The sequence below is a fragment of the Lysinibacillus sp. GJ-1 genome, assembly GCF_021166035.1.
In the GTDB taxonomy this organism is placed as follows: Bacteria; Bacillota; Bacilli; order Bacillales_A; family Planococcaceae; genus Lysinibacillus; species Lysinibacillus sphaericus.
This window is the reverse complement of the sequence record NZ_CP088912.1, coordinates 749,728-980,413: the sequence shown is the minus strand read 5'-3', so window position 1 is coordinate 980,413 and position 230,686 is coordinate 749,728. Positions and strand designations below refer to the sequence as shown.

Here is a 230,686-nt window from a genome sequence, read left to right as displayed (position 1 = left end):
AGCTGACTTTGTTGATTTCTGTCGAAAAGAGGAAACTGCACAATCAAAAATCTATTCTTAATTGAAAAACACCCCACATTTTTTATAAAAAATAGCGATTACAAAGGCAAATGAATTATTTTAAAAAAACATTAGACTACTTTCTTGTGCTAAAATCCCCCTATAAACAACATAAATAGTCATGTTAAATCATACAAATTTCTCTCAATTTCCCTTTTTTTCTCTCCCAAAGCTAAATACTAGATAAATACAAAACAAAATTTTTATATATCATTTATAGATAGTATTATTCATATTTTTAGATTAGAAACTGCAAAAAATTACCTAATAAAAAATCATATTCACTTAGTTTTACAATGATTTTCTACAAAACTATAAAAATTCTTCAAGGTAGAACATCTATGACTTTAGAATCATTTTTTATTTTGTAATAATATTATCAAAAAAATAGGAATTTTCCGTATAGTAAATCATTTTTTTGATTTTGTTTCATTTTTGATATTTTTAGCTATTTTAAATCAAATTCTCATTATTTAAACACTTTTGTACTCTAAAGTGATAAACAGAAGAAAATTATTATTCTTGTAAATGTCAGATAATACTATATAAATTTGAATCTTTTTTATTTTGTGCACAATGACTTTTTTGGTATATTAAATAGGAGCTTCACAAAAGGCTTAAAAATTGTATAAGGGGGATTCACATGAATAAGAACAAAAAGTTTTTATTACTAACTGTCCTTGCAGTATTTTCATTAGTACTTGCTGCATGTGGCTTTGGTGGAGATTCGTCTGACAAAGCAAAAGACGATAAAAAAGATTCTGGTTCATCAGAAACAGCAAAAGAGCTGAACTTAGTAATACCTTCTGAGCCACCATCTTTACACCCACAACTTGCAACAGATTCTACATCTAGTGCAATCTTAATTAACGTATTTGAAGGTCTAACTCGTGCAGACGCTGATGGACAACCACAGCCAGCTATGGCTGAGAAATGGGATGTAAGTGAAGATGGTTTAACTTACACATTCCACTTACGCGATGCAAAATGGACAAACGGAGATCCAGTAGTTGCTGGCGACTTCGAATATGCTTGGAAATGGGCTTTAAATCCAGAAAACCTATCTGAATATGCTTCTGTATTCTACCCAATTAAAGGTGCTGAAGCTTACAATACAGGTGCTGGTTCTGTTGATGAAGTAGGAATTAAAGCTGAAGATGAAAAAACATTAGTTGTTACTTTAGCAAACCCAACTGCTTACTTCTTAGAGTTAACTGCATTCAAAACTTACTCACCAATCAACCAAAAAGTGGTTGAAGGTAAAGATGATTGGTACGCTGAAGCTGGTGAAAACTACGTAACAAACGGACCATATACATTAGATACTTGGAAACACAGTGATTCAATCGTGCTTAAGAAAAACGACGGTTACTGGGATGCTGCAAACGTAGCAGTTAATACAGTAAACATCGGTATGGTTGAAAACGAAGCAACTGCTGTAACAATGTTCAAAAATGGAGAAATTGATTACTTAGGTTCTCCATACCAAACAGTAGCACTTGATGCTATTGATGGATTCAAAGCTGACAAGTCATTAAATATTGATGACTATGCTGCTATCTATTGGTACAAATTCAACACAACAGATAAAGTTACTGGAAACGCTAACATCCGTAAAGCGTTAACATTAGCAATCGACCGTCAAGGCTTAATTGACAACGTAACTAAAGGTGAACAAAAACCTGCATTAGGTATGGTTCCATCTGCAATCAGTGGTTTTGAAGAAGACCGCGGTTACTACAAAGATAACGATGTTGAAGGTGCTAAAGCAGCACTTGAAGCTGGTATGAAAGAACTTGGTATTAAAGACGCTAAAGATATCAAAATCAACTTATCATTCAATACAAGTGAAGCACACGCTTCTATCGCTCAATACATCCAAGAAGGATGGAGCAAAAACCTTGGAATTACTGTAAGTCTTGATAACTCAGAATGGCAAGTTTACTTAGAAAAACTTAACGTTCTTGACTATCAAATCGGTCGTATGGGCTGGATTGCAGACTACAACGATCCTTACACATTCTTAGAAATGTACGATACTGCTAAAAACGGTAACAACGATACTGGTTGGGAAAATCCGAAGTACAAAGAATTGTTAAAACAATCAGTTGCAGAAGTAGATACAGCTAAACGTCTTGAGCTATTAAAAGAAGCTGAAGCTATCGCAGTTTCAGAATTCCCAGTTGCGCCAATCTACTACTACACAAACCTTTCAGTAAAACAAAAGTATGTTAAAAACATGGGACCAGATAGACTTGGTATCATCCAACTTAAAAACGTTGATTTAGACGCTAAATAATCTAAATAATATTTTTTAAGCTCTACAGCGAAGAGCTGCCTCGAAGCCACTTCGGCGCGAGTCAGCTCTTTTTAAAATACGAAGGCATATATTTGTCAGAAAATTGACAAATAGAAGGAGGAGTTTTATGTGATTAATTATATTTTGAAAAGGCTGATGTATATACTTCTCGCGCTTTTCGTCATCGTAACGGCTACGTTTTTCTTAATGCGTCTTGCTCCAGGTAGTCCTTTTGCAAGTGAACGTAATTTCCCTCCGCAAATCGAGGAAAAGTTAAACGAAACGTATGGATTAAATAACCCTTGGTATATTCAATATAAAGATTATTTAATCGATACGGCATCATTTAATTTCGGTGAGTCTATGAAGTATAAAGCGCGTTCTACAAATGACATGATTAATGAGAGCTTCCCTGTTTCGTTAACTCTTGGGATTGAAGCTATGCTATTGGCGGTTGGATTCGGTGTATTAATAGGCGTAGTTTCAGCGCTTTATCATAATAAGTGGCCGGATTATTTGGCAACGTCCTTTGCGGTGCTCGGAATATCGGTACCATCGTTTATTTTGGCAGGCTTAATGCAGTATTTCTTAGCCTTTAAATTAGGCTGGTTCCCTGTTAGTGGATGGAAAGGCTTCGTCTATAGTATTTTACCTGCCCTTGCTATTGCGTTCTCACATATGGGCTTTATCGCTAAACTAACACGTTCCAGTATGCTTGAACAAAACAGCAGTGATTATGTAAAAATGGCTCGTGCGAAAGGGATTGGCAAATGGACAGTCGTTTTCCGCCATACTTTACGTAATGCCCTTCTACCAGTTATCACGTACCTTGGTCCATTAACAGCTGGTGTTGTAACAGGTAGTTTTATCGTTGAAAATATATTCGCAATCCCTGGTCTAGGTAAACACTTTGTACAAAGTATTACAAACCGTGATTACACAGTTATCATGGGAACGACAGTGTTCTATTCAATCATCCTTTTATTTGCGGTATTAATTGTCGATATTTTATATAGCTTTATTGATCCGCGAATTAAGTTGAAGGGAGCGAAAAAGTAATGACGCAACAACCGATTAACAAAGATATGTTTAAAATTGTCGGTGGAAATCATGAAGCAACTGATAAATTAGCTGATAAATCCGTTTCCTTCTGGAAGGAAGTATTTATTCGTTTTTCACATAACAAGATGGCGATTTTTGGTTTAGTCACTTTAATCATCATTATTTTAATGGCGATTTTTGCACCGATGCTTTCACAATATAAATACAGCGATCAACTTGGTGTTTTCAACTCTCCACCATCTGCAGAATTTTGGTTTGGGACAGATGATTTAGGTCGTGATATTTTCGTACGTATTTGGGCAGGTGCTCGTATTTCCTTATTTATCGGGATTACAGCGGCGGTTATTGACTTAATTATCGGCGTTCTTTGGGGAAGTATTTCAGGTTTAGCTGGTGGTCGCGTTGATAATATTATGATGCGTATTGCCGACGTATTAACTGCGGTTCCTTACCTATTAGTTGTAATCGTATTATTAGTTGTTTTACAACCAGGTCTATTCCCTATGATTATCGCCCTTTCGATTACAGGTTGGATTAACATGGCTCGTATCGTCCGTGGTGAAGTATTATCGATTAAAAATCAAGAATATGTACTTGCTGCACGTACTTTAGGTGCTAGCACAGGGCATTTAATTTTAAAACATTTAATTCCAAATGCGCTTGGTGCAATTTTAGTAACAATGACATTAACAATTCCATCTGCTATTTTCACGGAATCGTTCTTAAGTTACCTTGGACTTGGTGTCCCTGCTCCACACGCTTCATGGGGTACAATGGCATCTGACGGAAATAAAGCGATTGCTAACGCTCCGTGGCGCTTAATTTTCCCAGCAGTATTTATCTCGCTAACAATCTTTGCGTTTAATGCTATTGGTGATGGCTTACGAGATGCACTAGATCCAAAACTACGTAAATAAGGAGGTGGCCGTAATGAGTAAAACAATTTTAGAAGTAAAAGATTTAAAAATTAACTTTAAAACTTATGCTGGACTTGTCCATGCTGTTCGTGGTGTAAACTTCGATTTAAAAGAAGGTGAAACGCTAGCGATCGTTGGTGAATCTGGTTCTGGTAAGAGTGTTACGAGTAACGCCTTAATGAAATTAATTCCACAGCCACCTGGTATTTATGAGTCAGGACAAATTTTATTCAATGGCCGTGATTTAATTCCACTTAGTGAAAAAGAAATGTCAAAAGTGCGCGGAAATGAAATTGCTATGATTTTCCAAGATCCGATGACAAGTTTGAACCCAACGATGAAGGTCGGACGTCAAATTACTGAAGTAATTTTACAACATAAAAAAGTTTCAAAAGATGCGGCGAAAAAACGCGCGATTGAACTTTTAACGCAAGTAGGTATTCCATTCCCTGAAAAACGTTATAACCAATATCCACATGAATTTTCAGGCGGGATGCGCCAACGTGTTGTAATCGCTATTGCACTTGCGGCAGATCCGAAGTTGTTAATTGCCGATGAGCCTACAACAGCATTAGACGTAACTATTCAAGCACAAATTTTAGAATTAATGAAAGAAATCCAAAAGAATTCTAAAACATCTATCATTTTCATTACCCACGACCTTGGTGTTGTGGCTAACGTTGCTGACCGTGTAGCCGTTATGTACGCTGGTCAAATCGTTGAATACGGTACAGTAGATGATATTTTCTATAATCCAAAACATCCTTATACTTGGGGATTACTTGGTTCTATGCCTGATTTAGATAGTAATGAGGACGAGCTATTACGTACGATTCCAGGTTCACCACCGGATCTTACAAATCCTCCAAAAGGTGATGCGTTTGCTGCTCGTAATGAATTTGCAATGGCCATTGACTATGAGCAAGAGCCACCAATGTTCAAAGTAAGCGACACACACTATGCAAAAACTTGGTTGTTGCATCCTGACGCGCCAAAAATTCCACTTCCAGATGCGGTTGCTAAACGTATTGAAGGCTTTATTGCGAAGGAGGAAGAATTCAATGACTAAAACGGGTGCAAAAAAAATTCTTGAAGTTAAAAACGTAAAGCAATATTTCGGTTCACCAAGCAACCCTATTAAAGCTGTTGATGGTATTAGTTTTGATGTCTACGAAGGTGAAACACTTGGTCTTGTTGGTGAATCAGGCTGTGGTAAATCAACGACTGGTCGTTCAATCATTCGCCTCTATGATATTACAGGTGGCGAAATTATTTTCGACGGTGAAAACGTTCATGGTAAAAAATCTAAAAATGAATTAAAGAATTTTAATCGTCAAATGCAAATGATTTTCCAAGATCCATACGCATCGTTAAACCCGCGTATGACGGCTGGAGAAATCATTGGGGAAGCTTTCGATATTCACGGTTTGTATAAGGATAAGAAAGCACGTCGCGAAAAAATCAACCAATTGCTTGAAGCTGTTGGTTTAAACAAAGAGCACGCTAACCGTTATGCCCATGAATTCTCTGGTGGTCAACGTCAACGTATCGGTATCGCACGTGCGCTAAGCTTAGATCCTAAGTTTATCATTGCCGATGAACCTATCTCTGCACTTGACGTATCGATTCAAGCGCAAGTTGTAAACTTATTAAAACAACTACAAAAAGAACGTGGCTTAACGTATCTTTTCATTGCCCATGACCTTTCGATGGTTAAATATATCAGTGACCGTATCGCTGTTATGTACCGTGGTAAAATTATGGAAATTGGTAAAGCAGATGATATTTACAATCATCCTGTACACCCTTATACAAAATCATTATTATCAGCTATTCCGCTTCCAGACCCTATGTCAGAAAAGCGTCGTCAACGTATCCCTTATACACATACAGAAGTTGACGAAAGCGCCACATACCATGAAGTTGGCGAACAACATTATGTATATGGTACTGCTGACCTTGTGAAAACTTGGGTTGGCACTAAGTAATATATATGATCCATCCACTGCAATTATGCATTGGATGGATCATTTTTTTTAGGATTATTCTTTTAAACATCTCTTTACGCTTATTTTATTGGCTCATCAGCTATCAATTCAAGATCTTGAATCTCTGTACCTGTTTCACGATCAATATTATAGCTTTTTATTCGTTTATTGACCGCAATAATTGAAGTACGGAAATACATAGGAACTACCATTGCCTTGTCAGCCATATATTCTTGCCATTTACGGAATGCTTGTGCACGATATGCTTGATCGAGCGCTTCTTCAGAGTCAATATCAGTTAACAACTTCGTTAAATCATCCGAAACGTAGCGACTAAAGTTAAATGCTGCGCCTTTTCCATACAATCCTACTGGTGATGGGTTCGAGCCAGTTTGCCACGCAGCCATATACATATCAATTTCCGGGTCATCTGCTTGTACTTTATCGTAGAAATTGTTGAATTCAATTAAACGGCATGTCGTTAGTTGTACATCAAGCCCAACATCTTTCCAGTTTTGACGATAGTACTCGACAATCGCTTCATCCGTATCAGAGCCTGACATTGCAGCTAAACGAATGATAAACTTATTGCCCTCTTTATCTTCACGAATACCGTCACCATCTATATCTTTATAGCCTGCTGCATCTAGTAATTGTTTTGCTTTTTCAGGATCAAAATGATAGCCTTCCAGCATGTCATCATAGTAAGTTTTGAAAGCTGGTGGTATTAATGAATTCGCACGCACTCGCAAACCTTGATAAAATTTATCTGTTACACTTTCAATATCCATTGCATACGCAATTGCCTGACGTAATTGGATATCATTCATTTTTGCATTTTCATCATAAATGTTTTCGCCCTTTTCTTGATCGTATTTCCCTAATTTAAAACCAAGGTAACTGTATGACAACTCAGGGCGCCCTAATATAGAAATATTCGATAAATTTTTTATACTATCATATTGTGTAGCAGGGAATGAAACAATGTCAAATTGCCCTGCCTTCACAGCTTCACCTACAGTTGAAGTTGAAACAACTTGAACAATCAGCTTATCAATTTTTGGCTTTCCTTTATAATAATGCTCATTGGCAACAAACTGTACAGACTCTCCATTGACGATATGGTCAAATTTAAATGGCCCAAGTGTAATTGGATTTTTGCGTACAGCATCAGACGATATTAAATCTTTTACTGCAATGGAGGCTAGTTGATGTTTCGGTGCCGCATAGCCCCATAAGCCATCGCCACCTGAATAAATAGCGGGTGACACTTTTTTAAGTGCGATTTCAATCGATTTGTCATCTATTTTTTTAATGCCTGCTATCGTATTTGCTTTGCCATCATGGTATTCTTCAGCTCCTATAATATTTCGAAAATCATCATCATAGCGCACACCTTCATAATCGGGATGGGCGATAATCTCATATGGATAAATTAAATCCTCTGCCGTTAATGGCGTACCATCCGACCATTTCACATCGCCTTGAATCGTGATTGTTACTTTTTTATTGTCAGTGTCGACTTCTAACTTGGCAATTCCCTCATCAGTTAATAAAAAATCACCATCGACTTCAAATAGACTATTTGAAGCATAACCTGTAATGGATGAATCCGTAGCATCCGCAGAAAGTTCAGCAAGGAAAATGCCCTTGAACGGCGAGTCCGATACAAGTCCTACATGTAGTGTCCCCCCTGCAATGGCTTCTCCCTCATTTGTTACTTCAGTTGGTAATAAACTTGTGTCTACTTTGTTGTCCTCTATTTGTGTTGGTTTATCATTGCTGCCTTTGGACTCGTTTGCCTGCTCTTTATTCGTGCTACTGCAAGCAGCTAATAACAACATGATTATGAATATCACGGATAACGTCAACGACTTTTTTGTCATCGTTATTCCTCCCCCTTACATTTTCACTTTGTAAAGTTGATTTATTATTTAGCTAAAAAGGCCCTATTTTAGTGGTGTTTCTGCTAGTAATTCAATATTTTGTTGCTCTGTCGTATTTCCATATTGAATAGTGTAGTGTTTAATGCGTTTATTGACCGGAATAATCTCAGTACGGAAATACATTGGAATAACCATTGCCTTATCATTCATATAAACTTGCCATGCACGGAAAGCTTGTGCACGATAATGTGCATCTAGTGCTGCTTCAGAATCAATATTATTTAATAGCTTTGTAAGGTCATCCGAAACATAGCGACTGTAGTTAAATGTGGCTCCTTTACTATAGAGCCCTGCTGGTGACGGGTTTGTCCCCGTACCCCATGCAGCCATATACATATCAATTTCAGGATCATCTGCTTGTACTTTATCGTAGAAGTTATTGAATTCGAGAAGACGCCCTGTCGTTAATTGCACATCTAAACCAATATCTCTCCAATTTTGACGATAATACTCCACAATTGCTTCATCTGTATCCGAACCGGCGATTGCTGCTAAACGAATGGCAAACTTATTGCCGTCTTTATCTTCGCGAATACCATCACCATCTGTATCTTTATAGCCTGCTGCATCTAATAGTTCTTTTGCCTTTTCAGGATTATAATAATAGCCCTCTAGCGTATCATCATAGTAAGATTTGAAAGCTGGTGGGATTAAGGAGTTCGCTCGCACACGTAACCCTTGATAAAATTTATCTGTTACCGTTTCAATATCCATGGCATAAGCAATCGCTTTACGTAAATCAGCATCATTCATTTTTGCCTTTTCATCATAAACATTCTCGCCTTTTTCTTGATCATAGTGTCCAAGCTTAAAGCCTAAATAGCTGTATGATAATTCAGGGCGCCCTAATATCGAAATATTCGTTAAATTTTTTATACTATCATATTGATTGGCTCTAAATTCTGATGTTAAATCGAATTTCCCCGTTTTCAGCGCTTCCCCTACCGATGTTGAAGGGACAACTTGTACAACTACTTTCTCAATCTTTGGCTTCCCTTTATAATAATGCTCATTGGCAACAAACTGTACGGACTCTCCATTGACGATATGGTCAAATTTAAATGGCAAGTGTAATTGGATTTTTGCGTACAGCATCAGAAGAAATTAAATCTTTTACCGCAATGGAGGCTAGTTGATGTTTCGGTGCCGCATAGCCCCATAAGCCATCGCCACCTGAATAAATAGCTGGTGACACTTTTTTAAGTGCAATTTCAATCGATTTATCATCTATTTTTTTAATGCCTGCTATCGTATTTGCTTTGCCATCATGGTACTCTTCAGCCCCTATAATATTTTTAAAATCATCATCATAGCGCACGCCTTCATAATCTGGATGACCAATAATTTCATACGGATAGATTAAGTCATCTGCCGTTAATGGTGTGCCATCCGACCATTTTACATCGCCTTGTATTGTAATAAGCACTTTTTTATTGGCAGCATCGACATCTAATTTAGCTATTCCTTTATCGGTGATTAAAAAGTCTTCATCTAATACAAATAAGCTATTTGTTGCGTAAGCCATGATTTCTGCGTCATAAACATCAGAGTAATACTCCCATGAAAAAACGCCTTTGAACGGAGAATCTGTCACAAGCCCAACATGTAATGTGCCATCTTGCACAGCATCCCCTTCGTTCGTTACTTCAAATGGAAGTGTACTTGTATCTACTTTGTTATCTTCTGTTTGTGCTAGTTTATCATTGCTATCTTTTGCTTCGCTTGCTTGCTCTTTATCGGAGCTTTTACAGGCAGTTAATAGCAATAGGATTGTCAACGTCACGACAGTTATCAACCACTTTTTTGTCATTGTTATTACCTCCTATATCATCCCAATCTTTGTTTTGCATCAGCGGCACGACGAAGGGCTTGACCGATATAATTAATGCCAAGTATCAAGAGTAAAATTAATAACGATGCTGGTAACCATACCCACCATTTCTCGGCTAACACAAGTGGATTTCGAGCGTAGCTTACTAAAGTACCTAAACTTGGCGTAGAAGGTGGTAGCCCGAATCCTAAAAATGATAAGCCTGTTTCGATCCCAATATTGCCAGCAAGACTTAAAGTAAACTCTACAATTAATAACGAACTTAAATTAGGCAAGACGCCTTTAAACATAATTGCAAAATCACTTGTCCCCATTGTTTTAGAAGCGCTTACATAATCTCGTCGCCCTTCCGATAATGCTTTACTTCGAATTAACCGTGCAATGCCTATCCATTGAAATACACTAATAATCATCACGAGCTCAAAAACACCATATTCAGGGATAATGGACACAAGGACTATAAAAATCATAAATGTCGGCAATGTAATAATAAAATCAATGATGCGCATCATGACATTGTCTACAATTCCGCTGTAATAGCCCATAATAATCCCTAGCGCAATCCCAATTATATTGGCAATAACGGTCACCCAAATGGCGATTAACAGTGAATTTTTAGCACCAATCACTAATTGCCCAAGCACATCACGTCCTGCTTCATCTGCCCCTAAAATATAGCCATTCTCGCCTGGTTCTGTGTATCGTTCAAACAGATTGATTTTTAACACGCTCTCTTGATCGAGCAGCCAAGCAGTAATAAAAATAGAAATGATGATTAGTGTAACGCCCACAAAAGAAAACATTGCAACTCTATCTTTCTTAAACTCTCTTAAAACAACTTGTAGACCTGTTGGCGGTGTGCTTTCCATCATTACTGTTTCATTGTTATGTTGTGTCATGTCCTTTCACCTCAACATTATGTTTAGTCGTTAGTCTATACGGATACGCGGATCGACAATGCTCATAATAATATCCGACAACAGACTACCTAATAATGCTAAGAAACCATACAGCATAATCAGTGCGGTAATGACACTATAGTCGCGACTCGTTATCGAACTAATAAACAATTCGCCCATACCTGGATAGCCGTAAATCGTTTCGATAAAAATGGAGCCGCCTAATAAACCTGTAATTGTAAACCCTAAAAACGCTGCAATTGGAAGTACTGAATTGCGGAAAATATGTCGCGTATAAATTCTTCTTATTGGAATACCTTTACTACGAGCAGTTTTGACATAATCCTGTGTTTTCGCATCAATAATTTCTGAGCGTAAATATTGGATAATCCCTGTAGTACCTAAAATAGCTGCCGTCATCGCAGGTAAGAGCAAGTGATATATTTTATTCCAAAAATAGGTTAGTGTTCCCGATTCTAGGCCAACATCAACGGTTCCACTCGTTGGAAACCACATTAGGCGATAACCAAAAACAAATAAAAACACGAGTGATAAGACAAATGTCGGAATCGCAAAGCTAATAAAGCTATATAAAATAATGGATTTGTCTAACAATGTATCTTGTTTACGTCCTGCAAGCATTCCAAGTGGTATGGCTAATAAATAAACCAGTATAACACTAAGTAAAGATAGCCAAAATGTATTGAGTGCACGCTCCCCAATCAATGTTGACACCGCAATTTTATATGTATAGCTTTGTCCAAAATCTCCTTGAAGAGCATTTGTAATCCAGCGATAATACTGTTCATACCAAGGGTCATAGAAGCCTGCTTGTATTCGTAATTCCTCAATTCTTGATGGGTCTGTTTCAGGTGTGATTAACCCTGTAAACGGATCACCAGGCATTTGCTTTGCCAATATAAAGACGATTAAACTCAAGATAACTAATTGTGGAATCATGACGAATACACGTCTAACAACGGTTTTCCACATGTTACAATCCCTCCTGCTCAATTTCGGACATCGCCACTTTATGCGTATCGGAAATAGATTTTAAAGGGTATACTTTGCCTTGCTTATCATAGTATTGATGATGGTCTTTTTGATATTTCTCTTCGACTTTTTGTCGTACTGCTTTGCGCTCCATTCTTGTTTCAGGTTCAATATGCGGAATTGCGGACAGTAAGCGATTTGTGTAAATATGCTGTGGATTGCTATAAATATCTTGACGGGTACCAGTTTCCACAAAGCGTCCCTTATACATAATGGCAATGTAATCACACATATGTTTCACGACACCTAGGTCATGGGAGATAAATAAATAACTTAGCCCATATTCTTGCTGAATGTCTTTCATAAAGTTCAGCACTTGTGCTTGCACCGACAAATCAAGTGCCGACACAGGCTCATCTGCAATAATTAATTTCGGATTACAAGCAACCGCGCGCGCTATACCAAGTCGCTGCTTTTGCCCTCCAGAAAATTCATGAGGATACTTTAACAGCACATCCTCCGACATACCGACAATGGCTAGTAATTCTTTAATACGCCTGCGCTCCTCCTGATCACTAAGCTTCATAAAGTTACGTATCGGCTCTGCCAGTATATCGATTACGCGCTTTCTAGGGTTCATACTAGAATGAGCGTCTTGAAATATCATTTGAATATCACGACTATAGGCTGACCCTCGCTTGCGACGTCGATTGGTAACATTCTGTCCTTCATAAATAATTTGCCCCGTTGTTACCTTTTCAAGACCAATAATGGCTTTACCTGTAGTAGATTTCCCTGAACCTGACTCGCCAACTAAACCGTATGTTTTTCCTTTTTCAAATGCCATTGTAATACCATCAACCGCATACACTTTATCTTTTATCGTATTGAAAAAGCCACCTCGAATCGGATAATGGACGTTTAAATCATTAATTTGCATAAAGCTCATCCTGACACCCCCTCACTTTCTCCTGCAAAATGAAAGTGTTGCCAGCATGTACAACGAACAAAATGCTCAGGTGCAATTTCATGTAATTGTGGATGACTTTCATGAGCGGATGCGTCAATCCACGGTATACGCGATGAAAATCGGCAACCTTCACGTGGTAAATTGACAAGTGAAGGCACCATGCCTTGTATTACCTCTAGGCGTTCATGTTCCTCATGAGTTTGTGGAATCGAGTTCAATAGGGACCGTGTATATGGATGTTTGGCATTGTTAAAAAGCTCTTGAACAGGCGCCTCTTCAATCACTTGGCCGGCATACATCACAGCAACTCGATCTGCCACCTCTGCTACAACACCTAAGTCATGGGTAATTAAAATAACGCCAGCATGTGTCTCATCTTGTAACGCTTTTAACAGATCCAAAATTTGTGCTTGTATCGTTACGTCCAATGCTGTTGTCGGTTCATCAGCAATAATGATGGCAGGTTTGCTCGATAAAGCAATCGCAATCATCACGCGTTGACGCATACCACCTGATAATTGATGAGGAAATTGTCGGGCAACTCGTTTAGGATTCGCAATACCTACTTGCTCTAACAACTCTATTACACGTTCGTCCCGTTGTTGCTTTGTAAGTGTTGTATGATAAATAAGCCCTTCTGCAATTTGTTCGTGGATGCGCATTAATGGATTTAATGCCGAAAGAGGATCTTGAAAAATAAAGCCAATATCATTCCCCCGTAGTTGATTGAATTGCTCTTCACTTAACTGTGTTAAATTTTGTTGATTGTAAAGTATTTCTCCAGTCACTTTCGTATTCATTGCATTATGTAAGCCTACAATTGTTGTAGCTAACGTACTTTTCCCACAGCCCGACTCTCCAACTATAGCCAAAATCTCATTTTTTCTAAGCGAAAGCGAAACATCTTCTATTGCTGCATGATAAGTGTCTTTTAATCGAAAGCTCGTCGTTAAGTTTTTTATCGTCAACAAGTCATTTGTACACAAACAGTCTCCCTCCTACAATTATTTATCCACTTTCTCTATATTAGAATTGCAATTTATTTAAAATCCCCCTTTCATCACTCTTATTTTTTGTGAAAAATAATGTTTATCAAAATTACCTACCACAAGAAAAAAAACACTTTTCTATAGATAGAATAATCAGATAATTAAATGTATTGCTATTTTATCTAGAAATAATACGTAAAATCAAGCTTATTTTGCAAATTACTATGATAAAATTAAGGAGTATCAGCCTAGTTTTCGCTAGAGGAAAATTAGTTTCCTAGTATCAAATTCAATAATTTGTTATCTTTAAAAAATAAATGAGCAAAGTTGTTAGTGTTATTTTAGAATAATTAATTGCGTATGAGTTTTTAACTGGTAGTTTTATTTAACTGAATATAGTTACTATCAATAAATTTTATAGATATATTTATCGTTATCTATTTTCCATAATAAATATTCCGCATTAACCACTTCTTATTACATCAATAAAATTAAAATACAACTCATTTAAATAAGTTATATTTTAATTTCACTTTCAGTTGGTATTATTTAAGTTTGTAACTTTTTACAGAAAATTAGTTAGTTTTTACGCTTTATAAAATCCTTGCATGTACAATTTTGATACCCCCGTTTTCATGCCTTGAGCGGAGGAGTTCACCCTGCTTCGCGGGTATTCTCTCTTGCTCCGCGGGTATTTCTCCCTGCTTCGCGGGTATTACCCCTTGTTCCGCGGGTATTTCACCCTGCTCCGCGGGTATTCTCCCTTCCTCCGCGGATATTTCACCCTGCTCCGCGGGTATTTCTCCCTGTTCCGCGGGTATCTCCTTGCTCCGCGGGTATTTCACCCTGCTTCGCGGGTATTTCACTCTGCCCGCGGGTATTTCTCCCTGCTCCGCGGGTATTTCTCCCTGCTCCGCGAGTATTTCACTCTGCTCCGCGGGTATTTCACTCTGCTCCGCGGATATTTCTCCCTGCTTCGCGGGTATTTCACCCTGTTCCGCGGGTATCTCCTTGCTCCGCGGATATTTCTCCCTGCTTCGCGGGTATCTCCTTGCTCCGCGGGTATCTCCTTGCTCCGCGGATATTTCTCCCTGCTCCGCGAGTATTTCTCCCTGCTCCGCGGGTATTCTCCCTTGCTCCGCGGGTATCTCCTTGTTCCACGGATAATATCTCACTCTGCTCCGCGGGTATTTCTCCCTGCTTCGCGGGTATTCTCCCCTGTTCCGCGGGTATTCCCCCTTGTTCCGCGGGTATTCCCCCTTGTTCCGCGGGTATTCCCCCTTGTTCCGCGGGTATTCCCCCTTGTTCCGCGGGTATCTCCTTGCTCCGCGGGTATTCCCCCTTGTTCCGCGGGTATTCTCTCTTGCTCCGCGGGTATCTCACCCTGTTCCGCGGGTATCTCACCCTGCTCCACGGGTATCTCACCCTGTTCCGCGGGTATCTCACCCTGCTCCGCGGATATTTCACCCTGCTCCGCGGGTATTTCACTCTGTTCCGCGGGTATCTCACTCTGCTCCGCGGGTATCTCACCCTGCTTCGCGGGTATTTCACTCTGTTCCGCGGGTATTTCTCCCTGTTTCGCGGGTATCTCCTTGCTCCGCGGATATTTCTCCCTGCTTCGCGGGTATTTCACTCTGTTCCGCGGGTATCTCACTCTGCTCCGCGGGTATCTCCTTGCTTTGCGGATATTTCACTCTGTTCCACGGATATTTCACTCTGCTCCGCGGATATTTCACTCTGCTCCGCGGGTATTTCACCCTACTCCGCGGGTAATCTCCCTTCCTCCGCGGGTATCCCACTCTACTCCGCGGATATTTCTCCCTGCCAAGCGAGTATTTCACCCTGCTCCGCGGGTATCACTCTGCCAAGCAGGTATTCCCCCTCCCCAAACAAATAGCAAATGGCACCTATCAAAGTAGAGTTTACTTTGATAGGTGCCATTTATTCACCAACATTATCTTCTTGATTTCGGATTCATTGCATCTTTCAGCCCTTCACCGATAAAATTGATTGATAAGATGACCAATGTAATGGCGGTTGCAGGTGGAACCCAAATCCAAATTTTATCTCTTAATACATCTGAGTTTCTAGCCTCAGATAACATATTGCCCCAGCTTGGTGTATCTGCTGGCACACCAAAGTTTAAGAAGCTTAACGCGGACTCGATAACAATCGTTACTGCCATTAATAGCGTAGCTTGTACAATAATCGTAGAAGCGACGTTAGGTAGTAAATGTTTGATAATGATTTTCGATGATTTACAGCCGATTGACTCTGCAGCTAAAATGTACTCATTTTCTTTTTCTGCAAGAATTCGACTTCGAACAACGCGGGCAACACTTCCCCAACTTAATACGGAAATAACAATAATTAATGTCCATAAGCCTGAAACTTTGCCGACTAGAATCGTATTTAAAACGATAACGAAAACTAATAATGGGAACATTAAAACAAAGTCTGTGAAACGCATTAAAATTTGGTCAACCTTGCCCCCAAAGTAACCCGAAATCGCCCCAATCGTTGTCCCAATTAAAACAATAAAAAACATACAGCCTATGCCAACCGTCAATGAAGATCTTCCAGCATATAGCATTCGCGTAAAAACATCACGACCATTTGTATCTGTTCCAAGCCAGTTTTCACTTGAAGGTGGCTGACTAATTTTCGTAAAGTCTACACGCACGATATCTTTTGTCGTAATATACGGTGCCAAAAACGATAGAATAATAACGATTAGTAAAAAAATAAGGCTGATCATCGCTAATTTATTTTTAAAGAACTTTCTTCTCGCTATCACCCATGGAGAGGGGCTTTTATTCGGTGTTTTTTTTGGTGCAGAAGCTTCTTGTTTTGTTACAATCTCCACATATTTCCCCTCCCTAATCTAGTCTAATTCGCGGATCTACTATACCGTACAGTAAATCGGCTACTAAATTTCCAAAAAGTGTTAAGAATGAAAGTAACATAGTGATCGACATCATGACCGCATAATCTCTTCTTCCAACGGAATCTAAGAACAGTGCACCTATTCCGGGATAAGTAAAGATGGTTTCTGTAATAACCGCACCGCTAATTAATGTAGCGATGTCAAACCCAAGAAAAGTAATAATCGGAATAATCGAATTTCTTAAAATATGCTTGTTGTAAATTTTTGATTCCTTTGTTCCTTTTGCTCTTGCCGTACGTACAAAATCTTTTCGACTGTTTTCAATAATATCGTTGCGTAAAAATTGTGTGTAGGATGCCGTTCCCATTAATCCTAAAACAAGGGCTGGTAATAATACATGATGGACCCTACTTAAATAATAAGCAAATGTGCCTTCCTGCAGCCCTACACCAACTGAGCCGTTGAATGGGAACCACCCTAATTGGAAAGAGAACACATAAATAGCGACAATGCCGGCAACAAATGACGGAATCGCTAAAGCTAGGTAATTATACGAAGCTATTAGATTATCACCTAATGTATAAGGCTTTCTTCCTGCATACATCCCCATGATAAAAGCAAAAATATACGTAAAAATTAAAGATGTAATGGCTAAAAATAATGTATTTGGAATTCGCTGTGCAATCACTTCCACTGCAGGTTTTTTATAAACGGTTGATTTGCCAAAATCCCCTTGTACAAAATTAGCCATCCATCTTCCATATTGCACGATAATTGGATCATTATAGCCTAACTTCTCTCTCATTTCCTCGATGTATTGTGGGTTTGTATTGGATGGATCAATTTCTCCCGCAAATGGATCTCCTGGCATCATTTTTGCTAAGAAGAACACAACTAACGAAATAAGGAGTAACAATGGAATCATGCCGAGTAGTCTTCGAAGTGTGTATTGAAGCATGTGACGTCCCCTTATCAATTAAAATTTACTACTATCAAGCTCCAATTCGAGCCTGATAGTAGTAGGTTTCTCAGCCTTGATTAGGCACTAACTTACTCAACAATGTGCCATTTATAAACGTCTGTTTGGAATCCAACAGCGTTAATATGAACACCTTGTAGTCGATTGTTAATACCATATAAATCTAGATTTTCCCATAATGGTAGTGCTGGTAATTGTTCGTTGAAGTATTTTTGCCAATTAACATACATTTTTTTACGGTAGTCTTTATCAAATGCTTTTTCACTTAACGCTTCTTTTAATAATTTGTCATTCTCTGCATCTACATAACGACCGTAGTTCCATTCTGCATCATTGGCCCATAAACCTGATGGGTCTGGATCAGAACCCATGCTCCAAGAACCGAAGAATGCCTCTAATGCTGCATCATCGTTGTCTTTCATTTCATTGTACAAGTTAAACTCAACTAAGCTTCCTGTTGCTAATTCTGTTTTTACGCCAATATCATTCCAAGATTGAATGATTGCTTGTGAACGACCTTCAAATGCAGCTGGTCCTGCATAGTGACCAAATAAAATTTTGAATGGTTGACCTTTTGGATCTTCAACAAATCCATCACCGTCTGTATCAACATAGCCTGCTGTTTTTAACAGCTCTTTCGCTTTATCCACATTAAACTCGTATGCATTTAAATCTGAAGCATCTGCAGCAGTCCAGAAAGTAACTGGGATAACTGTGTTCGCTACTTTCGCTTTTCCTTCTAAGAAAGCATCGATCATTGCTGGACGGTTAAGAGCATATAATAGTGCCTGACGTAATTCTTTTGAATTGAATTTATCAAAATCAGCTACATTTTTAAGTGTAGCTTTATCACGATGACCAAAACGAAGCCCGATATAAGAATAGCTCACACCAGTTGTTTCTTCGATACGTACATTGCTTAATGCAGAAAGCTCTTTCACAGATTGTGGTCTAATATCCATGATGTCGATTTCTCCGTTTTGGAACGCACCCGCAGCTAATGATGGGTCAATTACTTTTACAATAACACCATCAAGCGCTGGTTTCCCTTTCCAGTAATCATCAAAACGCTCTAATTCAGAATACTCGCCGTCTACCACTTTTTTCACTTTAAACGCGCCTAATCCTACAGGGTTTTCGCGCACTTGTTTTGATTCACTTAAATCTTTTACTGCAATGCCTTCATAATGTTTCTTAGGCATTGGGTATTGCCAAATGCTTTCTAAGTTATTAATTTTCACTTCTTTAAAAGTAATTTTAATTGTGTAAGGATCTACAACTTCAATTCCTGAAATTTTATCTGCTTTGCCTGCTTTTTTCTCTTCTGCCCCTTTTACGCCTTCAACATAGTTGAAACGAGGACCATCATAATCAGGGTGTGCTAACGTTTCTAATGCGAAAACCCAGTCTTCACCTGTTAGTTCCTCACCATTATGCCATTTTACGCCCTTTTCGAAATTGAACGTATACGTTAATTTATCTTCACTAATATCCCATTTTGCAAGGTTTGGTACATATTCTAATTCATCATTTACATCATACACGCCATCCATCATGAAATTTTGGATATAGCTATCTACGATACTTCCTGCAAAGGCAGGGTCAAATACGCCCTCCGGCGCTTGGTCTGTTCCGAATGTAACTACGCCACCTTCTTTAACATCAGTAGTTGCCGCTGGCGTTTCCTTATCTTTTTGTGCATCTTTGTCAGTTGTCCCTGAATCACTATTACATGCTGCTAGGAATAAAGCCATGACAAGCATCAGTAACAGTGACCATAATGTTTTTGTCTTTTTCATTCTTTTCCCCCCGTTAAAATTTTATTTTGAAAAGCATTGTATCCTGTTTTTTCTTGCCGTTTTTAATATAAGTGGCAAGCAACGTTATGGTCTGGCTTCACCTCCTTTAATACTGGTTTCGTTAAGGAACATTCCATCATAGCTTTAGGGCATCTTGGATGGAATGGACATCCTGTGGGAGGATTTGCGGGACTTGGTACATCACCTTCTAATACAATGCGCGTACTTTTTTTGCGAGGATCCGGTACGGGTATCGCGGAAATAAGCGCTTGTGTGTAAGGGTGCAATGGTTCATCATAAATACTCGTCTTATTAGCTATTTCAACAATATTTCCTAGATACATCACGCCAATGCGATCACTCATATGCTTCACAACACTTAAATCATGCGCAATAAATAAAAAGGTTAAATCAAACTCATCCTGCAATTCTTTTAATAGATTCAAAACTTGAGATTGAACGGAAACATCCAAAGCAGAAACAGGTTCATCGGCGATAATTAGTTTTGGTTTAAGAGCTAGGGCTCTCGCAATACCAATTCGCTGACGCTGTCCTCCTGAAAATTCATGCGCATACTTATAATAGGCATCTTCAGGTAAGCCTACTTTGCGCAATAACTCCACGACTTCCCCTTTTAATGAATTGAGCGTTTTGTTATGGAAATTCATAATGGGCTCCGCTACGATACTGCCAACCATTTGCATTGGATTTAATGATGCATAAGGATCTTGGAATACCATTTGGATATCTTTTCTTATCTCTCTTAATGATTTGCCTTGTAATTTCGTAATATCCTGACCATTGAAAATGATTTGTCCTTCTGTAGAATCTAACAATCGAATAATAGTACGCCCAGTTGTTGATTTTCCACAGCCTGACTCCCCAACCAGCCCTAGTGTTTCACCATTTTTGATGGAAAAAGAAATATTATCGACCGCCTTCACATGTCCGACTGTCTTTTTTATAAACCCGCCTTTTATCGGGTAATAAGTTTTTAGGTTGTTCACTTCAAGTAAGTTTTCTTTACTTTGTTTGATTGTTGTTTCTGTCATGTTGTTACCTCACACTTTCTTTAGGATAGCAACCTTCATATAGTAAGCACGAAACCTCATGACCATCAGCCATTTGTGCAAGCTGTGGCGTTACTGTACTACACTCAGGTTTTACAGACGGGCATCTATCGGCAAAGCGACAGCCAAAAGTAGGCATGTTTTTTAATGATGGCACAATGCCTTGGATTGTTGTTAACTCACTCACCTCTAGATCAATACGAGGAATGGATGCCATTAACAGCTTTGTATACGGATGTTGTGGGTTATAAAACAGATTATCTACATTCGTGCGCTCTACAATTTTCCCAGCGTACATAATGATGACTTCATCACACATTTCCGCCACTACACCTAAGTCATGCGTTATCAAAATAATAGACATGTCATTTTTCTCTTGAATTTTTTTCAGCAGCTCCAGAATTTGTGCTTGCACAGTTACATCTAGTGCAGTAGTCGGTTCATCGGCAATTAACAGCTTTGGATGGCAGGCAATCGCAATCGCAATCATCACCCTTTGTCGCATCCCCCGGATAATTGGTGAGGATATTCATCTACAATTTTGTCTGGTCTAGGGATGCCTACACTTTTTAACAATTCGATGGCTTGCTGCCTTGCTTCTGTTTTGGAGATTGACAGATGATTCAATAAAATCTCTTCAATCTGATTACCAATTGTAAATACAGGGTTTAAAGATGTCATAGGCTCTTGAAAGATCATACTAATATCTTTTCCTCGTATTTTATTCATTTCATCGCTTGAATAATTTTCTATATTTTGGCCTTGGAACTTTATTTCTCCACCCGTAACTTTGCCAATTCCTTGGGGCAGTAGCTGCATAATTGACAATGACATAACACTTTTACCACAGCCGGATTCCCCTACAATCCCTACAATTTGGCCAGGCTTGACGGAAAACGACACATTATCGACTGCATGATAAATATCTCCTTCTATATCAAAACCAGTTTTTAGGTTCTTTACTTCGAGCATTAAATTCATTTAATCATCACACCTTCGTAAATTTTTTCTAAATAGAAATATGTAGTAAAAACTAGCGATGTCCAAACTTTCCTGATTCAATATTCAGAAAAAAGATTTGAAACAGATTAAACTTATTTCAAAATTATTTCTACTCAAATAATTAATAGTTTTTAATATATTGAATTTAAATACATATTAATAAATTTTTTACAGTATAAACAAAAAAATAACTTACTATTTACTTATAGAATTATCTGAAAATTATCTATACGGCTATTTTATCTAGAAATAATACATTTAATCAAGAGTTTTTTTACAACTCCTCATAATGTTATATACATAATAAACCGTACAACTATTACAAAAATTTTTTTATTTTACAAATTAATTCTAATGAAATATTTGCTAATCTATTTATCTGTTCTACTTTTCATTAGTTTTTTATTATTTAAATATAATAAATAACGGGATTACACAATCCTAACTTCTTCACCTATCACATTCTTTTATTTGGTAAACTTGATTATTATTGGACTTAATTTAATTTTCTGTTTATTTTTAATAATCAATTATTATTAATATATAATTTTTCCCTTTAAAGCATTAATGTTAAAAAGCGATTTTTATTACATTAGAAAACTTTATTTTCATGATTTTTCTTTAACATACATCTCCACGTATTTAATTTTTATATTTCTATCCTTCACAGTTTCTTTCCAATAAAAAAACGACCACAGGTTATCATAACCGTGATCGTTTCATTATTCATTATTAAACAGATTCGTTATAGCTAGTCAAAAGTGCGATTATAATTCTCCAGCTTTAAGTTTTGCATGCCAATCTTTTAAAAATGGAATATCATCTTCTTTAATGGCACCAGATTCATTCGCTGCTTCAATTAAATAATCGAAGTTTGTTAAAGATACGTACTTTATGCCCGCTTCATCAAACGCTTGTTCAGCACGTGGTAAGTTATACGTATAAACACATACAACCCCTAATACTTCACAACCCGCTGCACGTAAAGCTTCAACTGCTGTAATGGAAGAACCACCTGTTGACACAATATCTTCTACTACGATGACTTTTTGTCCTGCAGCATATTTTCCTTCAATTTGATTGCCACGACCATGTTCTTTTGCTTTTGAACGTACATAGACCATCGGTAAGTCTAAAATATCACTTACCCATGCAGCATGTGGAATACCTGCTGTGGCCGTACCAGCTACGATTTCTGTACCTTCAAAGTTTTCTTTAATTATCGCTGCTAAGCCATTTGCCAATTGTTTACGGATAACTGGGTCAGAGATTGTTAGACGCGTATCACAGTAAATTGGAGATTTAATACCTGATGCCCATGTAAAAAGTTCTGTTGGATTTAATTCGACTGCGCCTACTTTAAGCATAGCGTGTGCGATTTCGTTTTGTAATGTCATATTGATGCCTCCCATAGTTCACTTACCATTTTATATGCTGCTACTGGATCTTGCGCACCTGTTACGGCACGGCCTACTACGATTAAAGAAGAACCATCACGTTTGGCGCCATCAGGTGTAGCGATGCGCTTTTGATCGTGAGCGTCACCACCAGCTAAACGGATACCAGGTGTGACACGTAAAAAGTCTTGGCCGCACACGTCAGCAATTGCCTGTGCTTCATGTACCGAGCAAACCACACCATTTAAGCCTGCTTGTTTTGTTAAGCTTGCGTAGTGCAATACCGATTCTTGCAATGTTAACGCAATTTTTTGCTCTGCTTGCATTTGCGCTTCCGTAGTGGATGTTAGTTGTGTCACGGCAATCAATGCTGCGCGCTCTTGACCTGCAGGTGTCCCTGCTTCCAGACCTTCGAGTGCAGCTTCCATCATTGGTCGCCCGCCCGCTGCATGGACATTGACTAAATTAACCCCTAATTTAGCTAAGCCCTTCATCGCTGAGCCAACCGTATTAGGAATATCATGTAGCTTTAAGTCTAAAAATATATCATGACCTAAATCTTTCACTTTGCGGACAATATCTGGACCTTCTTGCATATAAAGCTCCATACCAATTTTGACGAAAAGAGGCTCTTGAAAATGTGCTAAAAACTTGAAAACTTCTGCTTCTCCTGGGAAATCAAGTGCTAGAATTGGTTTTGTATTCATTAACGATGGCTCCTTCCGATAATATCCGTAATATGTTCTACACCTAAAGCGTCAAGCTTTGCAGGTAATTCCTCAATGATATTCGGGCAAACAAAATGATCGACAAAGTTGGCTGTTCCAACCGCGACTGCTGATGCACCAGCAGACATAAAATCAATTACATCTTGTGCTTCGCTTACGCCACCCATACCAATAATCGGAATATTGACTGCCTTATACACCTCGTATACCATGCGAATAGCAACCGGTTTTACTGCAGGACCTGATAAGCCCCCTGTACCGTTGGCAATGACAGGTTTACCTGTACGTTCATGTAAGCGCATGCCGATTAATGTGTTAATCATCGTAATACCATCCGCTCCACCTGCTTCCACAGCTTGCGCGATTTCTACGATATTTGTAACGTTTGGTGATAATTTCACGTAAACAGGTACTTCCGACACTGCCTTGACAGCTGCCACCAAATCTCTTGCTGTTGCTGGATCTGTACCGAATTGAATACCGCCACATTTTACGTTCGGGCATGAAATATTAAGTTCTAATGCTTTGACATTGGGTGCAGCTGAGATGCGACGTGCTACTTCCACGTAATCTGCTGTTTCCGTTCCCGCTACATTGGCAATAATCGGCACATCATAGCCTTCTAAAAACTTTAATTCTTCATTCATTACTTTTTCAATACCAGGATTTTGTAAGCCAATGGCATTTAACATTCCTGCTGCTGTTTCTGCTACACGAGGTGTCGGATTGCCAGGTCTTGTTTCTACAGTTGTTGCTTTAATCATAATCGCACCAAGTATCGATAAATCGTACAGTTGCGCATACTCCCGACCAAAGCCGAAGCAACCTGAAGCTGGCATAATTGGATTTTTTAAATCTAAGCCAGGTAATTGGATATTTAAACGACTCATAATGCCACCGTACCTTTCGGGAATACTGGACCGTCAGAGCATACTTTGACATAGTCTTTATCAATTTGATCTGTTGTTTTACATACGCACGCGAAGCAAGCACCAATACCACAGCCCATTCGCTCTTCAAAAGATAAATAGCCTTCTTTTTCAGGATAGAAACCTTCTAAAGCTTTTAACATCGGTAGAGGACCACAAGAATAGAACACATCAAATTCTGGTGCACGTGATTCTAAAACGTTGGTCACAAAGCCCTTTGTTCCTTTTGAGCCATCGACTGTTACATAATGCGTTTCACCAAGTGCGTTAAATTCCTCTTCGTAGAAGCATACATCCTCTGTTTGGAAGCCTAATACATGGATAGTCTTCACACCACGTGCATTAAGTTGTTTTGACAGCTCATGTAAAGGAGGTACACCGATGCCACCACCAACTAATAATGCTGTCCCACCTGTCTTTACCGCATCAACTGGGAAGCCATTACCGATTGGGCCAAGGACATTGACTAGCTGCCCTTCACGATTTGTCGCTAACACCTTTGTTCCTCGACCTTCCGCACGATAAATCATGGTAAATTCACTGTTGTCTTTATCTATATTTGCAATACTGATAGGTCGACGTAAAAGCGGCTCCAATGAATCTGACACCTTTACATGGACAAACTGGCCAGGAGTCATATCCTGAACCAGTTCACCACGAAGTGTCAATTCGAAAATGTTTGTCGCAATTTGCTTTTGAGAGACGACCGTCATTTTCTCTTGACGAATCATATTAATGTACTACCTCCGCTTTCGGCATTTGTTCTGCTGTAAATGTCATGGATTCAATTACACGTAGCATTGCTTCTGCTGTATCTAGAGAAGTTAAGCAAGGCACACCATTTTCTACAGACTCACGTCGAATGCGGAATCCATCACGCGCCGGTTGCTTGCCTTTTGTTAATGTGTTCACTACTAACTGTGCTTCACCATTTTGAATTAAATCAAGTAACGTTTGTCCTTTGGCACCGATTTTACCTACTACATCAGTACGAACACCCGCTGCTTCAAATGCTTGTGCAGTACCTTCCGTCGCTACAATGCGGTAGCCTACTGTTGAAAAGCGTTTGGCAAGCGCAATTGCTTCTTCTTTATCTTTATCAGATACAGTGAATAATACTGTGCCTTCTGTGCGAATTTCCATACCTGCTGCAACTAAGCCTTTATAAAGTGCTTTTTCTAATGTTGCATCTTTCCCCATTACTTCCCCTGTCGATTTCATTTCAGGTCCCAATGTAATGTCCACTCGGCGTAATTTAGCGAATGAGAATACTGGTACTTTAACAAATACACCTATTTGCTCTGCCGCTAAGCCAGTTGGGTAGCCTTGTGCTACGATTGATTTTCCAAGAATGGCTTTTGTTGCAATGTTCGCCATTGGGATGTTCGTAATTTTACTTAAGAACGGTACTGTACGAGATGAACGAGGATTTACCTCAATGACATACACTTCACCTTGGGAAATAACATACTGGATGTTCATTAAGCCGATAATGCCAAGACCTTTTGCTAAACGAGTTGTGTAATCCACTAATGTATCTTTTTGCGCTTGTGTTAATTTTTGTGGTGGGTATACAGAAATCGAGTCACCAGAGTGTACCCCTGCACGTTCGATATGTTCCATAATACCTGGGATTAAAACATTTTCACCGTCACAAATCGCATCGACTTCAATTTCTTGCCCCGTTAAGTAACGGTCTACGAGTACTGGGTGATCTGGTGATGCCTCAACAGCGTTTTCCATATAGTGTTGTAATTCTTGTTCGTTATAAACAATTTCCATTGCACGTCCACCAAGTACATACGAAGGACGAACTAGCACTGGGAAGCCTAAGCGTTCGCCAATGGCAAGTGCTTCTTCCGTTGAAACTGCTGTTTCACCTGGAGGCTGTGGAATGTCTAATGCATGTAAAGCTTGTTCGAATTTATCGCGGTTTTCTGCACGGTCGATATCTTCTAATGATGTACCTAAAATTTTCACACCATTTGCAGCTAATTTATCAGCAAGGTTAATGGCTGTTTGACCACCGAATTGGACAACTACACCAATTGGTTGTTCTAAATCGATAATATGCATAACATCTTCGATTGTTAATGGCTCGAAGTATAGCTTATCTGAAATCGAGAAGTCCGTTGATACTGTTTCTGGATTTGAGTTAATAATGATTGCTTCATAGCCTGCTTCTTGAATTGCCCATACAGAGTGCACTGTTGCATAGTCAAACTCTACCCCTTGACCGATACGGATTGGACCCGAACCTAATACAATCACGGATGGTTTATCAGATTTGATGGATTCGTTTTCTTCCTCATAAGTACCGTAGAAATATGGTGTTTCAGATTCAAACTCTGCTGCACATGTATCAACCATTTTGTAGACTGGGATAATGCCATTTTCTTTACGGTACGCATATATTGCCTCTGGTGTTGTGTCCCATAGCTCGGCAATTTTTTTATCAGCAAAGCCTAGACGTTTTGCAGTGCGTAATATTTCTTTATCGTTTTTATGGTTAGCAAGTGTTTGCTCCATATCTACGATGTTTTTAAATTTATTTAAGAAGAATAAGTCAATTGCAGACCATTCATGGATTTGCTCGATTGTTACACCACGGCGCAATGCTTCACCGATGAAGAATAAACGCTCATCTCCCGCTTTACGGATACGTTTTTCAATCCAAGAGTCAGAGTTATCTTCTGCATGTTTTAGCTCTAAATGTACTTGACCTGTTTCAAGAGAACGAACAGCTTTCAGCATAGCTTCTTCAAACGTACGACCAAGTGCCATTACTTCACCAGTTGCCTTCATTTGTGTGCCTAAGTTACGTTTTGCTGATTCGAATTTATCGAATGGTCAGCGTGGAATTTTTGCGACAATGTAGTCTAGTGCTGGCTCGAAGCAAGCATACGTTGAACCTGTCACTGGATTTTTGATTTCATCTAATGTTAAACCTACTGCAATTTTTGCTGCTAGCTTGGCAATTGGGTAACCCGTTGCTTTTGACGCTAATGCAGATGAACGAGATACACGTGGGTTTACTTCGATGACATAGTAATTGAAGCTATATGGATCAAGTGCTAACTGTACGTTACAGCCACCTTCAATTTTTAGTGCACGGATAATATCTAATGAGATATTACGTAACATTTGGTTTTCACGGTCAGAAAGTGTTTGTGTTGGTGCTACGACGATAGAGTCACCTGTATGAATCCCTACAGGGTCGACATTTTCCATGTTACATACTACGATGGCATTGTCAGCCGCATCGCGCATTACTTCGTATTCAATCTCTTTAAAGCCAGCGATTGATTTTTCAAGTAAGCATTGTGTAACTGGTGAATATTTCAGTCCAGAAGTTACGATTTCTTCTAGGTCTTGATCGTTATAACAAATACCACCGCCTGTACCGCCAAGTGTGAATGCAGGGCGTACAATTACTGGATAACCGATTTTTGCAACAAAGTTTTTCGCTTCATCTAAGTTATGAATAATATCTGATTCCGGTACTGGAGCACCTAGTTCATACATCAGGTTACGGAATAAATCACGGTCTTCAGCTTTATGAATAGCATCGAGTTTTGTACCAAGAATTTCGATATTTAGCTCATTTAAAATACCAGAGTTATCTAATTCAATCGCCATATTTAACCCTGTTTGACCACCTAGTGTAGGTAAGATGGCATCTGGGCGCTCTTTGCGTAAAATGCGTGAGACAAATTCAAGTGTGATTGGCTCAATGTATACTTTGTCTGCAATTTCTGTATCTGTCATAATTGTTGCAGGGTTTGAGTTTATTAAAATAACGCGGTAGCCTTCTTCTTTTAATGAAAGACAAGCTTGTGTTCCGGCATAGTCAAATTCTGCTGCTTGTCCGATGACGATTGGACCTGACCCGATTACTAAAATAGTTTCTATATCTGTACGTTTAGGCATGTTGTTTCCCCTTCCCTGCTTCTGCTTCCATCATTTCAATGAATTCATCAAATAAGTGGTTTGAATCTTCTGGTCCTGGTGATGCTTCTGGGTGATATTGTACTGTGAAGATTGGATATTTCTTATGACGGACACCTTCACAAGTACCATCATTTAAAGCGACATGTGTTAATTCTAAATCTGTATCTTTTAATGATTCTATATCGATTGCATAGCCATGGTTTTGAGATGTTAAATCTGTACGGCCTGTGCGTAAATCTTTGACTGGATGGTTACCACCACGGTGACCGAATGGTAATTTAAATGCTTTCGCACCACTTGCTAATGAGAAGATTTGGTGACCTAAGCAAATACCGAACATTGGCACTTTTCCGATTAAATTACGTACTGTTTCGATACCTTCTGCCACGTCCTCTGGGTTACCAGGGACATTTGACAGCATAATACCATCTGGATGCCATGCTAAAATTTCTGCTGCTGGTGTGTTGTATGGTACAACAAGGACATCACAATCACGCTTGTTTAATTCACGTAAAATACCGTGTTTCATACCGTAGTCAATTAACACTACTCGTTTGCCACGACCTGGTGATGGGTAGGCAGCCTTCGGTGATACTTCGCGCACATGATGTGTAATTGCTGGTGTTGCTTGTAGTTTTGCCACAATTTCTTCTACATTTACTTCTTCGTCAGCCGCAGTCAAAATGGCCTTAACTGAACCTTTGCTACGAATAATGCGTGTTAGCTTACGTGTATCAATACCTTCAATCCCTGGGATATCTTTTGATGTTAAGTATTCATCAACTGTTAAATCACATCTGAAATTCGACGGTGTTTTTGCTAGTTCGCGGACAACAAATCCACGAATTGCCGGTGTGATTGATTCGAAATCATCACGATTAATACCGTAGTTACCGATAAGTGGGTATGTTAACGTTACGATTTGTCCATAGAATGAAGGATCTGAAATCGTTTCTTGATATCCTGTCATCCCCGTAGTGAATACGACTTCACCTTGTGAAGCTCGCTCGCTACCGAACGCTGTGCCTGTAAATACTGTGCCATCTTCTAAAATAAGTAAACGTTTTTTCATTACTCTGCCTCCTGGTATACGATATTACCTTCAAAAATTGTTACGACTGGCCAACCTTTTGCAACCCAACCATTGAATGGTGTATTGCGACCTTTTGATACAAATCCTTCTGCATCAATCGTTTGTTCTTTCTGTAAATCAATTAAAACCATGTCTGCCGAAGCCCCTACTTCTAACGTTCCATATGGTAAGTCAAAAATTTGTGCCGCTTTTACAGTCATCCAATCGACCAATTGCTTTAAAGTCCATTTCCCTGTTTCAACAAATTGTGTGTACAATAGCGGGAAGGCTGTTTCAAAGCCTACGATGCCGAATGGTGCACCAACCATACCACAGCATTTTTCTTCTATTGTATGTGGTGCATGGTCTGTGGCGATGCAGTCAATCGTGCCGTCAAGTAGTGCTGCGTGTAGAGAATCCTTATCATCTGCACCTCGTAATGGCGGGTTCATTTTCCAGTTTGCATCATCGGATGGAATATCCATCTCTTCAAGTAATAGATGGTGAGGACAAACTTCCGCTGTGACGCGGATGCCTGCTGCTTTTGCATCACGTACTGCACGCACTGATTCTTTTGTTGAAACATGACACACATGGTAGCGTGCCCCTGCCGCTTCTGCAAGCAAAACATCGCGTGCAATTTGGACAGATTCACAAATAGACGGAATACCTGGTAAACCTAGCTCTTTGTTACGCTTGCCTTCATGCATAACACCATCATAAATTAATGAATTATCTTCACAGTGTGCGACAACAACCATGTCATGCTTTGCTGCATCCTGCATTTGTTCATACATCGTGGATGCAAGCTGAATGCCTACACCATCATCGGAAAACGCTACTGCACCATGTGCTTTTAATTCTTCAATATTCGTACGAACTTCCCCTGAAATATCCTGCGTTAATGAGCCGTATGGTAGTACACGAATCACTGCACTTTCTTGAATCAGCCCATTTATTAATTGCATGTTTTCAACCGTGTCAGGCACTGGTTTTGTATTTGGCATGGCACAAATTGTTGTAAAACCGCCTTTTGCAGCAGATGCTGAACCTGTTGCTATTGTTTCTTTATGTTCAAACCCTGGTTCGCGTAGATGTGTATGCACATCCACAAACCCTGGTGCAACAACTAAACCATTTCCTTCGATTATTTCTGCACCAGCTACATTGACCTCTTGTCCAATGGCAGTAATTTTGCCATCTACTATGGCGATATTTACTGTTTGCAATTCACCTTGTTCATTTAACATTTGTACATTTTGAAGTACTTTCGTCATGTTATTCTCTCCCTTGTAAGATCGTTTCAATTATTGCCATTCGTGTGTATACACCATTGCGTACTTGGTCAAAGATGCGAGACCGTTCACATTCTACTAGCTCTGATGCAACTTCTACATCGCGGTTTACTGGCGCTGGATGCATAATAATTGCTGTGTCCTTCATTTTCTTCTCTCGTTCTACAGTCAAGCCATACTCTTCATGATAGCTTTCTTTTGAGAAGCTTTTATTTACTTTATGACGCTCATGTTGTACACGAAGTAACATAATGACATCACTTATTTCGATTAAATCGTCCCAAGAATGATGTGATTTAAAATCCCCTGCCCATTCTTCTGGACAAAGAAAATGTACATTTGCCCCTAACCGCTGTAACGCGGATGCATTGGATTTTGCTACACGGCTATGAGAAATATCTCCGGCGATTGTAATATTTAACCCTTCAAAAGAACCAAACTCTTTTTTTATCGTGTACAGATCCAGTAATGATTGGGATGGGTGTTGACCAGCGCCATCTCCTGCATTTATAACCGCAACATTGATGCCTTCTAGTAGCTCGTTATAATATTCATCTTCTTTGGCGCGGATAACGACCGCATCCATACCAATCATTTCTAACGTCTTGACTGTATCGTACAATGTTTCACCCTTTGTTACACTTGAAAAGCTTGCGTCAAACGGGATAACCGTACAGCCTACTTTGCGCTCTGCCATCTCAAAGCTTGTCTTCGTACGTGTACTCGGTTCAAAAAATAAATTTGCTACGTTATAAGCACGAGATAACGATGATGTTTCGCCATTTTCAAACGCCTGCGCACGATGTAAAATGCGGTTAATCTCTTCAGTTGTTAAATGTTCCATTGATAATAAGTTCTTCATCATGTACCTCCATTAGGTTGTGTGTCATGAACGTCTATGTATGACGTCCTTCATTATTTATTTGTCTAAATAATGTAAAAGCCCCGCTGATGTCATCAGCGAGGCATAAGGAGGCGTGACAAACTATAGTAAGACTATTGCTTACTTATTGCTTGTCCACAACTTCCCTTTTTTTGCCTCTCTGGACAATTCATTAAAAGGTACTACTATGATTGATTATTTTGATCGTATGGTACTGGTATATCAGCTTCTTTTTTACCTGGTAGAATTGCATTTAGTACAACACCGATAATCGCTGCTAACGCCATGCCTTCTAGACTTAATGATTCTGTGACGATAAATTTCGCACCGCCGATACCAATTACGAGAATAACAGAGGCAATTACTAAATTGCGGCTGTTACCAAAGTCCACATGGTTGTCTACTAGCATACGTAAACCGCTTGATGCGATGATACCAAACAGTAGGATGGAAACACCACCAAGAACTGCTGTTGGAATCGTTGCAATAACCGCCATTGCTTTCCCGAAGAATGACAGCACAATCGCTACGACTGCCGCACCTGCTATGACATATACGCTGTAAACTCGTGTAATGGCAAGGACACCAATGTTTTCACCGTATGTTGTTTTTGGTGGGCCACCAATAAATGCACTAATCAAGGTCCCAAAGCCATCACCTAGTAAAGAACGGTGTAAGCCCGGTTCTTTAATATAGTCCCGATTGACTACTTTTCCTAATACAAGTTGGTGACCGATATGTTCTGAAATGGTTACAATCACAATCGGTACCATCGCGAGTAAAATTGTCGATGTAATCGTAAAGTCATAATTTACACCTGGGATAATAAAATGTGGTAGTGCAAACATTTTTGCCTCTTTAATCGGTTCGAAGTTGACAATCCCGATAAAAATCGAGTAGACATAGCCTACTATTAAGCCGATTAATATTGGCATTGTACTTAAAATCCCCTTAAAGAAGATGGTAAAGATAATCGCTGTAAACAATGTGACAAGTGCCGCTGAAAAATGCAGCAAATTATATTCTCCGTCAACATTCATTGCCATGTTAACTGCTGTTCCCGATAAGCCAAGACCGATTACCATAATAACTGGTCCTACAACGATAGGCGGAAGGATTTTCATAATCCATTTATAACCGCTCTTCCAAATTATAAGTGACACAATGCCGTAGGTAATCCCGACTGCCATCGCTCCGATCATAGCGTTACCTGGATTAACACTTAAACCATTGTCATCTAAACCACCTGCAGCGATTAATATCGGTGCGATAAAGGCAAAGGATGAACCTAAATAGGCTGGTACTTGAAACTTCGTAATTAATAAGAAGAACAATGTGGCAATCCCACTGGTTAGAAGGGCGATTGCTGGGCTAAGCCCAACCAGTTGTGGTACTAAAATCGTTGACCCAAACATGGCAAACATGTGTTGGAAACTTAATGTCACCAATTGGACTGGGGTCGGTTTATCATTAATATCTAATACTGCCTTTGACATGACGTTTCCTCACTTTATTATTAGTCTTCTTTATAAATAATGACGCAATCTTCGCCATCAACTTCAAGTAAATTAACGACGATACGTTCCGTTCCTGATGTCGGAACATTTTTCCCAACATAATCCGCTCGAATTGGTAGCTCTCGGTGTCCGCGATCAATTAGCACTGCTAGTTGAATTTGCGCGGGTCTTCCTAAATCCATTACTGCATCTAGTGCCGCTCGAACTGTACGACCTGTATAGAGTACATCATCGACTAAAATAATTTTTTGATTGGCTACCACATAATCGATATCTACTTGCTCAACATGTGCCTGCTCATTTTCATGCTTTGTGGATAAGTCATCTCGATAAAGGGTGATGTCTAACTCCCCTGTGCGAATCGCTTTACCCTCGATTTTTTCTATACGTTCTGCTAAGCGTCTTGCAAGGAAGGCACCGCGTGTTTTAATTCCAACTAATATACATTCGTCAATTCCTTTATTGCGTTCAATAATCTCATGTGCAATACGTGTTAATGCTCTTGTCATCGATGGCCCATCTAATAGCTCATTTTTTGACATTTTTTGTCCTCCTCTCTTTCATCGATGTTCATCGGGTTGTTACAGATGCTACCCACTTGCTGAAGCATCATTGAAACGGCATAATCAGAACCACCAGTCTAACTGGTGGTTTGCTCTACGCGTGAAACGCTGGGGTACTACCATGTCTAAAGACACACTGAAAGGTCCGCCAACCGCACTCCGTTTTCACGCTACCACTAAAGTGGTTTTATCATTTTCGCTTTTTTGCTTTTATTTCTTCTCCTGTAAATGGATCAATGAATTCTTTCATGCTCATTTGATCCTCAAGAATATCCTCTTGTAATTGATTTTTTATATATTCCTGAATGATTTTTCTGTTTCTTCCTACTGTATCTACATAATATCCGCGACACCAAAACTTCCTGTTTCCATATTTGTATTTCAGGTTCGCATGTCGGTCGAATATCATTAAACTACTTTTCCCTTTCAAATAACCCACAAACGATGAAACACTTAATTTTGGTGGAATACTTACCAACATATGAATATGATCAGGACAGGCTGTTGCTTCTATAATTTCTACTCCTTTTCTTTCACATAACTGGCGAAGAATTCTACCTACATCTACTTTAATTTGTCCATAAATAATCTGCCTTCTATATTTTGGCGCAAAGACGATGTGATACTTACAATTCCATGTTGTGTGTGCTAAACTTTTATTATCCATTTGGATCCCCTTTCGTACGAAGTCGGTTGACCAGACCTGAATTTATTGTACGGCTGGGGATTTTTCTTGTCCATAGCTAGAAGCTCTTTAGAACCCCTCGCATAGCAAGGGGTTTTCAAAAAATACAAAAAAACCTCTCGAGGCGAATAGCCTGAGAGGGTTGAGTACGTGTTTAAATAGCATGTTGGAAAAATTTGCAGCACAAATTTTAGCAACACGTTCACATGTACCTTCTCAGCCTCTCTGGACTGCCATTAAAGGTGAATATTAAGTTAAAGTCGTTCATTCACTTTCGTTAGTATAGACCTTCTTTCATTATCCGTCAATCCTTATTTCTTAATTCGTCTAATAACTGTACATAATCAACAGGAAGTGGTGCTTCAAACTCCATATATTCGCCAGTAGTAGGATGCGTGAATCCTAAAACTCCTGCGTGCAATACTTGTCCGCCAAAATCCATGGTCTTTCTTGGTCCATATTTTGGGTCGCCAACAAGTGGGAATCCAATATACTGCATATGGACACGAATTTGGTGTGTACGTCCCGTTTCAAGACGACACTCTACTAATGTGTAATCACCGAAGCGTTCAATTACTTGGAAGTGCGTTACCGCATGTTTCCCTTTATCCACAACAGCTTGTTTTTGACGGTCCTTTTGATCACGTCCAATTGGTGCATCAATTGTCCCTTTATCGTGAGCGATATGTCCATGCACAAGCGCTGTATATTTACGTGTGACTGTTTTATTCACAAGCTGCTCAACTAATGATTCATGTGCTTTATCATTTTTCGCTACCATTAGCAAACCTGATGTGTCTTTATCGATTCGGTGTACAATACCTGGACGCATGATACCATTTATGCCCGATAAATCTGTGCAATGATACATTAAACCATTTACTAGTGTGCCCGTCAGATGCCCTGGCGCAGGATGGACCACCATTCCTTTTGGTTTGTTGACAACGAGTACATCTGCGTCTTCATATACGATTTCAAGGTCTAAGTTTTCAGCAATAACGTCTAAAGGTTCTGCCTCTGGCACGATGATTTCAACAACATCGCCTGCTTTCACCTTGTATTTTGCTTTTACTGCTTCACCATTTACTTTAACAATTCCTTCTGTAATCCAATTGCTAATTTGTGTACGAGACCATTCATTCTGTATACTCGAAACCGCTTTATCAATGCGCTCTCCTTGTTGCTGTTCTTCAATTGTATATGATACTTGTGTCATTGTTTCACCTGTTTCTTTTCTTTTTTATCTTCGGCGATTAAACCAATCATTAATACGACAACGGCAATTGTTAATGCTGCATCCGCAATATTAAAAATCGGGAAATCGTAATTAATAATAGGGATTAATACGTCGGCAAAATCTACTACTTCTCCTCTAAATATACGGTCAATAAAATTACCAATGGCACCGCCCAATAACAGCATTAAGCCCACTTGAAAAAGAGGCTTGCCCTTTGCCTCTTTATGATAAAAGTAAATGATGGCAATAATAACACCTATTGTCACTATAGAAAATAACCACATTTGCCCTTCAAGCATCCCCCAGGCTGCACCTCTATTACGATGCGATAAAATACCAAACCAAGGATCCCATACGGCAATACGTTCACCAAACTCCATATTTTTCACAATTAGCCATTTTGTCCATTGATCAAGAATAATGACAAAAACGGCCAATCCATAATATTTATACACAGCTATTCCTCCGTTCACTCAACATCCTACCTATTCTACCATAAGAGCTTATATAGCAATAACTAATATAACATGAAAATATGACAGAAACACATGCTGTTGCCCAAAAGTAAAAATCGTAGCTTTCCGCTATCCTACTAAAGCCGTTTCCTAATAAACAACGAGTTGTCCCTCTATTCGAGAAAGCTTTCCATGCAAAAATAGAAAACCGTTGATTTCCGTTCCAGGCGCTCCCTTTCCGCAGGCACGGCTTCAACTAATTTTTGCGGCTGTCGCCGCAAAAATGGATTTTCAGCTCGTGCTGTTCCTGCTGGAGTGTCGCGCCTTCCACTCCAATCAACTAGTATCGACTGCTAATATGATGTTTTGGTTTTAAAAAATACATCAAGATGATTAACGCTTTTCAATAGCTGTCTCACTGTTTAGTTTAGCCTTCTTAATATAGTAAGCTTGGACGTTTTTCATACAATTTTTATAGAAGTAAAAAAACGATAGGAGGCTGGGACATAACTAGAAAAATTTAAGGAACAGAGGAAAGGTGTTCATAAATTTTTGCTATATGGAGAACCTGGCTAACTTAGCTATTCTTACTTTTGCAATAAATAAAAAATTAGAAGGGTTACTAGTTGTTGGTAACGGAGGTGGTGACTCCGGCAGGAACAGCACATAATGTTAGACGCGGGCACAACGGCACAGCAAAAAAGTGTTAGATTGATGGCAGTCAATCTAACACTTTTTCTCTTTTGTCCCAGCCTCCTACCGTCTATGCTATCTTCACTAAAAGAAAAAACGTGCAATGTTAATCATCTATGCAGTTTCCGATTCCTTCGAGTGCACTCGCTTCATGAAATCGTTTACATCAGCAGGTACTTTACGATCTAATAATGACACGACAATAACGGATAGGAAACCGACTGGTACTGTTACGATGCCAGGGATTTTGAATTGTAGGAAACTTGGAAGTGTCCCTGGTAAGAAAATCATCCACATCGACACGAGGAGACCAATCACTAACCCTGCAATTGCTCCTTTTTCGGTCATCCCTCTCCACCAAATACCTAAAATAAAGATTGGTGTAAATGTACTTGCGGCAACCGTAAATGCTAAAGCAACTAAATGACCGATGGAAGCATCCTTTACGAGTAACCCAAGTCCGCCATATAGAATACCTAAAATAACAATCGCCACTTTTCCAGCAACTACACGCTGTTTTTGTGTAATATCTTTTTTCATAAAGCTAGCATATAAATCATGCGCTAATGCACCAGAGCTAGTAATAAATAATCCTGATAAGTTAGAGAAAATAGCAGCAAATGCCCCTGCAATCACAAGACCGAGCAGCCAATCGCCCCCTAATGCAAGCGCCGTTGTTGGAATAACCATGTTATTGCCACCAAGCACTAAATCTCTCATTACTTCCTCACTCGCAGTACCTGAAATGAAAATAGCACGACCAACAACCCCTAAAAATACGGCTAACAAGAAGAATGCACTCGCAATACCAATCGCCATTAAAGCAGATTTACGTGCAGCCTTAGCACTAGGATTTGTATAAAAACGCAATAAAATATGCGGTAACCCTATCGTACCTAATGCTAAACCAATGGTCATACTAATCGTTTGCCAAAACGTCGGGAAATAGAAGCCTGTCCCCGTCCACGCGGCACCATCAAAATTTATATCACTTCCATCCAAGGCATACGGTGATGTCCCAGTAATAGGTCCATTAAAGGAATTGATAGCTGCTAAAATTTTATCATAATGCAAGCCACCATACATCGCTGCAATAAGCATCACAATGAATGCACCTAGACGAATCCACAGCTCTAATGCTTGGTTGATCGTCGTGCCCTTCATACCACCGATTCCTACATAGAAAATCATCACGACACATGTAAAAATAATGCCAAATTCATAAGAAGTCCCAAAGAACATACTTAATATTTGTGCTGCGCCTAGTAGCTGTGGCGCCGCATAGAAACCTGAAATGGCTAAAACTACAATGACTGCGGCTAAACGAGCTCGTCTACTATGAAAGCGATAGGCTAAAAAGTCTGCTACGGTAAATGCACCAAATCTTCTTAATGGCACAGCAACAAAAATGGCTAATAGCGTCAAACCAATCGAGAAGCAAAATGCATAATAGGCTCCATCATAGCCTAATTGAAAGGTTAAACCAGCAATCCCTAAAAATGTAGCTGCACTTAAATAGTCTCCCCCGATAGCTGAACCGTTCGTAAACCATCCAAAGCTCCGTCCCCCAACGAAGAAATCAGATGCTGTTGTATTTTTTTTCGTTAAATACGTAATGTATACAATCGTTGCCATTAGGGCAATCGTTAATAACATTTTTGGTTCTAAAATTGTCTCTAACATTCAACCTACCCCCTTAAGTTGCACTACTTCGTTGACATCTCATATTTTTTCAAGCGCTTTTCATACAATGTCGTATGCACAAACGCAATCACAAAAGCCATCAACATCATGACGATTGTCGTGACAAACCAAGTAACGGTCATACCGCCCCACAATTTCTTAAACGCAAATTCAGGAGCAAACCAATTCATTACTGGAATAGTAAAAATTAAAATAAAATAAAATACCGTTAAGCTAAATCCTGTAGTAAACTCATCCTTCATAATTTTATGTGTTGTCGGATCTAACGGTGGCAAATCTTTCACATCTACAGTTCCAGCTTCTACGTACTCGTAATCATGACTTCCTGCCATATTACTAACCCCCTTTTGTATAGACGAATAATTATCTGAAATTTCAAATTATTATTCACTACAACTATTCTATTCTATTTTTCCAATAATATAGGTACAATATTTTGCTGTATTAGTACAAAATATTGCTATTTTAAGTTAAAATATTTCTAGTAACCTTCATTATATTTTTTGACTTTAGAAAGGGGCTGTTTAGTATTTTAGGCGTCGTATGGTACGTTGAGAATTCAATTGAAAAACAGCAAATGCTAGGGTGGTTAGAAGAATTCCTCCCTAACACATTTACTGAATGTACACAACCACGTGCACACGAGGTAGTTATATTCGTCTATGAAATTAGGGGATTATTTGATTGGATTAAGGTCAATCGGTTAAAGAAACATTATCCTAACAGTATTATTGTCCCAATTGTTGCAGTACACCTAGCGTACTCGGCAGGTATTGCCATTGAATTAAATTTACAAGCACTTCTTATAAAACCGTTGCACAAACAAAAGTTTTTACGAATTGTAAAAAAGCTTTATACTTCCCATAAAGAACAGCAAGCAAGTACAGTCACGATGCTTGAACTTTCGCAACAATTCCCTCAAGATCATACATCGCCGTTTCGCGAAGCGTTTTTAAGACGCTTAATACGGGGAGAAATCAACAATGAACAGGAAATTGTACAAGCCTCTTCCTTTTTATCAACTGACTGTATTCCCAATATCGTTTTCTTAATTCAAGGCTACGTAGATATTCAGCAAAACCGACCAATTCCTTACGATGCTAGTAGTGTAATTACAAATGTTTTTCGTCAACATTTTGCCGATAAAGCACCGTTGTCCTTTTTAAATTTCGAGCGTTACTTATTACTGCTAATGCGGATTCCTATAACGTATACATCTTTTAAACATTGGACAGAAGGCGTCACTACTTTACTGACGGTAATCGAGCAATTGAAAAACGATTATAGTATCCATCTTTTTATGGGCATTGGTGGTGTTTTTTTGCAATCTATGCAAGTCAAAGAATCCTATAGTCAAGCTAGAAAAGCACGTAGAAAGCCACCCGTCGATAATATTCATATACGATTTTATGAGGATTTAACGAAGCATGAACAGCTACAAAAGGCTATTCACTACATTGAAGAGCATTACGATGAACAGCTAGTTATTAGCGATGTAGCGAAATCTATTAATTTTAGTCCTACTCACTTTAGCCGATTATTTAAAAAAGAAACGGGTCGTAATTTTGTCGATTATGTAGCGTATACACGCATTATCAAAACACTCCCCTACTTGCGGAAATTTGACTACACCATTGAAAAAATCGCAGCAAGCTCGGGCTTTAATACACCCAATTATTACAGCCTTACATTTAAAAAATATGTAGGAATATCTCCAACGGATTACCGAAACACAATTGAAATATTGTTTAAATAAAGGTTACTTTTGCATGTTTGTATCCTAAAAGCTATTCATCTAGATATCCTCGCTTATCTCCCATTTATGGTCTACTTTCCACTATGTTCTTAATTTGGATCGGTATGTTCAACATGTTCCACGCATTTAAAAAAAATGAGCAGCCGATCTAAAATCATCGAGCTGCTCATTGTTCATTAATTTTTATACATAATATTTTTCAACAACTTCGGCACAACGAGCACACACTGTTGGATGTGCTTCATTTGTTCCAACTGTTGCAGAAATTGACCAGCAACGCTCACACTTTTCGCCTGTTGCTTTTTCAACAACAATGGAAACATGTTCTAACGCTAACGCTTCAGCAGGAGCTGATTCAATTGCTGCTACCTCAAAAGCAGAAACGATAGAAAGTTGGGCAAAATCAATGTTGGCATCATGCAATAATGTTAACACTTCTTGGTTAGCATAAACTGTTATTTTTGCTTCAAGAGACTTACCGATTGTTTTAGCATTACGCGCTTCTTCTAATGCTTTTAGAATATCATCACGCACTCCGATAATCGCTGCCCATTTGCCACGAAGCTCATCAAAGTTTGCTTGCTCATCTACTGATGGGAAATCAGTTAATTGCACTGACATCTCTTCTACAACACCTTGTGCATGTAAGTAAGACCACACCTCATCCGTTGTATGTGGAATAATTGGTGTCATGACTTTTACTAATGTCATTAATGTATCATACATGACTGTTTGCATTGCACGACGGTCTTTATTGTCATGCCCTTCAATATAAACAACATCTTTTGCGATGTCTAAGTAGAAAGAAGATAATTCTACAGCAACAAAGTTATTCACTGCATGGTAGACAGCCGCAAAATCATAGCGGTCGTAAGCACCACGCACCGTTTTTAAGACATCTTGTAAACGCATATAAATGTATTGATCCATTTCGCGTAAATCTGCATAGGCTACACGATCTTGTTGTGGATTGAAATCAGCTACATTACCGTGTAAGAAACGGAATGTATTACGGATTTTACGGTACACTTCAGACACTTGTTTTAACATATCCATAGAAATACGCACATCAGCCGTATAATCTACAGATGCTACCCATAGACGTAAAATATCAGCACCATATTGGTCCATTACCTTTTGAGGGATAATAACGTTTCCTAGTGACTTACTCATTTTGCGACCATCGCCATCAAGAACGAAACCATGCGTTAATAAGCCTTTATAAGGCGCATAGCCATTAATCGCCACAGATGTAATTAACGAAGAGTTAAACCATCCACGGTGTTGATCAGAACCTTCTAAGTAAAGATCCGCTGGATATTTCAGTCCACGTTCAACTAGCACACCTTGGTGAGATGAACCTGAGTCAAACCAAACGTCCATAATATCATTTTCTTTCGTAAACTCACCATTCGGGCTACCTGGATGTGTAAAGCCTTCTGGCAATAATTCTTTCGCAGTCATTTGGAACCAAATATTTGAACCATGCTCACGGAATAATGCAGAAATATGCGCAATTGTTTCTGGTGTAATGATTGGTTCACCATTTTCAGCATAGAAAATTGGAATTGGTACACCCCATGCACGTTGACGAGAAATAACCCAATCGCCACGATCACGAATCATATTATAAAGACGTGTTTCACCCCAAGCAGGTGTGAATGTCGTCGATTTAACCGCTGCTAATAATTCATCACGGAAGGCATCGATAGACGCAAACCATTGTGGTGTAGCACGATAAATAACTGGTTTTTTTGTACGCCAGTCATGTGGATACGAGTGCGTAAAGAAGCTTAATTTTTCTAATGCGCCAACTTCTTCTAATTTGGCAGTAACCATTTTATTTGCATCATTGTAGAAGACACCTTCAAAACCTGGTGCTTCGTCTGTATAACAACCGCTGTTATCCACTGGACTAAGAATAGGTAAACCATAAGCTTTCCCAATTTGATAGTCATCTTCACCATGTCCTGGAGCTGTATGAACACAACCTGTACCTGCTTCCGCAGAAACATGTTCTCCGACCATCACAAGCGATTCACGGTCGTAAAATGGATGTTGGGCTACAAGACGATCTAATGCTTCCCCTTTTACTTCTTGCACAACTTCGTACGTTTCCCATTCAAGCTCTTTTGCAACTGTTTCTAACAATTCTTTCGCGATAATGAATTTTTTATCTGCTACTGCCACAACTACATAGATAAACTCTGGATTTAACGAAATCCCTAAGTTTGCAGGTAGTGTCCAAGGTGTAGTCGTCCAAATAATAAATTTCGCATCGGCTGGCACAACGCCTTTTGCATCTTTAAGGGCAAAGCTGACATAAATAGAAGCTGATTTAACATCTTTATATTCAATTTCTGCTTCCGCTAATGCAGACTCAGATGAAGGCGACCAATATACTGGTTTTAAGCCTTTATAAATATAGCCTTTTTCCGCCATTTTACCGAATACTTCAATTTGACGCGCTTCAAATTCTGGTTTTAACGTAATATATGGGTTTTCCCAATCGCCACGAATGCCTAGACGGCGGAATTGTGCACGCTGATTGTCAATTTGCTCATAAGCATATTTTTCACAAAGCTCACGGAAATCTGCAATGGACATTTCTTTACGTTTAACACCTTTGTTTGTTAAAGCTTGTTCAATTGGTAAACCATGTGTATCCCAACCTGGAATATAGTTGACATGATAGCCAGTCATGGAGCGATGGCGTGTAATCATATCTTTTATCACTTTATTTAACGCATGGCCAATATGAATATCACCATTTGCATATGGAGGGACATCATGTAACACATACTCTGGGCGACCAGCTGTACGCTCCATTTGTAATTTATTGATGTCCATCTCATTCCATTTTTCTTGCATTTTTGGTTCATTTGCTGGTAAGTTCCCACGCATAGGAAAATCCGTTTTCGGCATTAATAAGGTTTCTTTATATTCAACCATTTGTAATTCCTCCTTTATTTTTTGCAAACAGAGAACAACTGCTTAGCATCCATGGCATACAGCTTCTTAAAAGCCTCAGCAAAGTGAATGCAACACGACTTGCGCTTAATATTTAAACAATGCTATTTCGAATGTCCTGCGAATGATGCCCCAAAGTCAAAACAGTAACAACAAAAAAGCCCCTCAATCCCTGTAAGGGACGAGAAGCTTGAACTCGCGGTACCACCCTAGTTGTAGTACATAATATACTACCGCTTGAAAGCACGTTAACGTTGTGCGCTCCGAAATAACTTACTAGCCGTTCAGTTATTTAGCTCAGAAGTGATTTTCTTTGTTATTTGCTTGTATGGGCTCCCACTATCCCCAAATCGCTTGTCAACGCCTAACAAATACTGTCTTCGTCTCTGCCTCTATGCATATAAGTGCTTATTTTATTTACTATTACAATAGTATATGGAAATCCACGAATTGCGTCAAGTCATATTCATCACATGATACCTTCACTTTTTTAAGTAAAAGCCTTATTTACATTTCTTCTGACTCTTGTGCTTCCTCAACAGAAGACTGAATTTCGGTTAAATCAATATCATACTGCAATAAATGATCCCAATCATCTGCATTCAGTAAATCTAACTGTGCTTCTACAAGCATTTTAAAACGATTGCGGAAAACCTTTGATTGTTTTTTCAGTTCATCTATCTCGATTGTTACTTTACGTGCTTTCGTTAATGCCTCATTGACGATGCGATCAGCATTTTTTTCTGCTTCCTTCACAATAAGCTTTGCTTCTTTTTGCGAATTTCTGCGTACTTCATCAGCCGCCTCTTGGGCAACAACTATAGATTTTTGTAATGTTTCCTCTAAAGAATTAAAATGTCTCGCTTGCTCTAAAGCCATTTCTAATTGCTTATCGACTTCTTTTTTCTCACGCAGTAGTTTTTCATAATCTTTAATGATTTGATCTAAAAATTCATTTACTTCATCTTCAGCATAACCTCTGAAAGATTTTGTAAACTCCTTATTATGTATATCAATAGGTGATAATGGCATACGATCCTTCTCTCCTTTACATGTACATTCGTAATTCTTATTATACAATTGTTCTAACAACTTAGCAGTAAAAATAAATGGAAATTACATGTTTTTTAGCCTTTTTGGGTCAATCGACCGATTTGTAAACGGATTTTATCTTTCTTTGTTCGGCCTTCAGTCATTATTATTTTCACTCGACCACTTCCACGTACTGACAAAATATCACCTTCTTGACATTCAAAAGCAACTGCATCTCGTTCAGTCCAGTTTACTCGCACTTTCTTTCCCGTAATAAGTGCTTGGGCTTTTTGACGAGAAATCTTTAATACGGTTGCGATAATGACATCTAAACGCATTGAAGAAACCGTATGTGACTCCTCCTGCCAGTCCTCTTCATTTTCGATCAGCACTTGAAACTCTTTCATCGATTCGACATGTACTTTTACTTTCCCAATCCCCGTTAAATGAAGGCGTACATAATCTGCCACCTCTTTTGCCACCACAAACTGTACTTGTTGTTCATTGACACGAATATCCCCGAATTTGGCACGATCAAGCCCTAAAGATAAAAGGGCACCGAGTACATCTGGATGACGCAATTGCACAAACCTTGCAGGATAGTGAATAGTAAAGACTTTCAGCTGGTAATCTTCCTTCTGGGGTTCAAAATACGTTGGGAAAATAAGCATGCGCTGACGTTCTGCCTCATGAAATAGACCATCACTTGTTGTATGGAGCACATTATTTTGCCCAATAACAGATGCTACAATAAAACGCTGCCTTGGGTCTAAAAAGTCAGTAAGTTTAGGGGCATAACGATCTTCTACCTCGCGCTGCCAGCTTACCACCTGCTCAATAAAGGGTTGCTCATCCTTCCTAAAATGTTGTATTAAATGCTCCATCTATCGTTCACCTCATCTACCTCATCCATTTGTTCATTCATTAGAAACTACTACTTTTTTAAGCCTAGTATTTCCCCTTTACACAAAAAATCCCCACCAACTGTGAGGATTTTGACTAAAACATAAAGAATATTTTTTGAATTACAATAAAAAGCCCGTTTTTAATAAAATTTAACATAAATATTGCTACAATCGGAGAAATATCAATCATACCAATAGTTGGAATAAATTTTCTAAAAATCCCTAAATACGGCTCACATACTTTTTCTAAAAAACGGCCAATTGCTGAACTTTGAGCAGCTGGTACCCAAGACATTAAAACATATGCAACTAGCATAAATGAATACACAGTAAATGCTAAATCCACATAATGCAAAATGATATATAAAGTCATATAAACTACAATCCTCGCTATTAATTATCGTCTAAAATAAAATTTGAAATTTCGCCAGACACTTCAACATTATCTGGTGTGCATAAGAAAATATCTTTGCCTATACGTTGAATATCTCCTCCAAGTGCATAGACTGTACCACTTAAAAAGTCAATGATTCTTATACCTTGTTCTCGATCGATACGTTGTAGATTCACAATCGTTGCACGTTTGTTCTTTAAGTTTTCTGCGATATCTTGTGCCTCTGCATAAACTCTCGGTTCTACTAATACAACTTTCGCACCCTTTGTATTCATTGCTGCTTGTAAACTGACAATATTATTATTGGCAGCTGTACTTTGCGGTACAATTTCATGAATCTGTGCTTTACGTTCCTTAATGACCTTTTTAGGTTTAGCTGCATGAATCGGTTGTTGCTGCACGGGTTGTTGCTGTTGAATAGGAGCTTGCGTGATTTCTTCTTCTAATTCTTCTTCAAGATAAAAGAAGTTTTTAATTTTATTTTTCATGCTCATCCTGTTCCCCTCTTTCATTTCCAACAAGAGCCGTTCCGACTCGAACGAATGTAGCTCCTTCCTCTACCGCTATTTCAAAGTCATTAGACATGCCCATTGATAACTCGGTACAAGGCGCGTGTGCGAATCCTCGTTCGGCTATTTGCTGTTGACATTGTTTTAATTGCTTAAAAACAGAGCGAATGATTGTTTCGTCCTCTGTATTTGGTGCCATTGTCATTAGACCTACAACTTGAATTTTCGTAAAGTTTTGTAAAGATTCAATAAATGTAACTGCGTCATCAATCGTTAAACCATGCTTCGATTGTTCACCTGACACATTAACTTGTACAAAACATTTTACAGGTTTTGTTGCTCTTTTTTCAATCTCTTCAGCTAAACTTAAACGATCTAATGAATGTAAGTAATCAATTTCATTAATAACTTGTTTTACTTTTCGAGTTTGTAATGATCCAATATAATGCCAGTGTACATTTGCTTGAATGGCTTCAATTTTTTGCTTTAAGCCCTCAGGACGATTTTCACCTAAATGTATAAGCCCTGCATCAATTGCTTCTTGTGTTCTTTCAACGGAAACCTCTTTCGTTACAGCAATAACTTGAACGTTAGTTGCTTCACGATTTGAGCGTTGTTGTGCTGCTTGTATTTGACTATTAATTTTGTCTAAATTTGTTAAGATTTTCGTCACTGTTTTTCCCAACTTTACAACTTAGTTTCCTTTATTGTAACAAGCAACTCTTGATTTATCAATGAATAGCCTGACCTATTAATACTGATACATCCACGTTGCTTAAACGACATGAGAGGCTACAGTCTTACTGTTCAAAAAATAGAAGCAAGCCACACAGATGCTATGATTCTACGATAATGCCTTTACTAGAATGACATCCTTTCCTACAACAAGAACATCCTTCATATGGACTTTTCTAATCGACTCTTCTCCTCTAAAAAAACCTAGATACTTTCTCGGCTCTGCAATCATAAACGCAGTTACATAGCCAGTTTCTTTCGATACCTCTGCATCTACGACAAAGCCTAAAAAACGTCCATTGCCTGCTTCTATTACTTCTTTTTGCTGTAACATTGAGAAACGCATTTGTATCCCTCCTACTAAATCAATACCACTCATTCCAGTGTCAATTTTAATTTAAGCTAAAACTTGCATTGTTAAATGCTAACTTGCTGCCACACAGAGCAACATGCTCACATTATTGTTCTTTATTAGCTTTAATAAAATCTATGACATGTACCATCGTTTTATTTTTATCAATGAAGATAAAATGCGCACCGAAAGTTTCGGGTGCGCATTGTCTACTCACTTATAATCTTTCTGCATTGTTTCAATGGCATTTTTTTCAAGACGTGAAATTTGCGCTTGGGAAATCCCTAATTCTTTAGCAATTTCAGTTTGTGTCTCACCATAATAAAAACGCTTTGCTACAATCATTTGCTGACGTACATCTAATTTTTGCAAACTTTCCTTCACCGACACGTAGGCAACCCATTGATCTTCCGATACATCATCATCACGTAATTGGTCCATCATATAAACAGCGTCTCCACCGTCTGCATAAATAGGCTCTTGTAATGATACTGGGTCTTGAATGGCATCTAAAGCGAATAATACATCTTCCTTTTTCATGTCAATCATTTCAGCAATTTCTTCAATCGTTGGTTCTCGCAAATTATCGGTTATCCATTGTTCTTTTGCCTGCATCGCCTTATACGCAATATCTCTAAGAGAACGAGAAACACGTAGTGCATGATGATCACGCAGATGGCGACGAATTTCACCAATGATCATTGGTACAGCATATGTTGAAAATCGCACATTATGCTTTAAATCGAAATGATCAATGGCTTTCATGAGGCCAATACAGCCTACCTGAAATAAATCATCTGCCTGTTCACCCCTATAGGCAAATCGTCCGACAATACTTAGCACTAACCTTAAATTGCACATTACAAGCTCTTCCCGAATCTCGGTTTCTCCTGCTTGTAATCGAATGAAGAGTTCCTTCATTTCTTCGTGCTTTAAAATTGGCAAAGTCGATGTATCTAAGCCGCAAAGATCTACTTTTGTTCGCATATTCGATTCCTCCGGATGTTATTCTCTGACTAAACCGTTACATCAGTTTGTCCGACAGAATCGAGAATATGCAGAAAAAGCGCGACCAATTTTAGGTAGGATAAATTTCCCTATCTAAGATATTGGCTGATTTAAATTTTCTCGTAAATCTTGAATAATTTTCTTTTCTAGCCTAGAAATATATGATTGCGAAATACCTAAATGATCGGCTACTTCTTTTTGTGTCATTTCAATTTTTCCGTTTAAACCGAAACGACATTCCATAATATATCTTTCACGTGCACCTAATAAATTAATGGCATGGAACATATGTTGTCGTTCAATTTTCTTTTCAACATTATCTAAAATAATATGTTCCTCTGTGCCTAAAATATCAGACAATAATAATTCATTTCCGTCAGCATCAGAATTTAGTGGCTCATCTAGTGAAACTTCACCCTTCATGCGACTCGTTTTACGTAAATGCATCAAAATTTCATTTTCAATACAACGTGATGCGTACGTTGCAAGTTTAATATTTTTATCTGTATTGAACGTTTCAATCGCCTTTATTAAGCCAATCGAACCAATACTAATTAAATCTTCAATCGGCGTACCCGTATTATCAAAACGTCTAGCAATATAAACAACAAGACGTAAATTACGTTCAATAAGTGTATCTCTAGCTCGTAAATCTCCGTTCATAAAGGATGCAATGACTGTGACTTCTTCTTCTCGACTTAGTGGCACTGGCAATGAATCATTTCCCCCTATATAGTACGTTTCACGACTCCGAAACTTACCCCATAATTTTTTCAAGCTAGCAAGTAGCCTAAGAAGCAATAGTTCTCCCCCTCTATGAGTTATTTGAAAGCGCTGAAAAATGTAAAATTGCTGCTGTGCTATGTGGAAAATTTTTAGCTTTTTTCGTTAACACGATATATTCATTTGTTTTCACTTGTGATGACTCGCCTTTTATATGCCATTCATCAAAGCGAAAACCTAAAACTACTGTTTGTTGCTGTACAGTATTAACATGAATAAATCGAATAAGACGCTGATAATCTACTGAAAACATTGATACATCGTAAGGATCTGTTTCTCGCCATTGCATTAATGCTTCACGAATTGTCACTGGTAAATAAGGCCGTAGCGCTGCATATGAAACAAAATGGACAGGTTTTCCCGATAACGGCTCGATACATTGATTGCCTGTATCTACAAATGCCGAAAGTGGAATTTCTTTGTCAAAAACCTTCAAGGTTGTTTGAAATACAAATTGTCCACTTACTCGCTCCAGCTTAACAAAGCCCCATTGCTTATAAAAAATGATTAAATTACCAACTGCGAGCAATAAGCAAAGTACAATAAAATGCATGACAGAAAGATTCTTTAAATACGGTTGTAATGCTGTTAACAGTCCGCCGATAACGATGGTAGCTGTCAGGACAATCGGCCTTTGCTTTTGAAAGCTTCGAAGCTTAAAGCGAAAGGCTAGACCGATTAGTACAATGAAACTTAGCACAATCGTAAGCAGCGTTTGATCACCAATTACAGCTATTAAACTACTAATTATTGAACTCATTAATAATCTCGTATTCTTTACAAAAACGCCTGTAACTTTTGCTGTAAACGTCAGTATTGCTAGATTATAAAGCGTATTAATGAGCACCAGCCATTCTCCATACATAACAGCCGCCTCCTACTTACAAAGTTAGCATGCCAGCGCTACAAATATTGTCAAACAATCGCATGATTTTCTAAAAATGTTTTGACAAAAAACATCGTTTCCTTACACAAAAAGTGCCAGTCACGCAAACAATTCTGAATTGTTTGCGTGACTGGCACTTAAAAAACTCGTATTTTACATGATGTAAAATACGAGTTTTGATTATCCACGATTTTTACGGTTACGTAAAAATGCAGGTACTTCTAACATATCATCTTGTGCATAATTTTGATGATTTTGACGCGGTTGTTCTTGTTGTACATGAACTTCTTGACGTTGCTCACGAATTGGCGCTTGTTGTTGTGGAGCAGCTTGTCGATTATTATTAATGCTCGGACGCGCATTTCCTCGGTGTTGTTGTAATGCCTCTTCTGAGAAGCCTGTTGCAATCACCGTAACAATGATTTCATCTTTTAAATTTTCATTAATAACCGAACCGAAAATCATATTCACTTCTTCATCTGAAGCCGATGCCACAATATCTGCTGCTTCTTGTACTTCAAATAAGCTTAGGTTAGAACCACCTGTTATGTTCATCAGTACACCTTTAGCGCCATCAATAGATGATTCGAGTAATGGACTTGAAATTGCTTTTTTAGCAGCTTCTGCAGCACGATTTTCACCTGTCGCAATACCAATACCCATTAACGCAGAACCTTTGTTAGACATAATTGTTTTTACGTCCGCAAAGTCTAGGTTGATAAGACCTGGTGTTGCAATTAAATCCGAAATACCTTGTACACCTTGACGTAAAACGTTATCCGCTTCACGGAAAGCTTCCAGCATCGGAGTCGATTTGTCGACAATTTGTAAGAGCTTGTCGTTTGGAATGACGATCAAAGTATCTACAGCTTCTTTCATGCCTCCGATACCACCGATTGCCTGTGTTTGTCGTTTGCGCCCTTCAAAAGTAAACGGTCGTGTTACGACACCTACTGTTAGAGCTCCTAAATCGCGGGCAATTTGTGCGATAACTGGTGCAGCACCAGTACCTGTGCCTCCACCCATTCCGGCTGTAACGAATACCATATCCGCTCCGCGTAATACTTCTTCTAATTGTTCACGGCTTTCTTCTGCCGCTTTTTTCCCTACTTCTGGATTAGCTCCTGCTCCTAAACCACGTGTAAGCTTTGTACCGATTTGTAGCTTAATTTCAGCTTTCGATAAATTTAAAGCCTGTGCATCCGTGTTCACAGCGATAAAATCAACGCCTTGTACACCATGCTCTATCATTCGGTTAACAGCGTTGTTACCGCCACCACCCACACCAATGACTTTTATAACTGCAAGTTGATCGACACTTGTATCAAATTCTAACATTCTTTTTTCCTCCCACGGTAACTCGACTCTGTATCATTCATTACGCATTCAAGTTAATCAAAAAATTTATCAAATAATTTTTTTGCTCTACCGATTACGCTTCCTTTTGATTCTGAAGGTGCAGCATATTCTTGCTTTTTAGATGCAGGCGCTTGTGCACCAACAACCGCATATTCAATAGGCTGCGTATTCGTACCTTTTCCGTAAAAATCATCTTCTAAATAGGCGTAACGAATCAGTCCAACTGCCGTCGTAAATGAAGGCTCTCTAACGCCAATATAATCTGGAGTATATATTCTAACACGCGTTTGCAGTATTTGGCGTGCTAATTGAGCAATACCATCTAGCTTTGCAACACCACCTGTTAAAACAACACCGCCTGGCAAATCGCGAACGCCTAAACGTGCTAACTCATCAATTACTAGTTCAAATAATTCTTCTAATCTTGCACCAATAATTTCAGAAATATAGCGTTGGCTGTACTGATCCCTAGAATCTGTACCTACAACTGGCACTTCAAACAGTTCATCGTCTGAAGCATCATCGTAAAAGGCATGTCCAAATTGGTGTTTTATTTGCTCCGCTTGATCTGTCGGTGTTTTTAAAACAATTGAAATGTCTTTTGTAATATGGTCACCACCTACTGGAATAACACCAGTGTGTGTCAGTAGCCCTTCTTCAAATACTGCAATAGTCGTTGAGCCACCACCCAATTCAATAAATGCTGTTCCTTGGTTTTTCTCATCTTCCGTTAATGCAAAAAAACCAGCAGCCAGTGGTTGTAAATATATTTCTCTAATGCTTAATCCTGCTTTCTCTACGCAACGAAGTACATTGTGTAACAACGTTTTAGAGGTCGTAATCATTGTCGCGTCCATTTCGAGACGAATACCTATCATACCTCGTGGATCTTTAATTTCATCTAAATTATCTACTATAAACTGTCTAGGAATGATGTTGACTAATTCACGTTCAGGAGGTATTGACATGACTTGTGCAGATTCTACCACTCTGTCTAAATCATCATCTGTAATTTCTCTATTTTCACTATTTACAGCGACAACACCTTTAACTAGTTGTAACATCGTCTGGTTCGCTGGAACGCCTAAAACGACTTCATCGATTTGATAACCAGTCATCCGCTCTGCTTGTTCTACTGCTTTCCGAATAGACTGAACTGTTGCATCAATATCAACAATCGCACCTTTTCGAACACCATTCGATTTTACATTACCGACCCCAATTACATGTAATTGTCCGTCGCTCATTTCACCTATTAATACTTTGATAGAGGAAGATCCTATATCGAGTGATATATACAATTCCTGCTGATTCAATTCGCTGCACCTCCTTGAAAATGCTCTTAATTTCATTCTATTGTAAATCTTGCATAATGTCTAAGCAAATCGAGTATTTTGGTCAATTTTTCTCTCATTCTATGGAAGTTTTCTTCTTGTTGTGACGTTTTTCATCTAACCGAGTTAGTAAAATACGCCTAATGATTGCTATATTTTGGAACAAACGTACTCCAAAAGCGAAAATGGCTGCTAAATATAAGTCTACACCTAAATTCACACCTAAAAATGCCAGTCCCGCCGCAAGAACTATATTAAAAAAGAAACCTGATACAAATACTTTATCGTCATATACTTGCTGTAATTGAGCTCGTATACCGCCAAATAACGTATCTAAAGCAGCCAGCACTGCTATAGACAAATAATTTTCATAAATAGAGGGGATTTGGATATTTGTTAACAAGCCTAATGCTAGTCCAAGCACCAAACCTAGAAATGGTAGCCACATAGTTTATTCTCCTTTTTTGACCTCTGTTAAATAATCATTCGTCAATGGCTGATCGAATGCCGGTATGGTTACCAATTCAGTCGGCTCCTCTATCACTAAATTAAAATTATCTAAATAAAATGAATCGATAAATGTTGAAGCTTGAATGGAATTATACATTTTTTGAGCTGCCTTAAATGTCGTTGTCCCAACATAAATTTCGAATGGTGGCGAAGACAGTGCTACACTGTTCACTGTTGTTTTCCCATTGATGTCCCTAATAGCTGTGGTATGAACAATACGATTTCCATCAATTGCAACACTAGCAGCATCATATTTAAATAATTCATTCAGTAATTGGGTCAGTAAGTCTGGAGAAATCTCTTTTATTTCATACCCCATTGCTACTAATTCTGGGGCTGGCTCCACTCGAAGTATCACCCCAGGACCTGTTATATCCGTAAGACCTGCCTGTTGTTTTAAACGATTTACTGTCTCATTTAAAACACCTTGTAAATTAGTTTTTTCAGATTGCTCATAGCGACCCACTACCTCATTGAGTGAGCGAATATCTGCTAATAATGTGGAATGCCTTTTCTTTTCTTCTGCTAATTCCTCTCGTATGGCCCAAATATCTCGTGTATCTCGCTCAGCTGGTTTTTGAATGGTATTGTATTGTACCGCTATCATCAAACCGATAATAAATAGCACGATCGTTATTCGGGTGTACATATTTTTTTTCAAAATAGCCCCTCCTAGACGCATCGCAAACAATTACTCCTTGATATCATCAAATTTTAGACTTTGCATTTCATAAATACAAATAATGATCTAGGACATCCACAGGAGGCTTAACATAACTTTCTGCCCATGTTTAACTTTCTACTTTGACATTAGGCATCATTAACTTTTGATTTTCTTCTAAGGACACCACAATGTTGTCATTTAGCAACTGATCTACTACACCACCACTTAAGTTCAATGAAGCGCGGAGTGTCGCCGAATCCCCAATTGCCTCGATGACAAATGGAGCTGGGTGTTGCTTGCCGTCAATTGTAATAACAGGGCCATTACATCTAATATAAGAATTCGCCATGACCCGTTGTCCATTAATGGCAATCGCTTGTGCTCCAGAAATTTTTAATTCATTTAGCAACTTAAAAACATGACTTTCGTGGACGATATAATCATTAGGGTTTACAGATTTAGGATCGTAATCACCATCTTGAAGTGTAATACGTATACCCTTTCCTTCTGAATCTAAATCACCTAACAATAATCGTAAATCTTCTGCTTCTTGAACTAAGTTCTTAGAATCCTTTTCATTTGATGCAAATTTCTTTTCATAGTGCCGAATCTTTTCTTGTAACATGTTGGCTTCTTCTGTGAGTTCTTTATTGCGCTCTTGTTGTTCAATGAGCTCCTCACGATATGAATCTTCTTGTTCAAATAGCTCTGATTTAATGGCGCTACTTTGGCGATTGTCCTTCGCTTGGTTGTAAGAATAGCCGATGATAAACCCAGTTGTTATGCAAACGATGAGCAGCTCAAATTGTTTCCTCGTAAAGAAATTCCCTTTGCTATTCTGTTTCTTGTTGTTCATCTTCATTCACTTCCTGATTGGCCACTTTTCCATCAGGGTTGTCCTCCATATCAATGTTCACTTTGTTGTACTCATCATTAAAGGGACGGTAATAAGAGCCGACTTCTATGTCGATAACTCCCTTTTCTAAATCTGCAATTTGCGCAACAATGGATGGATAATAATTTAGCTTTTCAGCTAATGTTGGTATCACTGCACGTACTTCATAGCCGTCATTCATATAAAGCTTGACCGCATTAGGATTGGCCTTATTACTGTTAGTATTGACTTGTGAGATTAAAGCTAAAACTTCAGGTTTTAAACGGGCTAATTGTTCTACAAGCTTGTTAATGGTCTTTTCCCCCGTTATGCCAATAAAAACGGGCGCATCAATCGGGATATTGTCGCCAGCTTGCTCAAATTTTTTACCGTTCTCTAATAATGGGTAATAGGTTCCATCACCCGCTAGATACGCAACTTTTTTCCATTCCTTAATATCAATCGTTACGCCTCTCAGCCATTTACGCTTCACTTGTACCTCTTGCACCCATTTGTCCTTTAGTATAGCCTGTTCTACATCTTTAACCGTAAAACCCCACATCGACTTTCCTGGTGCAAGTGTACTAGCATCTAAGTAATATTGCTCGTCAGCTAGTTTAGCACCGTTCACCGTAATGTTTTTAATATCACTGTAAGGAGATTGAAAATAAAGGAGTACAGCTAGCACCAAAAAGAAAAGTAATATTAGGACTATGAATTTACGATTTGTACGCTTTTTTCGTCGCAGTTTTAGCGTAGGGATGCGATCTTCTATATCAATTACTTTCTCCATAAAAGTACTCCTCCTTTATATTTATTTCGCTAATTGATAAATAATACCTATTATTAACCACATTGTTACTAAAGATGTTCCACCATAGCTAATAAAAGGTAATGTGACACCGGTTACAGGAACCAAACCGATTACTACTGCAATATTTAAAAATGCCTGCACCGTTAACATTGTCACAAGTCCAATAATGGCGTAATAGGATGTTCTTGATTTAGCCTGTACTGCAAACTTATAACCAGCGTATATTGTCAACACAAACAGCGCTAAAATAACAAGTCCACCTACTAAACCGATTTCTTCTAAAATAATCGCATAAATAAAATCATTTTGTGGTTCAGGTAAATACAAGAACTTTTGTCTACTTTGGCCAAAGCCATGTCCAAAAATCCCTGCTGGACCAATTGCCATTAACGATTGTACAGCTTGGAAACCACTGACTAAAGGGTCGGCTCATGGATCAAGAAACGCTTCAATTCGTTTAAGTCGATAAGGTGCTGTTGCAATCAATCCTACTAATCCAGCAACTCCCGCTACCATAATCATTGCATAAAGTTTTAACGGATAACCTGCCACAAATAACAGTAAAAAAACAGAGACAACGAGTATAAAAACAGAGCCAAAATCGGGCTGAAGCATAATCAGTGCAACCGGTATTATTACTATTACGGCATGACGCCAATTTACTACTGGTGTTCCGGTTTTATGTTGCGCCAATATATGACTCATGTAAACAAGAACGGTAATTTTCGTTATTTCAGCAGGTTGTATGGTTAATGGTCCAACACCAATCCAACTTTGTGAACCATTTCGCTCAAGACCAATCCCTGGTATAAGAACAAGGACAAGTAAAACCAACGAAAATAGATAAGCCATCTTCCAAAAGGATTGCTCTTTCAAGATTTCTAATCGAATCGTGATGAAAAACACGACAATGCCTACCCCAAAATACAAACTTTGTTTCATATAAAACGGCATTTTTCCACTATAATGAACGGCACTCCAATAGGTACCTGCAGAATAGACGAAAATAATGCCGATTACTGATAGCATCAAAGTTGTGACGAGCAATAAATAGCTTTCTTTCCCTCTCAGTAATGCCATCCTTCCACGTCAAGTATATTCTAAAATAGTTACAGGCTCGTTACAGCTTCATTACAGCATCAATAAAAACATCCCCACGGATTTCAAAGCTGTCATATTGATCCCAACTTGCACAGGCAGGTGATAATAAAATAACATCTCCTTCTGCAGACATTGGTGCGGCATAATGAACTGCATCCTCTACATTTTGAGCAATGACCGTTTGTGAAACTCCACAAGACTTAGCAAATTCTACAAAGCGTAAGCCCGTTTCACCGAACGCTACTACACCTTTGACATGCCCCATGCAAGGTCGTAACTCTTCAAAAGAATGTCCACGGTCTAAACCACCCGCTAGCAAAATAACGGGTGCTTGGAATGCATCCAGCGCACTTTTCGTTGCTAGGCAATTAGTTGCTTTAGAATCATTATAAATTTTCCGTCCATTCCACTCACGGACAAATTGGGTACGGTGGCGGACACCTCCAAATTTAGCTAAAACCTCTTCCATTTTAGCTTTTTCGCAGCCGATCAATATACAAGCTGCTACTGCCGCTAAAATATTTTCTAAATTATGTTTACCTGGCAATGCAATAATCGCTCTGTCCATAAACGGTTCACCTTGCCAATAGATTGTTGTATCATCGGCACTAATCCCTTGCTCGGTACGTCCTTTCGAAGAAAAAGGAACTTTCTGTGCATTGGATTTTGCAGCATAGCCCACAACAATCGGCTGATCCGCATTGAAAATGAAATAATCTGTTTCATCTTGATTGCGTGTTACGCCAAATTTTGCTTCAGCATAGTTATCAAACGTACCGTGATAATCAAGGTGTGCATCATAAAGATTTGTTAATATAGAAATTTTTGGTTTAAATGTTTTAGTACCCATCAGTTGGAATGATGAAAGCTCTGTCACAATGACATTATCTTCTTGCGCTTCTTTTGCTACTCCACAAGCTACGGTCCCAATATTACCTGCGATTAATGGCTTCTTCGCACCATTTTCCAGCATTTCAAATATTAATGTCGTCGTTGTCGTTTTACCATTAGAACCAGTAATACCAACAAATGGTGCATCACTAATTAAATAAGCAAGCTCTATTTCTGTCCATACAGGAATTTCACGTTTTATCGCATCTGCTACGATGTTATTGCTATATGGGATACCTGGATTTTTGACGACTATTTCAAAGCCTTCATCAAGTAAATCCTCGGGATGACGACCACAAATAACGGTAATGCCTTTTTGCAATAGACCTTGTGCATCAGGGCTTTCATCAAACGGCTTAGAATCATTGACTGTCACAAAGGCGCCAAGCTCATGTAAAATCTCCGCTGCTGCAACACCACTTTTAGCTAGGCTTAAAACAAGGACTTTTTTATGTTGTAAATCTGTATACTCTCTCATTAGAACGCCTCCGATAAGACTGCAATCAATGCTACTGCTAAAGCAGTTGACCAAAAGACAAGTACAACTTTCCATTCTGACCAACCTGATAATTCAAAATGATGGTGGATAGGACTCATTTTAAAAATACGTTTTTTGCGAATTTTAAAGCTACCCACCTGCAAAATGACAGATAGTGTTTCAATAACAAACACTAATCCAACTAATACAAGTAAAAACTCTTCTTTAACTAAGACAGATACCATCGCTAATGCACCACCGAGTGCAAGTGAACCGGTATCTCCCATAAATACCTTTGCAGGGTTTGCATTGAATAGTAAAAACCCTAACAAAGCACCCGTTACCGCAAATGTAAATAAAGCGATATCAGCTTGATCTTGGAATAGCGCAATTACACCGAATGCCGCAAAAGCAATAGAAGCTGTACCTGCCACTAGCCCGTCTAGACCATCTGTTAGGTTAACAGCATTAGAGAAACCAACTAACCAGAAAATTAAAAACGCTACATAAAAAATACCAAGATCAATTGTCCAGTCTGTAAAAGGAATAGCTAATGTGGTATCAAAAGAACTTGCGTGTAATAAGAAGTATGCAAGTATTGCGATGACAATTTGCCCTATTAACTTTTGAATAGATGTCAACCCAAGATTGCGTTTAAAGATAACCTTCAAGCCGTCATCTAAAAAGCCAATCAAGCCAAAGCCTACGAGCACAAGTAAAAGGACCACAGTTTGTGAGGTGAATAAATCTAAAAAGCTGCCAATGCCAACTGTTGTAAGGATGATGGCGATTAAAAAGATAATGCCCCCCATTGTTGGTGTACCTGCTTTTTTCATGTGTGATTTTGGTCCTTCTTCACGAATACTTTGCCCAAACTTCAATCGACGAAGAAGTGGAATACTAATTGGTGCCAAGATAACTGTTACTATAAAAGCAATAGCTAAAATGGTAAGCGTTGTTGCGAGTTTCATTGAAAAATCTCCTTTAAATCTTGTTTCACTTTCTTCTTCACGAAAAAAGCACAAACTCTCATATAATTATTACTACCCTTCATAATAATAGTGGTTCTTTCCCTTTTTTTAAAGGTAAAGTTACATTAGTTCACTAAATATAAATGAATGGTGCCGTCTTGTTTGATAACACTATCCACTTCAGGTAATTGACTACCAATTTTAGCTCCTTCTCCATGCCATTCAATACGGAATGGATAATGTTGCTTGGCAATGTCATCCTTCGTTTGACCAATAAAACTAGGTACTTTCACAGTAAGTGGGTCACCCCAACGATAATCCTTTTCAAGCTGTTCCTTTGATTTTTCAATGCCAATAAAAGGTGCTACATCTTCAATAATTTGACCAACAATCGGAGCCGCTACCACGCCACCAAATTGCGTTGTTTTCTTCGGATTATCCACCGCTACATATACGACAATTTGTGGATTATCAGCTGGTGCAAAGCCTATAAAAGATACGATATACTCGCCATCTTTATACCGGCCATTTTCAACTTTTTGTGCTGTACCTGTTTTACCCCCAATACGTAGACCATCTCGATACGCTTGTCGACCTGACCCCTTCGCTACTACCGACTCTAATGCTTCACGTACTTTTGCAGACGTTTCTTCACGAATTACTTGCCTTTTAATAACTGGTTTTGTTTCGTTAATCGTTTCACCTGTATCTGGATTAAATATTTTCTTTACAACATACGGCGTATACAGCTTGCCCCCATTGACTGCAGCAGCTACTGCTTGCACCTGCTGGATCGGTGTTACGGCTACCCCTTGACCGAATGAAGTGGTCGCTTGTTCTACAGGGCCAAATGCCTCTTTCGAAAATAGTATCCCTGAAGCTTCACCAGCAATATTGGAGCCTGTTTTTTCTCCAAAACCAAAGTCTTTAATATACTGTAATAATCTTTCACTACCCAAACGTTGACCTAATTCTATAAAACCAGGGTTACAAGAATTTTGTACAACTTCTAAAAACGTTTCATGTCCATGACCTTCACGCTTCCAACAGCGCAGTCTAGCACCGGCAACCATTGTATAGCCTTGATCGTAAAAAGTATCCTTTTCTAAGTCCACCAAGTTCTCTTCTAAAGCAGCACTAAGCGTAATAATTTTGAAAGTAGAACCTGGCTCATAGGTCATCCACACCGGCAAATTCCGATTGTAGATAGCCGGCTCGACCTGTTGATATTCAGCCGGATGAAAGGTTGGATAGGAGGCTAAAGCTAGTATTTCACCTGTATTAGGATTCATTGCTACCGCCATTGCCTGATCTGCTTCATAACGTTCCATTGCCTGTGATAATTCACGTTCAACGACTTGCTGTACATCGACATCAATCGTTAGCTCAATTGTTGCCCCATCTTCTCCTGCTTTCCATGCACTTGCAACATTGGGTAAGTTATTACCTTTGGCATCTGTAAAAAGTCGTATAGCTGAAGAATTTGCTCGCAATAGTTTGTCATACTCATATTCTATACCTGCTAGCCCTTGCGCATCATATCCTGTAAAACCTAAAAATCGCGATAGAAGCGTGCCATAAGGATAATCTCTTGAGTAATCCACACCACTATATAATCCCTCAATTTGCATGCCTTGTAGTTGAACAGCTTTCTCGTAGGAAATATTTTTCCCTTCAGGTGCTAGCTTTACTAAGTACGCCTTTTTCTGCATCTTTTCCAACAGTTTTTGTTGGTCCACTTCCAGTACCTGTGCTATTTGTGCGGCTGCTCCTGCAATATCTTTGCTTTGCGAAGGCATAAAATATAAGGTAGGCGCCAGCTTATTGGTCACAATACTATTACCATCCCTGTCCGTAATATGTCCTCGCTCATTGGCAAAAGGAATTTCACGATCCCAGTTTTCTTCTGCTTTTTGTGTCAATTCTTTTTGATCAAATACTTGTAAAACAAATAACCGAATAACTATCGCTACAGCTACGCACAAAAACAAAACATATAAAATACGTAAACGTTTTTTGGAATGGATAGAAATCCACTTCATTCGACATCACACCTTGTTTTTTACAACGTATGAAATAAAGTGGACTTCTATTCAATGGCTATTCATCATCTACCTGTTCAATTTCTCCTTCAGACGGCGCTTCAACATCTTGTACAAAGCTTTCAGCAGGTGTTTTCAACTTCACTACAATTGGCGCACTATCTGAAATTACGGTACCTGCAGATACACTTTGACTGACTGCAAAGCCCTCTCCAACAACTTCAATTTCTAGACCTGACATGGATTTAAAAACTAATAGATTACGTAATGACCAGTTTGTAAAGTTTGGCAATGCAATATCCCCTGCTGTTTTCAAAAAGACAAAACTACCTTTGACAAGTTTTTGGCCGCTTTTCGGATATTGTTCTAAAACTTCTCCTCCAGCTCCAACAATTACTGGATTTAATCCATCGTTCGCCAGTTCAACTTGAATAGCTTCTGCATGCTGACCAGTATAATCTTGTATAGCTGTATGATTGACATGCTGAACATCAGCAGGGCTAATATTTAAATGTTTTAAACTATTTTGCATAACTGGCTTAAATATTTTGGAAACTGGTACAGAACCTAGCTCACCTTTAAGCTTTGGTTTTTCCACCGACACATACATAATGAGTTGCGGATCATCATATGGCGCCATTCCTAGGAATGAATACAAGAACTGATTGGCTCCCCATGAATAGGTTCCGTTTGCCTTTGGTATCTGGGCTGTACCCGTTTTACCAGCTACTTGGTATTCATCAAGGATAAAGTCCTTCGCTGTCCCAAACTCTGATGTTAATGTCGAAGCAAGAATTTCACGTACTTGTTTTGCTGTATCTGCTGACACTGGTTGACCTTTTTCTTCCGGCTCATGTTGTTGGATAATTTCACCAGTTGATGAATCTACAATCTTATCGATAACGTACGGCTGCATCATCTTACCGTCATTCGCAATCGCTGTCATCGCTTGGATAAGCTGTATCGGTGTCACGGTTGAACCTTGCCCATACGTCGTTGTCACGCGTTGAATTGGATACTTCGATAAAATTGTACCCGTTGCTTCATTCGGTAAATCAATGCCTGTTTTCTTACCAAAACCGAATTTCCCTAAGTAATCAACAAATACATCATCACCAATACTTTTTAATAAATTGGCCATTGCTGTATTAGATGAACGTTGAAAACCTTCTAGATACGTAATTTTGCCCCAACCTACTTGGTTATGATCTCGAATTGTACGATCATACACTGTATATTGCCCAGACATAAATCTTTCAGACGGTGCCCATTTACCAGTATCGATGGCAGAAGCAAGCGTGAATGTCTTCATCGTCGAACCTGGTTCAATGGTTTCTTCAATCACAGCATTAAGCCATTTCATATTCGTACTTTCACGTGTATCTGGATTAAAAGTTGGACGCTGTGACATCGCTAATATTTTCCCTGTTTTCGGTTCAGCTACAACGACAATCATTGACTCGGGATTATATTCTTTCTCAACTTGCGTCATAGCATCCTCTACGAAACTTTGAATCGTTTTATCAATAGTTAAAAAGATATTATCGCCATCTTTTGCAGGTGTCACCATTTTTTCACTGTTTGGTAATAAGTAACTAAAGGCATCGGTTTGATATTTTACTTTGCCATTAACACCCGTTAACTCCTTATCATAGGTAAGTTCTAACCCCATTTTCCCTTTCGTCGTTACGGTGCCGTCCTTATTGTCCTGTTTCAGAGCAAAACCAATTAAATGTGAAGCAAAAACACCATTCGGATAATAGCGTTTTAAATCGCTAACAAACAATATCCCAGGTAATTTTTCTTCTTTAATTTTGCTCATGACTTCATGGTTAATGCCTCTACCTGCCACACCAAACTCCACCTGATATGGCAAAGTTCCATCACTGCGGAGCTTCGTTAGCCTTTTATAAATATCCTCTTTATCCATTTTGATATATTCACTTAAGATTTCTGCCGTTTTTTCAGGGTCTACAACATGATGGGGTCTCTTTTCATCTGTAGTAGCCTTATCACTAACTACGGCAATTAGTCGATAACTAAGCGTATCTTCAGCTATAACTTGTCCATTTCTATCAAAAATTTTGCCTCGGTTTGCTGTGATTGCACTTTCTTTGTTATATTTAGCCGCTGCTTTTGCAGCGAGCGCTTGTCCTTCTGCTTCACCTGTCGCCTGTAATGTAATCATTCGCGTGAATAATAGAAAAAAGAGCCCTCCATAAAAAACTAGTAATAGAAAGGCTCCCCATTGGAATCGAAATCTCTTTTTTTTCATTCTCCCGGCACTACCTTTACATTTTTCTCATTTTGAGTTAAACCGAGTTCTTTTGCTTTTTTCCATATATTTTCGTATGTAGAAAGTTCACTTACACGAACTGTTAAGTCAACATTCTGTTTTGCAATCTCATCTGCTTCTGCTTCGATTTTTTGAATATCCATGCTTGTCGTTTGAATCGCTGCTTGATTATTCAAAACTAACACTGACAATACAATGATGATACTTACTAAAGCTAGTAGCATCATTTTTTCAAACTTCTGGTTCGTTTTTTTACGACGTATGATAGTGGGTTGTGGACTAGGTGGTGTTATCGGTTGTTGCACATGTTGCTGTTGGTGCTGCCTTACACGTACTGCTGCCATTTACTCACGCCCTTTGTCGTTAATTTTCTCCACCACTCTAAGCTTCGCTGAACGAGCTCGATTGTTAACTGCTAATTCTTCCTCAGAAGGTAGAATCGGCTTTCTAGATATAAGCTTTAAAGTTGGCTTCATGTCATCAGGAATTACAGGTAAATTTGGTGGTAATTCCGGTAAAGATGACGCTTCTTTAAAAATAGTCTTGCATAGGCGGTCTTCCAATGAATGGAATGTAATAACACTAATACGGCCACCTACATTAATCATATCAATCGCATCGACTAACGAATCCTCCGCTGCGCCTAGCTCGTCATTCACAGCAATTCGAATTGCTTGAAATATGCGCTTCGCAGGATGTCCACCTTTACGGCGAGCCGCTGCTGGTATACCCTCTTTAATAAGTTCTACAAGCTGTCCTGTTGTTTCAATTGGAGCTGTTTTACGAGCCTCTTCAATTTTACGAGCAACTTGCTTCGAAAATTTTTCTTCCCCATAACGGAAGAAAATACGAACTAAATCTTCGTATGCCCAGTCATTCACGACATGATATGCTGTAAGCGCTGCCGTCTGATCCATGCGCATATCGAGTGGTGCATCATGATGATAACTAAAACCACGCTCTGGCGTATCTAATTGCGGAGAAGAAACGCCTAAATCATATAAAATGCCATCTACTTCTTGTATACCAAGTGCTAGTAGCTCTTCTTTTAAATAACGGAAATTCGAATGAACAAATGTAACACGCTCTAAATAAGCAGCTAATCGAATTTTCGCATTTTCAATAGCCGTCGTATCTTGGTCAAAACAAATGAGACGACCTTTATCAGATAATTGTTGTACTAAATATTCACTGTGTCCTGCTCCACCAAGCGTACAGTCCACATATACACCATCAGGATCGATGTTCAACCCATCAACAGTTTCTTTTAATAGCACGGTTGTATGATCGAACATACCAATCGCTCCCCTCAGGCCTTAACCTTTTCAGTTGACGTTTTCACGTCTAATACAAAAATTAAAAATCAAAGCCAATCATATTTTCTGCAATTTCATTAAAAGATTGTTCAGACTCCGCAAAATAAGTTTCCCAAGCATCTTTTGCCCATATCTCAATTCGATTCGAGACACCTAGCACAACACATTCTTTTATTAAATGAGCATGTTGCATAAGTGTTGAAGGAATATTAATACGACCTTGCTTGTCTATTTCTACTTCCGTCGCACCTGAAAAGAAGAACCTCGCAAAAGCACGAGTATCTTTCTTTGTCATCGGTAAACCTTTTAATTTTTCTTCGAGTTTTCGCCATTCATCCATAGGATAGCCAAACAAACAATTATCAAGTCCGCGTGTCACAACAAAGGTTTCACCTAAGGCTTCACGAAATTTTGCGGGCACGATTAATCGTCCTTTCGCGTCAACAGAGTGTTGATATTCTCCCATGAACATGCTAGTCACCCCACTTTATTAAATAATGTACCACATCGCCCCACTTTCCTCCACTTTTTTTAAAAAAAACTTGACAATTTCATCTCATATGTGTGTTTAGACCTTTAGACAAATTTTCATTTTGTGCTAAAGGGCATAAAAAAAGAACTACCCTTAGTAGGATAGCTCTCTTTTTTCCTGCAAAACCGACAGATTCCTTCAAATCTACGTTTACACCCTAGCTTTTAATAGCCCTAAAGGCATACGTTTGTGATATTACAAATAAAGGAAATAGTGGTGATTTCCAATATTGTATGTTTTCTTCAACATTTCTTCAATTAACGTAGGTCCAAACTCATTTATATATTGATACGGATTATAAGAACGCTCTTGGAACCCATCATTTGGATACAGCTCATTTTGAAGTGTCATAAATTTTCGAATAGTCGTTTCATGCTTACTTAGCACTGTTTGTTCTACTTTTTGTTGTAAATACTCAAACTGTCTAACATGATTTTCTTTGTTTTTTTCAAGTATTTTATCTAATGATATTTGTTGTTCTGCAAAATAGCGCTCAAGTGTAGCGTATTTTTCTAAAAGCAGTTGTTGCATGTCTAAAATTTGACGCTTCGCTTCAGCATCTTGCACTTCAGCAATAAATTGCTCCTTTAAAGCGATTGCTTTACCATTCCATATATCTTCAACCGTTAAATGATATTCACGTAATAGTTGATCTACATGGCGCGTAATAATCGTAATATTAAGACGTGGCGCAAAAATTGGCATTTGTAAACCTAATACAGCAAACGCATCCTTTAATGTCGCCCAGTATGCAAGCTCACCAGGTCCACCAACAAATGCTAATACTGGTATCGTCATTTCCTGCATTAACGGACGCGTAACAACATTATTACTCAAATTCTCTGGATGTTGCTGTGCCATCGTTAAAAGCTCTTCTTGCGAAAGTTTAATATTTGCTGCTAAATTAACAAATTGATGTTGTCGTCTTTCTAATAAAAAGCGCTCTCCATCTTTAACATAGAACAAATTAGCTGCATCTTCAGTTGCTAATATCGGCTTACCATAACCCGCTCTGTCCAACGCAGCTTCTTTTTCTGTTACTAGTCTTGCAATTTCTTTACTATGATGAATGAGCTGAACAAAATGGTTACGTTCATATTGACGGAATTTCACATCGGCTGCATCAATCATTAGAAGACCTTCGTCTTTGAACAGCGTATTCATTAGTCGTGCAAAGAAATCAGTAAATGTTTCACTCTCGTTCAACGCATCCAAAAGTTGATTGAACAACCTTTCAGTGTGCGCTGTTTCACCAAAGTCCTTGATGATCGTATTAATTAATTGGGTCATCGCTTCTTTGTTTAAGTTTGTAGTCGAAGCCATTGTTTTTCTTCTTGAACGCTCACCATACGCACGCTTTTTTATATCCGTATCCCGCATTGTAAATGTATGGTTAATTTCCTCTAAGTCATGATCTTCCCCAGCAATCCAAAAAATCGGCACAACTGCTCGTTGAAGCTTTTCACTTTGCTCTTTTGCTAATGTTATGACCGAAATTGCTTTATGAACTGAGTAAAGAGGGCCTGTTAGTACACCCGCTTGTTGCCCACCGACAACTGCAACAGCTCCTTGCTCTAGTTGTTGCAAATGCTCATTCGTTTTATCTGATAAGCCAAGTGGCTCCATAAACTGACGAATTATTGCTGTTAACTCTTTTTGATCACCTGCTCGCTGTTCTAAATATTCCGCTCGCATTTCAAACGACTTATCATTGTATTCATATTCAAAAAACTCATGAATGGCAGTATTTGGCGACCAATAATCTGCTAGCACACGATTTTTTACGGGTACTTGGATTGACTCCAGTTTCATTTAACACAAACTCCTCTACTCACTAAATCATCGTATTCCTTGTAAACATTTTTTAATGCTATTATTTTACCCCTTCTGTCTTCAACATGAAAAGAAAATGCTTATACAGATTGTAAATATTCTACAACAGATTGAATCATACCGACTAGACAAATTAAAAGATACGCTGTACTAAGTACTAAAAATAAAAAACGCCAAATTTTTCGCAATAGCGGCCTCACTTCAATTTCCTTTTTCGTACGCCAATCAACATATGTAAAAACAATCGCTAGCACAATTGCTAGCATGACTAAAAGAGCTCCCACATTCACTCCCCACAGCGCACCAATTGCCAATGGCACAGAAAAAAACAGCCAAAACGTCGTGACATCTGATGCGGCACCAAATGCATGAGTGCCTCTAATATTAACCTTTCGACTAACAGCATAGACAATTACAAATAACAGAATTGGACAAAAAATAATAACACTTATGACTATATGTAAAATATCTTTCAATATTGTTCACCGCTCTCTTCCATCGCTAGAACTTGGTGATATAAAGTTCGCAAAGTAGGTAAAGAATAACCGTTTGCTGAAGCTTTTTGTAAAACTGCCCCTACAATCGTGTCAACTTCGCTTTTTCTACCCTGCATGCGATCAGCTAGCATCGAGGATGTATTCTTCCCTGTTTTTTCACACAAAGTTATTACTGCTGAAAATGGAATTGTCTGTTGCATGTCTACAAAGGCCTCTCCTAACTCTTGATATATGGTATGCATTAAAAAGAACGCATGCTTATTTGTTAATAACTCACCGTTCTTTATTTGCAATATAGCCGTTAATGGATTAATCAGACAGTTCAATACAGCTTTTTCAAAAAGCATTTGTTCGGCATTTTCAACCATTTCTATTGGGCATAAAGGATTTTGCATCTGTAGCAACTGATGAAATATTCCATCGTTCCCACGCGCTATCCCTATTTTACATAGACCCATCCCTCTATGCTGGACTGTAGTTAAATTAATTATTTGGGCACCAAAAGAAACCGAGCAAAAGGCTATCGTTTGCTGCGGTAAACGTAAAGCTTCATCGAAATGCGCTAAACCATTTTGCACAAATAGCAATGGCACTTCTTTTGGAACATCTAATAATTGTTTATAAATATTTTGTAGTTGCCGATATTTAACTGCTATTATAATCAAATCGGGTTTCGATATCGTCTTCAACTCTACTGTAGAAGCAATTTGATGCACTGTCTGCGTTCCATCTAACTGAACCCTCGTTAAGCGCTTTAATTGAAGTTCATGTGCTTGTTCCTGTCTTCTCACCACTAACGTTACGTGCATATGAGCTTCTGCCAGGAAACTAGCCATTAGCTGGTCTACTGCTCCAGCTCCAATAACTACTACATTCACAATGTTCGCCACCTCCACTTAATGAAAAGAGGCTATCTAACAGTAAAAGCAAACTTTTAAACAGCCTAAATTGACAAAGCCAATCAACACTTTTCCAACATTTACTACACTCGTCCTATCATAACACAATCATTACTTTGCCTTACGCTATAGAAGGAGGTGCCTCAGAAATACCTCTGAGACACCTCCTTTGCAGGTGTTTCTATTATACAAGATTGGTTGGTAATTACGATACAATAATGGTTGTTTTCATACAATGAAGGTAAACATATAGTCAACATTTGCGTTTACACCTTGATTTCTTTAGCTTCATTTTCTTATAAGCACTGTCGCTAATCAGCCATCTCTACTAATAGGCATTTTTCTTTCAAAATGTTAATCTTTCATTAACGAATAACCTTGCTGTAACCATTTCACTAGCTTTTCATGCTCGTTTTGTAATTCACGATGTTTAATTTCAAGATTTTGATAAGCTTCCGTTAATTCATCAAAACTCGTTAACGCTAATTTTAAATGGCTTCGCATAGATTGTTGAGGTTGATTGCGAACAGCTAAAAGCGATTGACTATATTGCCCACGTAATGTTTTATTCCAACGAAAACCACATGCTTGTTTTGTACGTCCAAGCTCATTAGCAGCCATTTCAAATGCCTCTAACTGCGTTTTACCGTTTTGCACATTATGCAAGACAATTTCTGCTAATCTTTCATCGTCTTCCTTTGTCCATTGATCTTTTCTTTTTTTCAGTTCCATAATCTATCACCCTCACATTTTTTACTACTATATGCGTTACCAGGCAAAATAGAATCACAGGACGAAAAAAGACAGTGATTATGTTTCGAGCTAATCACTGCCACTATACACTACTTACTGTTCTTTTTTGTTAGAAAATTATTAACTGCCTCGTGATGCGCTTCACTTTCCCATAATTTTGCACATGTGCGAACTTCCTCCATAACGCGCTCATACATATTACGCTCTCGCCATTTACGAAGTTCAATTTCTTTATACGCTTTGTGCACGGAAGGATGTATTTTGCGCATATGTTCAATAAACTCATTCAAAGCAAGTTCCTTCGATCCTTCAAATACACGCATTGCCCAACCAATCTCATATAGTAAATCAGCCGGATATGGCTTTGCATCCACTAGCATCTTCATTGCTCGGTCATGGCGTAAACCTCGTTCAAATAAGTAGGTTCCACCACCCCAGCCACTTGTAATTGCTAATGTCCCTTGAATAAAGCCACATTTAGCATGGCTAGCCACTAAACGAAAATCACAAGCAGTGGCAATCTCGCAGCCACCGCCTACAGCAGTCCCATTAATCAGTGCTATCGTCGGTACGGGTAATGTAGCAAGATCATATAAGATTTCCCCCATCTTACTTAACATTCCAAAGGCTTCATCTTCAGTTTCAAGAGAATGAAATTCTGATAAATCCCCTCCTGAACAAAAAGATTTTTCCCCCGCTCCTGTCACGACTAAAAAACGCACATCGTCATGATTTTGTATATATGTAATTACTTCTCGAAGACCATTCATTACCTCATCATTCACAGCATTACGCTTTTCTTCACGGTTTATGGTAAATGTCATGATCCCATCTTGATTATCAATACTATAAGCCACTATAGTTCCCCCTTTGTCCCCATCCATTATACGTCGGCTAAATCGGAGCCCACTTGAAAAGACCCTCTGAAAATGTATAACGTTTGCTAATACCTTATCACTTATTCAGCAATCGTTCGAAACCTCACTGAAGCAAGCTAAATAAATTGTATCACACTATTGTTATAGCACTATATAAATTTAAAATATTTATGAAAAATTCTGTTATTTCAAGCAAACAAAAAGGCTAGTAAAGAGCCATGGTCTCTTTACTAGCCTTTTAAGTGAGCAAACACTGTATTATTTGCTTACTACTTCTTTACCTTTGTATTGTCCGCAAGCTTTGCAAACACGGTGTGATAATTTTGCTTCACCACAGTTTGGGCAAGCTACCATACCAGGTACAGATAGTTTGAAATGCGTACGACGCTTTCTTTTTGCAGTTTTAGAAGTTCTTCTAAATGGTACAGCCATTGATGGCACCTCCTTACAGATCGTCTATTCGTCTGTTTGATCAAAATACTTAGCTAAAGCAGCTAGTCTTGGATCCACTTTTGGTTCGTCAGTTTTTTTGTGAAGCGCCACGTCTTCATCTGTTGCGTAAGACCAATTTTTACCACCTTGCACTTGTCCTTCGGTATTCTCTTTGAATACTTGCAATGGTACCTCAAGAAGCACTAGCTCCTCAATAACTGGCTTCATGTCGATTACTTCACCATCAAGATAGTGAATATCACCGTCATCTTCCCCTCTTTTTTCTTCGTCAATCCAGCTGAATATTTCAACTGTCTCAACTTCGATAGGAAACTCAACATCTTCCCATGTGCGAGCACAAGGTAGTGTTAACGTTGCTGTCACAGTTAGCTGACAAGTCATTTGCGATGCACCGAATGTACATAGCCCTTTTACATGAACGGGCGAAATTGCTCGAATATCCTGGTTTCGCTCCATCACCTCATCCAATTGGACATGGGTATCGATCGGCATTCCGTCTTGACGGTATTTAGATAATTGATGAATTGACCATTTCATTCGTTTAATCACCTCGAGACAACACTGTTGATTATATAATGTGTAAAAATAGATGTCAAGATAATTTCTTGTCACCACTCGAAAACCCACCTATAATTAAGTACATCTAATTTGTATTTAGCCTCTTGTCGTAACCGACAGTAAATCATCAGTAGCTATAAGCAAAATTTCAGATAGAGGCACTGTAACACTATTTGTAGCATCTTGGCTGGTCAAAATCAAGATGCGAGAAAAATATAAATAAAGGGGGTTTTACATGTGAAAGCAGTCGGCATTGTTGTTGAATACAATCCTTTTCATAATGGACATGCTTATCATTTGGAACAGGCAAAAAAAGTAGCGCAAGCGGATATAGCAATCGCTGTGATGAGCGGGACATTTTTGCAGCGCGGTGAACCTGCCATGGTAGATAAATGGACACGTACAAAAATGGCACTCGCTAGCGGTGTGGATATTGTTATTGAGCTACCGTATGTCTATAGTACCGCACCTGCAACTGATTTCGCAAAGGGGGCGATTTCATTATTGTCGGCAATCCGCTGTGATGCATTTGCCTTTGGTAGTGAAGATGGTTCCATTCAGCCCTTTTTGAACACCTATCAGTTAATTTCGCAACACCGTACTGAATACAACTCGCTTATTAAAGAAAGTGTGCAAACAGGTGTTAGCTATCCTAAAAGCTTACATTACGCCTATGAACAGCTTTCTCAAAAGTTCCCTGCACCATACATTGATTTAGCACAACCGAACAACATACTCGGATTCCATTATATTGAAGCAGCTATGATGTTAGGGAGCAAAATTAAGCCTTTAACCATTCCTCGTATAGCAGCAGGATATCACGATGCACTACAGGAAGGGGCATCGATAGCAAGCGCAACTGGAATTCGCAAAGCGCTCGCTTCGACAGGATCTTTACAAAGTGTGCAAGAAGTACTGCCGGATGCATCTTTTCATTATTTACAAGATTGGATTTTACAATACAAGAAATTCGCTAGTTGGGAGGCTTTTTGGCCGCTCCTACAGTTTACCCTTATAAGACATAGTGCAAGCGAGTTAACACGCTATGCAGAAGTTACAGAAGGTATTGAACATGCGCTACTAAAAGCAGCTAAAACAAGTAACTCCTTTAGTAGTTTTATGGAGAAAATTAAATCTAAACGCTATACATGGACACGTCTACAACGCATGCTAACACATATTTATACTGGTTTTACAAAAGAGCAACTAAAAAGCTTTCAAGCGCCTTCAACAATTCGCTTACTCGGTATGAGTACAAAAGGGCAAGCTTACTTAGGCGTACATAAAAAGGATTTCACATTGCCTTTAATAAGCCGAGTTGCCTCTACGAATGATGCGATGCTAGCAGTAGATATACATGCTGCTGAAGTTTATAGTTCTAGTATTGAACTAGGCTCACAGCAGGCTACATTACCAAAAGATTATCAAATGCCGCCGATACGATTTTAACGAGACGGCCTAACTTATCAATATTGATAGCTACTACCGTGGGAGAGGACACCTTAAGCTCCTTGGAAGGGGCTGGAGTATCACTTTTTATATAATAATAAGGTCATCTGTCATTATTACGCTAATGCCCTTTAATGCGCGCCCTAGTTGCTGATAGCTTAAGACAATGACTTCTGCGAGAACAGCACATAATATTAGACGCAACAGCGACAGTTACGGCTATCCTATGCCAAGCTGATAGCATCGTCGTTGCGGACATCGACAACATAGTAAAAAGTGTTAGATTGATTGTCAGCAATCTAACACTTTTTCAGTTTGACAAGTTAAAATATCACATTATTTTGGTGCTAGCTGTTTTAAATAAGCAATCGCATCATCGACTGTTTTCACAGGGACAATTTTCATTTTCGTCCCAATTTCTTTAGCCGTTTTGACAGCCGTCGTATAGTTCGATTCTAACTCAGGATATTTCGCTTTCATTTCAGGTGTAATCTCATCATCAGGTGCAAAAAATATTTCCATACCGTCACGATCGGCTGCAATAATTTTGTAGTCAATACCACCAATACGCCCAACAGAACCATCGATTAACATTTCACCAGTTCCAGCCACAGCATAGCCTTTTGTTAAATCCTCATCAATTAATTGATTTAATATTTCTAGTGTAAACATAAGCCCCGCGGAAGGTCCGCCAATATCTTCGGTTTTCATCGTAACATTTGGATTAGTTTCAATCGATTTACTCTCCGCATAAGTAATCCCTAACCCAGCTCGCTTTTCCTCTGCTTGCGGAATTTCTTTCAAGGCAATGGTTTCTTGTTGTTCCTTTTTATCGCGTAAAAACTGAATCGTCACTTTATCGCCGAGTTGTTTTTTGGATAAAAGCTCCACAAGCATTTGTTGATTCGTAATTTCGATACCATCCACTTTCGTTATTTCATCCCCAGCTTTTAATAATCCATCTGAAGCGCCACCATCTAAAACATTTAATACAAATACGCCATTGAAATGTATTTTCGCCTCTAGGCCCGCTCTTTGAAAAGCTACATATTTTGCATTGAATTGAGAATCTGACATTAATTTCAGTTGACGAACATTATATTCTTCGTCATCCTCTAATGGATTTCTTACTTGTTTAATATCCATTATTTTTTCATATTTTTGTGTTTTCGCCCAGAGATACGAAAACGGTGTAGCTTGTTGCATAGCAACTGTCATTAAACTCATCGAACCCGCCTCATCAGAATGATTATTGGCGACAGTGACAAATTTACTAACATCGTATGCACTTCCAGGCTTCATAATATACGCGTCTAGTCGGTATAACATAAAAAAACAAAGCGCGACTAAAAACACTGCATAAAGACCAATTTTTTTCTTCATCGAATGGACACCTCCTAAGACGCACGCAAAACTATTAGTTCATGTTTTTGCCTTTTTTACATATATTGATTTTAGCATTTGCCTATGTGAATGACAAAAAGTTGAAACGAGATGATATCATGTTTGCGACAATTCAAATAGCGCTCTGCATACTTCTTATCCTATTACTCTTGTTGTTCCCACAAACTGCTCATAGTGGTACCGATTTAGGATTAAATCTTTTTATGGAGGCGTTATTCCCTTATTTATTGCCTTATCTTATTTTAACGCAATGGTTACTTCGTTTAACCGCTCCTATGCGTGCAAAAACAAAACGAATTTCTCTATACGTACAAGCCTATCTTATTAGCGCACTTGGTGGGTACCCGACAGGAGCCACAACTATTGTCTATTTAAAAAATAGTGGACAATTACACTTAAAAGAGGCGAACTTTTTACTTGCCGTTTGTCATGCCCCAAGCCCTCTTTTCGTACTAGGTTTTGTCAGCCTTGATTTATTAAACAGTAATACGTTTGGTTGGCTGTTTTTATGTTTACTACATAGTTTTAATATTTGTTGCTTAGTAGTTGGTTATTTTTTATTTCGTAAAACCGACCCTCCTACCATTTCTGTACACAATACCGTCTTATATACAGCCCCATTTTCAGAGAGCATAAAAGAAACGGCACCAACCATTCTATTAGTTGGCACAACCATCATTTTTTTCACAACCATTCAAACCATATTACAACAAGGATTAGATAAAATGTTACCTGCTATTCCACAAACAGTTGAGCTTGCTATCGCCGCGATTCTTGAAGTAACAAACGGATTAAAAATGACAGTTACTGAGTTTTCTGATTTCCCGTATTTATCATTACTCGTTGTCATAATGTTGACAATGCAAAGCATAAGTATTCATTTGCAAATTTTTGTTATTGCAAAATCAGCCAAACTTTCTGTCAGACCTTACATCAAATTTCGCCTTCTTAGCATAATCATTGTGCCAACAATTTATGCTGCTTTTTTCTTACTATAGTGCCAGTCACCCAAACAATTCTGAATTTTCCTTGCTTAAGCCGCGTAAAATGGTTGTATATAAAAAAGACTATAGAATGGACTCGAATTTTTTCAAGTCCGTCTATAGTCTACAGATTATTTAGCAAAACCATATTTTTCCTTTAAAGCTCGTTCAACACAAGCTGGAACCAACTCACGGACATCGCTTCCGTATTTCGCTACCTCTTTAACAATGCTAGAGCTTAAGAACGAATATTGATTTTTTGTCATAATAAAAAATGTTTCAATCGTTTCATCTAGAAAACGGTTCATCGAAGTAATTTGCATTTCGTATTCAAAATCCGAAACTGCTCGTAATCCACGAACAATGGCTTTCGCATTCTTTTCTTTTGCATAGTCAATCAGAAGACCAGATGAACTCTCGATTCTGACATTCGGCAAGTCCTTTGTAACTTCCGCCATTAATGACATCCGTTCATCTACAGAAAATAATGGATGCTTGGATGAATTGTTTAACACTGCCACATAAACCACATCAAAAACATCTGCAGCACGCTTGATAATATCTAAATGACCAAATGTAACAGGATCAAAACTTCCAGGAACAACAGCAACTTTCTCCAACTTACTCTCCCTCTTCCCCAGCACAACGATAAACCGAAATAATCGTTCCGCCATATGTTTCTTGTCTCTGTAATAGAAAAGCACCAAAGCTAGAAGGCAATTCTACCTCTTTTGCATGTTCACATAAAATAATACCATTGCGTTGTACTTTATCATGCTCGACAAGCACCTGTACTAAATCATAGTATTCTTTATGATGATAAGGCGGATCTAAAAATACAAGATTAAATGTAATATCACGCTTTAACAGCGCTTTCACAGCACGCTTTGCATCAATGCGAAAAAGCTCTGAACAATCTTCATAACGACACTTCTTGATATTTTCCTGTAATACCTGATAGGCTTTTACGTCTTTTTCAATGAAGACAGCATGTTCTACACCTCGACTAAGCGATTCAATTCCTAAACCGCCACTTCCAGCAAATAAATCGAGTGCTGTTCCTCCATCAAAAAAGGGACCGATTATATTAAAGATGGATTCTTTTACCTTGTCTGTTGTAGGTCTTGTTGTACTCCCCGCAACAGCCTTTAAGGGCATTCCTTTGCGTTCTCCTGCTACTACTCTCATAGATGTAATTCACCGTACTTTCTGCTACATATAGAAAGCATTTTTGCAGCGAAAGACATCCTCCGCTGCAAAAAATTATTCTTGTTCTTGTGTTAACACTTGAATACGACCATCACTTTTTTGTAGTTCTACTAAAAATAGACGTTGTAACCAAGCTTCTTCTACATAATAATGATCCACAATTTTTATAATTGGATCAGAGATTGTGGAATATCTACGTTGATTGAACACGTAAAATCCAGATTCTTTTGGGAAACGGAATGTTCGATTATCACTATTTACATAATAGCCGTTTTTCCCTTCACTAGCTGTATAACCTAGGTATGGTAGCAATGTATCAGCACTGTATAATACTTGACCCTCATATAAAATAACATGAACATCTTTTTTAATTGTGCCATCTACATAAATACTACGCTCATCTTCCAATAATAATGGATACGTACCATTTTCTTGGCTTGCATTCAATTGGAAATACGAAGTTTTTGCATTCAATACCGTTGATAATAGCTTGTCCATTGAAACCGGCGATATCGGCTCTTGTCCAAGATTGTGCATGGCATCTTTCCATGCCACCTGTTGATCTGACGTCATGTACTCTTTTAATGTCTTCACAATTGCCTTTGACTTATCTGAGCCAATTGAATCCTTCACTAAATAGGATGCCACAACTTCCGCTAACCATGCCGGTGAATTTTCAAATGTATATTGCGATTGAATTTGTGAAAGAATCACTTCCTGCTCCACCGCTTGAGGTGTTAGCGTAGGTAAAAATAATAAACGTTCATCATGTTGGGCAACAGGATTTTTCTCTTGAATAATCGCTATGTGCTCATCATTTAAAAACTTGATATTTTCAAGTGATTTTAAGAAATCGTTTGAAATTGCCTGCTGTGCATAAATTGTTAAAACAGGCGTCTGTTCTTGTGCCTTTAAATTACCAGCCTGCCAATAAATATCACTCACTGCACCGTTTCCACTAAACATCGTATAGTTAACAAGTGATAATTGTTGCTGACCTACTAAAGGTAAACCTGTAATCCATTGACCAACAGTTTTACTATCTGTTGAAATATGAATGACAGAATAAGATACTTCTCCATTCGTTAAAGTAGCAAATACATTTTGAAGAAGCATTTTGTCTTTCAGTCCGCCCTCAATAGGGATTATGTATGAAACAGATTGTGATTTTGTTTCGCCTTTAGCAAAATAGGATGCTTCCTCTGATAAACGTTTACAACTATTTTCATTCTCGATAAAACATGTTGGGTTTGTTGCATCGTCCGGCCATTTAATTTTCACCTTTTGATTTGGTAAATTTTTAAAATGATGACGAATATCAAGACTATTTTCACGATACACAATCTCAATTTCTTGCGAATAGTGGAATGGACCACCGTTTCCTGATTCTAAATCAGAAGAATATGCCTGATATTGGAAAAACAACACACCTGTAACGACTAATACTAAAATTGTAAAGAAACTCATTGCAAATTTCATGTGCTTGACCTCCCGCAGCATGATACTATGTGTATTGGAAAGGATGTGCAATATATATGCCACAACAATTTATAGAATTAGGAGAAGGCTATGGCGATGTTTATGAACTACTTGAAATTATTAAAACAAATCAAGGTCGCTTTCACCAAGCCTTTATACTAACGTCTACAAAAGAAGATAAAAAGGTTGCTTCTTTAGCTATTGCTTTAAAACCAGTCGGAGAAAGTAAATTCATGCCGATTTATATTTGTCGCGAAGGAATTCCATTTCAAGAGGACAAGCCTTCAAAGCGTCAAATCATGTTCGAAGAAAGTATTGAACAACTGGGTCGAAAAGCGGTTGTTGTAGAAATAAAGCACTCATCTATATTTTCGGAGCCAAAACTATTTTATCAATACTTAATTGGAATAATGAGACTACATCACTATATCCCAGCATTAAATTAATGTTATAGGCCCGTTTTATAGTCATATTCCTTCGCTTTATCCGGCTTTGCATTTTCGAACTCAGTTTTAACGAAGGGACGATAAGATTCCACAACGTCTTTCACAAATGGAAGGCGTTGTAATTTTATTGTCATCATTTCAATGTCCTCTCGATCGCAATACAGTACTACATATTTTTGCTTACGAGAAATGTAATGAACATGACCATATTTTCGAAGTGATTTCGCATGTTTTAATTGATGGACGTAAACGATTAGCCCTTGTCGTTCGTTCATATAGTTTTCCCTCATTTCTTACATAAAAGCATACCATAGACCGGAAAATGATAGCAACAGAGTTTAGCTGACAGAACGCTCATTTTTCCGTTATAATGGAAAAGCATAGCGCGTTTATCGACAGATTTACATTCTCTCATGCTAGATAAAAGTGCTTTAGCTAAAACATTGCAAGTGAATTCGCCAGCACCTTTTATATTAATTTGATTGTTAAGGAGGACGAATATGGGTAAGAAAACGAAGATAGCTATTGCAATAGCAGCAGCCAGCGCAGCTGCTTGGGCAGGTAGTAAAGCTATTTCTAAACCTCAACAGCGTGAAGGGAAACAAGCATTACAATTTGATCGCCCGATTATTTTGGCACATCGCGGCGGAGCACATTTAGAACCCGAGCATACAATGCTTGCTTTTGAAAAATCGGCACAACTAGGTGTAGACGGCTTTGAAATAGACATTCGCTTAACAAAAGACGAAGAAATTATCGTCTTCCATGATGCTACCGTAGAGCGTACAACTGAAGGTTATGGTGCAGTATCAGAAATGACATTAGAAGAAATAAACGCATTAAATCATGGTTATCAGTTCGAGAATTTAGCAGGCGAATATCCTTATCGGGATACAAAAGTTGACGTTGTTACACTACGTGAACTGCTAGAAAGCTATCCAAATATGTTAATCAATATTGATATTAAAGATGCACCAGATACGTATGAAGGTAGTTTAATGCCTTCAAAACTATGGCGATTAATAGAAGAATTAGGCGTAGAGAATCGAGTTGTTGTCACTAGCTTTTATGGTGAACAGATTGACCGTTTTAATTTATATGCACAAAATCAAGTCGCACTTGGCGCAGGTGAGTCAGATGTTCGTAAAGCATTCGCTTCATTCTCAAGTCAATTCGGACATTTATATCATCCAAAAGTAGATGTATTCCAAATTCCTCCAAAGTCAGGTGTCGTGTCACTCGATTCACCAAAGTTTATTCAGTTTTTAAACAACTTAAATATTCCAGTTCATTATTGGACAATTAACGATTTAGTGACTATGAATAAATTAATCCATAACGGCGCAAAAGGTATTATTACCGATCGCCCTGATATCGCAGTTGAATTACTAGTACAACATGACTAAAGACAAAAAGAGTCTGGGACAAAAGAGAAAAGGTGTTAGATTGATGGCAGTCAATCTAACACCTTTTTTGCTGCGCCGTTGTTGTCCGCTTCGACGGTGCTTTCCGCTCAGCACAGTAAGTTGCAATCCTCGCTAACGCGCAAAATGCCAGCTTCTTACGCTGTGTGCGTTCTGAGCAGGAGTCACTGCCTCCGTTACCAACAACAAGATAGCTAAGTTCTCCATATAGCAAAAATTTATGAACACCTTTCCTCTGTTCCTTAAATTTTTTAGTTACGCTTATGATAACTGATTTAAAATTGCATCCGTTACCTCTCTCATTGTAGCCGTTCCTCCTAAATCTACCGTTTTTATGCCTTGAGCTAAAGTAGCTTCCATTGCATTTAACACCTTACTGCCGAGTTCTTGATAGCCTAAAAAATCAAGCATCATTTTACCTGTCCATATTTGCCCAAGTGGGTTGGCAATTCCTTTTCCAGCAATATCAGGTGCAGACCCATGAACCGGTTCAAACATCGAAGGATAGTCGCGTTCAATATTTAAGTTAGCCGCCGGGGCAATGCCAATACTCCCCATAATAGCGCCACCTAAATCTGTTAAAATATCACCAAATAAATTGGACGCAACGATTACATCAAAGTTTTCTGGTTTCATGACTAAAAAGGCAGCTAATGCATCAATATGATTAGTCGTATGTCCTATCGTTGTATAATCTTTTGCAACTTCCGCAAAAACATCATCCCAAAAAGGCATGCTGTATGTTAATCCATTCGATTTTGTCGCACTCGTTACATGCTGGCGACGTGTTTTAGCCATTTCAAAGGCATATCGCATAGCCCGTTCCGTTCCTTTTCGCGTAAAAATTGCATTTTGAATGGCGATTTCATCCTGCCCACTATGCATACGACCACCACTCTCAGAATATTCCCCTTCTGAATTTTCACGGACAACAACAAAGTCAAAGTTATTTGGATTACGCAACGGCGATGGTAAGCCCTGTAAAAGCTTTGCTGGACGGACATTAATGGACTGCTTCATTTCACGACGAATTTTAATTAGCAAGCCCCACAAAGATATATGATCTGGTACTAAATCAGGCATGCCCACTGCACCTAAAAAAATTTGGTCATAGCCTCGTAATATTTCAATACCATTATCAGGCATCATTTTACCTGTCTCTAAGTAATAGTCACACCCCCAAGGAAATGTTGTCCATTCAAATTTAAAGCTTCCATCTAATTGTGCAATTTTATCTAAAACTTCTATTGCGGCAGGCACTACTTCTTTCCCTATACCATCTCCTGGTATCACAGCAATTCGATATATTTTCATTTCATGACCCCTTTTTCCAACTTTACTTACACACTTACTATATAATTTTTCTTGCAAAAAAAATAGCGCGATGTCGCTTTGACGTACTTTTTGAACTTATAGAAATAAAACATGTTGCTTTACGTTCCATGCGCCCCAATCAACCAATATCATATACAAATAAGATGATTTGCTCCTCCCTCCTAAAAAGAAGGATTCTTTTATAAATTTTCACAAAAAAAGACACAACACCTCGAGAGGTATTGTGTCTAGACATGAAGCAATGTTAATTCGCACTGCTTAATTATGCTGAACAAGAGCATGAGCCACCTGTGCCACAACCGCTTCCACATGAAGAATTCGATGCAAAGAACGGATTGCTAACTGGTACTTTCACTGCTTCCGATACGGTTTTACCAATAAGCAAGCTTATTTCATCAAGCAAATCTTGAAAATCATTTTCAGCTAACTTTAATGCTGAAATCTTTTCATTTAAATCGAGTGCTCGCTTTTGCTGACGAATCGATTTCATAATTGTATGATAATCCGGATGATATTTTCCGAAACGTTGTACATCTTCGTATTGCTCCTTCATGCGACCAAATGCATAAATAGCTTCTACTAATTGCGTATCACTATAGACAGCATTATACGCGAGCTTTAGCGTATGCGCAGGTTCAGAGGAAAGAATCATTTCACAAAGCGCATCGGCCTAATCCAAAATGATTGCCCATTCAGAGGTCATCATCATTTTAATTCCCCCAATCTATTTCCCATCATAACAGATTTTATGGTAATTTTACATTATTGATATTTCTAAATAAAGGAGTTTTATAATTGGGTACATCATCTAAAGGGCAAATTGAAGAATTACTCGCTACTATTTTACAACATAGTACAGCGGAGGATGAGGAAGTATTGCTACACTTGCTCAATGGCATTCGCGATAAACAACAAGGCATACATCGACGTTATATAAATGCCGCTTTACATATGGTAGGCAACTTTAAACCCGAAGTGAGTGAAGTACGAATACCTATTACGCCCGTTATTCATAATACTATTAAAGTCCCACATGGAGGCATTATTGCAACAATCGCTGATGCAGCAATGGGAGGATTAGCTTCACGTTCTGTTGCAGAAGGCTTTAATGTTGTGACTACTAATCTTAACATTTCGTATATAGCAACCACGACCAATAAAGAGTTAATCGCACGAGGACGTTTTGTTCATAAAGGGCGACAAACGCTTGTTATGGAATGTGATATCGAGGATGAGACAGGGCGTAAACTGGCGATTGCTACCGCTACTTTCTTCGTTATTCAGCGCCGTCCGTCTTAACTTCTGAAAAATAATCTTTAATACATTGTTGGTCGGAAAAAGGGAATTTTTGATTTTTTATTTGCTGCGTTTGTTCATGCCCTTTTCCGGCAACAAGAACAATATCCCCTTTTTGTGCTTTTGCCAATGCCTGATGTATCGCTACTTTACGATCCAAAAAAATTTCATAGTATTGCTGTTCAGAGAAACCTGCAATAATACTTTCATTAATGACTATCGGGTCCTCATCACGCGGATTATCAGTCGTTAAAAAAATTACATCTGCATACTTACTAGCCACAGCCCCCATGGCAAATCGTTTTGCCTTATCTCTATTACCGCCACAACTAAATACAAGATAAATGGTCTTCTTACTATCGAAAGTTTGTAGTACAGCCTGCAATGCTTCTGCTGTATGTGCGTAGTCTACATATACATCAATACCAAGCGGGTTATCAATTCGCTCAAGTCTGCCCTCCGGAAGCTTTAGCGCCCACATATGCTCAGCAAGTTCATCAATGGAGAAACCTAGACGCCACACCGCCATTAGTGCAGCTACTGCATTTTGCACATGATATTTACCAACAAAGGGGATAGCGATGATGTGCTCACTTGCTGTCGTTTGCAGACAGATAACTGTTTTTCCAACGGATTCACTCACAATTTGGATATGTAAATCATTGTGATTGTCAAAACCGAATGAGCATGATTTTTTCTTATCGTAAATACCAACGGAACGACAGAAATTATCATCGCCATTTAACACTAATTTTTTCGATAAATCTGCTAGCCTCTTTTTGGCACGCTTATATGCTTCAAGTCCCCCATGGTCTTCTAAATGATCCTCTGATAAATTTAAAAATACACCACAGTCAATATCACAATGATCTAATCGATGCTGTTGCAAACCCATTGAGGATGCTTCTAACACAACGTGTGTCACACCTTGTCGTACACATTGTTTTAATATGGGATGTAGCTCTTTTGCTTGCAGTGTTGTTAATTGCTCATATTCAGTTTGTTGTTTTTGTCCATTAATAAAGAAGCCCACTGTTCCAATAACTGCTACATTTTTATGTACAGCTTCTAGTAATTGGCTCACAAAATGGCTCACCGTCGTTTTTCCATTTGTTCCTGTAATGGCGATAACTGATAATGCCTCTGCTGGAAAAGCGGTCAGTTTTGCACTTGCATAAGATAAAAACAATGCCGTATTGGGCACCCACACAAACGGGATATTTTGATCGTTAAATGGTATGGCAATACTTTCCTCGGATACAACGGCCGCCGCACCCCTTGCCAGTGCTTCTTTGACAAAACGACTGCCCGATGTCCTTTTCCCTTTCCGTACAATAAAGATATCTCCAGGCTTCACCGCCTGTGCATAATCCTCAACACCAGTAATTATTGTACGAATGGATCCACCGGTTACACTACATGGCCAATCTTTCAATAGCTCAGCTAATTGCAAGGTTTCTCCTCCTTTCAGTTCTCTATCATATGACTTTATAACGGTGTGACGAAAAATGCAGGTGGCTCCAAGTGCCAAAAACGGTGCAATCTTGCAAGCTATAACCTAGACGAAAAAGAAAAACCATTCAATTTGAAAGTGTTAAGCACAAAAAGAATGTCTTGATGTAATCAAGACATTCTCTAAAATTGTGTGAGTGACTGGCACCTTATTCATCGGAATTCTCAACAGATTCTTCGCTTGCATCTTTCTCACTGTCATCCTTTTGCTTTGTAGGTTCCATAAAAATTTGGGTATAGTAATTTAAAAAGACACCTGACCCTACTACCGTATATTTATCATTTAAAATGACTTTGCGATGTTCTGGTGAATTTTGCCAACCATGCATTGCTTCAATAGCATCGAAGTACGCAGTTGCTAGATTTTCATTCGCATTATTAAAAACAATACCCTGTGCATCTAAACGTTTCTTTAAATCGCCGTTCGTTGGTGATTCATGACCAGAAAAATTTTGTACCTTCATATCTTCACTGTGTAGTTTTGCCACTTCTTCTAATTTTTCATCACGTTCCAATAGCGCTAAATGGTGATGAGCTCGCGTGACGTTAATTAAATCATCAAGCTGTCTAGCACTTGCTTCATTAATTTCCTGTTGTAAAAAGGAGGATGGAGGTGTTGGACTCACAAGCTCACCTTGATAAATCATTTCATAAGGCTGATGTAGTACTAACGTCTCACTATCTGTAAAGCGAACGCCTTGTAGCTCACCTGTTTCGCTATCAACATAAAGCTGTGCAAAAAGCCCGTCAAATTTAACGAGTAGTCTTGTCTGCATATCTTCTTCACTCATAGAAAAAATGAAAATATTTTCTCCTACATTCGCTGCTACTTCATAGTCAATAATTGTCATTCGGTAAATATCGTCGCGCTTCTGACCAATTTTAAAAGGTGAAGCATCCAACTTATCTCCGGCTATGTATACTTGTGTCACGATATTATTTTGCACACCTAGCATAAAAAATGTTGACACACTTGTGTTATAAACCCACCATTCGTAACCAAATGACGAAGGTTCTTTTCTTGCTGGTTCACCGTATTGTTCTACAATCATCTGAGTTCCTTGTCCAATGAATGTCGACATACCACTTTGCGGACGGGACATCGCACCTACATCTGGCTGCTCCAGCTCTGTTTTTGGAATAATATTCGAATTGGCATTTGGTCCTTCGAGTGGCTCATTTTCTTTTGCAGTATTAAAGAACATAAAGCCGATAAACGCAATTGTTGCACAGGCAATTAAAATGCGAAATAAAGCTTTCATACACGACTCCTTTTCTTCACCATTATTGTAAGTTATTATATCAATTGTAAACGTGTTGACACAATGTTGTCATTGCAACAATGTCGAATATGCTCTATTATAAAAATGAGCGTATACTTTGTATAAAAAGCTAAAGGAGGATTATTAGATGTATTTTGAGAACACTAACCTTGAAAATTTAACAGCTGACCAAGAACTGATTGAAAACATTATGAAAAAAAATGGTTTAGAATGTGACGGTGCTTGGGATTACGAACGAATGACTTTTGACCGTCGTTTTGATACTCGTGAAGGTCGTTACTACCTACGCGTATTCGCCTATGCGCAATCTGGTGATGTTGGAGCACACGATGCAGTTCTAACATTAATGAAACCAGTTCTTGGTAAATACTACTATCCACACGGCGTTGAGTATGGTGCAGATGAAGTTTTCCCAGCTCACCTTGTCAAAAAATGTGACGAAATCTTAAACAAAGTAAGATTAGACTTAGAAGCATTCGCAATTGAATCTCCTTCTAATAAAAAAGCATTGGAGCCTGTTAACGCATAATTAGCGCTAACGACATTCTTGTGAAAGCCAATGCCTTCACCACTTGCATCTTATTAAAAATGCGAGCTTGTCATAACAAATAGATATGTATCAAGAAAAGACTGGTGGTCCAGTCTTTTTTATTTTGACTAAAAAAATTTTTTCTTCTCATACTAACAATATCTTTCAAATGATGTAGGTGAGATTCTTGATACAATTTCTTAAACAACCTTTTTTTCGTCATCCAATAATCGTTATCGCTTTAGGATTGATTATACTTTGGTTTTTATCCTTATCTTTTCCCATACTTCTTGCCTATGTAACCGCATTATTATTAGAACCTCTCATTATCCGAATGAGCAAACGCTTTCGAAAAAAACGAAAAATCATCGTCTCCATTTTTTGGTTATTATTTTTTTGCATAACGCTATTACTATGTATTTTGGTAGGCTTTATAAGCTGGAAACAATTTTCATCGATTATTATTCATATTCCAGATTACCTTAACCAATTATCAGCACTCTGGATTCAAATTCAATCTAAACTAGCTAACTATACGTATCATTTACCTTTAGATCTCGTAACACAAATTCAATTCATGATAGCACGAGCACTCTCTTCCATTGAAAAATTTGCCCTTTCATTAACAAATATAAATGTTTGGTCATCAATACTGACACATATCCCAAATCAATTGTTTGATATTTTCGTTTATTGGATTGTGTTATATATGTTGCTTTTAGATTTACCTGCAATTAATCGAAAACTTCTGACTCCTATCCCCTTTCATTACCAACAAAAAATACTCTTTATTGGGGAACGAGTGAAAGTGGCATTATTCGGCTTTGTAAAGGCACAATTACTCGTGGGTGTTTGCATTTTTGCAGTAGCCTTAATCGCATTTTACTTGTTAAAAACACCTTTTCCATTCATATTAGCACTTTTACTTGTCGTATTAGATATTATCCCCTTTTTAGACTCGTTTATTTTGCTAGTACCTTGGGCAATTTACAAAGCTTTTACAGGTGACTATGTCTTTGCAATTGCCTTAATTGCGCTGACAGTCATTCTTTTCTTAATACGACGCATGATTGAACCAAAAATTATAGGAGACAAGATCGGGCTTTCATCACTTTCCACTTTTATCGCAATGTTTGTCGGCTTTAAAATATTTGGTTTTCTCGGTATTTTAATCGGTCCTTTACTTGTTGTGGTAGCACTATCTTTATTCAATCAGCCTTCTATAAAAAATCTCCCACCTACAAAAGAGTAAGGAGGGAGATTTTTGCGTTAAAATCCTAAAATTGCTTTAATAACAGACGTTGTTTCACCTGGTTCAAATAGTATATATAACAACATGTATACCATTACACCTGTGACTGCTACAAAAAACCAAATAATACTAGTAATTGGTCCAATGCGTTTGTGAAGCTTAATGTTCATTTTTAACCCTGAAATAATACTAACAATCCCAAACACTGCCCCAGTAGTTGCTAAAGTAATGTGGAAAATTAGAAAGAATGTATAATAAGGTTTTAAATCCTCACCGCCACCAAACGCTGTATTACCAATAAAGATCGTACGTGAAGCATAGATGATAAAGAAGCAAAGTGCAGCAACACCAGCAGCTAACATAACTTTTTTATGCGCTTCTACTTTTCCCTTTATAATTAAGCCCCAACCAATTGCTACAAGTACTGCACTTATCACGATAAATGATGTACTTATAGTAGGCAAAATTTGCAATTCCATTCACAAAACCCCTTATACAATATAAATTTCTTATTAAAGCTGATGTTGTTCTCTTTCCCATTTCTGTTGGTGTGCTTTTAATGCATCGGCAGTAATTTTATCAGGATCTTTTTGCTCAGAACGATACCATTTTGTAAAGATAGCCCCGATTAATACACCAAAAATAATTTCTTGCAATATTTTCATAAGCACTCCACCAAGTTGCTGATCCGCCACAGGCTTCATATCTGTAAATAGCTCTGGTCCAGATAATGATAAGCTAGATAAAGTGGAGCACACATAACTCCATTGCCTTTAACCATGCTTCACCACTCGTATACGTTTCATACATCGCATTCGGTGCGAAAATAATTAATGCACACGCAGGTGTAATTAAAACCGCATTGGCAATAATGTAAGCCAATTTATGCAAAGGTTTCATTTCAGAGCTATTTGGCATTTTTTGAATCAAAGGCCTGTACATTAACACAGCAGAAATAAATAATACAAAAGTATATGTACCATGTAACGTCTCGTTTAATTTAATGTAGTCTAAAACTGACGGTAAATGATAGAAAGAAAATAGACCAATAAAAACAAATATCGCAACCACTGGTAATGTTAACACTTTAAATAATGATTTGACAACTGGCGCTTCAATCGCAACTTTCCATACCCACCAAGGAATACCCTTAATAAGGAAAATTGGTACAAGTAATAAAAGAATAGCCATTTGCACCATATGCATCGTAAACATGATATGAGCCATAACATCTATTGGAGAGCCTTTTATAATATAAATCGTAATCATTGCCAATACGAAATAAATCGCTTCACCTTTTTTCAGCGGCTCACTGACTTTAAAATCTTTACGCCATTTCGTTGTCACTAAAAAATAGATTGCTGTTATAAAAACGAGAACCCCTATTAAATACGGGCTCCATAAAGCTTGGAAACCAAATATACTAAGTGGCATACTATTAGCGCTCCTTTACCTTATTTCAGCATACATTGCTAACACCTAAAGTGTAATGCACGCTAAAACATTCTACTTATTTTGGAAACAAACTTCTACAAACAAAGTTAAGCCTCTGGCACATGTCCTAGATTTAAAAAGCAGACACTATAAATAAAGACCTATTTATACCGAGACGTAATCAAAACTTCAGTACTCCCATTATAAAACGCTTACAGCTATACTGCAATGAACGAACGGTGAACAATTTACAAGCGATCAATTTCTGTTTATAAACGAAAAAAGCACGTCTCTGCAAATTGCAGAGAACATGCTCATTTTTGGTGATTACCACCAAATAATTGTTAAAAATGCTAAGAAGAATGTAAATGCGATTAATATTCCCATCCACATAAAGAATGCAATCACACCACCGAAGTGTGTTTTTTTGTCTTCTAAGTGCATGAAAGCATAAAGTTGTAGGACAACTTGAACGCTTGCAAGCAATAGTACAAATGGCGCTATAAAGTATTTAGAAAAACCAGCTGCAACAACAGCGAATGCGATAAATGTTAAGAAAATCATAATCGCAAAGTTGATTACTTGTTTACGCATATGAACGGCATTATGATGACGATCATATTCAAATTGAGCTTGAGACTTAGCAACTACAGGTGTATCATGTGATGACATATTATCCGATCACTCCCATCAAGTATACTGCTGTAAAGATAAATACCCAAACTACGTCAATAAAGTGCCAGTATAAGGCAGCCACGAAGAACTTAGGTGCATTATACAAGTTAAGACCACGTTTAGCGTTACGGATAAGTAAAGTTGTAATCCAAACTAACCCTAAAGATACGTGGAAACCGTGTGTACCTACTAGCGTATAGAACGCAGTTGCGAATGCAGATTGGTCAAATGTGAAACCAAGATGCACATAGTGTTGGAACTCATAAATTTCTAGGGCAAGGAAGCCAAGACCTAAAAGTAAAGTGATTGCTAACCAAGTTTGCATACCTTTGTAATTAAAATTACGCATATGGTAAATTGCATAAACTGAAGTTAGTGAAGATGTTAATAATAACATCGTCATAGCAAATGCTAACGGTAATTCAAATAAACCTTGTGTTGTGAACTCCATGCCAGCTGGCCCTTTGTTCTTAAGTGCTAAATAAGTAGCAAATAAACTTGCGAAAAGTACAACTTCACAGGCAAGGAAAATCCAGAATCCAACGATTTTATTTTTACCTTCCATCGTTGCTTGTTCAGGATGGTCTGGCCAAGTATGAGGAGTAAATTTAGTATTGTAATCCATTATTTATTTCCTCCTTTACCGTAAAGTTGTTCTTCAATTTCAAGAATGTCTTCTTTGTGTAGGTGGAAACCGTGATCGTCTTTAACAGAACGGACAATCATTGCACCAAATGTAATAGCAAGACCGATAATTAACACATAAATTGACCATGATTTATCAGCATCTGCATTATAAAGAGCACCGAATGCTGCGATAAATAAACCTAAAGAAATAACGAATGGAATTGCAGAGTTGTTTGGCATATGAATATCACCAATTGGCTCAGCAAATGTTACTTCTTTATTTCCTTCTTGCTTTTCAATCCACCATGGATCTAGACCACGAACAAGTGGTGTTTGACGGAAGTTGTAGAATGGAATTGGTTGTGGAATTGACCATTCTAAAGTACGACCGTCGCCCCATGGATCGCGACCTGCTGGTTTACCTTTGATAGACATTAAGCAGTTGATTACCATTAAGATAACCCCTACGCCCATCATCAATGCACCGATTGTAGAAATATAGTTGAACTGATCCCAACCTTGACCTTCCATGTAAGTGAATACGCGACGTGGCATACCCATTAAACCTAAGAAGTGTTGCACGAAGAATGTTAAATGGAATCCGATAAAGAATACCCAGAAAGTCAATTTACCAAGCGCTTCGTTTAACATACGGTTGAAGAAAATTGGCCAGTAGAAGTGCGCTGAACCGAATAAAGCCGTAACGATACCACCAACGATTACGTAGTGGAAGTGAGCAACGATAAAGTAAGAATCGTGTAATTGGTAGTCAAGTGGAGCAGATGCTTGCATTACCCCAGTAACACCACCCGCAACGAATGACGGGATGAAACCAAGTGCATATAGCATTGGTGTCGTAACTTTAATAGATCCGCCCCAAATAGTTAAGATCCAGTTGAATACTTTCATACCTGTTGGAACGGCGATTGCCATTGTTGCAACAGCGAAGATTGCGTTCGCAGTTGGCCCAAGACCAGTTGTGAACATGTGGTGAGCCCAAACCATGAAGCCTAGGAAACCAATTAAAATTGTTGCGAATACCATTGAAGAGTATCCGAATAGACGCTTACGAGAGAATGCTGGGATAATTTCCGAGAATAAACCGAAAGCTGGTAATACTAAAATATATACTTCTGGATGTCCGAAGATCCAGAATAAGTGTTCCCAAATTACTGTGTTACCACCCATTGTATGGTCAAAGAAGTTACCACCGAACATACGGTCAACTAACATCATTAATAAACCAATTGTTAATGGAGGGAATGCGAATAAGATTAATGCACTTGCTACTAATGTAGTCCAAGTGAATAATGGCATACGCATAAATGTCATACCTGGAGCACGCATTGTAATAATCGTAACGATAAAGTTAAGACCTGAAATTAACGTACCTGCCCCTGAAATTTGTAAACCAAGTACATAGAAGTCAATACCATGACCTGGAGAATATAAAGATAATGATGCATAAGATGTCCAGCCCGCATCAGGAGCGCCACCCATAAAGAATGACAGGTGAAGGAATACAGCACCTAGGAAGAACAACCAGAACCCTAACGAGTTAAGGAACGGGAATGCAACGTCACGTGCACCAATTTGTAATGGTACAAGCATGTTCATAAATGCGAATAGTAATGGAGTCGCAGCAAGGAATAACATTGTTGTTCCGTGCATCGTTAATAATTCATTGAAAAAACCAGCTGACACGAAATCGTTATTTGGTTTCATTAACTGAATACGCATTAATAACGCTTCAAAACCAGCGATAGCGAAGAACAATGTACCGGCTAATAAATACATTACAGCTAACTTTTTATGGTCAACAGTTGTAATGTAATCCCAGACAGCTGCTCCAAAGCCCTTTTTCTGTGTATATGAGCTCACAACTTTTACCTCCCTCAAAGTTTGTTACATAAACAAAAATTATTTCTCTACTGATAAGCCCATGATGTAAGTTGCAAGAGCTTGAATTTCTTCATCAGTTAAATCACCATAAACTGGTGCAGTACCTTCAGGATTCATCATTAAGTTACCTGGTTTGAATTCTCCTGGATTTTTAATCCATGCTTTTAAGCTTTCTTCATTATGGTCTAAGAAACCTGCAACTCGGTTACGGTCACCGAATGTAGTTAAGTTAGGACCAACGCCACCAGTACCGCCTACGCCAGATACAGCGTGACAAGCTAAACAGCTGTTAGCAAATGTTGCTTCACCTAAATCAGTTGAATCTTTAGAAGCAGTTTGTCCTTCAGTTGCTTTCATGTTTGCTACCCAAGCATCGAATGCTTCTGGGCTAACTGTTTTTACTTTAAAGTCCATTAGTGCGTGTGAAGGGCCACATAGCTCAGCACATTTACCATAGAATACGCCATCTTTAAGATCTGCTGATTCTTTATCAAATACTAAGTAGAATTTGTTTAAGTTTTCTACGTTCGTATCCATTTTACCGCCAATCGCGGGAATCCAGAATGAGTGCTTAACATCAGCAGCTTTTAAGTTAAAGTAAACTTTTTGACCTGTTGGTACAACTAATTCTTGAGCTGTTACAATCCCTTGGTTAGGATATTCGAACTCCCACCAGTATAATTTTGCAGTTACGTTTACTGTTAGAGCCGTTTTGTTACCTGCTTCATCTACTTCGTCCATTGCAGCAACATCTGCAAATTTATAAGTAGCTGTAACAACCGGTACAGATAAGATTAATAATAAAATAATAGGAATAACTGTCCAAATTACTTCAAGTGTGTGACTACCTTCTACTTGCTTAGGAATAACATTTTCGCCTACTTTTGAACGGCGGAACTTTAAGAATGCAAGTAAATAGATAACAGATACTACAACTATAACTAACGTCATAATTCCAGTAGCCAACAATAATAGGTTGAATTGTTCTTTACCTACTTGACCAGATGGTTTCAGTGCAGAAATATAATCTTCACCACAACCTGAAAGGAAAACCATCATCACTGCTAGAAGTGAAAAAAGACGCCACTTTTTAAGCCCTTTCATCATAGCTTAATTAAACCCCTCTTTCTTTGTTGTATTTTCATGTGTACCTAGGACATTGGTTCTGTCTATATGAATTCTTGTGAAAGAAAGAATCCCTAAATTTAGCTGAACACCGCAAATATTATAATTGCCACAAATAAGATCGTCATATGATTCAATGAGTAAATAAACATTTTATTTGCCCATTTCATATCATCTTTTGTGGTAAAGCCCTTTAAAGCTAGTATTAACCAGCCTAAGTTCAAAGTAGTCGCAAGCACTAAAAATCCAATTCCAAGCTCAGGTAATAGGAACGGTAACGGGAATAATAAAAGAATCCAGAAAAACATTGAGTACTTCGTTCGTTTAAAACCTTTCACTACTGGTAGCATTGGAATATTAGCTGCACGATATTCTTCAGTACGTTTCATAGCAAGCGCATAAAAATGCGGTGGTTGCCATGCAAACATAATAAGAAAGAGAGCAAGTGCTCCTGGGCCTAGTGCAGGTTCAACAGCTGCAAATCCAATTACAGGTGGAATCGCCCCCGAAATACTTCCGACTATCGTGTTACTAACATGCTTTCTTTTTGACCACATTGAATACAGAACAACATAAGCGAATATTCCTACTAGTCCCCACATGCCGGCTGCAAATGATGCCGTAAATAACAAAATTTCACCTACAATTAAAAATGAGAGGGCAATGGTCAATACAAAATTCGGCTTAAATCTACCTGTAACTGTCGGTCTTGACTTCGTTCGTTTCATAATGGGATCAATATCTTGGTCAATGAAATTATTCATTGCACCAGAACCGCCAATAATTAATGCCGCACCCAGCATGATACAAACGATGACATTAAGCTCTTGCAAGAAATGTCTACCAGTAAACTGAAATGCCAGCCACATCCCTGTAAACGTTGTGACAAGATTCGAGTTAACGATTCCAATTTTTATCAGAGCTAAGAAATCTTTTACAACAGATGTTGATTCTGGATCAGTGTTTCTAGTAGCCGATAACGTACGACCGTTTGACATGTTACCTCTCCTTTCATTTTTGTAAGCATATTCCGCTAACAATAACTATAGCGAAATTTGCGATTGATTTCTAGACGTTTAGTGAAATTTAGATGAAGTTGTAAAAATTAGCTTTGTCTAGAAATATAATTAAAAACAACATATCTATAGTAAAACATTTTCTAAAATGAATTGTGAAGGTTAAAGTACGAAATTATGAACAATTTGTGAAATGGAATCGACATCTATTACTCCCTTCTCTTTACAAGTTGTATTTTAATTGTATTTTAGATATCATCTAGTAGCAGAAACATTACTTTCATGTAATATTGATAGATAAAGTAGGTGACTCATTTTATGCAACATAACAGGTATATGAAGTGGTTTGCTGTTGCCGCTACACTGGGAATGCTCCTTATTTTACTTGGCGGGGCACTTGTTACAAAAACAGATAGTGGCTTGGGCTGTGGTCGAAACTGGCCAGATTGTAATGGTTCTCTTATCCCAAAAGAAATTACAACAGAAGTATTAATTGAATTCTCTCATCGTCTTGTTACAGGAGTCGTATCCATCTCAATTCTCGTTCTAACAATTTGGACATGGCGGAAACTTGGTCATATTCGTGAAGTAAAATTTTTAGGTTTTTTATCGATGTTCTTCTTAATTGCACAGGCACTTATTGGAGCAGCTCAAGTATTATGGGGACAAGGAGACTTCATTCTAGCTCTGCATTTTGGAATCTCGCTTATTTCTTTTGCAGCCGTTCTTCTTCTTTCTATGATTGTATTTGAAGTTGATCGAAAGTTTGATGCAGATAACGTATTTATTGGGAAAAAGCTACGTTGGCATACAATCGCTGTCACAATTTATTCTTATTTAGTCGTTTATACAGGGGCACTTGTTCGACATACAGATTCTAGTTTAGTATGTCCTGACTGGCCATTTTGCTACAATGAAACACCTTTTGCTCAACCAAACAATATGTACGAATGGGTTCAAATGGGACATCGACTGGCAGCTATCATTATTTTCATTTGGATTACATACATAACTTGGCACGCTATAAAAGAATACAAACAACAACGTGTTATTTATTATGGTTGGATTACTGCTTTCATCATCGTTATTCTACAAGTTTTAGCAGGTATGTTAGTAGTCCTTACTCGATTGAATTTAACAGTAGCTTTATTACACTCATTGTTCATTTCACTTTTATTCGGCCATCTTTGTTACATGATTATGCTCGTAGCACGTAGCAATTATAATGAAAAAAATAAATAACATTCGAAAAGGATTCGACACGTTGCTGTCGAATCTTTTTTATTTTCCATCACATCCTTCCTCCTGACCTCAAAATAATGCGTGCCTTTAATTTTTGCGAAGAAACAACTGAATTATATTATTTTTTTGATGTCTTCGTGGTTAAAGAATAGGCCACCTTCAGCAATAAAACGGTAGATAATTGCAACCTATTTGTGGCTAAGTCAGTGCAATGGCTAAAGACGTTGAATGTCTAGAAAGAAAGTGGGCTTTAATGCTCTTTTCAAACCATCTGTTATGAAAATGGATTTATAACATACCTTAAGCACTTTCTACTATTAAGAAAAAAGGTTATTAGTGCGCTACAATATAGCTACTAATAACCTTTTTTTATCGTTAATTATTCAATTTCAATTAATAAATCACCTGTTGAAATGGCATCTCCTGCACTTGCGTATACCTCTTTCACTATACCATCCTTTGGTGCCTGTACAGTTGTTTCCATTTTCATGGCTTCGGTAATTAACAAGTGGTCACCACGTTTGACAGGGCTGCCTTTAGATACAACGACTTTTAATACAGTCCCTGGCATTGTTGCCCCAATTTGGTTCGGATTGCTTGGGTCTGCCTTGAGAGCTATGCTGCCATCCACTTCTACCGTCATATCTTGAATGACAAGCTCGCGCGATTGACCATTTAATTCAAAGTAAATAACACGTGTACCATCATGCTGTGGTTCACCAATCGATACCAGTTTAATAATTAACGTTTTGCCTTTTTCGATTTCTACTTCAATTTCTTCGCCTAGCTTTAAGCCATATAAAAACGTTGGCGTATCTAGCACTGAAATATTACCGAAGGACTCTAGCGTTTTCGCATACTCTTCAAATACTTTTGGGTAAAGTGCATAAGCGAGTATATCTTTCTTCGTAACAGGACGATTTAATTTATCCGCCAATACTTCCTCTAGCTGTTCAAAGTTAACAGGCTCTAACAGTTCACCTGGTCGAACAGTAATTGGTTCACGCTCTTTCAATACCACTTTCTGAAGTTCCGCTGGGAAGCCCCCATGTGGTTGCCCTAAATAACCTTGGAAAAATTCAATAACGGAATCAGGGAAATCAATTGTTCTCCCTCTCGTTATAACGGTTTCTTCATTTAATTCGTTTTGCACCATAAATAATGCCATATCACCGACTACTTTAGATGACGGTGTCACTTTCACAATGTCTCCAAATAATAGGTTGACACGTGAATACATGCGTTTTACTTCATCCCAGCGATCGCCTAATCCGACAGCCTTTGCTTGTTGTTGTAAGTTGCTGTATTGACCACCCGGCATCTCATGGACGTAAATTTCAGAATGAGGGCTAATCATGCCACTTTCGAAATCTTTATAGTATTTACGCACATCTTCCCAGTAATAAGAAAGCTTTTCAAGCGATTCAATCTCTGCACGAATTTCACGTTTACTACCTTTCATCGCATAATATAAAGAGTTAGCACTTGGCTGTGATGTTAAACCTGCCATTGCACCGAGTGCAGTATCTAAAATATCTACCCCTGCCTCGATTGCTTTTGCATATAAATAAATCCCATTGCCACTTGTATCATGCGTGTGCAAATGAATTGGTAGGCTTGTCGCCTCTTTAAGCTCCGATATTAAGCGGTAAGCAGCTTCCGGCTTTAACAACCCAGCCATATCCTTAATCGCTAAAATATGGGCTCCTGACGCCTCTAGCGACTTCGCCATATCTTTGTAATACTGCACGGAGTATTTTGCACGTCCGTCATCTAAAATATCACCTGTGTAGCAAATCGCAGCCTCTGCAATTTTCCCTGCATCTCTTGCTGCATCAATGGCAACTTCCATCCCTTTAACCCAGTTTAAGCTATCGAAAATACGGAAGACATCAATACCCGATGCAGCCGACTCAGCAATAAACGCACGAATTAAATTATCGGGATAGTTCGTGTAGCCTACAGCATTCGCCCCACGCAATAGCATTTGGAACAGCACATTCGGTATTTGCTCACGTAGCTTAGCTAAGCGTTCCCATGGATCTTCCTTTAAAAAACGATACGCTACATCAAACGTTGCGCCACCCCACATTTCTAAAGAGAAGAAATTATGCATCATACGTGCTGTTTCATCTGCAATTTGATACATATCTTGTGAACGCACACGCGTAGCTAATAAGGATTGATGTGCATCACGGAACGTTGTATCTGTTAATAACACATCATCTTGTTGTAAAATCCACTGCACTAAACCGTTTGCACCTTGCTCATCTAAAATTTGCTTTGTACCCGATAACGGCCGCCCATTCAAATCCACAAGTGGCTTAATAGGCTGTGAGAAAATTGGCTTGGCCTTGTTTTTCACCCCTGGGAAACCATTTAGCGTCACATTACCGATATAACTTAACAGCTTTGTCCCGCGGTCTTGTCGCACAGGGAAATTGAATAATTCAGGCGTTGTATCAATAAAGCTCGTGTCAAACGAACCTTCTAAGAAATTTTTATGCGTTACTACATTATTTAAAAATGGAATATTCGTTTTTACCCCGCGAATACGGAATTCTTTTAAGTTACGGTCCATTTTCGCAGCCGCTTCTTTAAAAGTCATACCTGATGTTGAAATTTTCACAAGCAATGAATCATAATACGGTGTAACAACGGCACCTTGGAATCCGTTCCCTGCATCTAAACGAACGCCAAAGCCACCACTTGAACGATATACCATTAACTTCCCTGTATCTGGCATAAAATCATTCGCTGGATCTTCAGTTGTTACACGTGCTTGAATCGCATAACCAATCATCGGAATATTCGCTTGTTCCGGTATGTGTATTTCTTCGCTATGCAAGCTGTAGCCTGCCGCTACCTTAATTTGCGCATGTACGATATCAATACCTGTAATCATTTCCGTAATTGTATGCTCTACTTGAATTCGAGGGTTTACCTCGATGAAATAAAAGTCATCGCCCGCAACTAAAAATTCAACTGTCCCTGCATTTATGTACGAGACATTTTTCATTATTTGAACTGCTGCATCACAAATTCTATTTCTTAAATTTTCTGAAATCGAATTCGATGGCGCAATCTCTACAACCTTTTGATGGCGACGTTGAATCGAACAATCGCGCTCATATAAATGCACAATATTGCCCATTTTATCGCCTATAATTTGAACTTCAATATGTTTTGGGTGAAGTATGCATTTTTCTACATACACTTCATCAGACCCAAAGGCTGCTTTTGCCTCTGATTTGGCACGTTCATAAGCAGATGCTACATCGTCCTTTGTTTGCACGACACGCATGCCGCGCCCACCGCCACCTAAAGAAGCTTTAATCATAAGCGGGTATCCGTATTGTTCACCAAAAGCTTGTACTTCTTCTACTGAAGCAACTGGACCATCAGTACCCGGAATAACAGGAATATCTGCGTTAATAGCTTGTTCACGCGCTTTTACCTTATCGCCAAACATATCTAAATGTTGTGAAGTTGGACCAATAAATAAAATGCCCTCTTCCTCACAACGACGTGCAAATTCCACGTTTTCTGATAAAAAACCATACCCTGGATGAATCGCATCAACGCCTGCATCTTTAGCGATTGCAATGATGCCTTCAATATCTAAATACGCATCGATTGGTTTCTTGCCTGCCCCTACTAAATAAGCTTCATCCGCTTTAAAGCGATGGAATGCTCCACTATCCTCACGTGAATAAATAGCGACTGTGTGAATGTTGAGCTCCGTACACGCACGGAAAATTCGAATTGCAATTTCTCCCCGATTGGCTACAAGGATTTTGTTGATTGATTCCATAGGTATCCCCCTTATGTTTGTGATTTCCTTCTTTCTACCTTTTCGAACATGGAAACATTAATCAATATCCCCATAGCTAAAGATAGCAAAATTATAGATGTCCCGCCGTAACTAATGAAAGGCAACGTGACACCGGTTAACGGGATTAACCCGGTTACACCCCCAAGATTAATAAACGATTGCCAGGCAATCCAGCTCGCAATCCCAGCAGCAATCATACGTGCTAGTGGATCTTTTGTTCGCAATGCAATGGAAAAACCTTTATATACAATAAATCCTAAACCACCTAAGACGATTAGAACTCCCCAAACGCCAAGTTCCTCCATTACAATCGCCATAATAAAATCGGTTTGTGGCTCAGGCAAATAACCTAATTTTTGAATAGATTGACCGAGTCCTCTACCTTCTAGACCGCCACCGCCAATTGCATAATAACTATTGACAACTTGGTGACCTACTCCATTTTCAAATTCAAATGGATTAAAATAAGATTCGATACGTCCTTTACGGTTCCCTTTTAATAATTCACCTTTAAATAGCCAGAGCATGCCTAGAATAGCTGTACCAAATGCACCTAACACACCAAAAAACTTCCAAAACGTTTTAAAAGGAATACCACTTGCTGCGACCACAGATACAGCGATACCGCATAAAATAATAACTGCCCCTAAATCTGTTTCAAAGGCTACACCAGCTACAACAAGTATCCAAAGGAAAATTGGATAAAAAATCTCTGTTGGCTGAAGCTTTTCAAATGTATACTTTTGAGATTTCCGATAAAATGCTGCTGCAAAATATAAAATTATAAATAGTTTCGAATATTCGGAAGGCTGAAAATTCCCTATTCCTGGTACACTAATCCAACTTTGAGAGCCTACATCGTCTGCCCCGTTACCAGCTACTTTTACCCAAGTAAAAAGCACAATTAACACAATCGTCAGTAACAACATAATATTCTTATTTGCATAATGCTTATAAGGGAAAAATGCTGCGGCCACAAATCCTAAAGACGCGACTGCTAAGTTAGTAAGTTGTTTTTGATAAAAATAATCAGGCGCTTGTTCTTCGTGGACGATTGCCACCATTATACTTGAGCTATAAATCATTACTAAGCCAAATAAACTTAACAACAAAAACGTAAAAAATAATGGGTAATCAAAATTTTGAGCATATCGTTTTAAGTATTGTTTCATTGGAAAACCTCGTTCTAGAAAAAAAACTCAAATCGCAAGCAGCGTTTGAGTTTTTTCTTTTTATTTGTCTGTATACGCGTCATGTAGTACAGAAAGTTCCTTCTCGAGTGAATCGAGAATGGTATGCCTTTTCGCGTTCAATAAGTCCAAGCTTCACAGCAAAGTCAATTTCACGTGAAAGGCCGAACATTTGTGTATCTAATACTTCTTCATATAAAGGGCATTGTGGCATCGTTAAATGATCCATTTGTACTCGAATGAGGCGAGCAATTTTATCTGCATCAGCAACTAAAAGCTCCAAAGCCTTCTCTTGAAAGGAAGTTTGTGATTTCGTATCCATGAGGACGCCCCCATTATCTGATATTTCTTCGATTCTATCTTAATAAAGTTTATCTTTTAGTCGCTAAAAATGCAAGTGTCTTCGTCGGAAAATAAACAATCCGAATTATATTTCTTTATTATCTCCTTGCATTAGCGTTATACTAATTCATGGATATACAAGATTTGAGGAGGATTTCTATTATGGAAACAATTATTCCTATTAAGGGTGCAGTTTCGTATCAACTAACATTAGATCCAACGGTTTGGATTTTTGACGATCGTAAATTAGACTTAAATACGTACTTCCAGGCAAGTGCAGTAGAGGAAGATGCGGATACAAAATATATGCGCGAAGTCGGTGCTCACTGGTCACGTGAAATCATGGAAGGTGCTACTTTCCCACCAACATTAAAATCAGAACGAAAATTCGACCGCAAAGGGATGGAAACGGGCACTTTCGGTATCGAATTAAGTCACTTCTTGAAAAATGCTGAAGTTAAACCCGAAGCGACAACAATCGTCATTGAATGCAAAAACGGGGAAGAACATGCATTTACAATTGAAGAAGCACAGACATTAATTTTTAAATACAGTCAGGATGGCAAACCTTTAACCGAAGATGGACCCGTTCATGTATTATTTGGAGACGGCTCCAATGTAGACAGCCCTATTAAAAATGTGTTAGCCATTCGTGCGGAATAGGGAGGGAATGCGATGCGCGTAAAATGTGTCATTTGCGATACTATTAACCAGTTAGATGATGATTTACCGTTAGCAAAAAAACTGCGTAATCGTCCGATTCATACGTATATGTGCGACACATGCCATGATCGAATTAAGGAAAATACGATGGCACGTATTGAAACGGGAAATTTCCGCTTTTACCGTACCTCACCACAAATGGACAAAGAATTTTAAGTGCCAGGCACTCATACAATTTAAAAAGCGCTCGCTCTAGCAGATTTAACAGTACAAAACGCAAAACCCTATTCATACAGGTTTTGCGTTTTTTACTTAGCCATTATTTTTGATAATCACTTTTTCCAGCAATTCGACAACTTGATACATAATTGTCGCGAAGAAAGCGATAATGAGCAGTGACATAAGGACAAGATTAAAGTTAAATACTTGGAAGCCATAAATAATTAAATAACCAAGCCCCTTTGAAGCAACTAAAAACTCACCAACAATCACACCAACCCATGACAAACCAACATTCACTTTCAAAGTCGAAATAATAGTTGGAAAAGAAGCAGGCAAAATTACCTCTTTGAAAGTTTGCCAACGAGTTGCACCAAAAGTTTGTAACACTTTACTGTAATTGGGATCCACACCTTTAAAAGCGGTGTACACAACAATGGTAGTAATGATGATAGATATCAGAGCACCCATTGCAATAATCGAAAAATAACCTGGTCCAAGTGCAACGATTAAAATCGGCTCTAACGCCACTTTTGGCATAGCATTTAATATTACTAAATACGGATCTAAAATTTTGGATAACATCGGAGACCACCAGAGGACAGTTGCAATCAAGGTCCCTAATAATGTTCCAGCAATAAAGCCGATAATCGTCTCCATTAACGTCACACCAACATGTAATGTGAGTGTGCCGTCGCTTACTTTTTCAATAAACGTTTGCCATACATAGGTTGGTGAGCTAAAGATTAAACGGTCAATCCATTCAAGCCTCGAGAGCAGCTCCCACCCCCCAAAAAAGACCAGTAAAATAATGATTTGATATAGACGAACGAAGCGCTTTTCCTTCTTTAGCAATTGTTGATATTGTTTAAACAATGTATTATCCAAGACTCTCCAGCTCCTTCCAAATCGTTTGGAATACATCTGAATAAGCTGGATGTTGCCTTACATCGAACGGAGATAATTGTTGTAACTCAGAAGGTATTTCAAACACTTTGTGTAACATGCCTGGATTAGCCGAGAAAAGAAATACCCTTTCACTCATAGCGATTGCCTCACCAATATCATGTGTGACAAGAATCGCCGTTTTCTGATAGGTCTTTAATGTTTCGACAACTAAATCTTCAAGCTTTAACTTAGATTGATAATCGAGCGCTGAAAATGGTTCATCTAGCAATAATATTTTCGGATTAACCGCTAAAGTCCTTGCAAGTGCTACGCGTTGACGCATTCCTCCGGATAACTCTCTCGGATAATAACTTCCGACATGTGGCAAACCAATTTCATGTAAGAGCGCATTGGCCGTTACTTTATGCGTTTTATTATCCCGCTGCATGATTTTTAAACCAATGGTGACATTGTCCTCAATCGTTTTCCACGGGAATAGATAATCTTGTTGAAGCATGTAGCCGATAAGTGCCTGATTATGTGGCGCAATAATTTCGCCATCAATAAAAACCTTGCCTTCCGTTGCAGGAAATAACCCAGCAATAATGGACAAGAGTGTGGTTTTTCCACAGCCACTTGGCCCTATAAAAGAAACAAACTCCCCTTCACGAATATCTAGATTAATATCTTTTAAAACTTCCTTTGCCTGCGTACTAGAAAAATAACTATGGTGAATATGATCTAGTTTTAAAAATTCCATTTACTCTGCAGCCTTTTTTGCAAACTTTGTATTCACAAGCTCTTCATATTTTACTCGTTGAGGAAGTTCACCTGCTTCCTCCATAATTGTTTGTAAGTTATCCCACTCTTCTTCATCCAAAATTGGATCTGTTGCATAAGAGCCTTGTGATTTATAACGTTCGACCACCGTCTCAATTAACGCTACATCAACATTTTCAAAATACGGCTGAATTATTTTTGCCACTTCTGCCGCACTTTTCTCTTGTACAAAATCTTGTGCTCGCTTCAGCGCATTAGTAAATCCTTGCACCGTTTTAGCATCATCCTTTAAGTAGCTACTTTTTGCCATAAAGGACGTGTATGGTAAATGGCCTGATTCAGTGCCAAATGAAGCAACAATATAACCTTTCCCTTCTTTTTCAAACACACTCGCTGTCGGTTCAAACAACTGAACATAATCTCCTGTTCCTGAAGCAAAGGCTGTAGCGATATTGGCAAAATCAATATTTTGAATAAGTGTTACATCTTTTGTAGGATCAATGCCATGCTTTTTCAAGACAAACTCCCCAGCCATTTGTGGCATTCCACCTTTACGTTGCCCTAAAAATGTTGATCCTTTTACATCTTCCCATGAAAAATTATCCATCTTTTCACGGGCTACTAAAAATGTACCATCTGTTTGTGTTAATTGTGCAAAGTTTTGAATCGGATCGTTCGCACCTTGAGCTGTTACATAAATGGATGTTTCTGAGCCAACTAAGGCAATATCGATGCCATCTGAAAGTAACGCTGTCATCGTTTTATCGCCACCGGCAATCGTTTGTAGCTCAACAGAAAGTCCTTCCTCTTCAAAAAAACCTTTTTCAAGCGCTACATATTGCGGAGCATAGAAAATCGAGCGCGTCACTTCTCCGACCTTTACTTTTTCTAGCTCCGCTTTATTACACGCTGCCAATGAAAGGAGCAACAAAGCAATACTACTAAATAACAAACCTTTTTTAAGCCAACGCATTCCATTTCCTCCTTGATTGATAAATAGCCTATCGAGACTAACTTATTCACGTTAGAAGATTTAGGTGCCAACCATTTTGTCATATGTCATTCAATTGATTGAACATAGATGCACAGCCATTCTTACATAGGTAGATTGCCTAAGACGTAAAAATTTTCTCTATCAAAGAAAAAAAGTCCTAGCAAATAAATGCTAAGACTTTTTTATGCCCTTAAAACTTAAGGTAAGTTTTATGGTAAAGGAGCCAAGCTACTATCATTGATTGGCAGCTTGTTGCTCTTCTCTTTTTTCTCGCCACATACGTGTTTTGTATACAATCAAAATTAACGCCGCTACGATGAGGCCTTCAATCATAGGTAGGAATAACGCGAAAAATGTCAACATAATACACCCCAAAAATAGGAACACATAAATGACAATATTTTGAGATAGCTTTAACTTTTTTGCAAAGCCTAATTTATAGACAATTGCAGAAAGTACAAAGACAAGAAGAAATACAACATAGCCTGCAACTTCATAGCTTGGTAAATTTTCATATAGAAATCTTGTAATACCAGCCATTCTCCCATAAACCTTTGTTGTTTCCTCTGCATTTGTTGATGCAGCAACTTGAATAACATTTAGTTCACCCAATAAAGCGGACTTTATATCCAAGACTCCCTCTCCCTTTCATATCAGCGGAAAATTATTGTTCAGCGTTTTTTAATTTTTTCGCTGCTTTCTCACGTTCGTTTTTATCTAGAATTTTTTTACGAAGGCGAATTGATTCAGGTGTGATTTCTAAGTACTCATCATCCCCTAAGTATTCAAGCGCTTCTTCTAGAGATAAAATACGTGGTTTTTTAATAACATTCGTTTGGTCTTTATTTGCTGAACGGATGTTTGTTTTTTGTTTCATTTTTGTAATATTTACAGTGATATCAGCGTCACGAGTATTTTCGCCAACAATCATACCTTCGTAAATGTCTGTACCTGGCTCCAAGAATAGTGTACCACGGTCTTCAATCTGCATCATACCATAAGTTGTTGATTTACCAGTTTCCATTGAAACGAGTACACCTTGGTGACGACCACCAATTTTCCCTGGTAATAATGGTTGGTAGCAATCAAACGTATGGTTGATAATACCGAAACCTTTTGTCATCGACATAAATTCAGTTGTATAACCGATTAATCCACGAGCTGGTACTAAGAACGTTAAACGCACTTGACCACTGCCGTTGTTCACCATATCAAGCATTTCACCTTTACGAGTACCAATAGATTCAATAATAGAACCAACATTTTCTTCAGGTACATCGATTTGAACACGTTCGAATGGTTCACATTTAACACCATCGATTTCACGCACGATTACTTGTGGTTTTGATACTTGTAATTCAAAACCTTCACGACGCATATTTTCAATCAGGATTGATAAGTGAAGCTCACCACGACCTGAAACTGTCCAAGCATCTGGAGAATCAGTATCTTCAACGCGTAAAGATACGTCTGTTTGTAATTGAGCACGTAAACGCTCTTCTACTTTACGAGAAGTAACCCATTTCCCTTCACGACCTGCAAATGGAGAATTGTTTACTAAGAAAGTCATTTGTAAAGTTGGCTCATCGATACGTAAAGGCGTAAGCGCTTCTTGATGTTCAACAGGGCAAACTGTTTCTCCTACGTTGATATCTTCCATACCAGAAACGGCGATTAAGTCACCAGCTTTTGCTGTCTCAACTTCTTCACGTTTTAAGCCGAAGAAACCAAAGATTTTTGTTACACGGAAGTTTTTCACTGTACCGTCTAATTTCATCAGAGCAACTTGTTGACCTACTGAAATTGTTCCACGGAATACGCGACCAATTCCGATACGTCCAACGAAGTCATTATAGTCAAGTAATGCTACTTGGAATTGTAATGGTTCTTCTGAGTTATCAACTGGTGCTGGGATAGCTTCAATAATTTTTTCAAATAGACATTTCATATTTTCTTCTTGTTTAGATGGATCAGCGTCTAAAGAAGCCGTACCATTTACACCTGAAGCATACACAACAGGGAAGTCTAATTGATCGTCATCTGCACCTAACTCGATGAATAACTCTAATACTTCATCTACTACTTCAAGTGGACGAGCTGAGTCTTTATCTACTTTGTTCACTACTACAATCGGTGTTAACTTTTGTTCTAACGCTTTTTTCAGTACGAAGCGTGTTTGCGGCATACAACCCTCATACGCATCGACAACTAGTAAAACGCCATCTACCATTTTTAAAATACGTTCTACCTCACCACCAAAGTCGGCGTGTCCAGGCGTATCAAGGATGTTGATACGAGTTCCGTTATAGTTGACAGCAGTATTTTTTGCTAATATTGTAATACCACGTTCACGTTCGATATCGTTAGAGTCCATTGCACGTTCTTCAACACGTTCGTTTGAACGGAATGTACCAGATTGTTTTAATAATTGGTCGACTAAGGTAGTTTTACCATGGTCAACGTGGGCGATAATTGCGATATTGCGAAGATCTTGACGTAAGTTTGTCATTATTCCACTCCATATTCTTTTTTCGAATGTTTAACTGTGATATTATAGCACAAGAAGGATGTAAATGTCCTTATTAGAATTTCTATCATTCTAAAAAAATATTTTTAATCACAAATTTACTATAAATTAGGGGGCTCGGTTATGAATCGTGGAAAAATCGTAATGGCCATTTATGCACTAGCAGCTGTGCTAGCAATGTGTTCTATCGGGTATTCAGTAGCAGCAAGTAATATTTGGGGAGTAATAGCAGGTATTGTAGCTACTTGTGTCATTTTTATGACAGCTTTTAAAATGAAGCGTAAACTTCGCGAACAAGGCTTACTTTAATGTTAGTATTTGCACTCTAACTACCTATATGTGTCTAAAAAGAGGCATTGTCCATAATAGACAACGCCTCTTTTTGGCTATATTTCACAACATATTTGTTTAATGTTTAGCTACTATCTCCTCAGCCTGCAAGCAAACAAGTGATGCTTTCATTAATAGTCTTTTGCCAAATAATCTAACGTTGCTTGACCTAAAACATTGGCGGCAATCCGCAATGAACGTTCATCAATATCGAATTTTGGATGATGGTGTGGATACACTTCTTGCCATGCTGGATTTTTTGCCCCAGTAAAGAAAAATGCCCCTGGTATTTCCTCTAAATAGTACGCAAAATCCTCACCACCCATCGTAGGGTCAACAAATTCAACCGCTTCGACATCTGCTACTTTTCTTGCTGACGCCATCACATGCTCTGTTTCTGCCGCATGATTCACCACTGGTGGGTAACCACGACGAAACTCATATTCATAGTCCGCTTTTGTTAAATAACAGGTTGCCTTTAATAGCTCTTCAATTTCACGCTCCAGTAAATCGCGCTCCTCCTCATGGAAGGTCCGGACAGTCCCCTTCATATAGACTTGGTCTGCAATGACATTAAAAGGGTTTAACGCCTCAATATGACCAACTGATACTACCGCAGGACGCAATGGATTAATACGACGTGCTACAAGTTGTTGTAAATTTGTAATAAATTGCGCTGCCAGCAAGATGGAATCCTTCGTATCGCTTGGATTTGAGCCATGACCACCCTTTCCTTTAATCTTAATGTAAATGCCATCAGCCGCAGCCATAAATGGTCCAATTGCTGTTTGCACCTTACCAAGTTCTGTTGGTGCCCATAAATGTGTGCCAAATATTACATCGACACCTTCTAAACAGCCATCAGCAATCATTGATTTCGCTCCACCTGGTGCAAGCTCCTCTGCATGTTGATGAATAAAGACAATTGTCCCCGCTAAGTTTTCTTTCATTTGATTTAATGCCTTCGCCAAAATTAATAATGAAGCTGTATGTCCATCATGACCACATGCATGCATGCGCCCTTTTATTTTTGATTGGAATGGAAGACCTGTTTCTTCTGTAATAGCTAAAGCATCAAAGTCTGCACGTAATGCCACTGTTTTCCCTGCCTTAGCACCAACTAACTTCGCTACAACACCGTTACCCCCAACACCTTCACGTACTTCATGCCCTAAAGCACGATGAAATGCAGCAATCGTTTTCGGTGTTTCAATTTCTTCAAAGGAAAGCTCGGGATTTTCATGAAAATGACGACGAAGTTGAATCATTTCCTCTTCATATCGTTTTAATAAATCAACTAACTGCTCTTGCTGTAATACTGCCATTAGTAACACCCCTTATTTTAAGTATATATAATCTCCAGGTCCTAGTGGTAAACCAAGTAGGAACCAAATGGCGAACAGTATAATCCAACCGATTGCAAAGAACACAGAGAATGGTAGTAACGCGGAAATTAGTGTCCCCATCCCGATATTTTTATCGTAGCGTTTGGCAAACGATAGCAAAATAGCAAAATACGGTAGCATTGGTGTAATTGGATTGGTAATAGAGTCTCCTACTCGATAGGCCATTTGCGTAACAGCAGGAGAATAGCCTAAGTAAAGGAACATTGGAACGAAAATTGGCGCAAGTAAAGCCCACTTCGCAGAAGCGCTGGCGATAAGTAAATTAACGAAAGCACATATTAAAACAAATCCTATCATCATTGGTAAACCTGTAAAATTTAACGCTTGTAAAAGTTCCGCTCCTTTAATGGCTAAAATAGCACCGATATTACTCCAGTTAAAAAAGGCAATCATTTGTGAAGCGGCAAATGCTAAAACAATAAATGGAGCCATATCCGCAATCGATTTAAAAATTTTCTCAGCCACTTCCTTGTCATTTTTCACTTCTTTTGCCGCAATGCCATAGGCAAGACCTGGTAAAAGGAAGAAGAATAACATAATCGGCACAATACCTGACATAAATGGTGAATTTAAAAAGCCCCCTGTTTCCGGATCACGTAAAAGACCGTTAGACGGAATGACCGTAAATGCAATAACTGCACTATAAATGACTGTCACCAGTCCTGCCCATCGTAAACCACGCTTTTCTAAAGCAGTTAGCGGTTCTAACATTTCAACCTTGCCTTCAAACTTACCAAAGCGAGGCTCAGTAAACTTTTTGGCAACCCACGTACCAATCCCAATTAGTAAAAATGTCGAAGCAATTAAAAAATAATAGTTCATCGTTGCTCGACCTGTGTAGCCAGAATCTGCAATCTGTGCTGATGATTCCGTAATTCCCAATAACAATACATCAAGTGAACTAATTAAAATATTGGCACTAAAGCCTCCAGCTACTGCGGCATATGTAATAATTAAACCTGCTAGTGGGTTTCGACCAATGCTCATAAAAATCATCGCTGCAATTGGCGGTAAAATAATGAACGCTGCATCGGCAGCTAGATTCCCCACTAAACCTGTGAAAATAATAAATGGCACGATTAATTTTGTCGGAGCTGACAGCACTAGCTTTTTCATTACGGCAGATATAAGCCCTGTTTGCTCGGCTAAACCAATACCAATCATTGTCACAATCACTAATCCCAAAGGAGCGAAGCCTGTAAATGTTGATACCATTTGCGTTAATATTAAAATAAGACCTTCTTGACTTAGCAGATTTTTTACTTGAATAACATCTTCAGTGCCTGGTTGAACTGCTGAAACACCAAACATCGATAATATCCATGATAAAACAAGCACAATACCTGCTAAAATAATAAATAGCGTGATGGGGTCTGGTAGTTTATTACCCGCCTTTTCAATGCTATCTAGCATTCTATCAATCCAAGATTTTTTTACTGTGTCTAAATTTTTTTGCATAAGCCCCTCTCCTTCTCTGTGTTATTCGACTTGTGCTATTCATCTTAATCCTCATTTAAGACATTGATAGCATGTGTCCTTAATACAAAGAAACCATATTTTTAGAATATTTTCAATATTTAATTTATAGTTAAGGAGCTTACTCTATGTATAAAATTAATGTTTTCACCGCTAAACTATCTCTCTCATGGGTAACGCAACTAGAGAAAATCAAGCCATCTTTTTGCCATTTCCATTACCATCCCTACACAGATTTTGAGCATTTAAATGCGCTGCTAAAGCAACATTTACTAGCTGGAGATGGTGCACTTTTTAGCGGGCAAATCCCATACTTTTTTTCGCAAACTTATTTTCCAAACACGGCTATCCCCATGCTCTATTTTGATATTTCAGAGCGAGATTTTTACCGTGTCTTAACAGAGTTATTTTATGACAATACAATTGCTATGAATCGGATTGCCATTGATTTTTGTTATGAAGAGAATGAATACCTCGGCATTCATGAATGGTCAATCGGTAGACAGCCCTATCTATTTAGTCAAACAATGAACGAGTTCGCAAGCAACGATATTGTTGAGAAGGCTGCTAATTGGCATATTCAGTTACATCGCGACAATAAAGTAGATTTAAGCTTTACGCGCATTGCAGAAATGCGCGAGCGATTGGCACAGCTAAATATACCGTTTATCGCGTTTCACCCATCACTCCATGCTATGCAATTAACATTGGATCAGTTGGTCAATCAGCTTCAGCTTCGACAACTTGAGCAAAATAAAGTAGTCGTTGTCCATATTTTAATTCCGATTGATAAATCCAATATCGATGAATTGGAATATCGACAAATTGCTTTATATAAAGCCATTTTAGATTTTAAGCAACGCTATGCAAGCACCTTTATCGTGCATCGCGAAGCTTCTTATATGGCCCTTATTACAACCTATCAGCAATTTTTAATCACAACCGATGATTATAGCCATTGTCAACTTGTAGATTTTTTAGATGATACATTACAATTTCCTGTAAAAATAGGTTGGGGTATCGGTAACTCTTTAACTGAAAGTCAGAAATACGCAAAAAGGGCTGCTACGCTCTGCTCTTCCAAGGAAACGCAAGGCTATATTATTGAACATGAAAAAGAAATTGGTCCATTGCTAAACGGGACTTTATTGCAGTTTGATAACGAAAAACAACAGCTCTTACAAAAATTAAGCGTTACCCATGATCTTCCTTTATTACAATTGCAAAAAATCGAGGCTGTTATCGAAAGATTAGCAACAACTATCGTCAATGGCGAACTGCTAAGCAAGCATTTAGGCATTACTGTACGTTCTGCAAACCGCATTTTAAAACAACTGCATGAAAAAAATTTAGCTGTTGAATTACCTAGCACTACTTCCACCACTCGAGGACGTCCGAAAAAATACTATCAGCTCGATTTAAATTAGCGCATACAAAAAACTGTTTAGGAATCAACAGTCCTAAACAGTTTTTTAAAAGTTATACATCATAAGGCACAATATATTTTTCTAATAATTCATGATGAATAGAAGGATTTGCAATAATAAAAGTATCTTGATGTAGTAAATCTACAGTTCGTCCATGTAAATTGGTTGCAATAGCCCCAACTTCATTTGCAATAATTGTTCCGCCGGCAATGTCCCATGGGGATAGCCGCATCGATACATAAGCATCTAATTTTCCACTAACAACAAAGGCAATTTCCATTGCTGCAGAGCCATAAGAACGCGTACCTCGAACTTTACGAATTAGGTCAATGACTTTTTCATGATGTATATGGCGATTGGGTGCAACCCAATGTGCATTAATGCCAATAACAGACTCTTCAATGGTCACTGGTTGTAACTTACGTAACGGTGACGCATTATACCAAGCACCCTGTCCAGCAATTGCATAAAATAAATCTTCGCGCATTACATCATATATGTAACCAAGTTTCCCTATACCATCAATAAATATTCCAATTGAAATCATAAAGTGGCGATGTTGCTTTACAAAATTCATCGTTCCATCAATCGGGTCGATAATCCATACAACGCCATCTAATGACTCCACTTTCTCCCCCATACCCTCTTCGCCTATAATATGATGGGTAGGATCAAAAGATTTAATTTTTTCTATAAAAAACAATTCTGTTTCACGGTCTATATTTGTAACAAGGTCATTCGCATTCGATTTTGTCTCGATCACTAAATTATACGAAAAGGCATTACGAATACGGTTTCCCGCTTCAACAATAATACTTTTTGCAAATTGATCGATCTGCTTTAAATCCATAAAAACCCACCCCTCGAATATAGAAAACATTTACGCTCGTCCACACACAACTTGCTTATCTGTGGTATTCAAGCAATAAAACTACCGTAGCTACACACTTTAAACGTACTCTAGTTCTAGACAGTAAAATGGCCTACACACTCTCCACAATAAGAGTGAGCATCATGTACAATGTGACCCTTTAAGAGCTTTGCATGTGTAGCGTCAAATGAAGAAAGATGAAAACTCCATTATCTAACAATGGTATATTGTCTATTTTACCCTTTATAACAACAAAAATCACCTGCTGTCGGAATATTCAGCAAGTGATTTTCATATGGGGGTTAATTTTTTTTTACGCATAGGCGTGCAAACTTTCCAGCTCCATCTGTATTTCAGCTAGACGCTTTTTACTTTTTGCGATTGCACCTTCGTCTTTCTCATTCATCGCTAAGAAGAGTGAGGCTAGCTCATAATCTAATTCTAATTGTAAAATGCGTTCATATTGCTTTTCAATGTCAACTTTACGTATAATTTTTACGACTTGTTTCATAAAAGTCACGTCCCTTTTTTATTTTTTTCAAAACCTTATACGATTCGCTAAAGTTCTTGTTATAAGATTTTTTCCCATTTTTTTAATAAAATAAACCTTATAATCGAAAGGAGTTATTAAAAATGCCTACACTAAAATGGACTAATAAAGATTTTAATGTGTTTCAAATAAATGGTTTAGAACAAAGAATGGATGCCTTAAATTCTTGTGTACGACCAAAGTTCAATAAACTAGGAGAGAACTTCTCTGCTTTCTTTTCCAGTCATCTTGGAGAAGAATTTTACCCCCATGTTGCTAAACACGCCCGCAGAACGGTAAATCCACCAAATGATAGTTGGGTTGCCTTTGCTCCTTATAAAAGAGGCTATAAAGCATTGCCTCACTTTCAGATTGGTCTTTGGAGCACACATTTATTCATCGTCTTTGCTATTATTTATGAAGCACCGCAAAAAAATTTAATGGCACAACGTTTACTAGCCAACAAACCCTTGCTACAACAGCTTCCGAATGATTTTATTGTTTCTGGGGATCATATGTCACCAGAGGCAATTTCCATCGAAGACGCGAAAGAAGAAAAACTAGATGAATTGCTTATCCGTCTACGTGATGTTAAAAAAGGGGAATTTTTAGTTGGCCGTCATATTCCACGAGAAGACGCGATAAAATTGTCTGTTAGTCAATTCCAACAATTAGTAGAGGAAACATTCACTGCATTACTTCCAATTTATAAAATTATTCAAGAAAAATAAAATGGCTATTCATTTTTGAAAATGTGGCATAAAAATCTTACAAGAAATTTATAAGGTTTAACAATTTTGGACGAGGTATTTATCCATTAACCGTTTCTGTAAATTGTAAGCTAAAGGACTGAAGCACTTTCTTTTGAGGTTGTTGAGGATTTTGCACAGCAAGAATTATCAATCACTTGTTGTGGCTAAAGTTTTTTCTATAGCCTTGAGTTATGTCAGTGTATATTATTGGAAAATCCAAAATCTGTGAACATTTTTAAAAAAATTGATATTGCTGTAGTTTATGCAGACAACTATAAATTAACACCATAATGCTAGTGAATTCTTAAGAAGAATTATTATTTTAACATATCATTATAAATAGTAAGCTAGCAAAATCCGCTTTGCTTTCAACGGGCACAAATATTCACAATCCATTATGTACATCTGTCCAGAAGGCAGGGCGGGTTTGTTTTTTTATAAAAAAAGCATGCTAGAGTATTCCCTAGCACACTATTTCCAAGCCAATGTTTAACGTCTTTGCTTTGGTACAACTTTGATTATCGTACCATCAACCGCTTCTTTTGCTTGCTTCACTACTGGATAGCTAACATATCCACTAGCATCTTCGAATTCACGGAAAATGGTTTTTTCCTCTGCTTGTGAAGGCACAATTTCTTTAAATCGACGATATTTTGCCAGCATCACTTCACGTTTAATGCCCTTTTCATACGCAAGTTCAATGCCTTCAAAAAATTTTACAACATCGACAATTTCTTCTGTTGACCAATCAATTGAAAACGGATAAGAATATTCCATTTGAACGTAACCACCTTTACATTAGTGTCCCCATTTTACCCGGATACTTTCCGCTTCTGCAACCATTCTTGTAATTAGCTCGTCCACTGTTGGGATATCATGGATCATGCCCGTCACTTGTCCTGCCCAACCAATGCCAGCATCCTTTTCTCCATCGTAAATAAAACGTTTATTGGCACTGCCACTAATATAGTCTTTTAAAGCCTCATAAGTAGGCGTTTCACGCTCTATTTCTAAAATTTTTGCTGTGAAGTCACTCCGTAACGCGCGTGCAGGCGCCCCAATAGAGCGTTTAATCACCGTTGTATCTGCCTCAGAACTCGCGAGTAATGCGTCTTTATAGGCTTGTGAGGCATCCACACATTCCTTCGTCGCAATAAAGCGTGTGCCCATTTCAATGCCCTCTGCACCAAGTGCATGTGCGGCAATCCAACCCCGACCATCGCCAATGCCACCAGACGCAATCACAGGAATTTTTACACTATCGACCACTTGAGGTACGAGCACCATTGTCCCAACGTCATCACGCCCAAGATGGCCACCACCTTCTTGTCCAACAACCATCACTGCATCTGCCCCTAGTTCTTCAGCTTTCTGAGCCTGTCTACGGGCTGCAACAAGCACTAGCTTTTTAATGCCTGTTCCTGCAAGTAAATCAAAAATCGGTGCGGGATTACCGCCTGTCATTGTGACAACAGGTACATTTTCTTCAACAGCAACTCGCACCATATCTTCATAGCCTGTGCCATGCATTCCAATGGCAAAATTTACACCAAACGGCTTATCTGTTAATGTTCTTAGTTTTTGTATCTCTACACGCAATAAGTCTGGATCGCGTAAACTCATCGCCGTTATTTGCCCTAAACCGCCAGCATTTGACACAGCTGCTGCTAAATCAGCATATGCTAAATAGGCTAATCCCCCCTGGATTATTGGATATTTAATCTTTAATAGTTCGGTAATACGTGTCTCCCATTTCATCGAATCTCTCCTTTCGTTCCATACTATCTTCTCGTAATCACAAAAAAATCCTTTTATTTTTTTAATTAAAGTCTATTTTTTCATGTCGTTAGGTGCTATAATTCATTTGTTTTCTTAGATATTATAAAAGTGAGGTGGTACCTGCGTTGTCACAATTAGAGACTCCATTGTTCGACGTATTACTAAAACATCGGAACAGACATCCAATTCAGTTCCATATTCCAGGCCATAAGAAAGGGCACGGTATGGATCCTGCTTTCCGAGAATTCGTCGGCGACAACGTTTTATCAATTGATTTAATCAACATTGCTCCACTAGACGATTTACATTCACCAAAAGGTGCTATCAAGGATGCGCAAGCACTGGCAGCAGAAGCCTTTGGTGCTGATCATACATTCTTTTCCGTTCAAGGTACTAGTGGCGCCATTATGACGATGATACTGACCGTCGTCGGTCCAGGTGATAAAATTCTAGTACCACGGAATGTTCATAAATCCATTATGTCAGCGATTGTTTTCGCTGGTGCAATTCCTATTTTTATTCATCCTGAAGTAGATAGTGAATATGGCATTTCTCATGGTATTTCGGCGGAAGCTGTAGAAAAGGCTTTAAATGCTTATCCGGACGCCAAGGCTGTCCTTGTTATTAATCCAACTTATTACGGCTTCTCTGCGGATTTAAAACGCATTGTCGAAATTGTCCATCGCCGTAATATTCCAGTCGTTGTCGATGAAGCACATGGCGTGCACATTAAATTCCATGACGAGCTACCATACTCAGCAATGGAAGCAGGCGCGGATATGGCTGCAACAAGCGTACATAAGCTTGGAGGCTCCATGACGCAAACTTCAATTTTAAACGTACGTGAAGGACTAGTTTCAGCTAAGCGCGTACAAGCAGTCTTTTCTATGCTGACAACAACATCAACATCCTACCCATTACTTGCATCGCTCGACACAGCTCGTCGTCAGCTTGCAATTCATGGCTATGATTTAATTGGGGATGCACTACGTTTAGCAAAAGATGCGCGTAAACGCATTAACCAAATTCCACATTTAAAATGTGCAGGTAAGGAAAAGCTTCACTCGTCCGCAACATACGATATGGACCCACTAAAACTGTTAATTAGTGTAAAAGATTTAGGCATATCAGGGCACCAAGCTGAGGAATGGCTTCGTCACAATGCAAATATTGAAGTAGAGTTATCGGACTTATACAATATTTTATGTTTAGTGACATTAGCAGATACGAAAAAAGAAATTAATCTTCTCATCAATGCTTTAAGCCGTATGTCAAAAGCTTTTGATTCAGAAGCTGCTGTTACTGAAACAGTTGTCAATGTACCTGAAATTCCAGCACTTGCAATGTCACCTCGTGATGCTTTTTATGCAGATACAGAAGTAGTCCCTCTTGCAGAAGCAGACAATTGTATTTGCGCTGAATTTATTATGGTCTACCCACCTGGAATACCTATTTTTATTCCCGGGGAAATAATTACACAAGAAAATATTCGTTATATTCAAATGAATATTGAAGCTGGTTTACCAGTTCAAGGACCCGAAGATACAACATTACAAACAATTCGTGTTATTAAAGAACGCAGAGCAATTATTTAAAAAACAAAGCTACCTCTTCATTTTAGAAGGGGTAGCTTTTTATAGTTGAATCTTACAGTTGTAAGCATTCTTACATAAAATACCTTTATTTTACAAACCTAAAATCCCCATTCTTTTTCTATCCCTATATTTACAGTCTTTCATTCTATTAGTTAAATTCTATTGCATTGCTTTCATCAAATTGAAAAAGATTGTATTAATAATTGTATAAAGCAAAAAAATAGCTTATGTGCTGTCCTTTACTTACAATATTTATAAAGGGAGTGTATTGTATGAATACATGGGATGAACGATTTAACACAATTGAATACGTCTATGGCGAACAGCCAAATGCGTTTATAGAAAACTATGTAGAATTTTTAGAGGGGTATGTTAATGTTGCTGCATATGCTGAAGGAGAAGGTAGAAATGCCGTTTATTTAGCTTCTAAAGGGCATGTGGTAACGGCTTTTGATTATGCAAAAAGCGGTCTTGAAAAAACAGCACAGTTAGCAAAAAAGCATGGCGTTACTGTCAACACACAACTGCAAGATTTACTGCAAGATGAACTACCAGTAGAAACATTTGACGCTGCCGTGATGGTATTTGGTCATTTTCCCGCAGAACAGCAACATGCCGTTTTTCAACGCATCGTCAATTCGGTTAAACCCGGCGGTCGTATTATGATGGAATTATATTCCACGTCTCAATTATCCTATGCAACAGGCGGTCCACAAAATATTAATTTCCTATATAATCCAGCATCGGTGCTTACGTGGTGTCAGCCCTATAAAATTATTCATTTCTTTACCGGTGAACAAATACGCCATGAAGGTACTCTACACACAGGGCTTGCACATACCATTCAATTAATCATTGAAAAAAGTTAACTATGCTTGTGTCAAGCGAAAATGCTAGCACCCTTTACAAGCCCATTATGCCTTGTAAAGGGCTTTCTTTATAAAAATAGATAGACAAAGAGTGGACAGAGAAAAGCTCCTATAATGGCTGTTAACCCCATAGAAAGCGAACCAACCGATAATTCTTGCTCACCATACTCTCTTAGTTTTACAAGCCCAACACCGTGCGAGGCACTTCCTACTGCTACACCTCTACTGACAGCAGAATCAATCTTTCCATATTTCAATACGAATGACAATAATAGCGCCAACAAAACCTGCAATCATAACAAAAACCGCCGTTAAAGGAGGAATTCCGCCAATTGTTTCACTTACCTGCATGCCAACAGGCGTTGTTAAAGATTTAGGTAACGCCGTCAGCATCCAACTTTCTTTAACACCGATCCATTTGAGCATAACAAAAATGGTTACTAATCCAGTTATCATCGCTAATATGATACCGGATAAAATAGAAACTTTATATTTCATAATGATGGCTCTCTGATTATAAAGCGGGTAGGCAAGTGCAACAACAGCTGGCCCCAACATTTTTTGTAGCCATTCTCCTCCTACCATATAGGTTGAATATGGAATATTAAAAACAAGTAAGATAGCTGCACTGACAATAGTTGTCGTCACTAATGGAATTATTAATGGATGGGGAAACCGTTGATACAGCTTTGTAAATAATATAAACAGTCCAATTGTACCAAGTACAACAATAAGTTCAATCAACAAATAATTCTCCCTTCCCCTCTTCAATAGTTACTGCTTGTTCTTTCTTCGCTACTTCTCTTTTTTCAATCAGTTGGGTGAGTATTCCCGTTACATAAATAGCTATTAATGTACTAGCAATAACCGCCAAAATAATCAGCAGACCCGTTGTTGACATCAGTTCTGGATAATCAATAATACCAACAGTTGCTGGAATAAAGAACAATGTTAAAACGCCAATTAAAAAGCCAGCACCATCTTGAATGTATTCTACTTTCATTAGTTTAAAATTGAGTAAAAGTGCCAATAACAGTAAGCCAATTACACTTCCTGGAAGCGGAATGTGTAAGTAAGACACAATGCCCACACCGATGTAATAAAAAATATTAAGTATGCCAATTTGGACAATAATACGAACAACTCGCATCAATATCATAGTAAAATTTTCGTTCATCATTTCGCCACCGTTCCCCCCTGTTACGCTTATTCTACAACTGAAGGAATTTTCTGTCTATTACAATTTTAGAAAAATAATAGAAAAAAGAGTCAACCCAAACACGAATGAGTTGCTCCTTTGTGTACAAAATCCGCTTAACTGCGCAATTTTTCTATATTTACGCTATTGCAATAATTTAAATAAAAAGTACTAAATATAACGACATACTTGTCGCTCCCTATAAGGCGTGCCCAGAACCACCGTCAATATTTACAGCTGTCCCTGTTACATAGCTTGCTGCATCTGACACTAAGAAAGTAATGACATTAGCTGCTTCTTGCGTTTCCCCTACACGACCTAGCGGAATAGATTGACCAGCTTTACGAGAGTAGTCATCCCACGAAAGCTCTTGTGCTTCTTTTTTCCATAACTTCTCAATTTGATCACTTCGAATTAAACCAATACACACTGAATTCACACGAATATTATCTTTTCCTAAATCTTTGCTCATGGCCTTCGTTAAAGCGAGTCCAGCTGCTCGACTAACAGTAGTAGGAAGTGAACTTGCAGGAGGCGTTTTAGCCATTACTGCCGTCACATTAACAATCGCACCGCCGCCTACCTTTCGCATATAAGGCACAGCATATTTAGAGCAATTGATAGCACCAAACACTTTTAAATCGATATCAGCTTGCCACACTTCACTGCTGACCGTTTCAAACGGATTAGCTGACGCTGTGCCTGCGTTATTAATCACAATATCTACGCGTCCATAATGCTCCACAGTACGTTCTATAAGCCTCTTACAGTCTTTTTCCTTCGTAATATCCGTCGGTACAATTAAGACTTCCTCGCCCGTTTCATTCTTAATGCATCCAGCGGTCACCTGTAGCTGTTTTTCACCACGTGCACTAATTACTACCTTTGCACCTTCTTTTACTAGCTGCATCGCCGTATAATAACCAATCCCTTTACTTGAACCAGTAATAATTGCTACTTTTCCCTTTAAGCCTAATTCCATTTCGCCCCACCTCTATGTTTTCAAATAGTTATTTACTAGTTTTACTGTATCAAAGTTAGTAAAATTATACAAAAAAACGACTATAAAGCGAACATGCTTTATAGTCGTTTTATATGTTCAATTATTTTTTCGCTACAATATGGATTGGGTTGCCTAGTAATACTTCAGCAGCTTCCATTGTAATTTCACCTAATGTTGGGTGAGCATGAATTGTTAACGCGATATCTTCAGCAGTCATACCGCCTTCGATTGCTAAGCCCATTTCAGCGATCATATCAGATGCACCAGCACCTACGATTTGAGCACCAATTAATAAGCCATCTTCTTTACGCGCAACTAGTTTCACGAAACCTTCTGTTTGGTTTAATGCAAGCGCACGGCCATTTGCTGCGAATGGGAATTTCGCTGCAGTATATTCAATACCTTCAGCTTTTGCTTGATCTTCGTTATAACCAACTGTTGCCATTTCTGGATCAGTGAAGCATACAGCAGGAACAGCTAGATAATCTACGATTGATTTCTCGCCAGCGATTGCTTCAGCAGCCACTTTACCTTCATACGAAGCTTTGTGTGCAAGCTGAGGACCTGCTACGATATCACCAATTGCATAGATGTTTGGAATGTTTGTACGGCATTGTTTGTCAACTTTAATAAGGCCACGTTCACCGAATTCAATGCCAACACCTTCAAGACCCATTTCATCTGTATTTGGACGACGACCTACAGTTACTAATACATAATCAGCTTCAACTTTTTTCTCTTCTCCGCCAACTTCATACGTAACAACTACGCCGTTTTCTGTTTCTTCAACGCCTTTAGCAGATGCGTTTACTTCAATTTCAACGCCTTTCTTTTTAAGGCCTTTTTTCACGATTTGTGTCATTTGTTTTTCGAAACCAGCAAGAATATCTTTGCCACCTTCGATAATTGTTACTTGTGAACCTAGGTTTGCATAAGCTGAGCCTAGCTCTGTTCCAATGTAACCTCCACCGATTACAACTAATTTACTAGGTACTTCTTGTAAAGAAAGTGCGCCAGTAGAGTTTAGTACACGCTCAGAGAATTTAAACGTTGGAATTTCAACTGGACGAGAACCTGTTGCAATAATAACATTGTTAAATGTATATGTTTGAGCAGATTCACCATTGATGATACGCACTGAATGAGCGTCAACGAAATACGCTTCACCTTGTACAATTTCAACTTTATTTCCTTTAAGTAAGCCTTCAACACCGCCAGTTAATTTCTTAACAACACTGTCTTTAAAAGCTTGCGCTTTTGAAAAGTCTAATTTCACATCAGAAGCGATGATACCCATGTCATCTGAATGTTTAGCATGCTCAAAGCGGTGACCCACTGAAATTAATGCTTTTGATGGAATACAACCTACGTTTAAGCACACACCACCAAGTACATTTTTTTCAACGATTGTTACTTTTTGGCCAGTTTGAGCTGCACGAATTGCTGCTACATATCCTCCAGGACCTGAACCAATGACAAGAGTATCTGTTTCGATTGGGAAATCTCCTACTACCATTTTTGTTACGCCTCCATTAATAATAATTCTGGCTCACTTAACAAACGCTTTAAGTGATTTAAAGCATTTTGCGCAGTGGCTCCATCGATCATGCGATGATCAAAGCTCAATGATAATGCTAACACAGGTGCAGCTACAATTTCACCATTTTTTATTACAGGTTTTTCAGAAATTCGACCAATACCTAAAATCGCTACTTCAGGGTGGTTAATTACTGGCGTAAACCATTGGCCACCTGCAGAACCGATATTCGTGATAGACATGGAAGCGCCCTTCATTTCATGCGGAGCAAGTTTACCATCTCGCGCTTTTGTCGCTAAGTCATTAATTTCATTTGAAACTGCAAATACTGATTTGCGATCTGCATGTTTAATAACTGGAACTAATAAACCTTTTTCTGTGTCTGCTGCAATACCGATATTGTAGTAGTGCTTCTGAATAATTTCTTGTGTTGCATCATCTAAAGAACGGTTAAATTCTGGGAATTCACGCAATGTTGAAATAAGCGCTTTTACTACGTATGGTAAATACGTTAATTTTACACCTTTTTCAGCAGCAATATCTTTGAATTTTTTGCGATGTGCTACAAGAGCTGTTACATCAACTTCATCCATTAGTGTAACATGAGGTGCTGTTTGTTTCGAGTGAACCATTGCCTTGGCAATCGCCTTGCGAATACCAGACATTTTTTCACGTGTTTCTGGGAAGTCTCCTTCAAGAACAACTGGCGCAGCTTGGGCAGTTTCTTGTTGAGCAACTGCTTCTTCATTTGCCACTGGAGCTTCTGCAGCTTGCACTGCTCCACCACCATTTAGGAAATTCTCAATATCTTCCTTTAGAATACGACCGTTTTTACCAGTACCTGACACTTCATGAATATTTACTTCATTGTCTCTTGCAAATTTACGAACAGAAGGCATTGCAATAATACGTTTTGTACTATCTGCTGTTTCTTGTTTTACAGCTACTTCCGCTGTTGCTGGAGCTTTTGGTGCTTCTTCTTTAGCAGGCGCTTTTGCTACATCCTGACCAGCTTCAGCCGTTGACTGAACTTGTGCCTCCGTTTTCGCCTCTGCATGATCGTCACCTTTAAGTTTTAAATCTTCATAGCCTGGAGCATCTAAACGGATTAATACATCGCCAACAACAGCAACTGTACCTTCTCCTACTAAGATTTCCTCTACTTTCCCTTCAACTGGTGAAGGAATTTCTACAACTGCTTTATCGTTTTGTACTTCACAAAGAATATCGTCTTCTTTGACAGTATCCCCAGCTTTAACGAACCATTTTACAATTTCGCCTTCGTGAATACCCTCGCCAATATCCGGTAATCTGAATTCAAATGCCATGTGTACCCATCCTTTCTCTTTGCTTTTCTTCAAATATGCAAACTACATTAGAATGTTAAGACTTTTTTCGCTGTTTCCATTACATCTTTATAGTTCGGTAACCAAACACCTTCAGCTTGTGGGAATGGGTACACTGTATCCGGTGCTGCTACACGAAGTACAGGTGCTTCTAAACTCAAGATAGCTCGTTCTGTAATTTCAGCGACAACATTCGCAGCAATACCTGCTTGTTTTTGTGCCTCTTGAACAACGATTGCTCGGCCTGTTTTCTCAACTGACGCAATGATTGTTTCTATATCGATTGGTTGAATTGTACGTAAATCAATAACTTCTACAGAATGCCCTTCTTTTTCAAGTTCTTCTGCTGCTTTTAAGCTTTCATGTACCATTAAGCCATATGCAATAATTGTTAGATCTTTACCTTCGCGTTTTACATCTGCCTTACCTAATGGAATTTCATATGCTTCCTCAGGTACTTCTTCGCGGAATGAGCGATATAATTTTAAATGCTCTAAGAAAATGACTGGATTGTCATTGCGAATAGAAGAAATAAGTAATCCTTTAGCATCGTAAGGTGTTGATGGTACAACGACTGTTAAGCCCGGCTGTGCCGTCATTAAACTTTCTAAGCTATCTGAGTGCATTTCTGGTGTATGCACACCGCCACCAAATGGAGAACGGATTGTAACAGGTGCGTTATATACACCACCGCTACGGTAGCTTAAACGAGCTAATTGTCCACTGATTGAATCCATCACTTCATAGACGAAGCCGAAAAACTGAATTTCTGGAACTGGTCGGAAACCTTGAAGCGAAAGACCGATTGCTAAGCCACCAATACCTGACTCTGCTAATGGTGTATCGAATACACGATCTACACCAAATTCTTTTTGTAGGCCTTCAGTTGCACGGAAAACCCCACCGTTGACGCCTATATCTTCCCCGAATAACAGAACGTTTTCATCATTCTTTAATTCTGTGCGAAGCGCATCTGTAATTGCTTGAATCATCGTCATTTGTGCCATAGGTTATTTCGACTCCTTCTCTTTGTAGATTTCATACTGTTCTTTTAAATTCGAAGGCATTTCGCCTTTGTACATATTTTCCATTAACTGTGTTACTTTTTGCTTTGGTGCAGCATCGGCTTTTTTAATTGCGTCTTTAATTTCTTCTTTCGCACGCTCAATAACAGCCTCTTCTTTTTTCTCATCCCATAGTCCTTTACCCTCAAGGTATTTACGGAAACGAACTAACGGGTCTTTTTGAGCCCACTCGTTATCCGTGTCAGACGTACGGTAACGTGTTGGATCATCCCCCGCCATTGTATGTGGACCATAACGGTAACACATCGTTTCGATAAACGTTGGACCCTCACCATTGATTGCGCGCTCACGTGCATCACGAGTAGCAACGTACACTGCAAGTGCATCCATACCATCTACTAAAATACTTGGGATACCTGCTGCAACACCTTTTTGTGCAATTGTTTTTGCAGCTGTTTGTAATTCACGCGGTGTAGAAATTGCGAATTGGTTATTTTGTACGATGAAAATGGCAGGTGATTTAAATGCACCAGCAAAGTTCATTCCTTCGTAGAAATCACCTTGTGATGACCCACCATCACCTGTATAAGTAACTGCTACAGCTTTTTTACCTCGTTTTTGCATACCAAGTGCCACCCCAGCAGCTTGGATAAATTGTGCACCAATAATGATTTGTGGTGGTAAAACATTAACACCTTCTGGGATTTGATTGCCCTCGAAGTGACCACGTGAGAATAAAAATGCTTTATCTAACGGTAAACCATGCCATACAATTTGTGGTACATCACGGTAACCTGGTAAAATCCAATCTTCTTTTTCTAATGCAAAGTGAGAAGCAAGTTGTGAAGCTTCCTGACCAGCTGTTGGTGCGTAGAAGCCTAATCGACCTTGACGGTTAAGAGAAATGGAACGTTGATCTAAAATACGTGTATAAACCATACGCGTCATTAACTCAACTAACTCTTCATCTGCTAATTTCGGATCTGCCTCTTCATTTATAATTTCGCCTTCTTCGTTCAAAATTTGAAACATTTCAAACTTTTCTTCGATTTCAGTTAGCGTTTGTTGTGGATCAAAAATATTATTGTTTTTTTTGCTCATTTGTCACATCTCCCTTTCAACTGTATTAAAATAAATCACTTTCAAACTAGTACAACTTATTCTTAGGACTCAGTATACTGAATAAAATACAGTCGGTCAATCATATATTACGCCTTATACCAAAGAATTTTTCTACAAAAACGTTAAGAGTAGACTGTCCTATACTGTATCACTAATAATAAAAATCTGTATTACAACAACTTCCTTTAAGCGCTCAAACATTACGTTTCTCCAAATAATGACCAATAGTAGAATACCCCAGTTTTCTGTAATCTAATAGCTACACAAAAATTTTTTAAGTTTATTCAAATAAAGTCTTTTTTCATGTGCATGTTTTAATGCGTGATGTATACTTATAAATAAGGTAATACAAAGATTGAAAGGAAGATTCTCACATGATTTTAATGGATGATATAATTCGCGAAGGCCATCCGACACTCCGCACTAAAACAGAGGAAGTTCAATTCCCTTTAACTGATGAAATAAAACAGCTTGCTACAGATATGCTACAGTTTTTAATTAACAGCCAAGATCCTGAAATTGCCGATAAATATGATTTACGCAGCGGGATTGGATTAGCTGCTAACCAAGTAAATAGTCTACACCGCATGTTTGCCCTTCACTTAAAAGATGACAAAGGAGAACAATTGAGCTTTATCGCAATCAATCCGAAAATTGTTAGCCACTCTGTTGAAAATACCTATTTGCCAACTGGCGAAGGTTGCTTATCTGTTGATCGCAATGTCCCTGGGTATGTGCCACGTCACGCACGTATAACCGTGAAATTTAAAACAATGGACGGCGAAGAGAAAAAAATGCGTCTAACTGGCTTGCCAGCTATCGCCTTCCAGCATGAATTAGATCATTTAAACGGCATTATGTTTTATGATCGCATCAATGAAAAAAATCCATTTGCTGAAATTCCAGACGCTGTTCCATACGAACGCGACTAAGACTCACTAGTAGCTACGACGGATGCTTTCCGCTGGCGCACATATAAGCCGCTACCATCCACTAATGTAATTGTTTTAGTTGCCTGGCACTTAACATAGATACCTAGCATAATATCGGCTCCTAAATCGTAAAAATCCACTACGCTTTCCGCGGGCACGACGTAAGCCGCAACCCTCGCTGTCGCGCGGTCTGTTGCGTCTTACATTGCGTGCTTTCCCCCAGGAGTCTACGTGGATTTTTACTTGGCAAGTCATAAATACATGGCTAGCACGGAAATTGAATTAGTGCCTGACACTTACTCTTATATGCATAGCAAAAAGTGTTAGATTGATTGCAGTCAATCTAACACTTTTTCGCTTTTATTCTATCTGCTATCTTTTAAACTAATCGCGCATTAATCGTCTCAATTAATGCCGGCAGTTCACGCATTGTTTGAATCGTATAGTGTGCACCCGTTTGTTCAAAAATAGCTTTTGTTTTTTCGATAACGGCTTGTTGCTCTTCATCAGATAGACTCATAAATTCTTGTTCCGTTAAACCCATTTCAGAACTTCCGACTATAACGCCAACAGCCCAAACTCCGGCATTTAATGCCTCTTGTATATCTGACGTAGTATCCCCGACTTTAACGACTTGCTTTGTCGCTTTCACGCCAAGTTCTTCTAAATTTCTGAAAATCATATATGGATAGGGACGTCCCTTATCTCCTATATCAGTCGGTGTAACTAAAAAATCAGGCTTGTATCCTTTCTCAGCAGCGTGATGTGTCACGACTTCCATCATAGCGGCAGTATAGCCTGTTGTGGAGCCAATGCGTATTCCGGCTTGTCTTAATTGTTGAACCGTTTCTTTCACATGTGGAATCGGGTCCGTATACTTAGCAAGCGATGCCATTAATTTCGTTTCAAACTGCGAATACAGTGCCTGTACATCTTGTTCTGTAAATGAACGGCCATACACACGTGCCCATGCCTCACTCACTCTTGGCATCTCAAGCATCGTCCGAATATGGTCAATTTTCAACATGCCCATCGGTTTGCGTGCTTCTTCTAGTGTCACCGCAACACCTGCATCTTCAAAAATAGTAAGAAATACATTGACAGGTGCAAAACAACCAAAGTCAACCGCTGTACCTGCCCAATCAAAAATTACCGCTTCAATTTTCATTATTTTTCACCGCCATATAGTTTTCAATAACATTACATAATGTAGTCATATCTTCCTCATGAACATCCCCTATATTACCGATTCGGAATGTATCAAATTCAGTTAGCTTTCCAGGATAAATAACAAAGCCTGCTTGTTTCATTTCATGATAGAAATGCTCGAAAGAAAATCCTTCATATGGATATAAAAACGTCGTGATAATCGGTGATTGCATTTCCGCTGAAATATAAGCTTCAAAACCACAGCGTGATAATCTTTCACGCAATAGTTGATTATTTTTAGCATATCGTGTGTAGCGTGCCGCAACGCCACCTTCTTCAGCAAGTTCCTCCAACGCCTTTGCAAAGGCCGTTACAACGTGTGTTGGTGATGTAAAACGCCATTTCCCGTCTTCACTCATCACTTCCCATTGTTTGTATAAATCTAATGCTACACTCTTGGCTTGTCCTTTACATTTTTCTAACGCTTCTATTTTCGCAACAACAAATCCAAAACCTGGCACGCCTTGAATACATTTGTTAGCACTACTGATTAAAAAATCAATTTGCATATTCGATAAATCCATTGGCACGCCACCAAAGCTACTCATTGCATCTACAATAAATGTTTTATTAAACGATTTTACAACTTTGCCTATTTCATCAATAGGATTTAATATCCCCGTTGTCGTCTCACAATGGACAATCGCGACATGCGTAATAGCAGCATCTTTTTCAAGTATAGCTTGTACTTCTAAAGGTGATGGTTGCTCATGATACGGTACACTGTAAACAACATGCTGTAATTGAAGGACTGTTGCCATTTCTACGATTCGTTCCCCGTACGCTCCATTTGTAATAATGAGTACCTTATCTGCATTTCCAATAGCAGTTGTCAGAACCGATTCAACGACAAAGCTCCCACTTCCTTGCATTAAGATAGCTGTATAGTCTGTATCATTAACCTGCGCTATCGCCACTAACTGTTTGCGTATTTCTTGTGTAACTTGCTTGTAGTCGTCATCCCATGTACAGCGATCCACTAGCATCTCTTTTTTTACTGCTTCTGTAGTTGTTAGTGGACCGGGAGTTAATAATTTGTAGGTATTCATATTGTTAGGCTCCTTTATTGTTGTGCTTCTTTAAAGAATGTTTGATGTTTTTCTAATAAATCGACAGTTAAAGTCGTATCCCATTTTTTTAAGTATTTTGGAACATATTTTTCCTCTACTTGCTCGCCTTCATAAAGTGCTACAGGATATTGTTTTAACAAATCTGCTCGCGCCTCAGTCGCAATGACCTTTGCTATTTCACTCGCCAATGCCTCGTCCCCTTCTTTATCTACAACGGCAACAGATTCTGTTAACGTGAAGTTACCTTCCGTTGGGTCAATATAGTCGATTGGTAAGCCCTCATTTTTGGCATCAATTGCTTGAATACGTAAGCCAAACCCTGCTGCGACTTCTCCTGTTTTCACCTTTTTAATAGGGCCAGAACCAGAACTTTCAATATGCGGTCCAGCATTTTTAATTAAATCTGCTAATACTTGCTTTCCTTCTTTTTCGCCATATTCACTCATAATCGCCTGTACTAATAGCCAGCCAGTAGAGGAGTCTAAAATATTTGGAAAAGAAACTAAATCTTTATATTCTGGCTTCGTTAAATCTTTAATTGTTTGTGGCACAGGTAGCCCTTTTTGCGCCAATAAATCTGTATTGATAAAAATAGACCCGACATTCCCTAAAATCGGTAATGCATAAGTTGAACCACCATCTAACGGCTTTAACTCAGAAGTTAGTTCAACAAACATTGATTTAGATGTTTGAGCACTTTCGGTAAAGTAAGAAGCCATTGTTACCACATCTGCTTCAATATCCTTACCCTCTGCCATCATTTTCCCACCTAATTCAGATGTACCGAATGATTGGATAATATACTTTCCTTCATACCCCTTTTTATCGAGTGTGGTTTGCATTACTTCAATTGCTTCATCATCAGCATTAGAATAGATAATAACTTGATCCTTCGTATCAGCCTCCGCACCTCCACACGCTGCTAATACAATTGCAGAACTAACCGTTCCAAACATCATGACTGTCGACTTTTTCATCATTACATCTCCTTAAACTTTTCTTTATTTGTTGTTATATAGTCACAACCTAATTTCACAATGAGGTTTGTACATAAAATAAAAATTGAGAGAACAAAAATATCCGTATACTTCGCAAAATGCTGCAATTCTTTAATGCGCGTGGAGACAAGCATCGTTTTCGTACTGACAAGGAAAATTACACCACTAACTGTCACCATGGCATTTAAAAAATAATAGCTAAACATTTGAAAAATAGTAGGTCTTATATTCGGCAAAATAACGCGAATGACCGTTTGAAGCCAAGAGTCCTTTAATAACTCTCCCGTCACTTCCCATGTTGGGTCCATTTTTTGCAAAGAGTTTTTCGCCATTAAATACGGTGTTGTAAAGAAATGGACAACCGTATAGGCAATAATGATAAAGAAGGTCCCTTTAAGCGAACTCCCATTGAAGAAAAATAAATAAGAAAGACCGAGTACCATACCTGGCACTGTATTGGTAATCATTGACGCAAAATCTAATGTACTTCTCCCTTTTAACGGTGTTCTGACATTTAGAAGTGCTGAAACAAACGCGATGCCCACACCTAAAATTGCTGTAAAAAAGGCAACAATAAGGGAATTCATATAAACCCTTGTTAAATTCTTTTCTGCTAAAACATTTTGTACATGTTCCAATGTGAAACTAAAGTCATATGGATAGCCCTTAGTAAACGGCACGATAAACATTGTTGAGAAGATGATAAAAATCGTACTTACGCATACTAGCGATAGCACTGTAAATGTACTGTCTCGAAGACGATGCACGACTAGAGCACTTTGACTGACATGCTTATATTGAAAATTAAATCGATCTAGCACGCTTAGCATCACGATGCCAAGTACAGCAGGTACAAGCATAAGTACGGAAATTACCGCCCCTTGCTCAAATCGCACAATAGAGCCAAGCATCGCTTGATATAGCTCTGTTGCAATCACTTTATAACCCCCACCTACCGAAGCAGGGATACCAAAATCGGTAAAACTTAAAATAAACGTTAAAATAAATGCTCCACCAATTGTTCCTATCATAGGTCGAAATACGGTATGGTAAAATCGACGTGATGGTCTATCATGCATTAGCATCGAGACAAGCAAAAAGCGTTTATCAATGTACTGCATGGAATTTTGCATTAAAATAAATGCAACAGGCAATGTGTAAAGCACATACCCAATCAACAAGCCATTAAATCCATAAATTGTCACTAAGGGCTTCCCCAGAAGTTTTGTTAGTATTCCTTGATTGCCAAATGTGTAAAGCAATACAAAACCATAGGTAATTGTCGGCAAGAGCATCGGCAATGTTACCCCGATATGTACAAGCTTTTTTAAATGTTGATTCATCGTCGTAAAATGCATGGCATAGGCAAGAGCAAACGCTAAACAAGTAGTAATAACGGCAGCGACAAATGACACTTGGAAACTATTAAGAAACGCTTCCCGAATTTCAACGCTCTGTAATGCTTCTACATAGTTTTGAATCGTTACGCTATTGCCTTTTTTCAAAGACTGCCAAAACATATAAAGTAATGGCACAATTAAAAAGAACAGAAAAAAGAAGACAATTGGCAGAAAGAGAATTTTCACCATTTTATTCGTTTTAAGCATAGGATTCTCCAAACAGTTGATAGATGTTATGACGTTTAATATGAAGTTGCTTTAATATAAAGTCTTCCACAAATTGATTTTTTGGTGTTTTCAATATTTCGTGAGGTGTGCCATATTGTGAGACAGTTCCCTCATTAATGATGAGTACTTTATCTGATAATGTGAGCGCCTCCTCAGGATCATGTGTCACAATAATAGTTGTTAATTTAAATTGGCGAGCAATTGATTTAATGCGCTCCTTAATGGATTCTTTAATCACACCATCTAGCGCACTTAACGGTTCATCTAGCAATAAAATTTTCGGCTGCATAACAAGCGTTCTAGCAATAGAGACACGTTGTTTCTGTCCACCAGATAATTCGTGAATCTTTTTATGTAAATGTGGAGCGAGTTCTAAGAAATCCACATACTCCTGAATCTCAGCTTTTGACATTTGCTGTTTTTTATTTTTCAAGCCATAGACGATATTGTCGTAAGCATTCAAATGTGGGAACAACGCGAAATCTTGGAAAACGATATTAAATCCTCTATCCTGCATCGATTGTTTCGATATATCTTGTCCATTGTAAAAAAGTTGCCCATCTGTTTGTTCTGTGAGACCTAAAACAATGTTGAGTAATGTCGTTTTCCCACAACCACTCTATAACGAAACAATTTCACCAGAATCTATCGTTAAATTTATATCTCTTAAAACATTTTTATTTTTATAACTTTTTGAAATATTTTTTAGTTCTAACAAATTGCTCACTCCTTTTGAGTTGTTAACCACAGTATAGAGACAATTTGTAAAGGGAAATCACATGTTTGTGTAAATGTTGAGTAAATTCTGACTAACTGTTGACAAACTTATTACTACTTTGAGTAAATAACAATAAGAGGTGATGTAATGTATACAGTAGAAAGGCAACAACATATTTTGCAATTCATTCGGAATAACAAGGTAGTAAAATTAGTAACCCTGACAAAAGAATTCAATGTATCGATGGAAACTATTCGAAGAGATATTCAACAACTTGTGCAAGAGAAGAAGATCGAGAAGTTTTATGGGGGTGTAAAATATATTGAACCCGTTGAAGGATTAATGGACAATCGATTAACACAGCAGTTAACGGAAAAAATTTCCATTGCCAAAGCTTGTGCTTCTTTAGTTAATAATGGTGACTGCATTTTTATCGATAGTGGCTCAACAACTTATCAAATGACACCATTTCTACTAGGCAAGGAGAAACTAACAGTCGTGACGAACTCTCTTCCTGTAGCATTTGATTTAATTGGTTCTAATATTGAAGTGATGATTATCGGCGGAAGAGTGCGACATTCGGAAAAATCGGTCACTTCAAATGACTTTCTTTTCCACTTCGACCATTTCAATATTAATAAGGCATTTATATGCGCAAGTGGCGTGACATTAGAAAAAGGAATATCCGATTTTAGTTTAGAAGAAGCGATGACGAGGAAACAGCTTATTAATATTTCGCAGACAGTTTATGTTGCAACTGATTCTACCAAATTCAATAAAGATGTGGCTATTCAAGTATGCCCGCTAGAAGAGGTGGATATGATACTTACTGATAACGGACTGCCCAAAGAAACATTACATCAATTCACGGAGGCAGGCATTCAGCTGAAGGTTGTTGATATCTAAAGCATTGTTTGAGTAAATTGTTTGAGTGACTGGCACCGATAATACGTAAAAAACCCACTTCTCGTGGGTTTTCCTTTTAATATTCAAAATTGTTTGAGTGACTGGCACTTATATAATTTTTAAATAGCGCATCGCTTTCGCAAGTCCGTCCGCATCTACATGATCGGTAATATGTGTCGCGACCGCCTTTACTTTTTCATGTCCATTTCCCATTGCCACGCTCGTACCAACAGCCTCTAACATTTCAATATCATTCATACCATCACCAAAAGCAATGGCATCCTCTAACGTTAAGCCCATTTTCGCGAGCACTTTTTCGATTCCAGCAGCCTTGGAACCTCCTTTAGGTAAAATATCACAAGAATATTCATGCCAGCGCACGAACTGGACATTTGGAAATGCCTCATCATACAAATGTTCATCTTTCTCTTCCATAAAGATGAGTGTTTGATAAACATCGTGCTGCATATAATAAGATGAGTCTAATTCTGGGTACGGGTATTTTAACGTGTTTAAACTTTCGGATACCTTGTTATGCCCTCCAACGGACGCAATCATTCGCTTGTCATCTAAAAAAACAACGGGTTCATTGCGCGCTTCTCCAAAGGCAATAATTTTCGCTAATTCTTCTTTTTCCACACCATTTGCGTAGACAACCTCGCCTTGATAAACGACGTACTGTCCATTAAAAGTCACATATGTGTCAATATCAAGCTCTTCTAGCAATGGTTCAATCATAAATGGTGCACGTCCAGTAGCAATTGCAAGCTCATATCCTTTACGACGTGCTTCTAATAGCGCTTCTTTCGCAGAAGCAGGCAATACTTTTTCACTGTTATAGAGCGTTCCATCTACATCAAAAAATAAAATTTTTTTCATCCTATAATCCCTCTCTTTATGTATGATGTTGCAAAGGCTAAATCCTTTACACAGGCATTGTTTTTAATTATAATGATCCTAAGGAGTGATGTGCCATGCTGAAGAAACTAAAGCGAAAATTGTTGAAGCGACTTCGTGGCGTACTCGGAAAAAAATCAATTGCCTAACATTTGCCCTTCATTATTTGAAGGGCTTTTCTTTATTTTAGAGTAGCTGCGTGATAATATAAAGGAAATGCATTTATTTGACTATGCGCAACCACTGTCTCATTGCTTTTCATGAAAAGTGCAAGATAAAAGTATTGAGATACAAGAAATTCAAACGCTCATTTCTTTATTCGTCTAAAGTATACTAGAAATTCGCGATTTTTTCTTGTAGTACGTGTGTGGTAATAGCCAAATGTGCAATAATAATGTACGCAATCAAAGGAGAGCAAACTATGATTTACAAAGTTTATTATCAAGAAAAAGCAAATGAGATTCCAGTTCGCGAAAACACTAAAAGTCTATACCTTGAAGCTGCTTCAGAACGTGAAGTACGTCAAAAGTTACAAGACCGTCATTACAACATTGAGTTCATTCAACTGCTTGAAGGTAACTATTTAGAGTACGAACAAGCAAGTCCGAACTTCGTCTTGGAGGAAATTTAACAAACATGAAGTTTGTTAAAAATGACCAAGCAGCTGTTTTCGCGCTCGGCGGACTGGGCGAAATCGGCAAAAATACTTACGGTGTTCAATTTCAAGATGAAATCATCTTAATTGATGCCGGTATAAAATTTCCAGAAGACGATTTACTCGGGATTGACTATGTTATTCCAGATTACACGTATTTAGTACGAAACGTAGATAAAATTAAAGGGCTATTTATTACGCACGGACACGAAGACCATATTGGTGGTATCCCTTATTTACTACGTCAAGTAAATGTTCCTGTTTATGGAGGTAAGCTTGCACTTGGCTTATTGCGCAATAAACTAGAAGAGCATGGTTTACTACGTACAACAAAACTAATCGAAATTAAAGAAGAAGATATTATTAAATTTAGAAAGACATCTGTCAGCTTCTTTAGAACAACGCATAGTATTCCAGATGCTTACGGTATCGTCGTTAAAACACCTCCAGGCAATATCGTGCACACAGGTGACTTTAAATTCGACTTTACACCTGTAGGAGAGCCTGCAAACTTAACAAAAATGGCTGAAATCGGACGTGACGGCGTTCTTTGCCTATTATCTGATAGTACGAATGCTGAAAAACCAAATTTCACAATGTCTGAACGTACAGTTGGAAAAAGTATCGATGAAATCTTCCGCAAGGTTGATAGTCGTATTATTTTCGCAACATTTGCATCCAATATTCACCGCTTACAACAAGCAACAGATGCTGCCATTAAATACGGACGAAAAATCGCTGTATTCGGTCGATCTATGGATAATGCCATTACAATCGGCCGTGAGCTAGGCTACATCAACGCACCAAAAGATACTTTTATTGATGCGCAAAGCATTAACCGTTTACCTGCCAATGAAGTAATGATTTTATGTACAGGCTCACAAGGTGAACCAATGGCAGCACTATCTCGTATTGCCAATGGTACACACCGTCAAATTCAAATCCAGCCTGGCGATACAGTTGTCTTCTCTTCTTCACCAGTACCAGGGAATACGGTTAGCGTAAATAAAATTATCAACTTACTGTTCCGTGCTGGCGCAGAAGTTATTCACGGTGCATTAAATAATATCCATACTTCTGGTCACGGTTCACAAGAAGAACAAAAGCTTATGCTACGACTGATGAAGCCAAAATTCTTTATGCCTATTCACGGTGAATTCCGTATGCTAAAAATGCATACGCATTTAGCAGAAGATTGTGATGTTCCACTGGAAAATACATTCGTCATGGAAAATGGTGATGTTCTGGCATTAAGTGCAAATGAAGCACATGTGGCAGGTCGCATCCCTTCTGGTGATGTCTATATTGATGGTAATGGTATAGGAGACATCGGTAATATTGTCTTACGTGATCGTCGCATCCTTTCTGAAGAAGGTTTAGTCATTGTTGTTGTCAGTGTTGATATGGAAAAACAAAAAATCGTTTCAGGGCCTAATATTATTTCACGAGGGTTTGTCTATATGCGTGAATCCGGCACAATGATTAACGAAGCACAAAAAATGCTAAATCGTCATTTAAATGAAACAATCCAAGGTAAAACACCTCAATGGACAGAACTTAAAAATGAAATCACTGATGTTTTAGGACCTTATTTATTTGAGAAAACAAAACGTCGTCCAATGATATTACCAATTATTATGGAAGTATAATCTTCTATATTAAGAAGCTACGCACTATTCGCGTAGCTTCTCTTTTTGCATAAAAACTCTATTTTTCTTCGATAAAGTAATATCCTTGTTCAAGCCTCCTCTATGGATGGAGTTGAATAGTTAAATCAGGACATCTCCCATTACTCTTTGTGGCAAAATAATCCGTCTTTATCATTTTTGTTCTGATAGCGCTTATTTTGTCCCACGTTTAAAAATGTTGAATGTGATTTCATAAATTTTTAAAATTTTGAAACCTCCTCCAACATTTTACGTATATAGTAATATCCTCTTGAAAAAGTGCACCATCTCTTTTCAAAAACAAATACAAAAAAATAGAATTATCCACAATAACAAAACTGTGAACAATTCTATTTCAACAATTAAAACTGAAAGTATTTATCCAATACATAGACGACCCATTGACACCCCGGCTGCAGACGAATATTTTCAATTAAACCTTTGATAATCGCTTGACTATATGTTGTATGCTCAACCTGATTTTTTAAAAGCTCCAAAGATTCCCGCTCAATAGACGGCTCTAAGTTATGAATACTTTGATCAATTAACTGTAATAGCGATTCCTGCGTTATTTCTTGATCACATGGTCTTGCTACTAATTGAGCAAGTTCCTCGGTAATAAAAGGAATTGTCGTATGTCGAGCAATTATATCGGTCTTTTCCGCTAAAGATTGCGCCAACTGATCTAGGTCGAGCGGTAAATCAGAAAATATAAATAGCTCGGCATAACTTTTCATAAACCCTTTTACACAATACATAACATCGTACTTTGTCTCTTGTAGCTCTTCCTGATACAACTGTTCAAGCATTTGGACTATAGACTTCGACATATCTGCTTCATAGGCACTCACTTTGAGAAACAACTCTTTATTTGTAAGAAAAACCTTTTCATTAAAAAAAACACGTGACGATGCTGCATGTTTTTTGAATGCTTGAAAAATATTTTTGTAGAAATCAACCAGCATGACATCTTTTTTATTCGAATTTCTGACTACGTGGTCAATGTCTGCAATAAATTGCTGTAAGTAGTAGTCAACCATTGAGAAAAGAAGCTCATCTTTTGTTTTAAAAGACAAATAAAATGCCCCTTTAGAAATCCCACAGCGTTCCGTAATTTGCTGTACAGATGTTGCTTCAAAGCCTTGTTCAGAGAACAGTTCTAATGCTTTCTCCATAATTAATTGCTTTTTTAACATATTTTTAAATCTCTCCTAATGCATTTCGTTGACAAATGACTGATTAGTCATTAGTATAAATAATTGAATCTAGTAAGTCAATAAAGGGTAGGTGTGAAGGTGAAAGGTTTAGTTAATTTTGTATTGAAAAACAAATTGGCAGTGTGGTTATTAACAATTATCATCACTGTCTCAGGGATTTATTCAGGTACAAGAATGAAAATGGAATCAATCCCTGATATATCGATTCCATACTTAATTGTAATGGGCGTGTATCCAGGTGCCACGCCTGAACAAGTCATGAATGAACTTTCTATTCCATTTGAAAAATCCATTGAAAGTTTAGAGGATGTTAAAGCCGTTTATTCCACTTCCTCTTCAAACGTTGCCCAAGTGCAAGTCGAATATGACTATGGCATTGATATGGATGAAAAGAAACGTCAGTTAGAATCCGCTCTCGATAATGTAAAACTGCCTGAAGGCGCGCAAGAACCAACAATCATGGCCATTAGTATGAACATGATGCCAGTTGTCGCATTATCTGTGAGTAGTTCGAAGGAAGACATTGTTGACCTAACATCAACAGTAGAAGATTTATTACTTCCTAAAATCGAAAAAATCGACGGTGTTGCGTCAGCAACGATTACTGGTCAACACATTGAAGAAGTTTCGTTTAAATATGACGAAGAAAAAATGGCTGCTCTTGGCTTAACTGAAGATGCAGTCAAACAAATGATTCAAGCAAGTGATATGTCATTATCACTTGGTTTATATCAATTTACGGTTGGTGAACAAGCGGTTTCCGTAGATGGTAAAGTTAAATCTATCGATGAATTAAAAGATTTATTAATACCTGTCACACCTTCAGCTACACAACCTTCTCCTTTCGTTCGTTTAGGCGACATTGCTACGATTGAAGTTGAAGGTAAAGTACAATCTGTATCTCGTACAAATGGTAAAGATGCCATTGCAATTCAAATCGTAAAAAGTCAAGATGCAAATACAGTAACGGTTGTCAATGCAGTAAAAGAGCTGATTAAAGATGAAGAAAAAAGAATCGACGGCTTAAAAATTGATATTTCACTTGACCAAGGTGCTCCAATTGAAGATTCAGTCTTCACAATGATCGAAAAAGCGGTATTCGGTGGCGCAATCGCGGTTTTAATTATCTTATTATTCTTACGCGATTTCAAATCAACTATTATTTCGATTATTTCAATTCCAGTTTCAGTTTTCATGGCATTACTCTTATTAAACTGGATGGATATTACGTTAAATATTATGACACTTGGTGCAATCACCGTCGCCATTGGACGTGTAATTGATGACTCCATTGTCGTAGTAGAAAATATTTATCGACGTATCCATTTAAAACAAGAAAAATTAACAGGGCGCGCACTGATTCGTGAAGCAACTATTGAAATGTTTAAACCAATCTTGTCTTCTACATTAGTGACGGTAGCGGTATTCGCCCCACTTATGTTTGTAGGCGGTATGGTTGGCGAATTATTTATGCCTTTCGCATTAACGATGACATTTGCTTTAGGTGCGTCATTAATAGTAGCAATTACCATTGTACCAGCTTTATCCCACTTCTTATTCCGTAAAAAAATCTACGGAGAGAAAAAGGAAAGCCAGCATCAAGAAGTTGGTAAACTAGCTATTTGGTACAGAGGTATATTAGAAAAAGCATTAAATCATAAAATCATTACATCTACGATTGCGATTTTAATGCTTGTTGGTTCCCTTGCTTTAACACCATTAATTGGCTTTAGTTTCATGGGATCTCAAGAGGAAAAGGTCATGTATTTAACATATACACCTGGTACTGGCGAGCTAGCTGATGAAACAGAAGTAAATGTAGCACAAGTTGAAAAAGAATTAATGAAACGAAAAGATATTGATATTTTACAAGTTTCAATTACTGATGCTACAAATGCTGACCCAGCAGCAATGATGATGGGTGGCACAGCTGGTGGTGCATTAATGTACCTCATCTTTGACCCAGAAATGGAAGACTTCCCTGCTGCTCGTCAAGAAGTAGAAGACTATGTATTTAATCTTGACCAATCAGGCGAATGGAAAAGTCAAAACTTCTCATCAACGTCTATGGCTTCAAACGAGGTAAGTTACACATTATACAGTGAAGACTTAAACAAGTTACGTAGCGCTGTTAAAGATGTTGAAGGATCACTCAAAGAAGTTAAAGGTCTAGAAGATGTGAAGTCTGATTATGAAGATCCATATGTAGAACATGTCTTAAAAGTAGAGCAAAAAAATGTTTTACAATATGGCTTAACGACTGCTCAAATTGTCATGGCATTAAATTCTACTGCTTCACAAGAAGTGTTAACAACAGTTGAACGTGATGGCAAAGACATTAACGTCATTGTCAAACGCGATGCCAAGGCAGCAGCCTTATCAATCGATGATGTTTTAAAAACTGAAATTAAAACGGCTTTAGGTACAACGATGACCATTGGTGAATTAGTAAACGTCGAAGAAGGTACTACGCTTAATTCACTATCGCGCTCAAAAGGTGAATATTTCGCCACTGTATCTGCCACAATTATTGGCGATGATATTTCAAAAGCAACGACCGCAGCAGATAAAAAGATCGATAAATTAGACTTACCTAAAGGTGTGACAACTGGCGTATCCGGTGTAGCGGCAGATATGCAAGAAACATTTACGCAACTAGGTATTGCGATGTTAGCAGCTATCGCTATCGTTTACTTTATTCTTGTCGTAACGTTCGGTGAAGGTTTAGCACCATTTGCTATCCTCTTCTCATTACCATTTGCAGTCATTGGCGCATTTGTTGGCTTATATGTAACAAATCAAACGATTTCTGTATCCGTTATGATGGGTCTCTTAATGTTAATCGGTATCGTTGTGACCAACGCCATCGTACTTGTAGACCGTATTATCCATATGGAACGCGACGGACTTGGGATGCGTGTGGCCATTTTAGAAGCAGGCGCAACACGTTTACGTCCAATTTTAATGACTGCCATTGCAACAATTGGTGCAATGATTCCAATGGCAATTGGTAATGGCGGTAGTGGACTAATTTCGAAAGACCTCGCGATTACAGTAATTGGCGGTTTATTATCTTCAACATTATTAACATTAGTAGTCGTACCAATTGTCTATGAAATGCTATCCAAAATGTTAAAGAAAAACCGTAAAGATGTTGAAGAAAACTAAAGAATACAAGCAACAATCCGAAAGAGAGTGCTCCTGCAATGGAGCACCCTCTTTTTTTTAAAGAATTGTTTGAGTGCCTGGCACTTCAAATATGATGACTTAGCTAGTGGAGGAAACATTTCTTTGCGTTCTCCAAGAGCTGGAATGGTAATAATGACTTCATTGTATTGAAGATAATTTCCCATCTGCTTTCCCTATCCTTTGTTTACTTTTAACAACCATTATTTGTGCTTAGTAACTGATAGACAGCTTGTTCCTGCCCAAATCTTTCTAATACTTGTATTTTTTTCATACCTATTTTTTCTAGCACCCGACAGGAGGCAATATTGGCAGTTTGTGTTTCTGCTACTAGCTTGGATAATTGTAAACTAGTAAATCCATAATGGATGACCGCAGTTAAAACTTCTTGTGCGTAACCTTTACCCCAATATTGTGGCAAAAATTGATAGCTAAGCTCATAGGTTGTTTGTTCATGGTATTCATCAATCGATACTAGACCAATGAAGTCATTCGTGTTCTTTAATGATATGGTAAAGTATGAATTAGGAAACGATGAATGCAACATGCTGTTAAAGGAAGAAAGAATATAGTTTTTATCTGGAATCCCTCCAAGAAATGCTCTGACATCCTGATTACAATATAAAGAATAAATATCATCTTGATGGTGTGGCTTTAAAGACTCAATTACACAATTTTCAGTTATTAGCATACTATTCCTCATTATTAGAATTTTCTTTATTATGACAAAGACATTGTGTAAAATCAAATATATTTTCCCAAATTCACCATAAAAAAGACTGCCTTCAATGCAATCTTGAATGCAGTCTCATATCTTAGTCACTCTTTAATTCCTAACATATCATTCAGTTATAAAACATTCTTTTTTAGCTTCCCATTCTTCTCTTAACATCCCCATGCGAATGGAATCATAATAAACTCCCTCGTAATAACGCACTTTGCGAATATTCGCTTCCAATTGCATTCCTAATTTCTCTCCAACGCGAATCATACGCTTGTTTCCTGACCATGTCGTAAAGCCGACACGCACAAGTGACATAGTTGAAAATAAGTGCTCGATCCAAAGTGCCATTGCTCTAGTGCCAAGCCCTTTTCCCCAGTTATGAGACTCATGAAAAACAATGCCCATTTCAAGCCATTTAGAAGGTTCGTCCTCCCAATAATAGGATACTACACCACAAATAACACCTTTAACTTCAATGGCCCAAAAATTTTTTTGATTGATAAATTGCTGTGCTGTTAACATAAAATCATGAAACGGTTTCGCTTGATGCGGAAAATAGGGGGCGTCCCATTTTTTCCATTCTGGTTGCCCATCTTTATAAATAAGCTCCCAAATGCGCTCTAAATCAGATTCGATAATAGGACGAATGATTAACTCTTTATTTTTGTACATAAGCAGCCTCTTTTCAATTATCATTTTAATTAAACTTTAGCGAATGGCGTTCAGATTTTTTACGAGCATGCTCATAAAGCTCCCTAAAAACATACCATCCGCAGGGCTTTAATGTGCTGTGAATGATTGAAAAGCGACACATTATATGTTACTTTTCAATCACATTCCATACCTGTTTCATATTCATCATTCCTTTCACTGTTATTAGGAAAATTATAGCACGTTTGATTTTCCATATTAATACAATAATTATCAAACTATAGAAATCTTCACTTATTTTCTCTTTCGTCCAATCAATAATGTAATTTGTGCCATCGTAAAGGGCAACGATGATTTTTTGCGATACGCTACATATTTTGGTTCCCAAAAATCTGCATATTTTAATTTAAAGTTTTTTAAGCCTTTAAAATGATAGAAATACTGGCCATGTAAAAATATTTGTGCTGCAATTTTTTCGCTTAAAAAAGAGTATCTAGATTGACCGACATTCGATAACGGAGACATGCCCATATTAAATACACGGTATCCTTGTTCTTTCGCCCATTGAAACAGCGATAAGAAAATGAAATCCATTGTACCAGACGGTGCCCCAGGTTTAAAGCGCATCAGGTCGACTGAAATTCTCTCGCCATTATCATACATAGGCATGATGCTTGCAAAGCCAATGACGCCTTCAGCTCCTCTTAACACAGCAATTTTTGAGGTGTTCAAATAATTTTCATCGAAAAAGCCAAGAGAAAATCCCTTCTCGGCCCTTCCTTGTAGCCATCTTCTTGATACTTCCGCTAGTTCAGTCATAACCTCCTGTGAGTAAGGCGGACTTAATATTGTGACCGTATAGTTCTCGCGTTCAAATCTATTTTTTACCGCCCTGCTGCCCTTCATTTCTTTTCCAGCAAATGTGAACATCTCTAAATCAACAAACGCTTCCTCTCCCAGCTTAAAAAAGCTATAACCATGCTCATGTAACACAGGGAAAATCTTGTTGTTAATTTCATAAAAAACAGGTGTATAGCCATGCCTATCTGCTACTTCCAAAAACTCCTGAATAGCCGATAATAAATCACTTTCTGGACCTACCGGATCGCCTAGTACCACGATTTTATCTGCAAAGATTTGATAGGCGAATAACACCGTATTTTCTTTATTCCAATAGACAAATTTGTCATGCAAAAAAATGAGATGTGAAAACTCCGTTCCCGTATACTCCATAAGATGACTTTTGATTTTATCTTCATGTTCTTTTGATAGTAGCTTGTACATTTTTTTAGGTCCGCGTGTAAGATAACCTAAGTAAAAAATAGCGCAAGCGATGAGGATACCGATCATTGCACTGAAAAATAAATCCCGATAATCTGTAAGGATATAATATTGCAATGGTGTCGGAATATGAATTTTTGCGGTAGGTAAATTGATATAACCTATTAATAAGTACATTGCCGTAATGAAAATAACCGCCGCAAGGTCAAATAAGATAGTACCCCATGTTAAGACATAACTTTCCCGATAAAATTGTTTTTTGGATGCCATTAACAATACAGCGACTATCAGTAAAAAAATGGCTTCTTCATAATCAAAACCTTTACTAATTGAAAATAAAGCCGAACTGCTAAGCACGATAATGGCAAGTTGATAAGCCGTTTTCACTTTATATTTAATTCCCCTACACAACCCTAATAGAATAAAGCCTGCTGCAACAGTTAATTGATGGGAAATATTCATAATTGGTGATGATAAAAACTCCTGAGCGATTTTTAATCTGCTTAAAATACCTGGTACCGATGCTGATAACAATAAGACAATGCCCGAGATAAATACTAAACTGGTTAACAACATATGACTAATCTTTTGAAAAATAACATTTGGTACATCGTCCCACGACCGATTCCAACGCTCCCAATAATCTTTCATAAATAATAGTACGGACACTAAAAATGGTAGTACAAAGTAGCCCACACGATACAAAATTAATAAAAAGAGTACTTTTTCTTCGGCAATTCCAACACTTTGCGTCCCCCATAAAAAAACAAGGTCAAATGAGCCAACCCCTCCCGGAATCATGCTTACTATACCTGCACATGAGGCAATTAAAAATATCGGTATGAGCGTAGAGAGCTCCACCGGTATTTGGATGATGATTGTTAACATCCAAATGACAAAAAAGACCGCAAGCCATTCAGCAACAGAAGTAATCATTAACTGTAGGAATACTTTATACGTTAAGGCACTTCTTTTGTTATAGCGAATAAGATGCGTCACTAAAAATACAGGAACATAGAGGCTGACCACAATGACAGCAATTGATAACCAGCGAATTTCTTTTAACATTGGGAAATCCCAAAAGAACAGATACATCAACCAAGTTAACAATGAAATCCCTGTTAAATAAAAAAGAGTAACGGTAGCAATGCTCTTTAACAAGCCTTCACGATCCACTTTATATTTTGAATAAAAATAATTTCGTAGAAATACACCTACTAAACCGCCAAAGCCAATAAGGTTCGAAAATGTGTTGACGATAAACGAATTATTCACTAAAGTACGCTTGTTTATTTTCATTCCTAATAGTTTTACCAAAATAACATCGTAAAAAATCATCGGAGTAATCGCACAAAACGTAATGAAAAAAATCAACAACAGTTCCCATACTTGCAATTGACTAACTTCATTTCGCAGTAAATTTACATTTACCCCCCTTAGCGATTGTTGTATTTCGTAAATCGCTATCGCTAAAAGTATGATTGGAAATATAATTTTTAGAAACCGTAGTAATGGTTCTTTCCTAAATTTAAACATGTGCTAAACCTACTCCCCATCAGCTTTCTTAACATACTTCATAAAAAAAGTTGGATTGTATATTTAAAAAATGGAGTATTGTAAACCAACTACAATATTCCACTTCTTCTTATTCTTTCATTGCCTTCTTCACAAAACGGTTAATATCCACATCAGCACCGATAAGAAGCATAATATCTCCAAGTAAAATTTTGTCGCTTGCTTGTGGAGAAACGATAATATCCGATCCTCGTTTTATGCCGACAATGTTAATGCCGTATTTTGCGCGGATATCTAAATCCATAATCGAATAACCGGCAATGGCATCATTGGCTTTTAATTCCATAATCGAATGCTCATCTGACAGCTCTAAATAATCGAGCACCGTATTAGATAACATATTATTCGCTATACGAATACCCATATCACGCTCAGGATGAACTACAAAATCAGCTCCAATTTTTCTTAGCACTTTTTCGTGGTAGTCATTTTGAGCTTTTACTGTAATTTGCTGAACACCAATTTCTTTTAAAATAATAGTCGTTAAAATACTTGCCTGAATATCTTCGCCAATAGCGACAATGACATGTTCAAAATTCCGAATACCTAATGAATTTAATACCGATTCATCTGTTGAATCGGCAATAACAGCTTGCGTTGCGATGGCAGCAAACTCATCTACCCGTTCAGATGAATGGTCAATCGCCATTACTTGCGCACCTTGACTCATTAGCTCACGAACAATACTCCCTCCGAAACGTCCAAGTCCAATGACGGCAAACTCTTTTTTCATCATTCAAAATCCCTCCGAAAACTACAATTACTTTATTTTAACTTATTCTCGCTTATATGTATTGTCAAAACAGGAGACCAATCGTCATTTTACCTTTTCTATCTAGTATTTTCGACATTCTATACTATTACTATTAAAAAAAGCGAGGATTTAAACATCCCCGCCTAGCAAATATTAAAATTATGCGTTACGCATTTCATCGAGAACTCGATTCACACGTTTTTCTAACATCTTCATACCGCTACCACCAGCTTGCATATGGCGAAGCTGTCCGTCTTTATCGAATACGAAGTAAGCGGGTACGTATTGGTTTTCAAAAGCATCCGTTAACTTCATTTCATTATCTACAAAAATAGGTTGTGTAATATCATGCTCTGCTGCAACAGCTTTGATCGTATCCAAATCAGTATCTGCTTCAGAACGTGGCATATGCACAGCAATAACGTTTAATTCATCTTTATATTGGTCACGGAAATTATTCACTTCCGGCATTGCCTCTTTACATAAATGACAGCTTACAGACCAAAAATGGATTAGTGTTGGTTTTTCGCCAACTAATTGTGCTTTCGTTACTTCACCATTTAACCATGTTGTTGCACCTGTAAGTTCAGGCATTTGTTCACGAAGTTTCATAAAAAATCCTCCCTTGAAAAAAATATCCCCACAAGCGTGTCGTGGGGACCCATTATTCATTTTATGCATGAATTGAGCCTTGGCGTAATTGCGTCTAGATTTTTTTCAAAAAGCTCGAAAAAAATCTAGACAGTGCCAGAGTACTCCGACTTGCTCAATAGCTGTACCGCTACTGATTTCATTGCATAATTCGCATTCATCCCGCTCTTTCTAAAAGTGAAGGACTTTGCTCAATTCAATTAAAGAGTTGCTTGACCTGGGCGCCAGTTTGCTGGGCAAAGACCACCAGTTTGTAAAGCTTGTAATACACGTAAAGTTTCATCAACGTCACGGCCAATATTATTATCGAATACTGTTTGATATTTTAATTCGCCTTCTGGATTAATGATGAATAAGCCGCGTAGTGCGATACCTTCTTCTTCAATTAAAACGCCATATTCTTTCGAAATCGCATGGTTCGTATCTGCTGCTAATGGGTATTTTAATTCTCCAAGGTCATTTTGCGTGCGATCTGTGTTAATCCAAGCTAAGTGCGTGTGGATTGTATCAGTTGAAACGCCGATTACTTCTGCATCTAAGTCTTCGAACTCATCATAACGATCGCTCATCGCAGTAATTTCTGTTGGACATACAAAAGTGAAGTCCATTGGGTAGAAGAACAGTACAGTCCATTTGTCTTGTGCTTTAATTTCTTCTAAAGATACTTTACCAAAAGATTTGTCTGGAAGTACTGCTTCCATTGTGAAGTCTGGGGCTTGTTTACCTACCATGCGTTCTGCCATTATAAATCCCTCCGAATAATATGTAGTTTTATATTCCATTCGCACATGCGAACCGTCTTCTACGATAGCAAAGAAAGCACAGATTTTCAACGAAGTGCACTTCGCCACGCTAATCGTTTCAAGTGTACTGACAAATTTTTGTCAAATACCCAATAAATAATCATCACTACACTATAGTTATTAGCTTCTTTTCGTAAATTTATTCTAGAATAACACAAAAAACTGCTCGAAAATAGAGAAGCTTCTTTTCTTTCAAATACATCTGCATTTTTTCCTCCAAAACGATTGCAAATTTTTCATTATTATGTATAATAGTAATGTTTTTAGTAAACTAAAAGTTTCGTTAAAGTAAACTTCATTTTCTGAAAGTTTATGATTGCTAAACTTCTTCTAGGAGGGAAAGGATGCAAATTGGAGGAAAAATTAAAGCACTTCGTTTGAAAAAAGGTCTTACCCAAGAAGAGCTTGGAGAACGTACAGATTTAAGTAAAGGCTATATTTCACAACTAGAGCGTGATTTGAATTCGCCTTCTATTGAAACGCTTTTTTCATTATTAGAAGTTTTAGGATCGACGCCCAAGGAATTCTTCGATGATGATGCACCTGAGCAAAAGGTTGTCTACACCGAGGAAGATCAATCGACTTATACAGACGAAGAAAAAAAATATGAAATTCAATGGCTTATTCCTACATCTAATGAGAAAGAAATGGAGCCCATCTTTTTGACACTTGCTGCTGACGGCGAATTCAAACAGTTTGAACCATCGCTATCAGAAACATTTATTTATATTGTCAAAGGGCGTATTCGTCTCGTTTTAGGGAATGAACAATATATAGCTAGTGAAGGCAATGCGCTCTATTTTGACGCGGCAGATCATCATCAAATTTTTAATGCCCATGACGATGAAACAAAAATTTTACTCGTCGCAACGGATTCTTATTTATAGCTTAAGGAGGCGCTTCAATGACAACAAATTCTATTATCCGCTTTGAAAATGTATCAAAATCATATAGTGACGGCACAGTCGTCCTAAAAAATATTAACTTAGAGCTTGAAAAAGGGAAGTTCTATACATTGCTTGGTCCGTCAGGTTGCGGTAAAACAACAATATTACGCATTATTGCTGGTTTCACAGAACCAACTACAGGCGATGTGTTTTTCCACGATAAAAAAATTAACACTGTTCCAGCCAATGAACGTCAAGTGAACACAGTATTTCAGGATTATGCGTTATTTCCACATCTAAATGTTTTTGAAAATGTAGCATTTGGATTACGCATTAAAAAACTTCCTGAAAATAACATTAAAGAACGTGTTGGAGAAGCGCTAAAATTTGTCAACTTAGCCGGCTATGGCAATCGAGAAATTTCTGAAATGTCAGGTGGTCAGCGTCAACGTGTTGCAATTGCACGAGCTATTGTTAATGATCCAGAAGTTATTTTACTCGACGAGCCTCTTTCTGCGCTTGATTTAAAACTTCGTACAGAAATGCAGTATGAACTACGTGAATTACAACAACGACTTGGTAAAACATTTGTATTTGTCACACACGACCAAGAAGAGGCACTTGCCATGAGTGATGAAATATTTGTCTTAAGCGAAGGGCAAATTCAACAATCAGGTACACCAGTAGATATTTATGATGAACCCATTAACCGTTTTGTTGCCGACTTTATCGGAGAATCAAATATTGTTAACGGCGTTATGATAGAAGATTTTAAAGTGGAGTTTGCTGGGAAAGTGTTTGAATGTGTTGACCAAGGAATGAAACCAAATGAAAAAATCGATATTGTTATTCGTCCAGAAGATTTGGAAATCACAACAGTCGACAAAGGAAAACTAATTGTTAAAGTTGATACACAATTATTCCGTGGAGTCCATTATGAGCTCTCCACTTACGATAAAGCTGGTAATGAGTGGCTTGTCCATTCATTGAAGAAAGCTGAAGTAGGGACAGAAATAGGTTTAGACTTTGATTCAGAAGCCATTCATGTAATGCGCCTAAATGAAACTGAGGAAGAGTTCGATAAACGTCTAGAATCCTATGGAGATGACGAAGATGCAAACTAAAACTTCGAAATCAGCGTTATTTCCATACGTTTTATGGATTGCACTATTTGTTATTGCGCCGATTGCCCTCGTTGTTTACTACTCCCTACTAGATTTACATGGCAATTTTACGCTCAATAACTACAAAGCATTTTTTACATCTGTCTATTTAAAAATGACACTTAGTTCGTTTTGGTATGCGTTTTTAATCACATTCTTTACATTGCTGATTTCATACCCAACAGCTTATTTTTTAACGAAGACCAAACACAAACAGCTATGGCTATTGCTCATTATTATTCCTTCGTGGATTAATCTTTTGTTAAAAACATATGCGTTTATAGGGATATTCGGTTTATATGGTCCTATCAATGCAGCCATTGAAGTATTCGGCTTTGATCCGAAGCAAATGCTATTTACTGATATGAGCTTTGTCTTCGTATCCGTTTATATTTTTATTCCCTTTATGATTTTACCAATTTTCAACTCGTTGGATCGTCTTAACCCAACCCTTGTCTACGCAGCTCGTGACTTAGGTGCTTCAGCCTTTACAACATTCCGTCGCGTTGTACTGCCACTAACAATGGACGGTGTTAAATCAGGAATTCAAGTTGTTTTCATCCCTGCTTTATCACTTTTCATGATTACGCGCTTAATTGCAGGAAACCGCGTTATTACGCTCGGTACAGCAATTGAGCAACAATTCCTTGTAACGCAAAATTGGGGCATGGGTTCAACGATTGCCGTATTTTTAATTTTATTTATGGTAATCATCATGTTCATTACGGGTCAAAAGGATAAAGGAGGTCGCGTACGATGAGCAAACTGTCCACATCTGCAAAAGTGTATTTAGCGATTGTTTTTATCGTCCTGTATGCTCCTATTTTTTACTTAGTCTTTTACTCATTCAATAGTGGGGATTCCATGACAAACTTCCAATCCTTCACATTGGATCATTATAAAGCTGTATTCGAGGATTCTAGATTACTCGTTATTTTAATTAATACGGTGATTGTGGCTTTGCTTTCTGCACTGATTTCCACAATTATTGGCACACTAGGCGCAATCGGGATCGTTACAGTAAAAGATTCGAAAATGCGCAATACCCTGCTTTCCTTAAATAATGTATTAATCGTGAGTCCAGATGTTATTATCGGTGCAAGCTTTTTAATTTTATTTACAATGGTAGGCATTAAACTGGGCTTCGCTTCAGTATTATTAGCCCATGTCGCGTTTAGTGTTCCTATTGTTGTACTGATGGTTTTACCAAAATTATTAGAGATGAATAAGTCGTTAATTGATGCGGCTTTAGATCTTGGCGCAACGAAAAAAGATGTTATGATGCGCGTTATTTTACCGTATATCCAACCAGGGATTTTTGCTGGTTTCTTTCTCGCTTTAACGTATTCACTAGATGACTTTGCTGTAACATTTTTCGTGACAGGAAATGGCTTTAGTACTTTATCTGTTGAAATTTACTCGATGGCACGTGCTGGTATTTCTCTGACAGTGAACGCCATTTCTGGTTTAGTATTCTTCGTTACAATTATAGTAGTAGTCGGCTATTATTTCTTCACAAGTCGTACGAGTAAAAGAACGGAGGGACAACAATGAAGTCTTTAATTCAAGCTACCATCGCCATACTTGTCGTCTCCGCCCTGTTAGTGTACGCGGCTGATGCAATGAGCGCTACCGGTGGTAAAAGTGGAAAAGATACATTAACTATTTTTAACTGGGGCGAATATATAGACCCCGATTTACTAAAGCAATTTGAAAAAGAAACAGGCATCCATGTCATTTACGAAACATTTGATTCCAATGAGGCCATGATGACGAAAATTAAGCAAGGTGGGACGGCATACGATATTGCTGTGCCCTCTGAGTACATGATTGAAAAAATGAAGGAAGAACATTTATTACTTCCTTTAGATAAAACAAAAATCCCGAACTTTAAAAATATCGACCCTTATTTTTTAGATTTGCCATTTGATGATAACAATAAATACTCTGTTCCTTATTTTTGGGGCACAGTTGGCATTGTCTATAATCCGGATTTAGTAGGTAACTTAGATTTCTCTTCATGGCAAGACTTATGGGATCCTTCTTTAAAACGTAAAGTCTTTTTAGTAGACGGTGCACGTGAAGTCATCGGTATGGGTTTGAACAGTCTTGGACACTCCCTGAACTCGTTAGATGACCAAGAGTTACGTCAGGACACAGACAAACTGATTACACTCGCACCAAACGTAAAAGCGATTATTGGTGATGAGATTACACCGCTTATGATTAATAACGAAGCAGCCATCGCACTCACTTGGTCTGGTCAAGCCGCAGATATGCTATCAGAAAATGAAGATTTAGACTTTGCTGTGCCAGAAGAAGGTTCGAACTTGTGGTTTGATAATATGGTAATCCCGAAAACTTCGAAAAATATTGATGGCGCACATGCTTTCATTAACTTTATGTTAAATGCGGAATCTGGAGCTCAAAATGCAGATTATGTAGGCTACTCTACTCCAAATACTGCAGCAATGAGCTTAATGGATAAAGAAGTTATTGCTGATGAGCGATTCTACCCTTCAGAAGAACAACGCAAAACGTTAGAAGTCTATAAAAACCTAGGACCCGATTATTTAGGGAAATACAATGAATTATTTTTAGAATTTAAAATGAGTATTCGATAAATACGAAAGAAACGAAGCCAAAAAAGTGTTAGATTGACAGCCATCAATCTAACACTTTTTTGATGGGACTGTTGATGTCCGCTACGGCAATTGGTGGCGATTCATGATTTTTAGTGGCAATTTTCTTTATTCTGTCGCCTTGTACTTGTATCATAACCATGACAGCTACCTACGACTATAATCTGATAGCCAAGCATTATTTCTTTATGATAGACTTTAGTAATGTTTTAATAGTAAATAAAGGGGGGTATTCGATGACCCAGCAGAAGTCTAATAAGGCCGCGTTGTATATTTTAATGTTTAATATGTTTATCGCAATGGGGAGTATTGGGATTATTATTCCTGTTATGCCAGAGTATTTAAAAATATTTGGAGCAGCAGGACAAGTTCTTGGCATGCTAATTGCAACGTTCGCCTTAGCACAATTCGTTTTTTCTCCAATTGCTGGGAATCTCTCAGATCGATATGGTCGAAAAAATTTGATTATCTTTGGTCTGATTGTCACTGGCCTTGGGCAAATTTCATTTGGTTTATCTACAGATGTATGGATGCTTTTTGTTGCCCGTTTCTTAGGTGGTTTAGGTTCAGCCTTTGTTGCACCGCCTATTATGGCGTTTGTGGCAGATGTCACAACGTATGAAGAACGAGGAAAAGGAATGGGCATGTTAGGAGCTGCCATGTCTCTTGGTTTTATGATTGGACCTGGTATTGGCGGGTTTCTATCGAAAGTTAGCTTGCATTTCCCATTCTTTACGGCTGGTGGAGCAGCTATTATTGCTTCTATTCTATCGGTATTTTTACTACCTTCCACAAAGCCCACTGCAGCTCAGAAAGCTCAAAAACAAGAAAATCTTGCAAAGCAGATGGTACGTTCAGTCAAAATGCCATACTTTGTCATGCTTATTATTATGCTAGTATTCTCGTTTGGCATCGCTAATTTTCAAACGACATTATCATTATTTGTAACGGACAAGTTTAATTACACGCCTGCCGATATTGCTATCTTGCTGACTGTAGGTGGTGCATTTGGTGTTATTGTTCAAATGTTTGTCATTACACCACTCTTTAAACGTTTTGGTGAAATGAAAGTTGTGTTAGTCAATTTATTTATTGCGGCTGTAGCAATTTATGCAATATTATTTGTATCTGGTTTTGCACTAATATTAATTGTTGCAACGGTTTTCTCAACAGCCACTACACTAATTCGCCCTGCCGTTAACACATTAATTTCTAAACTGGCTGAAAATGAGCAAGGCTTTGCCGCTGGTCTTAATAATGCGTATATGAGTCTCGGCAATATGATTGGGCCTGCACTAGCAGGCGTTCTTTTTGATTGGAATATAAATAGTCCTTATATTTTCGGGGCAATTATTTTAATGGCCTGCTTCTTCTTAGCACTTATTTGGACTTTAAAAAAGGCGCCACATCTTATGCAACCTGACTCGAAATAATGTGAAATAGCGTTGACTAATATAGATGTTATGTTACATTTATTAGTAGAAATTTAATATCATGTTTACCACTAGGGGAGTCTTTACAAGGCTGAGACGTATATGGTCATATACGGACCCTTTGAACCTGATCTAGTTCACACTAGCGGAGGGAAGTGGCGACTCTTGCTTATTGTGTCATTATCAAATACAAGACCGCTTCCTTTTGTTTAGGGGGAGCGGTCTTTTTGTCATCCATTAGGTCGTTTTACCAACAATTCCACATGTTCTATAAAATAAAGGAGGAACTATCATGGCTATTCAAAAACTAACTATCATGGCTTTATTGGTTGCTATTGCTGTAGCAGGCTCTATATTTGTCTCGATTCCAACTGGGATTGCTCGTGCCTATCCTGTACAACATGCTATTAATGTTATCGGTGCCATTTTACTAGGGCCTGTGCCTACCATTATCGTTGCTTTGCTAACAGCCATTATTCGCATACTAACAGGCACAGGCTCTCTTTTAGCGATCCCCGGAAGTGTCATCGGTGCAGCATGTGCTGCTTTTGCTTATAAATATAGCGGCAAGAAATGGCTAGCAGGAGTTGGTGAAGTATTCGGCACAGGTATCCTTGCTTCACTAATCGCTGTACCTTATGCGCAATTATTTATGGGAACATCCGTAGCTGCATTATTTTTTATGCCCGCCTTTTTGACATCTAGTTTGATTGGGGCATGTCTCGGCATTATCATCGCGAGCAGTCTTCGGAAAACCGCACCGTCTATTCTTATTACTAAGTAGCTATGTTCAAAAAAAGATGGCACATGCTTTTTTCGCAATGTGCCATCTTTTTATTATGAGCGTTTTTTCATGCCTTTTAATAACTGCGCAACATTGGTGTTTTCCACCTGCACGGCTGTTTCGTCTACAGGCTTTTCATTGTGCCTGCGACTTGTTATAAAGCGCCAACCAAAGCGTCGAATCGTAATATCCAAGAAGAATAGCAACATCCCTGCTAAGAGTAGCCATGTCGCAATATTTTGGCGCTCTGCTCCTTTGTTTGTGAAATCACGGAACACTTCTTGTGGTTCTTTCAACACTGAGCCGCCAGTTTGCTTTGTTAGTTGCTCTACTACGGTTTCATTCACAGGACGTAATTCATATTCAGCACTGTAAGGTACACTAAGACCTGCTTGGTAAATAGCCTGCTCTTCATCAGCGATGCGGAAGAAAATCAAACCAGGCTTCGCTTGGACAACCGCGCGTACTTGCGAGGCAGATAGCGTTTCAAGCTGTATATCAAGCTCCTCACCAGCTTCATCGACAGCAACAATATCTAAAAATGCTGCTTCATTTGTCGGATCGGTGATAATAAATGAACCATCTGTATCAAGACGTACATCATAGGCGACATCATTATAACTTGGTAGCATTTGCGATATAATGGTTTGCCAAAATGTTCCCCATTCCTGCCATCTTGCCCAGTCACCAGCCCATTTCCCCGTTGAATCGGATGTGAAAGCAAAAGTTTTACCAAGTCCATATTGCCATTGTGCTAATACCGGATCTTCTTTCTCACTTTCTGCTATAACAGCAGCTCCCTGCTTCGTTGTTGTGCCAATGTAGGCATTCATTTGTGGCACACCATTCGCAAATAATGCATTCCAGCCAGATGCATTGTAGATTGTTGGATAGAAAGGATTGTCTTCAATATACGTACGTGAAATCATCGCTGTCTCACGTGATAAAATCGAAGGAATTGTCTGTTCATCGATGACATCATAGAAGCGACCACTGCCCATTTCACTTAGCCCTTGCAGAAGATTGCCATCAGCATCTTGTCCAATCGCCACAGTTGACAGTGTCACTCCTTGTTCTTTCCCCGTTTCAATTAAATCCTCATAATTGCCAGCTTGTGATTGTCCATCTGTAAGTAAAATAATATGTTTCCTTTGCAATTTTAAATCAGCTAAACTATCATAGGCTGCTGCCAATGAACGATAAATTTCTGTACCACCACCAGGCGTAACCGATAAAATCGTATCGACGGCTTCTTCTTTATTGCCTAATGGTCCAGTTTCGATGATTTCCCAAGGGCGATCATCAAAGGCGATAAATCCTAGCGTATCTTCATCTCGTAACATTTCAACAGATCGAGCCGCCGCTTCTTTCGCAAGCTCTAGTTTTGAGCCATACATACTTCCTGAACGGTCAAGTACAATGACGAGCCCTAAAGATGGCAATTGTTCTTTGCCTTTTATCTCCATCTCAACAGGTAGTAATGTTTCAATCGGTGTTTTAAAATAACCACCCAAGCCGAAGCTATTTTCACCGCCGACCATTGTAAAGCCAACACCAAAGTTTTTCACTGCCTGTTCAATAACGCTCATCTTCGCCTCTCCAACTAAGTGTCCAGGAACATTATCAAAAATAATCGCGTTATATTGCAAATAACTAGACAGTTCATTTGGTAAGCTTGCTGCATCCACAACATCATAGGAAATTGAATTTGATCCTAGAGCTGCAGCAATTGGTGATGCCGTATCGTAGCCATTGACAATCAGTAAATGTGGCTCGCTTTGTACCATCGTCACACTTGTTAATTTATTATTTTCAAAAATGGCATCCTGTCCAACTTGCACGAGCGCCTCATATTTCACAAGCCCCTCTGCAGTTGCCGTATGTTTATAAGTAAAAACATTGGAACCTTGAGCAAGCTCCACCGACTCACGATGAATCAGTTTGTCATTTTCGTACAGCAATAATTCACCTTGCCCTGCCGCTGTGGCATTGACTTCCGTCACAAGCTGTTGCTGTTCACCTACGTAAGCTATTTGTGGTGTCACAAAACTTTTCAGTGACACATCATTCGTCACATTTTGATGAAACGGCACGACATCTACACTAATATTGGAGCCTTTTAGCTTCGTGGCAAATTCTAACGCATTGCCTTGTGTTTCATTGGCATCTGTTAGTAATACAAGTCTAGTCGCCTTTTTCGGATCAACAATACCTGTTGCAAGCTGAAGACTTTGTTCTATATTTGTTTGGTCTGTTCCTTTAACCTCAGTAAATTTCGGAACATCTTTTAAGGATTTTGATAAAATCGCTTCCGTTTGGAGAGTTGATGAAAATGAGTAAATCCCTGCAAGTTGATCTTCCTTTTTCGATTTCAAACTTTCCTCTATAAAACTAACGATTTCTGCCTCTGTACGATTCATCGAAGCAGAGCGGTCAACTAAATATAATACTTGCTCGTCCTTTACTGGCAATAACAGATAAGGTGCTGCCAATGCAAAAACTAAACAGACGATGGCTATTACTCGAATGCCCAGTACAACTAGATGACTTTTTTTCAAGAGCATGCGCTCGCGCCAATAAGTCCATCCAAAATACATAAACAATGGCAGTAATAACAATAACGCTAATGGCATATCAATTCGTAAATCCACGACGTCGTTGCACCTCCCACTCTGCGACAAGCAAACTTAAAATAATGAGTATTAGCCAAGGTACAAACGAAGCTTTCGACACTTCTTCCTTGCCATTTTGCTGAAGCTCTCCAAGCGTATAGCTTGTTCCTTCTTCTATTACACGTTCCTGTGCTTGTAGTTGCACGATAAGACGCTTTTCCTCACTGTTTGAGCGAGCTGTATACATACCTGGCTTCATTGGAGCAGTTAGTAAGCCATTCGTAATAGTCGATAAAAATTCATCATCCTGAGAATAAACACTCCAATCACCCTGTGATAACGCGACTGAACGTTGCTCATTTGGTGCAAAAATCCCAAGGGAACCTACCGATTCAGATAATTGCTGTTCCACACTCCATAAAAATAAAGGAAACGATGGATAGAGTGGCCAATCTGTATCTGCAATATCAGCAAGGACGATAATATCCCCTTCAGGTGTTCGTTGGATAAATGGTTTTTCTCCAACTGTGGCGATTGTTTTATAATCATCGAATGGAGGATATAAAGCACTGACATAAATATCATTTAACTCACTAAATGCAAATAAAGCATCGCTCGTTGTTTTTACTTCACCATTAACATCTACTTTTTCAATATCATCCCGCCCAAATAATACAATGGGTCTCTCCATCTTTTGAAGTAATGATGTTTGATTCGTTACAATGGTAGCTCCTTGATTATCCGCAAGCTGCAAGGGCGGTACAATTTTTACGTTGTCATTAATAGCTTGAAACCCTTTTTGAATAAGCTGATGCATGTTTTGATCGACTACAATATTCGCTGTAGCCGTTTGTAACACGACTGATTGGATATTATCAATCGCATAATCATCTTTTACATTAATTTTAGCTGTCACCGTATCCATTAATGGTAAATCTTTAAATGATTTAGACACTGCTTCGTTTGCTGCCAAAGAAATAGGTTCGTCTACTAGTACATCACCTTTACTATTTTGTAGTGTAAGTGTTAGCTTTTGCTCTTTATCGGTATCATTTTGGAGCTGCACTAACGCCATCGTAGATTTACCATCTGTCGTCGCAGCAAAGCGCGTAATAGCAACATTCGTTAAATCTTTTGCAGAACCGTGTACAAGCCATTTCACAGATTCCTTTTCCATCGGTAATTGCTTTTTATCAAGTGCATCTGTGAAAACATAAATTGACGTTGGACTATCACCAACAAAAGCTTGTGCCACATCAAGCGCTTTATTCATTTGGGCAGTTTCATATGTTACATGTAAATCTTGTATGGTTTTTTCAATCGTTTTTACATTTGTTTCTTGCTGTAACACTGCTTGTGGAGCATTGCCAGTCGTAATTAATGTAACAGGTCGTCCGTCCAGCTGTTCTACCAATGATTGCATTTCTTTTTTATGAGCATCAAATGTAGATTGCTCTTTCCCTGCTAACATTGTAGCTGATGTATCCACGATAAAAATCGTCTGTGCACCCACAATCGTACTTTTTTTCATATAAGGATTGATGAGTGTTAACACTAGTAAAAGTAATGCCAGCAATTGCAAATACAGTAATGCATTTTTTTGTAAATGCTTTAAATATGGAGAAACTCTTGTTTCTTGCATAATTTCAGACCAAAAAAGTGTTGAGGACACTGGTTGATCGGTATATTTTTTTCGGAAGAAATAATAGAGCAGGACAATGACCGGGAAGATGGCCGTCCAGCTAAAAATAATTTGACTAAAGCCCATAACGGCTCACCTCACCTAATCCAATGTGCTTTTAGTAATTGTTGAAAGATTGCATGTTGCAAACCGTCTTCTACCTTAAGCTGCAGTTTACGCACACCAAAGCGACGGCAAATAGCTTCAAACTCTTCTTCATGGAGGCGACGCCTTGTGTCATACGTATCTAGTACTTTTGATGACATCGTGACATTGACATCACGCCCTGTTTCACTATCCACTAAACGAACATCTCCCGCATATTGCGGATGAAGTTCTTCTTCTGTGACAACTTGTATAATGCGGACATCTCCTGCAAAACGAGGCAATCTTTTCAATAACTGTTCCCATTCCTCGATCGATTCAAGCCCATCTGTTACGATAAATAATACTGTGCTATCTTTTGGTATAGCCTTTAATGCCCCTTGAGAAAAGCTTGCTGTATAGTTGGCTTCTTCTATATCTGTAACAACTTGCAAAAATGCGCGACGGTACATAGCCCCTTTACGACGAAATGGAGGTTTCACGTCATCTTGCACATAAGAAAATGATAAGCGATCATCACGACCAAGTACCATTAAACCAAGTGATGCAACAATTTGCCGAGCAAATGTCCATTTGACTTGCTCACCCATTGATTTTGTTGCATCCAATAAAATATGCACCCGCATTTCTTGTTCATCTAAAAAACGTTTAATAAAATATTTATCGGTTCTCGCAAAGACGTTCCAATCTACTTGTCGCACATCATCACCTAAATGATATTCGCGAAAATCAGAGAAATCGAGGGATGCCCCGAAGCGCTGCGAACGATGCGAGCCTTTATGCTGGCCACGCAATTTGGAGGCAGTCGCCACTTGGAAACGACTTATTTTCGCTAACCAATCCTCGGGCAAAATATTTTTTGTCATCGACTTACGCCTTGTTGGACTTTCTCTAAAATAACGTCTATCACATCATCTGCTGTCTTACCTGAAGCCTCCCCTTCATAATTCAGCAGCATTCGGTGACGTAAGACGGGCTTCGCCACTGACTTAATATCCCCAACAGATACATGAAAACGTCCACTCATCAGTGCTCTAGCTTTTGCCAATTTAATTAAGCTTTGTAAGCCACGTGGACCGCTACCATACATGACATAGCGCTTTACTTCATCTATAGCATCTTCTTTTTCAGGATGTGTTGCCACTACAAGGTCTGCTGCAAACTCAAGCATCTCATCGGCAATTAGTACTTCCTTCACCATTTGTTGTGCCAAAATTAGTTCATCAGTATCCAACACTTTTTGCAAGCTAACTTCGTGCGCACCTGTAGTACGTTTCATAATTTCCATTAGTTCATTTTTCTCTGGATATGGGACGAGAATTTTGCACAGGAAACGGTCCATTTGCGCTTCTGGTAAAGGATATGTACCCTCCATTTCAATTGGGTTTTGTGTTGCCAAGACGAAAAATGGTTTTGCCATTTTCTTCGTATCTCCTAAAATCGTTACCGTTTTTTCCCCCATCGCTTCAAGCAACGCACTTTGAGTTTTAGGTGTAGCACGGTTAATTTCATCGGCTAAAACCATTTGACTAAAAATTGGTCCTGGCTGGAATGTAAACTGCTGTCTCCCATCTGCTGTTCGCTCAATCATACTTGTTCCTGTAATATCAGCAGGCATTAAATCTGGGGTAAATTGAATACGTGAGAACGATAAATCTAGCACTTCAGAGATAGTCCGAATAAGCATCGTTTTCCCTAAACCAGGAAGCCCCTCTAACAGTGCATGGCCATCTGCAAGGACTGCATATAATGTGTAATCAATTGCTTCCTCTTGTCCAACAATAAAGCGATGAATTTCATCTTTTACTTGTTGTAATTTCGTACCCGTTTCGACATACTGTTGTTCTGTAAATGCCATTTTTTTCTCCTCCTACTGCGACTCAATTGTCGTGAAATAAGATTGCACGACATTTTGTAAATCCTTCGGCAATTGTAAACGCTGTGAGCTTTCCAAATAGCTATCTTTATAGGAGCCAATCACTTCATCATACGGTCTAATGGTACCTTTTGTAATCGGTCCATTACCTTGTTGCTCGGAAACATGCGAACCGTCTCCTAATTGCCCACTATCGACAGTCGTTTCGCTAGAACCGCCAAGCCTTGGTGTAGTCAATAAATCTCGGCTTCCTTGACCACTCCCCGCACCCTTTCCTAGACCTGAACCACTTCCTTGACCTTGACCTTGACCCTGTCCTTGGTCTTGACCTTGACCTTGCCCCTGTCCTTAGCCTTGTCCTTGACCCTGTCCTTACTCTTGGCTTGGTTGCTTTCCTTGTGACTGGTCATTACTTGTTGCTTGCTGGGAATTATTTTGACCTTGTTGACTACTAGGTTGTGCGTTACCGGAAGAGTGTTGATTCGAATTTGCACTGTTTTGCTGATTATTATTTGTGCTGTTTGCACTAGCAATGGCATTTTGCAATGTATTACTAGCCGGTTTCCCTAAGTTGCTCATCGCTGTTTGCGTTGTATTTGCACTTTGTGTAAGCTGTTGCTGCATTTGGGCAAGCTCTTTCAACTGTTCGAGTTCCTCTTGTGATAAAGCTTTTTTATCGCCAGCACCATCTTTATTCGCTGTCTGCTTATCTTTTAATTGCTGTTCTTTTAAAGCTAATTCCTTCTGCTTTTTCACGACTTCTCGTAATGCTTCTTCCGCTGTTTGCGTTTCTTTTAACGTATTTTGTAATTCTTTTAGCTGCTCTTTCACTTCTTTTGTCTCAGCTTTTTTTTCTAACTTCGCCACTTCTTTTTTTATGTCCTCAATCACAGCCTTTTCTTTTTCCACTTCAATCGCTTCAATTTGCGTTGCCGCTGGGAACATATAAAGTATTGCTAAAACAATAGCTGTGGCAAAGAGGCCAATAAATGCTTTAGGTCGAAACAAATTTTTCTTTCTTGCTTTAAACTGAGCAAATGCTTGTTCTGACTTTTGAATCGCCTTTGCAAGTAAAGATTGGATCAGTGGGTCATCGTCGTTTTTAAAAGACAGTGCCGTTACAAGTTCATTATGTGAAAAATAATAGTCAAGTGCATACAATGCTTCCTTTTCTTTGACACGTCGCCACCACATCATAACAATTGTTGCAAATATACTAAGTATAAAGACAACAACAGCAATTTGACGATAATAAGGCCAAACAAATAATCTTGATACGAGGACAAGTGAAGCACTCGAAAGCAATGCTAAAAACAACCCGTATTGTGCAATAGGTAGGCTTCTCTCAAAAGTTAAACTGTGTTGTGCACGCTGAATATATTTTCGTAATTGCTTCCGACGCTCCATGCTGTTTCCTCCTCATCGATTACTTTTCATATTGGCACGTAATTTCTTAATCGCAATCGTTAAACTTAACACAATAATCAAAACATAAATTAGTAAGTAGGTTATCCATACCGGTATATCAATGCCACTTAGCTCTGCTAACGCATCTCCCATAGAGGGCGAAATAAGCGTAAGCATTAATGCACCTGGATTAATCGAAGCCCAGAAGTACGTCATAAAGGACGAGCTTGTAGCAATCGTATTGCCCATTTGATGGAATGCCATTGATAGGAAGAAGAAAAATGCTGTAATTCCTCCTAAGAAAATGATGGAGCCATACGTAGCAATCATAGCAACAATCGTTTTCTTCGTAATAGTTGAAAACATAACTCCAACGCTACCGATTGCAACAACTGTTAATAGGTAAAATAAAAAGATTGAAATTAGTTGGGAAGGGGATACCCCACCAAATAGAAAGACTAAACTATACAATGGTAGCCCTGCGACTAACATCAATACTAAAAATGCTACCGAAGATAATAATTTACCAATAATAATTTGTGTCGAGCTTTGTGTTGTTGTTAATAAAATATTTAACGTTTGTTTTTCTCGTTCACTACTAATTGCCCCAGCAGTTAAACTCGGTGTAATGAAAAGAACGAGTGCCATTTGCAATATTGTTAGTACGGCAAACATCATAAAACTTGTATCAGGTCTAAAAAACCCTTTGCCCGTAAATTCTGTTGTCAGCAGTAAGAAACCTGCAATAAAAATACAAATCACCGCTAGATAAAACATTAAACCAGAAAAACTTTTAAAAGAACGGAAGCGTAACTTCAATTCTTTTACAAGGACGGGATTATAAAACCTTTCCATCATTGACTGTCCGCTCCCTTCGTAATCGCCATAAAGACGTCTTCTAAATCTTTTTCTTCCTCGCTTAATGCATAAATTGGTAAATCTGCAAGCATCGCTTTTTTCAGTAATACTATTTGTTCCTGATCTGTGCCGCGATAGTTAAAAGCAATTTCTAAACGATTGTCCATAACATCTATTGAAGAAATTAATGGATCTTCCTCTAGAAATGCGCGTACCTCTTGTAAACAATCTGATACTTTGATAACGATTCGCTTTTCACCTTGTAGCTGAGCTTGAATGGAAGCAACATTGCCATGTGCAATCAATTTACCATTATCAATAACGCCGATTTCATCACACATTTCCGCTAGCTCTGGCAAAATATGCGAGGAGATTAAAATAGTTTTCCCCATGGATTTTAAATTTCTTAAAATATCTCGCATCTCTACTCGTGCGCGTGGATCTAGGCCTAAAGCAGGTTCATCCAATATTAAGACCTTTGGATCATGAATCAGAGCTCGTGCTAAACAAAGGCGTTGCTTCATCCCACGCGATAGTAAATCAACATATTCAAAACGTTTATTCGTTAAATTAACTAACTCTAATAACTGCGGTATAAGAACTTTACGCTCCTGCGCGCCAATGCCATAACTCGCCCCATAAAAGTCTAAATACTCATCTACTTTAAGTTGATCGTACACACCAAAGAAATCTGGCATATAGCCTATTTGTTTCCGAACTTCTTTCGGTTCCTTAATCACACTTTTTCCATTGATCAATGCATCGCCTGAAGTTGGGGATAGCAATGTAGCTAAAATCGAAAACGTTGTCGATTTTCCGGCACCATTAGCCCCTACAAAGCCAAATACTACACCTTCCTCCAGTGATAGATTTAAATGATCTAGTGCTGTGAAAGCGCCGTATTTTTTCGTTAAATCACGAATCTCTATCATTACTTCGCCACTCCTTTCAGCTCTATTTCAGGTAATTTTGTCTGCTCGCCTGTTTGATCTGGTCCAAATTTAATCTCCAACAGCAGCTTACCCTTATCATTGAAGTATTGCGTAATATCATTTGTAAACACTTGCTTCGTATCAACTAACGGTTCATAGTCGCCCGTTTTGTTATTCCAAATGGATAACTGCATTCGTTGAACATCTTTATTCGAAATTGTAAGTTCATCTAGGGTTTGAACAAAGTCCATAAAATGGTCTGGCATCTCTATCGACAATTCATATAAACCTTCTGACATGTACCAAGTATTTAATTGCTCATCTATTTTATCGAAAACGGCATTTGGCGATTGTGTGCTCAAATTATATGAAAAGTTATTACGTTTTAACGTAAATGGACCTGACATTTCAACTTTTCCATCGAATGGCTGTACGAAATAAGAAATAGGTGACATGTTGACACTTGTTTCAAGTTCTACACCTACAATTGCTTGCTCTGCCCAAGCTGTAATGACAGGTTGTTTCTCACTTTCTAGTAATAGAAGGGCTTGAGACTTCATGCGCTCAATGCGTAATGGGTCAACCTCTTCCTTCGACTTTGGATAGTTATAATTATAATTATTAAAGTGTGTTGGTTTTTGAAGAACTGTTGTTTTCAGCTCTTTGTCCACCTTCAGTGTAGCATTTGGTTCAATATCACCAAGCTTCACTTCTTTTGTACCCGAAATAACCGTGACATCCTTTAATGCAAACGGGAAGTTATTTTTAACTGTCCCAGACAATTTTTCATTTTTCAATGTAATATCAATATCCATTTTACCTATCTTTTGAGCAGCTGTTTTCCCCCCAAAAGATTGGACAGACCAATAACTTAAATCGCGCAATGTTAATGCGGATCCATTGGCGTGTTCCTTAATATACGACGATTCATGTAACGCGCCTACTGAACCTGTAAGATTATAATTATTGCGGAAAGCTACTGCAGTCGTATCTTTATCAGCATTCACAACAAAATCACCACTGCGATTTGTTAAAATCGATTCTACATAATAACCATTCACGCTGCTATCTTCATTTACTTTAAAGAATGCGGATTGTTGTACTTGTGGCTGCACAATACGATCTTTTGCGCCAAAAACAAATAGGACAATCGACAGTACCACTGAAATCGTAGGAATAACCCACCATGCATGCTCTCGTTTATCCATTCTCTTTAATACAAAGTAAAGGATTGGACCAATTACTAAAATATAAAGAATAATGACGATAAGCATATAGCTAACGGACACTTCGAATGATGGGAATAATTCGTTAATACTACCTAACTCGCTAGAAAGCTGATCCATTGTAGATTGACCTTGCATCACTGTTTGCTGAGACATAGTTTGAATGTCGAACATTTTCGCTGTTAATGCCGCATAGCCGTCCATAGATGCTAATGGCTGGTCTCCTAATGAAAAAGTTGTTTGGACAATTTCTCCACTACCAACCTTTTTCTTAGCAGCTAGAATATTAGTATTGTCTTTTAAAACAGGGATACTGCCTTCATTTTCCGTTGCTGTATAGACCGAAATTGCCTGCGTGAAAATACCGCCTCCCGATAATTTCGTTAAGCTATCTGCTGAAATAGTCGTCGTTTGTTGGGATAATGTAAGTGGCAAATATTCTTTAAAAATGCCTGCAGTTGCATTGATTTGCTCAGAACTGCCAAGCAATAATGTACCGCCATCTTGCACCCATCTTAATAATGCTTCCTGCTGTTTTTGCGTTAAATCAGCTATGGCAACCTCATCTACTGCAATGATATCCGCCATTGCATAGCCTTGTGCAACATCAGGTAATGTGTAGTCTTTTAATTGATTTAAGTTAAATACTTCTACACTATTGGATGGAAAAAGTTGCGGTAACTTTAAATAGGCAGTCAAACGGTCGCTTTTATCTGTTAACGTATAAATAAATGTTGAATTGGCTTCTAAAAAATTCGCCTGTAACCGCTTTGTTCCTTTATAAGCAACTTTTTTTCCTTTTTCAATGTTGCCCTCATAAAAGGCAAAAACATCGCCATCGGAATACCCATAATCAGCTAAACCGTCCAAATAAAGTGTAACTGTTTTTTCCTCACCTGCTGCTATATCTATTGGCACAACTAGTGCTGAAGCTGCTTGATAAGAATTAAAGGCATTGATCGCCATATCTCCAGAAAAATCAGGCCCGTTATTTTTTACAGTTACTTGCAAAGGCGTAACTGATTGATATTTTGCCTTTCCTGCAATTCCTGTTTTAGCTTGTACCTCTAAAGTAGGTGCGGCGCTCGCCTCAGAAATAGGCAGAGCATAGCTCATAACAAGCATTAATAAAACTATTAGTGCGGTAATATTTAATTTCTTCAAAAACTCAACCCCTTTTCCTTTGCTTTTAGATGATTACATAATTATACGTTTTTTTGTGCATTTTGTTCCATTTCTTATGATATCTTCATGAATATTCATAAACTCTTAAGATTTAGGGAGGTGCCAGGCACTCAAACAATTTAATTAATGGTAGCGAAGACGCGACCTGCGGGACAGCATGGACAATACGAAAAAGTGTTAGAATGAATGCGATCAATCTAACACTTTACTCTTTAATCCGAAGCCACTTTAGCATGAAAATATTTAATTTGTATAGTCAAACAGGCATCGGGCATGATCTTGTACAACCTCTACAAATGCTTCTACTTGGCGTAATTCAAAGGAAGACTCATAGCCTATTAACCATGTATCTCGTGTTAAACCAAATTCTTTTTCATTGTTAGTTAGCGCAATTTTATTAACCCCATCATGCTCATTTAGCGTGATGGACGGTAGTATGGCATAACCTATGCCATTTAACGCCATTTGCTTACATATTTCAATTTGGTCTACTAAAATTTGTCTTCTAGGATTTGAAGCAAAATGCTGTTGCCACCATTGCTGTATTTCCTGATAGTAATTGGAATCACTTTTAAATTGAATAAATGGGCGATCAGTTGTCAGCACATCTTCAATCGTTTTTAACTCCCGATCTACTAAGTACAACGTATCGCGGAAAAGATGAATCTTTTCACCTTTCCAATCAACCTGCCCACGCACAATGCCAATATGGGCCTCGCCCTCATATAAAGCTTTGACAATTTCCGAGCTCCAACCAGTCATAAGTGATATTTTAGCTTCTGGATATTTTGTTACAAAATCTTTTATTATTTTAGGAAGCCAGTTTTGCCCGACAATGGAAGCACAAGCAATTTTCAATGTCCCATTTACTTTTGTTGTTAACGATTGAATCATTTCAAAGATTTCTTCTTTTTTAGCAAGCATATCTGTTGCATACGCTATAACGTGTTCTCCTGCTGGGGTTGCTGTAAGCCCCTTTTGCGAACGAATAAACAGCTGTGCACCCCAATCTTTTTCAATCGATTGCAACCGTTGTGAAAGTGCAGGTTGCGATAAAAACAACCGCTCCGCTGCTTTACGCATATTGCGTTCCTCAGCTAAAACTTTCAAAATTTCTGCCTCTGTTGCCATCAATCACCTAAACCTCCAATACAAGTAAAGGGGGACCTCAAGATGTTGCACCTGAGTCCCCTCTTACACTACTTCTCTTTTTGATAGATATATTTTTTCAACTGTTTTAAAATAACGCGTCTTGTTAAAATCCCTGCAAATGTACCATCTTCATCTATTACACATAAAAACGCATGGTTAATAACCAAATCTAAAGCTCGTTGGAAAGTATCCGTCATCTTTAGAACGGCTATATCTTTTTCCATTATTGTATCTACTTTAATATTTGGTAATTTTTCATATTCAATATGTTCGAGACCTAGAATAGATTCTGTAATCATTTTCATGCTCAATAAACCTTGAAGGCGATATTTCAAATCTAATACAGGTATGGACGAGTACCCTGTACGTGTCAGTACAAGCAGTGCATGCTCGGCACTATTACCACTTTGTACATGTGCAACCTTTTCGGATGAAATAATAAAATCACTAATTGGCATTGCTAATAAGTCTTTGCTGTTAGTTGAAATCATGAACTTCTTCTCCTTTTCTGTCCTTGCTTTGCAGAACAGGATCCTTCTCTTTTATCATATCACAATGTTTCCGACTATGACCACGACAAGGTCAAGAAGAGTTTTTCATAAACAATGTATATTATGGATATTTCTGTTTTAGACAATATGAAATATCAATTTATTTTCCCCGTTTTTCTAAAGTTAATGCAAAAGACCGACTATAAAATCTTTGCACAGTTGTAAAAACTAATTTTTTACATTTTTGTATTGCTATAATGAAATAAAAAACATTGGAGGTATTTTATGTGGACGCAAAATATGGTTGAAACTCCTCGCGGAAACTTCGAGTATTTTAAAATGGGAAAAGGTGAGCCACTCTGTATAACACATCAATATACAGCGTTTAATAGTAATGGCAATATTTTCGCTGCACCTTTTACTACACACTATACAGTCTATTTAATAAACTTAAGGGGCTGTGGAAACTCAAGTGATTCAACAGTACACGATGATTTCAGTTTTAAAAATAGTGTCCAAGATTTAGAAGCTATTAGAAGTGCATTAGGCTTTGCACAATGGAGTTTTGCTGGACACTCTACAGGTGGCATGCTGGGGTTAAATTATGCATTGATGCATCCTAATTCTTTGAAAAAAATAATAATAGGTGGTTTATCCGCATCTCCGCATTATATGTCGCATCCTGATAGCATTTACTGTAAAAGTAATCCGAATAATTCGAGGCTATTAGAAATTTTAAAACTGCTTAAAGATCCGACAAAAAGTCTTGAAGAAAGAAGAGCTTTAAATAAAGAATGGAACCTCATGTCCATTTATAAAAAAGAACACTATGACAAAATCATGGCAAGACCTAATAGCGGAAAGGTAGTAAACAAAAGATTAGATTACTTTATATCTACTGAACTAAAGAACTTTGATCTCACTGAAAGTTTAAAAACAATAAAATTGCCTACTTATATTTATTGTGGCAAATATGACACGCAATGCCCTTTAGTTTTTTCTGAAGAAATTGCCTCTCGTATACCAAATGCTTACTTAACAATCTTTGAAGAAAGTAGTCATAATCCCTTCGTCGAGGAAGAAGGAGTATTTAATAGCTTTGTAAAAACGACAACACAATAACAAAAAATTTTCTTATAATATTTAAAGTTTGTGGGAACATAATCTTTACAAATGTCAAAACGAAGTATCACATAAACCAAGGCAAATGTGATACTTCGTTGAAATCTGATTAATACCCTGTCTTAGTCCAGTAGTAAAAAATCATTATTCCTAAAAAAAGTAAAAAGATGATGTACACCCAAACAATTGGATTTAGCATCGTTGCATATTCTTCGACTGTTTCTGAAATCGGTGTATCCTTTTCTGATTTCCGCTCTGACGTCATTTTGGCAATTTTCATAGTCGAAACAAATGAAATAACCGAAATGATTGTGATTGCAATAAGAGACGGTATCAACCACATACTCATAGGCAAAACTCCTTTCTTTGCCCTTAGTATGTATCAACACCGCTCCTCATTATGCAATGAATTTCAACAAGGAAAAAGTCACTTAACTACATTGACAGCCTAGATAATGCTAAAAAGGATACTGATTTAACCACTGTCCTCCATCTAAAGTGACACATTCACCATTCATATAGCTGGCTTTATCCGACATCATAAAAGTTGCTAAATCCGCTATTTCTTCTGGTGTACCGATGCGTCCAAGTGGTACAGCATCAAGTGTACGAGCTGCTGCTGCTTCTGATTCCCAAAGTTTTGCTGCTCCACCCGTTCGTTCAATTGGCCCTGGCGCAATGGCATTGACACGTATACCATAACGTTTGCCCCATTCAACAGCTAACGTTCTTGTCATTGATAATACACCAGCTTTTGCAGCCGCCGAATGTATTACACCAGCACCTGCATTCCAAGCATAGGTCGCCACCATATTAATAATCGATCCGTTAATTTTTTGGTCAATCCAATATTTACCGACAGCAGAAGAACAATAAAACGTACCATTTAAAACGATATCCACAACTGCTTTCCAACCATTTGGCGACAAATCTTCTGCACGCACAATAAAATTACCAGCAGCATTATTGACAAGTCCATCCACTCGACCAAATTTTTCAACTGCAAACGCCACCATTGCCTGCGCCTGTTCTGGTATACGAACATCCATCTGGAATGTTTCGATTGTATTGCCTGCTGCTAATATAAACTCTTTTGCCTCCGCTAATCGCTCTTCGTTACGCCCTACAATTACAACGTTTGCTCCTTCAGCAACGAATTGCTTCGCCATATAAAGCCCCATACCACTTGAACCACCTGTAATAATAATCGTTTTCCCCTGCAACATCGTACTTCCCCCTTTAAGAAAAATGAATAACCATTCATTTTATTTTACTATATTTTCTCGTAAATGTCATATTAATTCTACTATTTGTGGATATCTGTATTTTTCAGAATATCAACCTATGAAAACAAAAAGACTAACTTGACGCTCTTGGTCATTTTAGTGTTATTATGATTTTTCCATGTAATCGAATCGTTCAAACAACAAACTCAAGACAAATAAAAACGAATTATTTAGCATTCCCCAATGTTAAATAATTCGTTTTTATTTATTAATTTCTGATTTCTTCATACTCAACAATTCCATTTGTGTCAGTAGGTTTATCTGATACATTTGCTATAAATACAGCAATCGCTAAAAAAACAGGGAAAATAATGACCACTACTAAAACAGACAATATAATCCATATCTTTTTGCTACTCTTTTGTTTGATAGGAGGCAGATTTTCAGCAGAAGGTGCACTATACAAGTATTGATACTCAGCTTTAATTTCCTTAGCTAATTCGTTAGGTAAAAGAAAGCTTTTTAATACCTCGTCCACTGATTTGCCATTCGTTACGGACTGCAATAAATGATCTTTTACTTCCATGACATGATTATCTCTATCCTTTTTTGGTAATGGCTCTAACTCCATTTCCAGTTGACGTATATAGTCATTTATCTTGTGATTATCCACGACTAATCCACCCCCTTAATTTCTTCAAAATAGTTTAATATTGTTTCTAACTCCTTCAGTCTATTTTCTACTAATGCTTTTCCTAAATCTGTAATACGGTAATACTTTCTAATTCTTCCTTCGTATTCTTCTGAAAATACATCCACATAATCATTCGCCGTCAATCGTTTTAATATTGGATAAATTGAACCATCTGAAATCGAAAAACACTTGCTCTCTTTCAATTCTTTCGTCAATTCATAGCCATACATCGTTTTTTTCTGTAGCATCATTAAAATAGCAATTTCAAATAAACCTTTAAGATATTGCGTATTATTATTTTTATTATCCATAAGGTAATTATATTTTATACAAGTATATGTGTCAATCATATATATAATCAACTGATACATATTAGAATTAGTTTATATTAAAGTATGGAACAGTGCCTAATAATGGCACAAGCATTAAGATGATGTCTTATTTTATGAAATTTCAACTCATTTTTATTTTTCAACAACATTATCTCAAATGAAAAGCGCCTTCCTCTTTTGCTTAATGGAAGGCACTCTGTCTCATACTATTTAAAACTCATAATGATAAGCAACCTTGTACAGCTCCATTAACTCATCCTGTGTTGGCACTTTAGGGTTATTGGCAGGACTACCACTTGCCATTGCATCGATTGCCATTTTCGGAATTGCCGCATAAAATGCATCCTCCTCAATACCCCATTGCTGTAAATTGCCAATATTCATCTTTTTACATAATTCTTTTATTGAGTCGATAGCTAAAGTCGCTAGTTCCTCTTGGGTACTATACTGTCCTTTTGCGTTGAAAAATTTTCCTATATCTGCTAGGCGCTCCACGCATGCATCCTTGGTAAATTCTAATACCGCTGGTAGTAACATCGCATTGGAAATACCATGAGGCACATGAAAAAGTGCACCGATAGGACGTGACATCCCATGTACTAAAGCAACTGATGCATTGGAAAACGACAGTCCTGCCTGCATTGAGCCTAAAGACATCGCCTCTCGCGCATCAATATCGTCCCCTTGCTCGTAGACCTTCAAAATATTATGAATAATTAAGTCCATTGCTGACAACGCAAGCACATTCGAATAAGGATGTGCTAAACGAGACAAATAACTTTCAATTGCGTGGCTTAATGCATCAATACCCGTCGCCGCTGTAATGGCTGGTGGAGAGGTTACCGTTAGCATCGGATCGACAATGGCAATTGGTGGCATAAAAGCTGGTTGTTTTATCATCATTTTCACATCATTCGTCGTGTTGGTAATCACTGTAGCATCTGTTGCTTCAGAGCCTGTGCCTGCTGTTGTTGGAACAGCTATATGCGGGATAGGTGATTGCTCGGCGATTTTCGCTAGTTTCATATAATCGCCGATATAACCACCATTTGTTGCTACAACTGCAATTGCTTTGGCTGTATCGATACAACTTCCACCCCCAACAGAAATGATAAGATCACACTGTTCTGTTTGCAAAATACTAAGACCTTGTGCTACATACGTATCCACTGGCTCAGTTGTTACACCTAAATATGAAACCGCTTCCAAACCATTCGCTGTTAATAATGCCTTACACTGATTAACAAACCCTAATCCATCCATGATAGGATCGCTAACGATAAGTGCCTTCGAACCTAGTTTTTTGGCATATACGCCTACTTCTTCAAATGCATCTTTTCCATAAACAATCGTCGCAGGAGAATTTACTGTGAAAGTTGTTTTTGTTTGTATCATAACGCATCGCTCCTCCATTATTGGGCAGTATAACCGCCATCTAATACAATCGCCTGACCTGTTAAACCTTTTGCCACATCACTTGCTAAATAAAGTGCAAGCCCTGTAATTTCTGAAACATCAAGCAAGCGCTTTTGCGGGACAAGTGGATATAGCACCTGCTCCAACACTTCTTCTACTTGAATCCCACGTGTCTTTGCTAAATCTGTAAATTGATTACGAACTAATGCTGTATCCACATATCCTGGACAGATGGCATTAACCGTAATACCGTCATTGGCTACTTCAAGTGCAGCGACTTTTGTTAATCCTATTAAGCCATGCTTTGCTGCGTTATAACCCGCTTTACCAGCAAATCCAATAACACCGTTTATCGATGCCATATTTAGAATGCGACCAAATTTATTTTTCTTCATATGGGGTAAGGCATATTTCATCGTAATAAATGGCGCTACAAGCATTACTTTTTGCATTTGTTCAAAGATTTCTGTGGGGAAATCTTCGATGTAAGATACATGTTGAAATCCTGCGTTATTAATCAAAATATCAATGCTATTAAATTTACTAACTGTGAAAGCAATCGCCTCACTAATAGCTTGTTCATCCGTGACATCACATGTATAGGCTGTTAAGTGTGGATTTTGTGCTACCACCTCAGCTAATCGTTGCTCATTTATATCTGAAATAACAACATTCGCTCCTTGTTCAGCAAATGCTTGAGCAATAGATAGGCCAATTCCACGAGCAGAGCCCGTTATAAATACTGTTTTACCTTCCATCAATTGCTATCCCTCCTACATTCCAAGTGAGAATAATACGATTGCCACGATAGTCCCAATAATTGGTATAACAACGGTTAAAGCACCGAAAGGCAAATAGGCATCCTTATGTTTTTCATTACATACAGAATTGATTGTCGTCACTACATAACCACCATGTGGTAATGAATCGAGCGAGCCAGATGCAATGGCTATTGTGCGGTGTAATGCTTCCGTATTAACGCCCATATCAATATAGTGAGGAGCTAATAGTGGCATTGCAATTGTTTGACCACCTGAAGCTGAACCTGTTAAACCGGCTATTACTGCGATTGCAACAGCTCCCCCTATAAGTGGATTGCCAGGGATATTTGTCATCACATCGACAGTTGCTACAAATGATGGTGTAGCTTTTACAACGCCCCCAAAGCCTACAACTGCTGCTGTATTTGCAATAGCTACAACAGCGCCCATTGCACCTGCGGCTAACGTTGCACTAACTGATTTTGCATATTTATAGCTTACTAAATACGCCATAATACAACCGCTCGTTAATGCAACAATTAGAGCTGATGTGCCAAGAGAGTCATGGAAGATAAACGAAATCAATAAAACGACTACTAATGGTACTAAACTTAAGATTGGACTAGGTAATTTACGCGTTTCGTCAACGACAGGATCTGTTGAACGTTCGATAAATACCTCCCCTTTTTTCACTGCCCGTTTAATCATCCAATTCAACCATAGTGCTCCACCGATCGCCATAAATAATGCAACGACAATACTCACCTGCCAACCTGCATATGGCGTTGTTCCTAAATAGGGAATCGGAATCCAGTTTTGGATTTCTGGTGAGCCTGCTGACGTCATTGTAAACGTTACAGAACCTAAACCAAGTGCCGCAGGAATAAAGCGTCTTGGAAGATTCGCCTGTTTAAATAAACTAATCGCCATCGGATAAACAGAGAAGGCTACGATAAATACTGAGACACCACCATATGTTAGTACAGCTGCTGCCAGTACTACGGCATATGTAGCATACTTCACCCCAATTTTTTCAACAATCCATTTTGAAACACTATCAGCAGCACCTGTATCTTCCATTACCTTGCCAAAAATGGCACCTGCCATGAACATTAAATACCAAGAACCAACGAAGCCCGTAAATCCATCCATATAACTTGTTAAGAAATTAGCTTGATTGTCATTTGCAGTTTGTGGGAAGAAAGCAAGACCATTTGTTAAAGCTGCAATTAAAGCAGTTAATGGTGCTGAAATTAGTAAATTGACACCCCTCATTGTTAAATAGACTAGTAGTACTAAACTTCCAAAAAGCCCAATATACGCTAACATCCACATCCCACCTATCTTTTAGAAAGTGCTATAGAGTTACATCTTATATTGCTATATGGTGTGCCTGTATACCTTCATTTCTATCGTTTCTGCGCTTAGTCACTTGACTTCCATTACTTCTTAAAACGTTCTGTACACACAGCAGTGTAAACAATATGTTAGGCTACAGACGGACACTATCTGCTAGCTAGCACCGATTACTTTTTTAGCGTCCGCCTGCGGTCTTTAACATACGTTAAGGCTCTCTATGTCATTAATCATTATTACTTGGAAATGCAAATGTAGATGCTGTTTCAGTATTCGTCACCCAACGCTCTGATATTGTTTTTGTTTTCGTAAAGAAACGTGCCTGATCTGGGCCTAACATATGCCCTTCTCCAAATCGAGAGCCTTTAAATCCTGCAAAGTTATGGTAACCAACTGGAATAGGAATTGGTACATTCACCCCTACCATCCCCACATCAATTTCTGTAGTAAATTTACGTGCTGCAAGTCCATCATTGGTAAAAATTGTAACACCATTACCAAGCTCATGCTCGTTAATTAGCTGTATTGCCTCCTCTAACGAATCAACACGCACTACATTGCGAGCAGGACCAAATACTTCTTGCTCATAAATTTCCATTCCTGGTGTTACATGATCTAATAATGTTGGACCGACAAAGAAGCCTTTTGATTCGTTTACAATCGCTAGCTCACGTCCATCACAAACAACAGTCGCCCCTTCTGCTTCTCCTTTATGAATTGCAGCAAGAATCGCTTCTTTTGATTGCTGTGAAATAACCGGGCCAAAATCAGTATCTTTCTCCGTATAAGACCCTACTTTTAATGCTGCAATTTTTTCTTTTAAGATGGCTACTAAACGATCTGCGGTTTCTTCGCCCACTGGCATGATTGTTGAAATGGTACCATACAACGCTGAGAAGCTGCTCCATATAGCTCCAATAAATGCATTTGCCACTTGCTCAAGGTCTGCATCAGGCATTACGACCATATTATTTTTACCACCACCTAAAGCAGTGACACGTTTCCCATATTTTGAGCCAGTTTCATAAATATATTTAGCAACAGGCGTAGAACCTACAAATGAAATCGCTTGCACAATTGGGTTTTCTAATAGCTCATTAACCGCATCTTTATCGCCATTTACGACTGTCCAAATGCCATCTGGTAAACCAGCTTTTTTCCATAACTCACTTACATATAACGCGGTCATTGGTACTCTCTCTGAAGCCTTTAAAACAACTGCGTTCCCTACAGCAATCGCCATACTTGTTTGCGCTAATGGCACCATAATAGGGAAGTTAAATGGCGAAATTGCCGCTACCACACCTAGAGGATATTTAGCAGAGTAGGCATTAATTTGACCACCAACATTTACAGAGTATTCGCCCTTTACTAAATGAGGAGCCCCAATTGCTAAATCGACGGATTCTAAGCCTCGTGTAATTTCACCTCTCGCATCATCAATCGTTTTACCACTTTCCGTACAAATAATTTGTAATAATTCTTCCATATTATCTGTCACTAGATTGCGAAATTTTAATACTACCTCTGCACGTTTAGCTACTGACGTATCACGCCATTTTGGAAAGGCGGCCTGTGCTTTGACAATTGCCTCACGTGTCTCTTCTACTGTTGCTAGCGGTACTTTTGCAATAACATCACCTGTTGTAGGATTATAAACTGAACCGTAACGACCACTTTTTCCCTCAATCATTTCCCCACCAATAAAATGTGTTAATGTTTTTACTTGTTGTGCTGTTGTCATAACTGTTTTCCTCCTTTAATTTTGTTTCATCATGCACTTTTCTTTGAGACTTAAATAAGCAGCAGACATGTCGTTTTCACCAAAGCCTTCTGCTGATATATCATTGTACAGATTGACCAGTTGTTCACCAATTAGAAGGGGCACACCTGCTTCATCAGCCATATTTTTTGCCAATCTTAAATCTTTTAGTAATAGATTCGTAGAAAAGCCAGGTTCATAATTTTCATTTTTCATGTATTCTAAATAATTACGCTCATAAATCCGACTTTGACCATAACTATTACTTAATACTTCATAGAGCGTATCTGCTGCCACTCCCATACTTTCTCCAAGTACAATCGTTTCTGCAACAGCTTGCGTATAAAAGCCAATCATTAAATTGTTGAGTAATTTAATACGTGTCCCTACACTCGGGGATGTGCCAAGATGGAAAATATTTTTTCCTACTATTTCGAAAATTCCAACGCCACTTTGGTAATCCTTTTCTTCTCCACCTATCATAATTGTTAACGTGGCATTGATAGCACCAATAACACCTCCACTTACCGGAGCTCCTAAATAACGTAACCCTAATGATTGCGCCTTTTTATGTAACGAATCATTTAATTCAGGATTTACAGTGCTAAAGTCTATTAGTAAACTTCCTTGCTTAGCATGTTGCAAAATCCCATCTTCTGATGTGTAGACATGTTCAACAACTTGTGGTGTTGGCAAGCTGGTCATAATTACTTCGCTTTGCTTTACAACGGCTTGCGATGTTGCTAAACCAATACCACCTTCTGCAATGAATTGCTCCATTGCTTTCGCATTCGTGTCAAAGCCATACACTTCATAACCTGCACGAAGTAAATTAATGGACATTGGTAACCCCATATTGCCTAAGCCGATAAAACCTAACTTGTCTTTCATTTGAGCTCCCCCATTTCCCATGAATTGCGTAAATAAGCTAACTGATCCACTAGCCAACTTTACGTTTTTATCGTAACATTAATAACGAGATACTCTTAATGACCGCGGTCACTGACTGTGGTCATTTAAATAATAAACAAACATAATATCACTCGTCAATCAAAAAATTTTCTATTTTCTGAATAAATATTGCAATTATTATTATAGGATATTTTAATTACGGAGGCAGATGGGCATGAATTCGTTAACTACTCGCCAAAAAAAGGCATTAGAAACTCGAGAAAAATTACTGAAAACTTCTTTAGATTTATTTAATAAACATGGATTTGAACATGTATCTGTTGAACAAATTACGAAAGCATGTAAAGTCTCCAAGGGCACTTTCTATACCCATTTCCCATCCAAATACGATGTTATTTTGGAAAAATTTGAGGAGCTTGATAGCTTTTACAGTACTGTCGAAAAAAATATTGATCAATCATTGTCAGCAAGTGAGAAAATTCTTTTGCTTTATAAGGAGCAAATGTTGTATTTAACAAACGTGGTTGGCAAAGATTTATTGAGAACAGTGTATACGGCTGCCATGACGAATCAAGTAGAACAAAATCATTATTTAATTAGTCCTCAGCGCAAAATCTTTCAAATTATTAACACTTATATTGAAGAGGGTATTCAACAAGGAGAGTTTGTTAACGATTTACAAGCGGTACAAATGCAACAAATTATACAGCGTTGCATGAGAGCCAATGTTTATGATTGGTTAATTCATAATGAGGAATTTGATTTAGTTGCACAGATGGCACATTTTACAGCAGTTGTTTTAAACGGATTAAAGAAATAAGTTACTTTGCTTAGAAAAGCAATAGTAAAGGCATCAAGAAAAAGATTTTCTTGATGCCTTTTGTCTGTTTCACTCCGTTTCGCGGGTATCACTCTGCTTCGCGGGTATTTCGCTCTGCTCCGCGGATATTTCACTTTGCTCCGCGGGTATTTCGCTCCGTTTCGCGGGTATCACTCTGCTTCGCGGATATTTCACTCCGTTTCGCGGGTATTTCACTCTGCTCCGCGGGTATTTCACTCTGCTTCGCGGATATTTCACTCCGTTTCGCGGGTATTTCACTTTGCTCCGCGGGTATTTCACCTTGCTCCGCGGGTATTTCACTCCGCTCCGCGGGTATCTCTCTGCTTCGCGGGTATTTCACTCCGTTTCGCGGGTATTTCACTCCGTTTCGCGGGTATTTCACTTTGCTCCGCGGGTATTTCACCTTGCTCCGCGGGTATTTCACTCCGCTCCGCGGGTATCTCTCTGCTTCGCGGGTATTTCACTCCGTTTCGCGGGTATTTCTCTCTACTCCGCGGGTATCTCTCTGCTTCGCGGGTATTCCACTTTGCTCCGCGGGTATTCCACTTTGCTCCGCGGGTATTTCACCTTGCTCCGCGGGTATTTCACTCTGCTTCGCGGGTATTTCACTTTGCTACGCGGGTATTTCACTCCGTTTCGCGGATATTTCGCTCTGCTTCGCGGGTATTTCACTTTGCTCCGCGGGTATTTCACTTTGCTCCGCGGATATTTCACTTTGCTCCGCGGGTATTTCGCTCTGCTTCGCGGGTATTTCGCTCTGCTCCCCGGGTATTTCACTTTGCTCCGCGGGTATTTCGCTCTGCTCCGCGGATATTTCACTCTGCTTCGCGGATATCACTCTGCTCCGAGGGTATCACTCTGCTTCGCGGATATTTCACTCCGTTTCGCGGGTATTTCGCTCTGCTCCGCGGGTATTCCACTCCGTTTCGCGGGTATCACTCTGCTTCGCGGGTATTTCACTCTGCTTCGCGGATATTTCACTTTGCTCCGCGGGTATTTCACTCCGTTTCGCGGGTATCACTCTGCTTCTCGGGTATCACTCTGCTTCGCGGATATTTCGCTCTGCTCTGCGGGTATTTCACTCTGCTACGCGGGTATTTCTCTCCACTCCGCTCAAGTATTTCTACCATGCAGATAAACGCTCATCTTCGCGATAACTTGCTTTATTATCCTACAAAATATTGGGCCACAATCGTTTCAACAGGTAATGGTTTATTATATAAGTACCCTTGTCCTTTTTGACAGCGATGACGCTTTAAAAACGCTACTTGTGATGGCTCCTCTATTCCTTCTGCAATTACTTCAAGCCCTAAATTATGAGACATCGAAATGATGGCTTTAATAATTGCCTCATTTTTATCATCCTTTTCGATATCCGCAATAAACGATTGGTCAATTTTAATGATATCGATTGGATAACGTTTCAAATAGCTAAGTGAAGAATAGCCCGTACCAAAATCATCCACCGACACATAAACACCTAGCTGCTTTAACTCCGTTAAAATTGAAAATGTTTCATGCACATTCGTCATGGAGCTTTCGGTAATTTCCACTTCAATTAAATGTGGCGCTACATTATATTTTTTCAACGTTGCTTTAATTTTACGAGCAAAATTTTCTTTTCTAAATTGTTTGGGCGATATATTGATGGCAATCCTGACTGGACGATAGCCCTTGGCACGCCATTCCTTTTGATAGCGACAAACTTCATTAATAATCCAATCACCAATTTCTACAATTAAGCCTGTTGCTTCAGCAATCGGTATAAACTGTGCAGGGGATACAAAGCCAAATTTCCGATTATTCCATCGTAATAACGCCTCAAAGCTATTAATGCTATTATCGTTTAAATTCATCTGTGGTTGTAGATGAATACTTAGTTCATTAAATTCAATGGCCCGTCTTAAATGTGCCTCCATCAATGCCTCATTTGGAAAAACATTTGTCATATCTTCACGATAATAGCGGTAATGTGAACGTCCGTGCTCTTTAGCAGAGAATAAAGCTTGATCGGCCTTTCGTACGAGAGTCTCCAAATCCTTACCATCTGCTGGGCTTAAAGAAATACCAATGGAAACACTAATAAAATACTCCTGATCATCAATCATAAATGGCTGTTTTAACGAATCTAAAATGGCATTCGCCAATTGCTCTATTTTGTCTATAGTGGCATCTTTTAAAATAAAAATAAATTCATCACTATTATAGCGATAGAGCGAGCATTGCGCGTAACAAAATTCACGAATCCTATGACAAAACATTCGCAAAAGTTCGTCACCCTTACTTTCACCAAGAGACTCATTAAATTTTTTAAAACGGTCAATATCGACTAAAAGAATGGTTGCTTGTTGATGTTCACTTTGCTTATCATTCAAATGTTGTAGCCAATGCTCTTTAATAGCTTTTCGATTCCAAATACCAGTCAATTCATCCGTTAAGGCTAAATAGTAAAAGGAATCATGATAACTCTTAAATAAGTTCGCGTCTCTAACGAAAAAATGTACCCCAATTATTTCACCATTAAAATATGTTGGATGTGTACGCAAATAAAATGGTTCATTACTTAGTAGGTTACCCTTAAATAAACATTTTGGCATATCCAATGTAGCGCCTTCAATCGTTTTAGCAAATAATAATTGGACTTCGTTTACATAGTTACACTCTAATAATGAAAAAATATCAAGTCCTATAAGGCTGTGATGTTCTCTCGACAATAAAGACGTAGCGGTAACATTTTGATGAACAATACGACCTTGTAAATCAGTCGTTAATATTGGACATACATGTTGTTCAACAAATTGCAAATATGGCTTCGTATCACGCTGTTCCTCACGTAAAATAACAGCTATTATAGATGGCTCTATTTGCTGTACACTTACGGCAAACGATTTTTGCATTTGCTCAGTCTCTGAATAAAGCGCAATCTTACGAGCAATGTTAAATTCCTGTTGTATTATCTTCCATAATTGTTGCCAACATTGCTTGTTAAAAAATTGCTTTGCTGTCGTTGCTTTCTCATCCTGCAACGCTATAGCTAATGGTAGTTTGTCGTTATAATAAACGATTTCAAAATCCCCATCATCAGCTTGTTTTAAGCATACTACTGCATCGAACGGATTAAGCAGTGCCAACTGTCGATAGTTTGTGAATTGCGCTACATTCTTTCTATATTTTTTCATTATATCCCTCTCTAGGTAGCGTGTTTACTCTAGTCGTCTAAGACGCTTATTATTTATTCCTCATCTAGCGTAGGCTTTAGAGCATCCTTTAAGAAAATTTCCTGACTATTAATAGGGTCTTCGCTGCGATCAAATTCTTTGTAATGATATTTCCCATTGGAATCTTGGATACGAGCCTTTGCTGTATCCTCAAGTTGTTTATTCATAATATCCATAATACGAGCTTTTGCTTCAATTGAATAGACAGGGAAAAGAATTTCAACGCGTTTAATCATATTCCGGGTCATCATATCTGCTGAGGATAAGTAAACCTTATTCTCACCATTATGATGGAACCAATAGATGCGTGAATGTTCAAGGAACCTGCCAACAATACTTGTAACGGTTATATTTTCGCTAATGCCTGGAATACCTGGGCGTATGCAGCAAATCCCCCGTATAATAAGCTCGACTTTTACACCAGCAATAGATGCTTCGTAAAGCTTCATCATTAAATCCTTATCCGTCAATGAATTCATTTTGGCACGAATAAATCCATTTCCGTATTTCTTATGACAGCTTATTTCCTCATCCATTAAACGAATAAATTCATCGCGAATATCAAATGGTGCAACGACTAAATGATTAAATGTAGGTTTTTCCGTATAGCCGCTTAAATAATTAAAAAAGTTCGTGGCATCAATTCCAAATTCCTTGTCTGATGTTATGATGCCCATATCTGTATAAATTTTTGCAGTTGCATCATTATAATTTCCTGTTCCAAGATGAACAAAACGTTCAATCTTGCCATTACGACGACTTACAACTAATGTTATTTTGGAATGCGTTTTTAAATTATTCATACCATAAATAACAAGACAGCCTGCTTGCTCTAGTTGTTTTGCCCAATGCACATTATTTTCTTCATCAAAACGTGCTTTTAACTCTACTAAAACAGTCACTTGTTTACCGTTTTCAGCTGCGAGTTTTAATGCTTGTATAATTGGAGAATTCCCACTAACTCGATATAGTGTTTGCTTGATTGCCAGTACATTCGGATTAACAGCAGCCTCTGAAATAAAGTCCACTATCGGTGCAAATGATTCATATGGATGATGGAAAAAAATGTCCTGTTGCAATGCTTTTTCAAAAATATTTTCATCTGACTGTAAATCTAAAGGTGGCTGTGGAATAAAGCTTTCATACTCTAAATGCTCCCGTCCAACAGCTATACCTTTTACAAATGAGAACATAAATGTTAAATCGAGTGGACCGTCAATATGAAAAACATCTGTCTCCTCGATTTCAAATTCTTCTAGTAAGTATGCAAGTACCTCATCATTCATTTCCCCTACACGTACTTCTAGGCGGCTGCCGACACCCCATTTACGTTTTTTAAGCTCTTTTTCAATTTCTACCAGTAAATCACGGGCACCTTCCTCATGAATCGTTAAATCTGCATTACGTGTTAGACGGAAAGCCTGTGCCGATTTCACACTGTAGCCATAGAAAAGCTTTTCGATATGAGCGACAATAACATCTTCAAGTAGAACAATCACTGTCTCACCCTCAGCAGAAGGCACTTTAATATAGCGATCCAAAACAGATGGTACTTGCACTATGGCAACCTTTTCACGGCTTTCTAAATCTGTCTCATCTTGTTCCAATAGGACAAGTATATTTAATGTTTTACCAAGCAAGGTTGGAAATGGTCGATAAGCATCTACTGCTACAGGTGTTAAAACTGGGAAAATGGTTTCAGCAAACATTTCATTGATAAACGCCTTTTGCGTACTATTTAAATCTTTCATGTCTGCAATATGTACATTGTGCTGTGGTAGTAAATCGTAGATTAAGTGACGATATACTTCTGTTTGTCTGCGCACTAAAGCTTGCGTACGTTCAGCAATTTTCGCTAATTGTTCTTTTGGTGTTAAGCCTGACTTATTCTCAGCCTTATGGAAGCCTGCACGCACTTGGTCCTGAAGTCCTGCCACACGCACCATGAAAAATTCATCTAAATTGGAGCTAAAAATCGCTAAAAACTTCAGGCGTTCTAGCAGAGGATTATTGATATCCTCTGCTTCTTCTAATACACGTTCATTAAACGCTAACCAGCTTAGTTCGCGGTTATTATAATATTGAGGTTTTGCTATTTCTTCTAGTAAACGGCTATGTGATTCTGAAAATTCTTCTTCATGTAATCGATTGTTTGTTACTTCTGTTGTCATCTTGGTTCCACCCTTCTTCAATGAAGTTTACTTTTATTGGTATCTTTAGAGCACGTTCTAGATGTTTCTTATGCCGATTTGCTTGATATTTTTCAGCAGCAGCATTTTTTTTGACGTATACGTTAAGCTGAACATAATTGTCTAAAGGTTGCATTTCAATCGCATGTACAATATTTCTTTTTGAAACATTTAATGCATAGACAAATTTTAACAACGTGCCGAATTCACGCATTTTGCGATACTCTTCACGACTCATCCATTCGGTAAAAGGAGCCGCAAATCGTTCAAAATAATCTTTATTTTTATATGAAGCTAAAAGTGCTAATTTTAGACGCTCTTTATGATTCAAACCATCAATTGATTGATTGGCAATTAAATAAAACGTATGTTGACTAGCGGAGCTTAACTCAATATATTCTCCAATATTAAAAATCTTTGCTGCCTTTCTTAGTAACTGCAAATCATTTTCATCAAATTGTAAATAATTCAAATGGCAACACGCACGATAAAGTTGATCTGCTAAATGCATTAAATAATCAACTTCTCCCTCTGAACGTCCATATTGTCGAGCTAATTTTCTAGCGTTTCCCTCAAAGACATTATATTTGTCAAAAGCATCTTCATCTTCTTGTAAAATACGATGGATAATCAGCCCTTCCCGTAAACCTTTTTTCGTTAACTGGAAGACCTCACTACCTACAATATCCATAAGTACGCGGAACACTTCTAATGCGGGTACAATAATATCAGCACGATCCGTTGATAACCCATCCAAATGTTTTAGTTCTTGAAAACTTAAATTTCCTAAAAACGCACCAAGCTGATCTAAATCTTCTTTAGATATTTCATAGCCATGCACACTCGCAATAGGATATTGCTGTCGTTGCTGATGAACTTGCGCGATATTTCTCGCACTGCCACCAATTGCAATAATCGGTAATCCCACTTGTTGAATCCAAGGTAGTGATTTGAACTGCTCCTTAACAAAAGCAACCAGTTCTTTCTTCTCACCACTATTCATAATGTCACCCTTTACGAAACGTTGCTTTAATGACACCGTTCCAAAAGGAAAACTAAATGATTCAACTAGTTCCTTATTTTTAAATAATGTTATTTCTGTACTTCCTCCCCCCATGTCAATCGTTACAGCAGACAGAGTACCGATTGAATGGGCTACAGCAACATAACCGAAATACGCCTCTTCCTCTTCAGACAAAAGCTCAATCTGTACGCCCGTTTTCTCCTTCATTAAAGCAATAATCTGGTCTCTATTCGTCGCTTGACGAATGGCGGCTGTTGCAGCTGCTTTCACATCGACAATTTCAAAATCATCAAGCATTGCTTTAAATGTTAACAACGTTTCTGTTAGTACTCGAATACCTTCTTCGGACATGGCTCCTGACGGTTGCAAATATGTTCGTAAACGCGCAACCGTTTTTATATTTCCCAGTTCTCGAAGACCTTCTTCATTATCATACTGATATAGTACCAATCGTATTGTATTCGAGCCGATATCAATAATGGCCGTTTTTAATTCATCCAAATAATTCACTTCCTTCACAGGACAATAGGTGGTGGTCTTTTTATTTTGTGTTAAAAGCATCCTCATTATACAAAAAAAGTCGGAACCAAAAAGGTATCCGACTTTCGTTTGTATTAATATTTCAGGATACCAATTATTAGTATTGTGAAGTTCCTTTTTCGCTAGCTTTATAAAATAAGTTGATCGACACGTAAAATTAGTTCGGCAATTTCAGGTTTACTAATTTGGTCCTCAGCACCTACTTGATCACCTTTATGGCGAAGATCATCAGTAATTAAACTAGAGAAAATAATGACCGGCAGCTTTTGTAAATCAGGATGCTCTTTAATTTTTCGTGTAAGATGGTGACCATCCATTTGTGGCATTTCAATATCTGTTACAACTAATTGAATGTGCTCTGTAACATTATTGCCACTTTTCGCTAATGAATCTAAATATTCATAAGCATCACGACCATTTTCAAAGAACTCTACATTCTCATAACCGGCTTCCTTCATCGTATCAAATAATAATTTACGTAATAATGGTGAATCTTCAGCAATTAAAATGCGTTTTTCAGAACGTTCACGTTTACCAAGCTTTTTCACGGATTCTACATTAATACCCGATTCAGGGTTAATATCAACCATGATTTTCTCAAAATCTAGCAATAAAATCATTTGCTCATTTTGCTTAATAACACCGATTACTTGTGAAGTCCCACCCTGATACATATCAGAAGGCTTTTCGATTTGATCCCATGAAATACGGTGAATTTGCGTCACATTATCGACATGGAAAACAACTCGTTGTTTATTAAACTCAGCAACAATATATTTTTGTTGCGGATTACGTTCTGTGCTTTGTATTCCTAGTACTCGTAGCATATCTACTACCGGTAATACCTCGCCTCTTAATTGAATAATTCCCTCTACATGCGGGTGCGCGTGTGGAATAAACGTTACTGGAATAGGTTGAATAATTTCTTTTACTTTAATAACATTAATACCAAATTTATTGTTAGCTACTTCAAATTCAACGATTTCTAGCTCATTTGTGCCACTTTCTAATAATATGCCCTTATGTTCCAAAGCAACCCCGCTCCTTTCTATTTCAACATCAATTTATAATTCAATTGTATCATAGGCGATACAATTCTCCTACTTGGTATTTCCATTTTTATCATTAACTTTTAGATGCACCAATAGACCAATTACTGTCATTAATATTAATGTTGATAATGCCACTCGACTTGCTAAAGTACCATAATCCTTCATCCATAATGTGACAGTTCCATAAACTGCGGGGCTTATTATTGACGAAACTTTCCCAGAAAAAGCAAATAACCCAAAGAACTGGCCTCTCTTGTTATCTGGGGATAGCGCAATAATATATGTTCTCGATGTCACCCACATAGAACCTAATGAAATACCGAACATACTACCTGCAATCCAAAACATCCATTGCTCGGTTGCAAAGACAGCAAATGTTAAAGCGATAATCATGATAAAAGCAACAATGGTAATCGCTCTCTTCGCTCCAATTGCTTTTGTAATATAGCCAAATGCCAGTGAACCAATAATTGTCGATACGGTGGATACTAAATATAGGATGATAAATTGACCTGAAGTAAACCCGACAATGGTTGTGGCATATACCGCCATCATCGCAATGGTCGTGGCAATCGCATCATTTAAAAAGAAGTACGCAATCATAAAAGTAAAGATTGCCTTATACTGCTTCATATCCTTAAATGTACTAATAATTTCCTTATAGCCTTCAAAAAAATGAGTTGTCTTACGTTGCTCTTTTGGGATCGGTGTATCTTTATTAATGAAAAATAAAGGCAATGAAAATAATAAATACAAAATCGCCGTTGGTATAAAAGCGCGATGGAAATCACTGCTTCCTACATATAAATAAACAAGCAATCCAAAAAGTGTGCCTAAATAACCAATTGCTACACCATAACCGGAAATAAGAGGCATTTCTTCTTTTGTTCCTAAATCACTCATCATCGAATCATAGAATACGAGACTCGAATTAAAGAAAAACTTCGCTATCACAAAACTTGCAACAACTAAAAATAAGCTAAGAGGTACACCTGAGTAATTGATTGTCGTCTGTAAATTTGCAAAAATCCCCATCATAAAGGTAAATAGAATAGATATTGATGCAAACCAAACTATAAATCTCTTTTTATAGCCCGTTTGGTCAATCCAGACACCAAAAAGTGGTGAAAAGACTACTAAGAAAAAACTGGCTATGGCATTGGCATACGAAATAAATGTACTTGCTACCTGTTGCATTACCTCATTCGTACCTAAAGCTTCATCCATATAAAATGGAAAAAATATTGTATTAATATTTGACGAAAATATCGTATTAGCAAAATCGTAAAATGCCCATGATAGTATTGGCAAAGATAAATATATGGCTAACTGATTTCGATGTTGTACGTCTATCGCTGTACCCTTCTTCATAAAACCCTCCCTCCAATCTCTATAATAATCAATTAATTTCTCTCTATAATAAAAAATACCTTTTTTAAAAGAAAATTAATATTATTTACAATATATCAGTAATTCTAGTGAAACATAACTGCCAAATGGCCATAAATTGGTTGACACCTTACCTCCATTTGTCCCTAAAAACAAAAAAGATATTCAAGCCCCTCGCTTGAATATCTTTTCTATCATTCCTCAGCAATCGTTACCCATTTACTAGACCATTCTTCAATAGCTTTTAGCACAGGGGTAATTGCATATCCTTTTTCTGTAAGTTCATATTCAATAACGACTGGAGTAGATGGAATTACAGTACGTAACACGATTTCCTCGGTTTCTAACTCCTTTAATCGCTCTGTTAACACACGACTGCTAATATTCAACTGATTTTTAATGGTGGAATATCGCTGTGGACCATCAAGTAGCTGATAAATAAGTAACGTATTCCAACGATGGTTCAATATCATAAGCGCTTTTTCAAATCGCGGACACATGTTTTTTTGATTCAAGTTACTATCCTCCTTTTTTACTAGGTTCTACTTAAGAGTATATCACTTTTTAAAAATCCTTTCGAAAAATGCACTTAGTTACTTGACAAAAGTTATTTTTAAAAATAAACTAAGTTACGAAATGTAAGTTAAAGAAAAGGAGTTATTACATTATGCAAAATATTGGTTCAACTATTTTACGTGTCGTTCTCGGCATTATTTTTGCAGTTCATGGTTTCCAAAAATTCCAAGGCGGCATTAGCTATACGGCTGACTTCTTTGATAGTCTCGGTATTCCAGGCTTTATGGCGTATGTCGTTGCGATTATTGAATTAGTCGGTGGAGCTGCTATTATTTTAGGTTTCGCAACAAGAATCTTCGGTGCTTTATTGACCATTACAATGATTGTTGCTATCTTTACAGCAAAACTTAGCATTGGTTTTATCGGCGCTAATGGTTTGGCTGGCTATGAGTTTGACTTAGCTTTAGGTGCGATAGCACTTTACTTTGCCCTTGCTGGAGCTTCTAGCTTCTCATTAGATTCTCAACTTTTTAATAAAGAGTAGAGAATTGTCTATGCTATGGATGTTTTTCAAAATGGTACGAGCGATTCAAAGACTTTTTGTGGCGGTTTCATTTAAGAAGGTGGTACCACGAAAAGTGGAGCCAAGCACTCAGACAAACAACATAGCAAAAAAAGTGTTAGATTGATGATTACTCAATCTAACACTTTTCCCTATTGCTGACTATTTATAATACGTTAGCAGAGCCTGCGTACCATTTTCACCATAACCTGCTTCGATCAGCTTTTCATACATTTCATATGCTAATGCTAGCCCTGGTAAAGAAATACCCATTTTCTTTGATTCATCTAAAGCGATTTTCATATCCTTTACGAAATGCTTAATATAAAAACCTGGCGCATAGTCTTCTTTAATCATACGTGGTGCTAAATTACTTAAAGACCAAGACCCTGCCGCACCAGAAGAGATGGATTGTAATACAGTAGATAAATCGAGTCCAGCTTTTAAGCCATAGGCAAGTGACTCACACACACCAATCATGCCAGATGCAATGACAATTTGATTGCACATTTTTGCATGCTGTCCGGCACCTGCTTCTCCCTGATACACGATATTTGCACCAAATTGTTGCAACACTGGAACAGCTCGATTAAAGGTCATTTGGTCACCACCTACCATAATAGACAAGGTACCGTTTTGCGCCCCAACATCTCCACCAGATACGGGAGCATCTAATGCTTCTATCCCTAACGTCTGTGCATGCGCATATATTTTCTTCGCTAAAGTTGGTTCAGATGTTGTCATATCAATGACAATATTACCTGCCTTGGCAGTTTGGAATAAGCCATTTTCACCGAAGTAAACTTCCTCGACATCTGCTGGATAACCAACCATCGTTAGCGCTATATCCTTCTCTTTAAAAGCCTCTGCAGGGGAGCTAGCCCAACTTGCTCCTAAAGCGATTAAGGGCTCTGCTTTTTCTTTTGTACGGGTATAAACCGTCACCTCATGGCCATTTTGCAGTAAGTGTTTAACAATACTAGCACCCATAACACCTGTGCCGATAAATGCAATACGCTCTTTTCCCATATGTAATTACTCCTTTACTTGAATCAATAGTACGCTAAAAGCTGACGCTTTTCTTAGACAAGCACCGAGTCGCGCCATCCGCTCACAATAAATGTGCTCTCAAAATAAGACAATACGATTATTCCTTTTACACATTTCAAATTAGCTAAGGTATTGGGAATAGTAGTAAGTTTTATTTATGTGTACTTAGTGTAGTTGAATCAGTTCAATAATTCAAACTCTTCTTAATACTTGTACTAAAGTTTGTCTGTCTTGCATATATACCGAATAAGCAAAAAAAAGAGAGCAGGTGATGGGAATCACTGCTCTAAAGGGGGAAATGAGAATGTTGCTGTGTTCAATATAATTATTCCCCAGTACATTCACTTTTAATCATCTAATCTAAAAAAATTTTACTCTGAATACTGAAACAAATCATCCTGATCTTCTTCTTCTAACGTTGTCTGTCTATAATAAGTATTCATTAACTGATCTAGTCTGCGACTCAGTTGAATGGTTTTTGCATTCTGTAACCCGTTTTCCACACCAGAGCGAATCATCATCTCACGAGTTTGTTCCATTTGTTTCAAGAGTAGATTGACCATTCATACAACCCTCCAACATACAAATAATCATACCATTATTATACATTTATATTTCATTTCTTACAGCATTATGTTCCGACAATGTTCGACAAATTAGCTTCTAGGAATTTCCAAATAAGTGTAGATTATAATCCCATTTTGCTTTGCTTCACCTCTAAAATGTTTAAATAATGGGTGTTTTACTAATACTTCTCGAAAATCATAAAATTGTTCTTTATGAATTTCGATACTTTGGATTTCTCCATTTTGCAATTGTTCAAGCATTGTTTCATATTGTTCCATTTTTTCCAATCCTTTCTCTTACTTTATTTTGTGTAATAAATTATGAATTATTCAAAAAAGGCTTTACGTTTTCCTTTTTTTCATGCAAACTGTATATTATTAGTCGATGAAGGAGCTGACTGTCTGTGAAAATAGCTGAAGTTGGAAATATTATCGAGTTTAAAAATGGTTTGCAAGGCATTGTTGAAAAAGTAAATGAAAATTCGGTGATCGTTGATTTAACATATATGGAGAATTTTGATTCCCTTGAAATTGAAGAAAAAACGGTCGTCAACCATAAACGTTACAAAATCTTATACGCAAGTGAAGCTTAATATTCTGAATAGTCCCTTTTTGTCTTTATAGATGATAAGGGACTATTTTTTTGGTAAAATTAAAGTATGGAGGTCGAATTATGCTTACAAATTCGAAACAAACAATAATACTTCTCCTTTCTTTATTATTCGTTTATGGCATGCTTGCTTTTACATTTGCTAATCCTGCTGTATTTTGGTACTTGTATGCATTTACCCTGCTCGTATGTATAGCTATCGCTATTCTATCAGGTACAATCGAAGATCAATTGCCTACGTGGAAATTTCTGATTTTCGGCATCGGATACGGTACAATCGCATATGGCATTATACGTTTTGGTTATTGGCTCGCACCATTTATAAATGATCGGCTAGTAGGATCCGTACAAAAGTTTTTAACAGTTTACGGTCCACAAAATATATGGCACTATATTTTCCTTGTTTTCATTGTAGCCATTGGTGAAGAACTATTTTGGCGTGGCTACGTACAACAACAATTAAAACGTTTTATGCGCCCTGTTTTAGCAGTTATTGTAACAGCAATTTTATGTGCCATTTCGATTGCATTTAGCGGTTTTAAGCTTGGTATCATCGCAGCTCTTGTAACAAGCCTGATTTGGGGCTTTATCTATGAATGGCGCAAGAGTATGCCTTTAGTTATTGTAGCCCATGTTGTTTTTGTTTTATTATTGTTTTTAGTGTTACCTTTAACATCATAACAAAAAAAATTGGAAACATTTTATCTTTTATTAGCGTTTAATATAGAAAGGGAGGGCTTTTCATGCAAAAAAAATTAATTACAATGCTTGCATTATTACTAACAGCTGTTTTAGTAGTGGGGTGCAATACCTCTGATAAGACAGAACAATCAGATGCTGCACAAAACGAACCAGCAAACACAGCGACTGAGGAAAAACCAACTGATAGTGAACCTGCAGGCGACGACGCGCAAGAAACGCCTACATCAGATGATGCACAAACAGAAGTACAATCTAAACCACAACAAGAAGTAAAATACGTACAAAAAGGTGTCGACAAAAAGGAAAATGCAACTGAATCTAAAAGTGTAACTCAGAGCTATAAAATCCAACAGCTACCTGGATTTACTCTTTCTCAAGAAGAACCTGGAAAAGACATGCTAGTCTCAAATGCTGATGACGAAGTATTTATGCGTATTGAAACAACTACTACTGCTGAAACAAACTATGATGCGGCGAAAACAGCTATGCAGGACTATATGAATGCAGTTGGAGGAACAGTTGCATTATCTGCTGAAGAACTTTCCGTATTTAAAGATGTCCAAAATATTGAAGGCTATGTTGTAGACTTTGATACTGAAAAAGTAATTGGCGTAGTATTTGAAAAAGATGGACTTATTATAAAGTTAACAATTCATGATAATGATGAACAAGATTTAACAGCCGCTATGCTCGCAATGGCAGCAACTATTTCTAAAAATTAATTTAATACACATCCCAAGAGGTCTTAGAAGTCTTTCTAAGACCTCTCTTTTATTTACCAATAAAAACTAAGGTTTGCTTGTAAAGACGTCTAAAAAGCTTCTCAACGGGTAAAAACAGCTATTCTATACAAACCATTCCCCTAAACAATGTTTCCATTCTTTTAACACGCAAAAAAAAGTCGCCTCAAAATCTATTTGAGACAACTCTTTTTAATAAGACAAATCTTTAATGGATAGCCCTAATTTTTTTAATAAGCCAATCGCTACATCCTTTTCCTCGACGGATAATGCACTCATCAATTCATGTAAATGTTGTTCGTGCTTTGGAAATAACTCGCCCATAAACGCCTCACCTTCAGCTGTAATTTCCGCATAGGTAACGCGACGATCTGATGGACAGGAAACCCGTAAAAGATAACCTCTTTTTTCAAGCTTATCAATTACATACGTAATAGACCCACTGGCAAGTAATATTTTATTACCGATTTGCTGCAATGGTTGTCTCCCTTTATGATACAGGAGCTCTAAAACTGCAAATTCAGTAGGATTCAAGCCATTTTCTTGAAAAAAATGGTTTGTCATCTCATTAATTGCTTTATGGGCACGGGATAATACAATATATAATTTTAAAGTTTGCTTTAAATCTTCTGACGTCATAGCCTAGTCCTCACAATTCGCTCTTTATCAATTTCATTATAGCGACTTTTGAAAAGCATTGTCAAAAGCATTCAATAACAGCACACTATGCTAAATAAAATTAGCAAGTTTTTCTCTCTATTTTAGGTAACTAAATAAGCAGAATCCTTCACAGAAACATCTAAAGTATCCAACTGATTGAATGTGTACACTGGAAACTGCATATGGAAGCATGTCCCTTTTTGTACTTCACTTTGAACACCAATTACACCTTCATGCTCTTCGATTACCTTTTTCACGAAAGCAAGGCCCAGTCCTGTCCCTGTTGATTTCGTCGTGTAAAAAGGTTGGAATAGATTTTGGATTGTATTATTATCCATTCCACTGCCTTCATCTTTTATCATTAATTCGACAATCGTACAGTCTGTCACATTCATTTCTACCGTAATTGTGCCGCCTTTATTCATTGCTTCCATAGCATTTTTAATAAGATTTATAAATACTTGCTTTAAACGATTTTCATTGCCGCCGATATATACTTCTGTCACTGACGGTATATATTGAATCATAATTTTTTTCATTAATGCATCCGGCAACATAAATTCGATTACCTGTCTTACAATATGATCTAAGTTGATTAACTCTACCTTCATACTTGTTGGCTTAGACAATACTAATAGTTCCGATAAAATTTGCTCCATACGCTGTAACTCACTATCTATGACAGATAAATACATACGTGACTCTTCATCTGCATTCAGCTTTAATAGTTCTGTAAACCCTTTTAAAGAAGTAAGTGGATTACGAATCTCATGTGCGATACTAGCTGCCATTTGACCTACCACATTTAGTGCTTCCTGATGCTCTACTTTATGTTGCAGTTGCTTCTTCTCAGTTTCATCATTAATGACAGTGACGATAATATTATTATACTCATCGAAAACACTTGAGATTTCGTAGTAGCAAGTTCTACTTACTTGCGTCTCGTCCACAACATGAATATTGGCATGTTTGTCACCCATCAATTTCGAAAGATAGGTTGTAATTTGTCCATTCTTCATTGTAAATGAATCAAATATATGTTGATGTGCTTTATGGAGTAGTTGTGATTTTTCTATTTTTAAATACATTTCGGCATATTTATTTAAACCAAGAATAATCCCACTTGCATCACTCACAATAACAGCATAAGGTAAATGATCATATGCACTGAAGGATTGAGATTGTTCCTGCTCCTTGCTAACATACAATTTAAGCGCTCTGTCATTATTGATCGTTGATAGTTGTGCGACAATTTCTTCAGTGTTCGGATCATAGAAACATTTAAAGACCATCTTTTCAAATTCATTGTTGTTTGTTTGAATATTAAATATTTCTTCAGATCTTAACTCACATTGTAGTTCTTTGACAAACTTAGCCCATTTTATATTTGAGGACTCGTCCATTGTAATATAGCCAATATACGTTAAATTAAGATTAAAAAGTTTAATAGCTGCCTCATTACAATTCAAAATTTTTCCTGCTTTATTGAGAATAAGTGTTGGTGACGAAGTACTTTTCATAAGATTTCCAAAACATTGATTTATATCATTTTGCTTCAACTTTCTCACCGAACCTTTCAAAAGAGTAAAAAACCTCTCATTCGAATTTTGAGCCTTTACTATACTTTATGACTGTACGATTCTATTATTACAAAATTTAGTAAATTTAAGTATTTAAAATTATTTCACGAACCGTTCACAAAATAAATAGGTAAAAAGGATTATATTGTTTGTCCGCTACTTGACTGTTACAATTAGAAAGTGAAAGGAAGATTAATGCATGAATACTATTTTAACTACATTAAACGCAAAGTATATCCACACTAATTTGGCATTGCGTTATTTAAAATGTGCTGCTTTACCTGAATACAATCCAACCATTGCAGAATACACAATTAAAGACCCCGCTTTTAATATTGTATCAGATTTATTTCAAAAAAACCCTGATATTGTAGGATTTAGTTGCTATATTTGGAATATTGAAGAAACTATTCACGTTATTAAAATGTTAAAAACAGTTTGTCCTAATGTTAAAATTTTGCTCGGTGGGCCTAAAGTATCTTACGATGTCCATCATTGGTTAAGAAGAGTTGAAGAGATTGATTTTATTGTTATGGGCGAAGGAGAAACATCCTTTAAACAGCTACTACGCCATTTGCATGGCGAAATTCCATTAGAAGATGTTCCTGGAATTTGTTACTTAGAAGACGGAAAAGTTCGAATTCATGCGCAAGCACCTAAAATTGACTTACGTGAATTACCAAGTCCATTCCGTTTTGAAGAGGATCTTCCACATCTAGGAAAGCGAATTCAATATATTGAGACGAGCAGAGGCTGTCCTTTTAGCTGTCAATTTTGCTTATCTTCTATTGAAGTAGGTGTGCGCTATTTCAATAGAGAAAGTATAAAGGAAGATATTCGATATCTTATGAATAATGGTGCCCGCACTATTAAATTTGTCGATCGTACATTCAATATTAGCCGTAGCTACGCAATGGAAATGTTCCAATTTTTAATCGATGAACATAAGCCAGGTGTTGTTTTCCAGTTTGAAATTACTGCTGATATAATGCGTCCTGAGGTCATTCAATTTTTAAATGACAACGCACCTAAAGGGCTTTTCCGCTTTGAAATAGGTGTCCAATCTACCAATGATTTAACAAACACGCTTGTACAACGCCGTCAAAACTTTGAAAAACTTAAACGAACAGTAACAATGGTCAAAGATGGCGGTAAGATTGATCAACATTTAGATTTAATTGCCGGTTTGCCAGAAGAAGACTATGCTAGCTTCCGTCAAACCTTTAATGATGTTTTCGCAATGCGACCAGAGGAATTACAACTTGGCTTCTTAAAGCTATTGCGCGGCACTGGTCTTCGTTTGGAGGCTGAAAAATTCGGTTACACCTATGTAGATTTAGCTCCATATGAAATCTTTTCGAATAATGCTTTAACCTTTGATGATATCGTTCGTATTAAACATGCAGAAGATGTTCTCGAAAAATATTGGAACGATCATCGTATGGATTACACCATTGAATACCTAGTTACAGAAGTATTCGAGACACCATTTGATTTCTTCCAAAACTTCGGCACTTATTGGGAAACAAAAGGCTGGTCCCGTATCGGACATCAGTTAGAAGATCTATTCCGTCGTTTACTGGAATTTTTAGAAACAGTGGAAGGTGCTAATTTACAAATTATTCAAAGCTTAATGCAACTAGATTATTTAAAAGCACAACAATTCCAGCCACGTAAATTATGGTGGAATGAGCGGCCAACAGAAGTACAACAAAAAGCACTATACACAGCTCTACGGGAAAATCCGATAATTGCTGGTGAAGAATTTGCTAAGTTTAATTTAACAGAGAAAGAATTATTCAAGCATACACTTATTATCCCGCATTACTTGGACTATCAAAATTTCTCAAATGGCAAAATTGTACAAAAAAATGGTTATCTTTTAACTTACTTCCGTCACGGACAAGCACCTTATTTTGCAACAATCCCTACTGTTTAATAAAAAAACGCTATTCTCTAAAGTGAATAGCGTTTTTTCTATTAGTAACTTATAAAATTGCATTTTCCAGCTCACAACATTCTTTTTTTTACTAAATAAATAATATATTACAGTTTACTAAAACTAATTAATGGTGTTAGTACAGCTTTCTTAATGAAACCTTCAAAAAGTAGGTCTTTAAACCTTAATTAAATAAAACAAAACTTAGAAATAATACCTATTTAGAAAATTTAAAATTAGGAAACACTTTAATAAATTTTCTAAATTTTTGGACATTTTTTCGTCACAATTACCATTTAAGTGTAAATTGCTTATTATGACTTTGAAAGAAGCGCTAAAAGCTATTAATAATATCCTATATCGCTTTTGCCAACGACCAACGTCTATGTTGTCTTTCAGTTATATATTAAATACTAAATACAATATAATAGAAGAAAGTCAACTTTAAGAAATCTTTTAGCATAAAACACTAAAAAGTCCAAGCTTGCTTGCTTATAGAATTCATAGCTTTTTAAGTATTATAAAGTACGCTTCACTACTGAAATTAGCAATCCTAAAGCTTCACTATCTGTCATTCTGCTTACTCGATCACTATGGTCTACTTTCGTTATACCACGTTTATGTGTCTCTTTTAAGAGTTCCTTTAAATCCTGCTTTGCTGTGCTTGTAAGTGTCATGTTTATTTCTCCTTTTATCCCTTTTTCATTACTGGGTTCATTGTTGCTTCTATTCATTTCAAAATATTCTAATGCCCCTCAGTTCTAATACGTTGTAGACAATTTCTTTTTGACCACTCCTAAAGTGTTTTACCCATTACGTGTCCTATTCAAACTGTAGTTTTACAATGACAGTTTCGTTTGTTTCTTATGAATTAATTTTTATCATTTCACGCATACTACCTCTGTTTCAAAAAACAATGAAAAGAGGATATTCAACTATGGGAATACTTAGTGGCAATCCAAAAGATGAGCCGTTACATTATGGTGAGGTTTTTAGCGTTTGGACGAATTTAGCGGCTGATTACGGCTTAATTGCAGGCTATCAAACATTTTACAATCACACAGGAGATGAAGATCTTCGCAAAATTATTGAAGATATTATCCAAGTATTACGAGACGAAGTAAAACAGTTAGAAAAAATATTGAAAACAAACGGTGTTGGGTTACCCCCTGCTCCACCTGAGCGACCTGTTGCAAGATTAGAGGATATCCCTCCTGGTGCGAGAGTAAATGATCCTGAAATTAGTGCAGCGTTATCAGCGGATTTAGCTGCTGGCTTAGTTGCTTGTAGTCAAGCAATGGGCATGTCAACTAGAGAAGATATTGCCATGATGTACGGACAATTCCATATGAGTAAAGCCCAACTAGGTGCTAAACTGTTACGTTTAAACAAAAATAAAGGATGGCTTGTTCCACCGCCACTACATGTTAACTATCCAGAAAAAGATTAAAATTTTTAATCTGCATTAGCCATTTGAGGATGGGACAAAAGAGAAAAAGTGTTAGATTGACACCAATCAATCTAACACTTTTTGCTTTGTTATGCTCCTTGAATGGACACTGATCGTGACCACTGTAAGCCTCTTTTTCATTATTTTTGTTTCTTATTTTTTCTTGTTGGTCTTTTGCTTTATTCGCATTGTTCACTTGTTCACTTGTGCGTTCATTTTCTTCTCGTACATCTAAATCGTCAGGACTTAAATCTGTCGCAAACTCTTCTTGCTTTAAATCCTTTATATCCTTTTTACCCTTTGTCACTGATATCACCTCCGCTTTATAAAGTATCCAAGTTGCCAACATTTATACTATTGGCTTGTTCCTAAAAGATTAATGCCAAACAAAAAAGAAGTGAATCAACCATTCACCCCTTTCCAAATGCTTCTATATGAAAACTGCTAGATGTTACCCAATAATACTCGTTTTTTAGTCGGTATTTCTATGTGTTTTTCCAGGAAAGCGCCCGATTGTTGAATAGTATTATTGATAAATATGTCATTCATAACTTAGAAATGATTAAAATGATTTTTCAAAACAAACACATTGGTGAATACGTTTATTATTTGTAAATTGGTCAATATCTTTCCCAACGTAATGAGTAAAAGCATTAACTAAGTATAGATTGGGCATATTACTTTGAATTCGATGATTCATTTCATTTCCTTCAAAATAAACGTGATAATAGGAATCAACGATATTAAAATTCATTTTTTTATACCAGTTCTGAACCCATAAATCATCTCTTGTCCAAGCCTCAAAACGATTTAAATTCACTCTTCTAGCTTTAGTTTCAGCAGCATAGAGTAATTGTTGTCCTATTCCGCGTCGGGAGAAATCCGGATGAACAGCGATATGCCAAATCATCCCTCCTAACCCTTCTCCTCTGGAGCAAACTGTTCGTTCTTCTATTTCATATTCTACATCAATAAGCCCAACGATTTGACCGTCCAACTCTGCGACTAGCTCGATTGCTGGATTTTCATAACATTCTTTCTTATTTAGTACATTATCAAAATAGGCAGTCTGTAAAAACGCAAGTGTTCGGCATCTTACCCAACCAGTCTCGTCATTAACCTTATAGTCTCTAATAATCACTTTTTTCCCTCCGGATTTTAGGGACCACGTAGTTTATAGGGGATTTATACGCTCTTCCCTTAAAATAGATTCACCCCGTTAAATATGTTCGCGATTTTCATAATGTACCGCCTCCTTCTAATTATAATTATTTAAATTTTATCAAATTTTCCCAAAATATACACTGACAAAATGACAGTTTTCATACAAAAAAAATAGCCTCCAAAAAAGAAATAGCGCAATTCTTGCTACAGAATCGCGCCCGATTGTTGAGTACCTTATTGAAGAAAAGCACCCGTTAGTTTAAGTATATTTATTCACATTTAAATGTTTTACTAAGAACATTCCGTCCACTTATTACAGGAACGTTGCTTGGTTAGTAAGTAAACGTCTACATTATTGTTGAAAAACTCACACTAGTTGAATATTTCAATAGCCTTAGTGATTTTTTTTCCTTTCCAATCCTCTTTGTTAAGAGTGTAATGATAGTGAATTTGGTCTTCAATTTCAATTTCTCCATTAAAACGAAATCCACATTTTTGAATAACTTTATTTGAGCCTAAATTGTGAGGTAGAACAACTGTATTAAGTAGCTCTACATCTGTATTCTCAAACAAATATTTTATCAATCCTTTTACTGCTGTTGTTGTGTATCCACGACAACTGTATTGCTTTGAAATTGCATAAACAACTTCTCGGTTTGGTTCACTTAGCTCTTCTTTAATACCTGTATTGCAGAAACCAATAAATTCTCCAGTTTCCTTCAATATAATTCCCAACTTCAAATAATTAGCACCACTAATATTAGGTACAGCTAACAAAAACTTTTTATTGTCTGGAATTTCATAATTCGTGACCCAGTTTAATCGTTGTTCTTTTGTTGAACGCCAATCTGGCAGAAAATTATAAACTTCAGGTTGTGAAGTAAGCTCATAAATAGCATCAGCATCTTCAATTCTAAATTCTCTAAGCAATATGTCACCACAATCTATTGTAAATAAATTGTTCATATCTATCCCCCCTCTTCCTTTGCTAATATTCATTTTGCAAAAAAACAATTCCTTAAGTAACAATGTCCGCCCATACTTCCACTTCAGTTCATTAAACTAGATAAACTACGTCTGGGTATCAAAAATCAATTAGCTGGCTCCCTTACCTTTTATAAGAGTTGTTTAGATTATATCTGACTTACATCACTTGAAAAAACCTCAAACTTATTTCATAAAAGAAAATAAGCCAATGCGGCATAAAACTACATTGGCTTATTTTAAAAATTTGTTCTTTTTCTTTTTTCTTTTAATACAATTCTTTGAATACTTTTTGATGACAAATAATATTTTTCACACAAAGAAGCTATATTCAACCCCGATAGATAATCATTATATATATTAGAATTTCTTAGATCCAATTCTCCTCTGGTTGCAGTACTGGACCCCCAACTCTTTTTACTATCTTTTCTTCGTGGAATATAAATATATTCACCATCAACATATTTCTGTATTAACTCCACCAACTCAGTTGGAAGTATATGCTTTGCTTTTTTATAGCTCATTTTTGCACTCCTAATTTTAGTATTTCTTTTAGGAAGAGCAAAGGCTATTTTCAATTATTTTATTATGCAATAGCCTTTGCTATGCAAAAATAGTATTCCTTCTCATACACTCATTCCTCCTTGGAATTTTAGATTTTAATACAATTCCGCTTTACATTTAATACATATTATACCATATTTATTTTTGCCAAAGACCTCCAATTATTAAAGTGCTTGGTTTTTATTTAGTTTGTTATTTTAATAAACGATTGTTCGTCATTCTTCAATAGAAATTGAATCGTATATTTGTCATCTTGTATTACCTCTTTTGTATCCGGTAAAGCTAAGTAATCTTGGACAGCCAATTCAATTTTTTCTATTATTTCTTCCGAAGGTGCCTGTTCAAAATCCGTTTTGATTGAAACATAGGAGTGTCCTTTCCTCACCTTATAGGATAGCCCAGTCACTTGATAAGTCGATTTCCCAGCCATTGCATTATATATATCAGATGAAATACAACCCCAACGGTTATCTTGTTGACGATGTTTTAAATTAAAAGTACTTACTTCAATATCCTTAATTTTCAAATCCTGTGCTTCAATTTCTTTTTCGATATCCTCAACAATTTCATTGGACTCTTCGATATGGTCAGGCATATCAATTGAAACAATATTGGAAAACCATGTTTCTTGTAACCCAGCTAATTCATAATCTGCTTCCTTGGCATATCCATAGGCTGAGAATACTTCTTTCACTATCTCGCGTACTTTTTCGTATGTGTCATCCTCTTTAGTCTTCGGAGGAATTTGTGCTTCAGTTCCTTCAGAAATTTTTAATTCATATTGGTCATAACCATTTTCATATAGATAATTTGTTATCTTTGTTTCAAGATCTTCTGTTGCCTGTTTTAATGTAGAGTCTTTCAATATAAGCGATATTTCTATCGTATATGGCGATGGCGTAATTCCCACTGAATTAAAAGAGTATCCTTCCCTTTTGACTAATTCTGCAAGTTGAGATATTAAATCAGGATTAGACTGTCCATCTGAATAACTTGATGTAATAGAAATTGGTAATATCCTCTCCGCTATCCTTGCCATTGTCGGCGAAAAGATTGGCGAAGTAAGCATAAGAATCATACAAACTGCTACAGCAATCCAAACGTACTGATTTGTATGATGTTTTTTTCTTTTATGTACATTCTGCAAAATCTTACGTTTAAGTTGATCTTTGGATTTTTCCGTTAGCTTTAATTCTTCTCTCATTTCACTAAATTGTTCATCTAAAGATTTCACTGGTAAAACCTCCTTTAATCAAATCATTTTTTAGTTCAGCTAAAGCTCTTTTTAACTTCATTTTCACTTTACTTTCGGACCAGTTTAAAATAAGAGCTGTTTCTGCCGTTGAAAATTCTTTTAACTTCCTCAAGATGATGACATGCCTGTATGTAGACTTTAATTGTTGAATTACTCTGTATAATTGTTCCGTTTGAAAGTTCATCGCTACGATTTGATCAGGTGTTGGCTTGTAATCTTTCTCTTCCATTGTTAAACCCAAAAAATGCTGCAACGGATGTTTTTTTCGGAAATAGTCCTTGGTCACATTATGTGCTATCGTAAATAGCCATGTTTTCTCAGAGGATTTTTGTTCAAATTGCTGTTGATGTCTATAGGCTTTTATAAAGGTTTCCTGTGCTAAATCCTCTGCTTGTTGATAGTCCCTCACGATTAATAGTATATAGGTTAAAACCGATTCACCGTATAGTTCGATCCATTCGTTCAATTTCTCTTGTTCCAAAGCTGCTCCCTCCTTTTCTATTTACTTAGACGCAAATTTAAATGAACTCGTCACGTTTTAAATAATAAAACTTAAATAATTTAAATTAGATATGCTACCGTCTTAGGCAATCGAGTAGGAGGGGGGGATTAACTCCCGACCTCTCACACCACCGGGTTTTTATTCAGATAACACACACTGTATACTCTTGAAAAGTACTATCGTAGCCCTGTTTATATATTTGCATAAAAAGCTGTATAAACAATATTCAAAGAAAAATCCAAGAAATGTTGCTTTAACAGCATTTCTTGGATTTCGGTCTCTCTCCAAACTTTCATTTGGGAACGTTATTTTGAATTAAATTTTATAATCAGTTTATAATTTCCTATTATTTGTAAATACCTATTAGAATCTTATGCAAGGATTAAATTCTTAATCGTTACATTTAATCGCGTCGCAGTATTCATGATTGTAGACCTAAGTGTTTGTATTTCATTTAGGGTAGATATTGTTGCTAGTATTGTAACTTCCGTTTTTACACGATGAACACTATCTATTTTTATATTTTGTGCTATCAGCTGATTTTGAAAAGTCGTTAATTTATCATTATGTCTTTTTCCGATAAAGAATATGATTTTTATCTTATATTTTCTAACGGCAATCAAATACTGATTCAATGCCCATATAAACCTATTTGTTTCAGCATCAAATCGGCTAGGGTCTCCAAACATTTTCGCTTGGCCACAGTGCTGGCAAATAGCTACGTAACGAACATGACGTATACCTATACCTGGCTGTTCAACATTTACATATACTTCATAAGGAATAAATACATCATAGGTACAAAAACTACAAATTATCGGCTCATCAAAAATCGTAATCCAACTTTTTTCTGGGCGTAAAGATTCATCTGTTCCAGTCATTCTTTTATCACTTCTATGTACTCAATAATAGATACATGTTTTTGCAACGTTTGGTCAAATCGATTTTTTTCTTGAAACATTCGAATATCCCCACATGATGTACAAGTAAATGATTGCAATGTCAGCTGCTCTTTTTCATCTTCATCTAAAATCACTCTTTCCATATAAACCTCACGATGCTGAAATTCATTGTGCTGACAAAATAAACAAATTAGTTGTTTATCACGAATTGTTATTTGATATGTCCCTCTTCTTCTAACCATCTAATCACCCCTAATTAAAAGTAAGCACAAAACATAAGATTAAAGAATTTTTATTAACTTCATTTACTTTTGAAAGGACAGAAACATAACGTAGTTTACGTCTGTCGAAGTTAATTATTTAGTAGTTCAATGACTATTGAAGTTACTTTTAAATTAGAGCCACAGTTTTTTTATGTCTATTCTTTACAAAAATCTACAAATTTTTTTGCCTGTATTAAGGACATATCTGTTTGTTCTCTCACAAACTTCACCGCTTTAATTTCACCGACCGACTTTATTTTCTCTTTTACTAAGGCAATCAGTTCCTCATTATAGATTTTAGTATAATCCATTTTTCCGACCTCCTCTAATCGTTAATACCTTATACGACTACTTTAACCTTTTAGTTTCAAATGTATATTAAGACAACAAAAAGACTTTTTAAAAATAAGGAAAATCAATTGTAAGGTTTCGAACGAAATGCACTCAAAAAATTCGAAGATTACCTCGAAAATTGACCATCAGGGGACAAAAAGGAGGCAAATCAAAAATCTGCCCCCACTAAACCTCTATATATCAATACTTTAAGATGTTTACCCAATAATTACTCGTTCCTTTGGATAGTGGTATTTAGATTTTTTCCCTCTACCTCCACCACCTACTGAATACAAGAATGATATTAAGCCCACTCGCCCTATAAACATTAAGATAATAATGATGATTTTACCAACTACTGATAAGTCTGACGTAATCCCTAGAGACATACCACATGTTCCGAACGCAGATGTTATTTCAAAAATAATTTGTATAAGTGTCGCGTGCGGTTCCGTAATCAGTAATATAATTGTGGCGATTAACACCATAAAACAAGCCAATAGGATAACGACAAATGAGCGGAAGACATCTATTAAATGGATTTCCCTTCCAAAAATTTGAATATCCTCTTTTCCGCGTGCAAACATTATTAAAAATAATATGGCAATAGCGAAAGTGGTCGTTCTTATCCCGCCACCTACAGAGCTTGGGGATGAACCAATAAACATTAAAAAACTCATGAAAATATCGGTTGCTTCACTAAAGGATGTTACATCGTATGTTGTAAGTCCCGCTGAACGCGTAGATATGGAATGGAACATAGCTGAAAAGATTGCCTCATGCCAAACCATCCCTTTAAAGGAGTGAAATGACTCAAGTAGTAAAATAACGAGAGCTCCAACTATAAATAAAATTGCATAAGTAGTCGTCGTTATTTTGGTAAAAAGACTAAAGCGGAAATTGGCATGTCGATTAAGCAAAAATGATTTTACTTCAATCAGCACTGGGAAGCCAATTGCTCCAAGTACAATTAATACCATTGTTATGAGCTGCACAAAATAATCATTATGGAATGGCAATAAACTCATCCCAGTAATATCAAAGCCACCATTCGTAGTGGCAGAAACAGCAGCAAAAACACCATGTATAAGAGCTTCTTCAAATGTATCAAAATAATTCATAAAATGAGCCGTTAAAATAATGGCCCCTGCCAATTCAATGCCAATTAAGATTTTCAATATTTCTCGTATTAACTGGACAACACCCGATAGATTATATTGATTATGATCAATCATAATCAACTGCCGTTCGCGCATACCGATTTTTTTGCCGACAAGCAACCAAACAAAGGTACCTAGCGACATAATACCGATAGCCCCGAGCTGTAAAATCACAAGTACCATAACCAGTCCAAATGTTGTATAGGTCTCGGAAATATTGAAAGTTGTTAAACCAGTCACACTAACAGCACTGACTGCTGTAAATAAACTATCTAAAAAGGACACTTCCACACCCGCTCGATGGACACCAGGGAGTCGTAACAATAGGAAGGAAATTGCTATTGCTATGAAATAATAAGACACAAGTGCCTGAAACGGTGTGATTTGTCTATTCGATGATTTTTTCCAAGGCACCCCATCAACTCCTTCCACTTATGATGCCAAACTTGATAGATATTAGTATAGAAAAAATCGGTGAAAAAAGAAAGGGGTTGTAAATCGTATCAAATACGAAGTAATAAAAAGTGTTTTTGATATAAAGCAAAAATCCGCATAGACTTTCACAAAAAGCAAGCGCACTGACCCTGCTAATGTAGCGAGCGATGTGGCTCGTGCGTTGCCCGCAGAAAGAATGCGGATTAAATCGTTCCATTATAAAATTGTCCGGCGATTATTTTGCTTGTTTTTTATTACGAACACCTACTAAATAACCGACAAATGCAATCGCAATTAATACAACCCAGAAAGTTAATTCCCAGCCTGTTGAATGTGGGAATTCTTCAGGTAAAATACCCACTTTTTCATGAGCTAACGTTAATACAACAAGTTTTACCCCTACCCAGCCAACAATTAAAAACGCTGCTGTTTCAAGTGAAGGATAGTCGTTTAAAATTTTTACAAACCATTGCGCTGCAAAACGCATCATAATAACACCGATAAAGCCACCTAACAACATAATAATGAATTGTCCGCCATTAATGCCGCCAATATCAAAATTACCTAAGTGTGGAAGCGTTACGGCAATTGCAACCGCAGCAAGCATTGAATCGATTGCAAATGCTATATCTGCAAGTTCCACTTTTAAAACAGTCATCCAGAAGCCTGATCCTTTTTTTACAGTAGCATCATCATTTTCTTCTTCCTCATCTTTGCCTTTTCGCAAATCATAAATATTTTTGGCTGACATAAACAATAAGTAAGCTGCCCCAATAGCTTGAATTTGCCAGTAATTAACTAATACTGTAATAACAAAGAGCGCAGAGAATCGGAATATTAGTGCACCAAATAATCCGTAAAAAAGTGCCTTCTTTTGTAGGTCATGCGGTAAGTGTTTCACCATAACAGCCATTACTACTGCATTATCTGCTGCTAGTAATCCTTCTAATACAACTAGTACGATTAATACCCAGCCGTATTGTAATAATATTGCTTCCATTCTCTGTTCCTCCTTTAAACTCTGTATACCCAAAATAGCGAGTATTTACTAGTCAAATGAAAAAGAAAAGACCCCTGCCTAAAAAGAAGGCAAAGGTCTTGCTAAGCAAATTTAATTGGTTACTTCTTACAAACCAGCTATCGGTTATTGCACTTTTTGCAAAGTAACACCATTTGCTATCACATCCGATGGCATTATGCCACGTCATGACGAATGTGAAACCAGATGCATCGCTCGCATCTGCTAGCTACTCCCCTTTAACAAAATGTCTAAGGACATTTCTTTTGTTCATTTATTATATCACTATCATTTAATACTGACAAAGAAATCCATTATTATTTAATTTGAATATGATAGTTTTCATCTTCTTTATGTCTTAGATAAAAATCCACCATCTTTGGCATCGTTTGTATAAAATCAGGGCATGCTATATTCCCTTTTTGTAATATAGCAATTGCTTCTGTTGTATCAAAGGTTGCATGCCATGTTAAGTAATCTAAAGTTTCTTGCTCGACCCCTAACTTTTTGCGAATAAACGGCACTTGTAACGATTTTTTGGCTAGTGCTAAAGGAAAACGTCCTTTTGGATAATGATTTGTCAATAATTTCACCATTGTACGGTATACCTCTTGTACAGGATGAGGATTTGGGTCTGTTAAATGTAATGTTTTCCCTTCAGCACTTTTCTCATCCACTAAAAAAGTGGAGGCATTGATAATATAATCGACGGGCACAACATTAATAGCTGAGCTAGACATTCCTATATAAGGTATAATCGGCAACCATTTTAATTTATCAACCATATTCAAAAAGAAATAGGGCTCATCAAATTTAATTGTTTCCCCTGTCACGGAATGCCCTCGCACAATCCCTGGTCGGATAATCGTGATAGGTACCTCTGACTTTAAATCTTCCACACGATGCTCTGCTTCATATTTCGTTTCCTCATAGTAGTTTTTAAATGCCTTCGGGCGAATCAATTCATTTTCGCGTAATACGCCTTCTCGTGTTCCAGCAACATACGCAGTACTAAAATACATATAACGCTTAAGATGGGGCAATGTTCGAACAAAATCATTGACCATCGCAGTTCCATGTACATTGACCTTCCAAGCAATATCTCGTGGAACGGCTAAATCATAAATCGCTGCTAGATGCCAAAACACTTCAATTTGAGGCACGATTTCCTGTATTAATTGATTGGCTAATCCTAAATTGGGTAGAGTGATGTCTCCCTCAACAATCTGTATTTCACATTGAGGATAGTCTACTTCAATCTTGCTTTTTTCAATCATCGCTTTTGGATATTGCCCCGCTAAAACAATGGCGATAACCTTTTGTGTTTTATTTTCTTGAAATAATTCTCGAATTAATTGACTTGAAATAAACCCTGGAAACCCCGTAAAAAAATGAACACCCATCTCCCATTTCCTCCCCGTATCTAAGGCAATTTTCTAGTTTCTTTATCCATTAAGCTATACACAGCTGGCACAATATATAATGTCAGCAAAGTTGATGTAATCAGGCCACCTATTACAGCGATACCCATCGGCTGATTCATCTCAGTACCTTCGCCAATACCAAGCGCTAGTGGTAGCAATCCTAATATCGTTGTTAATGCTGTCATTAAAATCGGGCGAAGTCGGTCTTGTGTAGCAAGTAAAATGGCATCATACGCCTGCATGCCCTGCTGCTTTTGCTGATTAATATAATCGACAAGCACAATACCATTATTCACAACAATGCCCACAAGTACTAAAATGCCGATAACAGATGTCACACCTAGCAGTGTTTTCGTCGCAAACATTGCCATCGCAACACCTATAATCATAAGTGGTACCGTAAACATAATAACGAAAGGATATTTAAACGACTCAAACTGCGCCGCCATCACAATGTAGACTAGCACTATGGCGAGAGCAACTGCTAAAAGCATGTCATCAATTGCACTATCATATAACTCTCGATCCCCACTAAACACAACTTGCGTTTCAGCAGGCAAATTCGCTTTTTCAAGTGCGTGATCGACCTTTTTAGAAATGCCCCCTAATGACTCCTTGGCTTTATAATCAACGAAAAATGCAACTGCTGCAGCTTGATCGGAACGTCTAATGGATACTGGTCCTTCTTGTATAGATACGTTAGCAATTTCATCAAGCTTAACAAATAGTCCTGCTGGTGAACGTAGCTTCATTGCCTTTAAAGCGTCCATACTTTCGTTAAACGCCTGTCCAAAACCGGTATACACCGATAACACCGTTCCACCATCATCAATCATCTGCGTCGTCAACTGCCCTTTTGTCATTTGATTGACCGTTTGGGCTATTTGAGCCGGTACAAAACCATAATCCTTCGCTTTTTCGCGATCCACCTCTATCTGAATCTCTTGTATCGTTTCGTCTAAATCAGTCAAAACATTTGTGACTGCATCTATACGACTTAGTTCGTGCTGTACTTTCTCAACTGATGCATATAAACGTTGTTCATTTGAATCTGTTAGTCGGAATGTCAATGTATTTGGAGCTGAACCAGATGATGTAGAAACATTAAATGTAATTTCTGCTTGCTCCCCTAACTCATTATTTAGTTCCCTTTCCACTTCTTCTACAAACTCAAAAATGGAGCGCTTGCGATCTGCAAGTGGTACTAGCTTGACATAAATTTCTGCTTGATTTGCACTTGTTTGTCCACGAGATTGAGACTGTTGAGTACCCCCGATTAGGCTAACATAAACATCGACATCTTGTTCTTCTTTTAAACGACTTTCAATGGCTGCGACTACCTTTTCTGTTTTTGTTATAGCAGCCCCTTGGTCAAGATTTACACTAATAGAAGCAAAACCTTCATCTGTTGCAGGTAGAAATTCTGTCCCTATTTTCGATAATCCAAAGAGCGATAAGCCAAAGAGCACGATTGCCGATAAAATGACCAACAAGCGATGCTGCAATACCCAAACTATAGACGCATTGTAGCGCTTATAAAACGAAGATGTCTTGCGAATTTCATTGATATTATGATCTTTCATTTTTAACAAACGACTTGCCAGCATAGGTACAACGGTTAATGCCACTGACAATGAGGCAATTAAACTAAAGGAAATGGTAAGTGCAAATTCCGTAAATATTTGCCCAATTAAGCCTTCAATAAACATGACTGGAATAAACACAGCAATCGTTGTTAATGTAGATGCTGTTATAGCTAGTGCTACTTCCTTTGTTCCTTGTTTTGCTGCTTCGATTGGTTCCTTGCCAAGCCCTAAATGCCGTTCAATATTCTCTATTACAACGATGGCATTGTCGACAAGCATCCCAATACCTAATGCTAATGCACCTAAGGTCATGATGTTGAGTGTAAAATCAGCAAAATACATTAGCACAAATGTGACAATGACCGAGTACGGAATGGCAATCCCAATAATAATTGGGCTTTTCACACCACGTAAAAAGACAAATAACACAAGCATAGCGAATAAGCCACCTAGCAGTAATGAAGAACCGATATTACTTATTGCTAAATCTACATAATTGCCTTGATCGACTAGTATGTCTGCTGTTACACCTTTGTATTGCTCCTTCGCTAGTAAATCATTTAAAGCTTGTTGAAAGGCTTTAGATACTTCAGCAGTATTAGCACCAGATTCTTGCAAAACGGACATTAACACAGCCGGATGATTATTAGCACGCGTTTCTGTTATTGCTTTTTGCTCTGTGCGCTCGACCGTCGCTACATCTCCCACCGTTAATGTTTGACCATCTATTGGATTGACGGATACGATTAAATCTGCAATATCTTGTGGTGTAGTTAACGTACTAATAATCCTAGTCGTCAACATTTTGTCATCTGCAGTTAAAACTGGCTCTCCAGGAAGTGAGACATTATTCGATTGAATTATTTGGATAATATCTGCTTGGGTTAAGCCCTTTGCTATTAGTTTTGATTCATCCAATGTTACTTGTACTTCTTCTACCAATTTGCCAGAAACATTGACACTCGCAACCCCTTCTGTACGACGAAGCTCTTTTTCCAGTGATTCTGCTAATACTCGTACATCCACTTGGTCATTTTCTGCGCGTAAGGAAAGTTGAATAATTGGAAACTGTGACGGGTCAAATTTCAAAAAATTTGGCTTTTGTGCATCGTTTGGTAAAGGTGTCATATCTATACGTTGCAAAATATCCAATTGAACATCCTCAATATTCGTCGTCCAATTAAACTCTAGCACAATTAAATTTGAACCTTCCTGCGAAGTAGATTGTAGTTTTTTTATGCCTGGCAAGGTGGCCAATGCCGCCTCTAAAGGTTTTGTTACCTTTTCATTTACTTCCGTTGAACTCGCCCCAGGATATGACGTCACCACGACACCAATAGGGGGATTTAATTCAGGAATTAACGTGATCGGGATTTTTAACAACGATACGCCACCTAAAATAATAACGAGTAGCATTGTAACAAGCGTAAAAACAGGTCTTTTAATTGAAAAGTTGCTAATGTTCATGTGTTTATACTCCTTTTCTTTCTCTTCTTTCCTATGATAGCCGAAAAGGGAGTTTTTTTATAAAGTTTTACATTATATTGAAACAATTTCATTTTTGTCATTGCAACATTGCGCTACAGGTGGCGCTTTCCGCGGGCAAGCACCGAGCCGCTTCCTTCGCTGCGCTCAGTCCAGGGTCTCGGTTTGCTTGCTTTTCTCGCAGGAGTCGCCACCTTTCGCTCCATTGAATTAGTTATTTCGCCACAACCAATGTCAAGGCAGCACCTATTATTTCTTTATATTGTATATATTCTACACCAATCTCTTATTTTCCTTGTAAAAAAACACGAATCGATCATCTGTCGATTCGTGTTTCTTTTTATAGCAGGCTATATAATTTGATGTTTTCGTTTTTATCTGCGAACCAGCGCATTGCAAACTCATTTTCGAATAGGAAAACAAGATTGTCAAAGCGGTCTTTTACAAGCATTGAACGACTTGAAGACATTGACTCTTTAACATCTTCTTCATTTTCAATCCAACGTGCCATTTTCGAACCAATTGGCTCCATTCTCACTTCAACATTGTATTCATTTTTCATGCGGTGTTCAAATACTTCAAATTGTAATTGACCAACTGCACCTAGAATCACTTCTTCTGTATGAAGTGTTTTGTAATATTGAATGGCTCCTTCTTGCACTAATTGCAATATCCCTTTATGGAATTGCTTAGATTTCATGACGTTTTTCGCTGTCACACGAACAAACAACTCAGGCGTGAACTGCGGCAATTTTTCAAATTGGAATGTTTTCTTACCGCCGACGACTGTATCACCAATTTGATATGTCCCTGTATCATATAAACCAATAATATCTCCAGCTACCGCTACATCCACTGTTTCACGGTCGTCAGCAAGAAACTGTGTAGACTGTGTCACTTTAAAAGATTTACCTGTACGAGATAATGTCATATTCATACCACGCTCAAATTTACCCGATACGATACGTACAAAGGCAATACGGTCACGGTGTGCAGGATTCATATTCGCTTGAATTTTAAAAATAAAGCCTGAAAACTCTGGATGCTCCACTGGATCAATATACTGCTCATCTTCTGTAATACGAGGTTGAGGAGTTGGAGCAAATTGTAAATAAGTTTCAAGGAATGTCTGCACCCCAAAGTTTGTTAAAGCCGAACCAAAGAACACGGGTGTTAGTTCGCCACGACGGATTTTTTCCTCTGAATAAGCATTTCCTGCTTCATTAAGAAGCATAATGTCATCCATCGCTTGTGAGTAATAAGACGTTACTTTCATCGGATGGTCAATTGCTAATTCGCCATTTTCATCGATTGGTAAGAAACGCTCCTGCTCTTCTGTACGGAATTGCTCAATACGTTTGTTATAACGGTCATAAATACCAAGGAACTCTTTCCCCATACCAATTGGCCAGTTCATAGGGTACGCATGAATACCAAGTACCTCTTCAAGCTCTTCAATTAGCTCTAATGGCTCTTTCCCTTGACGGTCCAGTTTATTAATAAATGTAAATATAGGAATGCCACGCATTTTACAAACTTTAAATAGTTTTAACGTCTGCGCCTCAATACCTTTAGCGGCATCTACAACCATGACAGCACTATCTACTGCCATTAATGTACGATACGTATCTTCTGAGAAATCTTGGTGCCCTGGTGTGTCCAAAATATTGATGCGGGAACCACTATAGTCAAACTGCATAACAGAAGATGTTACCGAGATCCCACGTTGCTTTTCGATTTCCATCCAGTCTGATGTGGCAAATTTCCCTGTTTTCTTACCTTTTACCGTACCAGCGTCACGAATTGCTCCGCCAAAAAGTAAAAGCTTTTCCGTTATCGTCGTTTTCCCAGCATCCGGGTGACTGATAATGGCGAACGTACGTCGTGCTAATATATCTTTTTCTAAATTTGAAGTCATCTCTTCATTCTCCTTTTTTCATACCTACTAATAATAAAAGAAGTCTTGCCTTTCGTACAACCTTTTTACATGAATTCCCCAAAAAGAAAACCTTTTAGTCACAGCTAAAAGGTTTTCCATAAATGAGTCGTATAAAAAATTAGCATAATGTTGTCGCACTGAGCTAAGTTCCATTGTAAATTTATACAAATTTCAATTGTCCAGCCTTAATCGCAATTTCAGCATCACTATGTGGATATTTCGTATTTTCGATAATTTGATAATCTTCATGGCCTTTACCAGCAAAAATAATCATATCCCCAGGTTCAGCTACTTCTATTGCATGTCGCACTGCTTCTGCTCTGTCTCCGATACATGCATAATTTTTATGCAACATTCCTTTTGCAAGATCACCTGTTATACTATCGTAATCCTCATAACGTGGATCATCTGTCGTTAAAATCACATAATCTGCTGCTGATGCCTTTTCAGCCATTGCAGGGCGTTTTGATTTATCGCGATTACCACCTGTACCAACTAAGAAAATAAGCTTACCTTTTTTATAAGGTGTAGCTGCTGCAATAGCCTTTTCAATCGCATCCGGTGTGTGTGCATAATCGACAAAAATTTGTACAGGTAAATCAGAGCATACTTTTTCCATACGTCCTTTAACTGGCGGTAGTTGCTCTATTTGTTCAATAATCGTATCCATTGAATAGCCTCTGCCATAAAAAGCAACCATCGCAGCAAGAACATTGTAAATATTGAACTCACCTAATAAATTCATTTTAACAGGGAATATCCCTTCAGGCATAATGACATCAAATGAAGTCATGTAATCATGATATTCACAGTTCACGGCACGAAAATCTGCTGTCTCATTGTTTAATCCGTATGTCCATACTGGGAATGGCGTCATTGCAGCATAGCGTTCTGACCAAGCATCATCAGCATTGAGCACCACGAATTTATTTTTTTCTAAATCTTGTCCAAGTTGAGAGAATAATAAGCCTTTTGCATTCCCATATTCCTCCATCGTACCATGGAAATCAAGATGATCATGTGTAAGATTTGTAAAAATAGCAACATCATAATCGACACCTGCCAAACGGCCCAGTGCTAATCCATGTGATGATACCTCCATTGTCATTAAACGACAGCCTTCCATTTTCGCACGAAAAATCATTTGTTGTGTCGATAATGCATCGCTCGTAGTATTTGCAGATTCATATAAAATACCATTTAAATTAAAGCCTATAGTACCTGATAGTGCAGATTTCTCGCCCATGCCGTGCATAATATTTTGAATAATACCTGTTACAGATGTTTTACCATTTGTCCCTGTTACACCAATCATTGTCATATCCTTTGAAGGATAGTCAAAAAACTTAGCAGCCAACAAACCGACTGCACGATCTGTATCCTTCACAATAACTTGTGCAATTGCGTCTGCTAATGGTAGTTCACGTTCCGTAACAACAATTGTTGCACCACCCTCAACAGCTTTTTGTGCATAATTATGGCCATCTACTGTGTAACCTTTAATACAAACAAACATGCTGTTCGGCTGCACACTTCGAGAATCAATCACAATATCCGTCACTTGGTCTGGTAACACGCCAATTATTTTTTTCAAAGGTAATGCACTTAACAATTCCTCTGCATACATTTCATAGTCCTCCAATCAATCTCAACACTCATTCATTATTTCTTGTTTTTTCGACAAAAAATAACAATATGAATACCCCCACTAATCTAATGAATTTATTTTACTACTTATTCGCCTAGAAATGAAATGCCTCCTGTAACGTTTTTTAAATGAAAACGCTATCATTCATAAAATCAAGCTGAATTTTCCCTATCTTATCAAAAATCGGCATTTATCGACAACAATGAATCATGTATTATGAGAATATCCTAAAAATTGAGGTGCTAAATTTGCAACAAATGGAATTATTACGTATGCGTAATGAAATTGTCTTGCTATTTTATGTGACAGCGATTTTTGCCTATGGCGTGCTCATTATGCTAAATATTTATAGTAGCCTCGAGGTACTAATTGGTATAATGCTCCTTTTGCTTTTACCGTTATTAGCCGGAAAAGTTTTTAACATTAAACCAGTAGCAATGCAGTGGGTAATCATTATATCAGGGAATATGGCTATTCTATATCCTAATATCATTAGCTTTTCCTTACCTAATTTTATTTCCTTTATTTTCTTTATATTATTAATGACGATTTATCAATCGATAAAACTAAATACCCTTATTAGTATTATTTCTTTACTGGAAATTATTGCACTATCTTTTTATCACCGTATTTCTACTGATTCCATTGGGCATTTTCAGTATATTGAAACCTTTGTTTTCGTTATAGTGTTACTTACAATTATCGGCTGGATTCAATCGCGACATTTACAACACTTTTGGTATCGACTCAATGAAATAAACTCTCAAAAAAAACAAGAGTTGCTGTCTCAAGAAGCCTATTTGCATTTATTTTTTCAGCATGCAAATGATTGCATCGCGGTTTTTAGTTTAGATAATCGTATAATCGATGTAAACCCTGCCTTTGAAGAAGTATACGGTTGGACAAGAGCCGAATGTGTTGGCAAAACCATCCCACTCGTTCCTCCAGAAAATGTTTTAGAGGCGGAACAACGCTATGCAAGTTTATTAGAAGGAAAAAGCTTTAAGCTGATAGAAACACAGGATATGCGAAAAGATGGTACGGTTTTTGATGTAGAAATTTCACTTTCACCTATTTATGATCGTACAAACAAAATGATTGCGGTCTCTGCTATTTCACGTGATATATCTTATAAAAAGGTCAATGAACAACTTTTACTACAATCCGAAAAGCTAAAACTGGCAGGTGAGATTGCTGCTGGCGTGGCACATGAAATCCGCAATCCAATGGTCGTTATCTCTGGTTTTGTGCAAATGATGAGTACGGAAAAAGACTCCACTTGTTACGCGTATACGGAAATCATTCAATCTGAAATCGAGCGGATTAACTTAATTATTGGTGAATTTTTAGTGTTGTCAAAACCTCATGTCGAACAATTAAAAGTTGTATCAATTGATGAAGTCATCAATAACATTAGCCAATTGTTTCACCTTGAATTTCAAAAACATAACATCACTTTTTCAATGCATATCGTCAGTGATAATAATCGAATACTGGCTAATGAAAATCAGCTGAAACAAGTATTCATCAATATTATTAAAAATGCCATTGAAGCGATTGAGGCACATACAGCAAATGGAGAAATTATTATTTACATTGCCAAAGATGCTGAAGGATTGAATATGGTGACGATTACAGATAATGGAGTTGGGATGTCAGAGGCATTGATTAAACGTGTATATGAGCCCTTTTATACTACCAAATCCACAGGGACTGGGCTTGGTATGCTCATTACAAACAAGATTATTCAAGAACATGGTGGAACCATTGCAATTGAAAGTAAAATTAACTGTGGAACAACGATTAAAATAAAACTGCCACAAGCAGAAAACTAAAAAGTAGGAGGTGTCTAAAGTCGATAGACACCTCCTACTTTTTTACTTCATGATCGTACGAATAAGCTTAACCTTTTGTTTATATGGCGGAAATAGAACATTCGTTTCGAGCTTTGATGATTTTTTTAATATTGATTTTGGATGTGTAAAATTTTCAAAACTTGCCTTGCCATGATATGCATTCACCCCCGAAGGACCAACCCCTCCAAATGGCAAATGCTGATTTCCTACATGAGTTACCGTATCATTTATACAGCCTCCTCCAAATGGCAATTCTTCTAAAAAGTATTGAATCGCTTTTTCATGTTCCGAGAAAAAATATGCCGCTAAAGGCTTAGGAAGTTGACGAATTTGATGAATAGCAAGACGCAAATCATCATATACCATAACAGGTAAAATCGGTCCAAAAAGCTCATCTTGCATTGAGGGACTTGACCACTTTACATATTCAATAATGGTTGGCTCAATATATAAGTCATCACGGTCTGTTCGACCACCATATGTAATTGTGTCTCGTTCCTCTACTAAAATTTGTTGAAGTCGATCAAATTGTCTTAAATTCACAATGCGACCGTAATCAGGGCTTTTGAGTGCATTTTTTCCATAGAAAGAACGAATCGTATCCTTGAACAACTTCATAAATCGGTCATAAACGTCTTTATGGACAAGTAAATAGTCTGGCGCTACACAGGTTTGACCAGTATTTGTGAATTTCCCCCATGCTATACGTTTAGCAGCCACTTCCAAATTAGCCGTTTGGTCAACAATTGCTGGGCTTTTGCCCCCAAGTTCAAGCGCAATCGGCGTTAATCGTTCAGCTGCGGCTTTTGCCACTACTTTACCGACAGCTACACTGCCAGTAAAGAATATATAGTCAAATGAAGCGTGAATCAGTGCATTCACTTCGTCTTTCTCTCCTTCTACAACACGAATATAGGAAGGCTCGAATGTTTCTTCAATTATTTTCTTTACAATATTGGCGGTATGCACAGACGTTTCCGATGGTTTTACAATAGCCGTATTGCCGCCAATAATTGCGCCAATGAGCGGCTCTATAACTAGCTGAAATGGGTAATTAAAAGGCCCGATAATTAATGTGACGCCATACGGCTCTCGAACAATAAAACTTTTTCCCATTTGAAGTTGAATCGGTGTTTTAACTGTTTCAGGCTTCATCCATTCTTCCAGATTTTTCACCATATAAGAAATACTTTCAAGGACAATACCTATTTCTGTTGCATATGCCTCAAACTCGCTTTTTCTTAAGTCTAAATACAACGCATTCAAAATTTCTTTTTCATACTTTAAAATAGATTTTTTTAGTTTCAATAATTGTTGTTTGCGAAACTTTACATCTTTTGTAGCGCGAGAAAAATAAAATTGGCGCTGCTCTGTAATCATATTTTCAACATCTTGTGGCGTAAAATTCATAAAAAAACACCCCTTTTTTTAAAATGCGATACATAGTTCTGTCTTTTTTGAAACAAACTATCTTTGACTATACGATACAACATTTAAGGTCAAAAATCCTCTTTCTGAAATAGGTGGTGCTGTAAAAAAACAGAAATAGTAACTAAGGATGCCATGTTTTATTTTGAGAATCTCGGGAAATATACAATTACATATTAAACATCGAAACGGGGGCGTAGATAAATGACAACGACAACAGGAACTTGGTGGGAATCCATTTTTTCAGGAGCATTATCGCACGGTATATGTGAAGAGAAATTATTGTTATTACAAGATGAGGCTTTCTTATATCTTTCTACAACACCGGCGGATAAAGACTCGTTATTGGAAGAACCGGAAATAAATTAATAACACAACGGCATAGCAAAACGTGTTAGATTGATGGCAATCAATCTAACACGTTTTTATTGTTAATTAATCGCAACAATGTTTTGTAATTTATTAAGTTCAGCTTCTAGTCGATTATTTGCATCATCTTCAATGGCAAAGTTCCCATTCTCTAGACGAATAATTTGTTTGTCGACAATATATACGGAATGGGCAATATTTATAGCACCTAATACTGCCAAGATAGGTTTAAGAGCATATTCTAACGCTAGTAAATGGCCAATAGAGCCTCCCACTGCTATTGGTAAAACTGTTTTCCCAACCAATGCTTTTTGTGGCAATAAATCTAAATAGGTTTTTAAGATGCCTGTATAAGATGCTTTATAAATCGGTGTTAAAATGACTACAATATCTGCCTCCTCAACCTTTTTATTTTCTGCTATAATGTCATCGTTTGCATAGTTTGCTGTTATTAACGCATCCGCAGGCAGCTCATGTACATAATTTGTGTGTAGTGCTACACTGTGCGCGGTAAAAAAACGTTCAACCTTTTCTTGAATGGCCGTTACACGTGAATTCCTTGTATTACTACCATTTATAATCACTACATTTGTCATATAGGACACTCCCTTTATCGTGTTTGTAATCAATTAAATCAAAGCTCCGCAATGGACATTGCACTAAAACAAAGAGGCTTCTATTTACAGTCAACAGGAAAATTGTTGTGTAAATAGAAGCCTCTAGATATCTAGTCAGCATAATTCAATACCAAGTAATCTTATAAATTTAATTTAACATAATATTTTATAAAGTCAATAAACTTTATTGGAATTTAGAAAATAATAAAGAGTTGCCACAATTAACAAGTGACAACTCTTTATTTTGTTATTGATGTATCGCTTTGCCAAATACAGCTTTTGCGGCATCACCAATATGCTCCGATACTGTTGGATGAGGAAATATCATGTCTGCCAATACTTTTACTGTACCTCCAGCATTTTTCGTCGCTAAAATGGCGTTGAGCATTTCAGTCGCACCATCAGCTACCACACACGCTCCTAAAATATGCCCATCCTCTTTTGTTGCAATAAGCTTAACAAAACCTTCTTCATTGCCCTCCATCAACGCTTTTGAGTTCGTGTTAATCGGCAGTTTTGTCACTGTATACGCTTGTTCAACTTGATCTTCTAGCAAGCCGAATGTCGCAATTTCAGGCTGTGTATAGACGCAACGAGGAATTAGTGCTTGGTCAATCAACATGCGTTTTTCCCCTAAAATATGGTCTACAACATAGATACCCTCTGCACTAGCAGCATGAGCTAGCTGGTAGCCTCCGACTAAGTCACCTATGGCATAAATATGTGGTTGACTCGTTTCATAATGTTTATTTACAGCAATTAATCGACCATCAAAACTAAGTCCAAGCTGCTGGGCAATTTCCGTATTTGGGCGACGCCCCGTGGCAAATAATAAGTGCTCGTATGTATAAATGCCTTTAGATGTATGAATTTCATTTCCATTAAAATGCTCAAATTGGAAATCGGTAATAAGTTCAATACCAAGTTTTTTCATCTTTTCTCGAATTATTGGTCGAGCATCAGGTTCTTCTGTCTGTAAAATATCTTCACTATGATTCAACATTCTTACTTTCGTCCCGAGTGGTGCCAAGCTAAATGCCATTTCCACTGCAATAACACCACCACCGATAATCGTTAGCTGTTGTGGAAGTTCTTCTATATCGAAAAAAGTATCCGTTGTATAATAAGTTGCGCTTTCTAACCCTTTAAATGGTGGCACAAATGGCTTACTACCAGTTGCTAAAATAATGTCCTTTGCTAAAAAGGTCTCTTGATTAACCGTTACCGTTAAATCGGCAGCAACCGTCGCCTCACCACGATAAAATGTAATGTGATTGCTCACAATAAAGTGTTCAATATTTTCTAAAAGCTCTTGGATAACAGCATTTTTACGCTGCATTAAGCGTGGGAAATTCACATTCAAAGCTGGCGTTTCGATGCCCCAATCATTGCCTCGTTGTATCTCCTGCACGAGCTTACTATGTTCTAACATAATTTTCGAAGGAATACAGCCAACATTATAGCAAGCTCCTCCCACTTTATTACGCTCTACTAAAGCTACTTTCATCCCACTTTTAGCTGCATGGATGGCTGAAACGTATCCCCCTGGACCTGCACCAATAATTGCAATATCAAATTGTTTCACTTTTTTCACCTCATTTACCACCTTAACATTTACAAAATTTGAATGCAATGACATATAAGGACACGTGTATTACCCGCGAAATATGGTGCAATACCCGCGATTCAAGACGGTTTACCCGCGAAATACTGTACTTTACCCGCGATGCAAGGCGAGTTACCCGTGATTCTATTTATTAAAATTAATCCAGAAAACTTCTTTACTTCCGTCTTGCTTTATAAGAATTGTTTTAACAGAATATCCCCCAGCTTCGTAATTTGTAATATTTTCTTCTGTTGACATTGCTCGTGCATTCGTGCTTGCTGCCACTCTGTAACTGCCAAAGTTACGCTGAAGTTGACGTTCTCCATTTACCATTTTATAAAGCTCAAAACGCGCTTCTTTAGCATGGAGCTTGCCTTTATTCATATCACTTTTCAACCAAGCTTTTAGCATAACTTTATTTGCTGCAACTTTTGCCTCTACTTGAATATCTCGGTGATAATATTGTTGTTCTGCCTGTGATAAATATTTTTGTAAAATCTTTTTTAATTCATTTGCCGATACACGATTGCTAGAGTCAATTCGTTTAATATGGACGGTTCCTTGACCAAATAGATTATAACCACCTTGTGTAGAATAATCGATTGTATAACCCGCTTCTTTTACAGCTTGCTCTGCAATTCGATCATACACACCATATGGGTAAGCAAAGGATTTTGGTGCTTTCCCTGTATATTTTTCGATTAATTGATGCGCCTTTGTAACATCCTCTTGAATGTATCGTCGACGCTCGTCATTTGTAAGGGGCTCTCCATTTTTCTTTTGATTAAGTATCATGGCCTCATGTTTTGCTGTGTCATTTTTACCACGCCAATGTAAGTCATATGTATGGTTGCCGATATGAATAATGCCAGAGTCGGACATTTCCTTAATTTGCTGCCAATTCGCCATTGGTACATTTTTTCTGAAGCCTATTTCTACGTCATTGGCAATCACAAATAATGTTGCTTGCATACCCATTTCTTTTAAAATAGGATACGCTATCTTATAAACGCTTTCATAGCCATCGTCTATCGTTAAAAATACAGATTTCTCTGGAATACGACCGTGGCCTTGTAAATAAGCGATAAGCTGATCCTCCGTAATTGTTGTATAGCCGTTATCCTTTAGCATCTTCAGTTGCTCACGAAAGAGCTTTTCTGTAATATTAATATTTGCTATTTCCTTATAATCCCCAAACGAATGATAGTTAATGACCGTAACACCTTTAGCATTACTAGATTCGTAAAATTTTGTCGCCTTTGCTGCAAAAGCCTCATCTGATGTAGCTATGAAGAAGCAGACAAGCACAACAAAAAATATTATTATTTTCCTTATGTACTTCATAATATTGGTCCCTCTCTCAAAATATAGTCCATACAAGTATATACGATATAATGAAAGACTGAAAGAGACTAGGACAAAAGAGAAAAAGTGTTAGATTGACTTCAATCAATCTAACACTTTTTTGCTATGCTGTTGTGGCTCGTTACGAGTAGTGCGTTCCCTAAAATGACTTCAACTCAATAAATATTACGTTGCCAAAAACGTTGCTGGGCAATAGCATCGACAAATTTTTTAGCAAACCCTGCATTTCCAGTTGCTAACACAATACCTGGTCCAACGTTTGCATTCGACATATTAAAAAATGTCGTGCCTGTTGCAGCAATTCCAATTGGTTTGTAATGTCGGTATGCCTCATTAATATAATTGACGATATAGGTGTTAAACTTTGCTTGATTATCTGCTCGAACACCCACAACATACAGGGAGTCAAAAAGTACTGCATCTGTCGTAATAAACGTTTCACTTGCCATTAACTGCACACCATTATTTGCAGTTACGACACCAAGTCTATCCGATATTATGCTATAACGAACCCCTTGCCTTGTTAAATATTTCAGCACTTCCCCAACCTCATTGGCATCAAAGCCATCACCAATCAATACACCAACTTTAAGTGTTTGAGGCAGTTTTACTGTATTTGCCTGACTCAAAGCGGGTGATGATGCCGTAACCTTGGATTGCTCGCCTGTTGGTCGATTGACGCCAACATTATCCGCAATCGTTATTGCCATCGCTTTATCAACATGGACAAACATATCCACAACTTGCTGCCGCACCGATTTACTTTTGACCTTGCCTACCTCGAAACTAAAAGCATCGATGATATGCTGTTTTTCAGGTGGCGACATGCTATTCCAAAATAGTCGAGCTTGTGAGAAATGATCGTCGAAGGATTTACTACGCGCTCTTGTAATTCGTCCCTCAACCTTTTGTTCATAATGCACAAATCCTCCTTCTTTTGCTGTAGAGGTTGAAGGCGTATTGCCTGCGAGCGAATTTTTATGATAACTAACCTTGCCCATATTAATCGTCTGGCGACTGAAGCCATTGCGTTGATTATTATGAATCGGGCAAACGGGTCTATTAATCGGAATCTCAGCAAAGTTCGGTCCACCTAAACGAAGAAGCTGTGTATCAATATATGAAAACAAACGCCCTTGTAGCAGTGGGTCATTCGTAAAATCAATTCCTGGTACTACATTTCCTGGGTGAAAAGCTACTTGCTCTGTTTCCGCAAAAACATTGTCCACATTGCGGTTTAAAGTCATTTTGCCAATTCTTTTTACAGGTACTAGCTCTTCTGGCCATAATTTCGTTGCATCCAAAATATCGAAATCGAATCTAAACTCTTCCTCCGGTTCAATCATCTGGACGCCAAGCTCGAACTCTGGATAATCTCCAATTTCAATTGATTCCCATAAATCTCGTCGTTGAAAATCGGAATCTTTACCACCAATAATTTGTGCTTCGTCCCAAACGAGTGAATGTACACCTAATACAGGTTTCCAATGAAATTTCACAAATCTTGACCGACCTTTATCATTTACAAAACGGAACGTATGCACACCAAAGCCTTCCATCATCCGAAAACTTCTAGGAATTGCTCGATCAGACATAACCCACATAATCATATGGGCAATTTCTTGATTATTAGCGACAAAATCCCAAAACGTATCATGAGCAGATGCTGCTTGAGGCATATCATTATGAGGTTCAGGTTTTACGGCATGAATTAAATCAGGAAACTTAATCGCATCCTGAATAAAAAACACAGGAATATTATTGCCGACTAAATCATAATTGCCTTCCTCAGTATAAAATTTCGTTGCAAATCCTCGCACATCACGCGCAGTATCCATTGAGCCTAAACTCCCTACTACTGTTGAAAAGCGAACAAATACGGGTATCTTTTTTCCAGGCTCTTGTAAAAATTTTGCTCTTGTATACTCTTTCATCGACTCATATAGCTCAAACTCTCCGTGCGCTGCAAAGCCTCTCGCATGCACGACTCTTTCGGGAATCCGCTCGTGGTCAAAATGCGTCATTTTTTCCCGAAAATGAAAATCCTCCATAATGGTCGGCTCACGCACACCGGCTTTTAACGAGTCTTCATCATTGGATACTTTTAATCCCTGATTAGTCGTCATCTTCGTTCCATCATTATTGACACGAAATGCATCTAGTTGTTGATCCTTCACATTTTCGGTTAAATCCTTATTTTGATTTGAATTGGACTTATCCACGCAATCCCCTTTCCTACTATTACTAATTACGCTCTATATTCACTGTATGTTTTTCTGACATAAACATGCTTCGAAATTGATGATAGGTGCAATGCACTAAGCGCAAAGAAAAACCTTGGCTAGCTATAATGCTAGTCAAGGTTGATACATGTCTATTTCGCTACCTTTGCTATCTGCGTCATCTTTTCAAGCTGTCTAACGGTTGGCGTTAAATTCGCTAAGAAATATGCTTCGCGCAGCTTGCGTGATGGTGTACTTCCAGCAATATAGCCCGCAGAACCATTATGTAGCATGTTAGCTTGAACTGCTGCTAATGTTTGATATACGCCTTGCAAACGAATCTGACAAATCGCTTGTAACGTAACGTCGCCCGATTGTATTAATGCTTGCAGTAATGCTTGTAAATGTTGTAGTTTCTCTTTTAGTTCATCGGCTTGCACCTGCAAATATTCATTGCAGCCATTTTGCTTGGCCTAGACCTTTTCTATGCCTTCAATCGCTGCCGCTACTACTCCAAAGCCAAGTGGAATTTGATACAGTACAAATGTTGGGCGAATACTATCCACGAATGCGCTTGCTTCTTGTGCTACTACATAGTCATCCCCAACAAAGACGTTATCAAATTTACATGTATACGTAGCACTACCATTTACGCCTAAGAAGTGATTTTTTTCCTTTAATGTAATACGCTCATGGTCCGTATTTACAAAAACCATCACTTCTTGCTCACCGTTATAAGCAATTGCACCAAACCAATGATTGGCTCCTAAGTTTGAAACAGCAGGTAAAATACCATTTACGACATAGCCTCCATCGATGCGTTGTGCTGTTAAATGTAGTTTTTCTAGACCAGCATAATACTTCATTGGATTCGATAAACCCGTTGCACCAAGCACTTCTCCACGTTCAAGTAATGGTAAAATCTTTGCGCGTAATAGTTCATTGTCCGTTTTACGTAAATAAGTTAAAGCTGCAAGGTGGCACCATAGGCAAAATGCAGTTGTCATACAAACTTTCGCCGTCTCTTGTACAATCGTTAGCTCATCTAGTAGTACTGTTTGCTCGTCCTTTTGTGTTGAAGCAAAAAATCCTGCTTTGCCGAGTGCCATTAAAAAATCCTCCGCATAATAAGCTTCTTCATCAATTTTTTTTACAAACGGTTTTAATTTTTCTTCAATCAACGCTTGTAAGACTACTTCATCTACTGCCATGGTTTCCACTCCTATCCTCTACTTATCCGCTAATTCAGTTAACGATGTGATTGGTGTTTGCACTGCCTCACGGGCACGTTTTACAGCTGCTTCATCCGGTGCATCATAGAAGCACAAGCATTTCGTCATATCTTCGCATACATATGTGCGAGAAAAATGTACTTCTGGTACTTCTTCATAATGCACTGAATTTTTCTTTTTACGTGCCAAATATTGATCCATTGTAATTTCTGCTGGTATTTCCCATTCAACTAAATAGTTCACGACTTCTTGATTTGTTTTAACCTCATCAAGCTCTTTTCCAACTAGACGAACTTCTTTGACTAAATCTGTTTGAATGTTTTGCGCAGTTAGTGCGCTTGTCGCTTGCGCTTCTTCATGCGCTTCCAAGATAAAGTATGCACGGCTAAAATCCTTCGCCACTTGTACTTCAATTACCGTTACCTCTTGTGCTTGCCCTACACGCTCTACTAGTGCTGCAAATTGCTCTTTGTTTGATACTTCACTTACTGTTGATTCTACCAAAAATAAACTCATAGTAAATACCTCCGAATAGTTTGTTTTTTCTTTATGTGAGTTATTTTATTATACTTACTTAATAAAAACAACTGAATTTACTAAAAATTATAATTTGTGCTACACTACTGCTTGGAGGGAACACTATGAAAACACGTTATGATTTACCATGCAATATTGCACAAACTTTAAACATTATCGGTGATCGTTGGACATTGCTCATTTTACATGAGCTATTGATCGGTCAAACAAACTTTAATGACATTAAGTTAAATTTGCCAGGCTTTTCTGCAAATTTATTGTCCGCTCGTTTAAAATCTTTAGAAGAAGCAGGTCTTGTCGCTTCTACACTCTATTCAGCCCACCCACCACGCTACGCCTATTCTTTAACGGAATCAGGAAAGGCATTGGAATCCGTTTTTAACGCGATGATTTTATGGGGCAGTGAGCATTTGGATCCTTGCTATAAAGAAATTGTTGATGCCCAATCAGGTGAGCGAGTAGAAATTGGGTACTATTCCAAAACAACGGGAAAACGAATTGACACTATTCAAATACGTGCTATTCAAAACGGAGCTAACCAATGATTCATTGGACTAGCTCTTTTTCTACCCTTTACAGAGATCTAAGCACTTTGCCCACCCCAAATTTTCGCAACCCAACGTTCAAAATAACGAATCGATTTATCGAGTAGTAAGCCGAGTACACCAATCACAATAATCGCTGCCATTACTAAATCAAGACTAAGTGAATTTCGTGCATCCACTATTAAAAAACCTAGCCCGGATTGCGCTCCTACCATTTCCCCAGCAACTAAAAAAATCCACGCACTTCCTAATGCCATATGCAGACCATTTGCAATCATAGGAAATGCCGCCGGAAATACAATTTTTCGCAATAAATTAAAATGGGACATTTCGAAATTGGCTGCAATCTGTAAGTAAGTTGCATCAACTTTTTTCACTGCTGCCACCGTGGATAATAGCACCGGGAAAAATGCAGCAATAAAAATAATAACGATGGCGGGCATATTACCAATGCCGAACCATAGCACGATAAAAGGTGACCAAGCAATGGGTGAAACAGGGCGTAGTACTTGCACAATCGGATCTAGCACAGCCCAAATTCTCCCCAACCTTCCGACAACTAAGCCGATAATAACAGCCACCACAACAGCTAATAAATAGCCACTAAAAAAACGCAACAAACTAATTTGGATATGTTCGAATATTGACCCATCTTTGATGGTCACTAGAAGTGCATTCAAAACAGCCAATGGTGGAGGAAATAATGCGGCATCATGCCCCCCCATAATCGAGACGAGCTGCCAAACTGCTATCAATAATATAAATCCAAGTAAAATAGGTCCTATTTTTTTCATACGTATGCACCTACTATTCTTCCAATAATGTTGTATCAACAAATTCCTCATAGCTTGGTGGGTTTTCGGATAACCCCATCTCAATTAATGAATCTCTTAAAATGGCATACGCATCCGCTTCAATTTTCAAGTTATGATACGAAATCCAATTTAACGATAAATCTAAAACATCCTTGTCAACTTTAATATATTTAGCCACTACCTCATGTGCATGGTCTCCTCCCTCATTCATCAGCTCTCCAGCCTCGGCATAATCCTTGACGAATTGTTGGGCAATATCTTTATTTTCTTCGATAAATGCTTGGCGAAGTACTAATCCGCAATCGATTGAATTTGGCCATAATTCCTCCGATTGAAATAATACCTTGCCTTTTTCAAGCGCCACAGAAATCGCACCAAATGGCTCTGCTACTACATATCCTGCTATACGACCTTCTGCAAGCGCAGCTGGCATTTCTGCAGGCGGTAGTTCTACCACATTAACATCCTCATACTTTAATCCCGCTTGCTGTAACATGCGGTACAACAAAATATTATGTGTAGAGTATTTATTAGGAATTGCAAAACTTTGTCCTTTTAAATCCTCGACTTTTTTGATTGTTGGTGCTGTCACGATAACATTGCCATCTCGATGCCCTAAAGCAACTGCCTTTAAGTCAATCCCCTGTTCCTTGGCCTTCATTGCTAACTGAATCAGCACTGATGCGCCTTCAATTTTACCGGTATTTAAAGCATCCATTAGCTCTGGCCATGACCCAAATTTAACGAGCTCAATGGCATATCCTTTGTAGGTTTTATCTGTTTGCATATATAGCGGTGCTGCATGGGTAATTGGTAAATAGCCAATTTTCACAACTTTTTTATTGCTCTCTGCTTGCGATGCTGTACTTTTGTCATCCGTCCCACATGCCGCAAGCGTTAACAATAGCATGAACACGAATAGCAAGATGCCTAATTTCTTCTTCATTTTTTATCCTCCATTTTAAATGTTATATTCAATCGTATCTTGCGGGTGGGTAAACTGGAATTCATTGAAAATAATCTCACGGAAATACTGAAATTCTGAATCTGAACGATCTCGTGGTTTAGCACTTCGTATATACAGCTCACGATGAATGCGACCAGGATTTGGACTCATAATAAAAATGCGATCCGCCAAGTAAATGGCTTCGTCTATATCGTGGGTTACCAGTAAGATGGTTGTCTGCTCCTTTTTTTGGATGGCAAGAAGCTCGTCCTGTAAGTAATAGCGTGTAAAAGTATCGAGTGCAGCAAATGGTTCATCCATTAAAATAACCTCTGGGCGAATTGCGAGTGCACGTGCTATCGCGACCCGCTGTTGCATACCTCCTGATAATTCACTCGGTAAAGCCGTTAGTCGATTTTCTAAGCCGACAAGCTTCAAATAATACTGTGCCCGTTGCTGTCGTTCAACTTTAGATAACGCTTCTCCTTCTAATGCGAGTTCCACATTTTTTTGTACCGAGCGCCAAGGGAGTAACCCGTAATTTTGCATAAGCATCATACAGCGTTTGCTCGCCTTTGTTACAACCTGACTTTCTAGCAATACTTGTCCCGTAGTTGGCTGTTCAAATCCACCTACTAAATTCAATAACGTACTCTTGCCACAGCCACTTTTTCCTAAGATGGCTATAACCTCTCCCTTTTGTATATCCAATGAAATTTGATGGAGCACTGTCTGCTCAGCAAATGCTTTACTTACCTGTTGAATAGAAATTAACGGTGCTGTCATAATGCTATTGTCACCCCATTTTAATCTTTATAATTTTACTAGGTTTAATATGTTTTAAGTTATTTTATTATACTCAGTTTAAAATTTCAACCTAATTTCAAGAAAAATATTTGAATTCCGACAATTTGCCACCTCACTCTATCAGCTCAATAAAAAAACGGGGCTAAACAAAAGAAAAAGTGTTAGATTGACTGCAATCTAACACTTTTTCGCTATGTTGTTGATGTCCGCTACGGGCGGTTTGTTGCGTTTGACGTCTTAGGAGTCGTCTCCCCCCGCTACCCTCAACTAGTTTTCACTTCTAATGGTTCTTTTTTGCAAATACAAGAATAACAAATTCTCCTCCATAGAAAAATTTACGAGCACCTTACCTCTGTTTCTTAAATTTTCTAGTTATGTCTTAGCCTCGTCGTCATCATCCTATAGAAGATAGCTTCGATTCTATAACAAAAGGGAAACCTCTTTTAAAATATGTATTGAATCATGTCATGTATATTGCAATAAGGATTTTCACGATTTTCTGTATTGCGAAATGACATCATTTTTGAACAATTTTGAATTGCTACCTCATGTCGAAGTGCAATTGGAGCAATAATTGACTCGTCCGCCTTATGACGGAAATAATGCGTTACTCCAAGATGCTCTTCCATTTTGTTATTTAAAACCGCACGAGGATATTTTTCTGAAACATCCACTACTTCGAAATGCAACAATAACCATAATTCAAATGCTTCATTCGTATAAGCAATATGGATATCTTTTTCTTCACAGAATACATTGACTTCCTCTAACTGTTTCTCAGTTAAATCATCCTTATCGAAAACAACCCATACTTCATCAAAATATTGATAGCTGGAATCACGAAAAGCATGTTGTGCTAACTTAATGGCAGAACGCTTAACGTTTTTTATCTTTACACTCACCATTTTAGAGCGTTTTAAAATACGTAATTGCTCAAAATAAATACGCTCCGTTTCTCCCTCACAATAAATTAAAATCGTTTTACGGACTGTCCGATTCCCCTGCTGGCGTACTCTCACTGCTCAGATACCTCCACTTCATGTAGATATTGAGTTGATAAGTATTCATTAATAACTGGTGTTGCTCCGAACTCACCCTTTAAATAGCGCTTCGCATATGAAATATCCGCTCGTTTTTTCTGCAAATCAGCAAAATCAAATAAGGAGTATAATTCAGATTCATTTTTAAAGCTTTTATTGACAAACCAGATTTGGTCCGTACGTAATGGTTCATCAAGTAAATTAATTTCATGGCTTGTTACAACAAATTGATTATTGGTATTGCGCTCACTGTTCATAATGGTCATTAAAAATTCACAAATGGATACATGAAAAGCTGTGTCAAATTCATCTATAAAAATCGTCTTTCCTTTATTGTATGCATCTACTATGACACATGCTAAATGCAGCAATCTAATAGTGCCTTTAGAATCCATTGTCCAATTGATTGACTCTGTGCCTATCGGCGCTCCAGCTTCATTAAACGATAAATAATGTAAATCGATATCCACCTCATGAATAATATCTTGTGTATCGCTATCATAGCCTATTGTATTTTTTTCTCTGCGTTCAACACGGCGTGCTGTCACATCTTGAATAGAAAAGTCAGCAATTTTCAATATTTTCATGACTTCTCTCTTAAAATCGTCCTCTTCCAGTTTGCGAATAAGCGGGTGGCTGGCTAGATGTTGTGCCTCATCTAAAAACAAAATTTTATGTAAAAACCAATCAAAAATTTTTTTAGCATCTGCGTTATTAAAAACATTTAACACTGATAAAAACGCGGTATTATTTCGTGTATAGTTTGTCAGTTCAACTGCTGTACTTTGTGCAGTTTCATACACGTATTCTGTACCGTCCCATTGTCTAACAAAAAGCTCCTCATTTATCGCTTTCGTAGTTTTTGTAAGTCGCTCATAAAGAACTTGCTCGGCGTTATATTGCACCTCATAATCATAAAGTGAGCCTTCTAGAAATAACGAAATCACGAATTCTGTCGGCTTATCATGCTGTCCCCCAAGCTTAAATGGCTGGTAAGGTAATCGCAGTTGCTTGACATTATTCAAATTTTCAAAGTTAAACAACAATGAGCGTAAAATTTTTAGCGTAGCAAATAAATTCGATTTGCCACTGCCATTCGATCCAAATATAAAGGCACTTTTCACAAGTCTTAATGAATCCATCGTCATCGTGTGTGTATCCTTTAATTTTCGAATTCGGCTCCCAGCCACCATTGAAAATAATGTCTCGTCTTTGTAACTTAAGCAATTTTTCACTCTAAAATCTACTAGCATACTCTAGCCCCCGTTCCCATTCCACCACATTTCTTTAAACAATAATTATACTATAGTCAGAATAAAAAGGCTGTTCCCAATTTTAAGCCAAGCACCAGAAAATATCAGAATTGTTTGTCTTTGTTTGAGTGACTGGCACGTAACAAAAAGCCTGCGCTCGAAATTTCGAACACAGACCCAATATAGTTATAGGATATAGTTGAGTAATCCACTTTAGATTTCAACAATTTTTTCATTTTGTAGAGCTTGTATTGTCAGTTCGATGCCTTCTGCAAATGAATGTTTGGGCTTCCAACCAATCGCCTTCGTCAGTTTTTCATTATTTAAAAATGAATGTTCTATATCTCCTTCTCTTGCAGGAGCATACTGTATCTCTAATGGGTGATTTAAATGTTGTAGTAATAATATAACTTGATGGAGTGACCATGCTTCATTGGTAGAAACATTATAGATACCTTGCAGTCTAGCTTCTACTCCAGCATAAATAGCATCTGCTATATCATCAACATAGATGAAATCTCGCGTCTGTTCTCCATCCCCATAAATCGTAAAGGGCCTACCTTCTAAACTACTTTTTAACATACTAGGGATAACCGCAGCTTCTCCTTGCATACGCTGTCTAGGTCCAAAGACATTGGCAAAACGGTAAATTAATGTTGGTAAACGATAATCACGTTGCCACTTTTCACAATACGTTTCCCCAATACTTTTAT

General features: G+C 37.9%; 206 protein-coding genes, 8 pseudogenes, 1 riboswitch and 1 other annotated feature (1 of these 216 cut by a window edge). Of the genes and pseudogenes, 44 read left to right on the top strand and 170 right to left on the bottom strand.

The genetic code is table 11. The features are described from left to right. Positions 1-703 precede the first annotated feature (703 nt). The 5 genes from LO754_RS04490 to LO754_RS04470 all read left to right on the top strand — a co-directional run bounded on the left by LO754_RS04490 (position 704) and on the right by LO754_RS04470 (position 6,326). Positions 704-2,359 (top strand): peptide ABC transporter substrate-binding protein, encoded by a 1,656-nt coding sequence (locus tag LO754_RS04490; RefSeq protein WP_025218771.1) that lies wholly within the window; start codon positions 704-706, stop codon positions 2,357-2,359. Positions 2,360-2,488: 129 nt separating this feature from the next. After that, positions 2,489-3,418, top strand: a complete 930-nt coding sequence (locus LO754_RS04485; protein ID WP_024362096.1) for an ABC transporter permease — start codon at positions 2,489-2,491, stop codon at positions 3,416-3,418. Beyond that, on the top strand, positions 3,418-4,338 hold the full coding sequence (locus tag LO754_RS04480) for an ABC transporter permease (protein WP_024362097.1): 921 nt from the start codon (positions 3,418-3,420) through the stop codon (positions 4,336-4,338). Before LO754_RS04485 ends, LO754_RS04480 begins: the two co-directional genes overlap by 1 nt. Positions 4,339-4,351: 13 nt before the next feature. Further along, positions 4,352-5,407, top strand: coding sequence for an ABC transporter ATP-binding protein (locus tag LO754_RS04475; RefSeq protein WP_024362098.1), 1,056 nt, complete (start codon positions 4,352-4,354; stop codon positions 5,405-5,407). Next, on the top strand, positions 5,400-6,326 hold the full coding sequence (locus tag LO754_RS04470) for an ABC transporter ATP-binding protein (RefSeq protein ID WP_024362099.1): 927 nt from the start codon (positions 5,400-5,402) through the stop codon (positions 6,324-6,326). The genes LO754_RS04475 and LO754_RS04470 overlap by 8 nt, the downstream gene beginning before the upstream one ends. Positions 6,327-6,406: 80 nt before the next feature. Here LO754_RS04470 and LO754_RS04465 read toward each other — a convergent pair whose 3' ends face one another. From LO754_RS04465 to LO754_RS04330, 28 genes and pseudogenes are all read right to left on the bottom strand, one after another. Further along, positions 6,407-8,212, bottom strand: a complete 1,806-nt coding sequence (locus tag LO754_RS04465; protein ID WP_231785688.1) for an oligopeptide ABC transporter substrate-binding protein — start codon at positions 8,210-8,212, stop codon at positions 6,407-6,409. A gap of 63 nt (positions 8,213-8,275) precedes the next feature. After that, positions 8,276-10,082, bottom strand: a pseudogene (locus tag LO754_RS04460) (oligopeptide ABC transporter substrate-binding protein). Positions 10,083-10,099: 17 nt separating this feature from the next. Continuing rightward, positions 10,100-11,002 carry an ABC transporter permease gene (locus tag LO754_RS04455; RefSeq protein ID WP_024362102.1) on the bottom strand — a complete coding sequence of 301 codons (903 nt, stop codon included), beginning with the start codon at positions 11,000-11,002 and terminating at the stop codon, positions 10,100-10,102. Between the two features lie 30 nt (positions 11,003-11,032). Then, complete coding sequence (opp4B, locus tag LO754_RS04450) at positions 11,033-11,995, bottom strand: oligopeptide ABC transporter permease (RefSeq protein WP_231785687.1); 963 nt, start codon at positions 11,993-11,995, stop codon at positions 11,033-11,035. A 1-nt stretch (position 11,996) separates the two neighbouring features. Then, on the bottom strand, positions 11,997-12,944 hold the full coding sequence (locus LO754_RS04445; RefSeq protein WP_231785686.1) for an ATP-binding cassette domain-containing protein: 948 nt from the start codon (positions 12,942-12,944) through the stop codon (positions 11,997-11,999). Continuing rightward, positions 12,941-13,951, bottom strand: a complete 1,011-nt coding sequence (locus LO754_RS04440; protein WP_024362105.1) for an ABC transporter ATP-binding protein — start codon at positions 13,949-13,951, stop codon at positions 12,941-12,943. The genes LO754_RS04445 and LO754_RS04440 overlap by 4 nt, the downstream gene beginning before the upstream one ends. Positions 13,952-14,547: 596 nt before the next feature. Further along, entirely contained in the window at positions 14,548-15,129 is a 582-nt protein-coding gene (locus LO754_RS04435) for a putative sodium/potassium/calcium exchanger (protein WP_231785685.1), read from the bottom strand. Beyond that, positions 15,126-15,368 carry a hypothetical protein gene (locus LO754_RS04430; RefSeq protein WP_231785684.1) on the bottom strand — a complete coding sequence of 81 codons (243 nt, stop codon included), beginning with the start codon at positions 15,366-15,368 and terminating at the stop codon, positions 15,126-15,128. Before LO754_RS04430 ends, LO754_RS04435 begins: the two co-directional genes overlap by 4 nt. A 540-nt stretch (positions 15,369-15,908) precedes the next feature. Further along, positions 15,909-16,820, bottom strand: a complete 912-nt coding sequence (opp4C, locus tag LO754_RS04425) for an oligopeptide ABC transporter permease (RefSeq protein WP_024362106.1) — start codon at positions 16,818-16,820, stop codon at positions 15,909-15,911. A gap of 13 nt (positions 16,821-16,833) precedes the next feature. Then, the gene (gene opp4B, locus LO754_RS04420; RefSeq protein WP_024362107.1) at positions 16,834-17,799 is read right to left on the bottom strand and encodes an oligopeptide ABC transporter permease; all 966 of its coding nucleotides are present in this window, start codon (positions 17,797-17,799) and stop codon (positions 16,834-16,836) included. A 92-nt stretch (positions 17,800-17,891) separates the two neighbouring features. Next, positions 17,892-19,619, bottom strand: a complete 1,728-nt coding sequence (opp4A, locus tag LO754_RS04415; protein ID WP_024362108.1) for an oligopeptide ABC transporter substrate-binding protein — start codon at positions 19,617-19,619, stop codon at positions 17,892-17,894. A 62-nt stretch (positions 19,620-19,681) separates the two neighbouring features. Then, the gene (locus LO754_RS04410) at positions 19,682-20,671 is read right to left on the bottom strand and encodes an oligopeptide/dipeptide ABC transporter ATP-binding protein (protein WP_231785683.1); all 990 of its coding nucleotides are present in this window, start codon (positions 20,669-20,671) and stop codon (positions 19,682-19,684) included. A gap of 4 nt (positions 20,672-20,675) precedes the next feature. Next, a pseudogene (locus LO754_RS04405) lies at positions 20,676-21,670 on the bottom strand (ABC transporter ATP-binding protein). Between the two features lie 788 nt (positions 21,671-22,458). Next, on the bottom strand, positions 22,459-23,088 hold the full coding sequence (gene pyrE, locus LO754_RS04400; protein WP_025218764.1) for an orotate phosphoribosyltransferase: 630 nt from the start codon (positions 23,086-23,088) through the stop codon (positions 22,459-22,461). Next, positions 23,085-23,795 (bottom strand): orotidine-5'-phosphate decarboxylase, encoded by a 711-nt coding sequence (gene pyrF, locus LO754_RS04395; RefSeq protein ID WP_229388722.1) that lies wholly within the window; start codon positions 23,793-23,795, stop codon positions 23,085-23,087. The genes pyrE and pyrF overlap by 4 nt, the downstream gene beginning before the upstream one ends. Continuing rightward, positions 23,795-24,706 carry a dihydroorotate dehydrogenase gene (locus LO754_RS04390; RefSeq protein WP_024362112.1) on the bottom strand — a complete coding sequence of 304 codons (912 nt, stop codon included), beginning with the start codon at positions 24,704-24,706 and terminating at the stop codon, positions 23,795-23,797. The genes pyrF and LO754_RS04390 overlap by 1 nt, the downstream gene beginning before the upstream one ends. Continuing rightward, on the bottom strand, positions 24,703-25,476 hold the full coding sequence (locus LO754_RS04385; protein ID WP_024362113.1) for a dihydroorotate dehydrogenase electron transfer subunit: 774 nt from the start codon (positions 25,474-25,476) through the stop codon (positions 24,703-24,705). Before LO754_RS04385 ends, LO754_RS04390 begins: the two co-directional genes overlap by 4 nt. A 1-nt stretch (position 25,477) precedes the next feature. Next, positions 25,478-28,675 (bottom strand): annotated as a pseudogene (gene carB, locus LO754_RS04380) (carbamoyl-phosphate synthase large subunit). Then, complete coding sequence (carA, locus tag LO754_RS04375; RefSeq protein WP_231785682.1) at positions 28,668-29,768, bottom strand: glutamine-hydrolyzing carbamoyl-phosphate synthase small subunit; 1,101 nt, start codon at positions 29,766-29,768, stop codon at positions 28,668-28,670. Before carA ends, carB begins: the two are co-directional and overlap by 8 nt. After that, positions 29,768-31,045 (bottom strand): dihydroorotase, encoded by a 1,278-nt coding sequence (locus LO754_RS04370; protein WP_025218761.1) that lies wholly within the window; start codon positions 31,043-31,045, stop codon positions 29,768-29,770. The genes carA and LO754_RS04370 overlap by 1 nt, the downstream gene beginning before the upstream one ends. Before the next feature lies 1 nt (position 31,046). Next, entirely contained in the window at positions 31,047-31,925 is an 879-nt protein-coding gene (locus tag LO754_RS04365; protein WP_024362117.1) for an aspartate carbamoyltransferase catalytic subunit, read from the bottom strand. A gap of 206 nt (positions 31,926-32,131) precedes the next feature. Beyond that, the gene (locus LO754_RS04360; protein WP_024362118.1) at positions 32,132-33,442 is read right to left on the bottom strand and encodes a solute carrier family 23 protein; all 1,311 of its coding nucleotides are present in this window, start codon (positions 33,440-33,442) and stop codon (positions 32,132-32,134) included. Between the two features lie 20 nt (positions 33,443-33,462). After that, positions 33,463-34,005: a bifunctional pyr operon transcriptional regulator/uracil phosphoribosyltransferase PyrR gene (gene pyrR / locus LO754_RS04355; RefSeq protein ID WP_024362119.1), complete on the bottom strand. Its 543-nt coding sequence runs from the start codon at positions 34,003-34,005 to the stop codon at positions 33,463-33,465. A 211-nt stretch (positions 34,006-34,216) separates the two neighbouring features. Continuing rightward, on the bottom strand, positions 34,217-34,693 hold the full coding sequence (tnpA, locus tag LO754_RS04350) for an IS200/IS605 family transposase (RefSeq protein ID WP_024364892.1): 477 nt from the start codon (positions 34,691-34,693) through the stop codon (positions 34,217-34,219). Between the two features lie 322 nt (positions 34,694-35,015). Then, on the bottom strand, positions 35,016-35,927 hold the full coding sequence (locus LO754_RS04345) for an RluA family pseudouridine synthase (RefSeq protein ID WP_024362120.1): 912 nt from the start codon (positions 35,925-35,927) through the stop codon (positions 35,016-35,018). Continuing rightward, complete coding sequence (gene lspA, locus LO754_RS04340) at positions 35,924-36,403, bottom strand: signal peptidase II (protein WP_024362121.1); 480 nt, start codon at positions 36,401-36,403, stop codon at positions 35,924-35,926. Before lspA ends, LO754_RS04345 begins: the two co-directional genes overlap by 4 nt. Before the next feature lie 807 nt (positions 36,404-37,210). Then, the gene (locus LO754_RS04335; RefSeq protein WP_231785681.1) at positions 37,211-38,779 is read right to left on the bottom strand and encodes a sodium/solute symporter; all 1,569 of its coding nucleotides are present in this window, start codon (positions 38,777-38,779) and stop codon (positions 37,211-37,213) included. 23 nt (positions 38,780-38,802) lie between these two features. Beyond that, positions 38,803-39,132 carry a DUF485 domain-containing protein gene (locus LO754_RS04330; protein ID WP_024362123.1) on the bottom strand — a complete coding sequence of 110 codons (330 nt, stop codon included), beginning with the start codon at positions 39,130-39,132 and terminating at the stop codon, positions 38,803-38,805. Positions 39,133-39,377: 245 nt separating this feature from the next. Here LO754_RS04330 and LO754_RS04325 point away from each other — a divergent pair, with 245 nt between their 5' ends. Beyond that, the gene (locus LO754_RS04325) at positions 39,378-40,556 is read left to right on the top strand and encodes an AraC family transcriptional regulator (protein ID WP_025218760.1); all 1,179 of its coding nucleotides are present in this window, start codon (positions 39,378-39,380) and stop codon (positions 40,554-40,556) included. Between the two features lie 183 nt (positions 40,557-40,739). Here the strand turns inward: LO754_RS04325 and ileS are convergent, their stop codons facing one another. From ileS to LO754_RS04170, 31 genes and pseudogenes are all read right to left on the bottom strand, one after another. Beyond that, the gene (ileS, locus tag LO754_RS04320; protein WP_231785680.1) at positions 40,740-43,508 is read right to left on the bottom strand and encodes an isoleucine--tRNA ligase; all 2,769 of its coding nucleotides are present in this window, start codon (positions 43,506-43,508) and stop codon (positions 40,740-40,742) included. Between the two features lie 192 nt (positions 43,509-43,700). Continuing rightward, positions 43,701-43,922 (bottom strand) — a binding site (T-box leader). Positions 43,923-44,033: 111 nt separating this feature from the next. Next, positions 44,034-44,558: a DivIVA domain-containing protein gene (locus LO754_RS04315; RefSeq protein WP_024362126.1), complete on the bottom strand. Its 525-nt coding sequence runs from the start codon at positions 44,556-44,558 to the stop codon at positions 44,034-44,036. Between the two features lie 95 nt (positions 44,559-44,653). Further along, the gene (locus LO754_RS04310) at positions 44,654-45,442 is read right to left on the bottom strand and encodes a YlmH family RNA-binding protein (protein ID WP_024362127.1); all 789 of its coding nucleotides are present in this window, start codon (positions 45,440-45,442) and stop codon (positions 44,654-44,656) included. Positions 45,443-45,557: 115 nt separating this feature from the next. Then, positions 45,558-45,836 carry a YggT family protein gene (locus LO754_RS04305; protein WP_024362128.1) on the bottom strand — a complete coding sequence of 93 codons (279 nt, stop codon included), beginning with the start codon at positions 45,834-45,836 and terminating at the stop codon, positions 45,558-45,560. Positions 45,837-45,856: 20 nt separating this feature from the next. Further along, positions 45,857-46,351 carry a cell division protein SepF gene (locus LO754_RS04300; RefSeq protein ID WP_024362129.1) on the bottom strand — a complete coding sequence of 165 codons (495 nt, stop codon included), beginning with the start codon at positions 46,349-46,351 and terminating at the stop codon, positions 45,857-45,859. After that, positions 46,335-47,039, bottom strand: a complete 705-nt coding sequence (locus LO754_RS04295; protein ID WP_231785679.1) for a YggS family pyridoxal phosphate-dependent enzyme — start codon at positions 47,037-47,039, stop codon at positions 46,335-46,337. The genes LO754_RS04300 and LO754_RS04295 overlap by 17 nt, the downstream gene beginning before the upstream one ends. Positions 47,040-47,210: 171 nt before the next feature. Beyond that, positions 47,211-47,447: a YlmC/YmxH family sporulation protein gene (locus tag LO754_RS04290; protein WP_024362131.1), complete on the bottom strand. Its 237-nt coding sequence runs from the start codon at positions 47,445-47,447 to the stop codon at positions 47,211-47,213. A 219-nt stretch (positions 47,448-47,666) separates the two neighbouring features. Next, positions 47,667-48,440 carry an RNA polymerase sporulation sigma factor SigG gene (gene sigG / locus LO754_RS04285; protein WP_024362132.1) on the bottom strand — a complete coding sequence of 258 codons (774 nt, stop codon included), beginning with the start codon at positions 48,438-48,440 and terminating at the stop codon, positions 47,667-47,669. Positions 48,441-48,554: 114 nt separating this feature from the next. Continuing rightward, entirely contained in the window at positions 48,555-49,262 is a 708-nt protein-coding gene (gene sigE / locus LO754_RS04280) for an RNA polymerase sporulation sigma factor SigE (protein ID WP_024362133.1), read from the bottom strand. 13 nt (positions 49,263-49,275) lie between these two features. Continuing rightward, complete coding sequence (locus LO754_RS04275; RefSeq protein WP_231785678.1) at positions 49,276-50,109, bottom strand: sigma-E processing peptidase SpoIIGA; 834 nt, start codon at positions 50,107-50,109, stop codon at positions 49,276-49,278. Positions 50,110-50,310: 201 nt separating this feature from the next. Further along, the gene (gene ftsZ / locus LO754_RS04270; RefSeq protein WP_024362135.1) at positions 50,311-51,468 is read right to left on the bottom strand and encodes a cell division protein FtsZ; all 1,158 of its coding nucleotides are present in this window, start codon (positions 51,466-51,468) and stop codon (positions 50,311-50,313) included. Between the two features lie 53 nt (positions 51,469-51,521). After that, on the bottom strand, positions 51,522-52,805 hold the full coding sequence (ftsA, locus tag LO754_RS04265; RefSeq protein WP_024362136.1) for a cell division protein FtsA: 1,284 nt from the start codon (positions 52,803-52,805) through the stop codon (positions 51,522-51,524). 94 nt (positions 52,806-52,899) lie between these two features. Then, positions 52,900-53,271, bottom strand: coding sequence for a small basic family protein (locus tag LO754_RS04260; RefSeq protein ID WP_024362137.1), 372 nt, complete (start codon positions 53,269-53,271; stop codon positions 52,900-52,902). A 3-nt stretch (positions 53,272-53,274) separates the two neighbouring features. Beyond that, a complete protein-coding gene (locus tag LO754_RS04255) occupies positions 53,275-53,994 on the bottom strand; it encodes a DUF881 domain-containing protein (RefSeq protein WP_025218755.1) in 720 nt (239 codons plus the stop codon). 130 nt (positions 53,995-54,124) lie between these two features. Next, the gene (locus LO754_RS04250; protein ID WP_024362139.1) at positions 54,125-54,853 is read right to left on the bottom strand and encodes a DUF881 domain-containing protein; all 729 of its coding nucleotides are present in this window, start codon (positions 54,851-54,853) and stop codon (positions 54,125-54,127) included. Then, on the bottom strand, positions 54,831-55,664 hold the full coding sequence (locus LO754_RS04245; RefSeq protein WP_231785677.1) for a cell division protein FtsQ/DivIB: 834 nt from the start codon (positions 55,662-55,664) through the stop codon (positions 54,831-54,833). The genes LO754_RS04250 and LO754_RS04245 overlap by 23 nt, the downstream gene beginning before the upstream one ends. Before the next feature lie 21 nt (positions 55,665-55,685). Further along, positions 55,686-56,765: pseudogene (gene ftsW / locus LO754_RS04240) on the bottom strand (putative lipid II flippase FtsW). A gap of 40 nt (positions 56,766-56,805) precedes the next feature. Next, positions 56,806-58,155: a UDP-N-acetylmuramoyl-L-alanine--D-glutamate ligase gene (murD, locus tag LO754_RS04235; protein ID WP_231785676.1), complete on the bottom strand. Its 1,350-nt coding sequence runs from the start codon at positions 58,153-58,155 to the stop codon at positions 56,806-56,808. Further along, complete coding sequence (gene mraY / locus LO754_RS04230) at positions 58,155-59,126, bottom strand: phospho-N-acetylmuramoyl-pentapeptide-transferase (RefSeq protein WP_024362143.1); 972 nt, start codon at positions 59,124-59,126, stop codon at positions 58,155-58,157. Before mraY ends, murD begins: the two co-directional genes overlap by 1 nt. Before the next feature lie 125 nt (positions 59,127-59,251). Continuing rightward, a complete protein-coding gene (locus tag LO754_RS04225; RefSeq protein ID WP_025218752.1) occupies positions 59,252-61,168 on the bottom strand; it encodes a stage V sporulation protein D in 1,917 nt (638 codons plus the stop codon). 58 nt (positions 61,169-61,226) lie between these two features. Next, complete coding sequence (locus LO754_RS04220) at positions 61,227-63,443, bottom strand: penicillin-binding protein (RefSeq protein ID WP_231785675.1); 2,217 nt, start codon at positions 63,441-63,443, stop codon at positions 61,227-61,229. Next, entirely contained in the window at positions 63,440-63,808 is a 369-nt protein-coding gene (gene ftsL, locus LO754_RS04215; RefSeq protein WP_024362146.1) for a cell division protein FtsL, read from the bottom strand. Before ftsL ends, LO754_RS04220 begins: the two co-directional genes overlap by 4 nt. Continuing rightward, positions 63,809-64,759, bottom strand: coding sequence for a 16S rRNA (cytosine(1402)-N(4))-methyltransferase RsmH (gene rsmH, locus LO754_RS04210; RefSeq protein WP_024362147.1), 951 nt, complete (start codon positions 64,757-64,759; stop codon positions 63,809-63,811). It abuts the gene before it with no gap. A gap of 61 nt (positions 64,760-64,820) precedes the next feature. Next, positions 64,821-65,252 (bottom strand): division/cell wall cluster transcriptional repressor MraZ, encoded by a 432-nt coding sequence (gene mraZ / locus LO754_RS04205; RefSeq protein WP_024362148.1) that lies wholly within the window; start codon positions 65,250-65,252, stop codon positions 64,821-64,823. Between the two features lie 255 nt (positions 65,253-65,507). Then, positions 65,508-67,124, bottom strand: coding sequence for a bacillithiol biosynthesis cysteine-adding enzyme BshC (bshC, locus tag LO754_RS04200; RefSeq protein ID WP_231785674.1), 1,617 nt, complete (start codon positions 67,122-67,124; stop codon positions 65,508-65,510). A gap of 101 nt (positions 67,125-67,225) precedes the next feature. Further along, on the bottom strand, positions 67,226-67,621 hold the full coding sequence (locus LO754_RS04195) for a DUF3397 domain-containing protein (protein ID WP_024362150.1): 396 nt from the start codon (positions 67,619-67,621) through the stop codon (positions 67,226-67,228). Next, positions 67,618-68,520 (bottom strand): 2-dehydropantoate 2-reductase, encoded by a 903-nt coding sequence (locus tag LO754_RS04190; RefSeq protein ID WP_231785673.1) that lies wholly within the window; start codon positions 68,518-68,520, stop codon positions 67,618-67,620. The genes LO754_RS04195 and LO754_RS04190 overlap by 4 nt, the downstream gene beginning before the upstream one ends. 375 nt (positions 68,521-68,895) lie before the next feature. Further along, entirely contained in the window at positions 68,896-69,273 is a 378-nt protein-coding gene (locus LO754_RS04185) for a transcriptional regulator (protein ID WP_024362152.1), read from the bottom strand. Between the two features lie 110 nt (positions 69,274-69,383). Then, entirely contained in the window at positions 69,384-70,151 is a 768-nt protein-coding gene (locus tag LO754_RS04180) for an enoyl-CoA hydratase/isomerase family protein (protein WP_024362153.1), read from the bottom strand. Positions 70,152-70,430: 279 nt separating this feature from the next. Further along, positions 70,431-70,604 carry a 50S ribosomal protein L32 gene (gene rpmF / locus LO754_RS04175; RefSeq protein ID WP_010858320.1) on the bottom strand — a complete coding sequence of 58 codons (174 nt, stop codon included), beginning with the start codon at positions 70,602-70,604 and terminating at the stop codon, positions 70,431-70,433. Positions 70,605-70,628: 24 nt separating this feature from the next. Next, a complete protein-coding gene (locus LO754_RS04170) occupies positions 70,629-71,162 on the bottom strand; it encodes a YceD family protein (protein WP_231785672.1) in 534 nt (177 codons plus the stop codon). A 258-nt stretch (positions 71,163-71,420) separates the two neighbouring features. Between LO754_RS04170 and LO754_RS04165 the strand changes: the two genes are divergently transcribed. Continuing rightward, on the top strand, positions 71,421-72,632 hold the full coding sequence (locus LO754_RS04165) for a nucleotidyltransferase (protein ID WP_108029489.1): 1,212 nt from the start codon (positions 71,421-71,423) through the stop codon (positions 72,630-72,632). Between the two features lie 336 nt (positions 72,633-72,968). Here LO754_RS04165 and LO754_RS04160 read toward each other — a convergent pair whose 3' ends face one another. Next, positions 72,969-74,015: a SepM family pheromone-processing serine protease gene (locus tag LO754_RS04160; protein ID WP_231785671.1), complete on the bottom strand. Its 1,047-nt coding sequence runs from the start codon at positions 74,013-74,015 to the stop codon at positions 72,969-72,971. A 119-nt stretch (positions 74,016-74,134) separates the two neighbouring features. On the opposite strand from LO754_RS04160, the gene LO754_RS04155 reads away from it, so the two are divergent. Beyond that, the gene (locus tag LO754_RS04155; RefSeq protein WP_227665412.1) at positions 74,135-75,034 is read left to right on the top strand and encodes a hypothetical protein; all 900 of its coding nucleotides are present in this window, start codon (positions 74,135-74,137) and stop codon (positions 75,032-75,034) included. Positions 75,035-75,150: 116 nt separating this feature from the next. Here LO754_RS04155 and coaD read toward each other — a convergent pair whose 3' ends face one another. From coaD to LO754_RS04140, 3 genes are all read right to left on the bottom strand, one after another. Beyond that, positions 75,151-75,693, bottom strand: a complete 543-nt coding sequence (gene coaD / locus LO754_RS04150; RefSeq protein WP_069510287.1) for a pantetheine-phosphate adenylyltransferase — start codon at positions 75,691-75,693, stop codon at positions 75,151-75,153. Beyond that, the gene (rsmD, locus tag LO754_RS04145) at positions 75,641-76,207 is read right to left on the bottom strand and encodes a 16S rRNA (guanine(966)-N(2))-methyltransferase RsmD (protein ID WP_024362159.1); all 567 of its coding nucleotides are present in this window, start codon (positions 76,205-76,207) and stop codon (positions 75,641-75,643) included. Before rsmD ends, coaD begins: the two co-directional genes overlap by 53 nt. A 75-nt stretch (positions 76,208-76,282) precedes the next feature. Then, a complete protein-coding gene (locus tag LO754_RS04140; protein ID WP_107895669.1) occupies positions 76,283-77,707 on the bottom strand; it encodes an RNA polymerase II in 1,425 nt (474 codons plus the stop codon). Positions 77,708-77,763: 56 nt separating this feature from the next. On the opposite strand from LO754_RS04140, the gene LO754_RS04135 reads away from it, so the two are divergent. Beyond that, positions 77,764-78,153 (top strand): DUF7147 family protein, encoded by a 390-nt coding sequence (locus tag LO754_RS04135; protein ID WP_024362161.1) that lies wholly within the window; start codon positions 77,764-77,766, stop codon positions 78,151-78,153. Positions 78,154-78,155: 2 nt separating this feature from the next. Here LO754_RS04135 and LO754_RS04130 read toward each other — a convergent pair whose 3' ends face one another. Beyond that, a complete protein-coding gene (locus tag LO754_RS04130) occupies positions 78,156-78,428 on the bottom strand; it encodes a YlbG family protein (RefSeq protein WP_024362162.1) in 273 nt (90 codons plus the stop codon). A 225-nt stretch (positions 78,429-78,653) separates the two neighbouring features. Between LO754_RS04130 and LO754_RS04125 the strand changes: the two genes are divergently transcribed. Continuing rightward, on the top strand, positions 78,654-79,559 hold the full coding sequence (locus LO754_RS04125) for a glycerophosphodiester phosphodiesterase family protein (protein WP_231785670.1): 906 nt from the start codon (positions 78,654-78,656) through the stop codon (positions 79,557-79,559). 279 nt (positions 79,560-79,838) lie between these two features. On the opposite strand, the gene LO754_RS04120 is transcribed toward LO754_RS04125, so the two are convergent. Beyond that, on the bottom strand, positions 79,839-80,891 hold the full coding sequence (locus LO754_RS04120) for a tartrate dehydrogenase (RefSeq protein ID WP_231785669.1): 1,053 nt from the start codon (positions 80,889-80,891) through the stop codon (positions 79,839-79,841). Between the two features lie 283 nt (positions 80,892-81,174). Then, the gene (locus LO754_RS04115; RefSeq protein ID WP_231785668.1) at positions 81,175-81,564 is read right to left on the bottom strand and encodes a YlbF family regulator; all 390 of its coding nucleotides are present in this window, start codon (positions 81,562-81,564) and stop codon (positions 81,175-81,177) included. Positions 81,565-81,707: 143 nt separating this feature from the next. On the opposite strand from LO754_RS04115, the gene LO754_RS04110 reads away from it, so the two are divergent. Then, a complete protein-coding gene (locus LO754_RS04110; RefSeq protein WP_025218745.1) occupies positions 81,708-82,211 on the top strand; it encodes a PaaI family thioesterase in 504 nt (167 codons plus the stop codon). Here LO754_RS04110 and LO754_RS04105 read toward each other — a convergent pair. Together LO754_RS04105 and LO754_RS04100 are read right to left on the bottom strand one after the other, a co-directional pair. Next, entirely contained in the window at positions 82,189-83,661 is a 1,473-nt protein-coding gene (locus LO754_RS04105) for a UDP-N-acetylmuramoyl-L-alanyl-D-glutamate--2,6-diaminopimelate ligase (protein WP_231785667.1), read from the bottom strand. The two genes, LO754_RS04110 and LO754_RS04105, sit on opposite strands and share 23 nt — an antisense overlap. A 208-nt stretch (positions 83,662-83,869) precedes the next feature. Then, positions 83,870-84,982: a CAP domain-containing protein gene (locus LO754_RS04100; protein WP_231785666.1), complete on the bottom strand. Its 1,113-nt coding sequence runs from the start codon at positions 84,980-84,982 to the stop codon at positions 83,870-83,872. Positions 84,983-85,130: 148 nt separating this feature from the next. Between LO754_RS04100 and LO754_RS04095 the strand changes: the two genes are divergently transcribed. Next, entirely contained in the window at positions 85,131-85,532 is a 402-nt protein-coding gene (locus LO754_RS04095; RefSeq protein WP_024362169.1) for a YugN family protein, read from the top strand. Between the two features lie 187 nt (positions 85,533-85,719). Then, positions 85,720-86,784 carry a sporulation integral membrane protein YtvI gene (gene ytvI / locus LO754_RS04090; RefSeq protein ID WP_080653308.1) on the top strand — a complete coding sequence of 355 codons (1,065 nt, stop codon included), beginning with the start codon at positions 85,720-85,722 and terminating at the stop codon, positions 86,782-86,784. Between the two features lie 17 nt (positions 86,785-86,801). Here the strand turns inward: ytvI and LO754_RS04085 are convergent, their stop codons facing one another. From LO754_RS04085 to cyoE, 7 genes and pseudogenes are all read right to left on the bottom strand, one after another. Continuing rightward, positions 86,802-87,263, bottom strand: coding sequence for a DUF420 domain-containing protein (locus tag LO754_RS04085; protein WP_024362171.1), 462 nt, complete (start codon positions 87,261-87,263; stop codon positions 86,802-86,804). Positions 87,264-87,296: 33 nt separating this feature from the next. After that, positions 87,297-88,218: pseudogene (gene ctaG, locus LO754_RS04080) on the bottom strand (cytochrome c oxidase assembly factor CtaG). A gap of 327 nt (positions 88,219-88,545) precedes the next feature. Continuing rightward, the gene (locus tag LO754_RS04075; protein WP_024362173.1) at positions 88,546-88,890 is read right to left on the bottom strand and encodes a cytochrome C oxidase subunit IV family protein; all 345 of its coding nucleotides are present in this window, start codon (positions 88,888-88,890) and stop codon (positions 88,546-88,548) included. 1 nt (position 88,891) lies between these two features. Next, on the bottom strand, positions 88,892-89,518 hold the full coding sequence (locus LO754_RS04070; protein ID WP_024362174.1) for a cytochrome c oxidase subunit 3: 627 nt from the start codon (positions 89,516-89,518) through the stop codon (positions 88,892-88,894). Beyond that, entirely contained in the window at positions 89,518-91,401 is a 1,884-nt protein-coding gene (gene ctaD, locus LO754_RS04065; protein WP_024362175.1) for a cytochrome c oxidase subunit I, read from the bottom strand. Before ctaD ends, LO754_RS04070 begins: the two co-directional genes overlap by 1 nt. A 39-nt stretch (positions 91,402-91,440) precedes the next feature. After that, a complete protein-coding gene (coxB, locus tag LO754_RS04060) occupies positions 91,441-92,529 on the bottom strand; it encodes a cytochrome c oxidase subunit II (RefSeq protein WP_024362176.1) in 1,089 nt (362 codons plus the stop codon). A gap of 98 nt (positions 92,530-92,627) precedes the next feature. After that, positions 92,628-93,545: a heme o synthase gene (cyoE, locus tag LO754_RS04055; RefSeq protein WP_069510312.1), complete on the bottom strand. Its 918-nt coding sequence runs from the start codon at positions 93,543-93,545 to the stop codon at positions 92,628-92,630. Between the two features lie 336 nt (positions 93,546-93,881). Here cyoE and LO754_RS04050 point away from each other — a divergent pair, with 336 nt between their 5' ends. Then, a complete protein-coding gene (locus LO754_RS04050) occupies positions 93,882-94,805 on the top strand; it encodes a COX15/CtaA family protein (protein ID WP_231785665.1) in 924 nt (307 codons plus the stop codon). Positions 94,806-95,184: 379 nt separating this feature from the next. On the opposite strand, the gene pyc is transcribed toward LO754_RS04050, so the two are convergent. From pyc to LO754_RS04035, 3 genes and pseudogenes are all read right to left on the bottom strand, one after another. Continuing rightward, the gene (pyc, locus tag LO754_RS04045) at positions 95,185-98,619 is read right to left on the bottom strand and encodes a pyruvate carboxylase (RefSeq protein ID WP_231785664.1); all 3,435 of its coding nucleotides are present in this window, start codon (positions 98,617-98,619) and stop codon (positions 95,185-95,187) included. Between the two features lie 11 nt (positions 98,620-98,630). Then, complete coding sequence (locus LO754_RS04040) at positions 98,631-99,812, bottom strand: FtsW/RodA/SpoVE family cell cycle protein (RefSeq protein WP_231785663.1); 1,182 nt, start codon at positions 99,810-99,812, stop codon at positions 98,631-98,633. 60 nt (positions 99,813-99,872) lie between these two features. Further along, positions 99,873-100,152, bottom strand: a pseudogene (locus LO754_RS04035) (Fpa/YlaN family protein). A gap of 182 nt (positions 100,153-100,334) precedes the next feature. On the opposite strand from LO754_RS04035, the gene LO754_RS04030 reads away from it, so the two are divergent. Then, entirely contained in the window at positions 100,335-100,835 is a 501-nt protein-coding gene (locus LO754_RS04030) for a molybdopterin-binding protein (RefSeq protein WP_024362182.1), read from the top strand. A gap of 12 nt (positions 100,836-100,847) precedes the next feature. Beyond that, the gene (locus LO754_RS04025; protein ID WP_231785662.1) at positions 100,848-101,051 is read left to right on the top strand and encodes a YlaI family protein; all 204 of its coding nucleotides are present in this window, start codon (positions 100,848-100,850) and stop codon (positions 101,049-101,051) included. Between the two features lie 96 nt (positions 101,052-101,147). On the opposite strand, the gene LO754_RS04020 is transcribed toward LO754_RS04025, so the two are convergent. The 5 genes from LO754_RS04020 to typA all read right to left on the bottom strand — a co-directional run bounded on the left by LO754_RS04020 (position 101,148) and on the right by typA (position 106,225). Beyond that, on the bottom strand, positions 101,148-101,942 hold the full coding sequence (locus tag LO754_RS04020; RefSeq protein ID WP_231785661.1) for an ABC transporter permease: 795 nt from the start codon (positions 101,940-101,942) through the stop codon (positions 101,148-101,150). Further along, positions 101,935-102,702 carry an ABC transporter ATP-binding protein gene (locus tag LO754_RS04015; RefSeq protein ID WP_024362185.1) on the bottom strand — a complete coding sequence of 256 codons (768 nt, stop codon included), beginning with the start codon at positions 102,700-102,702 and terminating at the stop codon, positions 101,935-101,937. Before LO754_RS04015 ends, LO754_RS04020 begins: the two co-directional genes overlap by 8 nt. Continuing rightward, positions 102,703-103,695 carry an ABC transporter substrate-binding protein gene (locus LO754_RS04010; protein ID WP_024362186.1) on the bottom strand — a complete coding sequence of 331 codons (993 nt, stop codon included), beginning with the start codon at positions 103,693-103,695 and terminating at the stop codon, positions 102,703-102,705. A gap of 255 nt (positions 103,696-103,950) precedes the next feature. Then, entirely contained in the window at positions 103,951-104,349 is a 399-nt protein-coding gene (locus LO754_RS04005) for a YlaH-like family protein (RefSeq protein WP_024362187.1), read from the bottom strand. A 31-nt stretch (positions 104,350-104,380) separates the two neighbouring features. Beyond that, entirely contained in the window at positions 104,381-106,225 is a 1,845-nt protein-coding gene (typA, locus tag LO754_RS04000) for a translational GTPase TypA (RefSeq protein WP_025218736.1), read from the bottom strand. Positions 106,226-106,366: 141 nt separating this feature from the next. Here typA and LO754_RS03995 point away from each other — a divergent pair, with 141 nt between their 5' ends. Beyond that, the gene (locus LO754_RS03995; protein WP_024362189.1) at positions 106,367-106,552 is read left to right on the top strand and encodes a DUF5325 family protein; all 186 of its coding nucleotides are present in this window, start codon (positions 106,367-106,369) and stop codon (positions 106,550-106,552) included. Between the two features lie 152 nt (positions 106,553-106,704). Here LO754_RS03995 and LO754_RS03990 read toward each other — a convergent pair whose 3' ends face one another. Together LO754_RS03990 and LO754_RS03985 are read right to left on the bottom strand one after the other, a co-directional pair. Further along, positions 106,705-107,898, bottom strand: coding sequence for a M20 metallopeptidase family protein (locus LO754_RS03990; protein ID WP_024362190.1), 1,194 nt, complete (start codon positions 107,896-107,898; stop codon positions 106,705-106,707). Between the two features lie 12 nt (positions 107,899-107,910). Next, positions 107,911-109,437, bottom strand: coding sequence for an AbgT family transporter (locus LO754_RS03985; protein ID WP_024362191.1), 1,527 nt, complete (start codon positions 109,435-109,437; stop codon positions 107,911-107,913). 146 nt (positions 109,438-109,583) lie between these two features. Here LO754_RS03985 and LO754_RS03980 point away from each other — a divergent pair, with 146 nt between their 5' ends. Next, positions 109,584-110,882 carry a hypothetical protein gene (locus LO754_RS03980; RefSeq protein WP_231785660.1) on the top strand — a complete coding sequence of 433 codons (1,299 nt, stop codon included), beginning with the start codon at positions 109,584-109,586 and terminating at the stop codon, positions 110,880-110,882. 52 nt (positions 110,883-110,934) lie between these two features. Here LO754_RS03980 and LO754_RS03975 read toward each other — a convergent pair whose 3' ends face one another. Further along, positions 110,935-111,732 (bottom strand): inositol monophosphatase family protein, encoded by a 798-nt coding sequence (locus tag LO754_RS03975; RefSeq protein ID WP_024362193.1) that lies wholly within the window; start codon positions 111,730-111,732, stop codon positions 110,935-110,937. Between the two features lie 334 nt (positions 111,733-112,066). Further along, a complete protein-coding gene (locus LO754_RS03970; protein WP_024362194.1) occupies positions 112,067-112,264 on the bottom strand; it encodes a hypothetical protein in 198 nt (65 codons plus the stop codon). Positions 112,265-112,386: 122 nt separating this feature from the next. Here LO754_RS03970 and LO754_RS03965 point away from each other — a divergent pair, with 122 nt between their 5' ends. Continuing rightward, positions 112,387-113,013 carry a YktB family protein gene (locus tag LO754_RS03965; RefSeq protein ID WP_024362195.1) on the top strand — a complete coding sequence of 209 codons (627 nt, stop codon included), beginning with the start codon at positions 112,387-112,389 and terminating at the stop codon, positions 113,011-113,013. Between the two features lie 510 nt (positions 113,014-113,523). Here LO754_RS03965 and LO754_RS03960 read toward each other — a convergent pair. Continuing rightward, entirely contained in the window at positions 113,524-113,811 is a 288-nt protein-coding gene (locus LO754_RS03960) for a UPF0223 family protein (RefSeq protein ID WP_024362196.1), read from the bottom strand. A 21-nt stretch (positions 113,812-113,832) separates the two neighbouring features. Then, positions 113,833-114,792, bottom strand: coding sequence for an NAD(P)H-dependent flavin oxidoreductase (locus LO754_RS03955; protein WP_231785659.1), 960 nt, complete (start codon positions 114,790-114,792; stop codon positions 113,833-113,835). Positions 114,793-114,938: 146 nt separating this feature from the next. Between LO754_RS03955 and LO754_RS03950 the strand changes: the two genes are divergently transcribed. Further along, positions 114,939-116,408 carry an aminotransferase class I/II-fold pyridoxal phosphate-dependent enzyme gene (locus tag LO754_RS03950; protein WP_024362198.1) on the top strand — a complete coding sequence of 490 codons (1,470 nt, stop codon included), beginning with the start codon at positions 114,939-114,941 and terminating at the stop codon, positions 116,406-116,408. Positions 116,409-116,680: 272 nt separating this feature from the next. Further along, the gene (locus LO754_RS03945; protein ID WP_024362199.1) at positions 116,681-117,277 is read left to right on the top strand and encodes a class I SAM-dependent methyltransferase; all 597 of its coding nucleotides are present in this window, start codon (positions 116,681-116,683) and stop codon (positions 117,275-117,277) included. 68 nt (positions 117,278-117,345) lie between these two features. Here the strand turns inward: LO754_RS03945 and LO754_RS03940 are convergent. The 7 genes and pseudogenes from LO754_RS03940 to pdhA all read right to left on the bottom strand — a co-directional run bounded on the left by LO754_RS03940 (position 117,346) and on the right by pdhA (position 124,487). After that, a pseudogene (locus tag LO754_RS03940) lies at positions 117,346-118,021 on the bottom strand (LrgB family protein). Next, the gene (locus tag LO754_RS03935) at positions 118,014-118,457 is read right to left on the bottom strand and encodes a CidA/LrgA family protein (RefSeq protein WP_038509463.1); all 444 of its coding nucleotides are present in this window, start codon (positions 118,455-118,457) and stop codon (positions 118,014-118,016) included. The pseudogene LO754_RS03940 and the gene LO754_RS03935 overlap by 8 nt, the downstream one beginning before the upstream one ends. A 217-nt stretch (positions 118,458-118,674) precedes the next feature. After that, positions 118,675-119,457, bottom strand: coding sequence for an SDR family oxidoreductase (locus LO754_RS03930; protein WP_231785658.1), 783 nt, complete (start codon positions 119,455-119,457; stop codon positions 118,675-118,677). A 121-nt stretch (positions 119,458-119,578) separates the two neighbouring features. Next, a complete protein-coding gene (lpdA, locus tag LO754_RS03925) occupies positions 119,579-120,994 on the bottom strand; it encodes a dihydrolipoyl dehydrogenase (RefSeq protein ID WP_024362203.1) in 1,416 nt (471 codons plus the stop codon). Positions 120,995-120,999: 5 nt separating this feature from the next. Further along, a complete protein-coding gene (locus LO754_RS03920; RefSeq protein ID WP_107895635.1) occupies positions 121,000-122,343 on the bottom strand; it encodes a dihydrolipoamide acetyltransferase family protein in 1,344 nt (447 codons plus the stop codon). A gap of 47 nt (positions 122,344-122,390) precedes the next feature. Further along, on the bottom strand, positions 122,391-123,368 hold the full coding sequence (locus LO754_RS03915; protein ID WP_024362205.1) for an alpha-ketoacid dehydrogenase subunit beta: 978 nt from the start codon (positions 123,366-123,368) through the stop codon (positions 122,391-122,393). Positions 123,369-123,371: 3 nt separating this feature from the next. Next, complete coding sequence (gene pdhA, locus LO754_RS03910; protein ID WP_024362206.1) at positions 123,372-124,487, bottom strand: pyruvate dehydrogenase (acetyl-transferring) E1 component subunit alpha; 1,116 nt, start codon at positions 124,485-124,487, stop codon at positions 123,372-123,374. Positions 124,488-124,882: 395 nt separating this feature from the next. Here pdhA and def point away from each other — a divergent pair, with 395 nt between their 5' ends. Beyond that, a complete protein-coding gene (def, locus tag LO754_RS03905; protein ID WP_024362207.1) occupies positions 124,883-125,440 on the top strand; it encodes a peptide deformylase in 558 nt (185 codons plus the stop codon). 379 nt (positions 125,441-125,819) lie between these two features. On the opposite strand, the gene phnX is transcribed toward def, so the two are convergent. The 5 genes and pseudogenes from phnX to LO754_RS03880 all read right to left on the bottom strand — a co-directional run bounded on the left by phnX (position 125,820) and on the right by LO754_RS03880 (position 131,063). Next, the gene (gene phnX / locus LO754_RS03900) at positions 125,820-126,608 is read right to left on the bottom strand and encodes a phosphonoacetaldehyde hydrolase (RefSeq protein WP_029747190.1); all 789 of its coding nucleotides are present in this window, start codon (positions 126,606-126,608) and stop codon (positions 125,820-125,822) included. Further along, a complete protein-coding gene (gene phnW / locus LO754_RS03895) occupies positions 126,598-127,698 on the bottom strand; it encodes a 2-aminoethylphosphonate--pyruvate transaminase (protein ID WP_231785657.1) in 1,101 nt (366 codons plus the stop codon). The genes phnX and phnW overlap by 11 nt, the downstream gene beginning before the upstream one ends. A 14-nt stretch (positions 127,699-127,712) precedes the next feature. After that, a complete protein-coding gene (locus tag LO754_RS03890; protein WP_231786280.1) occupies positions 127,713-128,696 on the bottom strand; it encodes an extracellular solute-binding protein in 984 nt (327 codons plus the stop codon). Positions 128,697-128,698: 2 nt separating this feature from the next. Then, complete coding sequence (locus LO754_RS03885; protein WP_231785656.1) at positions 128,699-130,324, bottom strand: ABC transporter permease subunit; 1,626 nt, start codon at positions 130,322-130,324, stop codon at positions 128,699-128,701. Then, positions 130,317-131,063: pseudogene (locus tag LO754_RS03880) on the bottom strand (ABC transporter ATP-binding protein). Before LO754_RS03880 ends, LO754_RS03885 begins: the two are co-directional and overlap by 8 nt. Positions 131,064-131,210: 147 nt before the next feature. On the opposite strand from LO754_RS03880, the gene LO754_RS03875 reads away from it, so the two are divergent. Beyond that, complete coding sequence (locus LO754_RS03875; RefSeq protein ID WP_231785655.1) at positions 131,211-131,969, top strand: DeoR/GlpR family DNA-binding transcription regulator; 759 nt, start codon at positions 131,211-131,213, stop codon at positions 131,967-131,969. Positions 131,970-132,077: 108 nt separating this feature from the next. Here LO754_RS03875 and LO754_RS03870 read toward each other — a convergent pair whose 3' ends face one another. Continuing rightward, the gene (locus LO754_RS03870) at positions 132,078-132,848 is read right to left on the bottom strand and encodes a Cof-type HAD-IIB family hydrolase (RefSeq protein ID WP_024362213.1); all 771 of its coding nucleotides are present in this window, start codon (positions 132,846-132,848) and stop codon (positions 132,078-132,080) included. Positions 132,849-133,287: 439 nt separating this feature from the next. Here LO754_RS03870 and LO754_RS03865 point away from each other — a divergent pair, with 439 nt between their 5' ends. Beyond that, positions 133,288-133,497 carry a DNA-dependent RNA polymerase subunit epsilon gene (locus LO754_RS03865; protein ID WP_024362214.1) on the top strand — a complete coding sequence of 70 codons (210 nt, stop codon included), beginning with the start codon at positions 133,288-133,290 and terminating at the stop codon, positions 133,495-133,497. 5 nt (positions 133,498-133,502) lie between these two features. Beyond that, the gene (rnjA, locus tag LO754_RS03860) at positions 133,503-135,170 is read left to right on the top strand and encodes a ribonuclease J1 (protein ID WP_231785654.1); all 1,668 of its coding nucleotides are present in this window, start codon (positions 133,503-133,505) and stop codon (positions 135,168-135,170) included. Between the two features lie 380 nt (positions 135,171-135,550). Here the strand turns inward: rnjA and LO754_RS03855 are convergent, their stop codons facing one another. Further along, positions 135,551-136,384 carry a TetR/AcrR family transcriptional regulator gene (locus tag LO754_RS03855; protein ID WP_025218729.1) on the bottom strand — a complete coding sequence of 278 codons (834 nt, stop codon included), beginning with the start codon at positions 136,382-136,384 and terminating at the stop codon, positions 135,551-135,553. A gap of 99 nt (positions 136,385-136,483) precedes the next feature. On the opposite strand from LO754_RS03855, the gene LO754_RS03850 reads away from it, so the two are divergent. After that, on the top strand, positions 136,484-139,573 hold the full coding sequence (locus tag LO754_RS03850) for an efflux RND transporter permease subunit (protein WP_231785653.1): 3,090 nt from the start codon (positions 136,484-136,486) through the stop codon (positions 139,571-139,573). Between the two features lie 211 nt (positions 139,574-139,784). Here LO754_RS03850 and LO754_RS03845 read toward each other — a convergent pair whose 3' ends face one another. The 6 genes from LO754_RS03845 to LO754_RS03820 form a co-directional block, all read right to left on the bottom strand. Beyond that, positions 139,785-140,282 (bottom strand): GNAT family N-acetyltransferase, encoded by a 498-nt coding sequence (locus tag LO754_RS03845; RefSeq protein WP_231785652.1) that lies wholly within the window; start codon positions 140,280-140,282, stop codon positions 139,785-139,787. 150 nt (positions 140,283-140,432) lie between these two features. Next, the gene (locus tag LO754_RS03840) at positions 140,433-140,987 is read right to left on the bottom strand and encodes a GNAT family N-acetyltransferase (protein ID WP_231785651.1); all 555 of its coding nucleotides are present in this window, start codon (positions 140,985-140,987) and stop codon (positions 140,433-140,435) included. A 273-nt stretch (positions 140,988-141,260) separates the two neighbouring features. Then, the gene (gene mprF, locus LO754_RS03835; protein ID WP_231785650.1) at positions 141,261-143,783 is read right to left on the bottom strand and encodes a bifunctional lysylphosphatidylglycerol flippase/synthetase MprF; all 2,523 of its coding nucleotides are present in this window, start codon (positions 143,781-143,783) and stop codon (positions 141,261-141,263) included. Between the two features lie 109 nt (positions 143,784-143,892). Further along, a complete protein-coding gene (locus LO754_RS03830) occupies positions 143,893-144,555 on the bottom strand; it encodes a potassium channel family protein (protein ID WP_024362220.1) in 663 nt (220 codons plus the stop codon). Positions 144,556-144,735: 180 nt separating this feature from the next. Next, a complete protein-coding gene (locus tag LO754_RS03825) occupies positions 144,736-145,188 on the bottom strand; it encodes a TlpA family protein disulfide reductase (RefSeq protein ID WP_024362221.1) in 453 nt (150 codons plus the stop codon). 239 nt (positions 145,189-145,427) lie between these two features. Further along, complete coding sequence (locus LO754_RS03820) at positions 145,428-145,970, bottom strand: peroxiredoxin (protein ID WP_231785649.1); 543 nt, start codon at positions 145,968-145,970, stop codon at positions 145,428-145,430. A 404-nt stretch (positions 145,971-146,374) separates the two neighbouring features. Here LO754_RS03820 and LO754_RS03815 point away from each other — a divergent pair, with 404 nt between their 5' ends. The 7 genes from LO754_RS03815 (at position 146,375) to thiW (ending at position 152,939) form a co-directional block, all read left to right on the top strand. Then, positions 146,375-146,917: a helix-turn-helix domain-containing protein gene (locus LO754_RS03815; RefSeq protein ID WP_024362223.1), complete on the top strand. Its 543-nt coding sequence runs from the start codon at positions 146,375-146,377 to the stop codon at positions 146,915-146,917. A gap of 17 nt (positions 146,918-146,934) precedes the next feature. Further along, a complete protein-coding gene (locus LO754_RS03810; protein ID WP_231785648.1) occupies positions 146,935-148,041 on the top strand; it encodes an ABC transporter ATP-binding protein in 1,107 nt (368 codons plus the stop codon). After that, positions 148,031-148,840 (top strand): ABC transporter permease, encoded by an 810-nt coding sequence (locus tag LO754_RS03805; protein WP_024362225.1) that lies wholly within the window; start codon positions 148,031-148,033, stop codon positions 148,838-148,840. The genes LO754_RS03810 and LO754_RS03805 overlap by 11 nt, the downstream gene beginning before the upstream one ends. Further along, positions 148,837-149,634 (top strand): ABC transporter permease, encoded by a 798-nt coding sequence (locus LO754_RS03800; RefSeq protein WP_024362226.1) that lies wholly within the window; start codon positions 148,837-148,839, stop codon positions 149,632-149,634. The genes LO754_RS03805 and LO754_RS03800 overlap by 4 nt, the downstream gene beginning before the upstream one ends. Next, positions 149,631-150,704: an ABC transporter substrate-binding protein gene (locus LO754_RS03795; protein WP_231785647.1), complete on the top strand. Its 1,074-nt coding sequence runs from the start codon at positions 149,631-149,633 to the stop codon at positions 150,702-150,704. Before LO754_RS03800 ends, LO754_RS03795 begins: the two co-directional genes overlap by 4 nt. A gap of 254 nt (positions 150,705-150,958) precedes the next feature. After that, positions 150,959-152,155 carry an MFS transporter gene (locus LO754_RS03790; RefSeq protein ID WP_024362228.1) on the top strand — a complete coding sequence of 399 codons (1,197 nt, stop codon included), beginning with the start codon at positions 150,959-150,961 and terminating at the stop codon, positions 152,153-152,155. Between the two features lie 63 nt (positions 152,156-152,218). Then, a riboswitch (TPP riboswitch) is annotated at positions 152,219-152,326 on the top strand. A gap of 121 nt (positions 152,327-152,447) precedes the next feature. Continuing rightward, positions 152,448-152,939, top strand: a complete 492-nt coding sequence (thiW, locus tag LO754_RS03785) for an energy coupling factor transporter S component ThiW (protein ID WP_024362229.1) — start codon at positions 152,448-152,450, stop codon at positions 152,937-152,939. Positions 152,940-152,992: 53 nt separating this feature from the next. On the opposite strand, the gene LO754_RS03780 is transcribed toward thiW, so the two are convergent. The 11 genes from LO754_RS03780 to cbpB all read right to left on the bottom strand — a co-directional run bounded on the left by LO754_RS03780 (position 152,993) and on the right by cbpB (position 166,464). Next, positions 152,993-155,590, bottom strand: a complete 2,598-nt coding sequence (locus LO754_RS03780; RefSeq protein WP_231785646.1) for a VWA domain-containing protein — start codon at positions 155,588-155,590, stop codon at positions 152,993-152,995. Beyond that, on the bottom strand, positions 155,574-157,319 hold the full coding sequence (locus LO754_RS03775) for a vWA domain-containing protein (protein ID WP_231785645.1): 1,746 nt from the start codon (positions 157,317-157,319) through the stop codon (positions 155,574-155,576). Before LO754_RS03775 ends, LO754_RS03780 begins: the two co-directional genes overlap by 17 nt. 11 nt (positions 157,320-157,330) lie before the next feature. After that, complete coding sequence (locus LO754_RS03770; protein ID WP_024362232.1) at positions 157,331-158,203, bottom strand: DUF58 domain-containing protein; 873 nt, start codon at positions 158,201-158,203, stop codon at positions 157,331-157,333. Continuing rightward, complete coding sequence (locus tag LO754_RS03765; RefSeq protein WP_024362233.1) at positions 158,200-159,195, bottom strand: AAA family ATPase; 996 nt, start codon at positions 159,193-159,195, stop codon at positions 158,200-158,202. Before LO754_RS03765 ends, LO754_RS03770 begins: the two co-directional genes overlap by 4 nt. A 12-nt stretch (positions 159,196-159,207) precedes the next feature. After that, on the bottom strand, positions 159,208-159,450 hold the full coding sequence (locus LO754_RS03760; RefSeq protein WP_231785644.1) for a hypothetical protein: 243 nt from the start codon (positions 159,448-159,450) through the stop codon (positions 159,208-159,210). Between the two features lie 135 nt (positions 159,451-159,585). After that, on the bottom strand, positions 159,586-160,620 hold the full coding sequence (locus tag LO754_RS03755; RefSeq protein WP_231785643.1) for a hypothetical protein: 1,035 nt from the start codon (positions 160,618-160,620) through the stop codon (positions 159,586-159,588). A 12-nt stretch (positions 160,621-160,632) separates the two neighbouring features. Beyond that, positions 160,633-161,478 carry an ABC transporter permease gene (locus LO754_RS03750; RefSeq protein ID WP_024362235.1) on the bottom strand — a complete coding sequence of 282 codons (846 nt, stop codon included), beginning with the start codon at positions 161,476-161,478 and terminating at the stop codon, positions 160,633-160,635. Then, the gene (locus tag LO754_RS03745) at positions 161,475-162,410 is read right to left on the bottom strand and encodes an ABC transporter ATP-binding protein (protein WP_231785642.1); all 936 of its coding nucleotides are present in this window, start codon (positions 162,408-162,410) and stop codon (positions 161,475-161,477) included. Before LO754_RS03745 ends, LO754_RS03750 begins: the two co-directional genes overlap by 4 nt. After that, on the bottom strand, positions 162,410-164,800 hold the full coding sequence (locus LO754_RS03740) for a hypothetical protein (RefSeq protein ID WP_231785641.1): 2,391 nt from the start codon (positions 164,798-164,800) through the stop codon (positions 162,410-162,412). The genes LO754_RS03745 and LO754_RS03740 overlap by 1 nt, the downstream gene beginning before the upstream one ends. A gap of 264 nt (positions 164,801-165,064) precedes the next feature. Further along, the gene (gene ccpC, locus LO754_RS03735) at positions 165,065-165,952 is read right to left on the bottom strand and encodes a transcriptional regulator CcpC (RefSeq protein WP_024362238.1); all 888 of its coding nucleotides are present in this window, start codon (positions 165,950-165,952) and stop codon (positions 165,065-165,067) included. A gap of 68 nt (positions 165,953-166,020) precedes the next feature. After that, positions 166,021-166,464: a cyclic-di-AMP-binding protein CbpB gene (gene cbpB, locus LO754_RS03730; protein WP_024362239.1), complete on the bottom strand. Its 444-nt coding sequence runs from the start codon at positions 166,462-166,464 to the stop codon at positions 166,021-166,023. 285 nt (positions 166,465-166,749) lie between these two features. Here cbpB and LO754_RS03725 point away from each other — a divergent pair, with 285 nt between their 5' ends. Then, complete coding sequence (locus tag LO754_RS03725) at positions 166,750-167,586, top strand: alpha/beta fold hydrolase (protein WP_231785640.1); 837 nt, start codon at positions 166,750-166,752, stop codon at positions 167,584-167,586. Between the two features lie 109 nt (positions 167,587-167,695). Here LO754_RS03725 and LO754_RS03720 read toward each other — a convergent pair whose 3' ends face one another. The 9 genes from LO754_RS03720 to LO754_RS03680 form a co-directional block, all read right to left on the bottom strand. Beyond that, positions 167,696-167,935 (bottom strand): hypothetical protein, encoded by a 240-nt coding sequence (locus tag LO754_RS03720; RefSeq protein WP_024362241.1) that lies wholly within the window; start codon positions 167,933-167,935, stop codon positions 167,696-167,698. A 109-nt stretch (positions 167,936-168,044) separates the two neighbouring features. Beyond that, complete coding sequence (fadH, locus tag LO754_RS03715; protein WP_025218714.1) at positions 168,045-168,812, bottom strand: 2,4-dienoyl-CoA reductase; 768 nt, start codon at positions 168,810-168,812, stop codon at positions 168,045-168,047. A 268-nt stretch (positions 168,813-169,080) separates the two neighbouring features. Continuing rightward, positions 169,081-169,485 (bottom strand): DUF1700 domain-containing protein, encoded by a 405-nt coding sequence (locus LO754_RS03710; protein ID WP_024362243.1) that lies wholly within the window; start codon positions 169,483-169,485, stop codon positions 169,081-169,083. A gap of 2 nt (positions 169,486-169,487) precedes the next feature. Further along, entirely contained in the window at positions 169,488-169,856 is a 369-nt protein-coding gene (locus tag LO754_RS03705; protein ID WP_051147720.1) for a PadR family transcriptional regulator, read from the bottom strand. A 192-nt stretch (positions 169,857-170,048) separates the two neighbouring features. Beyond that, positions 170,049-171,233 carry an iron-containing alcohol dehydrogenase gene (locus LO754_RS03700; RefSeq protein WP_024362245.1) on the bottom strand — a complete coding sequence of 395 codons (1,185 nt, stop codon included), beginning with the start codon at positions 171,231-171,233 and terminating at the stop codon, positions 170,049-170,051. Between the two features lie 17 nt (positions 171,234-171,250). Next, a complete protein-coding gene (locus LO754_RS03695) occupies positions 171,251-172,012 on the bottom strand; it encodes a 3-hydroxybutyrate dehydrogenase (protein WP_038509450.1) in 762 nt (253 codons plus the stop codon). Between the two features lie 15 nt (positions 172,013-172,027). Continuing rightward, complete coding sequence (locus tag LO754_RS03690; RefSeq protein ID WP_231785639.1) at positions 172,028-173,344, bottom strand: GntP family permease; 1,317 nt, start codon at positions 173,342-173,344, stop codon at positions 172,028-172,030. A gap of 253 nt (positions 173,345-173,597) precedes the next feature. Continuing rightward, positions 173,598-175,115 carry a CoA-acylating methylmalonate-semialdehyde dehydrogenase gene (locus LO754_RS03685; protein WP_231785638.1) on the bottom strand — a complete coding sequence of 506 codons (1,518 nt, stop codon included), beginning with the start codon at positions 175,113-175,115 and terminating at the stop codon, positions 173,598-173,600. A 15-nt stretch (positions 175,116-175,130) separates the two neighbouring features. Beyond that, a complete protein-coding gene (locus LO754_RS03680) occupies positions 175,131-176,024 on the bottom strand; it encodes an NAD(P)-dependent oxidoreductase (RefSeq protein ID WP_231785637.1) in 894 nt (297 codons plus the stop codon). 235 nt (positions 176,025-176,259) lie between these two features. Here LO754_RS03680 and LO754_RS03675 point away from each other — a divergent pair, with 235 nt between their 5' ends. After that, positions 176,260-176,865, top strand: a complete 606-nt coding sequence (locus tag LO754_RS03675; protein ID WP_024362250.1) for a TetR/AcrR family transcriptional regulator — start codon at positions 176,260-176,262, stop codon at positions 176,863-176,865. A 1,187-nt stretch (positions 176,866-178,052) separates the two neighbouring features. Here the strand turns inward: LO754_RS03675 and LO754_RS03670 are convergent. From LO754_RS03670 to LO754_RS03645, 6 genes are all read right to left on the bottom strand, one after another. After that, a complete protein-coding gene (locus LO754_RS03670) occupies positions 178,053-180,065 on the bottom strand; it encodes an EAL domain-containing protein (RefSeq protein WP_231785636.1) in 2,013 nt (670 codons plus the stop codon). Positions 180,066-180,118: 53 nt separating this feature from the next. After that, the gene (locus LO754_RS03665) at positions 180,119-182,275 is read right to left on the bottom strand and encodes an RNA degradosome polyphosphate kinase (RefSeq protein WP_024362253.1); all 2,157 of its coding nucleotides are present in this window, start codon (positions 182,273-182,275) and stop codon (positions 180,119-180,121) included. Next, positions 182,241-183,818 (bottom strand): Ppx/GppA phosphatase family protein, encoded by a 1,578-nt coding sequence (locus LO754_RS03660; RefSeq protein ID WP_231785635.1) that lies wholly within the window; start codon positions 183,816-183,818, stop codon positions 182,241-182,243. Before LO754_RS03660 ends, LO754_RS03665 begins: the two co-directional genes overlap by 35 nt. Before the next feature lie 167 nt (positions 183,819-183,985). Then, positions 183,986-184,888: a chemotaxis protein gene (locus LO754_RS03655; protein ID WP_024362255.1), complete on the bottom strand. Its 903-nt coding sequence runs from the start codon at positions 184,886-184,888 to the stop codon at positions 183,986-183,988. Between the two features lie 69 nt (positions 184,889-184,957). Beyond that, entirely contained in the window at positions 184,958-186,280 is a 1,323-nt protein-coding gene (locus LO754_RS03650; RefSeq protein WP_231785634.1) for an MFS transporter, read from the bottom strand. 212 nt (positions 186,281-186,492) lie between these two features. Next, on the bottom strand, positions 186,493-186,813 hold the full coding sequence (locus LO754_RS03645) for a winged helix-turn-helix transcriptional regulator (protein ID WP_024362257.1): 321 nt from the start codon (positions 186,811-186,813) through the stop codon (positions 186,493-186,495). Between the two features lie 152 nt (positions 186,814-186,965). On the opposite strand from LO754_RS03645, the gene LO754_RS03640 reads away from it, so the two are divergent. Continuing rightward, positions 186,966-187,358, top strand: a complete 393-nt coding sequence (locus LO754_RS03640) for a DoxX family protein (RefSeq protein ID WP_024362258.1) — start codon at positions 186,966-186,968, stop codon at positions 187,356-187,358. Between the two features lie 180 nt (positions 187,359-187,538). Here the strand turns inward: LO754_RS03640 and LO754_RS03635 are convergent, their stop codons facing one another. The 3 genes from LO754_RS03635 to LO754_RS03625 all read right to left on the bottom strand — a co-directional run bounded on the left by LO754_RS03635 (position 187,539) and on the right by LO754_RS03625 (position 189,271). Next, the gene (locus LO754_RS03635) at positions 187,539-188,405 is read right to left on the bottom strand and encodes an NAD(P)-dependent oxidoreductase (RefSeq protein WP_024362259.1); all 867 of its coding nucleotides are present in this window, start codon (positions 188,403-188,405) and stop codon (positions 187,539-187,541) included. Between the two features lie 392 nt (positions 188,406-188,797). After that, positions 188,798-188,989: an aspartyl-phosphate phosphatase Spo0E family protein gene (locus LO754_RS03630; protein ID WP_024362260.1), complete on the bottom strand. Its 192-nt coding sequence runs from the start codon at positions 188,987-188,989 to the stop codon at positions 188,798-188,800. A 93-nt stretch (positions 188,990-189,082) separates the two neighbouring features. Then, on the bottom strand, positions 189,083-189,271 hold the full coding sequence (locus tag LO754_RS03625; protein ID WP_025218704.1) for a hypothetical protein: 189 nt from the start codon (positions 189,269-189,271) through the stop codon (positions 189,083-189,085). A gap of 125 nt (positions 189,272-189,396) precedes the next feature. Between LO754_RS03625 and LO754_RS03620 the strand changes: the two genes are divergently transcribed. From LO754_RS03620 to LO754_RS03610, 3 genes are all read left to right on the top strand, one after another. Next, a complete protein-coding gene (locus LO754_RS03620; protein ID WP_024362262.1) occupies positions 189,397-189,585 on the top strand; it encodes a YkvS family protein in 189 nt (62 codons plus the stop codon). An 80-nt stretch (positions 189,586-189,665) separates the two neighbouring features. Then, positions 189,666-190,283 (top strand): CPBP family intramembrane glutamic endopeptidase, encoded by a 618-nt coding sequence (locus LO754_RS03615; RefSeq protein WP_024362263.1) that lies wholly within the window; start codon positions 189,666-189,668, stop codon positions 190,281-190,283. Between the two features lie 62 nt (positions 190,284-190,345). Next, positions 190,346-191,026 carry a hypothetical protein gene (locus tag LO754_RS03610; RefSeq protein WP_024362264.1) on the top strand — a complete coding sequence of 227 codons (681 nt, stop codon included), beginning with the start codon at positions 190,346-190,348 and terminating at the stop codon, positions 191,024-191,026. Positions 191,027-191,236: 210 nt separating this feature from the next. Here the strand turns inward: LO754_RS03610 and LO754_RS03605 are convergent, their stop codons facing one another. Further along, a complete protein-coding gene (locus LO754_RS03605) occupies positions 191,237-191,683 on the bottom strand; it encodes a MarR family winged helix-turn-helix transcriptional regulator (protein ID WP_024362265.1) in 447 nt (148 codons plus the stop codon). A gap of 122 nt (positions 191,684-191,805) precedes the next feature. Next, entirely contained in the window at positions 191,806-193,173 is a 1,368-nt protein-coding gene (locus tag LO754_RS03600) for a PAS domain-containing sensor histidine kinase (protein ID WP_231785633.1), read from the bottom strand. A 310-nt stretch (positions 193,174-193,483) separates the two neighbouring features. On the opposite strand from LO754_RS03600, the gene LO754_RS03595 reads away from it, so the two are divergent. Further along, complete coding sequence (locus LO754_RS03595) at positions 193,484-195,223, top strand: B12-binding domain-containing radical SAM protein (RefSeq protein WP_231785632.1); 1,740 nt, start codon at positions 193,484-193,486, stop codon at positions 195,221-195,223. A gap of 518 nt (positions 195,224-195,741) precedes the next feature. Here LO754_RS03595 and LO754_RS03590 read toward each other — a convergent pair. Further along, positions 195,742-195,900, bottom strand: a complete 159-nt coding sequence (locus tag LO754_RS03590) for a hypothetical protein (protein WP_158497863.1) — start codon at positions 195,898-195,900, stop codon at positions 195,742-195,744. 260 nt (positions 195,901-196,160) lie between these two features. On the opposite strand from LO754_RS03590, the gene LO754_RS03585 reads away from it, so the two are divergent. Beyond that, the gene (locus LO754_RS03585) at positions 196,161-196,673 is read left to right on the top strand and encodes a DUF3231 family protein (protein WP_024362268.1); all 513 of its coding nucleotides are present in this window, start codon (positions 196,161-196,163) and stop codon (positions 196,671-196,673) included. Here the strand turns inward: LO754_RS03585 and LO754_RS03580 are convergent. The 15 genes from LO754_RS03580 to LO754_RS03510 all read right to left on the bottom strand — a co-directional run bounded on the left by LO754_RS03580 (position 196,651) and on the right by LO754_RS03510 (position 213,314). Next, positions 196,651-196,980, bottom strand: coding sequence for a hypothetical protein (locus LO754_RS03580; protein WP_231785631.1), 330 nt, complete (start codon positions 196,978-196,980; stop codon positions 196,651-196,653). The two genes, LO754_RS03585 and LO754_RS03580, sit on opposite strands and share 23 nt — an antisense overlap. Before the next feature lie 255 nt (positions 196,981-197,235). After that, a complete protein-coding gene (locus LO754_RS03575; protein WP_231785630.1) occupies positions 197,236-197,814 on the bottom strand; it encodes a GNAT family N-acetyltransferase in 579 nt (192 codons plus the stop codon). Positions 197,815-198,209: 395 nt separating this feature from the next. After that, positions 198,210-198,803, bottom strand: a complete 594-nt coding sequence (locus LO754_RS03570; protein WP_107894598.1) for a GNAT family N-acetyltransferase — start codon at positions 198,801-198,803, stop codon at positions 198,210-198,212. 257 nt (positions 198,804-199,060) lie between these two features. After that, a complete protein-coding gene (locus tag LO754_RS03565) occupies positions 199,061-199,345 on the bottom strand; it encodes a CD3324 family protein (protein WP_107894599.1) in 285 nt (94 codons plus the stop codon). Positions 199,346-199,569: 224 nt separating this feature from the next. After that, the gene (locus LO754_RS03560; RefSeq protein ID WP_231785629.1) at positions 199,570-200,619 is read right to left on the bottom strand and encodes a DUF4030 domain-containing protein; all 1,050 of its coding nucleotides are present in this window, start codon (positions 200,617-200,619) and stop codon (positions 199,570-199,572) included. Further along, on the bottom strand, positions 200,603-201,121 hold the full coding sequence (locus tag LO754_RS03555) for an RNA polymerase sigma factor (RefSeq protein WP_231785628.1): 519 nt from the start codon (positions 201,119-201,121) through the stop codon (positions 200,603-200,605). Before LO754_RS03555 ends, LO754_RS03560 begins: the two co-directional genes overlap by 17 nt. A gap of 392 nt (positions 201,122-201,513) precedes the next feature. Beyond that, positions 201,514-202,023: a hypothetical protein gene (locus tag LO754_RS03550; RefSeq protein WP_231785627.1), complete on the bottom strand. Its 510-nt coding sequence runs from the start codon at positions 202,021-202,023 to the stop codon at positions 201,514-201,516. Next, entirely contained in the window at positions 202,020-202,286 is a 267-nt protein-coding gene (locus LO754_RS03545) for a hypothetical protein (RefSeq protein WP_231785626.1), read from the bottom strand. The genes LO754_RS03550 and LO754_RS03545 overlap by 4 nt, the downstream gene beginning before the upstream one ends. A 176-nt stretch (positions 202,287-202,462) precedes the next feature. Next, on the bottom strand, positions 202,463-202,618 hold the full coding sequence (locus LO754_RS03540; RefSeq protein WP_162832712.1) for a hypothetical protein: 156 nt from the start codon (positions 202,616-202,618) through the stop codon (positions 202,463-202,465). A 240-nt stretch (positions 202,619-202,858) separates the two neighbouring features. Next, positions 202,859-204,214 carry a TrkH family potassium uptake protein gene (locus tag LO754_RS03535; protein WP_024362269.1) on the bottom strand — a complete coding sequence of 452 codons (1,356 nt, stop codon included), beginning with the start codon at positions 204,212-204,214 and terminating at the stop codon, positions 202,859-202,861. Between the two features lie 256 nt (positions 204,215-204,470). Next, positions 204,471-205,235 (bottom strand): TerC family protein, encoded by a 765-nt coding sequence (locus tag LO754_RS03530; protein ID WP_024362270.1) that lies wholly within the window; start codon positions 205,233-205,235, stop codon positions 204,471-204,473. Between the two features lie 335 nt (positions 205,236-205,570). After that, the gene (locus tag LO754_RS03525) at positions 205,571-206,656 is read right to left on the bottom strand and encodes an SDR family oxidoreductase (RefSeq protein ID WP_231785625.1); all 1,086 of its coding nucleotides are present in this window, start codon (positions 206,654-206,656) and stop codon (positions 205,571-205,573) included. A gap of 20 nt (positions 206,657-206,676) precedes the next feature. After that, positions 206,677-209,730 (bottom strand): efflux RND transporter permease subunit, encoded by a 3,054-nt coding sequence (locus LO754_RS03520; protein ID WP_024362272.1) that lies wholly within the window; start codon positions 209,728-209,730, stop codon positions 206,677-206,679. Positions 209,731-210,088: 358 nt separating this feature from the next. After that, positions 210,089-211,666 carry a peptide chain release factor 3 gene (locus tag LO754_RS03515; protein WP_231785624.1) on the bottom strand — a complete coding sequence of 526 codons (1,578 nt, stop codon included), beginning with the start codon at positions 211,664-211,666 and terminating at the stop codon, positions 210,089-210,091. A gap of 181 nt (positions 211,667-211,847) precedes the next feature. Further along, positions 211,848-213,314 (bottom strand): UDP-N-acetylmuramoyl-L-alanyl-D-glutamate--2,6-diaminopimelate ligase, encoded by a 1,467-nt coding sequence (locus tag LO754_RS03510; protein WP_231785623.1) that lies wholly within the window; start codon positions 213,312-213,314, stop codon positions 211,848-211,850. 278 nt (positions 213,315-213,592) lie between these two features. Between LO754_RS03510 and LO754_RS03505 the strand changes: the two genes are divergently transcribed. Then, a complete protein-coding gene (locus tag LO754_RS03505) occupies positions 213,593-215,170 on the top strand; it encodes an ATP-binding protein (RefSeq protein ID WP_231786279.1) in 1,578 nt (525 codons plus the stop codon). A gap of 42 nt (positions 215,171-215,212) precedes the next feature. On the opposite strand, the gene LO754_RS03500 is transcribed toward LO754_RS03505, so the two are convergent. Then, positions 215,213-216,601 (bottom strand): aldehyde dehydrogenase, encoded by a 1,389-nt coding sequence (locus LO754_RS03500; RefSeq protein ID WP_024362276.1) that lies wholly within the window; start codon positions 216,599-216,601, stop codon positions 215,213-215,215. Positions 216,602-216,823: 222 nt separating this feature from the next. Here LO754_RS03500 and LO754_RS03495 point away from each other — a divergent pair, with 222 nt between their 5' ends. Further along, positions 216,824-216,988 carry a hypothetical protein gene (locus LO754_RS03495; RefSeq protein WP_162832713.1) on the top strand — a complete coding sequence of 55 codons (165 nt, stop codon included), beginning with the start codon at positions 216,824-216,826 and terminating at the stop codon, positions 216,986-216,988. A 62-nt stretch (positions 216,989-217,050) separates the two neighbouring features. Here LO754_RS03495 and ssuE read toward each other — a convergent pair whose 3' ends face one another. The 7 genes from ssuE to LO754_RS03465 all read right to left on the bottom strand — a co-directional run bounded on the left by ssuE (position 217,051) and on the right by LO754_RS03465 (position 224,546). Further along, positions 217,051-217,584, bottom strand: a complete 534-nt coding sequence (gene ssuE, locus LO754_RS03490; protein WP_024362277.1) for an NADPH-dependent FMN reductase — start codon at positions 217,582-217,584, stop codon at positions 217,051-217,053. A gap of 268 nt (positions 217,585-217,852) precedes the next feature. Next, positions 217,853-219,190 (bottom strand): dihydrolipoyl dehydrogenase, encoded by a 1,338-nt coding sequence (gene lpdA / locus LO754_RS03485; protein WP_231786278.1) that lies wholly within the window; start codon positions 219,188-219,190, stop codon positions 217,853-217,855. 165 nt (positions 219,191-219,355) lie between these two features. Beyond that, positions 219,356-220,555 (bottom strand): polysaccharide deacetylase family protein, encoded by a 1,200-nt coding sequence (locus tag LO754_RS03480; RefSeq protein ID WP_231785622.1) that lies wholly within the window; start codon positions 220,553-220,555, stop codon positions 219,356-219,358. A 176-nt stretch (positions 220,556-220,731) separates the two neighbouring features. Further along, on the bottom strand, positions 220,732-222,798 hold the full coding sequence (locus LO754_RS03475) for a catalase (RefSeq protein ID WP_231785621.1): 2,067 nt from the start codon (positions 222,796-222,798) through the stop codon (positions 220,732-220,734). 152 nt (positions 222,799-222,950) lie between these two features. Then, complete coding sequence (locus LO754_RS23660) at positions 222,951-223,238, bottom strand: hypothetical protein (protein WP_435892050.1); 288 nt, start codon at positions 223,236-223,238, stop codon at positions 222,951-222,953. Between the two features lie 33 nt (positions 223,239-223,271). Then, positions 223,272-224,009 (bottom strand): acyl-CoA dehydrogenase family protein, encoded by a 738-nt coding sequence (locus LO754_RS03470; RefSeq protein WP_435892049.1) that lies wholly within the window; start codon positions 224,007-224,009, stop codon positions 223,272-223,274. A gap of 18 nt (positions 224,010-224,027) precedes the next feature. Further along, complete coding sequence (locus tag LO754_RS03465) at positions 224,028-224,546, bottom strand: DUF4242 domain-containing protein (protein WP_025218695.1); 519 nt, start codon at positions 224,544-224,546, stop codon at positions 224,028-224,030. Between the two features lie 125 nt (positions 224,547-224,671). On the opposite strand from LO754_RS03465, the gene LO754_RS03460 reads away from it, so the two are divergent. After that, complete coding sequence (locus tag LO754_RS03460; protein ID WP_231785620.1) at positions 224,672-225,112, top strand: winged helix-turn-helix transcriptional regulator; 441 nt, start codon at positions 224,672-224,674, stop codon at positions 225,110-225,112. A 38-nt stretch (positions 225,113-225,150) separates the two neighbouring features. Here the strand turns inward: LO754_RS03460 and LO754_RS03455 are convergent, their stop codons facing one another. The 6 genes from LO754_RS03455 to LO754_RS03430 all read right to left on the bottom strand — a co-directional run. Further along, a complete protein-coding gene (locus tag LO754_RS03455) occupies positions 225,151-225,906 on the bottom strand; it encodes an ABC transporter permease (protein ID WP_231785619.1) in 756 nt (251 codons plus the stop codon). Between the two features lie 13 nt (positions 225,907-225,919). Beyond that, positions 225,920-226,873: an ABC transporter substrate-binding protein gene (locus LO754_RS03450; RefSeq protein WP_231785618.1), complete on the bottom strand. Its 954-nt coding sequence runs from the start codon at positions 226,871-226,873 to the stop codon at positions 225,920-225,922. 15 nt (positions 226,874-226,888) lie between these two features. Further along, positions 226,889-227,659, bottom strand: coding sequence for an ABC transporter ATP-binding protein (locus LO754_RS03445; RefSeq protein WP_024362565.1), 771 nt, complete (start codon positions 227,657-227,659; stop codon positions 226,889-226,891). Positions 227,660-228,123: 464 nt separating this feature from the next. Then, positions 228,124-228,699 carry an RloB family protein gene (locus tag LO754_RS03440; protein WP_024362564.1) on the bottom strand — a complete coding sequence of 192 codons (576 nt, stop codon included), beginning with the start codon at positions 228,697-228,699 and terminating at the stop codon, positions 228,124-228,126. Next, the gene (locus LO754_RS03435) at positions 228,696-229,973 is read right to left on the bottom strand and encodes an AAA family ATPase (protein WP_231785617.1); all 1,278 of its coding nucleotides are present in this window, start codon (positions 229,971-229,973) and stop codon (positions 228,696-228,698) included. The genes LO754_RS03440 and LO754_RS03435 overlap by 4 nt, the downstream gene beginning before the upstream one ends. 213 nt (positions 229,974-230,186) lie before the next feature. Continuing rightward, a protein-coding gene (locus LO754_RS03430; RefSeq protein ID WP_024362562.1) for an NAD-dependent epimerase/dehydratase family protein crosses the window boundary here: on the bottom strand, positions 230,187-230,686 show its 3' portion. Its footprint extends 427 nt past the window's final position; 500 of the gene's 927 nt are visible here — the last part of the coding sequence; its start codon lies off the right edge, out of view — the gene reads right to left on this strand; its stop codon occupies positions 230,187-230,189.

Excerpts from the sequence above, each read along its gene's own strand:
- LO754_RS04275 (WP_231785678.1), bottom strand. The coding sequence starts at position 50,109 with ATGTATGGAGAATGGCTGGTGCTCATTAATACGCTTTATAATCTAGCA.
- LO754_RS03670 (WP_231785636.1), bottom strand. The coding sequence starts at position 180,065 with ATGAAAAAATATAGAAAGAATGTAGCGCAATTCACAAACTATCGACAG.
- LO754_RS03500 (WP_024362276.1), bottom strand. The coding sequence starts at position 216,601 with ATGAATTTTACGCCACAAGATGTTGAAAATATGATTACAGAGCAGCGC.
- LO754_RS04015 (WP_024362185.1), bottom strand. The coding sequence starts at position 102,702 with ATGGAATTTTTAAAACTAGATCATATTCACCATAGTTATTTTTCTAGT.
- LO754_RS04185 (WP_024362152.1), bottom strand. The coding sequence starts at position 69,273 with ATGGAACTGAAAAAAAGAAAAGATCAATGGACAAAGGAAGACGATGAA.
- LO754_RS04075 (WP_024362173.1), bottom strand. The coding sequence starts at position 88,890 with ATGTCATCACATGATACACCTGTAGTTGCTAAGTCTCAAGCTCAATTT.
- LO754_RS03695 (WP_038509450.1), bottom strand. The coding sequence starts at position 172,012 with ATGGAAGGTAAAACAGTATTTATAACGGGCTCTGCTCGTGGAATTGGC.
- LO754_RS04120 (WP_231785669.1), bottom strand. The coding sequence starts at position 80,891 with ATGAAAATATATCGAATTGCTGTGATACCAGGAGATGGTATAGGGAAA.
- LO754_RS03755 (WP_231785643.1), bottom strand. The coding sequence starts at position 160,620 with ATGGAGCGTCGGAAGCAATTACGAAAATATATTCAGCGTGCACAACAC.
- mprF (WP_231785650.1), bottom strand. The coding sequence starts at position 143,783 with ATGTTTAAATTTAGGAAAGAACCATTACTACGGTTTCTAAAAATTATA.
- LO754_RS03690 (WP_231785639.1), bottom strand. The coding sequence starts at position 173,344 with ATGTTAGCGTATATTGGGCTTTTTGGAAGTTTAGTACTACTAGTCTAT.
- LO754_RS04385 (WP_024362113.1), bottom strand. The coding sequence starts at position 25,476 with ATGATTCGTCAAGAGAAAATGACGGTCGTCTCTCAAAAGCAAATTGCG.
- ileS (WP_231785680.1), bottom strand. The coding sequence starts at position 43,508 with ATGGTTGAATATAAAGAAACCTTATTAATGCCGAAAACGGATTTTCCT.
- LO754_RS03775 (WP_231785645.1), bottom strand. The coding sequence starts at position 157,319 with ATGGGCTTTAGTCAAATTATTTTTAGCTGGACGGCCATCTTCCCGGTC.
- LO754_RS03980 (WP_231785660.1), top strand. The coding sequence starts at position 109,584 with ATGTATAAAATTAATGTTTTCACCGCTAAACTATCTCTCTCATGGGTA.
- LO754_RS03450 (WP_231785618.1), bottom strand. The coding sequence starts at position 226,873 with ATGAAGAAGAAATTAGGCATCTTGCTATTCGTGTTCATGCTATTGTTA.
- LO754_RS03675 (WP_024362250.1), top strand. The coding sequence starts at position 176,260 with ATGAATTCGTTAACTACTCGCCAAAAAAAGGCATTAGAAACTCGAGAA.
- LO754_RS04130 (WP_024362162.1), bottom strand. The coding sequence starts at position 78,428 with ATGAACGAACGACAAGGGCTAATCGTTTACGTCCATCAATTAAAACAT.
- LO754_RS04310 (WP_024362127.1), bottom strand. The coding sequence starts at position 45,442 with ATGGAGCATTTAATACAACATTTTAGGAAGGATGAGCAACCCTTTATT.
- coxB (WP_024362176.1), bottom strand. The coding sequence starts at position 92,529 with ATGATGAAAGGGCTTAAAAAGTGGCGTCTTTTTTCACTTCTAGCAGTG.
- rnjA (WP_231785654.1), top strand. The coding sequence starts at position 133,503 with ATGAAGTTTGTTAAAAATGACCAAGCAGCTGTTTTCGCGCTCGGCGGA.
- LO754_RS03955 (WP_231785659.1), bottom strand. The coding sequence starts at position 114,792 with ATGAAATGGGAGACACGTATTACCGAACTATTAAAGATTAAATATCCA.
- LO754_RS04115 (WP_231785668.1), bottom strand. The coding sequence starts at position 81,564 with ATGATTCTTTCCTCTGAACCTGCGCATACGCTAAAGCTCGCGTATAAT.
- LO754_RS03520 (WP_024362272.1), bottom strand. The coding sequence starts at position 209,730 with ATGAACATTAGCAACTTTTCAATTAAAAGACCTGTTTTTACGCTTGTT.
- fadH (WP_025218714.1), bottom strand. The coding sequence starts at position 168,812 with ATGTTGCAGGGGAAAACGATTATTATTACAGGTGGTTCAAGTGGTATG.
- LO754_RS04480 (WP_024362097.1), top strand. The coding sequence starts at position 3,418 with ATGACGCAACAACCGATTAACAAAGATATGTTTAAAATTGTCGGTGGA.
- LO754_RS03625 (WP_025218704.1), bottom strand. The coding sequence starts at position 189,271 with ATGGAACAATATGAAACAATGCTTGAACAATTGCAAAATGGAGAAATC.
- LO754_RS04490 (WP_025218771.1), top strand. The coding sequence starts at position 704 with ATGAATAAGAACAAAAAGTTTTTATTACTAACTGTCCTTGCAGTATTT.
- LO754_RS03615 (WP_024362263.1), top strand. The coding sequence starts at position 189,666 with ATGCTTACAAATTCGAAACAAACAATAATACTTCTCCTTTCTTTATTA.
- LO754_RS03975 (WP_024362193.1), bottom strand. The coding sequence starts at position 111,732 with ATGGATTTAAAGCAGATCGATCAATTTGCAAAAAGTATTATTGTTGAA.
- ccpC (WP_024362238.1), bottom strand. The coding sequence starts at position 165,952 with ATGGCAACAGAGGCAGAAATTTTGAAAGTTTTAGCTGAGGAACGCAAT.
- LO754_RS04410 (WP_231785683.1), bottom strand. The coding sequence starts at position 20,671 with ATGACAGAAACAACAATCAAACAAAGTAAAGAAAACTTACTTGAAGTG.
- LO754_RS03635 (WP_024362259.1), bottom strand. The coding sequence starts at position 188,405 with ATGGGAAAAGAGCGTATTGCATTTATCGGCACAGGTGTTATGGGTGCT.
- rsmH (WP_024362147.1), bottom strand. The coding sequence starts at position 64,759 with ATGTTCGATCATACAACCGTGCTATTAAAAGAAACTGTTGATGGGTTG.
- LO754_RS04290 (WP_024362131.1), bottom strand. The coding sequence starts at position 47,447 with ATGCGTTTCTCAATGTTACAGCAAAAAGAAGTAATAGAAGCAGGCAAT.
- LO754_RS04170 (WP_231785672.1), bottom strand. The coding sequence starts at position 71,162 with ATGAAATGGTCAATTCATCAATTATCTAAATACCGTCAAGACGGAATG.
- LO754_RS03465 (WP_025218695.1), bottom strand. The coding sequence starts at position 224,546 with ATGAGTTTATTTTTGGTAGAATCAACAGTAAGTGAAGTATCAAACAAA.
- LO754_RS03870 (WP_024362213.1), bottom strand. The coding sequence starts at position 132,848 with ATGAAAAAAATTTTATTTTTTGATGTAGATGGAACGCTCTATAACAGT.
- pyrE (WP_025218764.1), bottom strand. The coding sequence starts at position 23,088 with ATGACATTACAAAACGAAATCGCACACGCTATGCTTAAAGTAGGCGCA.
- LO754_RS03845 (WP_231785652.1), bottom strand. The coding sequence starts at position 140,282 with ATGCTAATAACTGAAAATTGTGTAATTGAGTCTTTAAAGCCACACCAT.
- LO754_RS03920 (WP_107895635.1), bottom strand. The coding sequence starts at position 122,343 with ATGGCATTTGAATTCAGATTACCGGATATTGGCGAGGGTATTCACGAA.
- LO754_RS04260 (WP_024362137.1), bottom strand. The coding sequence starts at position 53,271 with ATGTGGCTACCATTTCTAGGTTTGGTGCTTGGACTAGCATTAGGCTTG.
- LO754_RS03700 (WP_024362245.1), bottom strand. The coding sequence starts at position 171,233 with ATGATACAAACAAAAACAACTTTCACAGTAAATTCTCCTGCGACGATT.
- LO754_RS03750 (WP_024362235.1), bottom strand. The coding sequence starts at position 161,478 with ATGATGGAAAGGTTTTATAATCCCGTCCTTGTAAAAGAATTGAAGTTA.
- LO754_RS03505 (WP_231786279.1), top strand. The coding sequence starts at position 213,593 with ATGGAATTATTACGTATGCGTAATGAAATTGTCTTGCTATTTTATGTG.
- tnpA (WP_024364892.1), bottom strand. The coding sequence starts at position 34,693 with ATGGATAATAAAAGTTTAGCACACACAACATGGAATTGTAAGTATCAC.
- rsmD (WP_024362159.1), bottom strand. The coding sequence starts at position 76,207 with ATGAGAGTAGTAGCAGGAGAACGCAAAGGAATGCCCTTAAAGGCTGTT.
- LO754_RS04030 (WP_024362182.1), top strand. The coding sequence starts at position 100,335 with ATGGAAACAATTATTCCTATTAAGGGTGCAGTTTCGTATCAACTAACA.
- LO754_RS03945 (WP_024362199.1), top strand. The coding sequence starts at position 116,681 with ATGAATACATGGGATGAACGATTTAACACAATTGAATACGTCTATGGC.
- LO754_RS04445 (WP_231785686.1), bottom strand. The coding sequence starts at position 12,944 with ATGAGCTTTATGCAAATTAATGATTTAAACGTCCATTATCCGATTCGA.
- LO754_RS03825 (WP_024362221.1), bottom strand. The coding sequence starts at position 145,188 with ATGAAACTTCGTGAACAAATGCCTGAACTTACAGGTGCAACAACATGG.
- LO754_RS04155 (WP_227665412.1), top strand. The coding sequence starts at position 74,135 with ATGTTTGCGACAATTCAAATAGCGCTCTGCATACTTCTTATCCTATTA.
- LO754_RS04305 (WP_024362128.1), bottom strand. The coding sequence starts at position 45,836 with ATGACTTTATATATCATTTTGCATTATGTGGATTTAGCATTTACTGTG.
- LO754_RS03610 (WP_024362264.1), top strand. The coding sequence starts at position 190,346 with ATGCAAAAAAAATTAATTACAATGCTTGCATTATTACTAACAGCTGTT.
- opp4B (WP_024362107.1), bottom strand. The coding sequence starts at position 17,799 with ATGCTTCAATACACACTTCGAAGACTACTCGGCATGATTCCATTGTTA.
- LO754_RS03680 (WP_231785637.1), bottom strand. The coding sequence starts at position 176,024 with ATGAAAGACAAGTTAGGTTTTATCGGCTTAGGCAATATGGGGTTACCA.
- LO754_RS03650 (WP_231785634.1), bottom strand. The coding sequence starts at position 186,280 with ATGAAGAAGGGTACAGCGATAGACGTACAACATCGAAATCAGTTAGCC.
- LO754_RS03705 (WP_051147720.1), bottom strand. The coding sequence starts at position 169,856 with ATGATTGACACATATACTTGTATAAAATATAATTACCTTATGGATAAT.
- phnW (WP_231785657.1), bottom strand. The coding sequence starts at position 127,698 with ATGAATACCTACAAATTATTAACTCCCGGTCCACTAACAACTACAGAA.
- LO754_RS03790 (WP_024362228.1), top strand. The coding sequence starts at position 150,959 with ATGACCCAGCAGAAGTCTAATAAGGCCGCGTTGTATATTTTAATGTTT.
- LO754_RS03990 (WP_024362190.1), bottom strand. The coding sequence starts at position 107,898 with ATGGCAGTATTACAGCAAGAGCAGTTAGTTGATTTATTAAAACGATAT.
- LO754_RS03480 (WP_231785622.1), bottom strand. The coding sequence starts at position 220,555 with ATGAAGTACATAAGGAAAATAATAATATTTTTTGTTGTGCTTGTCTGC.
- LO754_RS04140 (WP_107895669.1), bottom strand. The coding sequence starts at position 77,707 with ATGAAATTTGCAATGAGTTTCTTTACAATTTTAGTATTAGTCGTTACA.
- cbpB (WP_024362239.1), bottom strand. The coding sequence starts at position 166,464 with ATGATTTCAACTAACAGCAAAGACTTATTAGCAATGCCAATTAGTGAT.
- LO754_RS03830 (WP_024362220.1), bottom strand. The coding sequence starts at position 144,555 with ATGAAAAAAGAGTTTGCCGTCATTGGACTTGGACGTTTCGGAGGGAGT.
- rpmF (WP_010858320.1), bottom strand. The coding sequence starts at position 70,604 with ATGGCTGTACCATTTAGAAGAACTTCTAAAACTGCAAAAAGAAAGCGT.
- LO754_RS04225 (WP_025218752.1), bottom strand. The coding sequence starts at position 61,168 with ATGAAGTGGATTTCTATCCATTCCAAAAAACGTTTACGTATTTTATAT.
- ftsL (WP_024362146.1), bottom strand. The coding sequence starts at position 63,808 with ATGGCAGCAGTACGTGTAAGGCAGCACCAACAGCAACATGTGCAACAA.
- LO754_RS03935 (WP_038509463.1), bottom strand. The coding sequence starts at position 118,457 with ATGATGAACGAAAATTTTACTATGATATTGATGCGAGTTGTTCGTATT.
- LO754_RS03515 (WP_231785624.1), bottom strand. The coding sequence starts at position 211,666 with ATGACTTCAAATTTAGAAAAAGATATATTAGCACGACGTACGTTCGCC.
- LO754_RS03810 (WP_231785648.1), top strand. The coding sequence starts at position 146,935 with ATGACAACAAATTCTATTATCCGCTTTGAAAATGTATCAAAATCATAT.
- LO754_RS04370 (WP_025218761.1), bottom strand. The coding sequence starts at position 31,045 with ATGACGAAAGTACTTCAAAATGTACAAATGTTAAATGAACAAGGTGAA.
- LO754_RS03510 (WP_231785623.1), bottom strand. The coding sequence starts at position 213,314 with ATGTATGCAGAGGAATTGTTAAGTGCATTACCTTTGAAAAAAATAATT.
- LO754_RS03720 (WP_024362241.1), bottom strand. The coding sequence starts at position 167,935 with ATGAGTATGTGGTTGATACCGTCTCTTATTGCAATCACAATCATTTCG.
- LO754_RS03890 (WP_231786280.1), bottom strand. The coding sequence starts at position 128,696 with ATGAAAAAGTCGACAGTCATGATGTTTGGAACGGTTAGTTCTGCAATT.
- murD (WP_231785676.1), bottom strand. The coding sequence starts at position 58,155 with ATGAGAGAGTATACAGATTTACAACATAAAAAAGTCCTTGTTTTAAGC.
- mraZ (WP_024362148.1), bottom strand. The coding sequence starts at position 65,252 with ATGTTCATGGGAGAATATCAACACTCTGTTGACGCGAAAGGACGATTA.
- LO754_RS03855 (WP_025218729.1), bottom strand. The coding sequence starts at position 136,384 with ATGTTAAAAAAGCAATTAATTATGGAGAAAGCATTAGAACTGTTCTCT.
- pyrF (WP_229388722.1), bottom strand. The coding sequence starts at position 23,795 with ATGAATACAAAACCAATTCTAGCACTTGATTTCCCAGGAGAAGCAGAA.
- def (WP_024362207.1), top strand. The coding sequence starts at position 124,883 with ATGATTTTAATGGATGATATAATTCGCGAAGGCCATCCGACACTCCGC.
- LO754_RS03630 (WP_024362260.1), bottom strand. The coding sequence starts at position 188,989 with ATGGTCAATCTACTCTTGAAACAAATGGAACAAACTCGTGAGATGATG.
- LO754_RS04390 (WP_024362112.1), bottom strand. The coding sequence starts at position 24,706 with ATGAGTCGTTTAAATATCCAATTACCTGGCTTAGATTTAAAAAATCCA.
- LO754_RS04470 (WP_024362099.1), top strand. The coding sequence starts at position 5,400 with ATGACTAAAACGGGTGCAAAAAAAATTCTTGAAGTTAAAAACGTAAAG.
- LO754_RS03875 (WP_231785655.1), top strand. The coding sequence starts at position 131,211 with ATGTATACAGTAGAAAGGCAACAACATATTTTGCAATTCATTCGGAAT.
- LO754_RS03585 (WP_024362268.1), top strand. The coding sequence starts at position 196,161 with ATGGGAATACTTAGTGGCAATCCAAAAGATGAGCCGTTACATTATGGT.
- ssuE (WP_024362277.1), bottom strand. The coding sequence starts at position 217,584 with ATGACAAATGTAGTGATTATAAATGGTAGTAATACAAGGAATTCACGT.
- LO754_RS03965 (WP_024362195.1), top strand. The coding sequence starts at position 112,387 with ATGCCTACACTAAAATGGACTAATAAAGATTTTAATGTGTTTCAAATA.
- mraY (WP_024362143.1), bottom strand. The coding sequence starts at position 59,126 with ATGAAACTCGCAACAACGCTTACCATTTTAGCTATTGCTTTTATAGTA.
- LO754_RS04455 (WP_024362102.1), bottom strand. The coding sequence starts at position 11,002 with ATGACACAACATAACAATGAAACAGTAATGATGGAAAGCACACCGCCA.
- LO754_RS03795 (WP_231785647.1), top strand. The coding sequence starts at position 149,631 with ATGAAGTCTTTAATTCAAGCTACCATCGCCATACTTGTCGTCTCCGCC.
- opp4A (WP_024362108.1), bottom strand. The coding sequence starts at position 19,619 with ATGAAAAAGACAAAAACATTATGGTCACTGTTACTGATGCTTGTCATG.
- LO754_RS03530 (WP_024362270.1), bottom strand. The coding sequence starts at position 205,235 with ATGGAAGCAATATTATTACAATACGGCTGGGTATTAATCGTACTAGTT.
- LO754_RS04070 (WP_024362174.1), bottom strand. The coding sequence starts at position 89,518 with ATGGATTACAATACTAAATTTACTCCTCATACTTGGCCAGACCATCCT.
- pyrR (WP_024362119.1), bottom strand. The coding sequence starts at position 34,005 with ATGTCAAAAAATGAGCTATTAGATGGGCCATCGATGACAAGAGCATTA.
- lpdA (WP_024362203.1), bottom strand. The coding sequence starts at position 120,994 with ATGGTAGTAGGAGATTTCCCAATCGAAACAGATACTCTTGTCATTGGT.
- LO754_RS03805 (WP_024362225.1), top strand. The coding sequence starts at position 148,031 with ATGCAAACTAAAACTTCGAAATCAGCGTTATTTCCATACGTTTTATGG.
- thiW (WP_024362229.1), top strand. The coding sequence starts at position 152,448 with ATGGCTATTCAAAAACTAACTATCATGGCTTTATTGGTTGCTATTGCT.
- LO754_RS03565 (WP_107894599.1), bottom strand. The coding sequence starts at position 199,345 with ATGAGCTATAAAAAAGCAAAGCATATACTTCCAACTGAGTTGGTGGAG.
- LO754_RS04095 (WP_024362169.1), top strand. The coding sequence starts at position 85,131 with ATGTATTTTGAGAACACTAACCTTGAAAATTTAACAGCTGACCAAGAA.
- ftsZ (WP_024362135.1), bottom strand. The coding sequence starts at position 51,468 with ATGTTAGAATTTGATACAAGTGTCGATCAACTTGCAGTTATAAAAGTC.
- coaD (WP_069510287.1), bottom strand. The coding sequence starts at position 75,693 with ATGGCGGAACGATTATTTCGGTTTATCGTTGTGCTGGGGAAGAGGGAG.
- typA (WP_025218736.1), bottom strand. The coding sequence starts at position 106,225 with ATGACAAACTTACGTCAAGATCTTCGCAATATCGCAATTATCGCCCAC.
- LO754_RS03495 (WP_162832713.1), top strand. The coding sequence starts at position 216,824 with ATGACAACGACAACAGGAACTTGGTGGGAATCCATTTTTTCAGGAGCA.
- carA (WP_231785682.1), bottom strand. The coding sequence starts at position 29,768 with ATGAAAAAACGTTTACTTATTTTAGAAGATGGCACAGTATTTACAGGC.
- LO754_RS03590 (WP_158497863.1), bottom strand. The coding sequence starts at position 195,900 with ATGACACTTACAAGCACAGCAAAGCAGGATTTAAAGGAACTCTTAAAA.
- LO754_RS03745 (WP_231785642.1), bottom strand. The coding sequence starts at position 162,410 with ATGATAGAGATTCGTGATTTAACGAAAAAATACGGCGCTTTCACAGCA.
- LO754_RS04365 (WP_024362117.1), bottom strand. The coding sequence starts at position 31,925 with ATGAAGAACTTATTATCAATGGAACATTTAACAACTGAAGAGATTAAC.
- LO754_RS04360 (WP_024362118.1), bottom strand. The coding sequence starts at position 33,442 with ATGTCAAAGGCAGTATTAGATATTAATGATAAACCGACCCCAGTCCAA.
- LO754_RS03885 (WP_231785656.1), bottom strand. The coding sequence starts at position 130,324 with ATGCTTAAAACGAATAAAATGGTGAAAATTCTCTTTCTGCCAATTGTC.
- LO754_RS04465 (WP_231785688.1), bottom strand. The coding sequence starts at position 8,212 with ATGACAAAAAAGTCGTTGACGTTATCCGTGATATTCATAATCATGTTG.
- LO754_RS03970 (WP_024362194.1), bottom strand. The coding sequence starts at position 112,264 with ATGAAACAAGTCGTAAAAATTATACGTAAAGTTGACATTGAAAAGCAA.
- LO754_RS03470 (WP_435892049.1), bottom strand. The coding sequence starts at position 224,009 with ATGGCAGTAGATGAAGTAGTCTTACAAGCGTTGATTGAAGAAAAATTA.
- opp4B (WP_231785687.1), bottom strand. The coding sequence starts at position 11,995 with ATGTGGAAAACCGTTGTTAGACGTGTATTCGTCATGATTCCACAATTA.
- LO754_RS04335 (WP_231785681.1), bottom strand. The coding sequence starts at position 38,779 with ATGTTAGAGACAATTTTAGAACCAAAAATGTTATTAACGATTGCCCTA.
- LO754_RS03800 (WP_024362226.1), top strand. The coding sequence starts at position 148,837 with ATGAGCAAACTGTCCACATCTGCAAAAGTGTATTTAGCGATTGTTTTT.
- LO754_RS03435 (WP_231785617.1), bottom strand. The coding sequence starts at position 229,973 with ATGCTAGTAGATTTTAGAGTGAAAAATTGCTTAAGTTACAAAGACGAG.
- LO754_RS03815 (WP_024362223.1), top strand. The coding sequence starts at position 146,375 with ATGCAAATTGGAGGAAAAATTAAAGCACTTCGTTTGAAAAAAGGTCTT.
- LO754_RS03525 (WP_231785625.1), bottom strand. The coding sequence starts at position 206,656 with ATGGGTGTTCATTTTTTTACGGGGTTTCCAGGGTTTATTTCAAGTCAA.
- LO754_RS04025 (WP_231785662.1), top strand. The coding sequence starts at position 100,848 with ATGCGCGTAAAATGTGTCATTTGCGATACTATTAACCAGTTAGATGAT.
- cyoE (WP_069510312.1), bottom strand. The coding sequence starts at position 93,545 with ATGTCAAACGGTCGTACGTTATCGGCTACTAGAAACACTGATCCAGAA.
- LO754_RS04010 (WP_024362186.1), bottom strand. The coding sequence starts at position 103,695 with ATGCGTTGGCTTAAAAAAGGTTTGTTATTTAGTAGTATTGCTTTGTTG.
- LO754_RS03540 (WP_162832712.1), bottom strand. The coding sequence starts at position 202,618 with ATGGATTATACTAAAATCTATAATGAGGAACTGATTGCCTTAGTAAAA.
- LO754_RS04085 (WP_024362171.1), bottom strand. The coding sequence starts at position 87,263 with ATGGAATTGCAAATTTTGCCTACTATAAGTACATCATTTATCGTGATA.
- sigG (WP_024362132.1), bottom strand. The coding sequence starts at position 48,440 with ATGCGAACAAAAGTAGATCTTTGCGGCTTAGATACATCGACTTTGCCA.
- LO754_RS03595 (WP_231785632.1), top strand. The coding sequence starts at position 193,484 with ATGAATACTATTTTAACTACATTAAACGCAAAGTATATCCACACTAAT.
- LO754_RS04050 (WP_231785665.1), top strand. The coding sequence starts at position 93,882 with ATGCAACATAACAGGTATATGAAGTGGTTTGCTGTTGCCGCTACACTG.
- LO754_RS03605 (WP_024362265.1), bottom strand. The coding sequence starts at position 191,683 with ATGACGTCAGAAGATTTAAAGCAAACTTTAAAATTATATATTGTATTA.
- LO754_RS03550 (WP_231785627.1), bottom strand. The coding sequence starts at position 202,023 with ATGACTGGAACAGATGAATCTTTACGCCCAGAAAAAAGTTGGATTACG.
- LO754_RS04160 (WP_231785671.1), bottom strand. The coding sequence starts at position 74,015 with ATGAAGAAAAAAATTGGTCTTTATGCAGTGTTTTTAGTCGCGCTTTGT.
- LO754_RS03765 (WP_024362233.1), bottom strand. The coding sequence starts at position 159,195 with ATGGCATTTACAGAACAACAGTATGTCGAAACGGGTACGAAATTACAA.
- LO754_RS03725 (WP_231785640.1), top strand. The coding sequence starts at position 166,750 with ATGTGGACGCAAAATATGGTTGAAACTCCTCGCGGAAACTTCGAGTAT.
- LO754_RS03840 (WP_231785651.1), bottom strand. The coding sequence starts at position 140,987 with ATGTACAAAAATAAAGAGTTAATCATTCGTCCTATTATCGAATCTGAT.
- LO754_RS03985 (WP_024362191.1), bottom strand. The coding sequence starts at position 109,437 with ATGCAAAAAAATTTAGACACAGTAAAAAAATCTTGGATTGATAGAATG.
- LO754_RS04040 (WP_231785663.1), bottom strand. The coding sequence starts at position 99,812 with ATGAAACAATACTTAAAACGATATGCTCAAAATTTTGATTACCCATTA.
- LO754_RS04250 (WP_024362139.1), bottom strand. The coding sequence starts at position 54,853 with ATGAACAACAAGAAACAGAATAGCAAAGGGAATTTCTTTACGAGGAAA.
- LO754_RS04135 (WP_024362161.1), top strand. The coding sequence starts at position 77,764 with ATGCCACAACAATTTATAGAATTAGGAGAAGGCTATGGCGATGTTTAT.
- LO754_RS03545 (WP_231785626.1), bottom strand. The coding sequence starts at position 202,286 with ATGGTTAGAAGAAGAGGGACATATCAAATAACAATTCGTGATAAACAA.
- LO754_RS03960 (WP_024362196.1), bottom strand. The coding sequence starts at position 113,811 with ATGGAATATTCTTATCCGTTTTCAATTGATTGGTCAACAGAAGAAATT.
- bshC (WP_231785674.1), bottom strand. The coding sequence starts at position 67,124 with ATGAAACTGGAGTCAATCCAAGTACCCGTAAAAAATCGTGTGCTAGCA.
- LO754_RS03915 (WP_024362205.1), bottom strand. The coding sequence starts at position 123,368 with ATGGCACAAATGACGATGATTCAAGCAATTACAGATGCGCTTCGCACA.
- LO754_RS03665 (WP_024362253.1), bottom strand. The coding sequence starts at position 182,275 with ATGACAACAGAAGTAACAAACAATCGATTACATGAAGAAGAATTTTCA.
- LO754_RS04100 (WP_231785666.1), bottom strand. The coding sequence starts at position 84,982 with ATGAAAGCTTTATTTCGCATTTTAATTGCCTGTGCAACAATTGCGTTT.
- LO754_RS03570 (WP_107894598.1), bottom strand. The coding sequence starts at position 198,803 with ATGAACAATTTATTTACAATAGATTGTGGTGACATATTGCTTAGAGAA.
- LO754_RS04245 (WP_231785677.1), bottom strand. The coding sequence starts at position 55,664 with ATGGAGAAAGTAATTGATATAGAAGATCGCATCCCTACGCTAAAACTG.
- LO754_RS03930 (WP_231785658.1), bottom strand. The coding sequence starts at position 119,457 with ATGGAATTAGGCTTAAAGGGAAAAGTAGCAATTATTACTGGTTCAAGT.
- LO754_RS03820 (WP_231785649.1), bottom strand. The coding sequence starts at position 145,970 with ATGGCAGAACGCATGGTAGGTAAACAAGCCCCAGACTTCACAATGGAA.
- pdhA (WP_024362206.1), bottom strand. The coding sequence starts at position 124,487 with ATGAGCAAAAAAAACAATAATATTTTTGATCCACAACAAACGCTAACT.
- LO754_RS03685 (WP_231785638.1), bottom strand. The coding sequence starts at position 175,115 with ATGACAACAGCACAACAAGTAAAAACATTAACACATTTTATTGGTGGG.
- LO754_RS04325 (WP_025218760.1), top strand. The coding sequence starts at position 39,378 with ATGCTAGGGTGGTTAGAAGAATTCCTCCCTAACACATTTACTGAATGT.
- LO754_RS03455 (WP_231785619.1), bottom strand. The coding sequence starts at position 225,906 with ATGAAAAAAATAGGACCTATTTTACTTGGATTTATATTATTGATAGCA.
- LO754_RS04300 (WP_024362129.1), bottom strand. The coding sequence starts at position 46,351 with ATGAGCATGAAAAATAAAATTAAAAACTTCTTTTATCTTGAAGAAGAA.
- LO754_RS03770 (WP_024362232.1), bottom strand. The coding sequence starts at position 158,203 with ATGACAAAAAATATTTTGCCCGAGGATTGGTTAGCGAAAATAAGTCGT.
- LO754_RS03865 (WP_024362214.1), top strand. The coding sequence starts at position 133,288 with ATGATTTACAAAGTTTATTATCAAGAAAAAGCAAATGAGATTCCAGTT.
- LO754_RS04345 (WP_024362120.1), bottom strand. The coding sequence starts at position 35,927 with ATGACACAAGTATCATATACAATTGAAGAACAGCAACAAGGAGAGCGC.
- LO754_RS03445 (WP_024362565.1), bottom strand. The coding sequence starts at position 227,659 with ATGACAGCACCGTTAATTTCTATTCAACAGGTAAGTAAAGCATTTGCT.
- pyc (WP_231785664.1), bottom strand. The coding sequence starts at position 98,619 with ATGGAATCAATCAACAAAATCCTTGTAGCCAATCGGGGAGAAATTGCA.
- LO754_RS04220 (WP_231785675.1), bottom strand. The coding sequence starts at position 63,443 with ATGAAAAAAAAGAGATTTCGATTCCAATGGGGAGCCTTTCTATTACTA.
- LO754_RS03995 (WP_024362189.1), top strand. The coding sequence starts at position 106,367 with ATGAATCGTGGAAAAATCGTAATGGCCATTTATGCACTAGCAGCTGTG.
- LO754_RS04475 (WP_024362098.1), top strand. The coding sequence starts at position 4,352 with ATGAGTAAAACAATTTTAGAAGTAAAAGATTTAAAAATTAACTTTAAA.
- LO754_RS03640 (WP_024362258.1), top strand. The coding sequence starts at position 186,966 with ATGCAAAATATTGGTTCAACTATTTTACGTGTCGTTCTCGGCATTATT.
- LO754_RS04315 (WP_024362126.1), bottom strand. The coding sequence starts at position 44,558 with ATGCCATTATCACCTATTGATATACATAATAAGGAGTTTACAAAATCT.
- phnX (WP_029747190.1), bottom strand. The coding sequence starts at position 126,608 with ATGAAAATTGAAGCGGTAATTTTTGATTGGGCAGGTACAGCGGTTGAC.
- LO754_RS04330 (WP_024362123.1), bottom strand. The coding sequence starts at position 39,132 with ATGGCAGGAAGTCATGATTACGAGTACGTAGAAGCTGGAACTGTAGAT.
- LO754_RS04125 (WP_231785670.1), top strand. The coding sequence starts at position 78,654 with ATGGGTAAGAAAACGAAGATAGCTATTGCAATAGCAGCAGCCAGCGCA.
- LO754_RS03460 (WP_231785620.1), top strand. The coding sequence starts at position 224,672 with ATGAAAACACGTTATGATTTACCATGCAATATTGCACAAACTTTAAAC.